Source organism: Staphylococcus simulans (genome assembly GCF_047037175.1).
Lineage (GTDB): Bacteria > Bacillota > Bacilli > Staphylococcales > Staphylococcaceae > Staphylococcus > Staphylococcus simulans_C.
Genome location: NZ_CP178241.1, coordinates 576,713 through 807,398, shown reverse-complemented (window position 1 = coordinate 807,398; position 230,686 = coordinate 576,713). Strand labels below are relative to the sequence as shown.

The following is a 230,686-nucleotide window of genomic DNA, read 5'->3' as shown; positions in this document are numbered from 1 at the left end:
CGAAAGTGGTTATCACTGCAGATACTATCAATAATGAATCTACACCAGAATTGTATGATGCAGAAGGTAATGAAGTTAATTTAGAAAAAACATCTGCATAATATAGATAAATCGAGCACTCTTTTACTGCGTTGAAAGTAGGAGAGTGCTATTTTTATGTGCTTTTTTGGTAATAGATTCACTTTTAAAAATAAAATTTGATATAATGAAACGCGAATCAATCTAAATGTAGTAGAAAAGAGGTCGAATATGAATATCAACCCAAATAATATAGAACTGTTAATCAGTGCGGTTAAACCTGAACAATATCCTGAGACTGGGTTAGACGAAGTTGCGTTAAGTGGTCGTTCCAATGTAGGTAAGTCTACATTTATCAATAGTATGATTGGGCGAAAAAATATGGCAAGAACGTCTCAACAACCTGGTAAAACACAAACGTTGAACTTTTATGACATTGATCAGCAGCTTGTATTTGTAGACGTTCCAGGTTATGGCTATGCAAAAGTAAGTAAAAAACAAAGAGAACAGTTTGGCAAGATGATTGAGAAATACATTACTGAACGTGAACAATTAAAATTGGTGATTCAATTAATTGATATCAGACATGCACCAACTCAAGATGATGTATTGATGTATGATTTCTTAAAATATTATGATCTGCCTGTATTAATTATCGCAACGAAGCAAGATAAAATCGCTAAAGGTAAAATTCAAAAACATCTTAAAGTGATTAGAGAGAAATTAGAGATGGAAAGTGAAGATACGATTATCAGTTACTCTTCAATAAATAATAAGAATCAGCAAGTCATCTGGAATGCGATTCAAACTTATTTATAATGAGTCTTATATAATAATCTAGATGATGATTTGTGGCACTTTATGTTTAAGAGTGTGAAGCCTTGCATCATCAACTTTTCAATAAATATGTCTAAACTATGAATGTAAACCGCAATCAAAGTAAATTTTGACGGAATTATGACGACATCGTTTCTAGATTAGAATATTTCTAATTAAAAAGGATTGATGACTTTAAGGTTTATATATGTGTGTTATAATTAGTGTATTGTCAATAGTATGGAGGGCGTTAAAAATGCATATAATTGCGATAAGCATCAACCATCGTACCGCTGATGTAGCACTGAGAGAAAAAGTTGCTTTCAAAGCTGATGCCATACAAGAATCGCATATTGATTTGTTTGAAACAAAATCAATATTAGAAAATGTAATTTTATCAACGTGCAATAGAACAGAAGTCTATGCAGTCGCTGACCAAATTCACACTGGGCGTTATTATATTCAACGCTTTTTAGCACGTAAATTCGGTTTAGAAGTTGATGAAATCAAATCAATGTCTGAAGCATTGGTGGGGGATGAAGCTGTAGAACACTTATTCAATGTAACTTCTGGCTTAGATTCAATTGTGTTAGGGGAAACACAAATTCTTGGCCAAATGAGAGATGCATTCTTTACAGCACAAGAAGTAGGAACAACAGGTACGATTTTTAATCATTTATTTAAACAGGCAATCACATTTGCGAAACGTGCGCATCATGAAACAGACATTGCTGATAATGCAGTCAGTGTTTCGTATGCGGCAGTCGAGCTAGCTAAAAAAGTATTCGGCAATCTTAAATCACAACACGCTGTGATTATTGGAGCTGGAGAAATGAGTGAATTGTCATTGCTCAACTTGATGGGTTCAGGTATTGAACAGGTTACGGTAGTAAACAGAACAACTGAACGTGCCCGTCAGTTAGCAGAGAAACATGAAGTGGCATATGCCGCGATGGACGAATTAGAAAACTTGTTAGTCAATGCAGATATTGTAATTAGTTCAACAAGCGCATCTGACTATATTATTACTCGAAATATGATGGAATCTGTGAGACAGCAACGTAAACAAGAACCAATGGTCTTAATTGATATTGCGGTACCAAGAGATATTGATCCAGCTATTGAATCTGACATGAACATTTTCAGCTACGATATCGATGACCTTAAAGGACTTGTTGATGCTAATTTACGTGAAAGAGAAGCGGCAGCCTCTCAAATCGCTGAACAAATTCCACAAGAAATCGCCTCACATAATGATTGGGTCAACATGTTAGGTGTCGTTCCTGTTATTAGAGCATTACGTGAAAAAGCGATGCAAATCCAACAAGACACAATGGATAGTATCGATCGTAAGTTGCCAGATTTAAGTGAACGAGAGCGCAAAGTGATTTCTAAACATACTAAAAGTATTATTAATCAAATGTTGAAAGACCCGATTAAACAAGCTAAAGAATTGAGTAATGATAAAAATAGCAGTGAAAAATTAGAGCTGTTCCAAAATATCTTTGATATTGAAGCTGAAAGTGAATATGAAAAGAGCGTTGCTAAAAAAGAACGTCGTCTTTCAGCCAGACAAATCTTAGGTTTTGATTAAACAGCCATAGTATGGTGATGATATGCAAGATATATTTTTCGTGCGTTTCCATGAAGTAACCTTGCTGATTTATTTACTCAGTATTTCTTGCTATTTTTATGATTTTTTTAAAAAGAATCATAAAATTAGAACCTTAGGGTTCTACACACTAGGGATTGTTTGGTTACTGCAAACAATCTCTTTGTCTTTATATATCAATATGTCTAGAGCAGTTCCGCTTGGATCGGTTTTTGATGTGTTTTATTTTTTGAACTGGATGATTTTATCAATTTCGATAGTCATCAGTGTCGTAAAGCATTTAGACTTTTCTATATTTTTGTTTAATGCCATTGGGTTTGTGGTGATGTCTATACATACCTTCAGACCGAATGAAACATATATCCGAGATGCAGAATTTAATGTAAATCATGAATTGTTGATTATTCATGTTTCACTTGCGATTATCAGTTATGCATTATTTACACTCGCATTTGTGAATGGTGTGTTATATGTATTGCAGTATCGCAACCTTAAACACAAGCATTTCGATCAAAAATATTTTAGAATAGGTAGTGTGTACAGCTTAGAAAAGATGACATTTTATTCAACGGTCATCGGATTAGTTATTTTAGTGATCGGTGTTATTTTAGGCGCGCAATGGGGTTTTCAAACTATAGGTTTCAATATATTGTTAGATCCTAAAGTAGTATCTTCAATAATTGTCATGATTTGTTATGGAATTTATATTTTCTTACGCGCAAGAAAGTTGGTAAGTCCTTTAAATCATGTATTATTTAACATGCTGATTTATCTATTAAGCATGTTTAACTTATTATTTGTTTCTCATTTTCCGAATTTCTTCGGATAATTTATAACCTTAGGCAGAGGAGGACGTTGGCATGCGTAAGCTTGTCGTTGGTTCAAGAAGAAGTAAATTGGCTTTGACTCAAAGTCGTCAGTTTATCGAAAAGTTAAAAGAAGTACAACCTGATTTAGATATTGAGATTAAAGAAATCGTCACAAAAGGTGATCAGATTGTAGATAGACAACTTTCTAAAGTTGGAGGCAAAGGTTTGTTTGTAAAAGAAATCCAACAAGCCTTATTTGACCGAGAAATCGATTTAGCGATTCATTCATTAAAAGATGTACCAAGTGAATTACCTGAAGGGTTAACACTTGGATGTGTGCCTGATAGAGAAATACCGTTCGATGCGTTTATTTCTAATAACCATATCAAACTTGAGGATTTACCAGATGGCAGTATTGTCGGTACAAGTTCTTTAAGACGTGGTGCACAAATCTTAGCTAAATACCCTAACCTTGAAATTAAATGGATTAGAGGAAACATCGATACACGTTTGAAGAAATTAGAAACTGAAGATTATGATGCGATTATCTTGGCAGCAGCAGGCTTGCGCAGAATGGGTTGGTCTGATGATATCGTAACTGAATATTTAGAACCAGATTTACTTGTTCCGGCAATCGGTCAAGGTGCACTGGGTATAGAATGCCGCAGTGATGATACTGAACTTCTGGACCTGTTAAAGAAAGTGCATAATCAAAGTGTCGCAGAATGTGTCACAGCTGAACGAACTTTCTTAAAAGAAATGAACGGCAGTTGCCAAGTGCCAATCGGCGGTTATGCGACTGTTGATAACGATGGTCAATTAACATTTACTGGTTTGATCATGTCACCAGATGGCAAGCAACGTTTTGAACATACAGTCAATGGTCAAAATCCAGTTGAACTTGGTAAAGCAGTAAGTGAAGTCTTGAAGGAACAAGGTGCAGATAAAATCATTGAAGCTTTAAATGATGAAGCCTAATCTATCAGTTGGAGATGAATTGCGATGTGCGCATCAATCATTATGACCCAATCAAGTTCAATGAAAACTGAAGATTCAATGTGGATACATTTGCCGTTTATCAAAATAGAACCACTGCCATTTGATGAAGCGGTGTTAACACGTGCATATAATTGGTTGGTCTTCTCATCTAAAAATGCAGTGCGGTATTTTCTGCCTTATCTATCGCAACTTCACTATCAAAAAGTTGCGGTGATAGGTAAAAAAACACAACGCTTTTGTGAACAGCAAGGTATTGAGGTAGATTTTTGTCCAGATGACTATTCTCAAGAGGGCTTCTTAGAACAGTTTAATGTTCAAAATGGTGTATCTATTTTTATACCAAGCAGTAAAGCAGCAAGACCGATTTTAGAAGATGAATTAAAAGCACGTGGGGCTGATGTGATTAAAATCGATTTGTATGAACCTGTTGCGCATCAGCAGAATATTTTGGACGCCATTAAACGGTTACAAGACCAGTCAGCTGATGGTATTGCGTTCGCAAGCTCATCTTCTGCTGAGAACTTCTTTAAGGCTTTAAGACGTTATCAAGTGCAGGCGGCATTTGATTGCTATGCCATCGGACAGCCAACTTATGATACCATTCGTAAGAACGGATATGATGCTGTCATAGCACAAAAGCAAACAATTGATGGTTTAATCAATACAATAAAAGAAAGTAGGAATCTTAAATGAATTTTGATAGACACAGAAGATTACGTATTAATGAATCAATGCGTAGCCTTGTAAGAGAAAATCACGTACGTAAAGAAGATTTGATTTATCCTATCTTTGTCGTTGAAAGAGACGATGTGAAAAAAGAAATCCCTTCTATGCCTGGGATATATCAAATCAGCTTAAATCACCTAGAAGAAGAATTACAAGAAGCTTATGATTTAGGTATCAGAGCAGTGATGTTCTTTGGTGTCCCAAATGAAAAAGATTCAGTGGGTACAGGTGCGTATGCACATGAAGGTATTATTCAACAAGCAACAAGAAAATCAAAAAAACTATATCCAGACATGTTAGTGTTAGCAGATACTTGTCTATGTGAATATACTGACCATGGTCACTGTGGTTTAATTGATGACCATACGCATGATGTGGATAATGATAAAACATTACCTTTACTTGTTAAAACAGCCATTTCTCAAGTCGAAGCGGGTGCTGATATTATTGCGCCTAGTAATATGATGGACGGCTTTGTAGCTGAAATTCGTAAGGGATTAGATGATGCAGGTTATTACAATATTCCAATCATGAGCTATGGTATCAAATATGCTTCAAGTTTCTATGGTCCATTCCGTGATGCTGCAGAATCTGCGCCATCATTTGGCGACCGCAGAACATATCAAATGGATCCTGCGAACCGTCGTGAAGCATTACTTGAACTTGAAAGTGACTTAAAAGAAGGCGCAGACATGATGATTGTTAAACCAGCATTAAGTTACCTAGATATCATTAGAGATGTCAAAGAAAGAACGAACGTTCCAGTTATCGCATATAATGTCAGCGGTGAATACAGCATGATTAAAGCAGCAGCTTTACAAGGTTGGATTGACGAAGAACGTAATGTTATGGAACAAATGGTTTCAATGAAACGTGCAGGCGCAGACATGATAATTACGTATTTCTCAAAAGATATTTGTCGTTATTTAGATAAGGAGGACTAATAAATGGGTTACGAAAAGTCTATTGAAGCATTTAAAAAAGCAGAACAATTAATGCCGGGCGGCGTGAACAGTCCAGTTCGTGCATTCAAATCTGTAGATATGCCAGCAATTTTCATGGATCATGGTAAAGGTTCAAAAATCTATGATATCGACGGCAATGAATATATTGATTATGTGTTAAGCTGGGGACCTTTAATTTTAGGTCACGAAAACAAACAAGTGATTGACAGCTTGCATAAAGCAGTTGATAAAGGCACAAGTTTTGGTGCTTCTACATTAGAAGAAATCAAATTAGCAGAACTTGTCGTTGAACGTGTACCATCTATCGAGAAAGTCAGAATGGTTTCTTCTGGTACAGAAGCAACACAAGATACGATCCGTTTAGCTAGAGGATACACTGGCCGTGATAAAATCGTGAAATTTGAAGGGTGCTACCATGGCCACAGTGACTCACTGTTAATTAAAGCAGGTTCTGGGGTTGCGACATTAGGTTTACCAGACTCTCCAGGTGTGCCTGAAGGTACCGCAAAAAGTACAATCACAGTACCATACAATGATTTAGATGCGATTAAACAAGCATTCGAAATGTATGGCGACGACATTGCGGGTGTTATTGTTGAACCGGTGGCCGGCAACATGGGGGTTGTACCACCAGTAGAAGGTTTCTTACAAGGTTTAAGAGATATCACAAATGAATATGGCTCTCTTTTAATCTTTGATGAAGTGATGACTGGCTTCAGAGTAGGTTATAACTGCGCACAAGGCTACTTTGATGTAATGCCTGACTTAACTTGCTTAGGTAAAGTCATTGGCGGCGGTTTACCTGTCGGTGCTTTTGGCGGTAAAGCTGAAATCATGGATAAAATTGCGCCAGTCGGCTCAATTTATCAAGCAGGTACATTATCAGGTAACCCATTAGCTATGACGAGTGGTTATGAAACATTGAGTCAACTTACACCTGAAAGCTATGAATACTTCAATGAACTGGGAGACATTTTAGAAGCGGGCTTGAAGAAAGTCGCGAAAAAACATAACGTTCCATTGACAGTAAACCGTGCCGGTTCAATGATTGGTTACTTCTTAAACGAAGGCCCGGTTACAAACTTTGCGCAAGCAAACCAAAGTGACTTGAAATTGTTCTCTGAAATGTATCGTGAAATGGCTAAAGAGGGTGTCTTCCTACCACCATCACAATTCGAAGGTACATTCTTATCAACAGCTCATACAAAAGAAGATATTGAGAAAACAATTGAAGCGTTTGATAAAGCATTTGAACGCGTAACAAAATAATACTCATATTTATATATTACAGAGTGAGACATCATCAGGTGTTTCACTCTGTTTTTTTATAAATTATTTGTGGAAACGATACTAATATCGGTTAGAAATCAATACTTATAATTTTTGTATAAAGCGTGTTATGATAGTGATGAGTGAAAAGTAGCAGGATAAGGGTAGTGGTAATCAATGAATAAAAAATTGCGTAATAATATCATCGTATTGTTACTGGCAATCGTTATCAGTTTAATCCTATCTGCAATGCATATCATGCTTCCATATATGTTTGGTCCGATTATCGCAAGTATTATTTGTATTCGCGTCTTCAAATTAGAAATAGAATGGCCATTTTGGCTTAGTCAGTTGGGTTTAATTTTACTCGGGGTACAAATTGGATCCACATTTACACGCACCGTAGTCAATGACATTTCGCAAAACTGGTTATCTATTGTAATTGTAACTGTATTGTTGCTCGGGATGGCAATACTCATTGCGTATTTCTTTAAAAAGATCGCCAAAGTGAATAATGAAACAGCTTTGTTGAGTGTTATTCCAGGTGCTTTAAGTCAGATGTTAATCATGGCTGAAGAAGATAAGCGGGCGAACATATTAGTGGTGAGTTTAACACAGACTTCACGTATTATTTTCGTTGTGATTTTAGTCCCTATGATGTCTTATTTTATGTCGAGCGGCAGTCAAGATGCAGCGAATAGTAAAATAGTTAAGCTAAAACCATTAACGGATGTTTTGAATATTGGTCAAATTGCTTTGTTGATTGTAGGTATTGCGATTGTTTACGTTGTGATGTCAAAAATAAATTTTCCTACTAAACAATTGCTTGCGCCGATTGTGGTATTAATTGCATGGAATATGTTTACCAACATAACGTTTACGTTGGATAACTATTTGATAGCGGCAGCACAGATTATTTATATGATTCGTATAGGTATTCAAATCTCTAAATTAATGAATGATTTGAAAGGACGCGTAGCAGTCGCAATCGCATTTCAAAACGTGACACTGATTTTACTTGCGGGTGTGATGGTGTATGCGATTTCCTTCTTCAATCATATGCCATTAAATGATTTATTCTTAGGTGCAGCACCAGGCGGCATGAGTCAGATTGTCTTAGTCGCAATGGAAACACACGCAGATGTAGCTATTATCTCTAGTTTCCACATCTTTAGAATTTTCTTTATCTTATTTGTGGTTGCTCCGATGATAAAATACTTCTTAAGCTATACGAAGCGCAAAGTGAATAAGTAGTACATGAAAAATAACCGCCCAATTGAGCGGTTATTTTGTCTTTTATTGAAGGTTGATATTAATGCGTTTCACCTAGAGCGATTTGGTCATCACGGTTATCTGCAGATAAAGCTGCGATTGCTGCTTCTAACCCCTTAACAATTGTATCGAGTGCCATAGAAGGTGTATTTGGTTTATTTGTGGCTTGTTTTGGTATAAACGGGACATGGATAAAGCCAAATTGAATGTAAGGGAATGTTGTCGCATGTAAATAGCCAAGTTGATATAACACATGGTTACATACAAATGTTCCTGCAGTATTTGAGAGTGAAGCGGGAACTCCAGCATCTTTAATGGCTTGAGTCATTCGTTTGACTGGCATGTTTGAAAAGTAAGCTGGTGCACCTTTTTCTTGAATGACTGTATCAATCGGTTGATTCCCTTCATTATCAGCAATTCTAGCATCGTCTACATTAATGCCGATACGTTCAGGCGTTAAATCAAATCTCCCGCCAGCTTGTCCTATTGCAAGTACAGCATCATAGGTTTCGATTTTTAACTGCTGTTTGATGACTTCTACCGATTCATTAAATACAGTAGGAATTTCTAATTTAGTAATAGTATGTTCACCAATTGTTTCTGGTAATAACTTCACGGCTTCTAAAGCTGGATTTGTCTCTTCTTTACCAAATGGATCAAATGCGGTTACAAGTATATTCATTCTATCTTCTCCTTTATCTTTTTTAAAATGCCCAGAAATACATTAATCCGATATGTACTAAGATTAATATTAATGCGACTGGAGTTTGTGCTTTGATAACACTGAATTCATTTTTCATTTCTAATAAAGCCACGGGTAATGTGTTGAAGTTAGCTGCCATCGGTGTCAATAGGGTGCCGCAGAAACCGCCTGTCATTGCCAGAGCACCGGCAATAGCTGGGTCTGCACCTTGTGCAATCACAAATGGAATACCGATACTGGCTGTGATAACAGTGAACGCAGCAAATGCATTTCCCATTAACATTGTGAAAATAACCATGCCTAAGATATAAGCGGTTGCGCCAATTAGGTGATTGCCTTCAGGTAGGAAACTAGAAATACCATTAGAAATAACTTTACCAACGCCGCTGACAGTAAATAATACACCTAACGCTGCTAAGAATTGCGGTAAAATGCCGACTGTTCCAACTTGTTGTGTTAAACGGTCGCTATCATACAAAATATATTTGGCTTTCGGTTTAATAATTAAGTAAGCTGCTATCAAACCGACTACTGAAGCAATGCCTAATCCAATGGCACCGCCTAAAGGTGTCCAGTTAGAAACAATTACCGCAACAACAGCTAACACTATAGCCGGCCAAAAAAGTTTATTACCATAACGTTCGGCACCTTGATTCCCTTGTTGTTCAGTGACATCTACAATATTCTTTATTGCGACTTGTTTCGTTAATGTTAAAAGCCCCATCAATAAAATCAGTGCGCCATTTACTACGTTTGGAATATAAGGACCAAAAATAAATGTTATCGCAAGTAATATCCAAAAGAGGGCAGTGCCGATACGCTTTGTTTTGTTTGGATCTCGTAAAACACGATATGCAGTGTAGAGCAACTGTACCCCGATTAAAATATAAAAGCACTCAAGGATTGTATCTAAAGTATGTTGACTCATGCGCGTTCCTCCTTGTTTCTATATTTGCGATCTAAATATCGATCTAACAAAATATTTTTAATGGTAACGATAACAAGTGTAATGATTGCGATTGGTACTGAAGCAATTGCTAAATTGACCGCATTGACTTTAATATCCAGTGAATTAAATGTACCTACCATTAACAAAACACCTGCAGCACCTACGAATAAGTTCTGACCAAAGAAATTTCCGTAGTTTTCCATTGCTGAAGCTTCTGCTTTGATTTTTTCAATATCTTTTTCATCTATTTGTTCTGATTTTAAATTGTATTTTGTCTTTAATGCCCCTTGAACCATTGGATTAATTAACGGACGTACAAATTGAGGATGTCCGCCAATACGTATTGAGGCAAGTCCAGCTATTTCTCTAATCAATAAATATAACGATAATAAACGTCCGCTGGTGATAGATTTAACTTTGCCGATTAGGACAGTAGCTTGTTTCTTTAAACCAAAACGTTCAATTAAACCGACCATCGGTAAAGTAAGTAAGAAAAGTGATACAAGTCGGTTGTCGACAAAGGCTTTGCCGAGGACATCTAAAATTTCAAAGAAATCCATACCAGACACGAGTCCGGTTACAATTGCTGCTGCTAAAATGACCGCAATTGTATCAAACTTAAATAGGAATCCTATGATAATGACAAGAATTCCAATGAGTTTTAACCATTCCATAAAATACCCCCTAAATATTTAATATAGTTGGTATTTTAGCATAAATTAGAAAGAATTTTGTGATAATTTTAAATTTTAAAATAAAATAGATGCACATATGTGCATCTACTAGTTTGAGGGTTTATAAGGGCACCCGATGAGGTGGGCATCATAAAGACCTGCAGCTTCTAAAAATGAAAACATAGTAACCGGACCCATAAATTTAAAGCCGTATTTCTTTAAGTCTTTGGACATTTGTTTAGCGCGGTCATCAACGGTCATACGATCTTTTGAAGATTGATACTGTAAATCAATAGGTTGATGATCTGCATATGACCAAAGGAAATCACTAAAGCTGCCATGTTCTTTTTCAATTTGAATATAGCCTTTGGCTTGGCTCACAATAGCCTCTAATTTTTTCTTATAATGTACGATGTTTGGAAATTCCATGAGTTCATCGATATCTTTTTCTGTCATTTGTGCAACTTGATAGGGATTGAATTGATGAAAGGCCTCACGATAAGCAGGGCGTTTCTTTAAAATGGTTAACCACGATAATCCGGCATGTTGAGATTCTAAGGCCATTAATTCAAATAATTGTTGACTATCGTATAGCGGTTGTCCCCATTCTTGATCATGATATTTAATATATATGGGATCGTTAGAGTTAAATGCACATTCCTTCATAAAATTTCTTTCCTCCGCATTGACTTATTTTAGAGTTCTATTATACTATAAATTAGTAGAGAATATGATTTCGGGAAGAGTAAGCAGATAATTAATTCCAAAGAGAATGTATGGTTGGTGAAAATACATAATTGATACTGTTGAAGGTAGCCCGCTTAGATCTTTAGCTGAACATTGCAGTAGGTTAGAGCGTGTATTGAGCGTTAATCATTATGAAGTGCAATATAGATTTACTATGTTGAATTTAGGTGGTACCACGGAACATCCGTCCTATGTATAGGAACGGGTGTTTTTTATTTTAAGGAGGAATTGTCCTATGGAAATGAAACCAAAATATAATCCGAATGAGGTTGAAGCCGGACGCTATCAAGAATGGGTAGAAAAAGGTTATTTCAAACCTAGCGGAGACACATCAAAAGAAACGTATACGATTGTTATCCCACCTCCGAATGTAACGGGTAAATTACATTTAGGTCATGCTTGGGATACGACGTTGCAAGATATTTTAACTCGTATGAAACGTATGCAAGGCTACGATACATTGTATCTGCCTGGTATGGACCATGCGGGTATCGCAACACAAGCAAAAGTAGAAGCGAAATTACAAGAACAAGGCATTTCAAGACATGATTTAGGTCGTGAGAAATTCCTAGAAGAAGTTTGGAGTTGGAAAGAAGAGTATGCTTCATTTATTCGCCAACAATGGGCGAAATTAGGTCTAGGTTTAGATTACGACAGAGAACGTTTTACATTAGATGAAGGTCTAAGCAAAGCGGTTAAAAAAGTCTTTGTAGATATGTACAACAAAGGTTTGATTTATCGCGGCGAACGTATTATTAACTGGGATCCAGTCGCAAGAACAGCGATTTCAGATATCGAAGTCATTCATGAAGATACACCTGGTAAATTCTATCACTTCAAATATCCTTATGCTGATGCCGAAGGTTATATCGAAATCGCAACAACACGTCCTGAAACTATGCTTGGTGATACAGCAATCGTAGTTAACCCAAATGACGAACGTTATAAAGATGTCATTGGCAGAAAAGTAATTTTACCGATTGTTGGTCGTGAATTACCAATTTTAGCGGATGAATATGTAGACGTTGAATTTGGTAGTGGTGCAATGAAAGTTACACCAGCCCATGACCCGAATGACTTTGAATTAGGTAAAAGACATAATCTTGAATCTATTATCGTTATGGACGAATCAGGTAAAATGAATGATAAAGCTGGTAAATACGAAGGTATGGACCGCTTCGAATGCCGTGATCAATTAGTAGAAGACTTGAAAGCACAAGACTTAGTTATCAAAATTGAAGACCACACACATGCGGTAGGTCATTCTGAAAGAAGCGGTGCCATTGTAGAACCTTATTTATCAACACAATGGTTTGTTAAAATGGGACCACTTGCACAACGTGCGCTAGACAATCAAAAAACAGATAACCGCATAAACTTTGTACCTGAACGCTTTGAACATACCTTCAATCAATGGATGGAAAATATCCGTGACTGGACAATTTCACGTCAATTATGGTGGGGCCATCAAATCCCAGCTTGGTACCATAATGAAACAGGCGAAATCTATGTAGGTGAAGAAGCACCAGCAGACATTGAAAATTGGACACAAGACGAAGATGTATTAGATACATGGTTCTCTAGTGCATTATGGCCATTCTCAACATTAGGCTGGCCTGATACAGAGTCAGATGACTTTGAACGTTATTATCCAACCAATGCGTTAGTCACAGGTTATGACATTATCTTCTTCTGGGTTGCACGTATGATTTTCCAAGGCCTAGAGTTTACAGATAAACGCCCATTTAATGATGTCTTATTACACGGTTTAGTACGTGCAGAAGATGGACGTAAAATGAGTAAATCATTAGGTAATGGTGTAGATCCAATGGATGTTATCGATCAATATGGTGCAGATAGCTTAAGATACTTCTTAGCAACAGGTTCATCACCAGGTCATGATTTACGTTACTCAACTGAAAAAGTAGAATCTGTTTGGAACTTTATCAACAAAATTTGGAACGCTGCGCGATTCAGTTTGATGAACATTGGCGAAGACTTCAAATTTGAAGATATCGACTTATCTCAAAACTTATCACTTGCGGATAAATGGATTTTGACACGTTTAAACGAAACAGTTAAAACTGTTACGGATTTAAGTGATAAATATGAATTTGGTGAAGTTGGCCGTGCGTTATATAACTTCATTTGGGATGAATTCTGTGACTGGTACATTGAAATGAGTAAAATCCCTATGAACGGTGAAGACGAAGCACAAAAACAAGTAACACGATCAGTGTTAAGCTATGTATTAGACCGTACAATGCGTATGTTACATCCATATATGCCATTCGTAACTGAAGAAATTTGGCAAAACTTACCACATGAAGGTGAAACAATTGTGACAAGTGCTTGGCCAAAAGTTCAGTCTGAATTTATGTATGAAGATAGTAAACAAGCAATGCAATATGTAGTGGAAATCATTAAAGCTGTCCGTCAAGCACGTTCAGAAGTGAATACACCACTTTCAAAAGCGATTCCGATTTATATCAAAACTAAAAATGCTGATATCGCGAACATGCTTGAAGAAAACAAACATTATATTGACCGCTTCGGCCACCCAAGTGAATTAATCATCTCAACAGAAATCGAAACACCTGATAAAGCAATGACATCTGTCGTAGGTGCAGGCGAAGTCATTCTGCCATTAGAAGGCTTAATCGATATGGACAAAGAAATTGAACGCCTTGAAAAAGAATTAGATAAATGGCAAAGCGAACTTGATCGTGTTGATAAAAAATTATCAAACGAAAACTTTGTTAATAAAGCGCCTGAAAAAATCATTAATGAAGAGCGCGCGAAAAAAGAAGACTATCAAGAAAAATATGATAGTGTCAAAGCTAGAATTGAACAATTAAGAGCATAGGAGTCCTGATAATGAATTACCTAGACAGCTTATATTGGATACACGAAAGAAATAAGTTTGGTATCAAACCAGGTACAAAACGCATGGAATGGATGTTGGACCGTTTAGGTCATCCTGAGCAAAACATTAAAGGCATCCATGTCGGCGGTACAAACGGCAAAGGTTCTACAGTCGCATATTTGCGTTCAGCACTTGTCGAAAACGGTTATGATGTCGGAACATTTACTTCACCTTATATCGAAACGTTCAATGAAAGAATTAGTTTGAACGGATCACCTGTCAGCGATGATGTTATCGTAGAACTCGTGGCGCGTGTTAAACCGGTAAGTGAAGAGATGGAAGAAGAAACTGAATATGGAACAGCAACAGAATTTGAAATTATAACAACGATGATGTTCTTATACTTCGGCGAGATACGACCTGTAGACTTTGTGATTGTTGAAGCAGGACTTGGTATTAAAAATGATTCCACAAATGTGTTTGCACCTATTTTGACGATTCTAACAAGCATCGGTTTAGATCATACGGATTTATTAGGGTCTACTTATCTAGATATTGCGAAAGATAAAGGCGATATTATTAAAGCGGGTACACCTTTTGTGTATGCTGTGAAACAAGATGAAGCTTTAAAATACTTAAGTGAATATGCAGAAAAACAACAAGCACCTGCTTATGAGTTAGATAAAGATATTTCTGTCGTATCTGAAGATGACGAATTCACATATCGCTTTAAAGATTATGAATTAGAAAACATTGCACTGCATATGTTGGGCGAACATCAGAAAGAAAATGCAGCATTAGCCATTACCGCATTAATTGTGTTGTTTGAAGCGGGACAAATTCAATTAGACTTTAATAAAATGATTAAAGCCATGGAAGAAGTCAGCTGGACAGGACGCATTGAAGAGGTTAAAGAAAATCCGCTTATGATTATAGATGGTGCCCATAACAACGAAAGTATCGATGCGCTAGTGAACACGATTCAAAATTATTATCACAAAGATAAAGTTGATATCTTGTTCTCAGCTGTGAGCGGTAAACCGATTCATCATATGCTGGAAGATTTAAGCCAAATCGCTGACCATGTGTATATTACAGACTTTGATTTCTATCGTGCGAAGCCAAAAGAGGAAATTGCAGAAGAAGCAGAACATTTCAAGCCAATCTTAATTGATGACTATGTAGACTTTATAGAACACTATGAAGGCGATACATTGGTGATTACTGGTAGCTTATACTTCATTAGTGAAGTAAAAGCAAAAGTGAACTTTGAAGCTTGATTGTTTAAATTGAATATTAAATTTCAAACTCCTTTTGAAGTGACATTTAAATGATGTTATTTCAGAAGGAGTTTTTTCATGGTTACAGCATATATAAATGATAATTATAAAGGGGAAGTATCCGAAAAAATATAAAAATTTAATAGGATATCCATATCGTTTGATAGCACGTGTTGCACCCCGTATAATAACAATGAAATTTGAGAAAGTAGGTGAAGCTCCTGCATATTTTCATAGCAATACTGATGACTTCAGTGCTTGAAAGTTTTTTGTTTCAACTGTGTTTTGTTGAACGTTTGAATTTCAATTATTTGAAACAACGTTCAAGATGTGAAAAATGCCAACATGATTTATCATGGTATGATTTAATTCCGATTATTAGTTTTATAGTCTTGAAAGGGGAATGTCGCTATTGTAAACACAAACTATCATATTTACATCTTATAGGTGAACTGTTGGCATTATTGCCGATGACTTTGCTTGTTTGGAATGTGATTTATCCATCTACCACTTTATTTCTCGCAGCCTATTTATTCCTTTTAGTTGCGGGTTTGTATGATTTTCATACACATACGATTCCTCTACATTTCGTACTCATTTTTATCCTCGTTATATTTGTATTAGCACCACATATTTTTCTCGGCCAAATCTCTATAGTTTTGCTGCTCCATCTTTTATTTATATTAGCTCCTCATAGTATTGGATATGGTGATATTTTAATCTTTTCTATCCTCAGTTTGGTCTTTCCTTATTTATTTTTTGTCATGCTGTTTTGTATGACGTTTATCATAGGTGGATTATTTATTATTGTTTTTCGTTTTATTTTACAGCGGAAGATTTTAGCAGTTCCACTGATTCCGTTCATATTTATCAGCTTTGTCATGCTTTCTATTTTTTATCCCAACTTACTACGTATACTTCATTTTTATTAAACGGAGGTTTTAATTTGAACATCAAACACTTACCTGAATGTGATAAACCAAGAGAGAAACTTGTGGCGAAAGGAGCGCAGCAATTGTCTGAGTCTGAGCTCCTGGCAATTTTAATCAATACTGGCAGGAAAGGACGTTCAAGTGTCGAGGTTGCGCAAGATTTATTGAACTTAACGACAAAATTAAAAGATTTGAAACTCTTATCTTTGAATGACTTAATGGAGGTGAAAGGCATTGGTTTATATAAAGCTGTCAGTTTAAAAGCAGCATTTGAACTCGGTGAACGCATGAATGCGCCAGATCAAAAAGAAAAGGTGAAAATTAATTCACCGCAAGATGCGGCAGATTATTTTCTAGCAAGAATGATGCATTTAACGCATGAGCAGTTTGAGGTCTTATTTTTAAACTCTAAGAATATTGTCATTCGCCATGAGGTCATTTTTGTGGGTACACTGAATTCCTCTGTGGTACATCCAAGAGAAGTATTTAAAGCAGCAATTAAATGGTCGAGTAATGCGATTATTGTGGTACATAACCATCCTTCAGGAGATGTGACGCCTTCTAAAGAAGATATTCAAACGACGAAAAGGCTTCAGGAATGTGGCAGGGTATTAGGAATTGAATTGCTTGATCACATTATTATCGATGATGCGAAGTATTTGAGTTTGGTTGAAGCGGGTTATTTTGATGCATAGAAAAACCGATAACACATTCAAAGTGGTTATCGGAATTCAAGAAATGATAATTTGATTTAAAGCGGGTGCATTTGGAAGTAATCAATCACCCACATGATGCCTTGATATGCCAAATAAATTAATAGGGCGAATATCGCAATTTTTATGATGAAACGTAATAATGAAACGCCTACTCTGAATAGTAGTCCAATCAATAAAACGAGTAAAATAATTGTTAAAATTGACATGGCTGCAACTCCTTTAGGTATAGTGTAACTGAAATATATTAATGATGCATCGGTCTTGAGATTTATTCAATCTGTCATTCTCTAGTCTGATGAAAATTGTCTTAAAAAAGCGTACAATATAATCATTAAGAATGGGACGGTGTGAAGATGCGTTTTTTATTTAACATCATTAAAAATATTATAGCAGTCGGATGCATCATTGTGATTGTCTTCTTTGCGTTAAAATATGCACCGTTTTTAAAGGAGCAAGAGTGGAATCCTATCAGTAATAAAACAACCTATTCATCTTATCAAGGCGGTAATGTACCAATTGAAGAGTTTAAACCAGGTCAGCGGTATGTTACAGAGAAAAATGATATTTTGAATAATATGCCTGCAAGTCAGACGAAGAATATCTTTAATATGATCAATAAACAAGAATTTATGGATGTTAGTGGTTTCAGCAGAATGGGCTATAATGATAACTATTTGATTGGTCAACGCGGCAATCAATTTATCATGTATCAGTTTGGTTCAGATGAATTGCGTATTTATGCGACTGAAATTGAACTGCAGCAGGATTTACAAGCTATGCAGCAACCTATTCAAATGCATCCAAGTGCATATTTTAAATAGACTAAACCATTTCGTATAAAGCATTATCTTGAAATTAAGATGTGCTTGCGTTACCCTTGTGTTGAATCATTGATAGAGAGGTTTGGTGTTTTTAATGAGTAAACAAACAAATGGAAAAAGTGCTGACGAACAATCAAAAGCGCAAAAGCTGTTTGAGAACTGGAGAAAAGAAGAAACTCTTTATAAAGAAGATGAAAAAGACAGCAACAAGAAATAGTGATTCAGACTTAAATGATGTGCAAGTACATTTACAGATGATTTTATAAATAAAATAAAGCGAAGAAAATTTTTGGGCATCAGTCGATTTCAAATAAATTGCTGATGCTCTTTTTTAAGTATTTTTTGCTTGTTAGAGTTGCCACTTTAACTAAGGTGTATAATGATATAAAATATAGTGAGATATGAAAAATTGAGTTAATAGAGGTGTTCAGGTTGTCCAAGTTTTTTAAAAATAACAAATTGATTGTTATTTTCTGTTCCCTGATTCTATTTATATCATTAATAGGGTTATCGATCAGATCACATCACCAATCGCCTGTGGAACAATATGTCGGTGATACCGTGTCAGTTCCTCAACGCGTACTATCTTACCCATTACATATAGTAACAGGTTCAATTGACGGTTTATTCAATGGGAAAACATCAAAAGAAGATAAAACGAAAATCAAACAATTAGAGGCTGAAAACGAAAGATTAAAGGCTGAAAATGATGGCTTTAGAAAAGAGTTAGATATCAAAGATATCTCAAAATACGAACCGCTCAGCGCGACAGTGATTGCTAGAAATCCTGATCAATGGATGAATAAAGCAATTATTGATAAAGGTAAAAAAGCAGGGGTCAAACAAAATCAGGCTGTAATTACCACAGAAGGTTTAGTTGGCAGAGTTGTAAAAGTCAATCAATTCTCTGCACAAGTAGATTTGCTTTCAACGTCTTCTCGTAATGGTAAGCTTTCAGTCAACATTCAACATGATTCTAAAAATATCTTTGGACTGATTAATCATTATGATAGAAAAACTAACGAATTAGTTATCAGTGATATTGATAATAAAGACAAAATTTCAAAAGGCGACAAAGTCGTGACAAGCGGACTCGCAAATCAAATTCCAAGCAACTTATACATTGGTGAAGTCACTAAAGTAGAAAACGACCAATACGGGCTTTCAAAAGAAGTGAGAGTAAAAACAGCGGCAGATTTAAGTGATTTAGATCACGTTTATATTGCACAACGCGATCCAAAAACACTTCCTGATGAAAGCGGTGATGAATAATGCGCGCATTTTACTATTTTTTAATTGGAGCTGTATTATTCTATTTGGATTCATTAATTGCGTTAGTCATACCGATGCAAATCGGTGGGCGAGGAATCATTTTTGTTCCGCATTTATTACTGATGTATTTGCTGATTATTACCATCTATAAAAAACCAAGTATGGGAGTAGTGCTTGCGATTATTTTCGGATTAACGACTGATTTATATTATGGAACAATATATGGTTTAAATACGTTCGGTTATTTACTTTTTGTCATCTTGATGGATTTCTTCTTTAAAGTTTACTATCGAGATCAAACGATGATTTTTGTAGGTGTTTGGGGATTCACAATCCTCTTTGAAATATATCAGGCGATGATTTACGGTTTATTAGGATTAATTAAATTTAACATTTGGGACTTTTTATTATTCCGTTTATTACCAACCGCATTTGTGAATCTATTATTATTGATCATTGTTTTTGGTTTGATCAAAAAAATAATCAAAAAATTAGATTTGCCAATTGACAGGAAAGCCTAGGGATGGTAAGCTTTAGCAGTTGAGTAGTTTATAGCTACATACAACCGCTCAAATATAGGTTTAAGTATACGAATGCGTATCACCTATATATGGCGTGACTTATTTTATAGGAGGTGCAAAGTATGTTTGCTATTATCGAAACAGGCGGTAAACAAATTAAAGTAGAAGAAGGTCAAGAAATCTACGTTGAAAAATTAGATGTAAACGAAGGTGACACTTTTACTTTCGACAAAGTTTTATTTGTAGGTGGAGACGCAGTCAAAGTTGGTGCGCCAACAGTTGAAGGTGCAACAGTTACAGCTACAGTTAACAAACAAGGTCGCGGTAAAAAAATCACTGTATTTACTTACAAACGTCGTAAAGACTATAAACGTAAAAAAGGCCATCGTCAACCATACACTAAATTAACAATCGACGCAATCAACGCTTAATCATGATTAAGATAGACGTTTCGTTTAATGAAGAGGGTCAAGTTACAGATGTCATCATGGATGGTCATGCTGAACATGGCGAGTATGGTCATGATATTGTCTGTGCCGGCGCTTCAGCGGTATTATTCGGAAGTGTCAACGCTATCCTCGGATTAACATCTGAAAGACCTGACATAGATTATGACGATGATGGAGGTTATTTCCATCTCAGAAGTGTAAACGTAAACGATGAACAAGCACAATTGATTTTGCAAGCAATGCTCGTATCACTTCAAACAATTGAAGACGAGTACCACGATAATATAAAATTAAATTATAAGTGAGGTGTATCCAGATGTTAAAATTAAACTTACAATTCTTCGCATCGAAAAAAGGGGTAAGTTCGACTAAAAACGGACGTGACTCTGAATCTAAACGTCTTGGCGTTAAACGTGCTGACGGACAATTCGTAACAGGTGGATCAATTTTATTCCGTCAACGCGGAACTAAAATCTACCCTGGTGAAAATGTAGGTCGCGGCGGCGATGACACATTATTCGCTAAAATTGACGGCGTTGTTAAATTCGAACGCAAAGGCCGTAACAAAAAACAAGTTTCAGTATACGCTGCAGCTGAGTAATTTTTTGTTGACGCAACACCAGAAGTTTAACTTCTGGTGTTTTATTTTTGTCTTTATTTCTAAGCGTACATAAAGAATGATATAATAATCTAGATATTGCAATTAGAAAATATATATATAAAAGAGGTGAGAAACATGTTTGTCGATCAAGTCAAAATATTATTAAAAGCAGGTGATGGCGGTAATGGCATCACTGCATATAGAAGAGAGAAATATGTTCCTTTCGGAGGCCCGGCAGGCGGAGACGGCGGTCGTGGCGCATCTATCGTATTTGAAGTAGACGAAGGGTTACGTACATTGCTCGATTTCAGATATCAACGTCAATTTAAAGCCAAACGTGGTGAAGGTGGACAAAGCAGTAATATGCATGGCAGAAATGCGGAAGATTTAGTATTACGCGTACCACCAGGTACAATTATCAAATCAGTAGAAACAGATGAAGTCATTGCTGATTTAGTTGAAAACGGCCAACGTGCTGTTGTCGCTAAAGGCGGACGCGGCGGTCGCGGTAACTCTCGATTTGCGACACCAAGAAACCCTGCACCAGATTTCAGTGAAAATGGTGAACCAGGCGAAGAAATTGAAGTTACATTAGAATTGAAATTAATGGCAGATGTTGGTTTGGTCGGTTTCCCTAGTGTGGGTAAATCTACATTGCTTTCAACGGTATCAAAAGCTAAACCGAAAATCGGCGCATACCATTTCACAACAATCAAACCAAACCTAGGTGTTGTGTCAACGCCTGATGGTCGTAGTTTTGTGATGGCCGATTTACCAGGATTGATTGAAGGTGCTTCTGAAGGTGTCGGTTTAGGTCATCAATTCTTAAGACATGTTGAAAGAACAAAAGTCATTGTGCATGTTATTGATATGAGTGGTTCAGAAGGCAGAGATCCATATGAAGATTATCAAACAATTAACAATGAGTTGAAATCTTATGGTCAACGTTTAGAAGAACGTCCGCAAATTGTGGTCGCGAATAAAATGGATTTACCAGATGCTCAAGATAATTTAGAGCTCTTCAAAACTGAAGCAGGTGATGAAGTAGAAATTATTCCAATTTCTGCATATACACGTGAAAACCTAGATCAATTACTTTATGCGGTTGCTGATAAGTTAGAAGAGTATAAAGATGTTGATTTCTCTAAAGAAGATGATGAAGCATTAGGTGTAAACCGTGTATTATACAAACATACACCATCACAAGATGCATTCACGATTACGCGTGATGATGATGCAGCATATGTCGTCAGTGGTAAAGCCATTGAAAGAATGTTCCATATGACTGACTTCAACAGCGATCCAGCAGTGAGACGTTTTGCACGTCAAATGCGCTCAATGGGTATTGATGATGCCTTAAGAGAACGTGGTGCGAAAAATGGAGATATCGTAAGAATTTTAGGCGGAGAATTTGAATTCGTCGAATAGAGGTGTCTAAGTGAACGATAAACAAGTGAAAAAGTTTTATCTAATACGAGAAGATGTATTACCTGAGTCTGTGATTAAAACATTGCAAATTAAAGATGCATTAAAAGAAAATCCGCAATTGTCGATTTATGAAGCAGTCAGACAATACGGTTTATCTCGTAGTGCTTTTTATAAGTATAAAGATACAATCTTTCCTATCGATGAAAAAGTAGAAGATACACGAGAATTTACAATTATTCTTTATGTACATGATAAAGTGGGTATGCTTGCACAAGTTCTCAATACGATTTCTCAAATTCATATGTCAATATTAACGATTCATCAAAGTATTCCGATGGAAGATAAAGCAACCATCACATTATCTTTAAATACCGCAGGCAGTCAGACTTCGATTGAAGATGTGATTTTTGCGTTGCGAAGCATTGAAAATGTTTATAAAGTAGAAATTATCAGTATGTCGATGTAAGGAAGTGACGGCGTGTACGCATATATTAAAGGTCAATTAACACAACTTTTCCCAACACACGTGGTGGTGGAAACGAATGGTGTCGGTTACGAAATTCAGACACCGAACTCGTATCGTTTTCAATCTTCTTTCCAACAAGAGGTTGTGATTTATACTTCATTAGTGGTAAGAGAAGATGCACAGTTGTTGTATGGATTTATTTCAGAAGAAGAAAAAGAGATGTTTTTAAGCTTGAATAAAGTGACGGGGATTGGTCCTAAATCTGCATTGGCAATTTTAGCAGCAAGTACTCCGAATGAAGTGAAAATAGGTATCGAGAACGAAAACGAAGCTTATTTAACGAAATTCCCGGGTATCGGCAAGAAAACGGCACGTCAAATCATTCTTGATTTGAAAGGTAAAGTCCAAATTACAGATGAAAGTGCAGAAACATTACTGCAACATCCTGATACGTCTGTATCGGGCAATTCACCGGTATTAGAAGAAGCGTTGCTTGCTTTAGAAGCATTAGGTTATTCTAAACGCGAATTGAATAAAGTAGAAAAGAAATTAAGTGCAGAACAATTTGAGTCTGTGGATGAAGCTGTCAAAGCAGGTTTGAAAATATTAGTTTCATAAATAAGTCATAAGGAGGGGACATTATGGATGACAGAATGGTAGATCAAACGGTCCACGATGATGAATATTCATTTGAATTGTCATTAAGACCGCATTTACTAAGACAATATATCGGTCAAGCATCAATTAAAGCGAATTTAGAAGTCTTTATTAAAGCAGCAAAGATGCGTGAGGAGCCATTAGATCATGTTTTATTATTCGGCCCCCCTGGACTTGGTAAAACGACTTTATCAAACATCATTGCGAACGAAATGGGTGTAAATATCAGAACTGTGACAGGACCTGCGATAGAACGTCCAGGTGACTTAGCTGCGATTCTTTCTGGTTTACAACCTGGTGATGTCTTATTTATCGATGAAATTCACCGTTTAAGCAGTGTGGTTGAAGAAGTGTTATATCCTGCAATGGAAGATTTCTATTTAGATATTGTTATTGGTAAAGGTGAAGAAGCACGTAGTATTCGAATTGACTTGCCTCCTTTTACGCTAGTAGGTGCAACAACAAGAGCCGGCAGTTTAACAGGACCTTTACGTGATCGCTTCGGTGTGCATTTACGTTTAGAGTATTATAAAGAAAGTGAACTTGAAGATATTATTAAACGTACTGCAGAAGTATTAGGTACAGAAATAGACGAAGAAAGTGCTGCAGAACTTGCGAAACGCAGCAGGGGAACACCACGTATTGCGAATCGTCTTCTAAAGCGTGTACGAGATTTCCAACAAGTAAATGAAGACGACAAAATTTATATTGAAACAACAAAGCGTGCATTACAGCTACTACAAGTAGATGATTATGGTTTAGATTACATTGATCATAAAATGATGCGCTGTATTATTAACCAATATAATGGCGGGCCTGTCGGTTTAGATACTATTGCTGTGTCAATCGGTGAAGAGCGCATAACTATTGAAGATGTTTATGAACCTTTCTTAATCCAAAAAGGATTTTTAGAACGTACACCGAGAGGCAGAAAAGCGACACCCCTAGCTTATGAACACTTTGGCACTGAACATGGAAAGAGGGACAATTTTGAATATTGAAGAGTTTGATTATCATTTACCGGAAGATTTAATTGCACAAACGCCGTTAAAAGATAGAGATACGAGTCGTTTATTAGTTTTAAATAGAAAGAGTGGCGAGATTGAACATCGCCACTTCAAAGATATTATCGAATATTTTAATCCAGGAGATACTTTAGTATTAAATGATACAAAAGTAATGCCTGCACGCTTATTCGGTTTAAAAGAAGATACCAATGCGAAAGTTGAAATGTTGATGCTGACGCAAATAGAAGGTAATGATTGGGAAGTCTTATTAAAACCTGCCAAACGTATCAAAGTGGGTCAAAAACTTTCATTTGGTGAAGGTAAAATCATCGCAGAATGTATCAAAGAATTAGAACAAGGCGGACGTATTATGCGTTTGCATTATGAAGGTATTTTACAAGAACGTTTAGATGAACTTGGTGAAATGCCATTACCGCCTTATATCAAAGAGCGTTTAGATGATCCAGATCGTTATCAAACGGTCTACGCGAAAGAAACAGGGTCAGCAGCCGCACCAACAGCGGGTCTGCATTTTACAGATGAGTTGTTAGAACAATTGAAAGCGAAACAAATCAACTTAGCCTTTGTAACACTACATGTTGGTTTAGGTACATTCAGACCTGTTAGTGTTGATAATATAGATGACCATAAAATGCATAGTGAATATTATCAAATGTCTCAAGCGACAGCTGATTTGTTAAATGAAACGAAGCGTCAAGGACATCGTATTATTTCTGTGGGTACAACTTCTACAAGAACACTTGAGACTATTCGCAGAGACCATGATCAATTTACTGCGCAAAGTGGTTGGACAGATATTTTTATCTATCCAGGATTTGAATTTAAAGCCATTGACGCTTTAATTACGAATTTCCATTTACCGAAATCTACACTTGTCATGTTAGTTTCAGCATTCAGTTCAAAACAATACATTTTAAACGCATACCAAACAGCAGTAGAAATGAAGTATCGTTTCTTCAGTTTTGGTGATGCGATGTTAATTATTTAAGGGAGTCGTGAAATAGTTATGCCTGCAGTAACTTATGAACATATTAAAACATGTAAACAATCAGGTGCTAGGTTAGGAATCGTGCATACACCGCATGGTTCATTCGAAACACCAATGTTTATGCCAGTAGGAACACAAGCCACAGTTAAAACAATGAGTCCTGAAGAATTAAGAGATATCAATGCGCAAATCATTCTAGGCAATACTTATCATCTTTGGCTGCAACCTGGTAATGATATTATTAAAAAAGCCGGCGGATTGCATCAATTTATGAATTGGAACGGACCGATTCTAACTGATTCTGGCGGTTTCCAAGTTTTTAGTTTAAGTAATTTACGTAAAATCACAGAAGAAGGTGTACATTTCAGACATCATAAAAATGGTTCTAAATTATTTTTAAGTCCAGAAAAAGCGACAGAAATTCAAAATGATTTAGGCTCAGATATTATGATGGCTTTTGATGAATGTCCGCCGATGCCTGCTGAATATAAATATGTCAAAGACTCTATTGAAAGAACGACACGCTGGGCAGAACGTTGTTTAAAAGCACATAAACGTCCAGAAGACCAAGCACTCTTCGGAATTATTCAAGGCGGCGAGTATAAAGACTTGCGTCAACAAAGTGCAGAAGAATTAGTGAAATTAGATTTTCCTGGTTATGCGATTGGCGGATTATCTGTCGGAGAACCTAAACCTGTCATGTATGATATGGTGGAATTTACTGAACAATTCATGCCTAAAGATAAACCACGTTATTTAATGGGTGTCGGCTCACCTGATGCTTTGATAGAATGCAGTATTCGCGGTATGGATATGTTTGACTGTGTCTTACCTACACGTATTGCGAGAAATGGTACGTGCATGACATCTAAAGGTCGCGTTGTAATTAAAAATGCGAAGTATGCTGATGATTTAAGTCCACTAGACGAAAATTGTGATTGTTATACATGCCGTAATTATACAAAAGCTTATCTGCGCCATTTAATAAAAGCAGAAGAAACATTCGGTATACGTCTAACTACTTATCATAACTTGTATTTTCTGTTAAAATTAATGGAGGATATCAGACAGGCCATTCGGGAAGATCGTCTTTTAGATTTTAAAGAGGAATTCTTTGAACAATATGGATTGAATGAAGAAAATCCTAAAAACTTTTAGTTAAAGGAGAAATATTTGTGAATTTAACCGGTCTTATTTTACCTATTGCATTATTAGCTTTAATGTGGTTCTTCATGATCAGACCACAACAAAAGCGTCAAAAGGAACACCGCGAAATGGTGAACCGTTTAGAATCAGGACAACATGTAACAACTATTGGCGGCATCAAAGGTGTTGTACGCGCAGTTGATGAAACTACAGTTGTTATTTCAGTGAACGACAAAGGCACTCAAATCACTTTTGAAAAAGGTGCTGTAAAACAAGTTAATCCAGACTAATTCAAAATTAGCAAAACATAGTATAGGAAAGCGTCAGCGAAATACCTGTACATAGATTAACCTAATCCACATCCTAAGCCGATCTGATATAGATTGACTTAGGATGTTTTATTTTTGTTTGAATTACTTTAAAAGGATGAAAAGTTGTTTTAAATTAGTGTAGGAGCGTGTATAATTCAATATTGGAATACGATTAAATAAGGTTTTGCATTGTCAAACATAATTTAATGTGAAATTAAATGGTTAGTACGCTTTATTTAACGTGTTGAACGTAAGAATTTTTGAAAGCGAAGTAAGGATGTAGTAAGCTATATAGGTTCATTCAAATGAAGTGCAATGAAGAAACGTTTGGTTTTAACTTGCAGTTCATTTGAAAAATCAAGTATGCTATTTACATAAGTAAATAATGAGGTGTTCATGTGAAGAAAAACAGTAGAATAATTGCCTTCTTGTTACTTGTTGTGTTGCTTTTTGCAGGCATGGCAGCAACTTACAAGAATGTAGTTAAAGACGTTCGTTTAGGCTTGGACCTTCAAGGTGGATTTGAGGTACTATACCAAGTCAATCCATTACAAAAGGGTGATAAGATAGACGATAAGGCTGTTCAAGCCACAGCCAAAACGTTAGAAAACAGGGTCAACGTCTTAGGGGTATCTGAACCTAAGATTACTGTTGAAGATAATAACCGTATCCGAGTGCAACTCGCTGGTGTCAAAAACCAAAATGAAGCCAGAGATATTTTATCTTCACAAGCGAATTTAACCATTCGCGACTCAGATGATAACGTTAAATTAACAGGTAAAGATTTAGTTCAAGGTTCTGCAAAACAAGAGTTTAAGCAGAACACCAACCAACCTGCTGTTACTTTTAAATTGAAAGACAGTAAGAAATTCAAAAAAGTAACCGAAGAAATTTCAAAACGTAAAGAAAATGTCATGGTTGTTTGGTTAGACTATGAAAAAGGCGACAGTTACCAAAAAGAAAAAGAGAAAAAAAATCCGAAATATGTTTCAGCAGCATCTGTGGATCAACCTATCAACTCTGATAGCGTAGAAATTTCTGGTGGATTCAATGGCGAAGAAGGTGTTCAAAAAGCAAAACAAATTGCTGACTTATTGAACTCTGGTTCATTACCTGTCCATCTTAAAGAAATCTATTCTAACTCTGTCGGTGCACAATTTGGTCAAGACGCATTAGATAAAACAATTTTCGGTTCATTACTAGGTGTCGGAGTTATCTACTTATTTATGGTAGGTTTCTATAGATTGCCAGGTATCATTGCCGTCATTACATTAACAACATATGTCTACTTAACATTAGTCGCATTCAACTTTATCCATGGTGTACTTACATTGCCAGGTTTAGCAGCCTTAGTACTTGGAGTTGGTATGGCAGTAGATGCGAACATCATCATGTATGAACGGATTAAGGATGAGTTGAGAATCGGCCGAACGTTAAAACAGGCCTTCCATAAGGCGAATAAAAGTTCCTTTATTACGATTTTAGATGCGAACTTAACAACTGTTTTAGCAGCAGCTGTATTATTCTTCTTTGGTGAAAGTGCTGTTAAAGGTTTCGCAACTATGTTATTACTCGCAATCTTAATGAGTTTCGTGACTGCAGTATTCTTAACACGTATCTTATTATCATTGTTGGTAGAATCAAATTACTTCAAGAAAAGCTTCTGGTTATTCGGTATTAACAAGAAAGATAGACACGATATCAATGAAGGTATTGATGTGCATCAATTGAAAACACCTTATGATCATTGGAACTTTATGAAGCTTGCGAAACCATTGTTCTGGTTAAGCGGTATCGTCATTGTTGCAGGTATTGTAATCTTGTTTATTTTCAAATTAAACTTAGGTATCGACTTTACAAGTGGTACACGTGTGGATATGAAAGCTGATCATAAGATTACGCAACAAGACGTTGAAAAACAATTAGATAAAGCACATATGAAACCTGATCGTATTTCATTATCAGGTAATAACGATAGTGCTTCAGTTCAGTTTAAAAATGATTTAAGCAAGAACGAAGTGGCTAAAGTTAAAACAATGATGAAAAAAGAATTTGGTAATGAGCCAACAGTCAACACCGTTTCTCCGGTGATTGGTCAAGAAATAGCGAAAAACGCATTGCTTTCATTGATCTACTCATCTATCGGTATGATTATCTACATCTCATTACGATTCGAATGGCGTATGGGCTTATCATCTATTATCTCATTACTCCATGATGCCTTTATGATTGTGGCAGTATTCAGCTTATTTAGAATTGAAGTAGATGTTACCTTTATCGCTGCGGTTCTGACGATTATCGGTTATTCAATTAACGATACTATCGTTACATTTGACCGTGTCCGTGAGAACTTGCATAAGGTTAAAGTGATTACCAGTCCAGAACAGATTGACAAAATTGTAAACCGTTCAATCAGACAAACATTAACACGTTCAATTAATACGGTATTAACTGTTGTGATTGTAGTTGTTGCATTATTAATTTTCGGTGCATCAAGTATCTTCAACTTCGCACTCGCATTATTAATTGGTTTAGTTTCTGGTGTATTCTCATCTATTTTCATCGCAGTTCCATTATGGGGTATGATGAAAAAACAACAACTTAAAAAAGCACCAAATCATAAACTTGTGGTTCATCGTGAAAAACGTAAAAACGAAGATAAAATCCTTGTTTAATATAATAGGGTTTCAAACTCCTAGACGTGATGTCTGGGAGTTTTTTTGCGCATTAAAATCCCGATTTGAGGAGATGTTGCTTTTTATTTTCTCGGTTCTTCTGTATAATGACATGTGGAAAAGAGGGAAGTCGTTATATGATTAAAGCTAAGTATAAATGGGATTTACAATCGAATATATCAGAAATCACACAAGAAGATGCTAAAGCCTTAAAGCTTACACCCATCGTTCAAAAAATATTACAAAGTAAAGGTATCGTTGCGTCTTCTGAGATAAAACAATTGCTTGAACCATCTCAAGTTGAACATGATCCTTATGCGCTCAGTGATATGACTAAAACGATTGAACGTATTAATCGGGCGTTGGATAAAAAAGAACGCATATTAGTTTATGGAGATTATGATGCTGATGGCGTGACATCTACTTCAATACTAGTCAGTGCCTTAAGAGAACTGGGTGCAGAAGTAGGCTGGTATATTCCTAATCGTTTCACAGAAGGATATGGACCTAATGAAGCGGCCTTTAGAAATGCAGCAGATGAAGGTATTGATTTGATCATTACTGTGGATAACGGCATTCAAGGTCATCATGAAATGTTAGTGGCAAAAGAACTGAATATAGATGTAATCATTACAGACCACCATGAAATTGGTGAAACTTTGCCTGAAGCCTATGCGATTGTTCATCCGATGCATCCAGATTTTGACTATCCATTTAAATACTTAAGCGGTGCGGGTGTCGCATTGAAAATTGCTCAAGCGTTACTCGATCATCCTGCACCAGAATTTACAGCTTTAGCAGCGATTGGTACAGTGGCTGACTTGGTATCCTTAACGGATGAAAACCGAGCCATCGTACAACAAGGATTAAAAGTGATGAATAGTCATCCTTCACCAGCAATCAAAGCGCTGTTAATGCAAGCTGGATATAACGATGTGATAAACGAAGAAACGATTGGTTTTATGATTGGACCTCGTTTAAATGCGGTAGGCCGTTTAGATGATGCCAGTCTAGCAGCTGAATTGTTGATGTGTGAAAGTGAAGAGGAAGCGGAATTTTTAGCTGAACAAGTGGAACATTTTAACCAAGAACGTAAAGATGTTGTTCAGCAGATTGTAGACGAAGCATTAGAAATGGCACAAGCAGAAGTTGATGCAGGGCACCGCTTCTTAATTTTAGCGCAAGAAGGCTGGCATGAAGGCGTCCTAGGTATTGTGGCATCAAGAATTGTAGAAACTTACGGTTTACCGACTATCATTTTAAACATTGATACTGCACAAGACTTTGCGAAAGGATCTGCACGCAGTATCGAACAAGTATCGATGTATGACATGTTAGATAAAGAAAGACCTTTGATTTCAAAATTCGGTGGACATCATATGGCGGCAGGTATGACGCTGCCGATTGAAAATATCGAGAAATTAAAAGTAGCACTCAATCAGCATATGGCAGAGCTTGCAGAACACGAAGATTTAACACCAAGGAAGAAAGTAGATTTGGTGCTAAACGAATCGGATATTACCGTTAAAAATATCTCGGATATCGAAAAATTAAGACCTTTTGGGACTGATTTTACGAGTCCAGTATTTGAATTAGATGGCATTGCGGTCACACAAGCCAAAGGCATTGGCCAAGAAGGCAAACACCTAAAAATGATATTAGGTGATTCTAAGTTACAAGCGCTTTATTGGCAAAATGGGGCGTATGCGCATCAATTAGAGCCGAATGAACCGTTAAACATAATCGGAACATTACAAATCAATGAGTGGAATGGAAATCAATCTCCACAATTCATAGTCCAAGATATGGCTTCTGAAGCGTTGCAGATTTTAGATTTTAGAGGCAAAGCACGTCAGCATGCTATGCAAGATGATGCCGTAACAGCAGAGATTCTCAATGAACATACTGAAAAAGCACATGCACATCAATATGTCTATGGTGATTTAATTGAACAAACATACGACCGCTATATTTTCAAAGAATTACCATTAGATTTAGATTCTATGGCACAAACATTAAAATCGATTCAAGCCAGTCAGATTATATTAGAATTGAATCATCAAAAATCTATTTACTTTGACGGTATGCCGAATATGAATCATTTTAAAGCATGCTACAAAGCGTTGTTCATGAAAGATGAAATCAACTTAGAACAAGATGGTATGCAGTTATGTCAGTATTTAAAAATCAAGCCGCCATTATTGATTTTTATGTTAAAAGTCTTCAATGAATTAGATTTTATTGAGAATAATCATGGTATAATTAAAGTGAATAAAAATGTAGATAAAAAGGACATTACTTCTAGTAAGTTTTATCAAGCAAGACAAAAACGGATAGATGTTGAGAAATTCTTGTTATATGATGACTTTTCTAAGGTTAAAGTTTGGATAAAAGAACAGCTAGCTAAGTAATTAGGAGGATATAAATAAATGGATTTAAAACAATATGTTTCAGAAGTACAAGATTGGCCTAAGAAAGGCGTCAATTTTAAAGATATCACAACGATTATGGATAATGGCGAAGCCTATGGCTATGCGACAGATCAAATCGTTGAATTTGCGAAAGAAAAAGAAGTGGATATCGTTGTAGGTCCTGAAGCACGCGGCTTTATCATCGGCTGCCCTGTAGCTTATTCGATGGGTATTGGTTTTGCACCAGTACGTAAAGAAGGCAAACTTCCAAGAGAAGTCATTAAGTATGAATACAGCTTGGAATACGGCTCTAACGTATTAACGATGCACAAAGATGCGATTAAGCCAGGTCAACGTGTCTTAATTACTGATGATTTATTAGCAACTGGGGGCACAATTGAAGCATCAATCAAACTTGTTGAAGAGTTAGGTGGTATTGTAGCAGGGATTGCATTTATCATCGAATTAAAATATTTACACGGTTATGAAAAGATTAAAGATTATGAAGTATTAAGTTTAATTTCATATGATGAGTAGAATAATGTATCGCTTACTAGTGAAAGGTAAGCGATACATTTATTTATTTGCAAAATTTGTTTTTTGTTTTTAAAATAAAAGATAATTCTACAATATGAGAACACCAACAAGACTGAAAAGATAATTGTGAAAGTTCACACAATACGTCAGAGTATAGTGGTTCAATTATCTGTCAATGTATAGTAGAATAGATATATTATTTAATATCAATGCAAGTTATGTTTAAAGGAATGAGGATAAAATAGGCTGGTAACCTATGATATTATTTTCAAAATACTTAAAATTCAAAAGAACTCATAATGAGTGACTGTACTTTAAAAAGAAGATGTGGGGGTGTCTAATGTGAATAATGAATATCCATACAGCGCAGATGAAGTCTTATATAAAGCGAAATCATATCTAACCGAAGAGGAATATGAACACGTCTTGAAAAGCTATCATATTGCATATGAAGCGCATCAAGGCCAATTTAGAAAAAATGGTTTACCTTATATTATGCATCCGATTCAAGTTGCTGGTATATTAACAGAAATGCATCTTGATGGACCAACGATTGTTGCAGGCTTCTTACATGATGTAATTGAGGATACTCCTTACACATTTGATGATGTGAAAGCGATGTTTAATGATGAAGTAGCCATGATAGTTGAAGGGGTTACAAAATTAAAGAAAGTTAAATATCGTTCTAAAGAGGAACAACAAGCTGAAAACCATAGAAAATTATTCATTGCTATTGCTAAAGATGTACGTGTAATCTTAGTGAAATTAGCGGATAGACTGCATAATATGCGTACTTTAAAGGCAATGCCTAGAGAAAAACAAATCAGAATTTCTAAAGAAACTTTAGAAATTTATGCTCCGCTGGCCCATCGTTTAGGGATTAATACGATTAAATGGGAACTTGAAGATATTGCATTACGTTACATTGATGGTGTGCAGTACTTCCGTATCGTTAATCTTATGAAGAAAAAACGAAGTGAACGTGAAGCATATATTGCGAATGCGATAGAGAATATTCGTGCAGAAATGGATAAGATGCAAATTAAGGGTGAAATTAACGGTCGCCCTAAACATATCTATAGTATCTATCGTAAAATGATGAAACAAAAGAAACAGTTCGATCAAATTTTTGACTTATTGGCTGTTCGTATTATTGTGGATTCAATTAAAGACTGTTATGCCGTGTTAGGTTTAGTACATACATTATGGAAACCGATGCCTGGCAGATTTAAAGATTATATTGCGATGCCTAAACAAAACATGTATCAATCGTTGCATACGACGGTAGTAGGTCCTAATGGTGATCCGTTAGAAATTCAAATCAGAACACATGAAATGCATGAAATTGCAGAACATGGGGTTGCGGCACATTGGGCTTATAAAGAAGGTAAGAAAGTAACGGAAGACAATTCTGGTTATGCGAAGAAATTATCGTGGTTAAAAGATTTGGCAGAAGCGGATAAAACAGCCAATGACGCACAAGAATTCATGGAATCATTGAAGTTTGATTTACAAAGTGATAAAGTATATGCCTTCACACCACAAAGTGATGTGATTGAATTACCATATGGCGCAGTACCGATTGATTTCGCCTATGCTGTGCATAGTGAAGTCGGTAATAAAATGATTGGTGCTAAGGTCAATGGCAAAATTGAACCAATTGATTATGTACTTCAAACGGGAGATATTGTTGAGATTCGAACAAGTAAACATTCTTATGGTCCAAGCAGAGATTGGTTGAAAATTGTACGTTCTTCAAGTGCGAAAAGCAAAATCAAAAGCTTCTTCAAGAAACAAGACCGTTCTTCAAATATTGAAAAAGGTAAGTTTATGGTAGAAGCAGAAATTAAAGAACAAGGTTTCAAAGTTGATGAAGTGTTAACCGAATCTAATATTGATATCGTTAATGAAAAGTATAATTTCTCAAACGAAGATGATTTATTTGCGGCAGTTGGTTTTGGCGGCGTCACTTCATCACAAATCGTCAATAAATTGACTGAAAAACAACGTATTCTAGATAAACAACGTGCATTAAATGAGGCACAAGAAGTGACAAAATCGGTACCGATTAAAGACAATATCACTACAGACAGCGGTGTCTATGTTGAAGGGATCGAAAACGTCTTAATCAAATTATCTAAATGCTGTAATCCAATTCCAGGCGATGAAATTGTCGGCTATATCACTAAAGGGCATGGTATCAAAGTACACCGTACGGATTGTCCGAATATCCGAAATGAGAAAGAACGTTTAATCAGTGTAGAATGGGTAAAATCCAAAGACTCTACACAACGCTATCAAGTTGATTTAGAAGTCACAGCATACGATCGCAATGGTTTATTGAATGAGGTACTGCAAGCGGTAAATGCTACTGACAGTAACTTAGTCAAAGTTTCAGGTAAATCAGATGTTGAGAAAAATGCGATTATCAATTTAAGTGTGATGGTTAAAAACGTCAATGAAGTATTCAAAGTAGTAGAACGTATTAAACAATTAGGCGATGTTTATACAGTAACAAGAGTTTGGAACTAACTGAGGTGTATATAAATGAAAGTAGTAGTACAACGTGTCAAACAAGCATCTGTAACAAATGAATCACTTAACAATCAAATTGGTAAAGGTCTATGTTTATTAGTTGGTGTTGGTAAAGATTCAACTGAAGCAGATGTAGAAGCAGTTGCGAAAAAGATCGCAAATGCAAGAATCTTCGAAGATGAAGAAGGAAAAATGAATTTGAACGTGCAACAAATTGGCGGAGAGATTTTATCTATCTCGCAATTCACGCTGTATGCTGATGTCAAAAAAGGAAACAGACCCGGCTTTTCCAATTCTAAATCTCCAGATGAAGCAAACCGCTTATATGAAGCGTTGAACGATGCATTACGTGCTTATGATTTAGAAGTTAAGACAGGTGAATTCGGCACAGATATGTTAGTTGATATTGCGAATGATGGTCCGGTAACGATTATCTATGAAAGTCAGGACGGCAAAGTAATATGAACCGAATAGAACGGTGGTTTAAAAAGCGAAGACTTAAACCGATTCCCGTCCTGATTGCTGCGGTTGTCCTTATCATAATCGTGTTTACGATTATAGTCGTTTCCAATTACCAATATAAACATGATGACAGTGTGACGATGAAAGAAGATGCAGAATTACGAACGGGTCCTAACGCCGTTTATCCTGTCATCTTCCCTGCACAAAAAGGCGAGACTTTCCATAAACTTGATAAAAAAGGTAAATGGATTTATGTCGAAACAAGCAACGGCAAGCAAAAAGGTTGGGTAGCAGGTTGGCACACGGATTTAGATATACCGCCGGATAATGATCCGAATGCTAAACCGTTAAAAGGAAAAGTCATTGTACTGGATCCTGGTCATGGCGGTGGTGACCAGGGTGCTGCCAGTGCAACAAAATATAAATCTTTAGAAAAAGTTTACACCCTAAAAACAGGGCTAGAGTTGAAAAAGAAACTTGAGCAAGAAGGCGCAACAGTAAAAATGACACGCGATAAAGATGAATACATTAAATTAAAAGACAGAAACCTTAAAGGTGATGCTTTTATCAGTTTACATAATGATGCGTTGCAAACACCTGAAGCGAATGGCGCAACTGTATATTGGTATAAGGACAAACAAGAAGGCTTAGCACAAGCCTTAAGTATGAGTATACAGAAGAAAGGGATGCTATCACCTAAAGGGGCGAGACAAGAAAACTATCAAGTATTGCGTCAATCTAAATTACCAGCTGTTTTAATTGAGCTTGGGTATATCAGTAATCCGACTGATGAGATGATGATACGAGATAAATTACATCGCCAAATTTTAGAGCAATCCATTGTTGATGGCTTACGCATGTATTTTTCAGCTTAAATAGTTGCATTCAATGCTTAAAATCGTTATGATAGTATCTGAATAAAATAATTAAAACCGTTACGATTCTTGAATAGACACTACGAAATGAGAGAAGAGAAATAATCCTAGGCTGAAAGATTATTCAGAGTAATTTTGTCATTATTGAACACAAGAAGAGGTGAAGGTAAATAATTGCTGTTTATCTTCCGTACAACATACGTTAAATGTTTAAAGTGGAACTATAATATTTAGTTCAATTAGGGTGGCAACACGGAAAATTCGTCCCTTGTGTGGTAGTGATATCATACAAGGGGCTTTTTTATTTCTAAAAGGAAGTGACGATATGATTAAAATCCCACGTGGTACGCAAGATATTCTGCCAGATCAAAGCAGAAAATGGAGATATATTGAAACAAAATTAGATGAATTAATGGAACTTTATAACTATAAAGAAATTCGCACACCTATATTTGAAAGCACTGATTTATTTGCGAGAGGTGTCGGTGATTCTACTGATGTTGTACAAAAAGAAATGTATACATTCAAAGATAAAGGTGATCGCAGTATCACATTAAGACCTGAAGGCACAGCTGCAGTTGTTCGTTCATATATTGAAAATAAAATGCAAGGTGACCCGAACCAACCAATCAAACTTTACTATAATGGTCCAATGTTCAGATATGAACGTAAACAAAAAGGCCGTTATCGTCAATTTAATCAATTCGGTGTTGAAGCTATCGGAGCTGAAGATCCAAGTATTGATGCTGAAATTTTAGCGATGGTAATGCACATTTATGAATCATTCGGTTTAAAACACTTAAAGTTAGTGATTAATAGTGTGGGTGATTTCGATTCACGTAAGGAATATAACGAAGCGTTAATCAAACACTTTGAACCCGTTATCGATACATTCTGTAGTGATTGTCAATCTCGTTTATATACAAATCCAATGCGTATTTTGGATTGTAAAGTAGATAGAGATAAAGAAGCGGTTAAGACAGCACCGCGTATTACTGAGTATTTAAATGAAGAGTCAAAAGCGTATTATGAACAAGTTAAAGCTTACCTAGATGAATTAGGTATTCCATATGTGGAAGATCCAAACCTTGTTCGTGGGCTTGACTATTATACACACACAGCATTTGAATTGATGATTGACAGCCCAGATTATGATGGTGCGATTACAACGTTATGCGGCGGTGGCCGTTATAATGGCTTGTTAGAATTGCTCGATGGTCCAAAACAAACAGGTATTGGCTTTGCTTTAAGTATCGAACGTCTATTACTTGCGTTAGAAGAAGAAGGCATCGAAATTGAAGATGAAGATCATTTAGATTTATTTATTGTAACGATGGGTGAAAAAGCTGATCGTTATGCAGTTAAATTGTTAAATGATTTACGTCACCACGGTATTAAAGCAGACAAAGATTACTTGCAACGTAAAATCAAAGGTCAAATGAAACAAGCGAACCGTGTGGGTGCTGAATATACGATTGTTATCGGTGACCAAGAACTTGAAGATGAAAAAATTAACATCAAACATATGGAGAGCGGAGAATCAGAAACGATTCAATTAGCAGATTTAGTTTCATATTTTGAAGATAAGAAAGTGAAATAAGAGGAGAGAGTAATAATGAGTAAAAGAACAACGTATTGTGGTCTTGTAACAGAAGACTTTTTAGGACAACACGTCACTTTAAAAGGATGGGTGCATAACCGTCGTGACTTAGGTGGTTTGATTTTCGTAGACTTACGTGACCGTGAAGGTTATGTACAAATTGTCTTCAACCCTGATTTTTCTAAAGAAGCTTTAGAAGTAGCGGAATCTATCCGTTCTGAATATGTTATTGAAGTGGAAGGTACAGTGACAAAACGTGATCCTGAAACTGTAAACCCTAAAATCAAAACAGGTAATGTTGAAGTTCAAGTTGATAAAATCAACATCATTAATAAAGCACAAACACCACCATTCTCAATTAACGATGATTCACAACAAGTAGACGAAAATATTCGTTTGAAATATCGTTATTTAGATTTAAGAAGACAAGAGCTTGCGCAAACAATTAAAATGCGTCATCACATTACTCGTGCGATTCACGAATATTTAGATAAAGAAGGATTCTTAGATATCGAAACACCTTTCTTAACTAAATCAACACCAGAAGGTGCACGTGACTATTTAGTGCCATCTCGTGTACATGAAGGTAAATTCTATGCTTTACCACAATCACCGCAATTATTTAAACAATTATTGATGATCAGTGGTTTCGATAAATATTACCAAATCGTAAAATGTTTCCGTGATGAAGATTTACGTGCAGATAGACAACCTGAATTTACACAAGTCGATATTGAATTAAGTTTCGTAGATCAAGAAGATGTGATGGAATTAGGCGAAGATATGCTTAAAAGCGTTGTAAAAGACGTAAAAGGTATTGAATTGACTGAACAATTCCCTCGCATGACATATGCTGAAGCAATGGCGCGTTATGGCTCAGATAAACCAGATACACGTTTTGACATGGAATTATTAGATGTTTCAAAATTAGGTGAAACAATGGACTTCAAAGTCTTTAAAGATACAGTTGAAAAAGGCGGAGAAGTTAAAGCGATTGTAGCCAAAGGTGCTTCAGACAAATATACACGTAAAGATATCGATAAATTAACAGAGTTTGTAAATATTTATGGAGCGAAAGGTCTGGCTTGGGTTAAAGTCGTTGAAGACGGCTTAAGCGGTCCAATTGCTAGATTCTTTGAAGATGAAAATGTTGAAACATTAAAATCATTAACAGGTGCAGAAGCAGGAGATTTAGTATTATTCGTTGCGGATAAACCAAGTGTTGTCGCACAAAGTTTAGGTGCATTACGTGTGAAACTAGGTCATGAATTAGGATTAATCGATGAAGAAAAATTAAACTTCCTATGGGTAACAGATTGGCCATTACTTGAATATGATGAAGATGAAAAACGCTATGTTGCAGCGCACCACCCATTCACTTCACCTAAAGATGAAGATTTAGATAAATTAGATTCAGCGCCAGAAAAAGCACAAGCAAAAGCTTATGATATCGTGTTAAACGGATATGAATTAGGCGGCGGTTCAATCAGAATTCATAATGGTGAAATTCAAGAAAAAATGTTTGAAGTTTTAGGTTTCACTAAAGAAGAAGCACAAGAACAATTTGGATTCTTACTTGATGCATTTAAATACGGTGCACCACCACATGGCGGTATCGCTTTAGGTTTAGACCGCTTCGTTATGTTATTAACGGGTCGCACAAACTTACGTGATACAATTGCATTCCCTAAAACTGCATCAGCAGTATCATTAATGACACAAGCGCCAAGTGAAGTATCTGATAAACAATTAGAAGAATTAGCTTTACGTATTCGTCATTAATATAAATATGACTATTTGAGAGTGTTTTCATTTGCTTTTAAAATTTTATATGGTAATATCTAAGTATAAGATAGTCGTCTGAAATATTCGTAGTTTGCTGTATGTATTTTGACCTAACACTCTTTGATCAGGGAGCCCAATAGGTTTTCTTGCAGCGCACACGCCTCTCTAGGAGGACTTGCAAAACAAGAAACAGGGCACCCACCTGTAATTAGCAGGCCAAAATGATCAAGCTCTAATAACTACGGTACAACGGATTCTATCGTACGTAGGACTTCGGTCCTACGTATTTTTTTATTTTCAAATGGAAATTTAGTCTTTTTGAGAAATAAGATGATTTAAGTTTGTTATAATGTACATAGCAGTTTAGTAAGATAAAAGGAGTATGGAATTTAATGAAACATCAATTTTCACGTAATGAATTGGCATATGGTAAAGAAGGACTTGATTTATTAAAACAACAAACCGTAGCAGTACTAGGCGTCGGGGGCGTCGGTTCTTTCGCGGCAGAAGCTTTAGCACGAACAAACATCGGCCATATCATTTTAATAGATAAAGATGATGTGGATATTACAAACGTGAATCGTCAACTCCACGCACTCACAACGACAATTGGTCAAAGTAAAGTGACATTGATGGAAGACCGCATTAAGTTGATCAATCCAGATTGTAAAGTCACATCTTTACATATGTTTTATACCGAAGAAACGTACGAACAACTCTTCAATGATTATGATATTGATTATATTATCGATGCGAGTGATACCATTATCTATAAAGTGCATTTAATGAAAGAATGCTTGAAACGAGGCATCAAAATTATTTCAAGTATGGGTGCCGCAAATAAAACAGATCCAACGCGTTTCCAAATTGCAGATATCTCAAAGACACACACAGATCCTATGGCTAAAATTATTAGACAAAAATTGAAAAAAGATGGCATTAAAAAAGGTGTTCCAGTTGTCTTCTCTGATGAAAGTCCAATTGTGATACGTGAAGATGTTAAAGAAACAGTTGGAGATAAAAACGCAGTAACACGCAAAGGACAAATGCCGCCTTCTTCAAACGCATTTGTGCCAAGTGTGGTAGGTTTAATTTGTGCAAGTTATGTTGTTAATGATGTATTAAAAGATATTCCAGTGACACGTATTAAAGATAAAAAACAAAAATAAAAAGGCTGAATCAGAATCGTAGTAATCTACGATTCTTGTTTCAACCTTAGCGTATATTGTTTTGTTGCTTCGTTATGTTGTCATAAATTTGTTTGAATTGCTGTTCTGCCTTGGAAGTCGTTTTAGGTTGGTAGTAATGTCTATGTTTTAACTTATCCGGCAAGTATTGCTGGGGTATAAAGCCATTCTCAGAATTATGCGGATATTGGTAACCAATCGCATGACCCAATTCTTTGGCACCTTTATAGTGACCATCTTTCAAATGATCAGGTATTTGGCCGACCATTCCTTTTCTAATATCAGATAGCGCAGCATCAATGGCTTTGATACCTGAATTTGATTTAGGAGATAAGCAGAGTTCTATGACTGCTTGGCTCAATGGAATACGTGCTTCAGGAAAACCTAAGCGCTCTGCAGATTCAATCGCAGCGAGTGTGCGTTGTCCGGCACTAGGAGAGGCTAAGCCAATATCTTCATAACTGATAACAAGTAAGCGTCTTGCAATGGTTGGGAGATCTCCCGCTTCAATAAGTCGTGCAAGATAATGTAATGCGGCATCAGTATCGCTGCCACGAATTGATTTTTGGAAGGCACTCATCACATCATAATGCATATCACCATCTTTATCGCTGACAAAGCTGCCTTTTTGCATACAGTCTTTAGCGTCTTCTAATGAAACATGAATTTTGCCTTCGTCATCAGATTTAGCACTTAATACAGCGAGCTCTAATGCATTAAGCGCACTGCGCACATCGCCATGACTTTGTGTAGAGAAGTATTGCATGGCATCGTCATCAACAGATGCATGAGACGCGCCAAGGCCGCGTTCTTCATCTGCGAGTGCGCGTTCGAGTGCTACAGCAACATCTTCTTCAGTCAATGGGTAGAGTTCGAAGATTTGTGCACGAGAGCGAATTGCTGGATTTATGGCATGATACGGATTAGAAGTCGTTGCACCAATCAGTACAATTTTGCCATTTTCTAAATGCGGTAATAAGAAATCTTGTTTGGCTTTATCCAAACGATGTATTTCATCCAGCAATAAAATGACCTGACCCGACATTTTGGCTTCTTCAACGACCATTTGCATGTCTTTTTTCGTGTTTGTCACAGCGTTTAATTGTCTGAACTTAAATTGTGTGGAACCTGCGATGGCTTTCGCAATACTGGTCTTTCCAATACCAGGCGGTCCATAAAATATCATAGAAGTCAGTCTTTTAGATTCAACCATTCTTCTAATAATTCCTTTTGGACCGACTAAATGTTGTTGTGATATGATTTCATCTAGGTTTTGCGGTCGCATTCTAGATGCTAAAGGTTCGTTAGTCAAGATAGAGTCACACCTTTCTATTACTATATTAACGTAAAAAATGCTAGAATTGAATAAAATAAAATCGGATTAAGCGAGGTAATAAAATGAAAATTTCAACGAAAGGGAGATACGGCTTAACCTTAATGATTTCTCTTGCTAAGAGGGAAGGTCAAGGTTGCGTATCGTTAAAAACTATTGCAGAAGAGAATAAATTAAGTGATCTATACCTAGAACAATTAGTAGGACCTTTAAGAAATGCCGGACTGATTCGTAGTGTACGTGGAGCGAAAGGCGGCTACCAACTTCGTGTTCCATCTGATGAAATTAAAGCCGGTGACATTATTCGCCTGCTTGAAGGTCCGATTTCATTTGTTGAAAGTATAGACTCTGAACCACCTGCGCAACAAGAATTATGGTTGCGTATGAGAGATGCAGTCAGAGAAGTTTTAGATGGTACAACTTTAAAATATTTAGCAGAATTTAATGATACAGATAAAAGAGATAATTATATGTTCTATATTTAATGATGCAGGCAGTTCAACTATAGAGTTGAGCTGCTTTTTAACGTTTAAGGTTGTCATGTTTATAATAATGCTCTAGTGGTATAAATATAATATAACTAGATTATTGAAATAATTGGAGGAATCAATTATGGCAAATCAAGAAGAAAATAAATTTGAACAAGCAAAAGGCAACGTTAAAGAAACAGTTGGTAATGCCACTGATAATAAAAAATTAGAAAATGAAGGTAAAGCCGATAAAACTTCAGGTAAAGTAAACGAGCACATTGATAAAGCTGCAGACAAAGCTAAAGATGCGGCGGGTAAATTAAAAGATAAATTCACTAAAGATAATAAATAAATTTCATTTTGAATAGACAAAACACGGACAGAACATCGTTTAAAAGTTCTGTCCGTGTTTTTACGTTTTATTCATTTAAAATCTTAGAAATTATTTACTGACTTGCTTCATGACACGATGTAAACGTTCGAATGACTCTTTTTGTTTATCTTGGTCATAGATATAGCTAACTGCCATTAATTCATCAAATTCTCCATAGATATCTTGGAATTTTTCAATTTGTTGTTTAACTGTTTCTTCAGAGCCGATTAATGATACGCCTAAGCGGCTTTGTGCCATTTGAAGTTCGGCAGGTGTCATGACATCTGCTAAATTATCAATGGGCGGTTGTAAAGGTTCCATTCTGCCACGTGTGATGCTTACTGTTACTTGTGCTAGTGTTGTTGCTAATTTTTTAGCTTCTTCATCTGTTTCAGCAACAATCGCATTTAAACACACAATCATATAGGGCTTATCGAGCACATCTGAAGGTTCAAATAATTCTTTGTAAATTGCCATTGCTTCTTTCATTTGTTGTGGTGCGAAGTGGCCAGCGAAAACATAAGGTAAGCCCATTCTTGCCGCAAGATGAGCAGAGTCTGTAGATGAGCCTAATACATATAATGGAACATTTTTACCAACGGCAGGGTAAGCACGTACATAGCTTTGTTGGTTTTCTGGTCCGAAATATTTTTGTAGTTGTGCTACTTCATCAGGGAATGCATACACACCATTATGCTGATCTCTGCGTAACGCACTGGCTGTCATCATATCAGTGCCAGGTGCGCGGCCTAACCCTAAATCTACACGGTTGTTAAACATGGTTTCTAATGTACCGAATTGTTCGGCGACAACTAATGGCGCATGGTTCGGCAACATAATACCGCCAGAGCCGACACGGATGTTTTTAGTATGCTCTAATGTGTGTTGAATCAATAACGCAGTGGCTGAACTAACTAAGTTTGGAGCGTTATGATGTTCTGCAATCCAATAACGTTCATATCCTAAGCCATCTAGACTTTGTGCCAAGTCCACCATATTATCGATGGCTTGCTTTTCATCTTCACCTGATTTAACAGGCACTAAATTGAGTGCAGAAACTTTAATTTCACTCACATAAAGACCTCCTCGTTTGTAATGATATATTAATTATAACAAGGACTAATATTAGAAAGAATTTTATTGCTTAAAGCATGTGCTTTGCATGTTATAATATTTGTGGAACAGAGTACTAGAAAAATTGTAGTGTTGGTGCTAGAATTGGAACATTGATAAAATTGTGAGGAAGTGTCTGACAAATGGAAGTATATGCAGATTATGCAGCAACAACTCCTGTAAAACAAGAAGTGATTGATAAGATGATGGACTTGTATGCGAAGCATTATGGCAATCCTTCATCCATTCATCGTGTAGGTAGAGATGCCAGACAATATTTAGATGCATCACGCAGAGAAATCGCTTCGTTGCTGAGCGCAAAGCCGAACGAAGTTATTTTCACTAGCGGTGCAACTGAATCTAATAATACAGCGATTAAAGGATTAGCATATGCTAATCAACATAAAGGAAAACATTTAATTACATCAAAAATAGAACATCATTCTGTCTTGTATGTATTTGAACAATTAGAGCGTGAAGGCTTTAATGTCACTTATTTAGATGTAGATCGTGAAGGAATTGTTGATTTAGAACAATTAAAGACTGCGATGACTGATGAAACGATACTCGTATCTATTATGTTTGTGAATAATGAAGTAGGAACCGTTCAGCCAATGTATGATATTGAAGACATTGTTAAAGCGCACGGTGCTTATTTACATGTGGATGCTGTACAAGCGGTCGAACATTTACCGATTGAGTTTGATGACTTTAAGTTTGATACGATGAGTTTAACTGCACATAAATTCGGCGGTCCAAAAGGTGTGGGCGCTTTATTAGTGAAGCCGAAAACACCTATCCAATTTTCACAGCTTGGCGGCGAACAAGAAACGAAGCGTCGTGCAGGTACAGAAAATGTACCCCAAATTGCTGGTATGGCAGAAGCGCTTAGATTAGCCACAGAACATCGTAATGAAAACAACATTCACTTGATGAATTTAAAAGAAACGTTTTTAGTCAATTTACAAGAACGCAGTATTCCATTTGAAGTCAATGGTTCAATGACAGAGACAACAGGACATATCTTGAACTTGTACTTCCCATTTATTGATGTGGAAACAATGTTGACATTACTTGATTTAGCGAATATTGCAGTATCATCAGGATCTGCTTGTACAGCAGGTTCAACAACACCATCACATGTCTTAGCAGCTATGTATGGCGATGATGCGAGAACGAAACAATCTATCCGCTTCAGTTTTAACGAATTAACAACTGAACGTGAAATTAAATATATCGTAGCAGAAATACAGAAAATTTATTTGAAATTTAAGGAGGAATAAGCGTGAGCAACCAAGATACACGTGTTGTCGTTGGTATGTCTGGCGGTGTGGACAGCTCAGTCACAGCATACTTGTTAAAAGAACAAGGCTATGACGTCATTGGCATTTTCATGAAAAACTGGGATGATACCGATGAAAATGGTGTGTGTACCGCAACAGAAGATTACAACGATGTGATTGCTGTATGTAACCAAATTGGTATACCGTATTACGCGGTAAACTTTGAGAAAGAATATTGGGATAAAGTCTTTACTTATTTCCTAGATGAATATAAAAAAGGACGTACGCCTAATCCAGATGTGATGTGTAATAAAGAAATTAAGTTCAAGGCCTTTTTAAATCACGCTATGAAACTTGGTGCTGATTATGTAGCAACAGGTCATTATGCTCAAGTAAGACGCAATGAAGATGGTACGGTTGAAATGTTGCGCGGTGTCGATAATAATAAAGACCAAACGTATTTCTTAAATCAATTAACACATGAACAACTTCAAAAGGTGATGTTCCCGCTTGGCGGAATGGAAAAATCAGAAGTTAGAGAAATCGCGTTGGCACAAGATTTAGCAACTGCGAAGAAAAAAGATTCTACAGGTATATGTTTTATTGGAGAACGTAACTTTAAAGATTTCTTATCAAATTACCTGCCTGCACAATCAGGAGATATGCGTACGTTAAATGGTAAGAAAATGGGAACACACAGCGGTTTAATGTATTACACAATTGGCCAACGCCATGGTTTAGGTATTGGCGGAGACGGAGATCCATGGTTTGTTGTGGGTAAAAATCTAGAAGACAATGTACTTTATGTTGAACAAGGTTTCCATCATGATGCCTTATACAGTGATTACTTAATCGCATCAGATGTCTCTCTTGTGAATGATATCGACTTATCACAAGGTTATCACTGCACAGCAAAATTTAGATACCGTCAGAAAGATACAGGCGTTACTGTGACGCGTATCGGTGAAGACCAAATTCGTGTTGATTTTGATGAGCCTGTTCGTGCTATTACGCCAGGACAAGCAGTTGTCTTATATGATGGCGAAGTTTGCTTAGGCGGCGCAACAATTGATGATGTCTATAAAAATGAAGGTCAACTCACATATGTGGTTTAAATTTTAAATGGGACTAGGATTTTCCTAGTCTCTTTTTTACATAGTTTTAAGTTTTTCTGATAAAATAAAGAGTTGAATAAGAAAGAAATGAGGACTAAGCATGAAACAAGAAGAAATTTATCAGTTAATTAAAGAAGGTCAATTTGAAGCAGCGTTACAAGCACTGTTTGAAAATATTGATGCACATCCTGAAGCTATTGAAAATTATATTAATTCAGGGATTTTGCTTGCAGAAGCGGGTGAAATTGAAAAAGCTGAGAAATTTTTCCAAAAAGCTTTAACAATCGATCCGAATAATGGTGCGATTTATTATAATTTGGCTAACGTTTATTATAATGCTGAAAGCTTTAATGATGCGATTAAACTTTATCAACAAGCTATACAAAAAGGCGTGGATGAAGCGGATACGAATTATATGATTGGCATGTCATTTAATAACCTTGGCGATTATAAAGCAGCATTACCATTCTTGATGCGTGCTGCTGAACTCGATGGAAATCATGATGAAGAAATTCAATTCCAATATGGGTTAGTCCTATGCCATTTGGAACTGTTTGATCAAGGTGTTAAGCAATTAGATGCTGTGTTGAACCTTAACCAAAAACATACAGATGCATTATATAATCGCGGACTTGCAGGTTACATGTTAACGGAAGATACGAATGAAGCAATTCCGTACTTTAAAAAAGCAGTTGAGATTGATCCTGAACATTTATTAAGTCAACATGCGCTTAAAACATTTAGCCAACTTGATGCAGAGGAGGAATAAATTTGGAGAACCCTACATTGTTTGACTATTCTATGGTCAAAGGGACAGTAGAAGCAATCTTATTTCAAAATAAAGACAATTTCTATACTGTATTGAAAGTAGATCCGATTGAAACCAATGAAGATTTTGATACAATGCCTACAATTGTGGGGTTCTTTCCTGAAATTGCGGAAGGCGATGTCTATACATTCAAAGGGCAAGCGGTGACACATCCGAGATATGGTAAACAACTAAAAGCGGAAACGTTTGAAAAAGAAGTTCCACAAACGAAAGATGCGATTATCAGCTATTTATCCAGTGATTTATTTAAAGGGATTGGTAAAAAAACAGCTGAAAACATTGTGAATACCTTAGGTGAGAACACCATTAATAAAATATTGGATGACCGCTCTGTATTAGAAGATGTGCCAAATCTTTCTAAAAAGAAACAAAATCAAATTGCGGATCAAATATACAGTAACCAAGAAGTAGAAAAAATTATGATTCGACTACATGATTTAGGCTTTGGTCCTAAACTTGCGATGAATATTTATCAAGTTTATCAAAGCGATACCATTAAAACGATAGAGAAAAATCCTTATGACCTTGTTTATGACGTACGTGGTGTCGGCTTTCATAAAGCAGATACCTTAGCCAAAAATTTAGGCATCGAATATAATGCGCCTGAACGTTTAAAAGCAGGATTGCTTTATACACTAGAGGAAGAATGTATTAAGCAAGGTCACACGTTCTTGCCAAAAGGTTATGTCGTAGAAACGTCATTAGAGATGTTAAGTAAGGGTTATGAACAATCAATTGATGACAGTATGCTAGATAAAATGATACTTGAGTTAACAGAAGAAAGTAAGCTGATTGAAGTGGATGAAACACTCTCAATCCCAAGTTTATATTATTCAGAAGTTAAAAGTGTCCAAAATTTATATCGTATTGTTTCACATCAATCAAAACTAGAGAATATTGAACAATCAGATTTACAAATCAATATCGGTGAAATTGAAGAAATGAATGCGGTCAGCTATGCGACGTCACAAAAAGAAGCACTGGAAACGGCAATTAACTCTAAAGTGATGTTGTTGACGGGTGGTCCAGGTACAGGTAAAACAACAGTCATCAAAGGTATAGTAGAACTCTACGCAGAAACGCATGGGTTATCGCTCTCTTATGATGACTATCAAAATGACGATTATCCGATTGCCCTTGCTGCACCTACGGGCAGAGCTGCCAAGCGCCTTCAAGAATCAACGGGTCTAGAAGCAATGACGATTCATCGATTGATTGGTTGGAGTCAGGATACGAAACCTGAAGATGTGCTAGAAAATGAAATTACCGCAAAATTGATTATTATTGATGAAATGTCGATGGTCGATACATGGTTGTTCCATCAATTCTTAAATGCGGTGCCGATTGATGCGCAAATTATTCTCGTCGGCGACGAAGACCAATTACCATCTGTTGGTCCTGGCCAAGTATTTAAAGATTTAATTGACTCAAAAGTCATTCCGCGTGTCAATCTGACTGAAGTTTATCGACAGCAAGAAGGTTCTAGTATTATCGAACTTGCCCACAAAATGAAACTGGGACAGCCGATTGATATTACTGAACGCTTTCATGACCGCAGCTTTATTCCTTGTTCAGCTGAACAAATACCAGATGTAGTGAATAAAGTTGTCAGCTCAGCAGTGAAAAAAGGCTATGATATGAGTGATATACAAGTATTAGCACCGATGTATAGAGGCAGTGCGGGCATTAAGCGTTTAAATAAAGTGTTGCAAGATATCTTGAATCCTAAAGCAGAAGATGCGAGGGAGATAGAATTTGGAGAAGCGGTCTTTAGAAAAGGTGATAAAGTCTTACAACTTGTTAACCGCCCAAATGATAATATCTTCAATGGAGACATCGGTGTTATTGCAGGTATCTTTTGGGCCAAGGAGAATGAGCTCAATAAAGATATTCTTGTCGTGGATTTTGAAGGCAATGAAATCACCTTTACCAAACAAGATATGATGGAATTGACCCATGCTTATTGTACTTCTATTCATAAAGCACAAGGCTCAGAGTTTCCAATTGTTATTATGCCGATTGTAAAACAATATTATCGTATGTTGCAGAGACCGATAATTTATACTGGTTTAACACGTGCGAAACAATCATTAGTGTTCTTAGGTGACAGTCAAGCTTTCGACATCGGTATGAAGACACATGGCCAAGTGCGTATGACGAGACTTGCTCAATTGTTGAGAGATTATTTCGGTACAGATGATGAAGCGAATGCTAATAAGAATGAAGGTCAAAATGATTCTGCACAAACAGCAGCTGCACAACATTTAGTAGAATTAACAGAAGATACGATTTATGAAATCGATCCGATGATTGGTATGGGCAATGTGACACCCTATACCTTTAACCAAGCATAAAGTATTGTGTAATGTAGGTTATATGTTGACTTTTAAAGTCTGTCAGACTAAAATAAAATTAATTCGCATAAAGCCGAGTAAGCAAAACGTCATGCCTAAGAGAGGTACCGGGTGGTGTAAGGTATCGCAACGTTTGCTGAACGCTACTTTATGTCAGTCCGTATAATAAACAAGAGTGATGCAGTTATTGATTCTGCATAACTAGGGTGGTACCGCGATGCATTCGTCCCTTTGAGGATGAATGCATTTTTATTTTGTGTAAAATGTATACGGCAATGTTTAATTATGTATATTAGGAGTGAGTTATTTATGAAGCGATTAAAAGCAAATGAAATCAGACAAAATTTCATTGATTACTTTAAAGAAAATGGCCATATGGTTGAACCTTCAGCACCTTTAGTACCGATTGATGACGATTCATTATTATGGATCAACTCAGGGGTTGCGACATTAAAAAAATATTTTGACGGACGTGAAATTCCGAAAAAGCCACGTATTGTCAATGCGCAAAAAGCAATTCGTACTAACGATATTGAAAATGTAGGTTTTACAGCACGTCATCATACTTTCTTTGAAATGTTAGGGAACTTCTCTATTGGTGATTACTTCAAACGTGAAGCCATTGAATTTGCATGGGAATTCTTAACAAGTGATCGTTGGATGGGTATGGAGCCTGAAAAATTATATGTGACGATTCACCCTGAAGATATGGAAGCCTATGATTTATGGCATGATGTGATTGGTTTAGACGAAAGTCGTATTATTCGTATCGAAGGCAACTTCTGGGATATTGGTGAAGGTCCATCAGGTCCCAATACTGAAATCTTCTATGATCGCGGTCCAGATTATGGACAAGATGATCCTGCTGAAGAAATGTATCCAGGTGGAGAAAATGAACGCTACTTAGAAGTGTGGAACTTAGTATTCAGTGAATTTAACCATAATCCTGATCATACGTATACGCCACTTCCAAATAAAAACATTGATACCGGCATGGGTCTAGAGCGTATGGCATCTATCGCCCAAAATGTGCGTACAAACTATGAAACAGACTTATTCATTCCAATTATTGAAGAAGTTGAACAAATTTCTGGTAAGAAATATCAACAAGATGCGACACAAGATGTAGCATTCAAAGTCATTGCTGACCATATCAGAACAATTGCATTTGCGATTGGTGATGGTGCACTACCAGCAAATGAAGGACGCGGCTATGTATTACGTCGTTTGTTACGACGTGCAGTCCGTTTCAGCCAATCCTTAGATATCAATAAACCATTTATGTATGAGCTTGTGGATACAGTGGCAGATATTATGGAACCTTACTATCCAGAAGTAAAACAAAAAGCAGATTTTATTAAACGTGTTATCAAATCTGAAGAAGAACGTTTCCACGAAACGTTAGAAGAAGGTTTAGCAATTTTAAATCAATTTATTAAAACGGCTAAAAATGGCGATCAAACGATTAAAGGTCAAGATGCTTTCAAATTGTATGATACGTACGGTTTCCCAATCGAGTTGACAGAAGAAATCGCAAACAACGAAGGTTTAACTGTGGATATGGAAACTTTCGAAACAGAAATGCAGCAACAAAGAGACCGTGCACGTCAAGCACGTCAAAACTCACAATCTATGCAAATCCAAAGCGAAGTGCTTAAAAATATCACGACAGACAGTGCGTTTGTAGGATACACACATACTGACCAACAAACTGAATTAACAGACTTAATTTATAATGGTGAAGCAGTCAAACAAGCAGATGCTGGTGAAACAGTTTACTTCATGTTAAAACAAACGCCATTCTATGCTGTCTCAGGTGGACAAGTTGCGGATAAAGGTACAGTCGGCAATGAAAACTTTGAAATTGAAGTGACAGAAGTAACGAAAGCACCAAATGGTCAGAACTTGCATAAAGGGATTGTACAATTCGGTCAAGTAACAACAGGCGCTGTAGTTGATGCATCTGTAAATCATGAAGAGCGCAAAGACATTACGAAAAACCATAGTGCGACACACTTATTACACGCGGCACTCAAAGAAGTATTAGGTGACCACGTTAACCAAGCCGGTTCACTAGTTGAAGGCGAACGTTTACGTTTTGACTTCTCTCACTTTGGTCCTGTTACTAAAGATGAGTTAGAACAAATTGAACGTCGTGTGAATGAACAAATTTGGAAAGGCATTAACGTTACGATTAAAGAAATGCCGATTGAAGAAGCCAAAGCGTCTGGTGCAATGGCATTATTCGGCGAAAAATATGGCGACGTTGTCCGTGTAGTTGATATGTCACCATTCTCAATTGAATTATGTGGTGGTATCCATGTTCAAAACACATCAGAAATCGGCTTGTTCAAAATTGTCAGCGAGTCAGGTACAGGTGCAGGTGTCAGACGTATTGAAGCGTTGACAGGTAAAGCAGCATTCTTATATCTAGAAGGTATTCAAGATAAATTTAACGATGTAAAACGTTTAGTTAAAGCGAAAGATGATACTCAAGTATCTGAAAAAGTTGAACATTTAATCGACAGTGAAAAACAATTGCATAAACAATTAGAACAACGCAATCAAGAAATTACTGCACTCAAAATGGGCAGCATTGATGATCAAGTTGAAACAATCAATGGTTTGAAAGTCTTAGCATTACAAGTAGATGCAGATAATGCGAAAGCTTTAAGACAAACGATGGATGATTTCAAATCTAAATTACAAGATGCGGTTATCATTTTAGCAAGTGATGTCGGCGGTAAAGTAGCATTAGTTGCGACGGTACCAAAATCAGAAACTGATAAGGTCAAAGCAGGCGACATTATTAAAGAAATGGCACCCGTTGTCGGCGGTAAAGGCGGCGGTCGTCCAGATATGGCACAAGGCGGCGGCAGTGAGCCAAGTAAGATAACAGACGCATTACAATTCATTAAAAACTACATTAAATCACTATAAACTCCTTGCACTCTCATGTAGAATAGAGGATGTATCAGCCTACTATAGTAGAAGGAGTGTGTAGTAAAATGAACAATTTTGATAAAACAATGCGTTTCAATATTGAAGAAGTACCTAAAGACGATGTTAAATCCGTGCTGACAAACGTGTATCGTACGCTTGAAGAACGTGGCTACAATCCAGTAAACCAAATTGTAGGATATTTACTTTCAGGAGATCCTGCATATATCCCACGTCACAATGAAGCAAGAAATCAAATCAGACGCATCGATCGTGACGATATTATGGAAGAACTTGTGTCTTACTATTTAAAGGACTCAGATCAAGCATAACTGATGTTATCACATAAAATTATCGGTTTAGATGTTGGCAGCAAAACAGTCGGCGTTGCTGTGAGCGATTTAATGGGTTGGACTGCTCAAGGCTTAGATACACTCCGAATCAATGAAGAAGAAAATGAATTAGGTATAGACCGCTTAACAGCTATCATTAAACAAGAAGATGCAGATACTGTTGTGATAGGATTACCGAAGAACATGAATAATTCTATTGGATTTAGAGGCGAAGCTTCGTTAAAATACAAAGAAGCACTCCTTGAAGCATTACCTCATTTAAAAGTGGTAATGTGGGATGAGCGCCTAAGTACAATGGCAGCTGAAAGGTCATTGTTAGAAGCAGATGTTTCTAGAAAGAAACGCAGTCAAGTCATTGATAAAATGGCAGCTGTGTTTATCTTGCAAGGCTATTTAGATTCACTTTAATTTACCGTAAAAGGAGCGTTATTTATGTCAGAGAAAAACAATAATCAAGAAGCGGAATTACAAATTAATAACGATGAGCAATTATTAACTTTATTTGATGAAGAAGGCAATGAAGTTCTTTATCGCAAAGTTTTAGAATTTTATCATCCTGAATTTGACAAAGAGTATGTCATTTTAGCTGAAGAAGGCGAAACTTCAGACGATGATGATATGATTGAATTAATTCCAATGATCAATGTCCCAGATGAGTCTGGTGACGGCGGTAAATTCTTACCAGTTGAAACTGAAGAAGAGTGGGACATGATTGAAGAAATCGTTAACACTGAAATGGAATAAATGAGCAGTTTGAAGCGGAGGGCGACCCTCCGCTTTTTTCTTGGCTTTAAATTAGAATTCGTGTTCGTACCAAGACAAAGTATTTTGCATATATTCACACTGAGTACTTAATATTCATTACATTTTATGGTAAAATATGTAAAGTTAAATAATGATATGTGCAACAACGATTAAAGAATCAGTCATACTGCGACTGATTTATTTTTATTCTTTTGCACATTGTATGGATAAAGGAAGAGACAAATGAGCAAAAATGAAAGTTATTTAGTTGGCTTAGCACAAAAGCATTCCCATCCATTAGAAAGTTTAAGACCTTATGCAAAAGAACATGAGGTACCGATTATTCATCCTTTATCATTAGATATGATCAAACAGTTGATACGCATCCATCAGCCAAAGCGTATCTTAGAAATCGGTACAGCTATCGGCTATAGCGCCATGCATTTTGCTTCTGTGGATGCGGGTATGCATATATGGACCATTGAACGCGATGAAACTATGTATCGACAAGCGAAAGAAAATATTGAACACTTTGGATATGATGAACAAATTCATATGATCTATGGTGATGCGAGAGAGACGTTTGACCTAGTTTCTGATCAACATTTTGATATGATTTTTATCGATGCTGCTAAAGCTCAAACTAAAAAATTCTTTGAACTTTACACACCATTATTAAGAGAAGGCGGCATCGTTGTCATTGACAACATTTTATATCATGACTTTGTGGCGGATATAGATGTAGTGCGCAGCAGAAACATTAAACAAATGGTTAAAAAGATCCAAAAATTTAATGCATGGTTAAATGACAATGAAGCTTATCAGACAAACTTTTTAGATATAGAAGACGGTTTAGCAATAGCCGTAAAAGGAGACTCGAAATGACAGAATTACTCGTGACACCTAAATCAGTCGCACATATTGAGACTTTAATTGAAAAAGGTGCAGACGCTTTTGTGATAGGCGAACAAAAGTTCGGTTTGCGCTTGGCAGGAGAGTTTGACCGAAATGCGATGAAAGAAGCGGTTGAAATGATTCATGCGCATGGCAAAAAAGCCTATGCGGCTGTTAACGGTATTTTCCATAACTATCACTTGCATGCAGTTGAAGATTATATCGATTTCTTGCATGAAATCAAAGTTGATAGAATTATCTTCGGTGACCCGGCAGTTGTGATGTATGTCAAAGCACAACAAAATCCAATTGCGTTAAACTGGGATGCTGAGGCGTTAGTAACCAATTACTTCCAATGTAATTATTGGGGCAAACGTGGTGCGAAACGTGCAGTTCTTGCGCGTGAATTAAACTTAGATGAAATCTTGAATATTAAAGCACATGCGGATGTTGAGATTGAAGTACAAGTCCACGGTATGACATGTATGTTCCAATCTAAACGTATGCTGCTTGGCAATTACTATACATTCCAAGATAGACAAATGAAAATACAGCGCAATGAAACTGAGAATGATTTATTGTTATATGATGAAGAACGTGAAAATCAATATCCGGTATTTGAAGATTACAATGGCACACATATTATGTCGCCAAATGATATTTGTTTAATTGAAGAGTTAGAACCGCTATTAGAAGCGGGTATCGACAGCTTAAAAATTGATGGTGTCTTGCATACAGAAGAATATATCAACGTATGTACAGAACAATACAGAGAAGCCATTGATTTATATCATGAAGACCCTGAAGTTTATGAAGATGAAAAATTCATGCTAGTTGATCCGATTGAAGCCATTCAACCTGACCATCGACCATTCGATGTAGGATTCTTATTCAAACATACCGTTTATTAAGGAGGAGAAATCTTGGTTACTCAAGTTAAAGAAGTAAAAACACAACCTAAACGCCAAGTGAAAAAACCTGAGTTGCTTGCACCGGCAGGAAACTTAGAAAAACTTAAAATTGCAGTCCATTATGGTGCAGATGCAGTCTTTTTAGGCGGACAAGAATATGGACTCCGTTCTAATGCTGATAACTTCACAATGGAAGAAATCAAAGAAGGTGCAGAATTTGCGGCACAATATGGGGCGAAAATATATGTAACAACGAACATCATTGCGCATGATGAAAACATCGATGGCTTAGAAGATTATTTAAAAAACTTAGAAGCGACAGGCGCAACGGGTATCATTGTTGCAGACCCATTAATTATTGAAACGTGTAAACGTGTGGCACCTAAACTTGAAATTCACTTATCTACACAACAATCTTTAAGTAATTACAAAGCGGTTGAATACTGGAAAGAAGAAGGTTTAGACCGTGTCGTCCTTGCACGTGAAACAGGTGCAATGGAAATGAAAGAAATGAAAGATAAAGTAGATATTGAAATTGAAGCATTCATCCATGGTGCGATGTGTATCGCATATTCTGGTCGTTGTACATTAAGTAATCACATGACAGCGCGAGACTCTAACCGTGGTGGTTGCTGCCAAAGTTGTCGTTGGGATTATGACTTATTAGAAGTCGATGAAGATGGCGATTTAGATTTATTGTATAAAGAAGAGGATGTCGTGCCATTTGCGATGAGTCCGAAAGATTTAAAACTCATTGAGTCTATTCCTAACATGATGGATATCGGCATTGATTCACTTAAAATTGAAGGACGCATGAAATCAATCCACTATATTGCGACAGTTGTGTCTGTATATCGTAAAGTAATTGATGCATATGCTGCAGATCCAGATAACTTTAAAATTAAACCAGAATGGCTTGTAGAGTTGGACAAATGTGCAAACAGAGATACAGCGTCTTCATTCTTTGAAGGTACACCGGGTTACCAACAACAAATGTTCGGTAATGAATCTAACAAGAAAACACCTTATGATTTCTGTGGTTTAGTGTTAGATTATGATAAAGAAACTAAGATGGCGACGATTCAACAACGTAACCACTTTAAACCAGGCCAAGAAATTGAATTCTTTGGTCCTGAAATTGAGAACTTTACACAAGTGGTTGAAGCGATTTATGACGAAGAAGGTAATGCATTAGATGCTGCGCGCCATCCGCTCCAAATTGTTCAATTTAAAGTTGATCATGATATTTATCCAAACAACATGATGAGAAAGGAAATCGGTTAATGAAAGCCACTACCATTATAGGCATTGCAGGCGGTTCTGGATCAGGCAAAACCTCAGTCACAAACGAAATTCTGCATAATTTAGAAGGTCATAGTGTTGCATTAATTGCGCAAGACTACTATTATAAAGACCAATCACATTTGACATTTGAAGAACGCTTACAAACGAATTATGATCATCCGTTTGCGTTCGACAATGATTTATTGATTCAAAACTTAATAGATTTGCGCAATGGTCATCCTGTAGAGGTTCCGACATATGATTATGTAAATCATACAAGAAGCCCTGAAACCATTGCATTTCAACCGAAAGATGTTATTATCGTAGAAGGAATATTTGCACTAGAAAACAAAACATTACGTGATTTAATGGATGTTAAGATTTATGTTGATACAGATGCAGATTTACGTATCCTTAGACGCTTAATGCGTGATACGAAAGAACGTGGACGTTCTATGGAATCTGTCATTGAACAATATATGTCTGTCGTTCGTCCGATGCATAATCAGTTCATCGAACCAACGAAACGTTATGCGGATATTATTATCCCTGAAGGCGGCAGTAATAAAGTAGCTATCGATATAATGACTACAAAAATCCAATCATTAATAAAAAATCAGTAGTAACACTCGAGTAAAGGAAGATGAAAATATGGAAAACCAAAAGCAATATCCAATGACCCAAGAAGGTTTTGAAAAACTAGAACAAGAACTTGAAGAATTAAAAACAGTCAAACGACCTGAAGTCGTTGAAAAAATCAAAGTTGCACGTTCTTTCGGTGACCTATCTGAGAACTCTGAGTACGATGCAGCGAAAGATGAACAAGGTTTCATCGAACAAGATATCCAACGTATTGAACACATGATTCGTAATGCATTGATTATCGAAGATACAGGAGATAACAATGTCGTACAAATCGGGAAAACTGTAACATTTGTTGAGCTTCCTGATGGCGAAGAAGAAGTGTATCAAATTGTTGGTTCTGCAGAAGCAGATGCATTTAATGGTAAAATTTCAAACGAATCACCGATTGCGAAAAGTTTAATCGGTAAACACCTAGAAGATGAAGTACGTGTACCACTTCCTAATGGTGCAGAAATGAAAGTAAAAATTACTAATATTCAATCACAATAATGATTTATGTCATAGGCACATAGTGCTTTAACATAAATAGCTGACAAAGGGTTGGTGATACTTTTGTTTGAAGCTTGCTTCAAATGGACAAGAGTAAAGCGCCAACCTTTTTTATGTCATGAGGCAGCGACACAATGACTTTGGTCGTTGCTTGGATTAAATTATGATAAAATATCACTGACAGTTAATTTGAAAGGGGAAATGACCATGATTGGCATCATTGGCGCAATGGAAGAAGAGATTATGATTTTAAAAGAACATATCGATGATTTAGAAGAAATCACCATTGCTCATGTAAAATTTTATAAAGGTAAGATCAATGATAAAGCAGTCGTTTTAACATTAAGCGGCATCGGTAAAGTAAATGCGAGTATCTCTACTGCATTACTGATTCAACAATTCTCCCCAGAAGCTATTTTAAATACGGGGTCTGCAGGGGCATTAGATCATTCGTTAAATGTTGGAGATGTTTTAATTGGAACTTCTGCAATGTATCATGATGCAGATGCGACAGCGTTCGGTTATGCGTTAGGACAAATACCAAATATGCCGATTGCGTATGAAGCGGATGATAACTTGGCAGAATTGGCGCAATCTGTGATTGAAAAACAAAACTTAACAGGGCGCTTAGGTATGATTGTCAGCGGTGACAGCTTTATTGGTGAAGTTAAACAACGAGAATATATTAAAACACATTTCCCTAAAGCAATGGCGGTAGAAATGGAGTCAGCAGCTATTGCGCAGACATGTTATCAATTTAACACACCATTTATTATTACAAGAGCGGTATCAGATTTAGCAAATGGCGAAGCGAATGTTACGTTTGATGAGTTTATTGGAGAAGCGGCAAAAACATCTAGTGAAACTGTTATACAAATGTTGAAATCATTATAAAGATAAGGTGGATTAATGTAATGGGAATTTTAAGTAAGAACTTTATGCCAAATGCTTATGTAAAATCAATCCATGAAATTGACTTTGACGAGTTAAAACAAATCGGTGTCAAAGGTGTGATTACGGATTTAGATAATACATTAGTCGGTTGGGACGAAGCTGATCCGACACCGGCAGTCATTCATTGGTTCAATATGTTAAACGAAAAAGGTATTAAAGTCACAGTCGTATCAAACAATCATCAAGGCAGAGTTTCAAGTTTCTGTAAGCCTTTGAGCGTGGATTATATTTTTGAAGCAAAAAAACCTATGGGTAAAGCGTTTAAACATGCATCTGAACGTATGGGGTTAAAACCTGATGAAACGGTAGTTATCGGCGACCAAATGATGACAGATGTCTTCGGCGGTAATCGACGCGGCATGTATACTGTAATGGTTGTGCCTGTGAAAAAAACAGATGGCTTTATTACAAAATTCAATCGTATTATTGAGAGACGATTATTACACAGATATAAAAGAAAAGGCTATATTAAATGGGAGGAAAATTGATTGACAGAAACAAAATGTATTGGGTGCGGCGCAACATTACAAGCCGATGATCCAAAGAAACCAGGTTATGTGCCAGCACATAATCTGAATAAAGAAGATGTGATTTGTCAACGCTGTTTCAGATTAAAAAACTATAATGAGATTCAAGATGTTGGTATGGACAGCCAAGATTTCTTAGACTTATTAAATCATTTGGCAGATAAAAAAGGACTTGTTGTGAATGTTGTTGATATCTTTGATTTTGAAGGCTCTTTTATTAATGCTTTAAAGCGAATTGTAGGAAATAAAAAAGTCATTTTAGCAGCAAATAAAATTGACTTGTTACCAAAACAAATCAACAAACGACGTGTGAAAGAATGGTTGAAGAAATCAGCACGCAAGTATGGATTAGAGGCAGAAGATGTTGTATTAATTTCTGCTGAAAAAGGGTTTGGTATCCAAGATTTATTAGAAGCAATTCAACAACATCGAAAACAAGAAGATGTCTATGTTGTAGGAACAACCAATGTAGGCAAATCAACTTTAATTAATAAACTGATAGAACAGAGCGTTGGAGAAAAGAATGTTGTAACAACATCTCGTTTTCCTGGTACAACTCTAGATTTAATTGATATTCCATTAGATGATCATTCATTTATGTATGATACACCTGGTGTCATTCAAGAACACCAAATGACGCATTATGTCTCTGAAAAAGAACTAAAACAAATCATGCCGAATAAAGAGGTCAAACAGCGTGTCTATCAATTAAATGAAGCACAAACACTTTTCTTTGGCGGATTAGCACGTATTGATTACGTGTCTGGCGGTAAACGCCCACTCGTTTGTTATTTCTCTAATAATTTGCCGATTCATCGTACGAAAACAGAAAAAGCGAATGACTTATGGCGTACACAACTCGGTCAATTATTAACACCACCAAGCCATAAAGATGATTTTAATTTAGATGAAATGAAAGCCGTACGCCTAGAAACGGGTAAAGAGAAAAGAGATGTGATGATTGCAGGACTAGGATTTATCACAATTGGTCCTGGTGCAAAAGTCATTGTCAGAGTTCCAAAATCAGTCGATGTAGTGCTTAGAAATTCAATCATGTAGCAGGTGATAGTTATGAAATTCGCAGTAATCGGTCATCCTATTGACCACTCGTTGTCTCCTATTATGCACGATGCAAATTTCAAATCTTTGAAACGAGACGACACATATGAAGCACTTAACATTCCACCTAAGCATTTTCATTTAATAAAAGAGATTATTAATGAAAAAGAATTAGATGGATTTAATATTACCATTCCGCATAAGGAAAGTATTATTCCTTATCTTGATGAAATAGATGATCATGCGCAAAAAATAGGCGCCATCAATACAGTTAAAATAGAAAATGGCCGATGGTTAGGATATAACACAGACGGCGTCGGTTATGTTAAAGGTCTACAAGCCGTCTATCCCAATTTAGAAGATGCGAAAATTTTATTAATCGGTGCAGGCGGTGCAAGCAAAGGATTAGCGGCAACTTTAAATGAAATTGTTAAAGCACCCTTAACTGTAGCAAACCGTACTATGCGCCGATTTGAGACTTGGGATTTAGCTGTAGAACAATTCACACTCAGTGAGGCAGAACAAGCGTTAAATCAATTTGATATTGTTATTAATACGACACCTGCTGGAATGAATCAAAATAAAGATGTAGTTATCGCATTAGACAACCTCGCACCACATACATTAGTCAGTGACATTGTCTATGTCCCAGCTAAAACACCGATATTGGCATTAGCCGAAGCAAAAGGCAATCCGATTTATAACGGATTAGATATGTTTGTAAATCAAGGTGCTGAAAGCTTTAAAATATGGACAGGACAAGACGCTGATACAGATACGATGAAAAATGCAGTCATTGAACAATTAAAAAGGAGAAATTAAATGCTGACAGGTAAACAAAAAAGATTTTTAAGAAGCAAAGCACATCATGTAAATCCAACTTTCCAAATTGGTAAAGCAGGATTAAATGAAAACATGATTGAGCAACTTGATGAAATATTAGAAAACAGAGAGCTAATTAAGATTCATATTTTACAAAATAATATGGATGATAAAAGTGAGCTTGCTAAAGCGGTAAGTGAAGCAACAAATAGTGAATTGGTACAAGTAATTGGATCTATGATTGTTTTATATAAAGAATCAAAAGAAAACAAGCAAATTGAATTACCGTAAACGATGACACAATCAATTGTATTATATGGGGGCCAATTCAATCCAATTCATACAGCACATATGGCTGTAGCAAGTGAAGTATACCATCAATTAAAGCCAGATCGTTTTTTATTTCTGCCGAGTTATATGTCACCGCTTAAAAGCCATAATGCTGAACTAAACACCTCTCATCGTTTAAAGATGTTAGAGTTGGCAACAGATGCATTGGGCTTTGGTGAGGTATGTTTAGATGAAATAGAACGACAAGGTCAAAGTTATACTTATGATACTTTAAAAGCAATTAAAGCTAAGCATCCTGATGCACAAATTTACTTTATCATCGGTACAGACCAATATGACCAATTAGATCGGTGGTATCGTATTGATGAACTCAAACAAATCGTTACGTTTGTAGTGGTTAATAGAGAAAAAGAAGTGCAGGAAGTATCAGAAGGCATGATAGCAATCAAGATACCTAGAATTGATATTAGTTCATCACTAATTCGCCAACGCGTGCAATCTGGTGAACCTATACAGGTTCTAGTTCCAAAACAAGTTGAATCATATATCAGAAGGGAGCGATTATATGAAGATTGAAGAAGCTATCAAATTAGTTGAAGAAAAATTGCCTAAGAAACGTTATAAACATTCACTAAGAGTGGCTGAAACAGCGAAACATTTAGCTGAGATCCACAAAGGGGACGTGGAAAAAGCTGAACTAGCTGGTGTCTTACATGACTTTTCAAAATATGATGACTTAGGCCATATGTACCAAATCGTAGGACAGCATAATTTAGATCCGGATTTATTAAGTTACGGTTCAGAAATTTTACATGGTCCTGTCTGTGCGGTTATTATGAAAGAGAAGTATGGTATTACAGATGAAGAAGTATTAGCTGCCATTCACTATCATACGACTGGTCGCGCACAAATGACAAAAACAGAGAAATTGGTTTTTATCGCAGATTATATTGAACCCAAAAGAGAAATACCAGGCGTTGAAGAAATTAGAGAAATGGCAGAGCAACCTGGCAACTTAGACCAAACGATATATGAAATTTCAAAAAGAACAGTACTCTTTTTAATTGGTAAAGATATCAGTGTGTACAAAGCGACGATTGATTGTTTAAACTACTACAATTTCAGTGATGAAAGAATAAAGGATGATTAAATGCAAGTAGAACAAATTTTAGACATTGCGATTAAAGCAGTTGAAAGTAAAAAAGCAGAAGAAGTCATTTCACTTAATTTAGAAGGTATTCATGACATGGCAGATTACTTTGTGGTTTGTCATGGTAATAATGAAAGACAAGTCCAAGCAATAGGCAGAGCAGTGAAAGAAGCTGCAGATAAAGAAGGTATCAATGTTTCGGTGTTTGAAGGCCTCAATGAAGCAAGATGGATTTTATTAGATTTATCTGGTGTGATCGTTCATATCTTCCATAAGGATGAACGTGGCTACTATAACATCGAAAAGCTTTATAGAGACGCACCAATGAAAACGTATGAGGAAGCTTATTAAATGAGTCAATATGAAGGCTTCAGTCAGTATTATGATGAGCTGACACAAGATCAGCCTTATGATCAGTGGTTGCATATTATTCAACAAGCCACTTCAAAACGTGACAGCATTTTAGACATTGGTTGTGGGACTGGCAGCTTAACAGCTATGCTTACTGATTTTAACAGTGTCACTGGCATGGACTTAAGTAATGATATGCTTGCGGTTGCTGCTAAAAAGTCTCATGCTGTGAGATGGATTGAAGGTGACATGACAGATTTTGAATTAGGTCAAAATTTTGATGTCATTACCATTTTATGTGACTCACTCAATTACATTACAAATCAAAGCGATGTTATTGAGACGTTTAAGCATGTATACCGACATTTAAATGATGAGGGCACTTTTATCTTCGATGTGCACTCAGTGTTTAAAATGAATACGTTATTTGCGAATCAAAACTATATTGATGAGACTGAACATATCTTCTTGGCATGGGAAGCGGTGCAAGGTGATTTACCTAACAGCGTGTGGCATGATATGACATTCTTTGAACTTCAAGACGATGGCACTTATCGTCGATTTAATGAAGAACACTTTCAAAAAACATATAGTGAGCAGGAATATATGGGTATGCTTGGAGAAGCGGGCTTTACTCAAATAGAGACATTTTATGACTTTGATTTTGAAAATCATGATGATCAAAGTGATCGTTTATTCTTCATTGTAAAAAAATAAAATAAAGTAAAATCACTCCTTTGGACGTTTTAACTATAAAGGAGTGATTTTTTATGATAGAAAACTTGAAACACTATTACCAACAATACAAACGCTATACATGGTTTGTAGTTGCAGTAGTCGTAGTTCTTGCTTTTGTCTTGTTTCATTCAATTTCAAAAAGTAATGGCCAAGAGATTGAAACAATACCTCAAAATAAGAACAACGTTCAAATGGATCATAATAACAAACAAAACTTTTCCCAAAAGAAAGAGAACAATCATGAAAACAACACAGAAGGTGAAGGAAATAAAAAATCTAAAGTTGTTGTAGTGGATGTAAAAGGCGCTGTTGAACATCCAGACATTTATGAGATGAAGGATACCCAACGTATCAAAGATGTGTTAAATAAAGCGAAACTTACAAGTAAGGCTGACTTGACGACTATCAATCTTTCAGAAAAACTTACAGATCAAAAAATGATTTTCATACCAGAAAAAGGTCAAAACCTAGCAGCTAATACTAATAACACTAATACGAGTCCACAGGGTACCAACAAAGCATCACAAGCAAAAGTTAATCTCAACAGTGCTAAAGAAAATGAATTAACGACAGTGAATGGCTTAGGCCCCTCTAAAGCAAAGGCAATCATTGAATATAGAGAAACAAAAGGACCATTTAACAGCGTAGACCAATTGAAAAATGTTAAAGGTATCGGGGAGAAATCATTCGAAAAGTTAAAAGATTCTTTCACAGTTTAGCAATAATAATTCAATACTGCGAAGAATTGTAATAAAATAGTATTGTTATATGAAAAAAGGAGGTTCAAAGTATGGACAGAATTAAATGGGAAGAATACTTTATGGCTCAAAGTCATCTGCTCTCACTTCGTTCAACATGTACAAGATTATCTGTAGGTGCAACCATCGTAAAAGATAATCGTATTATTGCTGGTGGATATAATGGATCAGTAGCAGGAGAAGTGCATTGTATCGACGAAGGTTGTTTAATGGAAGAGGGGCACTGTATTAGAACAATACATGCAGAGATGAACGCTATTCTTCAATGCGCAAAACAGGGTGTTTCAACAGAAGGGGCCACAATCTATGTGACACACTTCCCATGTTTGAACTGTACGAAATCTATTATCCAAGCCGGCATTAAAAAAATCTATTATGCAAAAGATTATCATAACCATGATTATGCATTAAAATTACTGAAACAATCAGGGATTGAATATAAAAAAATACCATTTGACGCTGATCAAGTTGCAGAATTCTTAACGAAGAAGTGATAGCTATTTGATATATATCGCACTCGCTTTTCTAGAAGGCATCTTATTCATATATAATAAGCCACTTGCATGCATACTTGCTGGCTTATTATTTTTGATGCTATACAAAAGAAAGCTATCGTTAAAAGTAACCATATTGATGTTATGTCAACTTATAATAAGTAATTGGCTTTTTTCGAGCCATATAATTACTAAAAATGAAGAAATAAATTGGTTTAGGATTCATAATCATTTGAAAGATCATATTGAAATCACACATTTAACGGTAAAAAACGATAAATACGTTGATGGATTGATAAATCTACATGGTCAATCTGTTAAATTTTTCTATTTTCCTAAGCAGCAAAAGCAATTGGAAGAATTTAAGAAGTTTCCTTTGCATATAAATTGCTTCGTAGAAGGGCAAATCAAAGTAGATCCAGATTTTAACGACACTATTTCTTTAATTGTTAAAAAATTTGATGTTAAATCATGCACTTCTGTTGGTTCAAAATCAGTGAGTGCTATTATAGAACGCCATAAAGTTTATTCACTTTCTCGTCTGAAAAACTATTCTCCTTATTGGCAAAATACTTATGCGATGATAACAGGAGATGTGAGCTATATTAATAAATCGGCTATCGAACTTGATAAAGAAATTGGCATTTATCATTTATTGGCGGTAAGCAGCTCGCATGTTGTAGTAATAGCGTCTATATTCTATTTTATTTTTAACCGGTTTTCTATTCCGCTATTTATTACTAAAACTTTCATTATCTTCGTTTTATTTTTATTCGCATACTATACTAACTTTGCGCCAAGCGCCCTCAGAGCAATTCTTTGTATGTCATTAGTTATGATTCTTCCAAAAAGATTTTATCAATCTTTATTAGATATTCTTGCTGTTGTTTTCCTCTTTTTATGTATTGTAAATCCAGATATTGTTTTTGATATTGGTTTTCAATTCTCATTTTTAATCACTTTCTTTATTATGTTAAGTGCTCCAATTTTAAAGTCATTAACTATGATTAAGTCCATGTATGTAATGACTCTCATTGCGCAAATTGGTTCATTTCTTATAAGTGCATTTCATTTTAATCAAATTCAATGGATTGGTTTTATTGCCAATTTCCTCTTTATCCCATTTTATTCGGTCATTTTATTTCCTATAGCCATCTTTACGTACTTCTATTATCAATTTTTCACCTCTAATCTAATATTAAATAAAGTGATAGATCTATCATATTGGCTTCATGATGCCGTATTACTTCCTGTTTTTAAAATCTTAACCAGTTATCGATGGTTTATAGGTGAAATGAATAGTGTTCTGTTGATAGGAACAGTCATTTGGCTTATAACTATGTTAGCAGTGCTCACACATGGAAAATTAAAAGCCTGTTCTTGCTTGTTTATTATCGGAAGTATTGTCATAACATACTATGCTTCTATGCCTCATTTAAGATTCACAGCGTTAAATGTAGGACAAGGAGATTCTTTTTTGTTTGAAACAAAATCTAGACAGCGCGTTTTAATTGATACAGGCGGAAAAGCACAAAATGAAAATGAGTTATTTAATTTTCAAAAGGCGGAAGCTGACCTTTCTCATTCCATTAGTAAGTTTCATATATTGCCTACACTTCGTAAAAGAGGTATCTCCACTTTAGACTATGTCATTATTACACATCCACATGCTGATCATATCGGAGAATTAGATTATATTATCAGTCATGTACACATCAAACATCTAATCATTAACTTTAAGAGCTATCCTACATCCGCATTAATACTGTTAAATGATATGTGTCATAAAAATAGAACCACACTATTAGATGCGAACAATATTTCTTCTTTAAATCTTGGCGATAATAAAATAGTGTTTTACAAAACAGCTATCACTCAAAGTAAAGATTTAAATGATCATTCCATCATCTCACTCATACAAACTAAATCATATAGTATATTGACAACAGGAGATGCGACGGTAAAAAATGAGCAGAAATTACTAGCAAATTATCATCTTCCTAAAATAGATATATTGAAAGTAGGTCATCATGGCAGCAAAACAAGTAATAGCGAAGCATTTTTAAAGACTATCCACCCAGAATACAGTGTGATTTCGAGCGGCCAAAATAATGTATATAAGTTGCCGAATAAAACTGTGATTGAACGATTAAGAAAAATTAACACTAAACTATACAATACACAAAACAATGGCGAAGTGACTTTTAAATTAGATAAGAAAATTGAGGTAATTACGGAACGATAATTATAAATGGTGCGGCAATCTGACAAATGATATAATACTTAAGTATGCTAATTTTGAGAGGTGCAAGTTGTGGAAAATAATATTATTACTATTTATGGCGAAGTTCCAGAGCTCATAGACAAGAAAACACAAGAACTGACACAACAGTATTTGCAAGGTGAAAAAGATGAATTCAATTATACAAGTTTCAATTTAAACGAAACAGAAATCGGTGTATGTATTGAAGAAGCTCTAACTTTACCTTTCTTCTCTGAACAGAAGGCAGTTATTATAAAAAATGCTTATATCTTTACTGGTGATAGGGGAAATAAAGAGTTAAATCATAATCTAGAACAGCTACAAGAATTTATTGAAAAATATGATGGACCTTCATTAGTAATATTTGAAGTTTATAACCCTAAGCTAGATGAGCGTAAAAAACTAGTCAAAAGTTTAAAGAAACATACAAAACTGATTAAAATTGAACAAATGTCTGAAGATGAACTTAAAAATTGGATAAAGCACACGTTAAATGAGCAATATAAAGATATTAAGCAAGATGCGTTAAACTTATTTATTGATTTAACAGGAATCAACTTCAATTTAGTAAAACAAGAATTGGAAAAAATCGTTTTATACTTAGGTGATCGTCCAACTATTACCAAACAAGATGTTGAAACCATTGTAAATAGAAGTTTGGAGCAGAATGTTTTTTTATTAACGGACTTTATACAACAAGGTAAAAAAACTGAGGCAGTAAATTTGGTAAACGATTTAATTACATTAAAGGAAGAACCTATTAAATTGCTAGCATTAATAGCTAGTAATTTCAGATTGTATTACCAATGCAAAATTCTCGCTAAAAAAGGCTATTCCCAAGCGCAAATAGCCAAAACGGTGAGTGTGCATCCATTTAGAGTCAAATTAGCTTTAAGAGCTTCTAGACAATATGATTTAAAGCATTTAATGAACATTATGAATGCGTGTGCTGAGACTGACTATAAATTAAAATCTTCGTATATGGATAAACAGCTTATTTTAGAACTCTTTATTTTATCTATCTAAAACAAAAAAAGTTCAAGCGGATGCTTGAACTTTTTCATTATTTAGCTGCAACCATTAATTTTGATTTAATGCGGTCAGCTTTATTTGAGTGAATTAAGTTAGCTTGAGCTGCTTTGTCGACTTTTTTCACAGCGATACGTACTAATTCGTTTTTGTTTTCAGCGTTTTCAGCGATAGCTGTTTTCGCACGTTTAACTGCAGTACGCATAGCATTTTTTTGAGAAATGTTTTGTGCTTCAGCTTTGTTAGTTGTTTTAATACGTTTAATAGCAGATTTAATATTTGGCATTGAATGTCACCTCCTAAAAGTGATCTATGATCATCAAATAAATATTTGATTACAACAAGAAACATTTTATCAAATGTACTATTAAACTGCAATCATTTATTTTCAATGAGGCTTTTAACCTGTGATGATTTACAGTAAAATAGACTCTATCAGTAAATGTATATGAAATTGCCATTAGTTGCAATTATGGGGCAAACACGTTATTATATCAAAGAATATCATACATAATGCTCTATTTGAATATTATGAAAGTGAGTAGATAGAATGAATAATGAAGAACGGTTAATCCGACAAGAAAATATTAGAAACTTCTCTATCATTGCCCATATTGACCATGGAAAGTCAACATTGGCTGATAGAATTTTAGAAAACACAAAAAGCGTTGAAACACGTGAGATGCAGTCACAATTATTAGATTCAATGGATTTAGAAAGAGAACGCGGTATTACAATCAAATTAAATGCCGTTAGACTTAAATATGAAGCCAAAGATGGAAAACATTATATTTTCCATTTAATCGATACACCGGGGCATGTCGATTTTACTTATGAAGTTTCTCGTTCTTTAGCAGCATGTGAAGGGGCTATTTTAGTTGTAGATGCTGCACAAGGTATTGAGGCTCAAACGTTAGCAAACGTTTATCTAGCGCTTGATAATGACTTGGAATTACTTCCAGTAGTTAATAAAATTGATTTGCCAGCTGCTGATCCTGAACGTGTGAAAAAAGAAATTGAAGACGTTATCGGTTTAGATCAAGATGATGTCGTTTTAGCAAGTGCTAAATCAAACATCGGTATTGAAGAAATTTTAGAAAAAATTGTTGAAGTTGTACCACCACCTGAAGGAGACCCATCAGCACCATTAAAAGCATTGATTTTCGATTCTGTATACGATGCATACAGAGGTGTTATTTCTTCAATTAGAATTATGGACGGCGTTGTCAAAGCCGGAGATAAAATTAAAATGATGGCAACTGGTAAAGAATTTGAAGTGACTGAAGTAGGTATTAACACACCTAAACAACTTCCAGTTGAAGAATTGACTGTTGGAGATGTAGGTTACATTATCGCCAGCATCAAAAATGTTGATGATTCTCGTGTTGGGGATACAATCACGCATACTGATAGACCAGCAGAACAACCGTTAAAAGGTTATAAGAAAATGAATCCAATGGTTTTCTGTGGATTATTCCCAATTGATAATAAGAATTATAATGATTTAAGAGAAGCTTTAGAAAAGTTACAGTTAAACGACTCATCATTAGAATTCGAACCAGAGACATCACAAGCACTTGGATTTGGATTCCGTACAGGTTTCCTTGGTATGTTGCATATGGAAATTATTCAAGAACGTATCGAAAGAGAATTCAATATAGAATTAATCGCTACGGCACCATCTGTTATTTATGAATGTATTCTAAAAAATGGCGAGAAAAAAATCGTTGATAATCCTGCACAAATGCCTGAAAGAGATCAAATTGATAAAATTTATGAACCTTATGTAAAAGCAACTATGATGGTACCAAACGATTACGTAGGTGCTGTAATGGAATTGTGCCAACGTAAACGTGGTCAATTTATCAATATGGATTATTTAGATGATATTCGAGTTAATATTATTTATGAAATTCCACTTTCAGAAGTTGTATTCGATTTCTTTGACCAATTAAAATCCAATACTAAAGGGTATGCTTCATTTGATTATGAACTTATCGGTTACAAAGAAAGTGACTTAGTAAAAATGGATATCTTACTTAACGGTGATAAAGTAGATGCTTTAAGCTTTATTGTGCATAAAGAATTCGCGTATGAACGTGGCAAAGCACTTGTTGAAAGATTGAAAACATTAATCCCAAGACAACAATTCGAAGTACCTGTTCAGGCAGCAGTCGGACATAAAATTATTGCACGTACGAACATTAAATCTATGGGTAAAAACGTTCTTGCGAAATGTTATGGCGGTGACATCAGCCGTAAACGTAAATTATTAGAAAAACAAAAAGCTGGTAAAGCTAAAATGAAAGCAGTAGGTAATGTTGAAATACCTCAAGATGCTTTCTTAGCAGTATTAAAAATGGATGAAGATTAAAAAGGTTGGGACTCTAATGTCCCAGCTTTTTATTTTGAGTTTTGTCCTAAAAGTGAGGCGAAAAGATGAAAGTAGAAAGTGCTTATATTCATATTCCATTTTGTGTCAGAATTTGTACCTACTGTGACTTCAACAAATACTTTATACAAAATCAACCAGTAGATGAGTATCTAGATTGTTTGATTGAAGAATTTAAAACCGCTGAAAATCGTGTATTAAAAACCATGTTTGTCGGTGGTGGCACACCAACAGCTTTAAATGAATCACAGCTTGAACATTTATTAAAAGCTATTAATGAACATTTCACTATAACTGATGAATACTCATTTGAAGCAAACCCAGATGAACTGACACCTACAAAGATTAAACTGTTAAAAGATTACGGTGTCAATCGCATTTCAATGGGTGTACAAACATTTGATCAAGATTTATTAAAAGTGTTGGGTCGCACGCATAATACAGCAGATATCTATCATGCGGTGGAACTTGCTAATCAATATCAAATTGACTCTATCAGTCTTGATTTAATGTACCATCTCCCTGGTCAAACACTTAAACAATTTGAAGATAGCTTAGATATAGCGTTATCAATGGATATTAACCATATATCTAGTTACGGTTTGATTCTTGAACCAAAAACGCAGTTTTATAATCTATATCGGAAAGGTAAATTAAAACTTCCAAATGAAGATGTAGGGGAAGAAATGTATGAATTATTGTTAAGTAAAATTGCACATTCTTCAATGCATCAATATGAAATATCGAATTTCAGCCAAGTAGGTCATGAATCAGAACACAATAAAGTTTATTGGAAAAATGAAGGCTATTATGGATTTGGTGCAGGCGCAAGTGGCTATGTGAACGGAGTAAGATATTCAAACGTCAATCCGGTTAATCATTATATAAAGAAAATTAAGAATGGCGAGCGTCCAATATTACATCAAACTAAGCCGACACTTCATGAACAAATGGAAGAACAGATGTTTTTAGGTTTACGCATGAATCAAGGGGTAAATAAATCAGTGTTCAATCAAAAGTTTAATGGAAATATTGATCAAATCTATAATGAAGCACTCAATGAATTAAGTAATAAAGGGTTAATTATCAATGATAATCATGCTGTTCGATTAACTGATCGTGGCAAGGTAATTGGAAATGAAGTTTTCGAAGCATTCTTGTTAGATTAAATTTTAAAAGGTCAGGGCTTTAACATTGACTTACTTTGACCAATTTGATAAATTATAATTAGCACTTGGAAGAAGAGAGTGCTAATGAGGTGGAAACATGATTACAGATAGACAATTGAGCATTTTAAATGCCATTGTTGAAGATTATGTGGATTATGGTCTACCTGTCGGATCTAAAACAATTATTGAGCGGCATAATGTAAATGTGAGTCCTGCTACTATAAGAAATGAAATGAAACAATTAGAATCATTAGGTTTAGTAGAAAAGTCTCATGCATCTTCAGGAAGGTCGCCATCATTAATGGGGTTTAGATACTATGTAGACCAACTGTTGGAAAATACTTCTCCTCTGAAAGAAACGAATAACCAACGTTTAAACAATCTGTTAATGGAATATAACTTCAATTTATCAGCTGCACTGAGTGTGTATGCAAATGAATTGTCATTATTCACACAGTATACTACGTTGGTCATGAAACCAAATCAATCAAAAGATTTAATCAGCGATGTTCATTTGTTTAACGCAACCGCTAATTTGGTTATTATGGTAATTGTGTTCGAAACAGGAAATGTTGAACATATCCAATTAGCAGTAGATGAAAAAATTTCTAAGGTGCGTTTAATTCAAATTGCGAACTACATCAAAGAACTTTATAACAATAAGGATGCTTTTGATGACGCAATGGAACATTCAAGTGACATCACAACAATACGTCAATTAACAGATTTACTCTATCAACGTGTAAATGATAGTAAGAAAGATATTTATCTTGGTGGTAAATCAAATTTAATTGATACATTGAATGAACAGAATGTGAATTCAATACAACAAATTCTTCAATATTTAGAGTCCAATAAGATATTGAAACTGTTCGAAAAAGATAATCATTCTGGAATTGATGTCAAAATAGGTACAGAAATTGATAATGGCCTAGAAGATATCTCTATCGTAATGAGTGATTATCACATTGATGAACATCTTAAAGGACACATAGCCGTTATTGGACCGACCGCTATGCGTTACCAAAATGTAATTCAATTACTATACAAAATATAGTTTTGAAATGTATTGGAGGACAGAAAATGACAGAAAAAGATCAATCAGTAAACAATGAAGAAGTTGCTGAAAATGAAGAGGCAACTGTAAATTCAAATACTGAAGAAGATACTCAATCAACTGAGAATACTGAAAACGTTCAAAATGGTTCTGAAGAGAATCAAGAAGAGAATGAAATCCAACAACTAAAAGATGAGTTAAAAGAGCAAGAAGAAAAATATTTACGTCTTTATGCAGAATTTGAAAACTACAAGAGACGTATTCAAAAAGAAAATCAAACATTAAAAACATATCAAGCTCAAAGTGTTTTAACTGATATCTTGCCGACAATAGATAATATTGAGCGCGCGTTACAAATAGAAGGTGACGATGAATCATTTAAATCTCTTCAAAAAGGGGTTCAAATGGTTTATGAAAGCTTATTACGCGCACTAAAAGAAAACGGTCTTGAAAAAATTGAAGCTTTAGGTCAACAATTTGATCCGAACTTCCATCAAGCCGTGATGCAAGATAGCGATGATTCATATGAATCAGGTGAAGTGACACAAGAGCTTCAAACAGGTTATAAATTGAAGGATCGTGTATTACGCCCTTCAATGGTTAAAGTAAATCAATAAATATAACTGATGAAATATACAACAAATGTTAATAGGAGGAATTATTAGTTATGGGTAAAATTATCGGAATTGACTTAGGTACAACAAATTCATGCGTGTCTGTTTTAGAAGGCGACGAACCAAAAGTTATTCAAAATCCAGAAGGTGCACGTACAACTCCATCAGTTGTTGCATTTAAAAATGGTGAAACTCAAGTAGGTGAAGTTGCAAAACGACAAGCAATCACAAACCCTAATACTATTCAATCAATTAAACGTGAAATGGGTACAGACCACAAAGTAGACGTTGATGGAAAATCATATACTCCACAAGAAATTTCTGCAATGATTCTTCAAAACCTAAAAAGCACTGCAGAAAGCTATTTAGGAGATAAAGTAGATAAAGCTGTAATCACTGTACCAGCATACTTCAATGATGCTGAACGTCAAGCTACTAAAGACGCTGGTAAAATTGCTGGTTTAGAAGTTGAACGTATTATCAACGAACCTACAGCAGCTGCATTAGCTTATGGTTTAGATAAAACTGACCAAGATGAAAAAGTATTAGTATTCGACCTTGGTGGCGGTACTTTCGACGTTTCTATTCTTGAATTAGGTGACGGTGTATTCGAAGTATTATCAACAGCAGGTGACAACAAACTTGGTGGTGACGACTTTGACCAAGTCATCATTGACTACCTAGTTTCAGAATTCAAAAAAGAAAACAGCATTGACTTATCACAAGACAAAATGGCATTACAACGTTTGAAAGATGCTGCTGAAAAAGCTAAAAAAGACTTATCTGGCGTATCTCAAACTCAAATTTCATTACCATTCATCTCTGCAGGTGAAAGTGGTCCATTACACTTAGAAATCACACTTACTCGTTCTAAATTCGAAGAACTTTCTGATGACTTAGTACGTCGTACAATGGAACCTACACGTCAAGCATTAAAAGATGCTGGCTTAACAAGCAAAGATATTGATGAAGTTATCCTTGTTGGTGGTTCTACACGTATCCCAGCTGTTCAAGAAGCAGTTAAAAAAGAAATCGGTAAAGAACCAAACAAAAGTGTAAACCCTGACGAAGTTGTAGCTATGGGTGCTGCAATCCAAGGTGGCGTTATCTCTGGTGATGTTAAAGACGTTGTATTATTAGATGTAACTCCATTATCATTAGGTATCGAAATCATGGGTGGTCGTATGAATACGTTAATCGATCGTAATACAACTATCCCAACTTCAAAATCACAAGTTTATTCAACAGCAGCAGATAACCAACCAGCTGTAGATATTCACGTATTACAAGGTGAACGTCCAATGGCTTCAGACAACAAAACATTAGGACGCTTCTCATTAACTGATATTCCACCAGCTCCACGTGGTGTACCTCAAATCGAAGTAACATTTGATATCGACAAAAACGGTATTGTAAACGTTACTGCTAAAGACTTAGGTACAAACAAAGAGCAAAATATCACAATCGAATCTAGCTCTGCACTTTCAGATGAAGAAATCGATCAAATGGTTAAAGATGCTGAACAAAACGCAGAAGCTGATAAAAAACGCCGTGAAGAAAGTGATTTACGCAACGAAGCTGACAGCTTAGTATTCCAAGTTGAAAAAACATTAAAAGACTTAGCTGACAATATTGGCGAAGACGATAAAAAACAAGCTGAAGATAAAAAAGAAGAATTGAAAAAAGCACTTGAAGGCGACGATCTAGATGATATCAAAGCTAAAAAAGAAGAACTTGAAAAAGTAGTTCAAGATTTATCAATGAAAGTTTACCAACAAGCTCAACAAGCACAAGAACAACAACAAGGTGGAGAAGCGTCTAACAACAGTGACGTAGAAGATGCAGATTTCACTGAAGTTAAAGATGATGACAACAAAGATAATAAATAAGTTCATGCTTTCTCATAAGAGCAGCTTTAACTTAATACAGATAAAAGCGGCTTCTTAAAAATTTAAGTCAAAGTCAATTGTACATTGGCTTTGACTTTTTATTATTTAACGAACTATACTTTAAAAGGTATAATTATTCTAAACTAGCAGAAAGATAAGGAGAGATTACAGTGGCAAAAAGAGACTATTATGAAGTCTTAGGTGTCAGTAAAGATGCGTCAAAGGACGAGATAAAAAAAGCCTACCGTAAATTATCCAAAAAATATCATCCAGATATTAATAAAGAAGAAGGCGCAGATGAAAAATTCAAAGAAATCACTGAAGCTTATGAAGTGCTAAGTGATCAAAATAAACGTGCTAACTATGATCAATTTGGTCATAATGGTCCGCAAGGCGGCTTCGGTGGCCAAGGTTTCGGCGGTCAAGACTTTAGTGGCGGCTTCGGCGGCGGCTTTGAAGATATATTTAGTTCATTCTTTGGCGGCGGCGGTGCACAACGTGATCCTAATGCACCACGTAAAGGTGACGATTTACAGTACACAATGACAATTTCATTTGAGGAAGCTGTATTTGGTGCTGAAAAAGAAATTTCAATTCGTAAAGAAGTGAAATGTGAAACTTGTGACGGTTCAGGTGCAAAACCTGGTTCTAAAAAGAAAACATGTCACTACTGTAATGGTTCAGGCCATGTAGCAGTTGAGCAAAATACAATTCTTGGACGTGTTAGAACTGAAAAAGTTTGTCCAGTATGTAATGGTACCGGTGAAGAAATTGAAGAACCATGCCCAACATGTCACGGCAAAGGTACACAAACTAAAAATGTTAAAATCAAAGTTAAGGTACCCGAAGGTGTCGACACTGACCAACAAATCCGTTTAGCTGGTGAAGGTGCACCAGGCCATAATGGCGGACCACAAGGTGACTTATATGTTGTGTTCAGAGTTAAACCTTCTGATACATTCATTCGTGAAGGCGATGACATCTTCTATAACTTAAATATCAGCTTCCCGCAAGCTGCGTTAGGTGATGAAGTTAAAGTACCAACATTAAATGGTGAAGTTATTTTAACGGTTCCAGAAGGTACACAAGATGGCAAACAATTCCGCATGAAAGATAAAGGTGTTAAAAATGTTCACGGCTATGGTCATGGCGACTTATTTGTTAATATCAATGTAGTAACACCAACTAAGTTAAGTGAGAAACAAAAATCATTAATGCGTGAATTTGCGGAGCTGAGCGGTGAAGAAATTGAAGAACAACCTTCTAACTTCAAAGAGCGCGCACGTAGATTCTTTAAAGGAGAATAACAATAATGAACTGGGTGGAACTTTCAATTGTAGTCAATCATGAAGCACAAGATGCAAGTACGAATCTTTTAGAAGACTATGGCTCAAATGGTGTGGTTATCGAGGATTCAGAGGACTTAAAAGGCAATTTAAAAGATAAATTCGGTGAAATTTATGAATTGAATCCTGAAGACTATCCTGAACATGGTGTCAGAATTAAAGCTTACTTTAATGAGTTGGAGTACTCAGATAATCTGAAAGAAAATATTATAAAATCTATCAAATCACTGGATACATTAAATGAAGACGTATTCAGTTATTCTGAACAATCACTTCAAGAACAAGATTGGGAAAATGAATGGAAAAATTATTTTCATCCATTTAGAGCATCTGAAAGATTTACAATTGTACCGAGTTGGGAAGCATACGATAAAGAAAATAATGACGAATTATGCATTGAACTAGACCCAGGCATGGCATTTGGTACAGGCGATCATCCAACAACCAGCATGTGCTTAAAAGCCATTGAAACATATGTCAAACCAGAACATTCTGTGATTGATGTGGGTACTGGATCAGGTATTTTAAGTATTGCATGTTCATTGTTAGGTGTTAAACGCATCAAAGCACTTGATTTAGATGAACTAGCAATTAAAGTCGCAAAAGAAAATTTTCAAAAGAACGCTTGTGCTGATTCAATTGAAACGACAACCGGTAATTTATTACAAGGCGAAACAGAAAAATATGATGTTGTAATCGCAAATATATTGGCGCATATTATTGAAGAAATGATAGATGACGCTTATAATACTCTAAATGAAGATGGTTTATTTATCACATCTGGTATTATTGAAGAAAAAAGCAATGAAATTATAGAACATATGAAGCGTACAGGTTTTAATATCATTTCTATTAATCACGACAACGGTTGGGTATGTATCGTTGGAGAGAAAGAGAGCAAATAATATGCAAAGATATTTTATAAATCAAAACGCTGATGAAAGTCAGCGTTTTTTTATTACAGATAAAGATGATATGCATCATATTTCTAATGTGATGCGTCGTCAAACCGGCGATCATATCATCGTAACTTTTGAAGACTTGAAAGTTTATTTATGTGAAATTACAGCAATTAACAATGAGGGTATTGAAGTGCAATTAATTGAAGAACGATCAAATGACACAGAACTGCCCGTTGAAGTAACCATTTGTAGTGGACTAATTAAAGCCGATAAATATGAATGGTTATTACAAAAGTCTACTGAATTAGGTGCATCTCATTTTATCGCCGTTCAAATGGATCGTTCAGTAGTGAAACTAAATCAAAGCAAAGCTGATAAAAAATTGATACGTTGGAATAAAATCGTAAAAGAGGCAGCAGAACAAAGTTATCGCCTTGTAATCCCAACTATCGAATTTATATCGAATTTAAAGTCAGTATATGTTAATATAGATAAATATGATTATGTACTAGTCGCTTATGAAGATGCAGCAAAAGAAGGCGAGATGAGTGAGTTTAAACGCGCACTCAAACAATTCAGCAAAGGAGATCGTGTATTAATTATTTTCGGACCTGAAGGCGGCTTAAGCCCCGCTGAAATACAAATGTTCGAAGATAAGAGCTACATAGTCGGTCTAGGTCATCGAATTTTAAGAGCAGAGACAGCTCCGCTCTATGCGCTTAGTGCAATGAGTTATGAAAAAGAATTAATGGGGTGAAATAAATGTCAACAGTCGCTTTTCATACTTTAGGTTGTAAAGTGAACCACTATGAAACTGAAGCAATTTGGCAATTATTTAAAGATGCCGGCTATGATCGTGTTGAATTTGATACTAATGCCGATGTCTTTGTTATAAATACATGTACAGTCACAAATACAGGTGATAAAAAAAGTAGACAAGTTATTCGACGTGCAATCAGAAAAAATCCTGATGCAGTTGTATGTGTTACAGGATGTTATGCACAAACATCATCAGCAGAAATCATGGATATTCCAGGCGTTGATGTTGTAGTCGGTACACAAGATAGAACAAAATTACTAGGTTATATCGAAGAATTTAAAGCAGAACGCCAACCTATTAATGGTGTAGGCAATATCATGAAAAATCGTACATATGAGGAATTAGATGTACCTTATTTCACTGATAGAACACGTGCTTCTTTAAAAATCCAAGAAGGTTGCAACAACTTCTGTACATTCTGTATTATTCCATGGGCTCGTGGATTAATGCGTTCAAGAAATCCTGAAAAAGTAGTTGAACAAGCAACAACACTAGTCAATTCAGGTTATAAAGAAATTGTGTTAACTGGTATTCATACTGGCGGTTACGGTCAAGATTTAAAAGACTATAACTTAGCACAACTCTTACGCGACCTAGAAACAGTAGATGGACTTGAAAGAATTCGTATTTCATCTATCGAAGCCAGCCAATTAACGGATGAAGTCATTGATGTAATTAAGCATTCAAATAAAGTCGTACGTCACTTACACGTACCTTTACAATCTGGTTCAGATACTGTATTAAAACGTATGAGACGTAAGTATTCAATGGCACACTTCTCTGAACGATTAATGAAATTACATGAAGCGTTACCAGGTTTAGCTGTTACAAGTGACGTAATTGTAGGCTTCCCAGGAGAAACTGAAGAAGAATTCCAAGAAACGTATGATTTCATTTTAGATCATCATTTCTCAGAATTACACGTATTCCCATACTCAGCACGTACAGGTACACCAGCAGCCAGAATGGATGATCAAATTGATGAAAGTGTTAAGAATGAACGTGTTCATAAGTTAATAGAGTTAAGTAACCAATTAGCGAAAGAATATGCGTCTCACTTTGATCAAAAAGTATTAGAAGTGATTCCTGAAGAGCATGGTGAAAAACCAGGCACATTAGTAGGTTATGCAGATAACTACATGAAAGTTGAATTTGAAGGCGATGATTCACTGATTGGTGAATTAGTACGTGTTAAAATTACAGAAGCAGGCTATCCTTTAAATAAAGGCTATGTTACTCGTGTGATTGATCATGCGACAAACAGCAGCGAATTCACTGCTATTGTATAAGCTACAAAAAATTAATTATTCTAATTGACCACAACAACCACATATATTATAATTAGCATTGCATGGTTTATAAAAAACTATGCAAACGAATTTTAAAGTTCCGTTGTTATTTGGAGGGAGGGAAATACAGATGTCTAAAACAGTAGTCCGTAAAAACGAATCACTTGAAGATGCATTACGCCGTTTCAAACGCTCAGTTTCTAAAAGCGGTACAATTCAAGAAGTACGTAAACGTGAATTTTACGAAAAACCAAGTGTTAAACGTAAAAAGAAATCAGAAGCTGCACGTAAACGTAAATTCAAATAATTATTAAGTCTGTTGACTCCCTCAACAAACAATTAATTATTATAAAATGCAGTTTAAAATGCCCTAAGTTTTACATTGTTGTAAAGCTTAGGGTTTTTTCTTATGCTTGGATGCTTAATAATATATTTTTTCTATTGATGTTAAAATAATTCGATAATCCTATAATTACACTAAGCAATCATGTATAATGAACCTTGAGAGCGAGGTGAATCTATGGCATATCAAGCTGAAATCCTACATAATATTTCGGTATTTCAGGCAAGTTCAAATCCTACATTACATCAAATCAGTGATTTCATCACTAGTCCTTTTATTTCATTAATTTTAACCTGTATCATCTTTTTAGGTTTTCTTTATCAACTCTATTCTAAACGTATTAACTTTCCAGGTATTCTTGCTGCATTAGCCTTATTAGTATTATTTCTTGGCTACTTGATTCAAGGGGAAGTTTCATTAATTTCTGTTGGATTATTCTCAATAGGGGTTATATTGCTCGTGATTGAGTTATTTGTTATTGGTGCAGTAATAGGTATCATTGGAATGGTTCTCATCACAATTAGTATGGTTATGCTTGGCGAAAATATCCTATGGATGCTAGTCAATGTTATAATCGCGTTAATACTGACAATTATAGAATGGGTGATATTAGTGAAAGGTTACAACAAAAAGGTTTCGCTGTTTGAAAAAGTAATACTGAGAGATTCAACAACGTCTGAAGCTGGCTATACTTCACACGATGACCGCTCTAATTTAGTAGGACAAACTGCTATCACTTTAACAGAATTACGTCCTGCAGGTATGATTTCATTAAACGATGAACGTATTGATGCAGTATCAGATGGAACATTTATTCAAAGAGATGTAGAAGTCAAAGTAACAGAAGTTGAAGGCTCGAGAGTAGTTGTCAGAGAAGTTCAAAAAAACACATAAAACTAGGAGGCACTTACCATGTTAATACCATTAATAATCATTGTTATTATTGCAGTCATTGCTTTATTAATCTTATTTTCATTTGTACCAATCGGTTTATGGATTTCTGCAATAGCAGCCGGTGTCAAAGTAAATATCGGTACACTTATCGGAATGCGTTTAAGACGTGTTTCACCTCGTAAAGTTATCGCACCTTTAATCAAGGCACATAAAGCAGGTTTAAATCTTACTACTAATCAACTTGAGTCACACTACTTAGCTGGCGGTAATGTTGATCGCGTTGTAGATGCAAATATTGCAGCACAACGTGCAGACATTAATTTACCTTTCGAACGTGGCGCAGCAATCGACTTAGCAGGGCGAGACGTATTAGAAGCTGTTCAAATGTCGGTTAATCCAAAAGTCATTGAAACACCATTTATTACAGGTGTCGCAATGAATGGTATAGAAGTAAAAGCTAAAGCGAGAATTACAGTTCGTGCTAACATTTCTCGTTTAGTCGGTGGTGCTGGTGAAGAAACAATCATCGCCCGTGTTGGTGAAGGGATTGTTTCAACAATCGGTTCAAGTGAACATCATACAGTTGTATTAGAAAATCCAGACAATATCTCAAAAACTGTACTTAGCAAAGGTCTAGATTCAGGGACTGCATTTGAGATTTTATCTATTGATATTGCTGACGTAGATATCGGTAAAAATATCGGTGCTGACTTACAAACTGAACAAGCATTGGCTGATAAAAATATTGCTCAAGCTAAAGCCGAAGAACGTCGTGCAATGGCCGTAGCATCTGAACAAGAAATGAAAGCACGTGTACAAGAAATGCGTGCCAAAGTTGTGGAAGCAGAATCTGAAGTGCCGCTTGCGATGTCTGAAGCATTACGCAATGGTAATATCGGTGTTAAAGATTATTATAATTTGAAAAACATAGAAGCTGATACAGGCATGCGTGAGTCTATCAACAAACGTACGCAACCAAGTGATAACGAGTCACCAGACAAGTAAACGAGGTGATTAAATGAATATCGGTCTGATAATATTTGTCGTCAGTGTTGTCATCTCACTAATATCAGCAGTGAACGATAAAAATTATAAAAAAAGGCAACAAAACCAACCGAAATCATCTCAACCTAGAAAACAGCCTACAACGGAACGCAAACCGCAAAAAGGCTTCTTAGAACAATTAGGTGAAAAGTTTGAAGAAATGCAAAAGGAGTTTGAGGATGCACCGTCATCTTCAAAACCTGAAGAATCACCTAAAACGAAAGAAACATCTCGTCCTAACCGTCGTACTTCACAACCAAGACAAGTACGTAAACAATCTTCTCCATCTAGAATGGATCAAACACAAAAAGGGCAAGTGCTGACGCAACAGCTTAATGACTCTTTAAATGACGAATTGCAAGATTTACGTTCTCAAATGGATCGTGAAAAACAAAAGCAAATTGAAATTTTAGAACGCCGTGCGCAAGCGATTATTACTGATAAATACCTTTCTGAACGTGCTAAAAAAGAAAGACTCAAACAATTATTCGCTAATAAGTTTAATCAATCAAACCCACGTACGAATGAAGATTTGCGTTTTGACGATGATGAAATCTTGAATGGTTTTGTTTGGTCAGAAGTACTTAAAAAACCGAAACAATTGCAATAAATAAAATGGATTGGATGACATTACTTTGATGTCTTCCAATCCATTTTTCTTTTGCTATCACTGAACTTTATTGGATTAATAAACGAGAAGAACATGATATAATGAATGTATGAATATGTGGAAATTATTAACTAAGTCCGTAGTTTCCGTTAACCATTATATTCTGCATCTTATTAAAATAAGCTGGTAAAACAGTGAGAATAATGAAAAGGAGTTCATGTATGCCAGGAATAATAGTTATTGACGATATCAATCAAGCCCAAGCATTAATAGGAAATAACGATGAACATTTACAAGCGATAGAAGAAGCATTTAATGTCATTGTTCATGCTAGGGGGCAAGAAATAGCTGTAAAAGGGCAACATCAAGAAGAAATTGTAAAAGCAGAAGCTGTAATCAAAAACCTTTTAAAAGTAATTGATCAAGGTGTATCAATTAATCTTAAAGATGTAGAAGCAGCTATTAAAATGGCAGAAAAAGGTTCAATTCAACATCTTGTTGATTTGTACGATGAAGCCATTACTAAGGACGCTTATGGTAAAACGATTCGCGCAAAAACCATGGGCCAACGTCTTTACTTAAATGCGATGAAACATAATGATTTAGTCTTTGGTATTGGACCAGCAGGTACTGGTAAAACTTTCTTAGCTGTTGTGTATGCAGCTAAAGAATTGCGTCAAGGCAATGTCAAAAGAATTGTGTTGACACGACCAGCTGTAGAAGCAGGTGAATCATTAGGTTTCTTGCCAGGTGACTTAAAAGAAAAGGTAGATCCATACTTAAGACCTTTATACGACGGGCTTCATACTGTACTTGGACCAGAACAAACTGCACGCTTTATTGAAAGAGGTATCATTGAAGTTGCACCGCTAGCTTATATGAGAGGTCGTACACTTGATGATGCATTTGTCATTTTAGATGAAGCACAAAATACAACGCATGCACAAATGAAAATGTTTTTAACAAGATTAGGCTTTGGTTCAAAAATGGTCGTGACAGGTGATATGACACAAGTGGACTTACCAAGAGGCGTTAAAAGCGGTTTAAAACAAGCAGTAAAACGTTTATCAGGTGTTAAAGGTATTAGTGTACAAACATTAGATCAAAGTGACGTTGTACGTCATCCATTAGTTAGTAAAATTATCAGCCGTTATGAAGGAGATGAATAAGCACCATGTTTACAATAGATTTTTCAAATCATACGGATGAAGTCAAAGAAGAATGGTACGCGCAAATTGAAAACTTATTAAATTTTGCGAAAGATCAAGAGGGTATTGAAGAAGATGCAGAACTTTCAGTAACGTTTGTAGATAAAGATGAAATTCAAGAGATTAATAGGGATTACCGAGACAAAGATAAAGTCACTGATGTCATTTCGTTTGCGTTAGAAGAAGATGAACCTGAAATTGAAGGATTAGATATTCCTCGTGTTCTTGGTGACATTATCATTTGTGCAGATGTTGCGAAAGAACAAGCGGAAGAATATGGTCACTCTTTTGAAAGAGAACTCGGCTTTTTAAGTTTGCATGGTTTCTTACATCTACTAGGTTATGACCATATGAATGAAGCCGATGAAAAAGAAATGTTTGGTAGACAAAAAGCTATATTAGATGCATATGGGCTTACAAGAGAATAATCTATGAACCGTTTCAAATATCCCGTTCAAGGTTTATTGACCATATTACAAAAGGACCGCAATTTTTTATGGCATATTGCCATCGGTTTTCTAGTTATTGGTGCATCTTTTTTCTTCAATATTACGCGTATGGAATGGATAGCGGTCATCATGACCATATTTCTGGTATTAGCATTTGAAGCAATTAACACTGCAATTGAATATGTTGTTGACCTTGTAACGGATGATTATAAACTCTTTGCGAAATATGCGAAAGATATCGCTGCACTCAGCGTGCTGTTAATATCTATCGCAGCAATGATTATAGGTCTTATTATCTTTGTCCCTTACATTGTTAACTTATTTTAAAGGAGAGAGAGATAATGACATATAGTCAAGAACATTACAATAAAGTAAGAGAAGCACAAAAGCGTTCCTATTCACCTTACAGCAAATTTAAAGTAGGCGCTTATTTAAGAACAAAAGATGGAAAAGAGTTTTTCGGTGCTAATGTTGAAAATGCGGCATATGGAGAAGCAATTTGCGGTGAACGCTCAAGTTTAGTTGCTGCAATCAGTCAAGGGTACAGACCAGGAGACTTTGAATCTTTAACAGTTACTGTTGATGCTGATAAGCCTTCTTCACCATGCGGATCTTGTCGTCAAGTAATTAAAGAATTATGCGATGATGATATGCCGATTTATTTAACCAACCATAAAGGCGATATGATTGAAACTACAATCGCCGAATTACTCCCACTTGGTTTTTCAGGAAAGGATTTGAATTTATGACAGAACATAAATCAGGCTTTGTTTCAATTATAGGCCGACCAAACGTAGGAAAATCTACGTTTATGAATAGAGTGCTTGGACATAAAATTGCTATTATGTCTGACAAAGCACAAACAACTAGAAATAAGATACAAGGTGTTATGACTGAAGATGATGCACAAATCATTTTTGTTGATACGCCAGGAATCCACAAGCCTAAACATAAACTAGGCGATTATATGATGAAGGTTGCTAAAAATACTTTATCTGAAGTAGATGCGGTCATTTTCATGGTTAACGCTGATGAAAAGATCGGTCGCGGCGATGAATATATTATGGAAATGCTGAAGAATGTTAAAACACCTGTATTCCTCGTCATTAATAAAATCGATTTAGTTCATCCAGATGAAATTATGCCGATTATTGAATCATACCAAAAATATATGGACTTCTCTGAAACAGTTCCAATGTCTGCATTAGAAGGCCTAAACGTTGAACACTTTATTGATGTACTAAAATCATATCTGCCAGAAGGGCCTCAATATTATCCAGACGGTCAAATTTCTGATCATCCCGAACAGTTTGTAGTAGGTGAATTAATTAGAGAAAAAATCCTACATCTTACAAGTGAAGAAATTCCACATTCTATCGGTGTGAATGTTGATAGAATGGTAAAACAATCAGAGGATAAAGTTCGTATTGAAGCTACTATTTTTGTTGAAAGAGATTCACAAAAAGGGATTGTTATTGGTAAAGGCGGCAAAAAATTAAAAGAGATCGGTAAACGCGCTAGAATGGATATCGAAAATCTATTAGGCTCTAAAGTTTACCTTGATTTATGGGTGAAAGTACAAAAAGACTGGCGTAATAAAGTGAACTTTATTCGTCAAATGGGATATATAGAGGATCAAGATTAAACTAGAAGGTCGGTGGTACCTTTTATGTTAGTAAAACAAAAAGGAATTATTATTAAAACAGTCGATTATGGCGAGTCGGATAAAATAATCACCATTCTAAGCGAGAGCGGCGCTAAAATTCCTTTGATGGTTAAACGCGCTAAGAAGAGTAGAACAGGTATGCAGGCTAATACACAATTATTTGTATATGGCCTGTTTATCTATGCTAAATTGCGTGGTCTTGGCATACTCAATTCTGTCGATGTTATCAGTCAAAACTATCAACTTCGGTTAGATATTTATGAAAGCAGTTATGCTGCACTATGCGCAGAAGTTATAGATAAATCCATGGATGATGAGCAAATTTCAAAATTTAATTATCAACTTTTGCATTTTTGTCTCGATCGTGTTGAAACCGGTTATAGTGCACAATTGATGTCAGTCATTGTTTTATTGAAAAAAATGCCAGAGTTCGGTTTTACAATCGCCTTCAATAAAGATGTAATATCAGGTGATACGAATCAAGCCAATTTATCTGCATACAGTTTTAAATATCATGGTGTTATTGCACAAGAAAACTTATATAAAGATGAACGGGCAATTCCTATCTCCAATAAAACACTTTATTTATTGGATGTTCTACAGAAATTACCTATTGATAAAATGAACACGGTAACTATCCATCAAGACATCGTTGATGAAATGTCTGATTTACTTATAATGCTGTATAGAGAATATGCAGGTGTATTTTTCAGAAGCCAAAAATTGATTAATCAATTACACCGTCTAGAAACTGACAGTCAAAAAAAATAGCATAAAAATAAGGGGATATCGCGAAATTGCGATATCCCCTTACTTATCGTTTAATATTAGAATTTAACTTTTTCAGCTAAGAAATCATTAAGTTCAGAGATTGGCATACGTACTTGTTCCATTGTGTCACGTTCACGAACTGTCACTTGCTGATCTTCTAATGAGTCGAAGTCAAAAGTAATACAGTATGGTGTACCGATTTCGTCTTGTCGACGGTAACGTTTACCAATTGATTGTGATTCATCAAAGTCTACTGTGAAGTTTTCACTTAATTGCTCATAAACCTTGATTGCTTCTTCTGATAATTTTTTACTTAATGGTAAGATTGCTGCTTTATATGGTGCTAAAGCAGGGTGGAAGTGTAATACTGTACGTTCATCTTTGCTGCCTTCAACACCTTCACGGTCATACGCATCACATAAGAACGCTAATGTTACACGGTCAGCACCTAATGATGGTTCAATACAGTATGGAATGAATTTTTCATTTGTTTCAGGGTCATGATATTTGAAATCTTCACCAGAGTATTCACTATGTTTTTTCAAATCATAGTCTGTACGGCTTGCGATACCCCATAATTCACCCCAACCGAATGGGAATTTATATTCAATATCTGTAGTCGCATTTGAGTAGTGAGATAATTCGTCTTGATCATGATCTCTTAAACGGATATTGTCATTTTGTAAACCTAAATCTAACAACCATTTTTCAGCAAATGTTTTCCAGTAGTTTTGCCATTCAATTTCTTCACCAGGACGGCAGAAGAATTCTAATTCCATTTGTTCGAATTCACGAGTTCTGAAAATGAAGTTACCTGGTGTAATTTCATTACGGAATGATTTACCGATTTGACCAATACCAAATGGTAATTTTTTACGCATTGAACGTTGTACGTTTTTGTAGTTGACAAAGATACCTTGTGCAGTTTCAGGACGTAAGAAAATTTCGTTAGTAGAATCTTCTGTTACCCCTTGGAATGTTTTGAACATTAAGTTGAACTGACGGATATCTGTCCAGTTTGCTGTACCACTTACAGGATCGACAATGCCTTCTTCATCGATGATACGTTTCATTTCATCAAAGCTTAAACCATCAGCAATAAAGTTTTCATCGCCTTTTTCATTTTGCATATAATCTTCAATTAATTTGTCAGCACGATAGCGAATTTTACTATCTTTGTTATCAATCATAGGGTCATTAAAGTTGCCTAAGTGACCTGATGCTTCCCAAGTTTTTGGATTCATTAAAATCGCTGCATCTAAACCAACGTTATAAGGTGATTGTGCGATGAATTTTTTCCACCATGCACGTTTAATATTGTTTTTTAATTCAACACCTAATGGACCATAGTCCCAAGTGTTTGATAAACCACCATAAATATCACTGCCCGGAAATACAAAACCTCTGTGTTTTGCTAGCTGAACGACTGATTCCATATCTTTTGCCATAAATAACACTCCTCTTTAATAATAAAAAAACGCCCCAAGATAACGAAATAAACATTTCGAAATCTTGGGACGAGTTATCTCATTTCTCATTGAAATTCGTAATAACCCGCGGTTCCACCCAAATTAGTGTAGACACTCGCTTAGATTATAAAAATTGTTAGGCCAATTTAATTGTTAAGCTCACACCATCCTTAACTCGCTTCAAATCTAATTCTAATGCATCCGAAAATTAAAGGCAAGTGTTTATATAGATTTGTAGACCAAAACAATTACAGTTATAATATAACTTGTAAGTGTGAAGGGGTGAAGACATATAGAACTGAGTAGTAGGCAAAGCGAAATTATCGAAATAGTAAAGCAAAATGGGCCGATTACCGGTGAAAAGATTGCCGAACAACTAAGTTTAACGAGAGCAACACTTAGACCTGATTTAGCTATTTTAACAATGTCTGGGTTTCTCGAGGCAAGACCAAGAGTAGGTTACTTTTATTCTGGTAAATCAACAAATCAATTATTAACAGAAAAATTACGTCAATATGTTGTTAAAGACTATCAATCTTTGCCGATTGTCTTAAAGGGCGATACTTCTGTTTATGAAGCAATATGTACAATTTTTCTTGAAGATGTCAGCACATTATTCATCGTCAATAAGAATAATGATTTTGTTGGTGTTTGTTCAAGAAAAGACTTACTCAGAGCATCCATGATTGGTGAGGATATACATACGATGCCAGTCAGTGTTATTATGACACGTATGCCGAATTTAACACACGTTTTAGAAAATGATTTGGTTGTACTTGCAGCACAACTTATGATTGAAAAAGAAATTGATTCTCTGCCGATAGTTCGTGGTAAAGACAATGGTAAGTTAGAAGTTATCGGGCGCATTTCAAAAACCACGATTACAAAGTTATTTGTATCAATTTTCGATGAGTAGGAGTAGGATTTAATGCAAAAGATAAAAATAATAATTGCATCTGATTCGGTGGGAGAAACAGCCGAACAAGTTGCAAAAGCTTGTGTTTCTCAATTTAATTCAAAAAAGTTCCAAAGTCAGATTATACGTTATCCTTACATTGAGACATTTGAAAATGTCGACGAAGTTATGGAAGTCGCAAAAGAAAATGAAATGAATATCGTAGTTTTCACACTTGTAAAACCTGATATCAAAGCATATATGGAACAGCAATTAGCCGAATATAAAATCAAACATGTCGATATCATGGGACCATTAATGAATATATTAATTGATGAAATCGACGAAAAACCATACTATGAACCAGGTATCGTGCATAAACTTGATGAAGCGTACTTTAAAAAGATTGAAGCTATTGAATTTGCGGTTAAATATGATGATGGTAAAGATCCTAAAGGTTTACCAAAAGCAGATATCATATTAATCGGCATTTCACGTACATCGAAAACACCTTTATCACAATTCTTAGCGCACAAACGTTACAAAGTTATGAATATACCGATTGTTCCTGAAATTAATCCACCAGAAGGATTGTTTGAAGTTGATCCTAAAAAATGTATTGCATTAAAAATCAGCGAAGAAAAATTGAATAAAATTCGTAAAGAACGCCTAAAACAACTCGGATTAGGAGATTCAGCACGCTATGCGACGGGTCAACGTATTCAAGAGGAATTAGACTATTTTGATAAAATCGTTGATAGAATAGGATGTCCTGTGATTGACGTTTCAGATAAAGCTATTGAAGAAACAGCAAACGATATCATGTATATCATCGAACAAAATAAAATGAATAAGTAAGCTATCTACAATACGCTGGTGTGTTAAACTCAGCGTATTTCTTATTGAGCTAATAACTTTTATTTTTTATAGAAAATGATATAATAATAAGACTAATGTATATAGGTGGTTATGGTGAGAATAGAGCAATCAGTAATTAATGAAATAAAAGATAAAACAGATATTCTTGACCTTGTAAGTGAATACGTAAAATTAGAGAAAAGAGGGCGCAATTATATAGGTTTGTGTCCTTTTCATGATGAAAAAACACCTTCGTTTACTGTGTCTGAAGATAAACAGATATGCCATTGTTTCGGTTGCAAAAAAGGTGGCAATGTTTTTCAGTTTACACAAGAGATAGAAGGAATTTCGTTTGTTGATGCTGTTAAAGCCCTTGGAGAAAGGGTAAATATAAAAGTAGATGTTGGACAAAATAATGAGCAAAACCAAATCGCTTCTGATGACTTGATGATGATTAAAATGCATGAACTCATGCAAGAATACTATCATTATGTTTTGATGAAAACAGTTGAAGGGGAAGAACCTTTAAAATATTTAAAGTCTAGAGGTTTTACTGAAGATCTGTTAAAAGAGCGTAAAATCGGATTTGCTCCGGACAACTCTCACTTTTGTCATGATTTCTTGCAAAAGAAAGGTTATGATATTGAGCTAGCCTATGAAGCAGGCTTATTATCACGAAACGAAGAGAACTTCAATTATTATGATCGATTTAGAGATAGAATTATGTTTCCTTTGCATAATGCACAAGGACGGACTGTTGGATATTCAGGTAGAACCTACAAAAACCAAGAACCTAAGTATTTAAACAGTCCAGAAACACCAATTTTCCAAAAAAGACGTCTTCTATATAATGTTGATAAAGCAAGACGTATTATACGTCAAAAAAATGAAATTATATTATTAGAAGGATTTATGGATGTTATAAAAGCCGACAGCGCGGGTGTTAAACAAGTTGTCGCAAGTATGGGGACTCAAATTTCTCAAGAACACATAGCATTTATCAAAAAACTGACAACCAATGTGACATTGCTGTTTGATGGAGACTTTGCTGGTCAAGAGGCAACAATTAAAACTGGTCAGCATTTACTAGAACAAGGTCTCAATGTTTTTGTTATCCAGATGCCATCTAAAATGGATCCAGATGAGTATATTACTAAGTATGGGGAAGATGCTTTCAACAAATATGTTGAACATGAAAAACGTGCATTCGTATTGTATAAAGTCAATTTATATAAAGATGAAATTGCACATAATGACATGGCATATGAACAATATTTGAAAGAAATAACAAATGATATTTCCATGATGCCATCGGGAATTTTACAGAAAAAAGTATTGCAAGACGTTTCTGAATTGTTTAAAGTAAGTTTTGATAGTCTAAATAATGAAGTGTCAAGACAAAATCATCATTCATATCAACAAATACCAGATGCAGTTCCAGAAGTAAAACAGAAAAAATATTCAAAGCAAGAAGATGCCGAGCGTAAATTATTAAAACATTTTATGTATAATAAAGATGTTTTTCTAGAATATAGTCAACGCGTTGAGGCAGATGACTTTACAAATCAGCATTTTAAGCGTATATTTAATATTTTGCACGACTACTATGCTGAGAATGAATATTACAGTCTGAGTACTGCATTATTATATAGTGATAATGAAACAGATAGAGAAACATTGATGGCATTAGACAATCTATTACTCAATAGCAATCCTTATGATCATGAGATTGATGAGTATATCCAAATTATTATAAGCAGTAGAGATGAAGAGACTCCTGAGTCATTAAATGAGAAGCTACGAGAGGCAACACGTATTGGTGATTCAGAACTGCAGAAATATTATTTGCAAAAGATTGTCGCATTAAACCAAAAACGAATGTATTAATTTATTTAAATATATATTTAAAGTGTTTTATTTAAGTAACGCATTGTGTGCTTATATTAATTTCGGGAGGCCTTTTTATGTCTGAAAACCAAGTGAAAGTAGTAAAAAAACAAACCATCGATCCGACATTAACTTTGGAAGATGTAAAAAAACAATTATTAGATAAAGGGAAAAAAGAAGGTCATTTAAGCCATGAAGAAGTTGCAGAAAAACTGCAAAACTTCGACATGGATTCTGATCAAATGGATGAGTTCTTTGAACAGTTAAATGACAATGATATCAATCTAATTAACGAGAAAGATAGTTCTGATACAGACGAAAAACTTAATCCTAATGATTTAAGTGCACCTCCAGGTGTTAAAATCAACGACCCAGTGCGTATGTATTTAAAAGAAATCGGCCGCGTCGATTTATTAAACGCCCAAGAAGAAATTGAACTTGCGAAACGTATTGAACAAGGTGATGAAGTTGCGAAAGCAAGACTAGCAGAAGCCAACTTGCGTTTAGTTGTCAGCATTGCCAAAAGATACGTAGGTCGCGGTATGTTGTTCTTAGACCTTATTCAAGAGGGTAATATGGGCTTAATCAAAGCCGTAGAAAAGTTCGACTTCAGTAAAGGATTCAAGTTTTCTACTTATGCGACATGGTGGATTCGTCAGGCAATTACACGTGCAATTGCTGACCAAGCACGTACAATCAGAATCCCAGTACACATGGTCGAAACAATTAATAAATTGATTCGTGTTCAACGTCAATTATTACAAGACTTAGGTCGTGATCCAGCACCCGAAGAAATTGGTGAAGAAATGGATTTACCTCCAGAAAAAGTTCGTGAAATCCTTAAAATTGCACAAGAGCCAGTATCATTAGAAACACCTATTGGTGAAGAAGATGACAGTCATTTAGGAGATTTCATCGAAGACCAAGAAGTTCAAAGTCCTTCTGACCATGCAGCATATGAACTATTGAAAGAACAATTAGAAGATGTTTTAGACACATTAACTGATAGAGAAGAAAATGTATTACGTTTACGTTTTGGTCTTGATGATGGCCGTACAAGAACACTTGAAGAAGTAGGTAAAGTATTCGGTGTTACAAGAGAACGTATTCGTCAAATCGAAGCTAAAGCACTTAGAAAGCTAAGACATCCAAGCCGTAGCAAACGCCTTAAAGACTTTATGGATTAATTAAGTAAAAATAGCGAGACAATAAGCTGATTATGTTTGGCTGACGAAGGCAAGTAATTATGTAATGACCTACAGTCAATCGAAACTACTGCTTGTTGTCTCGCTCTTTTATTAGAGGAGCACAAAGTGATGATATTAAACCAAAGACTTACTGCAGTAAGTAAATATATAACTGGTGATATATTGGCAGATATCGGCTCTGATCATGCATATTTGCCAATTTATGCGATTGAAAATAATCTATGTACTTCTGCGATTGCTGGAGAAGTAGTGAAAGGCCCATATCAAGCCGCTGTTGATAACGTTAAAAAATATAGCATGCAAAATACGATTGATGTTAAACTGGGAGATGGATTGAATGTCCTAGAGAAAACGAATCGTGTCAATACGATTACTATATGCGGCATGGGTGGTCCATTGATTGCAGAGATACTGCAAAATGGTAAAGAAAAACTAATGAATCAGCCACGTTTAGCTTTGCAAAGTAATATTCAAACATCCGTATTAAGACGTACATTAATGCGTTTAAATTATCATATTGTGGATGAAGAAATTATCGAAGAAAAAGGCCATATTTATGAAATTGTTATTGCGGAATATGGTAATCAAGAACTAGATGAAAAAGAATTGAAATTTGGACCTCTCTTAATGAATTCAAAATCGGATTTATTCATAAAAAAATGGAATCGAGAATTAGAAGCATTAAGAAAAATCCAATCACATTTGGATATCCATAAACATCAAAGCCGCTTAGAAGAAATTGATCGTGAGATAAAATTAATTCAAGAGGTGTTATAATGAAAACTTCAGAATTACTAAAAATATTAAACCAGCATGTTCCTTTTTCTTCAGCTGAAAGTTGGGACAATGTGGGATTGCTCATTGGAGACAATCAACAAGAAATCTCAGGAATACTCACTGCTTTAGATTGTACGATGGCTGTGGTGGACGAAGCCATAGAAAACAATATCAATACAATCGTTGCACATCATCCACTTATCTTTAAAGGTGTAAAGCAAATTACTGAACAAGGTTATGGCGCAATTATACGCCGATTAATACAACACAATATCCAATTAATTGCTCTGCATACAAATTTAGATGTCTATCGTTACGGTGTAAATGCGATGCTTTCGCAAAAAATCGGAATTACAAATACTGAAATATTAGAACCACAACAAACAAGTTATTTCAAAGTTCAAGTATTTATTCCTGAAGCAGATGTGGAAGTATTTAAAGATAAAATGAATCAAGAAGGTTTTGCATCTGAAGGTGACTATGAATACTGTTTCTTCTCTACTAAGGGAGATGGACAATTTAAACCTGTGGAAAATGCGCAACCGCATATTGGTACATTGAATCAAATCGAAACTGTAGAAGAAGTAAAAGTGGAATTCATGATTCAAAATCATGAACGTGCAAAAGCAGAGTATTACATTCATACATTACATCCATATGAAACACCTGTGTATGACTTTATACCTCTAACAAAGACATTAGACCGTGGTTTAGGTATGATTGGTCAATTACCAGAACAAACAACCTTAAAATCATTAGCAATTGCGGTTAAAGAACAATTAAATATACCAAGCGTACGCTTTACAGGTAATCCAAATGCGTTAGTATCTAAAGCGGCAATCATCGGTGGTTCTGGTATTGGTTATGAGCAGCTTGCCCATCAAAAAGGGGCAGATGTCTTTATTACAGGCGATATCAAACACCATGATGCATTAGATGCTGAAACAGAGGGATATAATTTGATTGATATCAATCACTATAGTGAATATGTGATGAAAGATGGTTTGAAATCATTACTTAAAGAATGGATAAATAATGATAAACTTACAATTAAAGCTTCGACTTTAAATACTGATCCATTCAACTATATTTAAAAAATGAAAAAGGAGGGATTTTAATGGCCACACAACACCCATTTGAACAGTTTGATTTAAGTCATCAGCTCATCGATGCAGTCGCAGACTTAAATTTCAATCAGCCAACTGAAATCCAGCAAAGAGTCATTCCTAAAATTTTAAAAGGCCAAAATATTATTGGACAATCACAAACAGGAACTGGAAAGTCTCATTCTTTCTTATTACCATTAATGGAAATAATTGATACTTCAATCCAAGAACCACAAGCAATTGTTGTCGCACCTACAAGAGAATTAGCACAACAACTCTTCGATGCTGCAAGTCATTTAGCGCAATTTAAAAATGATGTCAAAGTAACCTTATTTATTGGAGGTACAGACTTCGAACGAGATAAGCAACGTTGTAATGTTCAACCTCAATTAGTGATTGGGACACCTACACGAATCAATGATTTATCTAAAGATGGCACATTGCATGCACATCTTGCACAATATCTAGTGGTAGATGAAGCAGACTTGATGATTGATTTAGGTTTGATAGAAGATGTGGATCACATTGCTGCACGATTAGATGAAGAAGCACATATTGCTGTATTCAGTGCGACGATACCGAAATCATTACATCCTTTCTTAAATAAATATTTAAACCAACCAGAGTTTATTGAAGTGGATAGTAAGACGCAAAATAAGAAAAACATTGATTTCTATTTGATTCCAACAAAAGGTTCATCAAAATTAGACAAAACTAAAGCTTTGATTGACATTATCAATCCATACTTATGTCTTATTTTCTGTAATAGTCGAGAAAATGCAGATGAACTTGCAGAAGCATTAACTGCTGATGGCTTAAAGATTGGTATGATTCATGGCGGACTAAGTCCAAGAGAAAGAAAGCAGCAAATGAAACGTATCCGTAACTTAGACTTCCAATTTGTGATCGCAAGTGATTTAGCTTCTAGAGGAATTGATATCGAAGGGGTCAGCCATGTGATTAACTATGATGTACCTAAAGATATTGACTTCTTTACACACCGTGTTGGCAGAACAGGTAGAGGCCAATATAAAGGGGAAGCATTTACTTTATATTCTCCTGATGAAGAGTACTTAATTGCGGAGATAGAGAAAAAAGGCTATAAATTCCAAGATGTCGATATTAAAAATGGTGAACTTCAAGAAATCAAAGCACATAACACAAGACAGACACGTAAAAATAAAGACGGTCACTTAACAACACAAGTTAAACAACAAGTGAAACGTGGTAATAAGAAAAAGGTTAAACCAGGTTATAAGAAAAAGTTCAAACGAGAACTTGAAAATTTAAAACGTCAAGAGCGTAAAAAATATAGCAAACGTCAAAATAGACAACAAAGAAAAAATAAGTAAAGGCTAGGTGGAAAGATTGTTAATTGGTTCTCATGTTCCGATGAATGGTAAAAAAATGCTGCTGGGTTCAGCAGAAGAAGCACACAGACTAGGCGAGAAAACATTTATGATTTATACAGGTGCACCTCAAAACACGAGAAGAAAAGACATTTCTGAGTTAAATATTGAAGCTGGCCAAGAGGCTATGAAAGAATATGGTCTTTCTAATATCGTGGTACATGCACCTTATATTATTAATATTGCAAACACACAAAAACCTCATGTGTTTGACCTTGGCGTTGAATTTCTGCAAAAAGAAATTGAACGTACGGAAGCAATTGGAGCTAAAGACATTGTCTTGCATCCAGGATCACATGTAGGAGCTGGTTCTGAAGCTGGTATCAAAAAAATTATCGAAGCTCTAAATGAAGTTTTAACCAACGAAAATGATGTCAGAATCGCATTAGAAACAATGGCAGGCAAAGGTTCTGAAGTAGGACGTACTTTTGAAGAATTAGCACAAATCATCGATGGTGTGAATCACAATGAAAGATTATCAATTTGTTTTGATACATGTCACACACATGATGCTGGTTATGATGTTAAGCATAACTTTGATGGGGTACTTGAAGAATTCGATAAAATTATCGGCTTAGATCGCATTAAAGTCCTTCATGTTAATGACAGTAAAAATGAAGTTGGTGCACATAAAGACCGTCACGAAAATATTGGTTTTGGACATATCGGGTTTGATGCATTGAACTATATCGTACATCACGAAGTATTTGAAAACATCCCGAAAATTCTAGAAACACCTTTTGTCGGCGAGGATAAGAAAAATAAGAAACCGCCATATAAACATGAAATTGAAATGTTAGAACAACAAACGTTCAATCCAGATATGAAAAATATTATTATGAGTGAATAAGCTTATGAGCGTAATCATAAAATTAAAAGACAAAGAAACTTTGTCTTTTAATTTTATATGCTCAATCGTAAGCATTACAATTTACATACTATTTATTCAGGGTTATATTTATAGCGAGGTGAAGATATGTCTACCCCAGTTTTTGAATTGAAAAATATAAATTACTATTTTGGTAATAAACAAGTACTGGAAAATATTAATATTGAAATATATAAAGGCGATTTTTTAGCGATTGTAGGTCCGAATGGGGCAGGTAAATCTACATTATTAAAAATTATGTTAGGTTTATTACCGCTACAAAGTGGTGAAATGTATATAGACGGTCAAAAATATCAACGCAAATTATCAGAGTTGAAAATTAGTTACGTATCACAAAAAGCAAGAGCTTTTAACTCTGGTTTTCCTGCAAGTGTAAAAGAAGTTGTTTTAAGTGGTTTAACGAAACAAAAACATCTTTTTCAATGGTTTAATCGAAAAGATGTTCAAAAAGTTAAGGATATCCTGAAGCGATTAAACATCGAATATTTACTAAATAAAAACATCGCTGAATTATCCGGTGGTCAACAGCAACGTGTTCTAATTGCAAGAGCACTCATTTCAAATCCATCCGTACTCATACTAGATGAGCCTACAAATGGTATTGATGCTAAACATGTCAGTGAATTTTACCAAACACTTGAACAACTTAAAAATGAAGGCGTCACGATTATTTTAGTGACACATGATATCGGAGTCGTAGTAGATACAGCAACTAAAGTAGCTTGCTTAAATAGACATCTCCATTTCCATGGGCCAGCACAAGAATTCAAATCACTAGATCAAGTTGAAATATCCAAAATTTACGGCTACCCAGTCAAATTTGTTGATCATCAACACGAAAGGGAGTGCTGTAACTAATGATTGAAGCATTAATAAATTTTGATTTTATGCGCTACTCTCTTATAAGTGGTATTTTGATTGGTTTTATCGCGCCATTTATCGGTGCGTTTATAGTCGTTCGCAGGCTCTCTTTAATTGCAGATGCATTAAGCCATGTCACATTAGGCGGTATTTCGTTCGGGATGTATTTAACAACATTGTCTTCGGCGTTTATGTTCATTAATCCTATGTGGGGCGGCATATTGTTTGCGATTGTCGGTGCACTTTTAATTGAGAAATTAAGAACGTCTTACCAAAATTATCAAGAAATTGCGATTCCTATCATTATGAGTGCTGGTATTGGCTTAAGTGCAATTTTCATTTCACTTGCAGATGGATTTAATCAAGAACTGGTAGGTTTATTATTCGGGTCAATCAGTGCAGTCTCTTTAAGTGATATGATTACTGTTTTGACAATTGCAGTTCTTGTGACACTATTTATCATGTTGTTTTATAAAGAACTCTTCATCCTTTCGTTTGATGAAGAATATAGTAAAGTTATTGGAATACCCAGATGGATTCAATTTTTATTCATTATCATTGTAGCTATGGTTATTTCCGCATCAATGCGTGTTGTAGGTATCTTGCTTGTCAGTGCATTGATGACATTACCTGTAGCCATTGCGATGAGAATGACTAAAGGCTTTAAACAATTAATCCTCTACAGTATTATTATCGGAGAAATCGCTGTTATTGGCGGTTTAGTAATTGCTTTTTATTTAAATCTATCTCCAGGTGGGGTTATTGTAGTATTGTTAGTACTTATACTCGTAGCTACAATGTTCACACAGACTTTACGTACTAGGGTTAAAAAAGGAGAAAGTTAAATGAATACGACTGATGCTATCAAATTATTAAAAGATAACGGTCACAAATATACAGACAAACGAAAAATGATTATCGATATTTTTGTTAAAGAAAATAAATATGTGAGCGCGAAAAAAATCCAACAAATAATGGATGATGCGTATCCTGGAATTTCTTTCGATACGATTTATAGAAACTTATATTTATTTAAAGATTTAGGCATTATTGAAAATACAGAGCTTGATGGTGAAATGAAATTTAGAATTGCATGTACGCACCATCACCATCACCATTTTATTTGTGAAATATGTGGGGATACAAAAGTGATTGACTATTGTCCAATGGATGCGATCAAAGCGCAACTTCCAAATGTCACAATCCACACACACAAACTTGAAGTCTATGGCATTTGTGAAAAATGTCAGTAGTCAAAAATTATAATGACAATGTTACCGTATTATGTTTATTTCACTACATTCAGGATAAACATATATAGGAAAGCATTCATATTATTAGATACTTCATTTTTTATAAGCATTAAAATTGTAAGGTATCTAACGACTTGATATAGTAAATATGAAAACAATTTAGGAGGATGATTATTTATGGCTTTTGAATTACCAAATTTACCATATGAGTTTGATGCATTGGAACCACACATCGATAAAGAAACGATGGAAATCCACCATGACAAACACCACAACACTTATGTAACAAAATTAAACGCAGCAATCGAAGGTACTGATTTAGAAAACAAATCAATCGAAGAAATTGTTGCTAATTTAGATAGCGTACCATCTGACATCCAAACTGCAGTACGTAATAATGGCGGCGGTCACTTAAACCACTCATTATTCTGGCAAATCCTTTCACCTAACTCTGAAGAGAAAGGTACAGTTGTTGATAAAATTAAAGAACAATGGGGTTCTTTAGATGAATTCAAAGACGAATTTGCTAAAAAAGCTGCTGGACAATTTGGTTCAGGTTGGGCTTGGCTAGTAGCAGGAAATGACGGTAAATTAGAAATCGTTACTACTGCAAACCAAGACAACCCAATTACTGAAGGCAAAACTCCTATCCTAGGCTTAGACGTTTGGGAACATGCTTATTACCTTAAATATCAAAACAAACGTCCAGATTATATCAATGCATTCTGGAACGTTGTAAACTGGGAAAAAGTTGACGAGTTATATAACGCTGCAACTAAATAAGCTCAGTATTAATCAAAAAGTTGAATAGCAACTTTCACAGCAATTGGATTTCCAATTGCTGTTTTTTGTTATTTCGTTTGTTTTTCACTCGTTCTACAAAGAAATCTTAAATTTATGTTTGGTTTTCTATGCAAATTATAGAAAAATGTTCCGATTTCATATATCATTTGTTTAGAGAACTGTTGAATTGAGGTAGGTTGTATTGCTAAAAAGATTAAAGGAAAAAACGAATGATGAAAAAATCAGGAATCTGATGGATAAACGAATTGGATTCTTCTTCGGTCTCGTAGTCGTAGTATTCGTAATCATTGTTTTAAGATTGGGTTACTTACAAATTGCACAAGGTTCTCACTACAAGCAACTCATCAAAAATGATGAAAATATTACGGTAAATGAATCTGTTCCAAGAGGAAGAATTCTTGATCGTAATGGTAAAATTCTTGTTGATAATGCTTCTAAAAAGTCAATTACATATACGAGAGGTAGAAAGACTTCACAAAAAGATATACTCAACGTAGCAGAACGCTTATCGAAATTAATAAAGATGGATACTGATCGTATCACTAAAAGAGATAAACAAGACTTCTGGATTCAACTGCATCCTGATAAAGCTTCTGATATGATGAAAAAAGAAGATAAGATGCTAAGTGAAGGAGAAATTTCACAAGAACAGTATGATGAAGAGTTACATCATAAAATTAAACAAAAACATCTCGATGATTTATCTTCAAAAGATTTACAAGTATTAGCAATTTATCGTGAAATGATGTCAGGTTCAACATTAAATCCTCAAACAATTAAGAAAGATGATGTCAGCAACAAAGAATACGCTGCTGTGTCACAACAACTTTCAAAATTGCCAGGTGTGAATACCTCTATGGATTGGGATCGTAAATATCCATATGGTGATGTGCTTAGAGGTCTATTCGGTAGTGTCTCTACTACAGAAGAAGGTATTCCAAAAGAATTGACTGATGACTACTTATCAAGAGGTTATTCAAGAAATGATCGTGTCGGTAAATCATACTTAGAATATCAATACGAAAATGTATTGCGTGGTAAAAAGAAAGAGATGAAATACACAACAGATAAATCAGGAGAAATCACAAACTCAGAAGTTGTTAATCCAGGTTCACGTGGTGATGATTTAGTACTTTCAATTGATATTGACTTACAAAAGAAAGTGGAAGAATCATTAGAGCAGCAAATTAATAAACTTCGTGGCGAAGGTGCTAAAAACATGGATAATGCGTTTATCGTCGTACAAGATCCAAACAATGGAGATATCTTAGCTATGGCTGGTAAACAAATTAAACCTGATGGTTCCATGACAGATTATGATATTGGGAACTTTACATCTCAATATACTGTTGGTTCATCTGTCAAAGGTGGAACATTATTAGCTGGCTATCAAAATAAAGCAATTCATGTAGGAGAACATATGATTGATGAACCGCTTCACTTCCAAGGCGGACTTACTAAGCGTTCTTACTTTAACCAAAATGGTAAAGTAGATATTAGTGATAAAGAAGCGCTAATGCATTCATCAAACGTATACATGTTTAAAACTGCATTAAAACTCGCGAAAGACCCATATCACTATAATATGGCATTACCAAATGATATTACAGATGCAGGTCAAAAATTACGTAAAGGCCTAAATCAAGTGGGACTTGGCGTTAAAACTGGTATTGACTTGCCTAACGAAGTGGCTGGACAAATAGAAAAATTAGATAATAACAGTGGTAACTACTTAGACCTCGCGATTGGTCAATATGATACGTATTCTCCAATGCAACTTTCACAATATGTTTCTACGATTGCGAATAACGGTTATAGAATCTCACCACATGTTGGTCTTGAAATCAGAAAAGCAACTGACAAAGACAGCTTAGGTCCTGTGAAACATAAAATCCGTGGTAATGTTTTAAATCGCCTCAATAACTCACCTGATGAAATCAAACAAGTTCAAGAAGGATTTGATATGGCGTTTAACAAAGAACCAGGTACAGGATATAAGAGTTTCCATAATACAGTCGTACCATCAGCTGGTAAAACAGGTACTGCAGAAGTATTCCAAGACGGCAAACCAAGAGTTAACTCAACGTATATTGGCTATGCGCCAAAAGATAATCCAAAATTAGCATTCTCGATTGTTTATACCAACCAACCAGTTCCAGAACCATGGTTACAAGGCGGGGACTTAGGTCGAGATATTATCAACTATTATTTTGGTAAAGAAAAGAAATCATCAAAATCATAATTTTTCAGCTGGTACTCATTGATCGAGTATCAGCTTTTTTATTCATAAACGTATCAAATGCTAAGTCTAATGACACTTATGCTGATAAACGTTATAATGAAAATATTAATTCACATAAAAAATATTGGGGTGTTATCATGAAAAAGTCAGAACTTCGCAAACAAGTTTTGCAGAAGATGAAAAATATGAATAATCTCAACAAAGAAAAAGCTGATCAATGGTTAAAGGAAGAACTGTTAAATACAGAGGCGTTTAAAAACGCTAAAACAGTAGGTCTTGTATTGTCAATGGACCATGAGGTTAATACATTTCCAATTATTAAAGCAATCATCGATCAAGGAAAGTTACCTTTTGTACCAGCGACGGATTATCAAACGAAGCGTATGACATTCCAAAGATTAGATGATTTAACTCAACTGAGTACCGATGAAAAAGGTATCCAATATGTTGATGCTGATACAGAACGTACTAATTCATTAGATTTATTGATCGTACCAGGTGTTGTCTTTAATAACGACGGTTATAGAATAGGTTACGGCGGCGGTTATTTCGATAAATTTTTAAATCGTCATCGTACTGAAACGATTAGCCTCGTGTACGATGTACAAATCGATAATTCATTTAAACCAGAAGCACATGATGAAGTCGTAGAACGTCTTATCATTGCTCAAACATGTTAAATGGGAGGCACCATGAATATAGAAAAACAATTTTGGAAATTAATTTATTATTATGTAAAATACTGCAACTATGAAATTGCACATGTCAGTAAAAATGATACAGAAGTTTGGCTATCCAACAAAAATCAGCAAAAGTTGATGATAGTGAAAACAGACGTTGGGAGTTCTCAAGAGATTCGCTTTGATAAAAGCAGAGTACTTGAACATCAGAATGAAATTCATGAGTATACTGGGTTTACACCTAAAGAGGTAACATTCAATTACTTAACTGAAAAAATCTTCACATATGAAAATTTGAATGAAGTTCATCCAATACGTATGAAATTTAACGTCATTAGAAACCAGCAAGACTTATTGAAAACCTTACCGAATCCTTTGATTGCTAAACTCTATTCACGTCAAAACGATAAAACATCACTTTTTTATAAGAAGCGATTATACAGTAATAATCCTTTAGAAAAGTACATGTTGAAATTTGCTCCAGTGACCTATTCACTGATTGCTATCAATATTGTCATCTGGTTATTCATGTTTTTAATCGTCAATGCATTTACCAATCGAAGTTTATTGGATTGGGGCGGATTAGTTCATTTCAATGTTGTACATGGAGAACTCTATCGTTTAATTTCTTCCATGTTCATCCATTTCAATTTTGAACATATATTGATGAACATGCTTTCGTTATTTATTTTTGGTAAGCTTGTCGAAGCCATTGTTGGTCATTGGAAAATGCTCGGTATTTATTTCATTTCTGGTATCTTCGGTAATATTGTATCCTTAGCATTAGATACAAACTCGATATCAGTGGGAGCCAGCGGTGCAATATTTGGTTTGATTGGCAGCTTATTTGCCATTATGTATCTAAGTAAGCAATATACACCAAAAATGTTATTGCAATTAGTAGGGGTATTAGCCATTTTAACGATATTCTCTCTATTTATGGCCAACGTAAATATCTATGCACATTTAGGTGGCTTTATCGGGGGATTACTCGTCACTTTCATCGGTTATTATTTTAATAAAGATCGAAAGTTGTTTTGGATATTACTCGGTATTGGTATATTATTGTTGATTGTCTTGCTAATAAGAACATTCACTATTAAAGAGGATAATATTTATGATAAATTAATAAGTGAAGAGATGAGCAATGGTAATTACAACAAAGCTGAAGAGCTTATAAAACATACTATGAATAAAGGCTATGAAGATGATTATACATATTATTTGAGTGGTCTTTTAAAAGCAACAAAAGATTCAAAAGCTGAAGGAATTTCTACATGGGAACGCGGATTGAAACATTACCCCGATTCTGGCGTTCTAAATTATGAACTAGCAATTGCTAATCGTTCATTAGGAGATAAAAAATCGGCACTTAAACATATAAAGGTTGCAGTAAAATCAAATCCTCAGAATGAGAAATATAAGTATCTGAAAGAAGAGTTGGAAAAGCAAAATGAATCGTCAAATTAACACGTTTTACGACGTACAACAGTTACTTAAACAATTTGGGTTTATAATTTACTTTAAAGATAAACACGACATGTATGAAATGATGGAGCAAGAAATTAGAGAGCTATATGAATATCAGCTTATCTCTAAGGACGCATTTATCAAGTGTATCTTAATAATCAATCAAAGAAGGATGAATAAGTAATGAGAAATTTAATATTGGCAGCCGATGTCGGTGGAACTACATGTAAACTAGGAATTTTTGATAACAAACTTGAAAGAATCACTAAATGGTCAATACAAACTGATATCAGTGATCCATCAGGTGTCGTTTTACTCAAATCTATCTATAGTGCTTTTGTACAAAAAATGAATGAATTAGGCCTTAAAATGGAAGATGTTATTGGATTAGGCATTGGTGTGCCGGGACCTGTTGATTTCGAATCGGGTATTGTGCATGGTGCCGTTAACTTAAACTGGCCGGGTGACGTGAATGTACGTGCTGTTCTTTCACAATTTGTAAGTTTCCCAATTTTTGTTGACAATGATGCCAATGCTGCAGCACTTGGCGAAAAACACAAAGGTGCAGGACATGATGCAGATGATGTTGTAGCGATTACTTTAGGTACTGGTGTTGGCGGCGGCATTATCTCTAATGGCAAACTCGTACACGGCCACAATGGTTCAGGTGCGGAGATTGGTCATTTCAGAGTCGATTTCGATCAACGTTTTGCATGCAATTGCGGCAAATATGGTTGTTTAGAAACAGTGGCTTCAGCAACAGGTGTCGTCAATTTAGTAAAATTCTATCATCCAAAACTCACAATTAAATCCTCTATTTTAGAATTAATCAAAGAAGATAGAGTGACTGCAAAAGATGTTTTTGACGCTTCTAAAAAAGGTGATTTATTCTGTTTATTTATCACTGAACGTGTTGCAAATTATATTGCATACGCATGCAGTATTATTAGCGTAATGAGTAATCCAAAATATCTTATCTTAGGTGGTGGAATGTCTGAAGCAGGAGATATTCTCATTGAAAACATTAAAACTGAATATAGAAATCTTACTTTTACACCTGCACAAAACGGCACTGAAATTGTCAAAGCACAATTAGGCAATGATGCCGGTATTACAGGTGCTGCAGGTTTAATCAAAACATATGTAATTGAAGAGGAACGTGTTGAATAGTGGCTATTGTAGATGTAGTCGTAATTCCGGTAGGTACAGAAGGTCCTAGCGTAAGTAAATATATTGCTGAAATCCAAACAAAACTTCAAGAATTCAAAGAACAAGGTATCATTGATTATCAACTTACACCTATGAACACTTTAATCGAAGGAGATTTAAAAGACTTGTTACATGTCGTTCAAGTAATTCATGAACTTCCTTTTGATAAAGGTTTAGATAGGGTATGTACAAATATACGAATAGATGACCGTCGAGATAAATCTAGAAAAATGAATGACAAATTGGTCTCTGTTCAAAAACAATTAGAGAAAAATAGTGGTGAAAAGTAATGGATATTTCTTATTTGACTTTAGGAATAGCGGATACAAACACTTACTTTATCGAAAATGATGATAGTATTTTACTTGTAGATCCTTCAGATGACGGCCAAAAGATTATTTCAAAACTTAAATCTATTGGCAAACCCTTGAAAGCTATTATTTTAACACATGCACACTTTGACCATATTGGTGCTTTAGACGAAGTATTAGCGGAATATGATGTCCCAGTGTACTTGCATGAAGAAGAATTCGACTTCCTTACAGAACCCGCAAAAAATGGTTCTGAAAAATTCGCACAATATGGTTTAAAACCCATAACAAGTCACGCAAAACCAATTGCGATAAGCGAAGGTAAGCATAATATCGAAGGATTCAATGTCGAAGTTATGCATACTCCTGGTCATTCACCAGGAGGGCTAACTTTTATTTTCGATGACTTTGCGTTGGTCGGAGATGCTTTGTTTAACAATGGCATCGGCAGAACTGATTTATATCGCGGCGACTATGAAACTTTAGTAGATTCTATCCAAGATAAAATATTTACTATCAAAGATGACTTGCCGTTATATCCAGGTCACGGACCTTCTACCACAGTAGAAGGCGAACAATTAAATCCTTATTTACATGGTTAATAATTAAAGTAAATGAATTACCTCCTACGTTTGTATATGTAGGAGGTGATTTTTTATGAAAAGGTTATTTGAAAAGATATTAAGAGATGCCATTGCACAACGTGTATCAGACATTCATTTTATCCCAATAGAGCATGCTGTACTGATTAAATTTAGAGTAAACGATGTGTTATCTCATTACGAAACCATTGAGATAGCAACCTATCAAAAGCTGCTCACTTTTATGAAGTATTTATCCGGGTTAGATGTGTCAACATATCATCAAGCACAAAGCGGACAAACCACTTTCAAACAACAAATGCTCTATAATTTGAGGGTCTCTACTTTGCCGTTATCACTAGGAATGGAAAGTTGTGTGATTAGAGTTTCTCCGCAATATTTTACACAGGAATTTGAAAGTGAGGGACCGAAACATTTTCATCATTTGATGAATAAGAAACAAGGTTTAATTTTATTCACTGGTCCTACAGGTTCAGGTAAAAGTACGATGATGTATGAGATGGTAACTTTTGCCAAGGAAAAATTAAACTTAAATATTATTACTGTTGAGGATCCTGTAGAAAAACGAATATCTGGTATCACACAAATTTCTGTAAATGAAAAAGCAGGGATTAATTACGAAAGTTCTTTCAAAGCCATTTTAAGATGTGATCCAGATATTATCTTGATTGGTGAAATACGAGATGCTTCTATAGCCAAATGTGTCATCCAAGCTTCATTAAGTGGACATCTAGTATTATCAACATTGCATTCTAACGATTGCGAGGGCGCATTATTACGTCTTCTTGAAATGGGGATTACGCCACAAGAAGCACAACAAGCAATCGCATTAATATCAAATCAAAGATTAGTTACAAATCAAACAGGGCAACGTGAACTTGCATACGAAACCTTATACCAATCAGACATCCAATACTTTTTTAAAAACAATCATATGCTGCCAAAACATTTTATAAAATTAAGTAAAGTGCTTAGCCAGATGAATAAAGAGGGCGTTATTTGTGAAGAAGTTTTTAAAAGATATACTTAAACTCAACATTCATAGAAAGAAACTGATTTCCGAAAAAGATCAACTGATTATGTTGTTCAGATTAAAAACTTTACTTGATCATGGCTTTACATTAGTAGAGTCGTTCGAATTCTTAAATATGCACATTGACTATAAATGTAAAGAAACGTGCAAAATGATCATTCATGCTTTAAAGGAAGGCAAAAACTGCCATTTTATTCTGTCATATTTACAATATCCTCAAACCATTGTGACTCAAATTTACTTTGCTGAAAAATTCGGTAAGCTATCGGATAATTTAACTGAGTCCTTCACATTTTTAAAACAGAAAATAGAAGTAAAACAGCGTTTAGTTAAGACCATTCAATATCCATTGATTTTAGTTGGTGTATTTATGTGTATGCTGTTTGGCATTAATTATTTTATACTACCTGAATTCCAACAGATTTATTCAACAATGGATATTCAATTATCACCACTTTTAAAGATACTCAACTATACAATCCAACATTTTCCTCATATTATTCTCTCGATTATATTTATCTGTTCAATTATATCTTTAACATTATTTCAATATGTAAAGAAACTCCCGATTAATAAACGTATTAAGTTTATATCGCAAATCCCTCTAATCAACACTTATTACAAACTATTTAAAACTTATCAAATTACTAATGAGCTAGCGCTGTTTTTCAAAAATGGGATTGTCTTACAACAAATTTCAAATATTTATACAGAACAAAAACTTGATTTGTTTTTAAATTATCTCGGTAATTTCATGATAAAGCATATCGAAAACGGTATGCGATTACCTGAAATTTTAAAAGCTGTCGGATGTTTTCAAGAAGAACTTATCCACTTTATAGAACAGGGTGAAAAAAGCGGGAAAATCGATATCGAATTAAGCATCTATGCCGAAATATTATTAAGTCAAATCGAGCGTCAAATGAATAAACAAATCAAGTTTATCCAGCCAGTCATCTTTTTATTACTAGGCTTTTTAATCATTTCTCTTTATCTCGTAATTATGCTGCCTATGTTCGACATGCTTCAATCTATCAAATAAAAAGAAGGGGAAAAACCTATGACAAAAAAATTCAAAAATTTAAAACAAAAATATCTAAAAGCATTTACTTTACTCGAAATGCTTTTAGTTCTCTTAGTGATTAGCGTGTTATTAATACTTATTATTCCGAATATCGCTAAACAATCTAAACATGTTCAAGATACCGGGTGTGAAGCCCAACAAAAAATGGTAAATAGTCAAATCGAGGCATTTACATTAAATAAGAACAGAGCACCGTCTTCTATTGATGAATTAGTGAGTGAAGGATTTCTTAAAGAAGGTCAAAAAACATGTAAATCAGGCAAAACAATTTCAATCAGCAATGGCGAAGCAACCGTTAGTCAATAGTCATGAAAGCTTTTACAATGATTGAAACACTATTAGTAATTGCGATTATGAGTCTGTTGACGTTTCTCAGTTTAAATGTCAAAAACCCATCACACTTAAAAGAAGTTGAAAATGAATTGCTTGCTAAAAATCTTGCTGCACAAATCATATACATGAAGTCAGTAGCAATAAGAGATCATAATGATGTGATACTATTTTTTAATCGTGGCAGTAATAAAATCAAAGTAAAAAGCCAAAACAATCAAATTAGTTATATTACAATTTCAAAGGGAGAAATCGTAAAAAGTACCAATATGGATATCGCATTTATCAATCCTGAAGGTGAATTTAATCGCTTTGGGTCAATATACATTAAATTTAATCAGACGACATATCGTTTCATATTCCATATTGAGAAAGGAAGTTTAAGAATTGAAAAGGCGTCATAAGTCGTTTCTTATTAAAGGATCGTTTATGCTTGATGCATTGACTTCATTTTCACTCATTATTACTTTACTTCTAATTTTCTTGCCTGTATTAATAAACCAACACTTACAATTTCGTTTGGAAATTGAAAAAGCAGATATGTATCGCACACTCATAACGGTGATTAACCGTTTTAACATAAACGATATTCAACAAGGAATCCAATTGGAGCATTATACCATTGAAAAAATTGATCAGTCTATTTGTATTAAAAGTAAAGAAACGAATAATCAATATTGCTTTAAAATCCAACAGAAATAAGTTCAGAGCATTTACATTTATCGAAATGATTTTTGCGTTATGTATCTTTTCAATTACTATGAGTCTGATTCCATCTTTATTCAAATCCGTTAATACATTAAATAAACATATGGATGACGCATCGTTAGTTCATTATGAATTTTTTGCTCAAGATATATCGAGAGAAACGAATACCATTCCTATTCGAAAAATTAATGTTAGCAATAAGCGTATAATGATTGGTGAAGCTAATAAACAAACAACGTATATTTATTCTAATCATAAAATTTATAAAACGATAAATTCACGCGGAAACATTACATTGATCCAAAACATTAGTGATTTTAGAGCTGCAAAAATCGAGAATAAATACTTAAAGGTGGAATTGACCCTCATTGAAAAAGGAGAAAGATATTACAAAGTATTATACTTATAATTTAAAAGGTTACCTGTTACCATTTACTACAATGATTTTTATGATATTTATTCTTATTTTGACTTCCTATAGCTATCAATATAGCTTAAAATTAAAGACAATACACAACCTTAACATCTACTATGAACAACAACTTGAACACATTGTTGAGAAGGATGAGAAATATGGCAAACAAGAAAATTAAAAAAGAACCCATCATTTTTATAGGATTTATGGGAACAGGCAAAACTACATTAGGGAAATATGTTGCTGAACAAGAAGGGAAACGTTTTGTTGATTTAGACCAATTAATTGAATTGCGTACTAATCAAACTATCCCTGAAATCTTTGAAACTCAAGGAGAAAGTGGTTTTAGACAACTAGAGACAAAATATTTACAGGAAGCCATAAATGAGTACGATGTCATTTCTACTGGTGGCGGTGTGATTGAAAGTCCAAGTTCAATGGAAATTTTATCACACTATAAAAATATAATTTGGTTAGATACAAGCATTCAACTTATATTCGATAGAATTAAAAATGATAGTAATCGACCCAACGCTGCAAATAAAGCATTCGATGAATTAAAAAGGTTGTATTTATCAAGGGTTTCACGATATAATGAAATCGCATTCAGCAGAATGGATACAGACAATGACTTAGATTTATTACATCAAAATTTGATGAATATCATTTATAGCGAATGATCAGTATTGGAGAGAATGAATGGCTGAAATAATAAGCTTGTTTCAGTTTCAATTCATCGCCGAAGGTGCAAGATGTTATATCGAATCTCTCAGGCAAAAGGATAATACTGTGACGCATTCCTGAAGGTAACTACAGGATAGCAATTGGTTTTGCTATCCTGTTTTTAATATTTAATCACATATAGGGGGTTGCAAGATGTCAAACGACTTAAAAAAGACACCATTATACGACCGCTTTATTGAAAGCGGAGCAAAAATTGTTGAATTCGGTGGATGGGCAATGCCTGTTCAATTTTCTAGTATCAAAGAAGAACATAACGCAGTAAGGGAAGTTATGGGAATCTTTGATGTCAGCCACATGGGCGAAGTGTTGATTGAAGGAAATGATGCATCAGAATTCATTCAATATGTGCTTTCAAATGATACAGATCAATTAACAGATACTAAAGCACAATACACTGCACTTTGTAATGAAAAAGGCGGTGTTATTGATGATTTAATCACTTATAAATTAGAAGATAATAAATTCTTATTAGTGGTTAATGCTGCAAATACAGATAAAGACTATGAATGGATTAAATCTCATTCAGACAAATTTGATGTAAACGTTGAAAATGTATCTGACCAATACGGTCAACTAGCTGTGCAAGGTCCAAAAGCAAGAGACTATGTAGGAAGCTTAGTTGATGTAGATGTTGCTGAAATGAAACCTTTCGAGTTCAAAAAAGATGTTAAAATTTTTGGTAAAAATGTCATCTTATCTCAATCAGGTTATACTGGTGAAGATGGTTTCGAAATTTATTGCGACTCAAACGACGTCGTAGCTATTTGGGATGGTCTTTTAGAAAACGCAGAGTTAAAACCAGCTGGTTTAGGTGCGCGTGATACTTTACGTCTAGAAGCAGGTTTACCTCTACACGGACAAGACTTGTCTGAGGATATCACACCTTATGAAGGTGGTATTGCGTTTGCAGCGAAACCATTAATCGAAGCAGACTTCATTGGTAAAGAAGTATTGAAAGACCAAAAAGAAAATGGAGCAAAACTTCGTTCAGTTGGTTTAGAAATGATTGAAAAAGGTATCCCAAGAACTGGCTATGATGTGCTAGACTTAGAGGGTAACAAAATTGGTCAAGTTACATCTGGAACGCAATCGCCAGCTACTGGTAAAGGTATTGCATTAGCTATGATTGACCGTGATGAATTCGAAATGGGCAAAGAAGTCATCGTTCAAGTAAGAAAACGTCAAGTCAAAGCTAAAATTGTCAAGAAAAATCAAATCAGTAAATAATTTAATGAAGGGGTGGCAGTGGTGAGTCATCGTTATATACCATTAACTGAAAAAGACAAAAAAGAAATGTTAGAAACAATCGGCGCAAGCTCTATTGAAGAATTATTCGGAGATGTGCCAAAAGAGATCTTATTGGATAGAGAGTTAAATATTCCAAATGGAGAAGATGAAACTTCTTTATTCAAACGTCTTAGCAGAATTGCTAATAAAAACATTACAAAAGAAGATCATACTTCATTCTTAGGTGCAGGTGTTTATGACCATTATACACCAGCTGTTGTAGATGCTATGATTTCACGTTCAGAGTTCTATACAGCATATACGCCTTACCAACCTGAAATTTCACAAGGGGAACTTCAAGCTATCTTTGAATTCCAAACTTTAATTTGTGAATTAACAGGTATGGATGTTGCAAACTCATCAATGTATGATGGAATGACTGCGTTCGCTGAAGCTTGTATTTTAGCGTTAAGTCAATCTAAAAAGAATAAGATTGTTGTATCTAAAGGTATGCATTATCAAGCTTTACAAGTACTTCACACTTATTCAAAAGTAAGAAATGAATATGAAATTGTAGAAGTTGATTTAGACGGTACTGTAACTGATTTAAAAAAATTAGATGCAGCTATCGATGACGATACAGCAGCAGTCGCTGTTCAATATCCAAACTTCTATGGTTCTATTGAAGATTTAGAAAAAGTTAAATCATTCATTAAAAGCAAAAAGACATTATTCATTGTCTACACAAATCCACTTTCACTTGGCTTGTTAACACCTCCAGGTGAGTTCGGTGCAGATATCGTTGTGGGAGATACACAACCATTTGGTATTCCTAGCCAATTTGGTGGACCACACTGTGGTTTCTTCGCAACAACTAAAAAATTAATGCGTAAAATCCCGGGTCGTTTAGTAGGTCAAACAAATGATGATCATGGCAACCGCGGTTTCGTATTAACTTTACAAGCACGTGAACAACACATCCGTCGTGACAAAGCGACTTCAAATATTTGTTCAAACCAAGCTCTAAACGCTTTAGCATCTTCAATTGCTATGTCAGCATTAGGTAAACAAGGTATTCAAGATATTGCTGAACAAAACTTTGAAAATGCTAACTATGCTAAAAAAGAATTTGAAAAAGCAGGCGTAAAAGTATTGCCAGGTACATCTTATAATGAGTTCGTTATTCAACTTAACAAACCAGTTAAAGAAGTAAATAGTCAATTATTAGAAGAGGGCATTATTGGCGGCTTCGATTTAACTGAAGTCAATAACGATATGGGACATGCAATGTTAGTTGCTGTCACTGAATTAAGAACAAAAGATGAAATTGATACTTTTGTTAAGAAAGTGGGTGAGATTAATGGTTAGTAAATCAAGTCCATTAATTTTCGAACGTTCAAGAGCAGGAAGATATGCATATTCTCTACCAAAAAAAGAGATTGAAACAAATGCAGTTGAAGAATTATTAGATGATAAATTCATCCGTAAAAACAAAGCAGAATTTCCAGAAGTAGCAGAGTTAGATTTAGTTAGACATTATACTGAATTATCTAACAAAAACTTCGGTGTAGATTCAGGTTTCTATCCTTTAGGTTCATGTACGATGAAGTACAACCCTAAAATCAATGAAAAAGTAGCACGTATCCCTGGATTTGCAGAAGCACATCCATTACAAGAAGAATCACAAATTCAAGGTTCTTTAGAAATCATCCATAGCTTACAAGAAGAATTAAAAGAAATCACAGGTATGGATGAAGTTACTTTACAACCTGCAGCTGGTGCGCATGGTGAGTGGACTGCGTTAATGATTTTCAAAGCTTATCACGAAAAAAATGGTGAAGGTCACCGTGATGAAGTTATCGTACCTGACTCAGCGCATGGTACTAACCCAGCTTCTGCAGCTTTCGCTGGTTTCAAATCAGTGACAGTTAAATCAAATGAAGATGGTGAAGTAGACGTTGAAGATTTAAAACGTCTTGTTAACGAAAATACAGCAGCAATCATGTTAACAAACCCAAATACTCTAGGTATCTTTGAACATAATATTATGGAAATCGGTAAGATTGTTCATGATGCCGGCGGTCTATTATACTATGATGGCGCAAACTTAAACGCAATCATGGATAAAGTAAGACCTGGAGACATGGGCTTTGATGCTGTACACTTAAACTTACACAAAACATTCACTGGTCCTCACGGTGGTGGCGGCCCAGGTTCAGGTCCTGTCGGAGTTAAAAAAGAACTTGCTAGCTTCTTACCAAAACCAATGGTAATCAAAGATGGCGACACTTATAAATACGATAATGATATTAAAGACTCTATCGGTCGCGTTAAACCATTCTATGGTAACTTCGGTATCTATCTACGTGCTTATACGTACATTAGAACAATGGGTAATATTGGTCTTAAAGAAGTTTCAGAAGCAGCTGTGCTTAATGCCAACTATATTAAAGCACGTTTGAAAGATGCATTTGAAATTCCATATAACCAATATTGTAAACACGAATTCGTATTAAGTGGATCTAAACAGAAAAAAGAAGGCGTTCGTACATTAGATATGGCGAAACGTTTATTAGACTTCGGTGTACATCCACCAACAATTTACTTCCCACTTAACGTGGAAGAAGGTATGATGATTGAACCAACAGAAACAGAATCTAAAGAAACATTAGATTACTTCTGTGATGCAATGATTCAAATTGCTGAAGAAGCTAAAGAAGATCCAGACAAAGTGCTTGAAGCACCACATAATACAGTAATCGATAGACTAGATGAAACTAAAGCAGCGAGACATCCAGTCTTGAAATTCGAAAACTTACACGAAGAAAAACTTTAATATTCATTATAATAGCTAAACCCTCGTTAATTGGTAACGAGGGTTTTTCTACGTTAAAAAAAGCAGCAATGAAAATTCATTGCTGCTACATTTTAATTATAATGCTATTTTTTTGATTTAACTTTCCCGGTCCATTTTTTGTAACCGCCTTTAAGCATATAGATATCTTTATATCCATGTTTTCTTAAAATACGCGCTGCTCTGTAACTCGCTACACCGTTTGCATCGCATAAATAGATAGGCTGATCCTTTCTTAGACCTTTAAATCGTTGACTAAAAAGCGTCATAGGAATGTTTCTGGCACCAATAATATGGCCATAATCATAGTCAACTTTTTCTCTTACATCAATCACTTGAGCTTTGCGTAAACCATCATGGAATTCGTTCTGATCTAATTCCGTTACAGCTCTTTTATTGATGAAAAATTGGATTAACATATATACAGCAATAATAACTAAAACAGCTAAAATGATTATCCAAAAGCTATTCATCCTGCTTCCTCCTATTTTTACCGATACTACAATTATAAGACTGTTTCACTCAATTATCAAAAAGTTTTTCTCATATGTCAATGTAGATTTCACTTCGCTTGAAAATTAATATTCAAAATTAATCTCCTCCTAAAACTAAGTCTTGAATATTAATCACTTCCACTGTATCTATGGTAATATACAAATAGATAAATATTAGGTGATTGGAGATTTTTAAATTGACAGAAACATGGAACTTTATTAATTCGGGCAGTCATGACCCATTTTACAATATGGCTATGGATGAAGCATTATTGAACTTTGTATCAAGAGGGGAAATTGATCCTGTCATCCGATTTTATACATGGGATCCAGCAACACTTTCAATTGGATATTTCCAACGATTAAAAAAGGAAATTGACATAGAGAAAGTAAAAGAAAAGGGCTATGGATTAGTAAGACGACAAACAGGGGGCAGAGGCGTTTTACATGACAAAGAACTTACATATAGTGTAATCGTCCCAGAATCTCATCCTAATATGCCTAAGACGGTTACAGAGGCATATAGAGTTATCTCTCAAGGTTTACTTGAAGGATTTAAGTTATTAGGCTTCGATGCGTATTTCGCTGTTCCTAGAAGTAAAGAAGAAAGAGAAAAATTAAAACAACCTAGAAGTGCTGTTTGTTTTGACGCACCAAGTTGGTATGAACTCGTAGTAGAAGGCAGAAAAATTGCTGGAAGTGCACAAACAAGACAAAAAGGGGTTATTTTGCAGCACGGTTCAATCCTAAAAGATATTGATATAGATGATTTATTTGATATGTTTATCTTTAAAAATGACCGTTTAAAAGATAAAATGAAACAAGCTTTCATAGATAAAGCTGTCGCAATCAATGATATCTCTGATAGAACAGTTACGCTTGAAGAGATGGAAGTTGCATTTGAAAAAGGCTTCCAAAAAGGATTGAACATTAATTTTAAGCCTTTACAACTGACAAAGGAACAAGAAGCCGAAGTAGAAGAATTAGCAGAAAAATATAAATCAGAAGAGTGGACTTATAGAAAATAATAAAAATCCCCTGTATACCAAATATGGTAAGCAGGGGATTTAGTTTTTATTTATGACGTCTTCTGTATTTCCATTTTGCGATTTTATATTTCCTTTGATCTTTTGTTAAAAAGAAGAAGAAATATAATAAATAAGCAATTGCGGCGATAATCGCTAAACTAATTATCGTTCTTACAAGTGAGAATAATATTGAATCTAAGTTCAATATCAAACCAATCAGCGCAATTAATAAAATGATATAGAATAATCCTTTACGCATAGTTTCACCTTTCAATACTTCTTGCTTTATGAATTAGATTTGCTGACCTTAATTTGAGATAATTCTTGTTGACCCTGTTTTATTTTTTGTTCACTCTTAGTTGAATAGCCTTCTTTAATAGTTTTAAAAGCCTTTCCTAACTTACTATTAAGTTCATCGATGCTTTTATCGTCAGCCTTGTCTTTGTCTGTCATCGAATGTTTATTCAAATCAAGCTTGTATTTATCATGTGCACTTTGTAAATCAGTGACAATTTTATCAAGTTGACTCACTACAGCTTCTTTTCTCTTATTCTTTTTAACATCACTTTCAATTTTATGATACGACTTTAAACTATCATTTACTTTTTGATAGTAATCAGAAGTTGCATTAGCATTTTTAGTTTTCATACTATTTTGTGCTGCTTCTTTCGTATTCTTTTTGTCAGCACCTAATTGTTTTTCTTTATCTTTCAAATTACTAATATTTTGCTCTAATTCTTGATTATCTAACTTCAATTGATGATTTTCATCTCTGAGTTTTGTTGTTTTCTTTTCAAGAGGGCCCAAGTTTTGACTCCCACAGCCCGTAAGCAAAACAGTTGCTCCAATAATTGTAATAAGTTTCCTTTTCATAACCTTCTCCTAATTCAAAAGCAAATATTATAGCAATATTTTATCATATTTAGTTCTTAGTTTCTTATATTTCAGTTTCTACTTTTATCGGAATCTTCTGTTTTATGAGGTATAAACGCTTATAGTTCTATACGCTTTGTGATAAACTTTGATTATAATAAAGTGATAAAGTCAATATCACAGCTCCATAAAATTACATGATTAAGCATTACATAGGAGGAGTATGTATGTCTAGAATTGAAAAAGCAAACCAAATTATTTCTGATAACAACTTAGATGCATTAGTTGTCTTATCAGATTACAACAGACGTTATTTATCAGGTTTTACTGGCACAAGTGGTGCATTAGTGATTACACCTGAACGTCGTTTTTTAATCACAGATTTCCGTTATATTGATCAAGCAACGAATCAAGCTTCTGAATACGAAATTGTGAATCGTTCTGCCGGTTTAATTGATGAAGTTAAATCTGTACTTGAACAAAACGGTGTCAAAAAAGCTGGATTTGAGGGTCATATGGTCAGCTATGATACTTTCCAACAACTAAATGATTCAGACGTTGAATATCAAAGTGTCGGCAGTGTGATTGAAGACATCAGAGCTATTAAAGATCAATCTGAGATCGATACGATTCAGAAAGCTGCAGAAATTGTTGATGAAGCGTATGAATATATTTTAAGTATTGCGAAAGCAGGTATGACTGAACAAGAATTAAAAGCAGAATTAGAAAGCAAAATGTTAAAATTAGGTGCGAGCGGTCCTTCATTTGATACTATCGTTGCTTCTGGATATCGCGGTGCTTTACCACATGGTGTCGCTAGTGACAAAGTCATTGAAGAAGGTGATTTGATTACTTTAGACTTCGGTGCTTACTATAACGGTTATGTTTCTGATATCACACGTACATTTGCAATTGGTCAACCTGATCCTAAGCTGGTTGAAGCTTATAATATTGTATTAGAAGCACAAAAAGCAGCTGTAGCACAAATTAAAGCAGGCATGACTGGTAAGGAAGCAGATGCTATCGCACGTGATATTATTGCAAGTTATGGCTATGGTGAAAACTTTGGCCACTCAACAGGTCATGGTATTGGATTAGAGATTCATGAACAACCAATGCTTACAAAACAGTCTGATTATGTATTAGTACCTAATAATTGCGTAACTGTAGAACCGGGTATCTATATAGAAGGACTAGGCGGCATTAGAATTGAAGATGATATCTTAATTACAGAAAATGGTAATGAAGTCTTTACTAAATGCACAAAAGACCTTATTATTTTATAATGAAAGCGTATATGAGGAGGAAACTGAATGATTTCGGTTAATGATTTTAAAACAGGTTTAACAATATCTGTTGATAATGGTATTTGGAAAGTTATTGAATTCCAACATGTAAAACCAGGTAAAGGTTCTGCATTTGTTCGTTCTAAATTGAGAAACTTAAGAACTGGTGCAATTCAAGAAAAAACATTCCGCGCAGGTGAAAAAGTAGAACCAGCAATGATTGAAAACCACCGCATGCAATACTTATATGCAGATGGTGACACTCATGTATTCATGGACAATCAATCATTTGAACAAACTGAATTACCTGGAGATTATTTAGAAGACGCATTAAAATACTTGAAAGCTAACATGGAAGTTCAAATTCAAACTTATGAAGGCGAAACAATTGGTTTAGAATTACCAAAAACTGTTGAGCTTACAGTAACAGAAACTGAGCCTGGTATTAAAGGTGATACTGCAACTGGTGCAACTAAATCAGCGACAGTAGAAACTGGATATACGCTAAACGTACCTCTTTTCGTTAACGAAGGAGACGTTCTCGTAATCAACACTGGCGACGGCAGTTACGTTTCAAGAGCCTAAATTTTAAATGACCCCTTTTCTAACATCTAATTCCTTAATGTAAACCAACAAATTTTGGTTGATGGAGTGGATGAATGAAAGGGGTTCTTTTCTTTTGTTATAGTTATTTCACATCACGACAATGTTTAAAGTTACAGTGATATGCTTGAATTGATAATTTCAGTCAAGTAAAATATACAAGAAGAGTAAAATCAATCTGAAGGAGCAGTACTATGAATTTTAAAGAAATCAAGGAATTAATTGAAATACTAGATAATTCAAATCTAACTGAGATTAATATAGAAGATAATAAGGGAAGTATCATTAACTTAAAGAAAGAAAAAGAAAGAGAAATTATTACACCACAGATTTCTCAACAAGCTTACCCTGCACAAGCAGCTGCGCCAGCACCTGTACAAAATGATTCAGCTGTCAGCGAAGGTTCTTCTGCTGCAAATTCAGAAGCTGATCAAGGGAAAACAATTAATGCACCTATGGTAGGAACATTCTATAAATCACCGTCACCAGAAGAAGAAGCTTATGTAAAAGTTGGGGATACTGTTTCAAATGATTCAACAGTATGTATTTTAGAAGCAATGAAATTATTTAATGAAATTCAAGCAGAAGTTTCTGGGGAAATCACTGAAATTTTAGTTGAAGACGGACAAATGGTAGAGTATGGCCAACCGTTATTTAAGGTGAAATAATTATGAAAAAAGTTTTAATTGCTAACCGCGGCGAAATAGCCGTTAGAATCATCAGAGCGTGTAAGGACTTAGGGTTACACACGGTTGCGATTTATTCTGAAGGGGATAAAGAAGCACTACATACTCAAATTGCTGATGAAGCGTACTGTGTGGGTCCAACACAATCTAAAGATTCATATTTAAACATTCCAAATATCTTATCTATCGCTACTTCTACTGGATGTGACGCTGTACATCCGGGTTATGGATTCTTGGCAGAAAATGGGGATTTCGCAGAATTATGCGAAGCATGCCAGCTTAAATTTGTAGGTCCAAGTTATGAATCCATCCAAAAAATGGGGATTAAAGACGTAGCAAAAGATGAAATGATTGCTGCTAATGTTCCAGTGGTACCAGGTAGTGATGGTCTAGTAGATTCAATCGAAGACGCTAAAAAAACTGCAGAAGAAATCGGTTATCCAGTTATCATTAAAGCCACAGCAGGGGGCGGCGGTAAAGGAATCCGTGTAGCAAGAGACGAAAAAGAATTAGAAAACGGATATAAAATGACGCAACAAGAGGCAGAAACTGCTTTTGGTAATGGTGGTCTTTATCTTGAGAAATTCATCGAGAATTTCCGTCATATTGAATTCCAAATTATCGGAGATCAATTTGGCAATGTCATCCAATTAGGTGAACGTGATTGTACAATTCAACGACGCATGCAAAAGTTGGTTGAAGAAGCACCATCACCAATACTAACTCCAGAGAAAAGACATGAAATGGGTCAAGCATCCATTAGAGCAGCCAAAGCCGTTAATTATGAAAATGCAGGAACGATTGAATATATCTACGACCTAGATACTGATGAGTATTACTTTATGGAAATGAATACCAGAATACAGGTTGAACATCCTGTTACAGAAATGGTTACGGGTATTGATTTAGTAAAACTGCAATTACTAGTCGCAATGGGTGAACCATTACCATTTACACAAGATGACATTAAAATTAATGGACATGCGATGGAGTTTCGTATTAATGCCGAAAATCCATATAAAAACTTTATGCCATCACCAGGTAAAATCACACAGTATTTAGCACCAGGAGGCTATGGTGTAAGAATAGAATCAGCATGCTATACAAATTACACAATTCCGCCTTACTATGATTCAATGGTTGCTAAATTAATTGTTCATGAACCAAATCGTGAAGAAACCATTATGGCAGGTTTACGTGCCTTAAGTGAATTCTTAGTTTTAGGCATTGATACAACCATCCCATTCCATATTCGCTTATTACAAAATGATATTTTCAATAGCGGACAGTATAGCACTAAATTCTTAGAACAAAACGACATTATGAAAGAAGATTAGAAGGAGGCATTCTCATGGTAAAAGTATCCGAAGATACACATGCACAATTAGGCAGAGTAGAAATTTCACCAGAAGTTTTAATTTCAATTGCAAGTATTGCGACATCTGAAATCGATGGACTGACTGGACACTTTGCTGAAATTAAAAATGCTTCACCTGAAAAGTTAAATCGTAAAAATTTAACAAAAGGGATTAAACTTGAAACGAAAGATGATGGAATTTATATAGATGTATTCTGTGAGTTTAAGTATGGTATCAACATCTCTCAAACAGCATTGGAAATTCAACAAACAATTTTCAATTCCCTCAGCAATATGACAACTATAGTTCCTAAACAAGTCAACGTTCATATCACACATATTGAAGTTGAAAATAACAAGAAATAAGTAACAAAGGAGCACGCTCAATGAGTCGTAAAGAATCAAGAAGCCAAGCATTTCAAGCATTGTTTCAACTTGAAATGAAGAATACAGATTTATCTATAGATGAAGCCATTAATTTTATTAAAGATGATTATCCGGATTTAGAATTCGATTTCATTCACTGGTTAGTATCAGGCGTAAAGGATCACGAACCTGTGCTTGATCAAAAAATCCAAGAGAATTTAAAAGACTGGAAAATCTCTCGTTTATTAAAGTCAGATAGAATTATTTTAAGAATCGCTGCTTTTGAACTTGATCACAGTGATACACCGCCTAAAGTGGTAATTAATGAAGCTGTAGAACTTGCTAAACAATTCAGTGATGAAGATCATTATCGTTTTATCAACGGTGTATTAAGTAATTTAAATCAATAGGATAGAGTGATACGTATGTCCGATTATTTAAGTGTTACAGCCTTAACTAAATATATAAAATATAAATTCGACCAAGATCCGCACCTGCAATCTGTTTTACTAAAAGGTGAATTGTCTAACTTTAAACGTCACAGCAGTGGCCATCTATACTTTAATTTGAAAGATAACAATAGTGTAGTGAATGCGATGATGTTTAAAGCTCAAGCTGGGAAGCTAGATTTCACACCTAAAGAAGGCGATGAGGTTTTAATAGAGGCACGTGTCAGTGTGTATGAACGACGTGGCAATTATCAAATCTATGTTAATAAAATGCATTTAGACGGTATAGGAAACCTTTATCAGCGTCTAGAAGAATTGAAAAACGCCTTAACGAAACAAGGTTTATTTGACATGAGTCATAAAAAGCCGATTCCAAAGTTCCCTAAAAAAATTGCAGTGCTTACAGCAAGCACAGGTGCAGCAATACGAGACATTCACTCTACAATCAACAGCCGATTCCCGCTCGTTGAACAGATACAAATTAGTACACTCGTTCAAGGTGCTCAAGCCAAAGATGACATTGTAGAAAAATTGAAGTATGCTGATACACTTGGCGCAGATGTCATTATTTTAGGACGTGGCGGCGGTTCTATTGAGGATTTGTGGAATTTTAACGAAGAAGACGTCGTTCGTGCTATTTTCAATACACAGACACCTGTCATTTCGGCTGTTGGCCATGAAACAGACTTTACACTCAGTGACTTTGTAGCTGACGTCAGAGCTGCGACACCGACACAAGCTGCTGTTATTGCGACACCTGATCAAGTAGAATTGACACAGTATATTAAACAAATTGAACTGAGTTTATCAAGACATATCGTCCAATTGATTAATAATAAGAAAAAGCATTTAGAACATGTCGCTTCTTATTATAAATTTAAACAACCCTTTTTGTTATATGATCAACAGATACAGCGACGTGATGAACTTGAAAGACAATTAAGTCTAGTGATGACAAATCAACTTTCACAATTACGTCAACGTATTGATTTATTAAGCAACCGTATCAACACAAGAGATTTACAACAGCGTACAAAACAGGCAATCATAGATAAATCACAATTGGACAAAGTACTCAATAAGTCGATAACGAATATCTTGAATCAGGCTAAGACGAAATTGACACAACGATTAGAAAGCTTAAATAACTTAAGTCCGACAAACACGATGTTGCGCGGCTATACAATTGTTAATAAAGACGATCAAGTGATTACCAGTACGCAATCATTAAAAGCTAATGACCACATCAATCTGACCATGAAAGATGGAGAAGTTGATGCAATAGTTAAGAAAGTTAGGTGCAATATAGATGAGTAATGAGCAAAGTTTCGAAAACATGATGGAAGAATTAGAAAACATTGTCAAAAAATTAGATAACGAAACTGTTTCTTTAGAAGAAGCCTTAGATTTATATCAAAGAGGAATGAAACTTTCTGCATCTTGCGATGAAACACTTAAAAACGCAGAAAAGAAAGTGAACGACCTTATGAAATCTAATGATGGAGAACAAGCTGACGTATCAGGTGAGAATGAAAATGAATAAATTGATTGAAATGATTAACCAACAGCTATTAGAAACGATTCCTAATTCACCGCTTGGCACTAATTTAGAAGAAAGCATGCGTTATTCTCTTGAAGCTGGGGGAAAACGTATTCGTCCAGTATTATTATTAGAAACTTTAAAAATGCTTTCAAAAGATCATGCTTACACGAAGGGTATTCGTACAGCTTTAGCTTTGGAAATGGTGCACACATACTCTCTTATTCATGATGATTTACCTGCTATGGATGATGATGATTATCGTAGGGGGAAATTAACCAACCATAAAGTATATGGTGAATGGAAAGCACTGCTTGCTGGTGATGCGTTATTAACAAAAGCGTTCAATTTAATCAACACAGATACTGCGATTGACGCCGAAACAAAAGTTGCGCTAACGACTCAACTTTCTGATGCAAGTGGACATTTAGGTATGATTGGCGGTCAAACGTTGGATATGGAAAGTGAAAATAAAAAAATTGCTTTAGAAACTTTACAACAAATCCATCGTGAAAAAACGGGTGCATTATTATCTTTTGCGATAAATGCTGGTGCTACTATCGCAAAAGTTGATGCTGAAATATCAGAGATACTTGATACGTATAGTGAACATTTAGGCTTAATTTTCCAAATTAAAGATGATTTATTAGATGTTTATGGTGATGCTGAAAAGTTAGGCAAACCTGTAGGTAGTGATGAGAAGAATCATAAAAGTACATACGTAACTTTACTTGGTTTGGAAGAAACAGAACAACGACTTCAATACCATGTTGCTCAAGCAAATGCATGCTTGAAACAATTATCTGATAAACAATACGATACATCTGAGCTTGAATCATTAACAGAGTTATTCTACAAACGCGATCACTAAAATAATAAGCTGAGTCCTAATTTTACAATTGTGACTTAGCTTATTTCTATTTATAAAGTTTTATAAATATGCACTTGTAATTTGTATAGAAGTTGTGAATTAGATGAAAATCAAAGCATTTTGTGTGAACATGTGATACTATGATTGTATAAATATTCGTAATTTGAGGTGTAAAAAAGTGGCTAAAAAATCAGTAAGACACATAAAAATAAGAGAAATCATATCCACTGAGCAGGTTGAAACTCAAGATGAATTGGTTAAACGTTTAAATCAATTTGATTTGAATGTAACTCAAGCAACCGTTTCAAGAGATATTAAAGAATTACAATTAATCAAAGTACCTGCACCAACAGGACAATACATTTATAGTTTACCTAATGATAGAAAATATCATCCTTTAGAAAAACTTGGACGTTATTTAATGGATTCTTTCGTCAATATAGAAGGAACAGGCAATTTATTAGTACTTAAAACACTTCCAGGTAACGCACAATCTATCGGTGCGATTCTAGACCAAATTGATTGGGATGAAGTACTCGGTACAATTTGCGGCGATGATACATGTTTACTCATTTGTCACGATGAAGAAGCTGCAAATGCAATCAAAACACGTATTTTTAATTTGTTATAAGGAAGCGATGAGCCATGTTACAAACACTAACAATTAAACAGTTTGCTATCATTGATGAATTAGAAATTAACTTTGGAGATGGACTAACCGTATTGAGCGGTGAAACTGGTTCAGGTAAATCTATCATCATCGATGCTATTGGACAGCTTATAGGTATGCGCGCATCTTCAGATTATGTTCGTCATGGCGAAAAGAAAGCAACTATAGAAGGTATCTTTGATATAGATAATAATCCAGAAGTTATCCATACACTCAATGCGTTAGAAGTGGATGCAGACGAAGATTTCTTAATCGTTAAAAGAGAAATCTTCAGTTCAGGTAAAAGCTTATGCAAAGTCAACAATCAAACTGTGACTTTGCATGACTTGCGTTTAATCATGCAAGATTTGCTTGATATCCATGGTCAACATGAAACACAATCATTGTTGAAACAAAAATATCATCTTCAACTGATTGATTCGTATTCTGATGGCAAATATGATGACATATTGAAACAATACCAAAATACCTATCAATCATTTAAAGCGAAAACACATGAACTAAACGAATTAGAATCTGCTGACCAAGCGTTATTACAAAGATTAGACTTAATGAAGTTTCAAGCCGATGAACTGTCAGAAGCGAATCTGCAAGAAGGCGAAATCGAGCAGCTCGAAGCAGATATTAAGCGTATTCAGAATTCTGAAAATTTAAGTTTAGCGTTAAATGCAGCACATGCAACATTAACGGATGAACAAGCAATTCCAGATCGATTATACGAATTAAGTATCCAACTTGCGAACATTGATGAAATTATTCCGAAAAAGTTCACTGAATTAAAAGAACAAGTCGATCAATTTTACTATACGCTTGAAGATGCTAAACATGAGTTATACGATGAACTGTCAAATACTGAATTTGATGAACAATACTTAAACGAATTAGAATCTCGTATGAATTTACTTAATAATCTTAAACGCAAATACGGGAAAGATATCTCAAGTTTAATTCAATATCAGGCAAAATTAGATGACGAAATAAACAAAATAGAAAATTATGAACAAAGTACCGCTAACTTAAAAGAAGAGATTTCACAACTTAAAACACAACTCAGTCAAGAAGGACAAATGCTGTCAAAAGAAAGACGCAAGGTCGCACGCGAATTAAGAGATCATATTGTAGATGAAATCCAAAACTTACAAATGAAAGATGCAAATCTCGAAATCTCATTTAAACCGTTAGACGAACCGAATGCAGAGGGTATTGAAAGAATAGAAATATTAATTAGTCCTAATAAAGGCGAACCTCTAAAAAGTTTAGCAAAAATTGCTTCTGGCGGGGAACTTTCTCGTATCATGTTAGCTTTAAAAAGCATTTTTGTTAAATCAAGAGGCCAAACAGCCATTTTATTTGATGAAGTTGATTCAGGCGTTTCAGGGATTGCTGCACAAAAAATGGCAGAAAAAATGCGTGCCATTTCAGAGTATATTCAAGTGATTTGTATTTCACATTTACCACAAGTTGCATCGATGAGTGATCATCATTTATTAATCAGCAAAGCATCACAAGACGATAGAACAACGACACATGTTGAAGAACTTACTGGCGATAATCGTATAGATGAAGTTGCAAGAATGATTTCTGGAGCGAACGTTACGAAATTGACTAGAGAAAATGCTAAAGAAATGATTGAACAAAACCACGCGTTGTAATTGATTTAAAATGAGAGGGGATTAGCTATGGAATTTGAAACACTGATTTCTAATACCAAGACCTTACAAGGTAACATTGGTGTTTTATTTGCGAATGACGAGAAGACAATAGCCGCAATTGTACAATTGCTAAAACAGACAGAATGTCATGTAACGCTCTATGGTACTAAAGATCCAACTGAATTAATACGTTCATTCAATATTGAAGGTGAATTGCTTAATCGAATTCACTTACGAACATTCGAAGAACGTGAGGACGTATTTACAAAATGTGCAGATGACTTAGATTCAAAGATTATTCAGGTTTTGATGAAAGGTAATTTGCCTTCATCTGAAATTTTATCTTTTGTTTTGAGACATAAAACATTTATGGATGACCGACGATTTTTAAATCATGTTGCATGTTTTGATATTCCTTCTTATCACAAAATGTTGATGATTAGTGATGTCGCTTTAAACGTAAAGCCGAGTATTGACGACCGCATCCATATGATAGAGAATATTGAAACCTTTGCGAAACAAATTGGTTATGAAACTTTAAATGTTGGTTTACTTTCATCTTTAGAGCATCCTACGACTAAAATCCCTTCATCTGTTGATGCTGCAGAAATTGCTGCACATTTTAAACAACACACATTTTTAAATGTAGAAGGGCCTTTTGCGTTCGATAATGCGATTGATAAAGAAAGTGCTATTGAGAAAGGCATTGAATCCGATATTGCAGGGGATGTTGATGTTTTAATAGTTCCACACTTAGATGTTGGTAATACTTTATACAAATCATTGACTTATTTTGCACATGCACAAACAGCAAATTTAATTTTAGGTTCCAAATTCCCGATTGTTTTAACCTCTCGTGCAGATTCAATACAAAATAAAGTGAATTCTGCTATTTTAGCATTGCATACATTATAATATGTTGATGAAAAAAGTTCTTCTTATTTAAAATAGAAGAGCTTTTTTCATGAAATTTAACTCTATGATAGTAACATTTGCTTACTTTTATAGGAGATTACTTTTAATTGAATACTAGATTAAGGTAAAATATAAAGGGTAGTTTTGAGAATGCATGAATACTGCATCATGAAAGAAATATTAAGCAGGTGAAAGATATGACCAATATTTTAATCATAAATTTAGGGAGTACCTCATCAAAAGTCGGCTTTTTTCAAAATGAAACATGTATATCAATAGAAACGATTCAACATGATTTGAACATTTCACAAAAGCCGCTTCTTGAACAGCAATCCTATCGAATCGATACCATTAAATCATTTATAGAAGCAAACACACCCGGTATGGAAAGCATAGATGCCATCGCATGTCGCGGTGGCTTACTAAAACCTATCGCAGGTGGCACATATCAAGTGAACACCAAAATGTATGAAGATTTAACATCGTTCAAATATGGTGAACACGCTTCAAATTTAAGCGGTATTATCGGGTATAAATTAGGAGCGTTATTAAAAGTCCCTGTATTTATTGTTGATCCTGTCGTGGTTGATGAATTAATGGATATCGCCAGACTAACAGGGATTAAAGGGATACAGCGCAGAAGTGTGTTCCATGCGTTAAATCAAAAAGCCGTTGCACGTCAATATGCGAAATCTATTCATTCAACTTATGATAAGGTTAATGTCATAGTTGTACATATGGGCGGCGGCATTACAGTGGGTGCACATAAGCATGGTAAAGTAGTAGATGTGAATGAAGGTTTATATGGTGAAGGTCCAATGAGTCCAGAGCGGGCTGGAAGTATTCCCAATGAGTTGCTTTATGAATTTGGGATGCAACATCAATTTTCACTTGAACAACTCAAGCACTTTATCAGCAAACAAGCAGGCATCATCAATCTATGTTCAACTAACAGCATCAAACAACTAGTTGAACAATATGAAAGCAACACAGAAATTAAATTAATTTTAGACTCCATGATTTATCAAATCGCTAAAACAATAGGTGAAAGAGCAGTCGTCTTTAAAGGTGATATCGATCAAATCATTATCACAGGCGGGATTGCGTACAGTCCATTGATTACAAGTAAGATACAAGCATACGTTGAGTGGATTGCACCTGTCAGTGTTTATCCAGGCGAGTTAGAAATGGAAGCACTCGCAACTCAAGTTTACGAAGCTGTTCATTTAAGAGAAGAAGTAAAAATATATAGTTAGGAGATCAACTATGGCAGAAGAACAATATGATTTAGTTATTCTAGGTGGCGGAACTGCAGGGTATGTTGCAGGTATTCGCGCATCTCAATTAGGTAAAAAAGTCGCGATTGTAGAAAATCAATTACTCGGTGGCACATGTCTGCATAAAGGATGTATTCCTACTAAAGCTCTATTAAAGTCAGCTGAAGTATTACATACAGTAAAACATGCTGGGGCATATGGCATTGAAACAGATGCGTTTAATTTAAATTATGACAAAGTTTTCGAACGAAAAAATGATATCGTTGCCCAAATGCATACAGGTGTAAAGCACTTAATGCAACATAACCACATCGATATTTATAATGGGACTGGACGTATCTTAGGTTCGTCTATCTTCTCACCGCAACCAGGCACAATTTCCGTCGAATATGAAGATGGAACTTCTGAACTGATTCCAAATGATTACGTGTTAATTGCTACAGGGTCAAGACCTGCAAAGTTACCATTCTTGTCATTTGATCATCAGGTTGTACTTTCAAGTACAGATATTCTAAAAATGACGAAGTTGCCTAAATCTATTGCGATTATTGGTGGCGGCGTTATCGGCATGGAATTTGCCTCATTATTAAATGATTTTGGTGTAGAAGTAACAGTTATTGAAGCAGGGGAACGCATCTTGCCTGCTGAAAATAAATCAGTCACACAAACTTTAAAGAAACATTTAACTGATAGAGGCGTACAAATTCATGAACAAGTCCAACTATCAAAAGAGCATATTCAACTTAATGAAGATTCAGCTGAAGTCAAAATAGGTGATGATTCTGTTCAAGTCGACAACATTTTATTAGCAGTAGGTCGTAAACCAAATACAGATGATATCGGCTTGAATAATACTAAAATCAAATTAGATGACAAAGGTTTTATTGAAGTCAATGACAAACAGCAAACTAACGAACAACATATTTATGCTGCAGGAGATTGTATCGGAAAACTGCAACTCGCACATGCAGGCTCTAAAGAAGGTACAACAGCTGTAGAAGCAATGTTTGAAGAATCAGTAATCCCAGTTGATTATAATGCAATTCCAAAATGTGTCTATACTTACCCAGAAATCGCTTCAATCGGTATGAATGTAGAACAAGCAAAAGCAGCAAACTATAAAAAAGCACGTAGCTTTAAAGTTCCATTTAAAGCGATTGGCAAAGCTGTCATTGAAGATGCTAATCAACAAGATGGCTTTTGTGAAGTGGTTGTAGACCAAGAAACAGATTCTGTATTAGGATTAAGTATGATTGGTCCACATGTAACTGAGTTAATCAATGAAGTGGCATTACTTCAATTTATGAATGGATCTACGCTTGAATTAGGACTTACAACACATGCGCATCCTTCATTATCAGAAGTTTTAATGGAAGCTGGACTTAAAGCAGCAAAACGCTCTGTTCATGCGTAATATGAGGAGGAAATAAAAATGATGGATTATAAATCTGCCGGTCTGACCGAAAATGATTTAAAAGAAATGTATAAATGGATGGATCTTGGCCGCAAATTAGATGAGAGAATGTGGCTCTTAAACCGTGCAGGCAAAATTCCTTTCGTTATTAGTTGCCAAGGTCAAGAAGCAGCACAAATCGGTATGGCATTTGCGATGGAAAAAGGCGATGTTTCTGCACCATATTATCGTGATTTAGCATTAATCACATATCTAGGTATTACTCCGACTGAAACAATGATGTCAGCTTTCGGCAAAAAAGGTGATATCAACTCAGGAGGTAAACAAATGCCTTCACACTATAGTAAAAAATCTGTTGGTATCCTATCACAAAGTTCACCAGTAGGAACACAAGTCTTACAAGGTGTCGGTGCAGCGTTAGCACTGAAAATGGATCGTAAACCAAACATTGCGATGGCAACATTAGGTGAAGGTACATCAAACCAAGGTGACTTCCATGAAGGACTTAACTTTGCGGGTGTCCAAAAACTGCCATTCATCTGTGTTATCGAAAATAATGAGTATGCGATTTCAGTACCAACACACTTACAATATGCTGCAGAAAAACTTTCTGATCGTGCATTAGGTTATGGTATCCATGGTGAAAGAGTAGATGGCAACGACCCGATTGCCATGTATAAAGCGATGCATGAAGCACGTGAAAGAGCTTTAAATGGTGAAGGTTCTACTTTAATAGAGGCAATGTGTACTAGAATGACGGCACACTCTTCTGATGACGATGATCAATATCGTAGTCCTGAGATCAGAGAAGGATTGAAATCTCAAGATTGCAACATCAAATTTAAAGCACATTTAATGGATTTAGGCATTGTTGACCAAGCTTGGTTCGATGAAATTGAAAAAGAGAATAAAGCGACAGTCAATAAAGCAACAAAAGAAGCAGAAGCTTCTCCTTATCCAGATCCAAGTGAAACGTATACATTTGTTTATGAAGAGGGAGGGCTTGAATAATGGCGAAATTAACTTACTTAGCCGCAATTAAACAAGCAATAGATCAAGCGATGGAGAAAGACGAGAATGTCTTTGTTTTAGGTGAAGATGTCGGTAAAAAAGGCGGCGTATTCGGTGTAACTTTAGGATTACAAGAAAAATACGGGATTGAACGTGTGATTGATACACCGTTAGCTGAATCAAATATTGTCGGTACAGCAATTGGTGCCTCAATGTTAGGTAAACGCCCTATTGCTGAAATTCAATTTGCGGAATATATTTTACCAGCAACGAACCAAATTATGAGTGAAGCTGCTAAAATGCGCTATCGTTCAAATAATGATTGGAATTCACCAATCACAATTCGCGCACCATTCGGCGGTGGTATACATGGTGCTTTATATCATTCTCAAAGTATTGAGAGTGTCTTTGCCTCTACACCAGGTTTAACAATAGTTATTCCATCTACACCGTATGATGCGAAAGGATTACTTTTAGCTGCTGTAGAATCAAACGACCCTGTGCTTTATTTCGAACATAAGAAAGCCTATCGTTTACTTAAAGAAGAGGTGCCAGAGGAATATTATACGGTACCGTTAGGTAAGGCAGATGTAAAACGTGAAGGCAATGATATTACAGTCTTTACTTATGGTCTATGCGTTAATTACAGTTTACAAGCCGCAGATGTTCTAGCAGAAGAGGGTATAGATGTAGAAGTTGTAGACTTACGAACGGTCTATCCATTAGACAAAGAAACAATTATTGAACGTGCTAAACGTACAGGTAAGATTTTACTCGTAACTGAAGATAATCTTGAAGGTAGCATTATGTCAGAAGTCGCAGCAATTATTGCTGAAAATTGTTTATTCGATTTAGATGCACCAATTATGCGTTTAGCAGGTCCAGATGTTCCATCTATGCCATTCTCACCACCATTAGAAGATGAATTCATGATGAATCCGGACAAAATCAAAGCGAAAATGTTAGAACTTGCACGTTTTTAAAATATAGGAGGCTTATCAAATGGAAATCAAAATGCCGAAACTCGGAGAAAGTGTCCATGAAGGTACAATAGAACAGTGGTTAGTAGCAGTCGGCGACACTATTGAAGAATACGAGCCTATTTGTGAGGTTATTACAGATAAAGTCACAGCTGAAGTACCCTCAACTGAAGCAGGGACAATTACAAAAATTTTGGTTGAAGCTGGAGAAACGATCAGTGTTGGCACACCAATTTGTGAAATTGAAGTAGAAGGTGCGTCAGAAGAAGGTTCAGTGGCCAAATCAGAACAACAACCAACTTCAGATGTAGAGACAACTGAAAATCAAACAACAGAACCACAAGCTGAAGCTAAACAAAGTTCAAATCAGCCATTAAACAATGGCAGATATTCACCTGTTGTCTTCAAATTAGCATCTGAACATCAAATTGATCTAACACAAGTAAAAGGAACAGGCTTCGATGGACGCGTCACTAAAAAAGATGTAGAATATGCGATTGCACATCCAGAATCTGTATCAACACAAGCTGCGTCAACATCAACGCAAAGTGAACCTACAAACGAAATCGAACATCAACCATCTGCTTCACCAAAACAATCTGATGTTCCAGCAGATTCTGTACCAGTGAATGGTGTCCGTAAAGCGATTGCTAAACATATGGTTCAAAGTGTATCAGAAATTCCACACGCATGGATGATGATTGAAACTGATGCGACAAACTTAGTTAAAACAAGAAATCACTATAAAAAACAATTTAAAGAAAAAGAAGGTTATAACTTAACTTTCTTCGCATTCTTTGTCAAAGCAGTTGCGGAAGCATTAAAAGAATTCCCAATGTTGAACAGTAGTTGGCAAGGTTCTGAAATCAAAGTGCATAAAGATATCAATATCTCAATTGCAGTTGCGGTTGAAGACAAATTATTTACTCCTGTTATCCATCATGCTGATGAAAAATCAATTAAAGGTATTGCGCGTGAAATTAATGAATTAGCACAAAAAGCACGTCAAAACAAGTTAACGCAAGCTGACTTACAAGGCGGTACATTTACTGTCAATAATACAGGTACTTTTGGTTCGGTCTCATCAATGGGTATTATCAACCATCCGCAAGCTGCTATTTTACAAGTAGAATCTATTGTGAAAAAACCAGTCGTTATTGACGATATGATTGCGATTCGCAATATGGTCAACCTATGTATTTCAATTGACCATCGAATTTTAGATGGCTTGCAAGCAGGACGTTTCATGAACACAATTAAAAATAGAATCGAACAATATACAATCGAACACACACATATTTATTAATCTGTTCTATCCATTAAAGTTTATCCTGTTGAAGATTACTAAATTAATTAGTAGAATAAAATAGAACGTTATTAAGAACTGAAAGGTGATTTCGATATGGATTTAAATTTCGATTTATATATGAACGATGTTGTTGAACAAGCACGTAAAGAGATTGAAAATGCAGGTTATGAACAACTTACAACACCAGAAGAAGTAGATGCTGTTTTAAAACAAGACGGTACAACACTTGTAATGATTAACTCAGTTTGTGGTTGTGCAGGCGGCATTGCACGTCCAGCTGCTGAACATTCTTTACATTACGACAAGCTTCCTGACCGTTTGGTTTCAGTATTTGCTGGTCAAGATAAAGAAGCAACACAACAAGCAAGAGATTATTTTGAAGGTTATGCACCATCAAGTCCATCATTCGCGCTCGTAAAAGATGGTAAAATTGCTGAAATGATTGAACGTCATCAAATCGAAGGCCATGATATTATGGATGTTATTACACAACTTCAAAATTTATTCGAAAAATATTGTGAAGAACGATAAGAGGTAAGCAGATGAAGCGTTTTAATCCCTATAAAATAGGATTTAGAACGATAAAGACTGCTGTAGGAATGGCACTTGGAATAATTATTGCCAAATTAATTGGTTTAGATAATTTTTCTTCAAGTGCCATTTTAGTTGTTTTGTGTATTAAACATACTAAAGTACATTCCCTACAAGCAATTGTTTCTCGTTTTGTATCCTGTATTCTTATCTTAATATTAGGATCCGTTGTTTTTAGTATGCTTGGTCAAAATGCAATTGTATTAGGTTTAATCGTGTTATTCTTCATACCTTTAACAGTCGTTTTAGGCGTACAAGAGGGTATTATCACAAGCTGCGTTATCTTATTACATGTGTTTAACGCTAAAGTGATTGATTTACATCTATTTATTAATGAAGTGTTACTGTTAATTGTCGGCTTAGGTATCGCTTTTATTATGAATCTAATTATGCCAAGCCTTGATAAACAATTGAAGGAATACAAACATAAAATAGAGAAACAATTTACCAATACTTTCGATATATTTAGTAAATCATGTTTTGATGTAGATTATCCAATTGATGTGCCGCTTAAAAAAATAGAATTGGAAATTCAGAAGGCCAAGTCTTACGCATTCAGAGATGTAAAAAATCATTTTGTTCGTAATGAAAACTCTTACTATCATTATTTTGATATGAGAGAGGAACAATTAGAAATCATTGAACGTATTGAACACTTATTAAAAAATATCAAATCAGAAGATAAAATCATGCATCGATTAGGCAACCTCTTTGCTGAGATAGCTACAAATGTTAATAGTAATGATTATACTGCGATACGACTGTACTCACTTTATGATTTACATATTGATCTTTATGATCAATCTTTGCCTCAGTCCAAAGAGGCTTTAATCAATCGTGCTAATGAAATACAAATTGTAAGTGAACTTGAGCGTTATTTACAAATCAAATCTCATTTTGGATCGTTAAAACTTTATGATGAAATATAAAAAAGCGAGGGTGATCATTTTCATAGATCATCCTCGTTTTCTCTTACTGCATTAATGGCGCTAAACTTGATAATATAAGTGCAACGATTACCGCTACTAACATAACGATAATAACGATTTTTGAAACTTTTCCTTTGAACACGTTATTCTCCTCCAGATAAACTTTCTTCTTAATTGTAAATATAGTACATTATTTTAAATCAATATGGTACTGTTTTCAACGTAACGCTTACAAATTATTATATCATGATTTTAACCTATTTTTTGAACATATATGTTTTACAAAGTACATAAATCGTATACACTAAATATAGTAGTAGGAAGGGGTTAAAATATGATTAACGAACAACGTTTACTAGAAACATTTTTAGAATTGGTACAAATTGACTCTGAAACCGGTCATGAAGAAATTATACAGCCAATTCTTAAAGAGAAGTTTGAAAATTTAGGTTTAACAGTAAAAGAAGATCATGCAAGTGAGCAACCTGGTTTAGGTGCTAATAACTTAATCTGTACACTTGCAGCAACAGAAAATCAAAATAAAACCCAAAAAATTTATTTTACAAGCCATATGGACACTGTTGCCCCAGGGATTGGTGTTAAACCTATCGTCAAAGATGACGGGTATATTTATTCAGATGGTACAACTGTATTAGGTGCAGATGATAAAGCTGGTTTAGCAGCATTATTTGAATTAATCCATGTTTTAAATGAGAATGAAATCCCACACGGCCAAATTCAATTTGTTATTACAGTCGGTGAAGAATCTGGCTTATTAGGTGCGAAAGCACTTGATCCTAAATTGTTAGATGCGAAATTCGGATATGCGGTAGATGCTAGTGCTCCGATTGGTACGACTGTATTAGGCGCACCAACACAAATGAAGTTAAGTGCTGTGATTCATGGTAAAAAAGCACATGCAAGTACGCCAGATAAAGGCGTAAGCGCCATTAATATTGCTGCGAAAGCAGTCAGCAAAATGAAGTTGGGTAAAATTGACCATGAAACTACCGCAAATATTGGTAGCTTTACTGGAGGCTCCGCAACCAATATCGTCGCTGATGAAGTGACACTTCACGCTGAAGCACGCTCACATGATAGCGATAAAATTAATGCCCAAATCAACCATATGAAACAAGTATTTGAAGAAACAGCAGAAGCATATGGCTGTTCTGCTGATGTCATTACTAGTACAAGTTATCAAGGATTTAAAGTTGCAGAAGATGCAGAAGTTACACATTATGCCGTAAAAAGTGCACAAAGCTTAGGATTAAGCGGTAACACTGTTGTTGCTGGCGGTGGATCTGACGGAAACATTATCAATACACTTGGCATACCAACTGTGATTATAGGTATTGGTTATCAAAATATCCATACTACTGAAGAAAGAATGGAAATTAAATCATTGAATCTATTAGCGGAACAATTACTTAAAATCGTAGAATTAACTAGCGCTTGATTTTAAGCGTGAAAGAGTGAGCAGGAACGCTAATTGTGATACAATAAAATAGAAAATTTTTATCAAAGAGAGGTAAGTAATATGACGCAACAAATTGGTGTAGTCGGCTTAGCCGTAATGGGTAAAAACCTAGCTTGGAATATTGAATCTCGTGGCTATACAGTTTCAGTTTATAACCGCTCAAAAGAAAAAACTGACACTATGGTAGAGGAATCAAAAGGCAAAAATATTCACCCCACTTATTCTTTAGAAGAATTTGTAAATTCACTAGAACGTCCACGTAAAATTCTTTTAATGGTTAAAGCAGGTCCAGCAACGGATGCAACAATCGAAGGCTTATTACCATTACTAGATGATGGTGATATCTTAATCGATGGTGGTAATACAAACTATCAAGATACAATTCGTCGTAACAAAGCTTTAGCAGAAAGCGGCATCAACTTTATCGGTACTGGTGTATCAGGTGGAGAAGTAGGCGCACTCACTGGTCCTTCAATCATGCCTGGCGGTCAAAAAGAAGCTTATGATAAAGTCGCTGATATCTTAGAAGCTATCTCAGCAAAAGCTGATGATGGTGCACCATGTGTAACATACATTGGTCCAGATGGTGCTGGCCATTACGTTAAAATGGTACACAATGGTATTGAATATGCAGATATGCAGTTAATCGCTGAAAGTTATGCATTAATGAAAGATGCATTGCATATGTCACATACTGAAATCGCAAAAACATTCAAAGAATGGAATGCAGGCGAACTTGAAAGTTATCTAATTGAAATTACTGGTGAAATCTTCAACAAACTTGATGAAGACGGCTCACCATTAGTTGAAAAAGTAATGGATAAAGCAGGACAAAAAGGTACTGGTAAATGGACTTCAATTAACGCATTAGAACTTGGCGTACCATTAACAATCATTACAGAATCTGTATTCGCACGTTTCATCTCTTCAATGAAAGACGAACGTGTCGCTGCTTCTAAAGAATTAACAGGACCTTCACCAAAATTTGAAGGTAATAAAGAAGAGTTCTTAGAAAAAATCCGTAAAGCGCTTTATATGAGTAAAATTTGTTCATATGCACAAGGTTTTGCACAAATGCGTAAAGCAAGTGAAGAAAACGAATGGAACTTACAACTTGGTGATTTAGCAATGATCTGGAGAGCAGGTTGTATCATTCGTGCACAATTCTTACAAAAAATTAAAGAGGCTTATGATAATAACTCAGAATTACAAAACTTATTATTAGATCCTTACTTTAAAGATATCGTAACAAATTACCAATCAGCATTACGTGATGTTGTAGCTGAAAGTGTTGCAAACGGTGTACCTACACCAGGATTTGCTGCAAGCATTAATTACTTTGATAGTTATCGTTCAGAAAACTTACCAGCAAACTTAATCCAAGCACAACGTGACTACTTCGGTGCTCACACTTATCAACGTAAAGACCAAGAAGGTACATTCCATACACATTGGGCTGAAGAAAAATAATAGTTACATCTAAAAAGCACGCAATCAGTTTTTTCTGATTGCGTGCTTTAACTTTAGTTACTCATCTAAGTCGACAGGTAACCATAATTGCATTTTAGTGAAAGAATTATCAAATGAAATATCAAATGGATAAACCTCTACATACAATGCCTCAGTTTCATAGGGCATGGTCAACTGTAATCTTGTCTCAATATAGTGCCATGCTTCATTGACCGCAAAATCAATTTCACCTTGCAAATTAAACTTTGCATATTGTCGTGAAGGTAAAAAGCGACTTTCTAAATGCGCTGGATAACGCTCACTCGGAACTCCGATAAATACTTCTACGCCATTTTCCAACGGGCACTTTACAACAAATAACTCATGCGGGCTCACGTCATTATAGCGTTCAAGCTCCTTGATTTTACCGTCTACTAATAAATCTTCTAAAAAATCAGCAACAAGGAATGGGTTGCTTAAGTTTTCCGTGTTCACAAACTTAGCATAACCGACTAAAGCATGCTCTTCAGATTTTTCTAATCTATATGAATAAGGCGGTCGATCCGTCGTTGCAATTCTTAAGTATAATCTTTCTTGCATTTTCAATTCATCTTGCTTCAATTTGGCTTGAATGGGGGAAATGCCGTGATAATCACTAAATGCATTCGCAAAGTCATTTGTATCTTCATAATGATACTTTTTTGCAATATCTACTAAACGAAAAGCCCCTACAATTACATCTTCAGCTGCTTTCGTTAATTTTCTAGCTTCTGCATACTCGCTAGGAGATAAGCCGACAATCATCTTAAAAGACTGATCTAGATGCATGGGAGAAAGGCCAACGTAATCGCTTAAATCTTGCAAATGAAAAGGCTCATATACACGGTCCTCGATATAAACAATGGCCTGTTGTATTTGCTTGATAACGTCCAAACTGCTCACTCCTAAAATTACTATTGTTCTATATTATACCGTACTTTTCCATGACTTTCCTACAAAAAGAGGTTAAAAAAGACAAGACAGTATCATGTTGTGACACCGTCTTGTCATTATAAATTTAAATTGAAATTAATGTATATCGTCCCACCAATGGAATCCATCACGACTTAACAACAATTCACTTGTTAATGGACCGTTTGTACCTGATTTATAGTTAGGGAAGTCAGGCGCCACTTGATCCCATTCTTCTTGAACTGCATCAACATATTTCCATGTTGATTTTAATTCTTCCCAATGCGTGAAGTTAGTTGCATCGCCTTTGAGACAGTCGAATAATAAGTTTTCATAGGCATCAACAGTATTCATTTTATCTTGTGCACTCATTGAATATGAAAGTTGAACGGGTTCAGTTTCAATGCCTTGTACATTTTTCTTCGCATTTAAATGAATCGATACCCCTTCGTTAGGTTGGATGTTGATTACCAATAAGTTAGAATCTAAATGTTTATCTTTTTCATAATACAAGTTCATTGGTACTTCTTTGAATTCTACAACAACTTGAATTGATTTACGTTTCATACGTTTACCCGTACGAATGTAGAACGGCACACCTGCCCAACGGAAGTTATCAATCATTACTTTACCAGAAACAAAAGTAGGGGTGATTGAATCTTCACTCACTCGATCTTCTTCACGATAGCTTTTAACATGCTTGCCATCAATTTCACCAACATCATATTGACCACGTACAAAGTTTGTACGTACCGCTTCAGAATCCAACGGTTGCAACGACTTCAATACTTTTACCTTTTCAGCACGGATATCCGCACTATTTAAACTGATAGGCGGTTCCATCGCTAACAACGCTACCATTTGAAGCATATGGTTTTGGAACATATCTTTCAACGCACCGCTTGATTCATAATAACCGCCGCGGTCTTCAACACCTAAAATTTCAGATGAAGTCACTTGAATATTTGAAATGTATTTATTGTTCCATAAAGGTTCAAACATCGCATTGGCAAATCGTAATACTTCGATGTTTTGTACCATATCCTTACCAAGATAATGGTCAATACGATAAATTTCATTTTCTTTAAATGATTTTCTTATTTGTTTGTTTAATTTTTCAGCTGAAGCCAAATCACTGCCGAATGGTTTTTCAATTACAAGGCGTTTGAATCCACTTGTCTTAGTTAAACCAGATGATTTTAAGTAATCCGTAACTAAACCAAAGAAATTAGGTGCCATTGCTAAGTAGAATAGGCGATTTCCTTGTAAACCGAATTCTGAATCGAGTTGGTTACTGAATTTCAATAAATCATCATAGCTTTGTTCTTCGCTGACATCATGTTTGAAATAAAATACATGGTTCATAAATTGATCAAGGTGTTTTGTATCTTTTACATGAGCTTGAATAGATGCCTTCACTTGGTTGCGGAAATGCTCATTTGAATAGTCACGACGGCCAATACCAATGATTGCAACATGTTCGTCTAAATTATCTTGTTGGTATAAATGGAATAGTGAAGGAAATAGCTTACGATGACTTAAATCACCAGTTGCGCCAAAAATTGTTATCAAACATGGTATATGCTTTCTTTTGTTACTCAAGATTCAAAACCTCAATTCTTTATTAGATATGCTATTATTATAAACTATGAAGAATTAATGTAACACATTTATGCTTAAATTTCTTCGTGATTGTTTATTTAGATATGGTACACTAACGAGTAGAGAGGAGCGTTATCATGGAAATTACATTTTTAGGTACTGGAGCGGCGTTGCCAACCAAAGAACGCAATACACAAGCAATAGCGCTCAACTTAGAACCTTATTCAAATTCTATATGGCTATTCGATGTAGGAGAAGGGACACAGCATCAAATCTTACATCATTCAATAAAACTTGGAAAAATAGACCATATATTTATTACCCATATGCATGGGGATCATATATTCGGTTTACCCGGTTTATTAACGAGTCGTTCATTTCAAGGCGGTGAAGATAAACCACTGACAATCATTGGACCAAGAGGTATCAAAAATTATGTTGAGATGACATTACAAGCCTCATTATCAAGGTTAAATTATCCAGTAACATTTATAGAAATTGATGAACAATTACATTATCATCATAAAGGATTTACCATCAGTGCATATGCTTTGAATCACGGGATACCATCATTCGGTTATCGTATTGAAGCACCGACAACACCAGGAAAAGTAGATGTTGCAGCATTAACAGCAATTGGTATGGAACCAGGTCCAAAATATCAAGAAGTTAAAGCACATGATACATTCACATTTAACAATCAGACATATGATTCATCACAATTTAAAGGTTCTGACAAGATAGGACCTAAAATCGCAATATTCGGCGATACAATGCCTTGTGAAAATGAACATAAATTAGCTGAAGATGTAGATGTAATTGTCCATGAAGCTACATATATTGATGGTGATCGTACATTAGCAGATAGTCATCATCATAGTCATATTTCAGATGTCTTACAACTATTGGAAGCTTCTCATGCTAAACAAGCATTACTGAATCATATCAGTAACCGTTATAACCTGAGTGATATCGATGTTTTATATGCTGAGTTGCAAGAACATTATCCACACCTGAAATTCAAGTTTGTAAGAGATTTTGATGCATTTGAAATATAAAAATGCTGAGGCAGATCATTAAACTGTCTCAGCATTTCATTTTATTCCACTATTTATTCATCATTTGATAATTCTTTACTTCTTTTTACAGCAGCATTGAAGCAATCTTCGAAAATACCTTCGATGTCATGTTTAGCTAATGCATCTAAACCTGCTTGTGTTGTTCCGCCTTTAGAAGTTACATTTTGTCTTAATTGTTCCATACTTAAATCAGAACGTTCAATCATTTTTCCTGTTCCAATGATTAAGTTTCGAATAGATTCTTCAACTTCTTCTTTATCTAAACCTAGTTTGACACCTGCTTCTACATATTGTTCAAACACATGATATAAAAAGGCAGGGCCGCTGCCAGTAATTGCAGTCACTTGATGCAATGCATCTTCTTGTACTTCAATTTCAGATCCGAATGCTTGTACAATATCAATGACTTGTTTCTTATCCTCTTGTTTATAATTATCAGAGAAACTAAGACCAGTCACTGAATGTCCAACTTGTGCATTGGTATTTGGCATAATACGCGCAATTGGGTTATCATGTTCAAGTTGTTTTCTGATATACTGTATCGAGATACCTGCCATGATAGAGATAAATCTATTTTTATCTGTAATATACGGACGAATTCTATCAGCTAATGTTTCAAAATCATAAGGTTTCGTTCCTAAAAAGACAAAGTCAGCATCTGCTAATAAAGCAGCATCATCATAACTATAATTGACGCCTAATTCATCAGCATATCCTTTTAAAACCGCTTCATTTGAACGGTTTGTGATATAGATGTCATTAGGATCGATGACTTCGGATGCAATAATTCCTGCAAAAATAGCATGGGCCATATTGCCTGAACCATAGAATACAATTTTCATATTTTGAATAGCACTCCCCATATGTTGATAATTGATACACTTATCATAGCAATATCAATCATTTTGCACAACAATGTTAATTTAAAACACTGATATCTTGCCTATACATACTTAATCAGAAAGCGGAGGATCAACATGCAACAGATTATTGGAAAACATTTTGTCGTCACAGGAGGAACCAGCGGACTGGGTTATGCCATCACACAACAACTTTTAGCAAAAGGGGCACATGTGACGTTACTCGTAAGAAACATGCAAAAATTTAATGAAACACATTTTCCTGTGAATGCACACTTACTGGATTCTAAGTATTGTGATTTAAGTGATGCGACAACAATTCATCAACTCATATTTTCTAAACCCATTGATGGTTTTGTTCATAGTGCCGGATTAGGGCATTTTAAATCTGTTCTTCAACATACTGAACAAGAAATGATAGAGACGTATACCATTAATGTGATGCATTTTAATCTATTATTACAACAACTCGTACCTTACTTTTCTGAACAGCCTTATATCGTCGGCATTAGCAGTTTAGCTGCTTTTTCTACACAAACTGCAAGTGGCCATTACGCAGCAAGCAAAGCTGCCTTTAATCAAGTCCTAAATACATTGAGATTAGAACAACCAAATTATCACGTAACTGTGGTCAATGCAGGGCCAATCCGCACACCATTTCATGCTAAAGCAGATCCGACTTTAAATTATGCTGCACAAGTCGACAAATTTATGTTAGACCCTAATATTCTCGCAAAAGATATCATCTCAGCTATGTTAAAAGGGAAGGCAGAAGTTAATCGACCAAAATGGTTATATCACTTGTTGAAAGTGTATCAAATGTCACCGAGAACTATTGAGAAAATAGCACCACAATTATTCAATAATAAAAGTTAAAAAAAGACTTATCATATGCACACAATAACTTAAGCGGTAACATCGTTTCATTGTGTATATGATAAGTCTTATTTAGTCTGTTTGATTTATTTTGAAAAGGATTAGTTCAAATGATTTGTATAATGTAAGTTTTTAACGCGTTCTTTTGCGGCGTGCAGACGTGTTAAATCTACATGTGTTCGATAATTTTTAACATTTTCTTCAAGTTGTTCAACACTGCTTGCACCTGCCACGATTGAACCTAATACATCTTGCGTTAATAAATAATTGAATGTTAATACTGACAAATTGTTTTCAATTTCTTTAAGTGATGCGACAGTACTGCCTAGTTCATGATAGCTATAATCGAAAATACCTTCAGAGAATTTTTGATCTAAAGCATCGTTACTTTTTGCTGTTAATAATCCTTTAAATAACGGACCACGCGCAAGCATTTTGACACCTTTTTGATGCGCTTGTTGAATCAAATCTTCAGGGCGATTATCAATTAAGTTGTATTGTGCCATCCAAGTATCAATTTGGCTATGTTCTAAATAATATTTGATGACATTCGGTCTAATAGATGAAATACCATAGGCACGAATTAAACCTTCTTGTTTCAGCTCATCAAATGCGCTGATTGTTTCATCTAATGGATCTTCAATCGTTCCGCCATGTAATTGGTATAAATCAATTTGATCAACACCTAAATTTTTGAGTGATTGTTTGACACTTTCTTTGATGTGTTTCTTAGAAGGATCCCAAAATGTCGTACCATCTGGTTGAAGGTGGTTACCGACTTTTGTTCCGATAACAATATCTTCTGAGTTTTGATACGGTTTTAAAATTTCTCCTACTAACTTCTCATTGATGCCTTTATCATACATATCTGCTGTATCAAAATAAGTAATTCCTAATTCAATGGCACGTTCGATAATAGCTTGTGCATGTTTCTTTTCTGTGCCAAGACTCATGCACCCTAAACCTAATTCAGAAATCTCTAAACCGCTATTCAAAACATTCTTTTGCATGTTGTGACTCCTTTCGATACACTTTAATTGTCTAACACTGCTAGTTTATCAGTATTTCATAATAGTTAAAAGGAACGTGATTTAAATGGATTTAACAGAGAAAACAATAAATAAACAATCAATCTACAAAGGTAAAATTATTGAAGTAGATGTAGATGAAGTACAATTACCTAATGGCAAGACTTCAAAACGTGAAATTGTCAATCATACAGGTGCTGTTGCGGTATGTGCGTTAACAAAAGAAAATAAAGTAGTATTCGTCAAACAATATCGTAAGCCGATTGAACAGGTATTATTAGAAATCCCTGCTGGCAAATTAGAAAAAGGGGAAGAACCCAAGTCTGCAGCACTGCGTGAATTAGAAGAAGAAACAGGCTATAAAGCAAAGCATTTAGAGTTAATTGCTGACATCTATACTTCACCTGGCTTTGCAAATGAGAAAATCGCTATCTATTTTACGGACGATTTAGAACAAGGTGAGGTACATTTAGACCCAGATGAATTTGTAGAACAAGTGGAGTTAAGCCTTGATGAAATCAGTGATTTAGTACAAAATCATAAAATCGAAGATGCTAAAACTTTAATTGCCTTACAACACGTATTATCACATTATAATCATTCTAAATAACAAATGAGAATGTGTTGCAATTTGCCTCAAATACTGGTAATTTATAGATGAGTCATTAAGTTACATTAAAATGATAATAATTATTAGTAGAGGAGTGAGGCTTCCGTGGAAGAACGTTTAAAACGCGTGAAGCAACAATTACAAAAATCATCCTACAAATTAACTCCACAACGTGAAGCAACATTAAGAGTGCTGATTGAAAATGAAGAAGATCATCTTAGTGCAGAAGATGTCTATTTAAAAGTAAAAGACAAAGCACCGGAAATCGGTTTAGCAACAGTTTATCGTACATTAGAATTGCTTGCTGAACTTAAAATCGTCGATAAAATCAACTTTGGCGATGGCGTTTCACGTTTCGACTTGAAAAAAGAGGGAGAAAAACATTTCCATCACCATCTTGTTTGTATGGAATGCGGTAAAGTTGAAGAAATTGTTGAGGACTTACTACCGAAAGTCGAAGAAAGAGTTGAATCTGAATTTCATTTCAAAATTTTAGACCACCGATTGACATTTCATGGTATCTGTCGTGAATGCCAACAAAAGAAAAAAGAGAGTTAGTTTAGGTTAGAAGGTGAACGGATTGGAAACGAATTTTCAAAATATCATTGAAGAATATTTAAAGTTCATCCAAATTGAAAAAGGATTAAGCGTTAATACAATAGGTGCATATCGTCGTGACTTAAATAAGTATAAAGCATATTTAGAATTGAAAAAGGTGAAACATATTGATTTTATCGATAGAGAAACCATTCAACAATGCTTAGGTTATTTACACGATGATGGCCATTCCGCAAAATCGATTGCACGTTTTATTTCTACAGTGCGAAGCTTCCATCAATTTGCGTTACGAGAACGTTATGCCGCAAAAGATCCGACAGTATTAATTGAAACACCTAAATACGAACGCAGATTGCCAGATGTGTTAGATGTCGATGATGTTTTAGCCTTATTGGAAACACCGAATTTAAGCAAAAACAACGGCTATCGCGACAGAACCATCTTAGAGTTGCTTTATGCAACAGGAATGCGTGTGACAGAGTTAATTCATGTCAGAGTAGAAGATGTCAATCTGATTATGGGCTTTGTGCGCGTATTTGGTAAAGGAAGCAAAGAACGTATTATTCCTTTAGGTGAAACGGTCATTGATTATTTGAAGAAGTATATCGAAACCGTTCGACCTCAATTATTAAAAAATACAGTGACTGACGTACTCTTTTTAAATATGCATGGCAAACCTTTATCACGACAAGGCATTTGGAAGTTAATTAAGCAATATGGGGTGCAAGCCAATATTTCTAAAAAGTTAACTCCCCATTCATTGCGTCATTCATTTGCGACACATCTCCTTGAAAATGGGGCAGATTTAAGAGCCGTACAAGAGATGTTGGGACATTCTGATATTTCAACCACACAACTTTATACACATGTTTCAAAATCTCAAATCAGAAAAATGTACAACGAATTCCATCCACGTGCATGAGCCATGATCATTTGGTTCATGCACTATTTTTCATGTTTTAAACGATTTTGTTTTAATGCTTCTTGTCGTGCTTGTTCTACTGCATGACGATCTCTTAATAAATGGTGGTCACAGATATAGGGCAGTCGATTTACGTGATGCATCATCTCATAATCTAGGTATGTCTGTTCAATCTCTTCTTCCATTGATGACATGAGTTGTAACGCGAATGGTTTAAAAGGTAATTGCACCTGTGTTTCTTGAATTAAATCTTTTAATTGTTGAAGGTATGCGTTACTTTTTAAACCTAACTGTGATAAAAATGCTTCATTTATATGTGCAACACGATATGCACGCTTAAATAACGTATGTGCACCTTTATAATTCGCGCGTCTATAGTGATAGCATCCTGTCGCACACAAAATCAAACTCACAACAGCATCTTGTTTGGTGAAGTGTGCTTGTGCTTTCCAAGCATCTTCTAAAATATCGTGACACAAAAAATAATGCTGTTTAGTGTGGAATTGATAGTAAAATTCGATTAGTGCTTGTTTCATCTGATAAGCGCTCCTTGTTTCTCTTTTATTTCTTTTTATGATTCGTGTTATAATATTGTACTGAATGAGTAATACGACTTGCAATTAAAGGAGATACAAATGGATGTACGAAGTTAAATTAGATGCTTTTAATGGGCCGCTTGATTTATTGTTACACTTAATACATAAGTACGAAATTGATATTTATGATATTCCCATGAAAGCTTTAACCGAACAATATATGAATTATATTCATGCGATGAAACAATTAGAAATTAATATTGCAAGTGAGTATCTTGTTGTAGCATCTGAGTTGCTGATGATTAAAAGCAAAATGTTATTGCCGCAACAACCAGATCTCGACAATGAGGAATTGAATGACCCGCGTGAAGATTTAGTGGGAAGATTAATAGAATATCAAAACTACAAAGAATATACGGAATTTCTAAATGAAATGAAGGTTCAGAGGGAACAATATTATAGTAAACACCCAACTGACTTAAGTCATTTAGAATCAGCAGAATTATGGGATGAAAATCACACAATTGATTTAACTGAATTAATCATGGCATATCAACGCATTAAGACACGCGCTTCTTTTGATACACCAAGACAAGTGACGATTCAAAAAGAAACTTTCACGATTGAACAAGCATCAACACAAGTGTCTGAACGTTTAGCAAAAGCTGCATCGTTTAATTTCTTCAGTTTATTCACTTTCAAAGAAACGACTGAACACGTCGTCACACATTTTCTAGCAATTTTAGAATTGTCTAAATCAGGCATTATTCAAATCACGCAAGATAAAGAATTCGCTGACATTAATATAACGCGAGGTGTAAATTATGGCGCTTAAGCAAATCGGCATATTAGAAGGCTTATTATATACAGCAGGAGATGAAGGGTTAGAAATAACACAACTGCAAGACATACTAGATATTTCAGAAGAAGCATTGCTTGATTTGGTGGAAGCATATGAATCTCCTGGTTTAATGATTCACCAATATGGTACGACATTAGTATTAACAACCAAACAAGCGTTAGCGGATTATATTGAACAACTGGTTAATCAGCAATCTAAGATGAAATTATCTCAAGCAGCCATGGAAGTCTTATCTATTATCGCATATAACCAACCTGTCACAAGAAGTGATATTGAAATCATTCGCGGGATTAATTCTGATGGCGCTGCCAAAACACTGATTGCACGTGGTTTGATTGAAGCCAAAGATGAAGACAATTCAAGAAGTCAACAATTATATACAACACCACTATTCTTAAATGTATTCGGAATGAAAAATATAGATGAATTACCAACGACTGAAGAAGAGGAAGAAGAAATCGAATCATTCTTCAATAATTTAATTAATCAAAAAGGAGATCAAAATGAGTAAAGAATTAGAGAGATTGCAAAAGCGCATCGCAAATAGCGGTTATACGTCAAGAAGAAAAGCAGAAACACTCATTACTGAAGGAAAAGTTAAAGTTAACGGGGAGACCGTTACTGAATTAGGGACAAAAGTAAAACCTTCGGATAATGTAGAAGTTGAAGGTGTTAAGTTAGAACAAGAAGATAAACTATATATTCTTTTCTATAAACCTGCACAAGTAATCACAAGTGTATCTGATGACCGCGGCAGAACAGTTGTCACAGACTATTTTGAGGATTTAGAAACACGCATCTATCCCGTAGGTCGTTTAGACTACGATACTTCTGGTTTACTAATTTTAACGAATGATGGTGAGTTTACAAATTTAATGACGCATCCTCGTTATAAAATTAAAAAGAAATATGTGGCTAAACTAAAAGGTTACTTAATGCGTGATGAAGTGAAACAACTCGAAAAAGGAATTCAATTAGAAGATGGTAAAACACATCCTGCAGAAGTAAAAATTAAAAACCAAGACAAAGAAAAAAATACAACATTAGTAGAAATTACGATTTCAGAAGGCAGAAACCGTCAAGTCCGTCGTATGTTTGAACATTTCGGCCATGAAGTAACAAAACTGACTCGTATTGAAATGGGTGGTTTAACATTGAAAGGGCTGAATGCTGGAGAAGGTCGTGTATTAACACCGCATGAAGTGAAAAAGCTTCGTAATTTAGCCGCAAATGGATAAAAAGCATAAGAAACGCATAAAACTTTGTGAAATTATGTACAAATTATGTTAATCTATTTTTATTCATAAGGTTACAATTAACTTGTTGATATATGCTTATGTTATAATATGCTTTGTAGTGAAAAATCGTCCATTTTTACCAAGTTTATATAAATTATAATTATGAAGACGATACTCAATTTATTAAATCCGAGAAAGTTAAGACAGATATTTTATCAATAACAGATGATGTATAAAAGTTATGATGTAGCAGAATTTGTCTGTCTTCTTATTGGACAACTATTGTTGAATGCTCATATGGGAGGTACATAAAATTATGACAAAAATTCTTGTCGTTGATGATGAAGAAAGAATTCGCAGACTTTTAAAATTATATTTAGAAAGAGAATCTTTTGATATCGAAGAAGCTCGAGACGGCAAAGAAGCATTGGACTTAGCTTTAAATCATGACTATGCTTGTATCTTGTTAGACCTGATGCTTCCCGAAATCGATGGAATTGAAGTTGCAAACCGTTTAAGAGAGTACAAAGAGACTCCAATTATTATGCTCACTGCAAAAGGGGAAGAAACAAATCGTGTAGAAGGATTTGAATCAGGTGCAGATGATTATATCGTCAAACCTTTCTCTCCTAGAGAAGTTGTACTAAGAGTTAAAGCATTATTACGTCGTACACTCACAGCAACTTCTGATCAAAATGAACCACATGCAAGAGATTTAATAGAATTTAAGCATTTGGTCATTGATAATGATGCGCACCGTGTCCTTGCGGATGGTACGCAAGTCAACTTAACACCGAAAGAATACGAATTATTAATTTTCTTAGCGAAAACGCCTAATAAAGTATTCGACCGTGAACAATTATTAAAAGATGTTTGGCATTATGAGTTCTATGGAGACTTGCGTACTGTAGATACTCATGTAAAACGACTCAGAGAAAAATTAAACCGTGTCTCAAAAAATGCAGCACAAATGATTCAAACTGTATGGGGCGTGGGTTATAAATTTGAGGTCGACAACAATGATGAAACGACTCAATAATGTCGTCATAAAACTGTGGTTAACTATTATTTTAATAGTAACGACAGTTTTAATTTTACTTAGTGCCGCATTAATTACATTCATCCAACAATATTATACGCAAGATACTGAACAATCTTTAGTCAATGATGCGCATCGTATCAGCAACTTACTAGAGGAATCAGATAATAAATCATTAGCTATCAAACACAGTAAGATGCTTATCGAAGGCCCGAGCGGTTTGATAATTATGAAGAATAAAAAGGATGAATATTATAACTCGCATTCTAAATTTAAAGAACAAATGATGGATGTCATTCAAAAAGATAAATCCTTCGCTCAAGTATTTGAAAATAAACAAAAGACATCTGAACATATCAAAATGACAGTTGATGGTCAAAAGCACACTTATGTTTTAGTGGGTTATCCAACGAAAGTGGATCATAATCACCAAAATGGCGCTGTCTTTATTTATCAGGATTTAAAAAGCATAGATGATACGAATAATGTAATTACTATTATTATCCTTGTTACAGCAATCATTTTCCTAATTATGACAACGGTTTTTGCGTTCTTCTTATCATCAAGAATCACAAAACCGCTTCGCCAACTCCGAACACAAGCGACAAGTGTTTCAGAAGGAAATTACACTTTAGTCAATGATATTCACACCAAAGATGAAATCGGTGAACTCGCTCATTCTTTCAACCTAATGAGCAATGAAATCCAACGCCATGTTGATGAAATCTCAGCCTCTAAAAACATTAGAGAGAGTTTAATCAATTCAATGGTGGAAGGCGTTTTAGGTATCAACGAAGACAGAGAAATCATTTTATCTAACCAACTTGCACAAAAAATGGAAAATGAGTTAGATGGTGAAAACAAAGCATTATTCGTTGAACAAATGAATCACACTTTCACTGATAAAGAAACGCAATTTGAAGAATACGAAGTCAATCACCGTTATTACGTTGTGATTATGAGTTATATCGAACGATTCCAACCAAACGGCAGCAGCGGTATTGTCGCTATCATTCGTGACATGACAAACGAACATAAACTTGATCAAATGAAAAAAGACTTTATTGCGACAGTTTCACATGAATTAAGAACACCGATTGCTTTACTTCAAGGTTATACAGAATCCATTATTGATGGCGTCGTGACTGAGCCGGAGGAAATCAGGGATTCTTTATCTATTGTGTTAGATGAAACACAACGTTTAAACCGTTTAGTCAACGAGCTCTTAAATGTGGCCAGAATGGATGCTGAAGGTTTATCGATTCATAAAGAAGTTCAACCCATCAGTCAATTGCTTGAACGTATGCAGCTGAAATATCGTCAGCAAGCAAGTGAATTAGAAATTGATATCGAACTCGCACCAGAGACGCACAATCAATTATGGTTCTATGACTCAGATAGAATGGAACAAGTCCTTACAAATCTAGTGGATAACGCGACTAGATATACGAGTCCGGGTGATTCTATAACAATTACTACTGATGAAGATGAAAACTATGATATTTTATATATCACAGATACAGGCAGCGGTATCGCTCCTGAACATGTAGAATTGGTGTTTGACCGCTTCTATAAAGTAGATGCTTCTAGAAAACGTGGTAAAGAGGGCACAGGACTCGGGCTATTCATCAGCCGAATGATTATTGAAGCACAAGACGGTACCATTAATTTAACGAGCGAACTTGGTAAAGGTACAACGTTCATTATTAAATTACCAAAACCACATCAACATGAAGCATAATTATTAACCTTGGGCATATGTCCAAGGTTTTTTATTTTCGATAACTTTCTCCGAGTTAAGCAATCAGATTGAATTTTTATCATAAATCGGCTACAATAGATTGGAAAATAAAATAATAATGTAATTCATCTTCGGGGTCGGGTGCAATTCCCAACCGGCAGTAATTTAAGCCTGCGACCTGTATTTATCTGTTGATAAATATGGCTGATCTAGTGAGAATCTAGAGCCGACAGTATAGTCTGGATGGGAGAAGATGGAGGGTTTATTTGTTGTGCAATGAAATCCTCCTATTCACGTAAGATGAATGGAAGGAGTCTTTATGAATCAACAAACCAACAAACGACTTATCGTCATAAGTATGTTGAGTGCAATTGCGTTTATTTTGATGTTTATCAAATTTCCTTTACCATTTTTGCCTCCATACTTAACATTAGATTTCAGTGATGTACCAGCTTTATTAGCAACATTTATTTTTGGTCCTATCGCGGGTATCATTGTCGAATTGATTAAAAACATATTGAATTTCTTATTCAATATGGGTGATCCCATTGGACCTGTAGCAAACTTTGTCGCAGCAGTCAGTTTATTATTAACTGCTTATTATGTAAGCAAAGTTGTTAAAAATCGTTTCAACATCATCGTTGGTCTTATCGTAGGTACGCTTGTCATGACATTAGTATTAAGTATTTTAAACTATTTTGTCTTATTACCACTTTACGGTATGATTATGAATTTAAGTGATGTAATGACGAACTTAAAAGTAATTATTGTTTCAGGTATTATACCGTTTAATATTATTAAAGGGATTATCGTTTCAATTGTCTTCTTATTACTTTATAAACGCTTAAAGAAAGCATTACGCTATTAAAATAGAACGAAGAAACCCCCGGATTTTTCCGGGGGCTTTTTTTAAGACATTTTCTGTCTCGTTTTATCAATCTATGTTAAGCGAAGACAGCCAACTGGTCTCACGATTGATACTATTCGAATTTTAATGCATCACCATCGAACGGTTCATCTGCAATTTTAATAGAATCTGTTGGGCAACCTTCGTCTGCATCTTCTAAGTCTTCATAAAGTTCTTCTGGAACAGGTGTTGTTCCTTCATTGTCATCTAAGATAACATATGCAATCCCTTCATCATCATAATCATAAATGTCAGGTGCTGCAGCACCGCATGCGCCGCAAGCAATGCATGTATCCATATCTACAATCGTATATTTAGCCAATTTACTTCGCCTCCTTCTTTAAAAATGCTACACTGATAACGTAATTTATATTTTAACACCAGTTTATCTTTTTTCAATACTATAAGTCATAGGTGATGATGAATTTGAACGAAATCATTCAATACATAAAAACGCATGCATTTCATTATAAAACTGACAAAAGTATCTACAATATACTGATTGGTGCTAAAACGCATCAAACATACTTTGATGCATGTAGCCAACAACTTTTATCATTATATCACAGTCAACCTCATTTAAAATATACGTCATTCGAACGAATCTCACACGATAATCATGAGAATCAATCATCTATTCCTTTAAAGATTTCAACGAGATACACCTTTGAAAGCATGCAGCAAACTTTTCAAGTGCTTCAGTTATTAATTCAAACGATTTCATTTAAACAACATCACACGCTTTCTTTTATACCCGTTTCAGAAATCAGTAAAGTACAAAAGCGAGTAAAACATATTTATTATAAACTTGAACAACAACAATGCTTGGATGCATTCAAATCTGAAGTCTATCAACTGTTTGAGTTGTTGAATCAAGTTCAACCATACGCTTTATTACATTATTTTTTACAGGGATACGATGAAGTGATGTACACGAATCAACAAGTCAGTTTGATAGAAAATTTAACATTGTCTGAATTAGCAACGATTAAAATGAACGATTTAGTTGAAATGATGCATTTTCTAGAGGATAAAGTGCAATTCCCGATTCTGCATCAGATGATTATCTTGCCTTCACTTTCTTTAAATTCAAAAGATACACTCAAGTTGGCGAAAAATGGTTTATCATTAGAAACCATTGCGCAAAAAGAAGGGGTAAAAGTAAATACGATTGAGGATCATATTATTGAATTGTATATCAAAGGTTATTTCACGAATTATAGTCTTTATTTAGATACTGACAACCTCGATGCTTTCAAAAACTTCTATATAAATCATCGAGAGGAACGATTAAGAAACTTTAAATCCGCTTTTCCAGATATGAGTTATTTTGAAATTAAACTGGCGATTGTACTATTAGCAAGGGAGGGTGCTTGATGCTTAAAGATGCATTGAAAAAATGGTTTGGCTTTGATGCCTTTAAAGAAGGGCAAGAAGCAATTATTAATAATGTTTTGAATCAGCAACATACCTTGGGTATTCTACCGACGGGCAGTGGTAAAAGTTTATGTTATCAACTTCCCACATACATTAAACAAAAACCAACCCTCATTATTTCACCATTAATTTCACTCATGGATGATCAAGTGATGCAGATGCGAAAAAATGGAGAGCGTTCTGTCAGTTACATTCACTCTGGCATGAGTTATGAGGAAAAGATGAAAAACTTAAAACAACTCAAAACATCTAAGTTCATCTTTTTAAGTCCTGAATTTATCTTGCATCAAGATAATATCAAATGGATTCAATCTATAGATTTAGGAATGATTGTCCTGGATGAAGCACACTGTATTACAGAGTGGGGATATGACTTCAGACCACATTATGCCTTAATCGGCAAAATCACAAAACAATTTCCAAATGCAACAATACTCGCCCTGACTGCGACTGCGCCATTACATTTAAAAGAAGATATCGAAAATATTGTACAAACAGAATTACAAGTCGTAAAAACTAAAATGAGCCGAGATAATATTATGTTATCTCATATGAACTTTGATAATAATGCGGATAAAAATGAATGGCTAAAATCTTTTATCGAGCATTCAGGGCCCACGATCATTTATGTATCATCTAAGAAAAAATGTAGAGAACTTGCGCAAATGATTTATGATGAAGGCTATCTGACTGGAATATACCATGGGGATTTGTCTTATCAAGAACGACAAACAGTGCAGCAACAATTTATTCAGAATAAAATACCTATGATTGTCGCAACCAGTGCGTTTGGGATGGGAATCAATAAACCTGATATACGTACTGTTATTCATTATCACTTGCCAGTCAGTCCTTCAAGCTATCTTCAAGAAATCGGACGTGCAGGTAGGGATGGACAACTGAGCCAAGCCATTAGTCTTTATCAGCCAGATGATTACTACTTATTAGAAACTATTCTTTTTGCGGACATTATCACAGAAGGTGATATCGATGCATTTGATCAAGGTGCAATTTTACCAGAACAAAAGACAGAAATTCTTGAAGTTTTAGCAACACGATATACGATTCAACAAATTAAAAAGATTTTCTCAATCTCAGAACAACGTAAAAAAGAGGGCTTATTAACTATGATGGGTTATAAAAATTTAACCACATGCCGTCGCCATTATTTAATGTCATATTTTGGTGAAACCATTACACAAACGCAATTTTGTTGTGATAATGATGATTCAATTCAACCTATCAATGTATTAAATAAAAAGAAAGTTGCTAGGAAAATGGATTATTTAGAAAAATTAAACCAAATATTTACTTAATATTAATCATTCACTTAGATTTAATGTTATGGTTAGTGAATAAGTACTCTGGATGATAGAGTTGCTTTGTGATATGCATATAAAATAATAACAACGTAGATAAATGAATACTTTATTTTGAAAAACAAGTTGCAGATAGGGTATAATTCTCTTTGCTTAGTATGTATTGCAAGTTATAATTAACTTACAAGCTGTGTTTTTAAACCGCTTCATTTAGGGTATGAACACTAAATATGTAAATAAAATATTTTTAATAAAGAAAGGATGATGACGTTGTCAAACAACAATTTCAAAGATGATTTCGAACGCAACCGTCAATCAATCGATCCTAAACCATCTCATAAAAAGTCTGAGCATTTAGACGAATCCGTTGACACTGAACAAAATCATCAAGAAGAACCAAAAAAAGAAACGCAGGAACAACATTTCCCACCAAGAAATGCACACAAAAGACGTCAAAGAAGACGTTCTACTGCAACGCATCAACGTGAAGAAAATTCAGAAAAGCCAAATGACTTACATAAACAAGAAGAAAAACCGGCTGAAAAAGAGTCAAAAGGTCATATTTCTGAAACTGTTAAAGGCCAACAAAACGGCAAGAAAAAAGCCGCAGGAGCTGCAGCTGGCAGTGTCGGCGGGGGCATTATCGGCAAAGATTTAGAAAAGAATCACGAAAAAGCCGATGAAGCTAAAGCAGTTAATAAAGACACAGAAACTAAAAAAGAAACACCAACAACTTCTGATAAACAGACACAAAAATCTGAAGAACAACCTAAAGAAAAAGAAACAGTTAAAAAAGATAACACTGGCAAAAAAGCCGCTGCTGCTGGTGCAGCCGGTGTTGCTGGGGGAGCAGCTGCTGGAAAAGCAGCGCAAAAGCATTCGGACAAGAAAAAAGCTGAAGAGCCAAAAGCTCAAGAAGAAACTAAAGCTAGCGAACAACCTAAAGAAAAAGAAACAGCTAAAAAAGATAACACTGGCAAAAAAGCCGCTGCTGCTGGAGCTGCTGGTGTTGCTGGCGGTGCTGCTGCTGGAAAAGCAGCGCAAAAGCATTCGGATAAGAAAAAAGCTGAAGAATCAAAACCTGAAGAAAAATCTAAAGCGCAAGAAAAACCTAAAAAAGATAATTCTGGCAAAAAAGCTGCAGCTGCTGGCGCAGCCGGTGTTGCTGGAGGAGCAGCTGCAAGCAAATCAGCTCACGCAGGTTCTGGAAACGGTGGTGCCGGAAACGGCGGATCAGGTAATGGCGGTAACGGCAATGGCGAAGAACCTCCTAAAAAGAAAAAAGGCGGTTTGAAAAAACTATTACCTTTATTGTTAGGTCTATTACTGATTGCAGCGATTGCTATTTTTGCAGGTTTAGCATTAACTGAACAAGGCAGTCATAAAGCGCAAGATGACAATAAAGTTGCACAAAAATCTGATAAAGATAAAGACGCAGCGAAAGATAAAAAAGATGACAAAAAAGCAGCTGAAAAAGAAAAAGATAAAAAATCTGATAAAGCTAAACAAGATAAATCTAAACAACATGCCGCATCAGATTCAGAAGCTACTGATGAATCACAAGCACAAGATCAACAACAAAATGCTTATGATCAACAGCAAAACGCTGCACAAAACCAAAATGGTCAATATAATCAAAACCAACAAGCACAACAAAATAATCAATACAATCAAAATCAACAAGCACAGCAACAACCTAACCAAGGCACTCAATCGCATACAGTATATGGTAAAGAAAACTTATACAGAATCGCAATCCAGTACTATGGTGAAGGTACACCTGAAAATGTTGAGAAAATCAAACGTGCGAATGGTTTAAGCAATAATAATATCTCAAATGGCCAACAATTAGTCATTCCAAGATAATAATTCTAGCCTCACTACAACAATGTAGTGAGGTTTTTTTATATCAAAATTGGTACATTCATTTAGTCTTAATAAAAGAAACAAGATGAATATCTTTTAAAAATTTGTATGACTGATATAATATTAGGGGTGTGAAGAAGGAGGTCAACTGTATGCAAACAGTAGAAAGTATCATTATCGGCGGCGGACCTTGTGGGTTAAGTGCTGCGATTGAACAAAAGAAAAAGGGAATTGAAACATTAGTTATAGAAAAAGGAAATGTTGTAGAATCGATTTACAATTACCCTACACATCAAACATTCTTTTCTTCTAGCGATAAATTAAGTATCGGTGATGTCCCTTTCATCGTTGAAGAATATAAACCTAGAAGAAACCAAGCGTTGGTTTACTATAGAGAAGTTGTGAAATATCACCAATTAAATATTCATGCATTCGAAGAAGTGCTTACAGTTAAAAAAATGGGTAAACGCTTTACCATTACAACGACAAAAGATACGTATCAATGTCGCTTCTTAACTGTTGCGACAGGTTATTATGGTCAACATAATGAATTGGAAGTAGAAGGTGCTAAATTGCCTAAAGTCTTCCATTACTTCAAAGAGGCACATCCTTATTTTGACCAAAATGTTGTGGTTATCGGCGGTAAAAACTCAGCTGTCGATGCGGCACTTGAATTAGAAAAAGCCGGTGCTAACGTTACTGTGCTGTATCGTGGCGAAAACTATTCATCAGCAATCAAGCCATGGATTTTACCTAACTTCGAATCTTTAGTGCGACATGAAAAAATTGACATGCACTTCAATGCAGATGTCACTAAGATAGAAGAAGACAGCTTAACATTTGAGGAAAATGGAGAAACTTACACAATCCCGAATGATTATGTCTTTGCGATGATTGGATATCATCCAGATTATGATTTCTTACAAACAATCGGCATTGATATTAATACTAACGAGTTTGGTACTGCACCTGTTTATGACAGAGAAACGTACGAAACAAATGTTGAAAATTGCTATATTGCAGGTGTGATTGCGGCAGGTAACGATGCAAATACGATTTTCATTGAAAATGGTAAATTCCACGGTGGCATTATCGCTCAAAACATTATGACTAAAAAACAAACGCCACTTGAATCTTAATTTAATGAATAGAGTAAAAACCGAGAAACAGCTATTACTGCTTCTCGGTTTTTTTAATTATACTTGCGCATCAAAATATGCTTTAAGTTGCGTTTTATCATAATGATTGCTCATCGCAACCAATAATTTCAGTCGTGCTTTTTGGCCATTTAAACCATTTGAGAAGATGACACCTCTTTGCGCTAAATCATAGCCGCCACCTTCATATGCATAAATAGGCCCGACAATCCCATTAAATGAGCGTGACACAAGTATCACAGGTATATCTTTATCTAAACAAGCCATTAACCCCTTTAAAGCAGTAGGAGGCAAATTACCTTGTCCAAGCGCTTCTACTACAATACCATCAACTTCTCTTTCACTGTAAAACAAGAAAATATCGCTTGGCATATCCATATAGGCTTTTACAATAGGTACGTCTAATAGCGGATTGACCTGATTTAAGATTTGATGGCCATAAGGTTTATGATGAAACTGTACACTTGATTTAGTCAAAACACCTAAGGGTCCATGGTTTGGACTTTGAAAAGTATTCGTATTAGAGGTATGTGTTTTAGTCACGTTACGTGCAGTGTGTATTTCATCATTAAACACAACCATGACACCTTTATCTGAAGAATCATCTGATGCGGCCACACGAAGTGCAGAAATAAAATTATATAAACCATCAGATCCAATTTCATTAGAGGAGCGCATAGCACCTGTGATAACAATTGGTTTATCAGTTAATGTTGTTAAATCTAATAAGTATGCTGTTTCTTCTAAAGTATCTGTACCATGTGTAATCACAAAACCGTCATACACATCTTTTTTGCTGTTTTCTTCAATGATATCTCTGAGTTTTACAACATCAGCAATTGTTACATGCGGAGACGGCAAGTTTATCGGGTTAATCTCAGTAACGTCTGCATATTGTTTGATAATATCATGGTGCTTTGAAATGGGGTTTTCTTCATTTTCTACTACTTTATTACTCTCGTCTTCAGACATACTGATTGTACCACCGGTATGCATGACTAAAATCTTTTTCAATGTCATCGCTCCTATCTCTATAATACGTTTTTATGATAAAATAAAACTGAATAAACGACAAGGGAAGGTTTTCTAGATATGAGTTTAATAAATATAGCTATTGATGGCCCAGCAGCTGCGGGCAAGAGTACCATTGCACGAAAGGTTGCTGAAAGCCATTCTATGATCTATGTAGATACAGGCGCAATGTATCGTGCAATTACCTATAAATATTTAAAAGAGGGTAAACCAGAAGACTTTCAATCTCTAATTGAAAATGTAACATTGAAATTGGTTTATGACGATGTCAAAGGACAACGTGTATTGTTGAATGATGAAGATATTACAGATTACTTACGTTCGAACGAAGTCACGCAAAATGTATCCTATGTTGCATCTAAAGAACCCGTCAGAACATTTGCAGTTGAAGTACAGCAACAATTAGCTGCCGAGAAAGGAATTGTAATGGATGGACGTGATATCGGTACCGTCGTGTTACCTGATGCTGAATTGAAAGTATACATGATTGCTTCTGTTGATGAACGTGCAGAACGTAGACAAAAAGAAAATGAAGCAAACGGAATTCCTTCCTCTTTAGCACAACTTAAAAAAGAAATTAAAGCGCGTGATGAATACGATATGTCACGTGAAATTTCACCTCTACGCCAGGCAGATGATGCAGTTACAGTAAATACGACTGGAAAATCCATCGAAGAAGTGGCTGACATAATTAATCAACTTATTAGTGAAACGCAAAATAAACACTAATGCAATGTTAATAAATCATTAATTATATTAATTTGATTATAAAAATTCATTATCATTCTATGGCCAACCTAACAGATTCGATTTATTATGCCATACTGTGAATAATAAATGAGTTTTTGTGGTATATATTAAAGTGAGAATAAATACGTACATTGGAGCGTAAAAATAATACTTAAACACTGCAGAATGAAAGAGAAATCTTCACTTTTTGTGAATAGAGGTGAATTTCTTGACAATTCTGTCAGTTTGTAAGATGTTATAATTATGTAGTGTACAAGGAGGCATACAAGATGACTGAAGAATTCAATGAATCAATGATTAATGAAATTAAAGAAGGAGATAAAATCTCTGGACAAGTCCAAAAAGTCGAAGAAAAACAAGTGATTGTTGATGTCGACGGTGGCAAATTTAGCGGTATTGTACCGATTAGTCAATTATCTACTCATCATATTGATAGCCCAAATGAGGTTGTCAAAGAAGGCGATGCAGTAGAAGCTTATGTGACTAAGGTAGAAAATGACGAAGAAAATGAAACAGGTGCTTATATCCTTTCAATTCGTCAATTAGAACAAGAGAAGTCTTATCAATATTTACAAGAGAAACAAGAAAATAATGAAATTATCGAAGCTAAAGTAACTGAAGTCGTTAAAGGCGGTTTAGTTGTAGATGTAGGACAAAGAGGGTTTGTCCCAGCTTCATTAATTTCAACTGATTTCATTGAAGACTTTTCAAGCTTTGATGGACAAGTATTAGAACTTCGTGTTGAAGAACTTGATCCAGAAAATAATCGCGTCATCCTTAGCCGTAAAGCAGTTGAACAAGAGCGTAATGAAGCTAAAAAAGCTGAATTACTAGAATCTCTTAATGAAGGCGATGTAATTGAAGGCACAATTGCACGTTTAACTAACTTCGGTGCTTTCGTTGATATCGGCGGTGTTGATGGCTTAGTTCACGTATCTGAGCTTTCTCATGAACACGTTGATAAACCAGAAGACGTTGTTTCAGTGGGCCAAAAAGTTAAAGTCAAAGTTAAATCTGTTGAAAGAGACTCAGAAAGAATCTCACTTTCAATTAAAGATACTTTACCAAGCCCATTCGAAAGCATTAAAGGTGAAATCCATGCGGATTCTGTAATTGAAGGTCGTGTGGTTAGATTAACTGACTTCGGCGCATTTGTAGAAATTGCTGCTGGCGTTCAAGGACTTGTTCATATTTCAGAAATCAGTCGCAAACATATCGCTAAACCAAGCGATGTACTTGCACCTAATCAAACAGTGACTGTAAAAGTCTTAAGCATTGATGAAGAAAATGAAAGAATTTCACTTTCTATCAAAGCAGCTGTTCCAGCTGAAGAAGAAGTGCTTCAAATCGACGATGATGAAACTCAAGACTTCGTTGAAAGTAAACAAGACGAAGAAGAAAATGACAATCCAACATTAGGTGAAATGTTTGGCGACAAATTGAAAAACCTTAAATTTTAATTAGTATTTCGCTAACATCAGTCAAGACTGTAGTAAGTGTCCTAACTTCACACTTTACAGTCTTGACTTTTTTATTGTCTAATTTTTCTTTTGCTTTAAATTGGCCATGTGATAAAATTAACTAGATATATGAAAGAGAGGAAGTTAGCTTATGACTAAACCTGTTATTGCTATTGTAGGTCGACCGAATGTCGGTAAATCCACAATATTCAATAGAATTGTCGGTGAGCGTGTATCAATTGTAGAAGATACACCCGGCGTCACAAGAGACCGCATTTATTCAAGCGGTGAATGGTTGACACACGACTTCAATATCATTGATACAGGCGGTATTGAATTATCTGATGCACCATTCCAAACACAAATCAGAGCACAAGCTGAAGTCGCAATCGACGAAGCAGATGTCATTATCTTCATGGTTAACCAACGTGAAGGTTTGACGCAAACAGATGAAATGATTGCACAAATGCTCTATAAAACAAATAAACCTGTAGTATTAGCTGTAAACAAAGTAGATAATCCAGAAATGAGATCAGACATTTATGATTTCTATGCGCTTGGTTTCGGAGAGCCATTCCCAATTTCAGGTTCACATGGCCTTGGTATAGGGGATTTATTAGACGAAGTAGCCAAACATTTCAAAGATGAAGGCGATGACCTTTATGATGAAGATACAATTAGATTATCTTTAATTGGGCGTCCTAATGTAGGTAAATCCAGCTTAGTCAACGCTATTCTTGGGGAAGATCGTGTCATTGTTTCTAATATTGCTGGAACAACACGCGATGCGATTGACACAGAATATTCTTATGAAGATCAAGATTATGTCTTAATTGATACTGCAGGTATGCGTAAAAAGGGTAAAGTATATGAATCAACTGAGAAATACTCTGTATTACGTGCTTTAAAAGCCATTGAACGCTCAAATGTTGTACTTGTTGTGTTAGATGCGGAAGAAGGCATTATCGAGCAAGACAAGCGTGTGGCTGGCTATGCACATGAAGAAGGTAAAGCAATTGTAATTGTAGTCAATAAATGGGATACACTGGAAAAAGACAGTAAAACCATGAAAAAATTTGAAGATGAAGTACGTAAGAACTTCCAATTCTTGGACTATGCGCCAATTGCCTATGTTTCTGCGAAGGAAAAACAACGTCTGCGTACTTTATTCCCATTAATCAATGAAGCAAGCGAAAACCACAAAAAACGTGTTCAAAGCTCAACATTGAACGAAGTCATTACAGATGCTATCGCAATGAATCCAACACCGACTGATAAAGGTCGCAGATTAAAAGTGTTCTATGCAACACAAGTTGCGATTGAACCACCGACATTTGTTGTTTTTGTTAATGATGAAGAACTAATGCACTTCTCATATAAACGCTACTTAGAAAATCAGATTCGAGATGCATTTGGTTTTGAAGGAACACCAATCAAAATAATTCCAAGAAAACGAAATTAGAATTGAAAGGATGAAGTATATGAGTAAGGTTGCCGTTTTTGGTATGGGCAGTTTTGGTACAGCATTAGCGAATGTACTCGCACAAAACGGTCACGAGGTCTTAATGTGGGGTAAAAATAAACAAAGCATTGAGGAAATCAATACTTATCATACAAATTCACGCTATTTAAACGAAGCTAAATTAGAAGAGGCGATTCACGCTACTTCTGACTTAGAAGAAGCTGTCAATTTTTCAGATACGTATCTGATTGCACTGCCAACCAAAGCTATTAGAGAAGTCGTTAAACAAATCGATGAAAAATTAACTTCCAAAAAAGTATTTATCCATGTCGCAAAAGGTATTGAGAATTCAACATTTGAACGTGTTTCAGAAATGATTGAAGACTCTATCGCGCCAGAACATAATGGCGGTATCGCTGTATTATCTGGACCAAGTCACGCTGAGGAAGTTGTCATTCAACAACCTACAACAGTTGCAGCTTCTTCAAAAGACCCAGAAATCAGTAAACTGACACAAGATTTATTTATGAATGAATACTTACGTGTCTACACAAACAATGATTTAGTGGGTGTAGAATTAGGAGGCGCTTTAAAAAATATTATCGCTGTTGCAAGCGGTATTGTCGCAGGTATGGGATTCGGTGACAATGCGAAAGCGGCGTTAATGACACGTGGCTTAGCTGAAATCAGCAGATTAGGTGAAGCATTAGGCGCAGATCCAATGACGTTTTTAGGTCTCGGCGGTATTGGTGACTTAATCGTAACTTGTACTTCAACACATTCAAGAAACTATACACTTGGTTATAAAATCGGCCAAGGTAAAACAGTAGAAGAAGCGCTATCAGAAATGAACATGGTTGCTGAAGGATTTTATACGACAGAATCTGTTTATCATTTAGCGAAAGAAAAACACATTGATATGCCAATCACATCTGCATTATATGGCGTATTATTTGAAAACGTTCCGTTAGAGAAGAGTTTAAAATTATTAATGGATAGAGACAAAAAGTCAGAATAGAAATTAAATTAATTTACTATTATTGTATTTTTACACATAGGTAGCTAAAAATCCTTATAAATCGCGGTTTTATGCTCATAAATAATTGCGATAATAATAGGCGTTGTGTTAAAGTCATAGCATAATGATATTAAGTTATCATTAGCAAACCCTTGGGAGGTGACTCATAATGAACAAAACAGACTTAATTAACGCTGTTGCAGAACAAGCTGAATTAACTAAAAAAGAAGCTGGTTTAGCAGTTGATGCTGTATTCGAATCAATCCAAAACTCACTATCAAAAGGTGAAAAAGTACAATTGATTGGTTTCGGTAACTTTGAAGTTCGCGAACGTGCAGCCCGTAAAGGTCGCAACCCGCAAACTGGTAAAGAAATCGACATCCCAGCAAGCAAAGTTCCAGCATTCAAAGCTGGTAAAGCTTTAAAAGATGCAGTTAAATAATGAATTCAATACTTAACAGAAAAGCCCTTTTCGGGGCTTTTCTTTTTATTACATATTTTTATATTGAATTACTTTTAGGAGTGAAATTGCTAGATATTGCAAGCAGTTGAACAAAAGTGATTTTATTTTTCTATATATAATGTTAAGATGATTATTGATTAATAACGTGAGGTGCAGACATGGAGTCAACATTAAGTACATTAAAAAACCAAATAGATCGTAAGCTTAATGGTATACATAGTCATGAACCAATTCAGTACAATCATCAATTGGCTCATGTACTTGATGCACAGCAGATTTTGCCTGAAGCAAAAATAGCGTGTCTCGCAATTGATACATCCATGAGTCATCTTGATTCCATTACGAGCAGTCATCTTTCTAAAAATGAGATACTGATAGGGGATTTAATCAGTGCCCATTTTTATACATTGACTGCAACTATCAATGATTCAGAATATCTAGAAGCTATGAGCAATGCAATCATTAAAGTTAACGAATTAAAAACCGCTTTGCATTACAAAGCGCTTACTCATGATGCGATAAAAGACGCAATTCAATACATTGAAACAATCTTCCCTGAAATCACCATTGATCATTTCAATCCAAGTTCTGAATTAGATGCAGCGAAGCATAGTTTGATTAGATATGCTTCAGAACATCATCCAGCGTATCTTAAAGACTATAGTACAACAGAACTCGAAGCTATTTTTGAAGAATTGTGCAGCAATAATAAATAAAGTAGAGGTAATATATATGGCTAAAAATAAAGCAGACAAAGAAAAAGTTCATAAAGTCTTTCAAAACATTTCCACTAAATATGATCGATTAAATAATATTATCAGCTTTGAACAACACAAAGTATGGCGCAAACGTGTCATGAAATCGATGCAGGTTAAACCTGGCAGTAAAGCATTAGATGTTTGTTGCGGTACTGCTGATTGGACAATTTCGTTAAGCAAGGCTGTCGGTCCTACAGGTGAAGTCATTGGCCTAGATTTCAGTGAAAACATGCTGAAAGTCGGAGAAGAAAAAACAAAAAATATGGCGAACATTCAACTTGTTCAAGGCGATGCGATGGAATTACCTTTTGATGATAATGAATTTGATTATGTAACAATTGGTTTTGGTTTAAGAAATATACCCGGTTATATTATTGCGCTTAAAGAAATGAATCGTGTATTGAAACCAGGCGGTATGGTCGTCTGCTTAGAAACTAGCCAACCTACAATTCCAGTTTTCAAACAACTTTACCAATTATATTTTAAATTTGTAATGCCGATTTTTGGTAAGTTCTTTGCTAAATCTAAAGAAGAATATGAATGGCTGCAACAGTCAGCTTTTAATTTCCCAGATCGCGATGAATTAAAGGCACTGTTCCAATTAGCAGGATTCAGAGATATCGAAGTTAAAAGTTTCACTGGCGGAGTTGCCGCAATGCATTTAGGGTATAAGGAAAAAGAAACAGCAAAAGGTGATTAATGTGGATAAGCTGAACATTAATAGAGAAATTAAAAAAATTGAAAGACAACTTAAAGACACAATCAAAAGCAATAATGTTGTATTAGAGGAGGCAGCACATCACTTACTTTCATCTGGAGGTAAGCGTGTACGTCCATCTTTTGTTATTCTAAGCAGTGAATACGGGGATTCACCAAGAAACAAAGACACATATAAAATTGCTGTTTCATTAGAATTGATTCACATGGCTACATTAGTTCATGATGATGTCATTGATAAAAGCGATAAACGCAGAGGGCGTTTAACAATCAGTAAAAAATGGAATCAAGATACTGCAATCTTAACAGGCAATTACTTATTAGCTTTAGCGCTTAAACACATTGCATCCATTGAAGACAAAAGAATACATACGATTTTATCGCATGCTATTGTAGATGTATGCCGTGGGGAACTCTTCCAGTTCCAAGATCAATTCAACACCAATCAACCTATTACAAATTATTTACGTCGAATTAATCGTAAAACGGCTTTATTGATTCAGTTAGCAACTGAACTAGGGGCACTTTCTGCACACGCAGATGATAGAACTGCGAATAGTATGAAAAGAATCGGGCATTATATTGGCATGAGTTTCCAAATTGTCGATGATATTTTAGATTTCACAAGTACTGAAAAACAATTAGGCAAGCCGGTAGGCAGTGACTTAATGAATGGCCACATTACATTACCTGTACTTTTAGAGATTAGAAACAATCCAGAATTCAAAGGGAAAATTGATGCCTTGCAACCTAATAGCCCTAAAGAAGATTTCGCTTATTGCGTTAACTATATTAGACAATCAGAAAGTATTGAACAATCAAAACAAATAAGCAGACGTTATTTGCAAAAAGCAATTCATTTATTAGATGAATTAGAAGAAAATGCAGCTACAACTTGGTTTAAAAAACTCATTAAGCGCATGGAATCAAGAAATGTATAAAAAAACATATCTCAAAATATTGAAAGCGCTTAAATAAACTGTTAAACTAAAAATGTATTTATTTAGATTCATAAAATACACATCTATTTTCAGGAGGATTTGCGAAATGGAAAGAACTTTTCTAATGATTAAACCAGATGGTGTTCAACGTAATATTGTTGGAGAAATCATCACTCGTTTAGAGAAAAAAGGATTAAAACTCGTTGGCGGTAAATTTATGACTGTTTCCAAAGAATTAGCAGAAACACATTATGGTGAGCATGCTGATAAACCATTCTACGAAGGTCTTGTTTCATTCATCACTTCAGCACCAGTTTTTGCGATGGTAGTAGAAGGTGAAAACGTAGTAGAAGTAACAAGAAATATGATTGGTAAAACAAATCCAACTGAAGCAGCGCCAGGTACGATCAGAGGCGACCTAGGCTTAACTGTAGGCAGAAACGTTATTCATGGTTCAGATTCAGTAGAATCTGCGAAAAGAGAAATCAGCCTATGGTTCGAACCTAATGAACTAAGTGTTTACACAGCCAACAATGAAGCATGGTTATACGAATAATAATATAAAGTATACAAATTAAATTCATTTTATCCAATGTAAACCAGATTGAATCATTGATTCAGTCTGGTTTATTTTTATCCGCTTGAATAGTCAGAAAAATTTTACAATTAAATCATTTTAATTGTTTCTGTCCATATTTCACGTGTGCTATGATAATAGGTATACTTAATATTACCAATTTGAAATGGAGTGATTGCATAATGAGATTTTTAACTTCTGGAGAATCCCACGGACCACAACTGACTGTAATTGTTGAAGGTGTACCCGCTAACTTAGCAGTAACTGCTGAAGATATCAACGTAGAAATGTTTAAACGTCAAGGCGGTTATGGTCGTGGCCGTCGCATGAAAATTGAGAAAGATGCTGTAGAGATTGTATCAGGTGTACGTAATGGTTATACATTAGGAAGTCCGATTACCATTGTCGTAACTAACGATGACTTTACGCATTGGAGAAATATTATGGGTGTTGCTCCTATTTCTGAAGAAGAACAAGAACAGATGAAACGTACAATTTCTAAACCAAGACCTGGTCACGCAGATTTGGTCGGCGGTATTAAATATAATCACCGTGATTTAAGAAACGTCTTAGAACGCTCATCAGCACGAGAAACAGCTGCTAGGGTAGCTGTCGGTGCTTTATGTAAAATTTTATTAAAACAATTAGGCATTGATGTTTACAGCCGTGTTGTTGAAATAGGCGGTATTAAAGATGATGCAGAATATGATTTAGAAACAATTAAATCACATGAGGACAGCAATGATGTACGTGTCATTAACGAAGAGAAAGCACAAGCAATCAGAGACAAAATTGATCAAGCAAAAAAAGATGGCGATTCATTAGGCGGAGTAGTCCAAGTTATTGTTGATCATATGCCTGTCGGAGTTGGCAGTTATGTACATTATGATCGCAAATTAGACGGCAGAATCGCTCAAGGTGTAGTCGGTATTAATGCCTTTAAAGGTGTCAGCTTTGGAGAAGGATTTAAAGCTGCAGAAAAACCAGGCAGTCAAATTCAAGATCCAATACTATACAATGAGGAAACTGGCTATACGCGTGCTTCTAATCATTTAGGCGGTTTAGAAGGCGGCATGAGTAATGGAATGCCAATTGTTGTGAATGGTGTCATGAAACCTATCCCAACATTGTATAAACCTTTAGCATCCGTTGATATCGACACAAAAGAACCATTTAAGGCTACGATTGAACGTTCAGACAGCTGTGCTGTACCTGCAGCTAGTATTGTATGTGAACATGCGGTAGCATTTGAAATTACAAAGACATTATTAGAAGAATTCCAATCAAATTATATGGAACAATTACAAACACAAGTAGAAGAACGCAGACAACGCAACATTGAATTTTAAAATCAAAGGTGATTAAGATGCAACTGATGACAACATATCAAGATAATAACTATCCGATTATCATTCAACATGATGCAATAACTCATTTGAACACTTATCTTTCAAAATATAGAGACGTCGCTTTTATTGTTGATAATAATGTAGCAAATTTCCATCCCGCTAAAATTGAACAAGCAACATCCGCAGTTGATGCTGATCAAATTACACACGTGATTACAGTAGAAGGCAGTGAACAAACCAAATCATTTTCTGTTTATGAATCTGTACTTGAACAACTGTTGGAAACAGGGATCACACGTAATACATGCATTGTCGCAATCGGAGGGGGCGTAGTTGGAGACTTTGCTGGATTTATCGCCGCAACCTTATTACGAGGCGTCGATTTCATTCAAGTACCGACAACGATATTAGCGCATGATTCAAGCGTTGGTGGCAAAGTAGGTATAAATACGCCGCAAGGTAAAAATCTAGTTGGCGCATTCCATCGTCCAAAAGCAGTGATTTATGATTTAGATTTTTTAACTTCATTACCTTATACTGAAATTAGTAGCGGCTACGCTGAGGCCTATAAACATGCCTTATTAAACGGAGAAGATGCACGTGCAGAAATTGAAGCTGCATATCCAAACAAAACGGCACTCTCAGAACTGCATCGTTTAGATGAATTCTTATTGAAAGGCATAGAAACGAAACTTAATATCGTGGTTGCTGATGAACATGAACAAGGCAAACGTAAATTCCTTAATCTTGGTCATACTTTTGGACATGCGATTGAATATCATGAGAAAATACCACATGGTCACGCCGTTATGATTGGTATTATTTATCAATTTATCGTTGCAAACCACATTTTAGGTACAAATTATGATGTACAGCATTTCATCGATTATATGCAGCAATTGGAATATCCGCTTGATGTCGTCTTAAATCCGGAGTTCAACCCTTTATTAAATTTAATGTTAAAAGATAAGAAAAATGATCAAAACGGCGTTCAGATGGTACTCTTATCTGAAATTGGCAAACCCGTGGTAGCACACGTTGACAACAGTGTGCTTCAAACCGCATTTGAAGAACTACAAAACTTATTAAAGTGAGTGAAACGAATGAGTAAAACTGAAGAAATTAATGTTCAAGGACCTTTACGTGGTGAAATAGAAGTGCCTGGCGATAAATCAATGACACACCGTGCAATCATGCTCAGCTCATTAGCTGAAGGACAATCTACCATTTATAAGCCTTTGTTAGCTGAAGATTGTTTACGCACCATTCAGATTTTCCGTCAATTAGGTGTAGAATTTAAAGTTGAAGAAGATAAAGTCATCGTAAATTCTCCAGGTTATCAGAAATTCGTGACACCTCACCAAACACTCTACACAGGGAATTCAGGCACTACAACACGTATTATGGCAGGCTTACTAAGCGGATTAGGGATTGAATCTGTTTTATCTGGCGATGAATCAATCGGCAAACGACCTATGAACAGAGTCATTAATCCTTTAACTGAGATGGGTGCTGTGATTCGCGGTGTTGAAGGCAATTATACGCCATTAATCATCAGCAAAGGCCAAATTAGAGGCATTGACTACAAAATGCCTGTAGCAAGTGCTCAAGTTAAAAGTGCAATCCTGTTTGCAAGCCTATTTTCTGATGAACCTTCTATCATTAAAGAAATCGGTATAACACGCAACCATACTGAAACAATGTTTGCACATTACCAAATTCCAATTAAAACAGAAGGTATGACAATTGAAACAACGCCACGAGCGATTGATTCTATTCAAGCCAGAGATTTCAAAGTACCTGGTGATATTTCATCAGCAGCTTTCTTTATTGTAGCTGCTTTGATTACACCTGATAGTGATATTACAATTCATAATGTCGGAATGAACAAAACACGTTCTGGTATCATAGATATTGTACAAAAAATGAATGCGAATATTGAGGTATTTAATGTACAAGAAGGTGCTGAGCCTACCGCTTCACTCCGCATCCAATACACATCTGATTTGAAACCATTAAACCTATCAGGTGAATTAATTACACGTGCCATTGATGAAATCCCTGTGATTGCATTATTATGTACACAAGCCCAAGGCTCAAGTGTGATTAAAGATGCCGAAGAATTAAAATACAAAGAAACCAACCGTATTGAAACCACTTCCGATGAACTGGGCTTACTTGGTTTTGAAGTACAACCAACCAATGACGGATTTGTCATTCATCCATCTACATTCGAACACGCTGCAGAGGTAAGCTCTTACACTGATCATCGTATCGGCATGACATTAGCAATTGCTTCTTTATTAAGCAAAGAACCGCTCCATATCAAACGATTCGATTCAGTCAACACATCGTTCCCAGAGTTCTTACCTTTACTTAAATCGATAGCACAGAAAGGATAATTTGAAAGTATGGAAGATACACAGAAATTAATTGATGATATTCATCTGCAAAAAATAGATAATTTAGATAGCAGAGTGGAACAAGCCATTTCAACAGCTGATGATGATACTTTATTCATGTTAGGAGAAACACTCTATAACTATGGTTTAACTCCTCAGGGTTTAGAAGTATTCAGAGCTTTATACAATAAATTTCCAAATGAACCTGAATTATTAATCTACTTTATTGACGGATTAATTTCCGAGGATAAAACAGATGAAGCTTTAGAATATTTAAGCCAGGCAGATTTAACAACAGAACGACTCATGTTAGAGGCAGATTTATATCAACAAATTAACATGCTAGAAGTTGCCATTGATAAAGTGCAAGAGGCAATAGAATTAGAACCTAACGATCCTGTTCTACACTTCGCACTTGCGGAACTGATGTACTATGATGGCCAATATTTACGTGCATCTGCAGAATACGAAACCGTTTTAGAAACTGGAGAATATATGGTAAATGGTGTTAATTTATATGCACGACTTGCTGATAGTGCGTTACAAAGCGGAAACTATGATGATGCGATTAAATTATATGATGACATACATGAGCAAGATATGACGCCTGAAGACTACATGAAAAAGGCCTTAGCCTATGAGAAAAATGAACTCGTTCAAGAAGCAATCAAAATCAAGCGTACTTTATTAGAAAAAGACCCTGATTATATCCAAGGCTATTTTTATCTTCAACAGCTTTATTTACAACAAAGAGAGTATAAGTCTGCCATTGAAGTGGGTCATGAAGGACTTAGACTTAATGCGTTCTATAAAGAATTAATGTTATCGACAGGTAAACTAGAGTTAGATCAAGGTGATGCTGAAAAAGGCGTAAAACTCTTACTTAATGCATTAGAAGTAGATAATGCATATCAAGCACCATTGATTGAACTCAGCAGCTATTACCGTACTAAAGAAGATAATGAATCCATTATCGCACTCTTGCAATATGCAAGTGAGGACGATTTAGATCCTCGCTTTATGTGGAACTTAGCTTATGCGTTAGGCGCAGAAGAACGTGATAAAGAAGCGCAACACTTCTTCGACCTTGCTTATCCGACATTTGAAAATAATCCAGATTTCTTAGGAGATTATTACTTCTTCCTTATCGAAACAGGGCAAATTGAACAAGCTAAGTTACTATTACCTAAACTATTAGAACTTGATCCGAATAATGACGAATGGCAGCAAGAAGCCGAACGACTGCAATACGATTAAGGTGTTGGTGAATTGTAATGAAAGATTATGACAGTTTAAATCTGCAGAAGAAAAACTTGATTGATTATTTACTCTTTCAATATACGTTCAAATCAAGAATCAGCGTATGGGTATTGAACTTAATCAAGTCTGACATTCAACGTTTAGAAAATGTGTATTTTGTAGATGCACCGTTACCGCAACGAAATACACTGGAACTGGCAGTAAATGATACATCAATTATAGGTATTAAACTGACAATTGATCATAAGCAATATCATAATAGTAATGAGATTTTCCATCTCATCGCATATGAAAAACCAGTGTTGGATCTTAAAATCCATCTTCCTAAAAGAGATGTACGTATTGACGAAATATTATTAACGCAATTATTAACTTCACCAGAATATACGTCACATTTAAATGATTTGCATGCGGTCACTACGACACCACAAGCAGAATCATCATTGATTCACCGTCTGCAAAATACAATAGATTTAAGCTTACAAATCAATGACTCTGAATATTTCTATCGGTTATCGCACTTATTAAATACGATTAAAGCGAAATCCTACAACTTCCCAACAAAGGAATGAAAACTATGAGCATCTCGCAGTGGTGGAAATGGGCGTTATATACACGCCCATTTCTTATATTAGTGTTAGTTTGTAATATTTTAGGTACAATTTATGGTTACATATGGTATGGAAGCCAATTAAAAGAAGCTGCCTGGCACTATTGGATATTTATTCCAGATAGTCCTACAGCTTCGCTCTTTTTGTGTATTGTTTTATTACTTTATTTATTGAATAAGCAGAGCGCCATTATTGAAGCTTTAGCATTTATGACACTTATTAAATATGGTGTCTGGGCAGTTATCATGAATTTAATATTATTTTATCAATATGATGAAATCACAATCAGCGGTATGATGTTATTGGTATCACATGGTATTATGGCACTGGAAGCGATCCTATTTTATCCACGTTTTAAAATAGGTTTAGGTGCAGGACTGATCGCAATCATTTGGATTTTCCATAATGACTTAGTTGATTATGTTTTTATGCAGTTTCCGTACTATCCGTTTATCGACACACATCTAGAATTTGTAGCTTATATTGCGTTTATATTAAGTGTTATAAGCATAATTTTATACTTTTATTTAAAGAACCCGTTACAACGCAAATTGATTGACCAAAGTTAACGTTCTCAGTAAAATAATGTTATAAAGGAGTGAGCATTTTGTCTTTAGTAAGTATGATAATTTATTTTGCAATTTTAATGATTTTGCCACTTTGGGCACAACATAAAGTTAAATCTAATTATGAAAAATATTCACAAGTCAGATCAACAAGTGGTAAAACTGGACGAGAAGTGGCTGAAGAAATTTTACATGCCAATGGTATCAATGATGTTGAAGTACTAGAAGGTCAAGGTTTCTTATCAGACCACTATGACCCGACTAAAAAAGTAATTCGTCTATCTCCTGCGAACTACAATCGTCCAAGTGTTGCGGCAACAGCCATTGCAGCACACGAAGTAGGGCATGCGATTCAAGACGCTCAAGGTTATTTCTACTTGAGATTCAGACACGCATTGTTCCCGCTTGCGAATATCGGCAGCAGCTTGTCATACATCTTAATTATGGCAGGTATCGTCTTAACGTCGATGCAAATGGCAATCGGATCTACAGCATTATGGATTGGGATTTTCTTAATGGCATTTGCAGTCTTGTTCTCAATCGTTACATTGCCTGTAGAATTTGATGCAAGTAAACGTGCGATGAATAATATCAAATCATTACAAATCGTCAATGACAAAGAATATAAACACGCACGTAAAGTATTAAGTGCCGCAGCAATGACATACGTAGCTTCTACAGCTGTTGCAGTTGCTGAATTATTAAGATTTATCTTAATTGCACGTTCAAGCGATTAATTCAATAAAGTATTGAAACCTTGCTATTTCAGCAAGGTTTTTTTATTTACTTGAGATTGCACTTAAAATGCATAATAAAAAAATATAAGATATACTAGGAGATAAGATGTAAGGAGTTGAAAATGCATGAAAACAATGTCAGAGATGCAACAAGAAGTCGATGAATATATTGGCCAATTTAAAGTAGGTTATTTCTCACCCCTTGCTAATTTAGCACGTTTAACAGAAGAAGTCGGGGAACTTGCGCGAGAAATCAACCACGTATACGGTGAAAAGAAAAAGAAAGACACTGAAGAAGAAAATTCAATTAAAGCTGAACTCGGCGATAACTTATTCGTCTTACTATGTATAGCGAATTCATTAGATATCGACATGACTGAAAGCTTTGATGAAACAATGCACAAATTCAATACACGAGATAAAAATCGTTTTGAACGAAAATAAAACTATATAGAGAGATAAAGGAGAGTCGGTTTGAAATGAAGATAGGAATAACTTGTTATCCTTCTATGGGAGGTTCAGGCATTATCGCAACTGAACTTGGGATAACATTAGCTGAAAGAGGGCATGATGTCCACTTTATCACTTCAAACTTACCGTTTCGTATTCGAAAACCACTTCCAAACATTACTTTCCATCAAGTTGAAGTTAACCAATATGCGGTCTTTCAATATCCACCATACGATATCAGTTTAAGCACTAAAATTGCCTCTGTAATCCGGGAATATGATTTAGATATCTTACATATGCATTATGCAGTACCTCATGCGATTTGTGGAATATTAGGTCGTCAAATGTCAGGTAGAGATGTCAAAATCATGACAACCTTGCATGGTACAGATATTACTGTACTCGGTTTTGACCATTCACTTAAAGATGCGATTAAATTCGGTATTGAAAATAGTGATGTAGTCACAAGTGTAAGTCAATCATTAGCACGTCAAACTCAAGAAATTATCGGTACGAACAAAGAAATTATACCGATTTATAACTTTGTCAGAGAAGTTGATTTTCCGACAAAACGAAACGATGCGCTAAAACAAGTCTATGGGATTAATCCTGATGAAAAAGTATTGATACACGTTTCAAACTTCAGACAAGTCAAACGCATCGATACCATCATTGAAACATTTAAAAAAGTACGTGACCAAATTCCTTCTAAATTATTATTACTGGGTGATGGTCCTGAACTCATGGAAATGAAGCGCTTAGTACGAGACTTGGATATTGAAGATGATGTGATGTTCTTAGGTAAACAAGAATTTGTTAATCAATTTTACCAAATGTCGGATTTAGTACTCTTATTAAGTGAAAAGGAAAGCTTTGGTTTAACCTTACTTGAAGCGATGAAAACAGGGGTTGTACCTATAGGTTCAACAGCTGGCGGTATTAAAGAAGTGATTAAGCATGAAGAAACTGGCTTTATTGTTGATATTGGCGATAGCGAAAAGGCGAGTGAATATGCGATTGAACTCTTAACCAATGATACGTTATATCAGCGCATTCGCGAACAAATGTTGAAAGACGTCACAGAACGTTTCAACTCTCAATTAATCGCAGATCAATATGAATATTATTACAACCAAATGTTAGAAGGAAAATCATGAATAAAGACTTATTTTTAAAAGCTGCACCAATTTTAAACCAAATACAAGAAAACGGATTTGAAGCCTATTATATTGGGGGTTCTGTCCGTGATTATTTAATGAACCGTCCTATCCATGATATCGATATTACAACGAGTGCTTCACCAGATGAAATTGAAGCGATATTTGATCATACAATTCCAATTGGCAAAGAACACGGAACCATTAATGTTGTATATCAGAATGAAAATTATGAAGTAACAACCTATCGTGCAGAGGGTGAATATAAAGATCACAGACGTCCAGACGAAGTCTTCTTTGTCCGCGATTTATATCAAGATGTAGAGCGTAGAGACTTTACGATGAATGCGATTGCGATGGATACAGATTTTACAATTAGAGATTACTTTGGCGGTTATGAAGACATCAAACAAAAGCGTATTGTCACAGTAGGGCCTGCAGAAGAGCGTTTCACAGAGGATGCGTTGCGCATTTTGCGAGGCTTACGCTTTAAATCGCAATTGGGCTTTGAAATAGAAACAAACACATACAAAGCAATGAAACAACGCATGGCTGATACTGCGTATTTATCTATTGAGAGAATTATTGTAGAACTAACAAAGTTATTAGCAGGTAAACACGTTGCGCAAGTTTATCCATTACTTTTAGAGTTGCACTTTTTTGACTATGTACCATTTTTCAAAGATTATCAGATGGATCACATTCACATTGATGAACCCATCTCTTTAGAGTTACTGCTTGCGATAATGATGTATAAGCAGCCCAACACAAATGGTGCATTAGCTGACTTAAAAATTAGTAATGAGATGAAAAAGACAGTTAAAATGTACGATATGCTGTTTGATAAACTTGAAACGCTATCAGAGAAGAAAGCACTGCGTCTTTTAGTTTACGACTATGGCTTACCTGTACTATCTTATATATTGACGATGCATGAAACGTTAAATAAAAATCACATTTCCACAGGGCATCCTTTAATCGTCAATCAAACATCAATTAAAGCAATTTACAATGACTTAGTGATTTCCAAGAGAAGTGACATCGCTATCAATGGTAAAATCATATTAGAAACATTAAATCGAAAAGGCGGCCCATGGTTAAAAGACGTACTTAGAAACATAGAATGTGCCATTATCAATCATGAGTTGCAAAATGAACAAAGTGAAATCATAAAATGGGTGAAAGCAAATGTCTAAATACAGTCAAGATGTCGTTAAAATGTTATACGACAATCAACCAGAGTATATCTCTGGTCAAATGATTGCAGAACAGTTACAAATTTCTAGAACTGCAGTCAAAAAAATTATAGATCAATTAAAAGCAGAAGGGTGTGTCATTCACTCTGTCAATCATAGAGGCCATCAATTAGAACGCCTTGCAGACACATGGTATCCTGGAATTGTAGAACAAATTGTACATGTACAAGGATTTTTCGATGATGTCTATGTTTATGATACGATTGATTCGACACAATTAGCAGCAAAACAAAAAATGGTTGGCCATCAAAAGGCGATGTTGGTGTTAAGTAATGAACAAACCAAAGGCCGTGGCCGTTTTAATCGATTTTGGGATTCAGCAAAAGGGAAAGGCCTTTGGATGAGTGCCGTATTCCGTCCAAAAGTACCTTTTTCTCTCATTACAACATTCAATTTATTTATGGCACTAGCTATCAGAGAATCCATTCAACCTTTTTCGAAAGATAAAGTCGAAATCAAATGGCCAAATGATATTTACATTGGTTCAAAAAAAGTATGTGGATTCTTAACTGAAATGTCCGCAAACAGTGATGGTATAGAAGCTGTTATCTGCGGTATCGGTATTAATATGAATCAACATGCAGATGAATTTCCAGAAGACATTGCAAATCGTGCAACCAGTATTTTTGAACATGCAGATCAAAATATAGATCGTTATGCATTTTTAGATACATTATTGAAAAACATGAAAAAGCGTTATATTCAGTTTTTAACTGTGCCGTTTGAATCCATTAGAGATGAATATAGAACACATTCCAATATTTGGCATAGAACTTTAAAATTCACAGAGAATGATGAACAATTCAATGGTCAAGCTATCGATATTGATAAAGATGGTTTCTTATTAGTCGTTGATGAAGAAGGCAAAAATCATCGTTTAATGAGTGCAGATATAGATTTATAGAAAGGAGGCGATCGTGTGAGTCAAACCACATATGCAGTGGTAGATTTAGAAACAACAGGCAACCAAAAAGATCATGATGAAATTATTCAAATTGGTATTACATTTGTACGTAATTACGAAGTTGTTGGTTCATACCACTCTTTAATAAAGACAGACCTAGAAATTCCGCCTTTCATCCAGGCACTCACATCCATCGAAGACGCTATGTTAACACAAGCGCCTTACTTTCATGAAGTAGCAGATGAAATATATGAAGTTTTAAAAGACTGTGTGTTTGTCGCACATAATGTCTCTTTTGATTTGAACTTCTTAAAAAATGCATTTCGAAAATGTAATATTACGTATCATCCTAGAAAAACAATTGATACGGTTGAATTATTTAAGATTGCATTTCCAACAGATAAAAGCTATCAGTTAAGTGAGTTAGCAGAAAAGCATCATATTCCATTGAATAATGCACATCGTGCTGATGAAGATGCGGCTACCACTGCAAAACTAATGATTAAAGCTTTCAATGTATTAAATGATTTACCGACAGATACATTGAAGCAGCTTTATTATTTAAGTAAAAATTTAAAATATCAATTACATGACGTTTTGTTTGAAATGGTGCGCCATCATGGTGATCAACCATTAGATCCCCAATACGCACAATTTGAACAGATTACTTATAGAAAACAAGTGGATTTCAAAGCACCATCCATTGATTTCGAAGGTTCAACCGAAGATTTTTATAAAAAAGTCATCGATGCTTTAGGCTTCACATATCGACCTAAACAACTATATTTAACAGAAATTATTTTAGACCAACTGATGCATAATGATAAAGCATTGATAGAAGCCCCTTTAGGCTCAGGAAAATCTATTGCTTATTTAATCGCAGCCTTAATGTATAACATTGAAACAAAACAGCATGTCATGATTTCAACAAATACCAAATTACTACAAAATCAGTTGTTAGAACATGAAATTCCAACTTTAGAAAAAGTACTAGGCTACCGTATTAATGCGGCCATTATCAAAAGTAAACGTGAATATATCTCTTTAGGTCTCATCAGCCAGATTCTAAAAGATGAAACACAAAATTATGATGTCACATTGCTTAAAATGCAGTTGTTAATTTGGATTACCCATACAGAGACAGGGGATATTCAAGAGTTGAATCTAAAAGGCGGACAAAAAATGTATCTAGAACAAAAGGCTGAAACTTATGTACCAGTCCGTCATGATATTCATTACTATAATTTCTTAAAACGTAACGCACAAAATATTCAAATTGGTATTACGAACCATGCACATTTAATTCATGCTTCTCAAGAGAACAGTATTTATCAATTATTCGAAGACTGTATTATTGATGAGGCGCATCGTTTGCCTGATTATGCTTTAGACCAAGTCACAAACGAACTCAGCTATTCAGATATCAAATATCAACTTGGCTTAATTGGTAAAACTGAAAATGAGAAGTTATTAAAAGCAGTCGACCGACTTGAACAAAAACGTATACTTGAAAAATTAGATATTCCGCCAATTGATGTATTCGGTTTAAAAACGGCAGTCAATGATATCCATGAATTGAACGAACAATTATTCACAACCATTTTTGATATTATCCATGAATCTACCATTCATGATGATGATAACCATAAGATACACTTTGTAAATCAATTTGATAAAGCGCCGATTCTAAAAGATATTCACGAAATCATTCATAAGTTGAATTTAACCTTAGAATACTTTAATGGGATGAGTCATAAAACCATTAAATCAATTCGTAAGCATTTACTGTACATCAATGACCATTTCCGTGCGATTGAACAAAGTTTAAAATCAGATCATACATGCTTTTTATCTATTAAAAATCTAGAACAGAAATCTACGATTACGATTTACGTCAAAGATTATAAAGTTAAAGATATACTTTCTCATCAAATCTTAGATAAATTTAACGCATTAACCTTTATTTCAGGAACGTTAACATTTAACGGTTCATTTGAAGCCTATAAAAAATGGTTCAACCAAGATGCTGAATTCAAAACGTATATCATAGATGATGTCGTAGATAATCAAAATAAAGCAACGATATTTATTCCGGATGATGTGGAACCTTATCATTTTCGTGATGTTGAAAAGTATGAACATGCGATTGTCAGCTATATCACTGAATATGTAAATATGACAGAATCCAAATGTTTAGTCCTGTTTACAAGCTACAAAATGATGTACCACGTCCAAGAACTATTAAATGACTTGCCTGATTTTGATGATTATATTATCTTATCTCAGCAAAACAATAGTCAAAACTACAAAATTGCCCAACAATTCAATAGCTTTGATAAAGCCATCTTATTAGGAACAGGAACTTTCTTCGAAGGCTTCGACTTCCAAGGCGATGGCATCAAATGTGTTATGATTGCGAAATTGCCGTTCATGAATCAAAACAATACAAAATATTGGTTGATGGATTCAGAATTTGTATCAACCTTTAAAGACTATGTCTTACCAGATGCGGTTGTCCGCTTCAGACAAGGCTTAGGTCGTTTGATTCGTAACGAAAATGATAAAGGGATTATTGTGTCATTTGATGATCGCTTAATTAAAAGCAACTATCAGCATTTCTTTATGCATACATTACAAGCATTCAATCAACAAATTGGTGACTTGCAGAAATTTAGTAAGATATTAAAGCGATTAACGACGCAATAGAGTTTATCAACTAGAAGAAAATGCATTTATTTGATAAAATGTATACGGGTTAACAGTTAAGAAAATGCTCAAAGCAACTTGATTTATTGAGAGGTTTCGAGCACTCATTAATTCTCTAATAAATGTCAAAAAGAAGTATAGGAGTTTGAATAATGAAGACTACAATCAAAGAAGCAAAGAACTACATTGGTCAAGAAGTCACAATTGGCGCTTGGCTTCAAAACAAACGTTCTAGCGGTAAAATTGCATTCTTGCAATTACGTGACGGAACTGGATTCATGCAAGGTGTCGTAGTGAAATCAGAAGTTGATGAAGATACTTTTGCGACAGCTAAAAATTTGACGCAAGAATCATCAATGTACATTACGGGTACAATCACTGAAGATAATCGTTCTGATTTAGGTTATGAAATGCAAGTGAAATCAATTGATGTGATTCAAGAAGCGCATGATTATCCGATTACACCAAAAAATCACGGTACAGAATTCTTAATGGATCACCGTCATTTATGGTTACGTTCTAAAAAACAACATGCGGTAATGAAAATCCGTAATGAAATTATTCGTGCCACTTACGAATTCTTCCATGATAATGGATACGTTAAAATTGATCCGCCAATTTTAACAGCAAGTGCACCTGAAGGTACAAGCGAATTATTCCATACTAAATATTTCGATGAAGATGCCTTCTTATCTCAAAGTGGTCAACTTTATTTAGAAGCTGCTGCGATGGCATATGGTAAAGTATTCTCATTCGGTCCGACATTCCGTGCTGAGAAATCTAAAACACGCCGTCATTTAATCGAATTCTGGATGATTGAAGGCGAAATGGCGTTCTATAACCACGAAGACAGTTTAGAAGCACAAGAACAATATGTTGCTCATGTTGTACAATCAGTACTTAAAAATTGTGAAATTGAACTTAAAATCTTAGAAAGAGACACTTCTAAACTTGAAAAAGTGAAAACACCATTCCCACGTATCTCATATGACGATGCGATTGACTTCTTAAAACAAGAAGGTTTCGATGATATTGAATGGGGCGAAGACTTTGGTGCACCGCACGAAACAGCAATCGCAAACCATTATGATTTACCAGTATTTATCACTAATTATCCTACAAAAATCAAACCATTCTATATGCAGCCGAACCCAGATAATGAAGAAACTGTCTTATGTGCAGATTTAATTGCACCTGAAGGTTATGGAGAAATTATCGGCGGTTCTGAACGTATTAATGACTTAGAACTATTAGAGTCTCGTATCGAAGAGCATGGTTTAGACAAAGAAAGTTACGAATACTATTTAGACTTACGTCGTTATGGTTCAGTACCACACAGCGGCTTCGGTCTTGGTTTAGAACGAACAGTAGCATGGATTTCTGGTGTAGAACACGTCAGAGAAACAGCACCGTTCCCACGTTTATTAAACCGTTTATATCCATAAACAATGCTATGATTTGAATGTAAAATAAATGGGTCCAGTCATGTGTGCAAACGATGACTGGACCATTTCAATAGGTAAAGTATCAAAAAAGGAGGGTCACTTTGGATATAGAATTTCTTAGAAAACGTCCAGTTGTTATTAGAAGAGAATTGCTCGATCATTATGCTGACATGGAATTATCGGAAAGTGATTTAATCATTTTACTGAAATTGATTTATGAATATGAACATTCTAATAAACAACCTTCTATCTCTTATCTTAGTAAAGGGACGACCATGAAAGAACGTGAAGTGACAGGTGTCATTCAGCGTTTGATTCAACTGGATTTATTGGATCTTACCGTCCAAAAAGATGAAGAAGGTCGTTTTGCGGAGTTTATGAATTTAGATGGATTCTATCAATCTTTCAGTAAAATCATACAAGCTCAAGAAACAGAACAACGCGAACTTAATAACCAAGCATCCTTCAAATCATTATTCAGAATGATTGAAAGTGCATTTGGCCGTCCTCTATCACCGATAGAAATTGATACTTTAAATCAATGGATTGACGTAGACCATCATGATATTTCAGTAATTCAAGCAGCCGTAAATGAGGCATTGAGCCAAGAAAAAATGAGCTTTAAATATATTGACAGAATTCTATTAAATTGGAAGAAAAACAATGTCAAAACAGTAGAAGACTCTAAAAAAATCAGTGACCAATACCATGCACCGCAAATGAAGCATACTGTCAAAAGTATTCCTAAATTTGACTGGTTGAATCAGGAGGAAACATAATGTTAAGTAAGAAAAAAGCATTAAGTATGATAGATGTGATTGACGAAATGTTTCCAGATGCAGAATGTGAGCTTAAACATGATAATCCTTTCGAATTAACGATTGCGGTATTATTGTCAGCTCAATGTACAGACGTTTTAGTCAATAAAGTAACACGAGAACTCTTTAAAAAGTATAAAACGCCGCAAGATTACTTGGATGTCAGTTTAGAAGAATTACAGCAAGATATCCGTTCCATTGGTTTATATCGTAATAAAGCTAAGAATATTCAAAAGCTCTGCCGTTCATTACTTGATAAATTTGATGGCAAGATTCCTAATAACCGAACTGATTTAGAGAGCCTTGCCGGAGTCGGTAGAAAAACTGCGAATGTGGTATTAAGTGTCGCATTCGGCGTACCAGCACTTGCGGTAGATACACACGTAGAACGTGTTTCCAAAAGATTAGGCATTAATCGTTGGAAAGATAGTGTTAAAGAGGTAGAAGACCGTCTATGTTCGATTATTCCAAAGGAAAGATGGAATCAAAGTCATCATCAATTAATTTTCTTTGGACGTTATCATTGTTTAGCACGTGCACCTAAGTGTGATGTTTGTCCTTTATTCGACGACTGTAGAGAAGGGCAAAAACGCTATCGTGAAAAATTGAGAAAAGAAGCTCAAGCATAAGAGGTGATTCTTTGATTACAAAATCTGATTTCGAAGCTTTAGAAAATCAAATCGATGTCTACGCTAAACAGAAGCAATTGACATCAGAACAAGGTAAGACATTACTTGATGAATATTTAGCTTTAATTGAAAGCTATTTTTGTCAAATTAATCAGATTGAAACGATTAATTATGATCAGTTAGATACGTATCATGTCGTGCCGATTAATTTCCAAGAACGCTTTGATTATATCCATCAACGTAAACATCATTTTATGGGTTATCGCCAAATGAAAACACTCATCAGCGAATTAATTAAAATGAATGCTGCTTATAAAGCTAGACAATCACATCAAAATCGTTCATAAGTAACGCGTGAATAAAAAATAGAGGACATGTTTGATTTCGGTTCAAACATGTCCTCTTAATATTGTGTATGTATAGAAAAAGTGCAGTGCTCAGAAAACTGAGCTACTGCACTTTTATAATTTATGAAGCTTTGTTGTTGAAAATGGCATGAAGATTAAAGAATCTTGATAGAGCATTGCCATTTTGATTATCGCCTTGTTGATTATTGCCTTGTCCTTGTTGGTTGTTGCCTTGACCTTGTTGGTTATTGTTACCAAAGTTTTGGCTTCTGTTGTTTGAACCTTGTTGTCTGTTATTACTGCTGCCACCTTCAGTTGAACCATTAGCATTTACTTTACGGTTAGTTGTATTGTGGTCAGGGTTGCTAGCAACGTATAAGTCAGATTTGCTTGATCCGTTAACTGAACCAGGACGTTGGAAATCTTCTCCATCTCTTGGACTGATGTCTGACATAACATCTTCAAGCAAGTATTGTGGATATTCTTGTTCGTTATGTCCAACGAATGAGTTTTGACCATATTGTTTAACTTTATTGAAGCCCATCCAAACTGACATTGAGTATTTAGGTGTGAAACCATTAATCCATACATCTTTCGCTGCATTATCAGGTAAGTTGTATTGTTGGTAAGTTTCTGAACCATAAGTACCTGTACCAGTTTTGGCTGCTAAGTTAACACCAGATACGCCATGACCATATGCAGAACCCCAAGCTTCAAATGTACCTTTCAGTACTTCTGAAAGCATGTATGCTGTGTAGTCATGCATTGCTCTGTGATGTTTGTGATCAAATTCAGTCGTATTGCCATCTTGGTCAACCACTTTAGAGATACCATGTGCTTGATTATATTCACCGCCGTTAGCTAATGTTGCAAATGCAGAAGCTAAATCAGTAGGTGAGAATTCAGATGATGAACCACCAAGTACTTCAGATGGACCAATTTCGCCTTCGTATTTCAAGCCGACTTTATCTGCAAATTTCTTAGGTGCATCTTGACCAGCATCTTGTTTGGTTTGTTGCCAAGCTTTTAATGCTGGAATGTTGAAACTTTGACGTAATGCATCATAAAGTGTGACATTACCATGACTCTTCGTATCATAGTTTCTAAATGTTGTACCATCAACCATGTATTCTGATTCATCTTGAAGTTCATGGTTTGTCGCCCATTGCATGTTTTCAATGGCAGGTCCATATGCTAAGAACGGTTTTAATGAAGAACCAGTAGGGTGGGCATCTGTTGCTTGGTTTCGGTCGACGACATCTTTAAAGTGTCTGCCGCCTGAAATTGCGACTAATCCACCGCTCTTACTGTCAACAATTGTTGAACCGACTTGTTGATCTTCGTTCTTATAATAATTGCCGTTATCGATACGGTTTTGTAATGCTTTTTGAACACCAGCATCCATATTAGTATAAATCTTAATACCACTATTCATGAGTTCACCAAGGTTTTTGTCTTGGAACTCAGGATGTGCCATCAACTCAGATTTAACAAAGTTCACATAAGAGTTATACTCAGGATCAGCATTATCCGGCTTGATTGCACGGTCATCAGCGCTACGTTTCACTAAGTTCTTCTGAATTGGTGTATCTTGCGCTTTTTTCATATCTTGTTCAGAAATACGTTTATGATAATGCATTAAGTATAATACAGTATCTTTACGAGATTCCGCTTCTTTAGGATTATCATACACATTGTATAAGTTTGGTACTTGCGGTAAACCAGCTAAGTACGCTTCCTCAGCTAAATTTAAATCTTTCAAATCTTTATTGAAGTAATATTTAGCAGCTGCTTTAATCCCATAAACGCCGTCAGAGTAGTAAATTTTGTTTAAGTAGATTTGGAAAATCTCATCTTTACTGTACTCTTGTTCTAAACGATAAGATAAGTATGCTTCTTGTGCTTTACGGCCAATTGACTTTTGATCAGTCAAGAATGAACGTTTAACAACTTGTTGCGTTAAAGTTGAGGCACCTTGTGAACCGAAACCGCCTGTAATGTTTTTGCCGACTGCACCGAATAAACGTTTATAGTCTAAAGCACCATGCTTATAGAAACGGTTATCTTCAGTAGCTAGGACAGCATCTTTCATGTTTTGCGGAACATCTTTTAAGTCCACGTGTGCACGTCTTTGACCGTTATCAAGCGTTTTGACTAACTTGCCATCTTTATCATAAATCTTGGCTGGTATAGGGTCTTTTAATTTCGCATCAGAAAACGCTGGCGCTTTCCAAGCATAATAAGCGAATAAAAGAACACCAACTAAGGCTAAGACAATAAATGCAATTAAAATGAAGCCAATAATCTTAATAATTGTCCTCTTAATATTCCTATTCTGTTTTTTACCAGACTTGCCATTCTTAGAATTGGAAGTCTTCTTTCTTTCCGTCATACGCGGTCCTCACTTTCATCTAATATCAACTTATCAACGGCTTTGAGGTAATTCAATCGTGGTTGATACTGATAAGGAATATGGTAACCATTTTTTCTTATTTCTTCAACTGTAATTGATTTTCTGATGTTATTTTGATGTCTTTGCCAAAAATCTTCAAAGGAACGATAAGGCAGCATATAAACTTCATCTAATGCTTTAAAACGAATTAAAAGAAATACGATTCCGTTTTGTTCATAGCATGATTTCATATGCGCAACTTGGTGTTCGTGAATATTTTGTAATGGAAAAGACGTCGTGCTTTGTGTTTCTTTCGCTTCAAAATCAATATAACGACCATTATAAATGCCGTTATAATCAGTTGTAGATGGGGTGCGGAAATATGCTTCTTTAATCACAGCTTTACTACGCTTTGGATAAGAAACATTTACGATTTGAACGGGTGTCGGTTTTTTGTGTATTACTGCTTTACCTGTAGAAAGGTAGTAATCGTTTGATAATTCGATTTCCTTTTCTAAAGTCATCCCACGTCCGCCATACTTGATTTTACTTGAATCCAGCGGGTTTGTGCGTCCAACTTTAGTCTTATTTCTATTAAATGGTTTACCATTTGGATAATTCATTTGTTTCACCACACCAACAGGTTTTTAAACCGTAATAATTATACACAACTTACAGTGAGATGCAAACACTCTATGCTTATTTCAATAGAAAGTCTGCCGCATCATCTTTGTATAAGTATTTACGAAAAAATTAGTTTGTGTATATGTCATTTATTTTAACGTTAATCAGGCGATTTAACAATATTGAACCCTTATATCATAGGGATTGACAGGTTTTCTGAAATGACGTACTTAAGATTATATGATAATTTAAATGTGAAGGAGGCGGAATGAAATTGTATACCATAATTTCAACATTAATAGAGCAAACACATACTATAAAACAAAGATATGAAGATGCAAGAGAAGGTAAAATGTATGATTTTAAAAATGATGTGATGCCTTTTGCGTATGAAATGGATCACTTATTAAATCAGTTGGATGGGTATACTGAAAATATTGTTGCGCTTCCATATATGAACCAGTTGAAGTATCAAATGATGAAAGAAAACTTGGAACGGCTTTCAGTTGAATGCCATTATGCTTCAGCAAGCCGTAAACTCTTTATGGATAAACTAAAAAGTGTGAACTATGACTTAAACTATATAAAGGAAAGTGAAACACAGTATGGTTAAAACAGCATATGTCACCGGCTATAAATCCTATGAATTAAATATATTTAAGGATGATGCACCGGAAGTAAAATACCTTAAATTATTCATAAAAAATAAATTGCAAAACTTGATTGAGGAAGGTTTAGAATGGGTATTGATACAAGGACAATTAGGAATTGAAATGTGGACAGCTGATGTTGTATTTGAACTACAATCAGAGTATCCTGAATTAAAACTCGGAGTGATTACACCGTTTCAAAATCATACCGAGCGTTGGAACGAACAAAATCAGCTGAAGTATCAACAATTGATTGATCATGCTGATTTTCATGATTCAGTACATCATGCACCCTATGAAGGACCTTTTCAATTCAAACAAACAGATCAATTTATTTTAGACCATACTGATATGACTGTTTTAATATATGATGAAGAACAAGAAGCAAGTCCAAAATTCTTTAAAAAGATGTTAGTTGATTTTGCAGAACAAACAAACTATACTTATGATGTTGTAACGTTTGATGAAATCAATACATTCATCAGTGATATACAGTGGTCTGAAGAAAGTTTCGAATGAGGTGGAGAAAAAATGGCAGATGTATCTTTAAAATTATCAGCAAAAGATATTTATGAGAAAGACTTCGAAAAAACCCTTGCACGCGGCTATAGAAGGGAAGAAGTAGATGCATTTTTAGATGACATCATCGCAGACTATCAGAAAATGGCAGACATGAATAATGAAGTCGTTAAACTAAATGAAGAAAATCATAAGTTAAAAAAAGAACTTGAAGAGTTACGTTTACGTGTAGCAACTTCTAGACCACAAGAAAACAAAAGCTTTTCTTCAAACACAAGTACTAATAACGTAGATATTCTTAAACGTATCTCTAACTTAGAAAAAGCAGTATTTGGAAAATAGTAAATTCTAGTATATGGTTCGAAATCTGAAAAGTTGAGCTTTTTTTATTAGCTTTACCATAGATGAAGAACCATGCTATAATTTTAAGAAGTGATATTTCGGGTAATCGCTATAGCAATATAGAGGAAAGTCCATGCTCACACAATCTGAGATGATTGTAGTGTTCGTGCTTGATGAAACAATAAGTCAAGGCTATAAGACGGCAGTGAAATAATCTAAGTCTTTCAGATATGATTAAAGTAGCTTGAAAGTGCCACAGTGACGGAGCCTTTACAGAAATGTAAAGGGTGGAACGCGGTAAACCCCTCGAGTGAGCAATCCAAATTTGGTAGGAGCACTTATTTAGCGGAATTCAACGTATAAATGAGGGAATAGGTATGCGTAAATACTTATTCCAGACAGATGGTTACCACCGGCGTACGAGTGACTACTAGTGCACGTCAGCAGTACTAAGGTACAGAACATGGCTTATAGAAATATCCTCACTAGTTCAGCTCTCCAGATTGGAGAGCTTTTTTATTTTGTAAACTCTTTGACTACTCATATATTACCGCATCAAAATTTGCTACAATAATAAAGTAAATCAACAAAAATAGAAGGAAGGTCAACGCATATGTATCAATTATTAGCCGTATGTCCGATGGGACTTGAAGCTGTCGTCGCAAAAGAAGTCAATGCACTAGGCTACGAAACAACAGTGGAAAACGGAAGAATTTTCTTCGAGGGCGATGAAACTGCGATTGCCAAATGTAATTTATGGCTGCGTACTGCTGACAGAGTACGTTTAGTGATGGGCCGTTTTAAAGCAACAACATTCGAAGATTTATTCGAACAAACCAAAGCATTGCCTTGGGAAACAATCATTACAGAAGATGGGAACTTCCCGGTACAAGGCCGAAGTGTCAAATCTACGCTTCACAGTGTCCCTGATGTTCAAGCCATTGTTAAAAAAGCAATCGTCGAACGTTTAAAAGATGCTTATTCACATAAAGGATGGTTAGAAGAAACAGGAAGCAAATATCCTTTAGAAGTAGCGATTCATAAAGATGAAGCACTCTTAACGATTGATACTTCTGGTTCAGGTTTAAACAAACGTGGCTACAGACTGGCGCAAGGAGAAGCACCGATTAAAGAAACATTGGCTGCTGCGCTGATTCGCTTAGCGAACTGGGATGGCAATACACCATTAATCGATCCGTTTTGCGGTTCAGGTACGATTGCGATTGAAGCATGTTTAATTGCTCAAAATATTGCACCTGGCTTCAACCGTTCATTTGTTTCAGAACAATGGGATATCATGCCTGATAATCTGTATGAACAATTACGTGATGAAGCTGATCAACAAGCAGATTACGATAAAGAAGTTGAAGTATATGCTTATGATATCGATCCAGATATGGTAGAGATTGCGATACGTAACGCTGAAGAAGTTGGCTTGAGTGAAGTCATTCAATTCGGCGTTAAAGATGTTAACACATTAGATATCCATACTAATCAACCGATTGCACTAATCGGCAACCCGCCATATGGTGAACGTATCGGGGATAGAGAAGAAGTTGAAGAAATGTATCGCTATCTTGGCAAGTTGATGCGTCAACATCAAAACTTATCTGAATACATTCTAACAAGCAATAAAGAATTTGAATTTTTAACACAACAAAAAGCTACAAAACGCAGAAAGCTCTTCAATGGTTATATTGAATGTACGTATTATCAATATTGGGCTAAGAAAAAATAAATAGATTGAAAAATTGGGGTGACTTAGATGAATCAAGAATTTAAACGCGGCATAGTATACTCCATTATTGCCTATGTCCTTTGGGGGACATTACCAATTTATTGGTCGTTGCTCAATGATATCAGTCCGTTTGAAATTCTATCCTATCGTATTATACTATCCATGATTTTTATGGTTGTATTAATCTTGGCTATGGGGAAACGTTCGCAATTCGTGAATGGTATAAAAGGTTTAACAACCAAACAACTGTGGGCTATTATCATAGCCGGCTATATTATTACGATTAACTGGGGCACATTTATTTGGGCCGTTAATAATAACCATGTACTCCAAGCGAGCTTAGGTTATTATATTAATCCACTGGTCAGTATTCTGCTGGCGATGATCTTTATGAAAGAAAAATTCAATAAGTTAGAATGGTTAGCTATTCTCCTTGCTTTCATCGGGGTTCTTTATATGACCTTGAAAATCGGAGAATTTCCGATTGTTTCTATCATCTTGGCAGTTTCATTCGGATTTTATGGTTTACTTAAGAAAATCGTACCGATTGATGCTTTAAGTAGTATCACATTTGAATGTATTGTCACAACACCGGCTGCTGTGATTTATATCATTTATTTATGGTTCACACATCAAACAACCATCGGTCTTAATATGCCGACATTCTGGTTATTATTCTCAGGGGCAATTACAGCAATTCCATTAATTTCATTCTCTGCAGGCGCAAGAAGAATACCTTTATCATTAATGGGATTCATTCAATATATCGGTCCGACATTAATCTTCATTTTAGGTATCTTTATTTATAAAGAACCTTTCGATACAAATCAGTTCGTTACCTTTATCTTTATTTGGGCTGGAATTATCGTTTACAGCTTATCTCGCTACATTCAAATTAAGCGTGCAAATAATCCAGGTCTTTAATATTAAGATGCATTTGACTAGAAATCAGTCAGATGCATCTTTTTTATTATGTATATCATCGATTTTAATCCTTTAGAGTAAAGCGCTTTTAGTATACAATTAAGTCAATGTTATTTATAAAGGGGTACATATTCTATGACGAGTAACAACCAATTAGATATTTTATATAAATTAAAGAAAGAAGTCGAAAAATCTAATCACCAAGACTTAGTCCATATTATTAATCAAGTGATTAAGAAAGTCTATCTAGATCAATATACATTAACTTTTGTCGGCCATTTTTCAGCGGGTAAATCAACGTTAATCAACTTACTGCTTGAGCAGGAAATCTTACCAAGTTCTCCAGTACCGACAACCAGCAATACTGCAATCGTCAGTGTCGCGGATAAAAATGAAATTATCGCAAATTTAGAAGGTCAACAATATACGCGATTAAACAATTATGATGAAGTGAAACAATTAAACAGACAAAATGGGGATGTAGAGTCTGTTGAAATCCGCTTCGAATCCGATAAATTCAAAAAAGGATTTACATTGCAAGATACACCAGGTGTTGACTCAAATGTCTCATTACACCAAGCATCAACAGAACAATTCATGTTTACCAGCAATATTATTTTCTATACGGTAGATTATAACCATGTACAATCCGCAATGAATTTCCAATTTATGAAACGTTTGAATCACGCAGGCATTCCTGTCGTCTTTGTGATTAATCAAATTGATAAACATAATGATGAGGAGCTTTCATTCGAAGCTTTCAAACAAAATATTCAACATGCGGTAGATGAGTGGGACTTAGAACTATTAAAAACATATTATGTGTCAAAATATGACCATCCAGAAAACCAAATCGATGCACTCTCTGATTTCTTAATTGAACAAGATACACATCGTGAATCAATGGAAGATTATATTGAAAGAATCACACAATTTATTACAGATGACCAAAAATCATATATTCAAGCAGAAATGCAAGATATCTTAGCCAATTTAGATATTGAAGCTTCTCAATTTGATCAAGCTTATTTAAACTTCCAGCAAAATCAATCAGTAAGTGAAGAAGCGCAACTATTGAATGACCCTGAAAAGTTATATAAGTATTTGGATTATCAACGAAAAAACATTTTAGAAAATGCATACTTAATGCCGCATGACATGCGCGAAAAAATTCGTCTTTACTTAGAAAGCCAAGTCAAAACATTCAAGGTTGGCGGATTCTTTAACAAGAAAAAGAAAACTGAAGAAGCAAGAGAAGAAAGACTTCAAAACGTGATGGCTACATTACAAGATATTGTAAATCAGCAAATCAGACAACCAATGCGTGAAGACATGTCATTCTTAACACGCTTCATCAATCAAACAGACGTCAACCAATCAATTTTAAACCAACATTATGAAATTCCATCATCATTAGTAACGGATTTATATCAAGAACAGATGAGCATCAGTAACGCTTATGTACTTAACTTCTGTGACGACGTTGTTAAAGCCATACATCGCTTTATAAAAAAAGAATCTGAACCCTTGTTAAAACGTGCAATTGAAAATGCTGAAACACAACATGTAGATGATGAAGAAGGTACAGACCAAAACGATTACGAAAAATATATCGAACTGCGTAAACTACGCGAGTCATTAATTACAAGAAACTATCAACATTATTATATCCATCTAGATGATTCCTTAGATAAATTAATTGACCGTACTGAAATCACGTATACCAAAGAAGAATTAGAAACACCGAAAAAGCAAATCAACCAGACTAAACAAAAATCTGAATTAAAATCTGATATCGATGTTGAAACTATTAAGCGAGGCATTGACATTATTGATCCTGTGCCTTTATTTGAACAAACAAAATCAGATTTAAAAGCCGCGATTGATCGCATGGATCAACAAATCGTTAAAATTGGTGTCTTTGGTACGTTCAGTGCAGGTAAGAGTAGTTTAATCAATGCGTTGTTAGGTGATCATTACTTAGTAAGTTCTCCAAATCCAACAACTGCAGCAACTACAGAATTGTCTTATGGTAATTCAAGTGCGATTACGTTAAAACAAGCACCTCAATTACTCGCGGAATTAAATCAATTAGTGGAATCACAAAAGTTCCACTTTGATAGTTTAGAAGACTTTAAAGCGACAGACACAACAGAACTAAAACATTCATTGAAAAAAGAGCAGCTAGCATTTGTGAATGCGGTAAAAGAACAATTAGATGTATACCAAAATATGATTAAAGACGGTTATCAACATGACATCAGTCAAGATGAAGTGAAAAAGTGGAGTGCACAAGATGAATATGCTGCATTTGTGGAAACTGTCCATTTAAATTTACCAATAGACTGGTTAAAAAATAAAATTATTGTAGACTCTTTAGGTCTTTATTCAAACAACCAACGTCACTCAAATGAAACCGAAAAAATCTTAACATCTTCTGATTTGATTTTATATGTGAGTTACTTCAATCATTCATTCACAGATAACGACAAAGCCTTTATCGAATATATGAAAGAGATGAATCAACTGAATGAAAATCAAACATTCAAGATGATTATCAACGCAGTAGATTTAGCGGAATCTACAGAAGATTTAGAGGCTGTAGAAGATTACGTCAATGATGCATTACAACAAGTTAACATGCCTGCAGATATTTACAGTGTTTCAAGTCGTCGAGCTTTAAAAGAAGGCGATGAAGGATTAACGAAACTGAAAGAGAGTCTGGATTATTTCGCAGAAGTAGAGTCCAAAGTTGTTTTACAGCAACAAATGAAAGGTCAACTCGAACAAATCAGTGCGTCTTACACACAAATGTCTGAAGACTATCAAAATAACCGTGAAGAAATGGAAAAACGTCAACAAGAGGTAAGAAAGGTCGAACAAAATGGCGCAATTCCAAATACAACTTTAAAAACAACGAAACAACATACTTATAATGAAGTAGAAGATCAAGTCTATCATTTGAATGAGCGTTTAAAAATTCAATTATTTGATGAAGTACGCACTGTATTCAATGGTCAAATGACGAAAAATAAAGACTTTGAAACAGAAAAACGAGATGCGGTTAAAACTTATCTTGAGCAAATACACGGTCGCTTATACATGGAACAGACATTAATCGCAGAACGTATCAAAAAGTTCTTCAATAAACAACTAGAAGATCAACTGGCACCTGTTGTAAAACAATTGAATCAACTACACATTTTAATACAACCACAATTTAGTATTGAAATGGATAAAGATAAAATTACAACAATGCACATTGACTTCAATGAAATGTTCGAACATCTACCTAAAAAATTGACGAAAAAACGTTTATTACAATTGAAGTCACAAAAAGAATTACAGGAACAAATCACTATGGATACTGTAGATTTACTTCAAAGCAACCTCAGTCAATTGAGACAAGAATTAGAACAACAAGTCTCTTACATGGGCAAAACTGCTGACCAACAATTGAATGCACTGTCTGATGAAGTGTATGCTCAAGCAAATTCATTATTGAATGTTAAAATTGATAATAGCTTGATTCAACAAATTGACGCAGCGAACCGTCAGTTAAAAGACATTATATAATTTAGAAAGAGGAAGTAGTATGACAAACAAAGTATTGCTTGTAGATGGAATGGCGTTATTATTCCGCCATTTCTATGCGACAAGCATTCACCACCAATTCATGAGAAATACAAAAGGCGTACCAACAAATGGTGTGCAAGGATTTGTCCGACACATCTTTTCAGCGATAGATGATATCCAGCCTACGCATATTGCGGTATGTTGGGATATGGGACAACAAACTTTCAGAAATGATATGTTTGCGGATTATAAACAGCATAGACCTGCACCACCAGATGAATTGATACCGCAATTTGATTTAGTTCAAGATATCTCAAATGCCTTAGGTTTTGTGAATATCGGTGTTAAAAATTATGAAGCCGATGATGTTATCGGAACACTTAGCAGAAAACTTTCAGAAGATAACGAAGTGTACATTGTAACTGGAGATAAAGATATCTTACAATGTATTAACCAAAATGTTGAAGTGTGGTTGACTAAAAAAGGATTCAATATCTATAACCGCTATGATTTAACGCGTTATCAAGAAGAATATCAGTTGCATCCGCTTCAACTCATCGACATCAAAGCATTTATGGGCGATACAGCTGATGGTTACCCTGGTGTAAAAGGTATCGGTGAAAAAACAGCACACAAATTAATTTTGAAATATCAATCTGTTGAAAATGTCATTAATCACATAGATGAACTGACACCAGCACAACAAAAGAAGATCATTAGTCAATTAGATGATTTGAAACTATCAAAACAACTAGCTGAAATACACACCAATGTCCCATTAGATGTTGCTGCGTTGTTTAATCAAATGCAGTATCATCTTGATTTCATTGATATTTTCAATGTTTTAGATACACATGACTTGAAAGTTTCAAAGAAATTTATTGAACGAGAATTTCTACCTTTTTAAACCAATCAAAAAACGGGAGGGCATATGCACAATTTCAAACTGTGCATACGTCCTCCCGTTTTACTTTATTTCAACTGTTGATATAACGCTTGTTGCGCATGATGATTGGCCTCTTTATTTTGTGCTCTAGGAATCCAATCAATTAGGCATAAATCAAATGCTTTCATTTTCTTAGCAGCTTCCACTAAATAACCTTTAAACTTCTCATTTTTAGCAAAGCCTTTATCTAAACTGTCAGTAATCAACTTTGAATCCGTATAAATCAATGCAGTGGATACTTTTAATTCTATTGCGCAATCTAACGCAAAATTAAAAGCTTGCCACTCAGCTGAATGATTATCTGTAGGATCAATGTCTTGCGTGAAAGTTTGATGATTACTATCTTCAATTATTGTTGCTGCAATTGATGCTGGTCCTGGATTACCTTTTACTGCTGCATCAAAAAATATTTTAGCCATACACCATACCATCCTTAATTCAATACTTTATTATACATACCCTGAATTAGTAACCTTCATCTTTAGATTGAATTTTACCTTTACGGTACATTGATTTAGCCCAATAACCAAATGGAACATTTAAAAGTGTCGCAAGCAGTTTCAAGAAATATGTTGTAATAAAAATTTCAAAAACTGCACCAGCTGGTAATAAACCGATGAATGCGATTGCTACGAACAACGCAGTATCAATGATAGAACTTAACGTCGTACTGCCATATGCACGAATCGCAAACGTACGATCTGACTTAAAAACTTTTTTAATCGCATTGAAGATAAAGACATCAATGTGCTGTCCGATGATGTAAGCAATAATCGAACCTAACGCAATTCTAGGAACAATATTAAAAATTGTACTTAATGCTTTTTGTGCCATATCTTCTGGAGCAGGAATGAAATGCAGAGATAACTGCATTAATATAATCATAACTAACGATGAACTAAAGCCCATCCAGACTGCTCTTTTTGCGACTTTGCGTCCATAAATATCGTTTAAAATATCTGTTGCTAAATAGATAGACGCAAACATAACGTTTCCTAACGTCGCAGAAATCGTAAAGATGTCTACAGTTTTGATCACTTGAATGTTGGCGATAATCGTACCAATCGCTACCCAAGAAATCAAACCTTGTTTACCAAACAAGCGATACATAGCGACCATTAAGGTAAAGGTCACAAGAAAGGCGATAACACCTAATATTTCATTATAAAACATAATTAACCTCCTAAATTTTGTTAATGCGGGTGTTTAGAAACCGCAACTCAACTCATATATTCTATAGAAATTATACTTTAAATGCAATGTCCATTTAGTTAAATCTAAAAATTCGATAGATGAAGTAAAGTCTTACGCATGATATAATGAGGCTAAATTAATCGTCCTTAAACCATTTAAAATGGGATTAATGAAGGATAAAGGGAGTGACGATTATTTTTTCAAAATCCGAAAAAAGAGCGCTTGATTCCATAGATGATTTATTGAACACCTACTGTAAAAATTGTGAGTTAAAAACATATCATCGCAAAACCAAAGGTAAAACCTATGCACATCATTTTTGTATTTATGAATGTTCAGTAGGCAAACAAATCAAGCAGTTTGGTAATGAACTACAATAATTGGAGGTATTTTTGATGGAAATCGTTCGTATAGAACCAACGCCAAGTCCGAATACCATGAAAGTGGTATTAGATAAAAAGCGAGAGGACAATCAATCCTCCACCTATACAAAGGTAAAAGAAGGGCAGCCCGATTTTATCAACAGATTGCTAGAAGTTGAAGGCGTCAAATCCATATTCCATGTCATTGATTTTCTAGCAGTTGATAAAACACCAAAAGCTGACTGGGAAGCTTTACTTCCAAATATCACAGCTGCACTCAGTAATGAGCATGACACAAAAACAGCAGAAGCACCTGCACCAGATGAGCATTATGGTGAAGTCAAAGCGGAAGTGCTTAAATTTAAAGGCATTCCCTATCAAATTAAATTAACGACAACGAAAGATGAACAACGCAGACAATTGCCTGACTATTTCGTTGATACGATGCTTTCTACACAAAAAGATGAAGATAATGTTGTATTTATGCGCAAGTGGGAAGATTTAGGTACACGTTATGGTGAACTTGAAGAAGTGATGGATAATGTTGAAGAAGAACTCATCGCATTATATCCTGAAGATAAACTCAATGAACTTAAACAAGAAGCACTCAATACAGATATCGTAGTGCCTACAACACATTATCAACATGTGACCGTTGATGAATTCAACAGCGCAGAAGATTGGAAAGCGCAACTTAGAATGCTGAAGTCTTTCCCAACACCTACTCAAGATGATTATCCACTCATCGAAGCTGCGTTAAATCATTCTAAAATTCCGATTCGACGTGAAGCCATAGTACTTGCGAGCATGGTAGAAGATGAATCTGTATTGCCGTATATGTATCAAGGTTTACATGATAAAAACCCTGGTGTACGCCGAACTGCTGGTGACGGTTTAAGTGATTTAGGCTTTAAAGCTGCCTTGCCAGAAATGGAAAAGGCATTAGATGACCCGCAAAAGATTGTACGTTGGCGTGCTGCGATGTTTATCTTTGACGAAGGCGGAGAGGCACAATTGCCAGCATTAAAAGCACATGAAGATGATGAGGCCTATGAAGTTAAGCTACAAATCCAAATGGCTATTTCCCGTATTGAAAAAGGGGATGAAGCATTAGGTTCTGTATGGAAACAAATTGCCAACCGTAATAAATAACTGAAATGAAAGCCATTCAACAATTGAATTAGATTACATTTCTGATTATTTCATGTAAAATAAACTATAAATAAACGAGGAGTGTATAAGATGAATCCATATGAAGCATATATGCAAGAACTTGCGCAAGGTATGCGCAGCGAATTAACACAAAATGGTTTTGAAAGTTTAGAAACTGCAGAAGCAGTTGATCAATATATGGACAATGTAGGTGCAGATGAAACTACATTTGTTGTCATTAATTCAGTATGTGGCTGTGCAGCTGGTTTAGCACGTCCAGCAGCAGTTGCAGTTGCTGAACAAAATGATAAAAAACCTGACCATAAAGTAACCGTCTTTGCTGGTCAAGATAAAGAAGCAACACAAGAAATGAGAGAATTTATTCAACAAGTACCTTCAAGTCCTTCTTTCGCTTTATTTAAAGGTACAGAATTGAAACATTTTATGCCTCGTGAATATATTGAGGGACGCGATATTCAAGATATCTGTATGGATATCAAAGATATGTTCGATGAAAATTGTTAATCAATCACTTAATTTGATTTCATAATCGAAGGTACGGGACAAATTGGATGGCTGACTCAGTTCCATCAATTGTCCCATTTTTTATAAATGGATATACATATGAATTGAGGAGGAGATAGGTATGAATTCATTTGATGCGGCATATCATGACCTATGTAATGAGATACTAGCAATTGGCAATGAACGTGGTGATCGTACAAATACAGGTACAATTTCTAAATTCGGCCACCAAGCACGCTATGACTTAAGTAAAGGATTCCCATTATTAACAACTAAAAAAGTTTCCTTTAAACTAGTTGCGACAGAGTTGATTTGGTTTATAAAAGGCGACACAAATATCAAATATTTACTTCAATACAATAATAATATTTGGAATGAATGGGCATTTGAAAAGTATGTAGCATCAGCAGATTATCATGGCCCAGATATGACAAATTTCGCGCATCGCGCCTTAGCAGATGAATCATTTAATGAGGTATATCAAGAAGAAATGGAGAAATTTAAATCTCGTATTTTAAATGATGATGCCTTTGCGCAAAAATATGGTGATTTAGGGAATGTATATGGTAAGCAGTGGCGTGACTGGGTTGGCGCAGATGGCGAACATTATGATCAACTTGCGACAGTGATCGAACAAATTAAAACAAACCCTACATCTAGACGCCATATCGTATCAGCATGGAATCCAGCAGAAATTGATACGATGGCTTTACCGCCATGTCATACAATGTTCCAATTTTACGTGCAAGATGGCAAACTCAGCTGTCAATTGTACCAACGCAGTGCTGATATATTCTTAGGTGTACCGTTTAATATCGCCAGTTACAGCTTATTAACGCATTTAATTGCTAAAGAATGCGGCCTAGAAGTCGGTGAATTTGTGCATACAATCGGTGATGCACACATCTATTCAAATCACATCGATGCTGTTAAAAAACAATTAAGCCGTTCAAGTTTCGAACCACCTCAATTAAAAATTAATGCAGATTGTTCTATTTTTGATATTCAATATGAAGACTTAGAGATCGTGAATTATCAATCACATCCAGGAATTAAAGCGCCTATCGCAGTATAAATACATTTAGAATCTATGAAAGGGGATAAGAATATGACACTTTCTATTCTTGTTGCGCATGACCAAAACAGAGTAATCGGTAAAGATAACCAACTACCATGGCATTTGCCAAACGATTTAAAACATGTAAAAAAATTAAGTACTGGTAATACACTGGTAATGGGACGCAGAACTTATGAGTCTATCGGCAAACCACTTCCGAACAGACGTAATGTTGTTTTAACACGTGACACTTCATTCCAACCTGAGGGTGTCGATGTGATTCACAGTCTGGATAACATTTATGATTTACCTGGCCACGTTTTCATTTTCGGAGGCCAAGCGTTGTTCGAAGAGTTTATTGATAAAGTGGATGATATGTACATCACAGTCATCGAAGATAAATACCAAGGAGACACATTCTTCCCACCGTACACATTTGAAGATTGGGAAGTTGAGTCCTCAGTTAAAGGAGAACAAGATGAAAAAAATAAAATTCCGCACACATTCTTACATCTTGTTCGTAAAAAGTAATAGGAGGTATGGAAATGCGTAAGAAAATTGTTACAGATTCAACTACAGATTTACCGCAATCGTATTTAAAAGAACATGATATCCATGTTATTCCACTTAATTTAACCATTGAAGGTAAATCATATATTGATCAGCAAGACATCTCTTCAGAACGTGTCATCGAGTTAATTGAAGAAGATGTAGATATTAAAACGAGTCAACCTCCTATTGGCAAATTCATTGAAATGTATGACGAATTAGGGAAAGACGGTTCAGAAATTATCAGTATCCATATGACATCTGGATTAAGCGGCACATTTCAAACCGCTTATCAAGCCAGTCAAATGACAGATTCTAAAGTTACAGTCATTGATTCTAAATCTATATCTTTCGGTCTTGGTTTCCAACTTGAGCACATTGTTGAATGGAATAATGAAGGATTATCAACTGAGGAAATCCTTGAAAAGCTAAAACATTTACAAAGCAACATCAAGCTTTATGTCGTTATTGGACAATTAAATCAACTCATCAAAGGCGGGCGTATTGGTAAAGCCAAAGGTATGATTGGAAATATGATGCGTTTAAAACCTGTGGGTGTATTAGATGATGGACGTATTAAAATTCTGCATAATGCACGTACGCAAAAATCGAGCATTCAAACCATTAAAAAAGAGTTAGCGCAATTTATTGAAAACCATACCATTAAAAAGGTTGGATTAGCACATGCGAATGCGTTAGACTTCGTTGATAAGTTCAAACAACAATTTGCGTTGGAAGAAAACAATATCGAAATTGAAGTGAATACAACAACACCTGTGATTTCAACACACACTGGGCAAGGCGCAGTCGGCTTTGTCGTCTTGCGTCAATAGGATTACCTAACACTCAACGCTCATAATAAACATCAAATTTCAAAGCAAACTAATAGAAAATATAATGCAGTCATGATAAGTTTAAAAATGACGAAACGCCGAATGGAGGTAATATTTTGGCATATGCAACATTAGCTGGCGGCTGTTTCTGGTGTATGGTAAAACCATTCACATCTTATCCTGGTATTAAAGCTATCGTGTCAGGATACAGTGGCGGCCACGTAGAAAATCCAACTTATGAAGAAGTATGTACGAACACAACAGGTCATGTTGAAGCAGTACAAATTGAATATGACCCTGAAATCACTTCATTTGAAAATATATTAGATGTTTATTTCAAAACATTCGACCCGACTGACAATGGCGGGCAGTTTTTCGATCGCGGTGAAAGTTATCAGCCGGTCATTTTCTATCATGATGAAGCGCAAGAACAAGCTGCACTCTCAAAAATTCAGCAGCTAAATGAACAAATGATTTTTAATAAACCAGTTATCACACCGGTAAAACCTTATAAAAACTTTTACCCCGCAGAATCTTATCATCAAGATTATTATAAAAAGAATCCAATGCATTATGAACAGTACCAAAAAGGTTCTGGCAGAAAAGACTTTATAGAAAGACATTGGGGGGAGTAAAATGCTTAAAAAAAGTAAAAATGAATTAACAGATATGGAATATCTCGTTACTCAAGAAAATGGTACAGAACCTCCTTTCCAAAATGAATACTGGAATCATTTCGAAAAAGGAATCTATATCGATAAGCTTTCAGGCAAACCGCTATTCACTTCAGAAGAAAAATTCCATTCTGATTGTGGTTGGCCAAGTTTCTCTAAAGCATTAAGTGATGATGATATCATTGAACTTGTAGATAAATCATTTGGTATGGTCAGAACGGAAGTTCGCTCTGAAGACAGTCATCTCGGCCACGTCTTCAATGATGGGCCAAAAGAAACTGGCGGTTTAAGATATTGTATTAATTCTGCTGCTGTACAATTTATTCCTTATGATAAATTAGAAGAACTTGGATATGGTGATTTAATTCCACATTTCAAGAACCAAGGAGAGAAATAAATATGTTTAAAAAATTATTTGGTAAAGATAACGAAGTAGATAAAGCAATTGAAGTATACGCACCCATTTCAGGTGAATACGTTAAAATCGAAGATATCCCAGACCCAGTTTTCGCACAAAAAATGATGGGAGACGGATTCGGCATCAACCCAAGCGAAGGCGTTGTCGTATCTCCAATCCAAGGTAAAGTCGACAATATTTTCCCAACTAAACATGCATTAGGTCTAAAAGCTGAAAACGGGTTAGAATTATTGCTTCATATCGGTTTAGATACAGTACAATTAGATGGTGAAGGTTTCGAAGTATTAGTAGAAAGCGGCGATACTGTAAACGTTGGAGATCCACTTGTTGAATTTGACTTAGATTATATCGCAAATAATGCTAAATCAGTCATTTCACCAATCATTATTACAAATACAGATCAAGCAGATAAAATTGAAGTGCATCCTCAAGACTTATTAGTCAAAGGAGAAACTAAAGTAATTGATGTGAACATGGCTTAATGAAAGATTATTCATTTTATCAATTTGCGCTTACTGTGCGAGGCAGACCTGACGAAAAAGGTCAATTAGCAGAACAGATTTTTGATGATTTAGCTTTTCCGAAACAAGCATCAGATTTTCATACGTTGTCAGATTATATAGAAACTGAAGCTTCAATCAGTTCACCAATGTATGTATTTGATGACTTATTTGACGAATATCAGGAATGGTTAAAATTTTAAATTTTTGACGTAGGGTTGGTGTAGGCACCAGCCCTTTTATTTTTTCATGATAGCCGTTTATGAGTTGATGCGCGTGCTGTATTTGGTAAAATAAATTATCCATTCAAAACAGTACATAAGATGTACATCAATGTAAAACAAGAAAGGGGCATATCCGAGTGACACAACATAATGATGAAACCAATCAACATTCAGAAGAACAAGACTCAAAAAAAGCACCTAAAATATTCAAAATTAAAAGATGGAAATTCATTACTTTCAGTCTCATCGCATTCTTATTGACCGTTGCGTTAACAGTTTTTGCGACGATTACGATTGCACATAAATTTTCCGGACTTAGCGACTCACAAAGTAAATCATTCAGTAAAGTGGAAAGTACATACCAAACATTGGCTAATGACTATTATAAGAAACAAGATTCTGAGAAATTATCAGAAGCCGCAATCAATGGTATGGTCAAATCATTAAAAGATCCTTATTCACAATATATGACTAAAGATGAAACGAAATCATTTAATGAAGATGTTTCAGGAGATTTTGTCGGTATCGGTGCAGAAATGCAGCAACGCAACAAAGAAATCAGCGTTACGAGTCCAATGAAAGGTTCTCCTGCTGAAAAAGCGGGTATACAACCGAAAGATGTTTTAACTAAAGTAGATGGTAAATCTATTAAAGGTAAATCATTAACTGAAGTAGTTAAAATGGTGCGTGGTAAAGAAGGAACTGAAGTAACTTTAACTGTCAAACGTGCAAACCAAGAACAAAATATCAAAATCAAACGCGAAAAGATCCACGTCAAAAGTGTTGAATACAAAAAAGAAGGCGACGTTGGGGTCTTTACAATTAATAAATTCCAAGAAGATACATCTGCAGAATTGAAAACAAAAATTATGAAAGCACACAAACAAGGTGTAAGAAAGATTGTCTTAGACTTACGTAATAATCCAGGCGGTTTATTAAATGAAGCTGTTAAAATGTCTAATATTTTCATTGATAAAAATAAACCGGTTGTGAAATTGCAGAAAGGGAAAGAAATAGAAACAGTCGACACACCAACTGATGCCTTAAAAGAAGCAAAAGATATGGAAGTATCTATTCTTGTCAATGAAGGTTCAGCAAGTGCTTCTGAAGTGTTTACTGGCGCAATGAAAGACTATGATAAAGCAAAAGTGTACGGTGAAAAAACATTTGGTAAAGGTATTGTGCAAGCAACGAAAGAATACGCTGATGGCTCATTACTGAAATATACTGAAATGAAATGGTTAACACCGCATGGTACGTATATTCATGGCAAAGGCATTAAACCAGATGTTGAAATTGCATCACCTAAGTACCAATCTATCTCAATGATTCCTGATGATAAAGCATTCAAAGAGGGCGACCATGATAAAAATGTCAAATCTATTAAGATAGGTTTAAAAGCTTTAGACTATTCAGTGGGTGAAGAAAATAACGACTATGATGCACAGCTTAAATCTGCAGTTGAAGCTTTCCAAAAAGACAATGATTTATCTGTCACAGGTACTTTTGATAAAGAAACGAACCAAAGATTTGCAGAGAAATTAGTAGATAAAGCAAATAAAGAAGATGAAATGCTAGATAATTTACTCAAAAAATTAAAATAAAAGGGGCAAAATTATGATAAGAAACGCCAAGTTAGAGGACTTAAATGCAGTATCTGAATTAACTGAAGAAGCGAAACAGATAATGGCAGAAGACAACAATCCACAATGGGATGAAGCCTATCCTTTGCTAGAACATTTTGAAGAAGATATCGCAAATCAATCTTTATTTGTACTAGAAGAAGCACAAACAATTTATGGTTATATTGTTATCGACCAGAATCAATCGAAATGGTATGATGAACTAGAATGGCCGATAGATAGAAAGAACGCTTACGTCATTCATAGACTTGCAGGTTCTGCAAATTATAAAGGCGCAGCAACTGCATTGTTCGACTTTGCGGTTGAACGTGCGTTAGATCATGGTGTAGACGTATTACTTACGGATACGTATGCCGCGAATCAACGCGCCCAAAACTTATTTGAAAAATTTGGTTTTCATAAAGTAGGCGAAGCCAATTTAAATTATCATCCTTTTGACAAGGAAGAATCATTCTATGCCTATTATAGAATTTTAAAATAAGAATAGAGGTATTTATCATGACGAAAATTGCATTTACTGGCGGCGGAACAGTCGGACATGTTTCAGTCAATTTAAGTTTGATTCCCATTGCGAATGATAGAGGCTACCAAACATTTTATGTAGGTTCTAAAAATGGAATTGAAAAAGATATGATTTCATCACAATTACCAAATACACCTTACTTCCCAATTTCAAGCGGGAAGTTACGCAGATATTTATCATTTGAAAATATCAAAGATGTATTTAAAGTACTTAAAGGTATCTTAGATGCACGCAAAATATTAAAGCAACAACAACCTGATTTATTATTCTCTAAAGGCGGCTTTGTATCTGTACCTGTTGTAATCGCTGCACGTTCATTAAACATTCCAGTGATTATTCATGAATCAGATATCACACCTGGTCTTGCGAATAAAATTTCTTTAAAATTTGCGCAAAAAATCTACACTACATTTGAAGATACATTAAAATATTTGCCTAAAGCCAAAGCAGATTTTGTCGGTGCAACTGTTAGAGATGATTTAAAACAGGGTAACAAAGAAAAAGGTTATCAACTGACAGGATTTAATGATCAGAAAAAAGTCTTATTAGTAATGGGCGGCAGCTTAGGAAGTAAGACCATTAATGATTTAATTCGACGCAACCTAGATGAATTATTAAAAGAATATCAAATTATTCATCTTACAGGTAAAGGCTTGTTGGATACATCAATTCAAAGAGAAGGCTATCGCCAATTTGAATTTGTGACAAGTGAATTAACAGACTTACTGGCGATTACAGATATAGTAGTCAGCCGTGCAGGTGCAAATGCAATCTATGAATTTTTAACACTAAATATTCCAATGTTGCTCATTCCATTAGGATTAGATCAATCTCGTGGAGATCAAATTGATAATGCGAAATATTTCCAATCAAAAGGGTATGCCCAAACCTTACCTGAAGACGAAGCATCCAAAGAAAAATTCATGGCAGCTTTACAAGAGATTGAGCATAATCGTTCAACAATTGAGCAGCAAATGTCGAACTACCACCAGCTCTTTACTAAAGAAGATTTATTAGACAAGATTCTTAAAGATACAAACCAAAAGGAAACGAGGGAAAGCTGAGTTGAGTCGAGCTAAAAGAATTTCACTGATTCTAGTATTTACATTGATATTCAGCGCGATTGCTGTGTTCCACCAAAATAGAATCGGTAACTGGATTGATACAGAAGTCTATGATTTTATTTATGCCTCACACAGCATCATTACAACAAGTATATTTATGGGTGCAACATGGATAGGCGAAGTATGGTCAATGATTTGCCTTTCACTTTGTGTCGTCGCATTCTTGTTAATGCGCAAGATGCAAATAGAAGCGTTATTCTTTGCGATTGTCATGGCAATCTCAAGTATCTCTAATCCAATTATGAAAAACACAATTGATAGAGAACGTCCTACAAAATTAAGACTTGTAGAAATTGGCGGTTTCAGTTTCCCAAGCGGGCACGCACAAGGTTCTACAGCCTTCTTCGGCAGCCTAATCGCAATTTCAAGCCATTATTTACATGGCACACAACGTGTAATGATGACATCATTCTGCATCTTTATGATCGCAATGATTTGTATGTCTAGAATTTACTTAGGCGTGCATTATCCAACTGATGTCATTGCCGGCATACTTGCAGGTTCTGTATGCATTTTAACGGCATCATTATTTTTCAAAGGCAAGTTCAAAATGTTAGCTAAATAAACATAACAGTAAGTGAGATAAAGTCGATTAAGTTCGTCTTTATCTCACTTTTTTAATTCAAACAGAAAAAAACCGATTCTCATTTACAGAATCGGTTAAGTATGTCACGTTACACAATATCGCGTAACGTCAGTATTTACGGGCATATATAAAAGGGGATAATTCGAAAATGACCAATCCAATTAAGAACGAAATGTGGGGGGGATGTCTCATTTGTGATTGATAATCATTTTCAATTACTATTATACATGAGTGAGAATGGTTGTCAATTAGAAATCAGAAATAATTCAACTTTTTTCTTCAACTCCACATTTTTGACACAATTCGTTATTGGTTTCTGTTCATTCGTTCTTAAACGTTTCAACTGTGATAAAATCATGATTGAGGTGCTTTCAATGACAAAAATATTAATCGTAGAAGATGAGCAAAATTTAGCTCGATTCATTGAATTAGAATTAGTACATGAGAATTACGAAGTTGATATAGAAAATGATGGTGCAGAAGGTTTAGAAACAGCGCTGAAAAAAGATTATGATCTTTACTTGTTAGACTTGATGCTGCCACATATGGATGGTCTTGAAATATGTAAAAGAATTCGTGAAGTCAAATCAACTCCTATTATTATCATTACAGCAAAAGGTGATACATATGATAAAGTAGCAGGATTGGATTACGGCGCAGATGATTACATTGTAAAGCCATTCGATATTGAAGAATTATTGGCACGAATTCGTGCAACATTAAGACGCCAACCCGCTAAAAATATCATCGACATCAAAGGAATTCAAATTAATAAAGAAGCTTTTCGTGTCACGATCGATGGCGAAGAAGTAGAACTGACTAAAACTGAATATGACTTACTGCAATTACTCTCCGAAAATTTAAATCATGTCATGCAGCGTGAACAAATCTTAAATCATGTTTGGGGCTATGACAGTGAAGTTGAAACGAATGTGGTAGATGTATATATCCGTTATCTCAGAAATAAATTGAAACCATTTGGGAAAGAAAAGGTAATCGAAACAGTCCGTGGTGTCGGTTATGTGATACGACAATGAAGCAGCGCAAGTTAAAAACTCAATGGATGTTAATCACGACTAGTATTACGTTTTTAATTGTCTTTATCTTTAGTTTAGTTATCATATATTTTCTAAGCATCACACTGAGAGACAGTGAAATCAATGATGCTGAAAAAAGTGCAGACAACGTCTCTGCTTTACTTGCGACTAAGACATTGGTAGATATTAAACCCTTGGACTTAAATGCGTCGCTCGGTAACTTCCAAAAGGTAATCCTCTTTGATGATGACAAACAAAAAATTACAGAAACATCTACCATGAATGAATTTATTTCAAACACAAAAGATATAGAACCTTCACAGTATCACAGTGTCTATGTGAAACGGTTCAAAGATGCAAATTTCTTAATCATTTCGCATCCTGTGGAAACTGAAAAGTTCCATGGATATTCAGTAATCATTCATTCACTCGCAAGTTATGATAGTGTCATGCATTCTTTAATTATCTTATCTGTTTTATTCGGGATAATCGCTATCATCATTACTGCAACAATCAGTTATATCTTCTCTGCGCAAATCGCAAAACCCATCACCGTTATGGCGAATAAAATGCGTAAAATACGAAGAGATGGTTTCCAAGAAAAATTGGAATTACCGACTGAATATGATGAAACAACTGACTTGATCGATACTTTTAATGATATGATGATACAAATTGAAGAACTATTTGATCAACAACGACAATTTGTTGAAGATGCTTCACATGAGCTAAGAACACCACTTCAAATCATTCAAGGTCATTTAAACCTGATCCAACGATGGGGCAAAAAAGATCCTGCGATTTTAGAAGAGTCTTTAGATATCACAATTGAGGAAATGAATCGTATTACAAGATTAGTTGAAGAACTATTATTATTAACGAAAGAATCTACTTACAAAGATGCATTAGATGTAGAACCTGTTAATGTCAATGACGAAATCAATTCCAGACTAAAATCTTTAAAGCAATTACACCCGGATTATAGTTTCACATTTACACCATCAGCGAAACCGATATGTTTAAATATTAATCGCTATCAACTTGAACAGGTCTTGCTTATCTTTTTAGATAATGCCATCAAATATGATACCAGAGAGAAGAAAATAGAAATTTGTACCGCACTTAAAAATAGACAAGCAACAATTGAAATTACTGACCATGGTTCAGGTATTCCTAAGAAAGACTTGGACTTTATCTTTGACCGTTTTTATCGCGTCGATAAGTCACGATCAAGACAGCGTGGCGGTAATGGTTTAGGGTTATCAATTGCGAAAAACATAGTGAACTTGCATGGCGGAACAATTCACGTTGACAGTGAAGTCAACGCATTTACAACGTTCAAAATCACGTTCAACGTATAATTACATTTTAAAGATAATTCGTCTATTATTGTACAATATTCTATTTAAGGTTATATATGTGTATAAAGAGCCGTCATATCGGCTCTTTTTCATGCCATCAAATCGTCATTCTCCCTTTAATTTGTGAACATTTAATGATATTATTTATTTGTAAGCGTTTCAATATATTGTGGAGGGAGTAATATGACGAAATATACACAGGTTAGTGAAGCACCTGTAAATTTCGGAGCTAACTTAGGGGTAATTATTGATTTATACGATCAATATCTACAAGATCCAACTTCTGTCTCTGAAGATTTACAAATTTTATTTAGTACAATTAACAATGACAACAGAGAGGTGGCTGCAGCACCTTCATCAAGCTCTGACGATATGACAATTAAACAAGTTATGCGTTTAATTGACAACATCAGACAATATGGGCATCTGCAAGCAGATATTTATCCAGTTAATCGTCCAGAACGTAAACATGTTCCTAGATTAACACTTGAAGATTTCAATTTAACAAAAGAAGACTTAGAACAAATTTCTCCTGGTATTGTGTCAGATCATTTCGCTGATATTTATGACAATGCCTATGAAGCAATCCGACGCATGGAGAAGCGTTATAAAGGTCCGATTGCTTTTGAATACACACACATTAACAACAATAAAGAGCGCGCTTGGCTCAAGCGACGTATTGAAACGCCATATAAAGCAAACTTAAATAAAAGTCAAAAGTTAGAATTATTCAAAACATTAGCACATGTAGAAGGTTTCGAGAAATATCTTCATAAAAACTTTGTAGGGGCAAAGCGATTCTCTATTGAAGGTGTAGATACCCTTGTGCCAATGCTGCAACAAATCTTAAGACGTGCGGCAAAAGAAGAAATTCAAAATATTCAAATAGGTATGGCACACCGTGGACGCCTCAACGTGTTAACACATGTGTTAGAAAAACCTTATGAAATGATGATTTCTGAATTCATGCATACTGATCCAATGAAATTCCTACCACAAGACGGAAGTCTAGAATTAACATCAGGTTCAGCATGGACAAGTGACGTTAAATATCACTTAGGCGGTACGAAAACAACGGACACTTATGGTATAGAACAACGCATTTCATTAGCAAATAACCCAAGTCACTTAGAAATCGTTTCACCTGTTGTATTAGGTAAAACACGTTCTGTACAAGATGATCGTCATCAAAGCGGCAAAGTACAAACTGATTTCGGTAAATCAATGCCGATTTTAATTCATGGTGATGCTGCTTATCCAGGTCAAGGTATCAACTTTGAAACAATGAACTTAGGCAACTTAGAGGGCTATTCAACAGGCGGTTCATTGCATCTTATTACCAACAACCGAATTGGATTCACAACAGAACCAGAAGATGGTCGTTCTACAACATATTCTACAGACGTCGCAAAAGGTTACGATGTACCAATTATGCACGTTAATGCAGATAATGTTGAAGCAACGATTGAAGCGATTGATATCGCAATGGACTTCAGAAAAGAATTTAACAAAGATGTTGTTATCGACTTAGTAGGTTACCGTCGTTATGGGCATAACGAAATGGATGAACCATCTATTACGAACCCTATTCCTTACCATGCAATCCGTAAGCATCCAACTGTGGATCATATTTACGGTGATTACCTTGTTGAAGAAGGCATTATCTCTAATGATGAAAAGAACAATATCTTAGATGATGTTCAAAAAGAACTTCGTGCAGCACACGATAAAATCGATAAAAACGACAAAACAACAACACAAGATATGTCTAAACCTGATAGTGTAGACTTGCCACTTCAACCAGATGATCGTCAATTTGATTTTGAAGAATTGAAATCAATCAACGATGCATTATTATCATATCCAACAGGCTTTGAAGTCTTGAAAAAGTTAAACAAAGTCTTAGAAAAACGCAGAGAACCATTTGAAAAAGAAGATGGTTTAGTGGATTGGGCACAAGCTGAGCAACTTGCATTTGCGACAATTATGCAAGATGGCACACCAATTCGTTTAACAGGTCAAGATAGTGAACGTGGTACTTTCAGTCACAGACATGCTGTATTGCATAATCCAGATACAGGTGATGAATATGTTCCTTTACAACATGTACCAAACCAACGTGCATCATTCGATGTTCACAACTCACCGCTTTCTGAAGCAGCAGTTGTTGGTTTCGAATACGGTTACAATGTTGAAAACAAGGGTACTATGAATATCTGGGAAGCACAATATGGTGACTTTGCGAATATGGCCCAAATGATATTCGATAACTTCTTATTCAGCAGTTATGCGAAATGGGGCGAACGTTCAGGTCTAACATTGTTCTTACCACATTCATATGAAGGACAAGGTCCAGAACACTCATCTGCAAGATTAGAGCGTTTCTTACAGCTTTCAGCTGAGAATAACGCGACTGTAGTGAATTTATCTAGCTCAAGCAACTATTTCCACTTATTACGTGCGCAAGCTGCTAGCTTAGATACTGATGCGATGCGTCCATTAGTAGTGATGTCACCGAAAAGTTTATTGAGAAATAAAACAGTATCTGACACAATTGATAAATTTACTCAAGGTCATTTCGAACCAATCTTGCCAGAAGAACATGAAGCAAGCAAAGTTAAAAAAGTGATTTTAGCTTCAGGTAAAATGTTTATTGATTTGAAAGAACGTCTGCAAAAAGAACCGGATGAATCGATTTTATTGATTGCAGTAGAACGCTTATATCCATTCCCAGCTGACGAAATCAAAGCAGTAATTGAACAATTACCAAACCTTGAAACAATTGCATGGGTTCAAGAAGAACCGCAAAACCAAGGTGCTTGGTTATTCGTTTATCCTTACTTAAGCGATATCGCCAGCGATCAATACGAATTACAATATAGTGGTCGTATTAAACGTTCTGCGCCAGCTGAAGGTGACGGAGAAAATCATAAACTCGTTCAAAAATCTATTATCGAAGAGAGTCTTAACAAAAATTAGGGGGAAATTAGTATGTCTGAGATCGTAGTTCCAGAGTTAGCAGAATCTATTACAGAAGGTACAATAGCTGAATGGTTGAAAAATCCAGGTGATTCAGTAGACAAAGGTGAAGCTGTTGTCGAATTAGAAACAGATAAAGTCAACGTTGAAGTTGTATCTGAAGAAGCAGGTGTTTTACAAGAACACTTAGCTGAACCTGGTGATACTGTTGAAGTAGGACAAGCAATCGCAACTGTAGGGGAAGGCAGCGGCAGCTCATCATCAGCTTCATCTGACGACAAAAAAGAAGAAGCACCAAAATCTGAAGAAAAAACAGAAGAAAAATCTGAACCAGCAGCAGCTGATAAAGCTTCAGAAAAAGAAAGTGCTTCAAATGACCAACGTGTCAATGCAACACCATCTGCACGTAAATATGCACGTGAAAAAGGTATCGATTTAGCAGAAGTTGCTTCTAAAGGTAACGATGTTGTGCGTAAAGATGACATTGATCGTCAACAACAAAGCAGCCAAAAACAAGCGGCACCTGCTAAATCTGAAACACCAGCTAAATCACAAAGCAGCACCCCAAATAAACCAGTGATTCGCGAAAAAATGTCTCGTCGTAAACAAACAGCAGCTAAAAAATTATTAGAAGTATCTAATAATACAGCGATGCTGACTACGTTCAACGAAGTAGACATGACTAATGTGATGAACTTACGCAAACGTAAAAAAGAACAATTCATTAAAGATCATGATGGTACAAAATTAGGCTTCATGTCATTCTTCACAAAAGCAGCTGTAGCAGCATTGAAAAAATATCCTGCAGTGAATGCTGAAATCGATGGTCAAGACATGATTACTAAACAATTCTATGATATCGGTATCGCGGTATCTACAGATAATGGTTTAATCGTGCCATTCGTACGTGACTGTGATAAGAAAAACTTTGCGGAAATCGAAAGTTCAATCGCAGACTTAGCAGTTAAAGCACGCGACAACAAATTATCACTTGGCGACTTAATGAATGGTTCATTCACTATCACAAACGGCGGTATCTTCGGTTCTATGATGTCTACACCAATCATCAACGGAAGCCAAGCAGCTATCTTAGGTATGCACTCAATTATCACGCGTCCAATCGCGATTGATAAAGATACAATTGAGAACCGCCCTATGATGTATATTGCTTTAAGCTACGACCACAGAATTATCGATGGTAAAGAAGCAGTAGGATTCTTAAAAACAATTAAAGAGTTAATTGAAAGCCCAGAAGACCTACTTTTAGAATCTTAATCTATAATTCAAATCATATTACAACCTTAATGCGACGGCAGTTTTGCCGTCGTATTTTTTATTTTTCTTTTTTCTCTATTGTGCCTTATCCAGAATTATATTTTATAGTGCAATACTATTTAGGGCTAGTGATTAATCACTAGTCCTATTTTAGATATAAAAAAGCAGCGTAAGTGGTTAATTAAAGACCACTCTTACACTGCTTGTACGATTAAAGCATATTGAAAACGACGAGTTCTATAATCGCCAGAATAACAAATACGATACATAAGATACCGAAATGCTGTTTACTAAACTTCGCATTTTCTTTGAACTTACCGGTGAAGTAATTAATACCGGCATAAGCTGCAATGAGTACTGTTAATGCAAATAATATCCAGAAATTAAGCATTTAACATCATCTCCTTTGACCCCAATTGTCAGATCAAACATGCTATTTCTGATTCCTATATATTAGTACTATACCTTATTTTGAATGAATTCACTCATTAGACACTTCATCATACAAAAACAACTTCATTTAAGTTATAATGAATGAGAAATCACAAAAGAAGGTGTGGGTAAAATGGCAGGTCTACGAAGTGTCACAATTGGTACTCGAAATCTAGAACAAACTATTTATTTATTTCATGATATTTTAGGATTGAATTATGAAAGACAAGGCTCAAAAAACGCAGTGCGTTTTGGCGATGCAGATTTAAGCCCTGGTACTAGAATTCATTTCATTGAAGTACCTAACTATTCAACTGAAAATAATCATGTCTTAAGTGTTGGTTTAAGAACACCATCCGATTTAGGATTAGATGAGTATCAAACAATCTTAGATCAAAATGAAATCAAATATGGCGATGTTACAGAAATGAATAACAATAAGCATTTTGAATTCAAAGATGGTAATGGACAATTCTTTGATATCTATTCTAATGAAAATAACAGTGGTGTCCCATTAGGTATGCCTACAGATGATGGAACAGTGAATCCGCTTCACCAAATTCAAGGACTTGGTCCTGTCATTGTTCAAGTTAACGAAATGTTGCTGACTTCATCTATTTTATCTAAAGTATTTGGCCTTGATCACTTTGCTGAATATACACCGACTACAGATGATGACTTTAAAGTACAAGTATTTCGAATTGGAGAAGGCGGCTTAGGCGGAGAATTGCATATCTTCCAAGCTGGCGAATCGATTCAATTACCAGAATACGGTTCAGTTGAACAAATCGAATTCAGTACACAATCTAAACAAGATTACCGCAATGCGGTGCAACAATTAGAAACGATTGGCATTCCTTATCAAACACTTGAACAACAAGATTCTGAATCTGTGCGTATTACAGAAAATAGCGGATTGTCATTCATCTTAACTTTAGAAAAAGCATAAGTTGTATAGAAAGGATTGAAACATATGTTACACGAAGAATGGAAAGACAAAGAACCAATTAAAAAAGTAGAGGTACTGCATACGGACGCAAAGAAATTTACAGTATCTGATATGCTGACAATTGGAAAACAATACGATGTCGTAAATGAAACTGAGGAGTATTATCAAATCATTGATAACTCTGGTAAAGTTGGCGGCTATTACAAAGAATACTTTAAAGAAGTATAATTTAATGAACTAACACAATATTCGATAAAGGACTTGGGCACCAAGGTGTGCCTCGGTCTATTTTTTGATGTATGAAAAGGAGAATTTCAAATGGCACAACATCAATATATAAATGCCGATAAAACAGTTTTTGGTGACGCATACGCAATGATGCGTTTAAATAAAAATATCCTATTAAAAGGGCCAACAGGTTCAGGTAAAACAAAGCTTGCCGAATCTTTGGCTGAAGATATCAACATTCCTATGCATCAAGTCAATTGTTCTGTGGATTTGGATGCTGAGAGCTTACTTGGCTTCAAAACAATCCAAACAAGTTCAGATGGCAATCAAGAAATTGTCTTTATTGACGGACCTGTCATTAAAGCTATGAAAGAAGGACATATTCTATACATTGATGAAATTAACATGGCGAAACCTGAAACACTGCCAATTTTAAATGGGGTACTAGATTATCGCCGCAGTCTTACGAATCCTTTCACTGGTGAAATTATCAATGCAAAACCTGGCTTTAATGTCATCGCAGCAATCAACGAAGGATATGTCGGAACATTGCCTATGAACGAAGCATTAAAAAACCGCTTCGTTGTCATTCACGTTGACTACATTGATGGCGAAACATTAAAAACCGTAATTAAAGAACAAAGTCGTTTAGATGATGATGCGCTTATTACAAAAATTGTCGCATTTAATGAAGATTTGCGTACAATGACGAAACAAGGTCAAATTTCAGAAGAAGCTGCAAGTATCCGTGCATTGATTGATATGAGTGATTTGGCAACTGTTATGCCAATTGAACGTGCAATTCAACGTGCAATTATAGATAAATTAGAAGATGAACGCGAACAACAAGCGATTATTAATGCGATAGAATTGAATTTTTAGTGAGGGATAGGTATGACCAATCGATTTATCAAGTTTAATGATGAAATCTTAGATGCTAAAAAAGTAATGATGCTGCAAGACCTTGCGCGTTTACTTTTAAAAAATAATCAAACGCATGTCAAAATTCAAAAATTCCCTTATTACGACCCTATTGAAAATGAACTCATCGCCAGTGTCTTTTGGACACACCGTCCCAGCCATATTGAAATTACAGGTTTAAAAACGGATGTGTTACTCGCAACATATGGTTACCGATTAATGGATGAGTTTATTGTAAACGAAGTCTTGGACAATCAAGAATTCAAACACCCTAGCTTCTTTAAACAACTCTTTAAATTATTAGAAGATATGCGTGTATTAAATGCGATTGTGAAAATTCGACCTAGTATGAAAGACGCAATCGCATTAAGAAAACAAATCCGTCTAAATTATACTGAATCTCAAATTAGCGTTTATCGTACGAAAACAACCTATACTGATTTGCTTTTCTTATATTTAGAGAAGTCTCTATTAACAGAAGACTTTTACGATGTACCAAGTATTAGGGCCGACCTTGATCCTATTATACAAAGCATGTATATGTATTTGCCTAATTTCTTTATGAACTATACATCTGAGGATAATAAATTCTTAGCCGAACGTATTTTATATCAGCTAGATGATTTATTAGATGAAGATATGTTGAATGAATACTATTATATTCCGCGTAAAGTCTATAAAGAAATTCAAGCTGAAACATTCGATGACTTAAAGCGTGTCGATGCAGCAAATGTCGATGGCAAAGATGACACAGAAGAGGATGAAGATATCGAGACAGCAAAAGCTGATACGAAAGCACAAGATTCAAAATCTGAAGGCGGCGCTTATTTAGAAATGGAACTGCATGAAGGTGAGAATAGTGAAGCTGCCAGTGATAATGATACTGCGCGTGAAGGTGATGCTTCAGACGATATGACGGACATGATGACTAAAAAAGGTAAAGGTTCTAATGATACGATTGATAACGAATCCGGCGGTCAAACCGGCGCAACAGCCCAACCATTTGCTTTAAAGGGCATTAATGAAAATGTGGAAGTAAAATGGAATGTGCCGGAGATTACAGCCGAAGATCGTACGGCATATCATGACGTAGAACGAGATGTTCAATATGAAATCAAAGACTTAACACAAATCATTGAAAAAACTATTGAGCGTGAACAAGTAGATGAACGTCATAATCTGACAAAAGGGCGTTTACAAAGAGACTTAATCAATTGGTTTATTGATGATCAATATAAGATGTTCTATAAAAAACAAGATTTAAGTCGTTCCTTTGATGCGACCTTCACTTTATTAGTAGATGCTTCAGCTAGTATGATAGATAAAATGGAAGAAACGATAAAAGGGGTCGTATTATTCCATGAAACTTTGAAGAAACTGAATGTAAAACATGAAGTATTAGCCTTTAATGAAGATGCTTTTGACGCCGATGATAAATCTCAGCCTAATATTATTGATGAAATTATCAATTATAACTATTCACTTGGCTCAAAAGATAGTGCAAGAATCATGGAATTAACACCTCAAGACGATAATAGGGATGGAGTCGCAATCAGAATCGCGAGTGAACGTTTACTAAGCCGACCGCATCACCAGCAATTTTTAATTATCTTCTCTGATGGTGAACCTTCTGCATATAATTATGATCAAGATGGTATCATTGATACGTATGAAGCTGTTGAAGAAGCAAGAAAATACGGCGTTGAAGTATTCAACGTATTCTTAAGCCAAGAAGCAATCACTGAAGACATTGAACGTACGATTCATAATATATATGGGCAATTTGCATTATTTGTAGAAGGTGTTGAAAACTTACCAAGTCAACTTTCACCTTTATTGAAAAAACTATTATTGAAGTCTGTCTAAATAACATATACAATACGCATGCAAAACACAATAAAACATTTTTTGTTGATTGTATGCGTATTATTTTGTTTTAAAATCGGTAAAATGACATATTTCACTGATTATGTAACATTATGGGCGTAATGCTTTTTAAATTTTCTGAAAGTTTATATAGCATTTCTAATTGCATTATGCTAAAATAAAGCAATATTTAAGATTTATAGTAACAGAAGGAGCACATCAAAATGAATAAAAACACATGGATTATCGGGTTTACCTTGTTTGCCATCTTCTTTGGCGCTGGAAACCTTATCTTCCCACCAAATTTAGGACTAGATAGCGGTCATTATTTCTGGCCAGCTATTCTCGCATTTGTATTAACGGGAATCGGGCTTCCGTTATTAGGTGTGGTAGTAGGCGCTTTAGATAAACAAGGCTATATCGGATCTTTTAATAAAATATCACCAATATTCTCAGTAATATTCTTAGTGGCTATTTATTTAACAATCGGACCGTTGTTCGCAATTCCACGTACAGCATCTACATCATTTGAAATGACGGTAACACCGATTATTCATTCAAACAGTCCAATTGCGTTATTTATCTTCTCAGTGATTTATTTCGCAGTGGTATTATATCTTTGCTTAAGCCCTGGTAAAATGGTCGACCGTATCGGTTCATTATTAACACCAGCATTATTAATTACAATCGTTGCAATGATTATCAAAGGATTCATGGACTTTGGTGGTAACCCATCAAGTCATGGTACTGAAGCATACACATCAACATTAACAGGTTTCTCTCAAGGGTTTACACAAGGTTACCTTACAATGGATGCAATCGCAGCAATTGCTTTCTCTATGATTGTGGTAAATGCAGTTAAAGCAACAGGTATTAAACATGCAGATACAATCTTTAAACAAACAGCTATGGCGGGTGTTATTGCCGCGGCTGGTTTAATGTTCATCTACATTTCTCTTGGTTATATTGGTAACCATATGCATGTAACACCTGAGAAATTAAAAGATTTAGCAGATCACAACCAAAATATTGGTACATACTTGCTGACTACAATTGCAGGTACGGGTTATGGTGAATTTGGTAAATACTTATTAGGTATTATCGTTGCACTTGCTTGTTTAACAACAGCTTGTGGACTTGTCGTAGCAGTGGCTCAATACTTCAGCAGTATTTTCCCTAAAATCTCATACAAAGCTTATGTATTAATTTTCACAGGTATCAGTTTAGTACTTGCTAACTTAGGTTTAAACCAAGTAATCTTACTTTCAATTCCGGTATTAATGATTTTATATCCAATCGGAATCACAACAGTATTATTAATCTTAATGGCACGATTTGTTCCAATGAAACCAATCGTCCAACAATTTACAATTATTGTAATTACAATTACATCATTAATTAGCGTTGCAGTTGCTAAAGAATGGATTCATTTCGGAGCTTGGAGCAAACTACCACTTGCAAGCAATAGCTTAGAATGGTTCCCAATTGCGATTGTAGCTGTAATCATCGGGTACATTATCAGCTTAGGCGCTAAAAATCAAAAACCAATCGTTTACGAAAAAGAATAATTCTATAAATCTAGAAACGGGAGTGTACAAATTCATGTACACTCCCGTTTTCTATCTCATTATTGATTGTCAATATCGACATACAATAATTGTACTTTGTCTTTTAATAACTTAATTTCAGCAGGTGTATCAAATAAGATTTCTCCATCGATATCTAATTTAGTCTTTGGAGTCGTTTCTAAAGTTGCATTGTCTGTTGATACTAAAGTAATGTTTTCAGTGATATCATTCCAATTCATACTATCTTTCACATGGAAGAAATCTTTAATTAAACTCATATTATGATTCTTAAATAAGAAGATATTCATTTTCCCATCACAAGGGGACAGATCTTCTAGCGGAATTCTGCTTCCACCGACGAAATTGCCATTTGCGATTAGAATCATTGAGGTTTCTCCTGAATAGGTTTCACCATTTGCTTTAACTTCATATTTATATGTCTCAGGATCAGCAATAACCTTTAAGGTTGTAAAAATATAACTTAATTTGCCAAAAATTTTCTTATTATTTGAATCGACATTTTCAGCATTTTCTACCATCATACCAATACCCGCAAAGTTCAATGCGATATAGCCATTAATGTCTAATACATCAAAAGGCTTCACTTTTGATTCTAGTAACTCTTGTGCCGCTTGTGCAGGTTTAGCGGAAAGATTTAATGTTTTCGCAAAATCATTAAACGTTCCGCCAGGAATAATGCCGATAGGGATGTTTAAATCATTTTTTACAACGCCATTCACTAATTCATTGACTGTTCCGTCGCCACCTAAGATAAAGAAAATATCATAAGATTGATCATTATTTTGTGCTACAGTTTCACAAAACTTTTCAATATCTCCTTCTTCTTTACTCAATTTAATTGTCAAATCATCACACATTTGAACTAAGCTCTCAGTCACTTGTCCAATTGATTTATACAGGTTGCCTTGACCTGCGGCTTGATGATAAAACAACACACCTTTATGGAAGTGTTGTGTCATGATACCTAACTCCTTTAAACTCATCTCGTTATACTTACCCCTAAATAAACTTCACTCAATCATTTAAGGTATAAAAAAACGATTATCTTGCTACGAAAGTAGGGGAGATAATCGTTTTTATTTGTTATTGTACTTTGTTGTCTTTCATAGTTAATAAGCGTTCTTTCATATCTGCTTCTAAATGTTGCAGTTCTTGTTCAGCTTGTTGACGTTTTTCACGTCCTTCGGCTTGAATTTGTAATGTTTGTTCAACTGTCTCAATTATATTTTCATGTGTAGATTTTAATGTTTCAATATCGACAATACCACGTTCATTTTCAACAGCCATATCAATCGCATTTTGTTTCAACAACTCTGAATTGGCTGTAAGTAAATCATTCGTTGTATCTGTCACGGCACGTTGTGCTGACATAGCTTGTCTTTGACGCATTAACGTTAATGCGATAGCCATTTGGTTTTTCCATAATGGAATACTTGTTAAAATCGAACTTTGAATTTTTTCAGCAAGTGTTTGATTCACATTTTGAATCATACGAATTTGCGGGGCAGTTTGTAATGAAATTTGTCTAGATAACTGCAAGTCATAAATGCGTTTATCTAAACGATCCGCAAATTGCTCCAAGTCTGCAACTTCTTGTATGTCCATTTGATTGCCTGATTCATAGGCTTTTTGTCTTTTCTCAGGTAGTTCATGTTCTAAGATGGCTTGTTTCTTTTCTTGTGCTGCTGCGATATAGAGATTCAACTCTTCAAAGTAATCTTTATTTTGATCATATAGTCCATTCAGTAATTGAATATCTCTATTCAATCCATCTTTATGATTTTTTAATTCAACAGAAATACGATCAACTTGTGATCCTACTGATTGCATTCTTGAGAAAATTTCATTAGCAGATGCTTTGGCACGCTTAAATATTTTCTTCAAGAAAGAATCTTTTTCTTGTTTAAAATCATCCGGTTGAACTTCTTTTAGTTTTGCCATTAACTGATTTAAAGTATCCCCGATAGGGCCTGTATCCTTTGACTTAACCTCAGTTAACATTTTATGTGAGAAAGATGACATACTAGATTGTGCATTAGAACCGAATTTCATTAATGAATCATAATTCATCGGTTCAATCTGGTTTGCCAACTCATGAATTTTCTTTTGTTGTTCTGGTGTGAAGTCTTTATTGGCTTCCATCAATGTTTGGTCATTTGAAACTTGGCTTTGTAACTCAGGGTGTGTCGGCATTTCATTTTCATTTGCCATTAATCATGCTCCTTTCCATGGAATTGGCGCTTTTGTTCTATTTTATTCATTTCCATTTCAACGTCTAGACGCGTATAGTCTTCTTCGTTCAATCTCTTTAAATCAGCAACCAATGTTCTTTTCACTTCATCTAAAGTAATACGTGTTTGTTCTAACTTTTGTTTTTCCTCTTTAGATTTTGCCGGCATTTTTGCCAATCTCGTATAGCTTTCAATCAAATTCAATGCATTCTCTAAATGTGAATAAAAAAAGCTGTCGACAATAAAGAACTTTTGCGGTTGTTGTCTCACCGTAAAATATATAGTGCGTGCTAATCTATGAATTTCATTCACTTGTTTGAAATCTTTAATTGATCGCACGTTGATAAAGGATTTTAATAACTTGCGCAGTTTTGTTTGCGCATTATTTAAATGATGACTCACAAATCTGTAATCTCTTCTTGTTAATCCTATTTCGTTTAAATATTTTTTGGATGTGAAAAATTGAGTAGGTAGGTAAAAGGCAAAGAATGTTGCGATACCAATTCCTAAATCATATACAAATAATATATCGAATGCATAAATACTTGTGAGCCAAGCGACAATAGCAGCTGGAACACCAACGAGTGTCCCATAAATTCGAGAAATATAATATCTCAATTTACATCTTCCTTTTTAAATAGTTCTAAATCTTTCTAAAGATGAATCTGTATCTAATTGTTCAATGTTGTAATCTGTAACTTTGGAAGCAGGGGAAGCACCCTCGATAACTGCTTGAGTAAAATGTTCGAGTTCTTGTTCTTCACCTTGTGCGTAAACTTCTACATATTGCTCGACATTTTGTACTGTCCCTGTAATATGATATTTTTGAGCAAGGCGTTCAGTAAAATAACGGAATCCGACACCTTGTACTTGTCCAAATACTTGAATTTTTCTACGTTGCATAAGATCACCTCTTTGTTTTATTATACGAATTTTCAGGGCAAAAAACTAATATTTACTACACAACCCAATTTCGATTAATTCAAACACATTTCTTGAATTTATCTATTGAATAGTTGAAAATGTAGAGAGAAATGATTTTTCTATAAAGGGGATTTTAAAGTGTGGACTGTCAATATAATCAGAGCTGACTATGAGGGATGGTGGTTGTTCGATGATTGGCGTGACAATATTTACGAACAATATCAATTTGAACAATATGAGGAAATGCTTAAAAAATACAGAGAACTGATTTGTTTGTCTAAAATGAAATTTGATAATTTCGTAAAAGGTAAGTACAATATTTATGCATTCTACAATAATTGTGATATGGGGTTTTGTGAAGATTGCGATGAAGATATGCAAATATTTTATAGCTTTATCGTTTTATATAATAACGAAGTATATTACGACCTCCCAATTATTGACTAATTATTTTTTACTATTTGTATTGCAATGATATGAGGAATGCACTATAATGGGTTTTAAGCAATAGTTTTATTCCATATTGCAAAGAATATTTAGCTCAAACACATATAGAACATACTGATAACATTGCTTTTGCATCATCTGCAAGTAAGGGTGGTATCGTAAGATTTATATTGAGTCATTAACAGTTATTAATCCACCTGCAGCACATACATAAGACTGTTGAAAAGTGATTAGAATGATATTAATATCGAGATTTGCTTTTGTGGTTTTACAATACTCTAATTATCGTAAGTATTTTTTGTAATATGCGAATAAGCATATTGAATTTTAGTCTTGGAGGTTTCACAAATTATGAAACAAGGTACAGTTAAATGGTTCAACGCTGAAAAAGGATTCGGTTTTATCGAAGTTGAAGGAGAAAACGACGTATTCGTACACTTCTCAGCAATTAACCAAGAAGGTTACAAATCATTAGAAGAAGGTCAATCAGTTGAATTTGAAGTAGTTGAAGGCGACCGCGGTCCTCAAGCTGCAAACGTTGTTAAACTATAATTAATAGATGGCTTTTATTGATTACTAAACACTTTACTTTATGTAAAGTGTTTTTTTCTTTGCCTTTTTCCGCTTTAATCTCATCCTTCACGTTATAAAAAGGTTTTGTAAAATTAAGTTAAACTATTTGTAAATTAAAAATCATCCAATTGATTCTATGCTATATTATATTCATTCAACCGGCATGATAGACAGAGAGCCTTGACAACTTAGAGAGGAGCAACATCTATGCACAAAAACTATCATTCATCACAAAACTTCGGTATTCGTAAATTTACAATTGGTACTGCCTCAATCTTACTAGGAACAGGTATTTTCCTAAGTATTTCTCACGATGCTGATGCTGCTGAAACTACAACAGCCAATCAAGTAGTTACTGAAAAAGCACAAACGCCTACACCTAATCCATCAGCAGAAAATCAAACACAAGCTGCTTCAAATACAACAACACCAACAGTTACGTCATCAACACCGTCTGAACCTGTAAATGCACCCGCATTAAATGCGACAAGTAACGGTTATAAAATTGGTGATTATGCGTGGATCGACGCAGATGCGGACGGCATTCAAGGTGCGCAAGAACAACCTCTAGCTAATGTGAAAATCGAATTATCACAAAATGGCAAAACCATCTCTACAACTACAACAGATGCCAATGGCAAATACTTATTCACTAATGTTGCGAATGGCACATACGAACTCAATTATGAAAGTCCTGAAGGCTATACACCTACACAATCTCAAGCAGGTGAAGACAGCGCTGTGGACTCAAATAACATTCCAGGTGAAGTCACAATTAATAATGCTGACGATTTAACTGTTGATGTCGGTTATTTAGTAGATCTGCCAACTCCTGTTGCGAAATATAACTTAGGCAACTTTGTTTGGAATGATTTGAACCACAATGGTATTCAAGATAAAGATGAACCTGGCTTGAAAGATGTCCAAGTAACATTGACTAAACCTGATGCATCAACACAAACAACAACAACTAACGACAAAGGCAACTATGAATTTAAAGATTTACCAAACGGTAAATACAAAGTTGCTTTCGCAACACCTGTTGGTTTCGAACCTACACTAACTGGTCAAGGCGACTTAGATGTCGATTCTAATGGCGTTACTACTGATGTGGAAATTGCTGATGCCTATAATGAATTTGTAGATAGCGGCTTCTATAAAAAACCTACTTCATTTAAATTAGGTGATTTGGCTTGGATTGATGCCGATGGCGATGGTGTACAAGGGGAATTAGAAAAAGGTCTTGCCGGTGTTACAGTAGAATTAATACAAAATGAGCAAGTCATTGCTTCTACTACAACAGATAAAAACGGTCATTATCAATTTGATAACGTCGCAAACGGAACATATCAAGTGGCTTTCAGCGTACCTGACGGTTATTCACCAACACAAGTTCAAGCTGAAGACGATATCTCAAAAGACTCTAATGGTACACCTGTCGATGTCACAATTAATAATGCTGACGATTTAACTGTTGATGTCGGTTATTTAGTAGATCTGCCAACTCCTGTTGCGAAATATAACTTAGGCAACTTTGTTTGGAATGATTTGAACCACAATGGTATTCAAGATAAAGATGAACCTGGTTTGAAAGATGTCCAAGTAACATTGACTAAACCTGATGCATCAACACAAACAACAACAACTAACGACAAAGGCAACTATGAATTTAAAGATTTACCGAATGGTAAATACAAAGTTGCTTTCGCAACACCTGTTGGTTTCGAACCTACACTAACTGGTCAAGGAGACTTAGATGTCGATTCTAATGGCGTTATCACTGATGTGGAAATCGCTGATGCCTATAATGAGTTTGTAGATAGCGGCTTCTATAAAAAAGAAGTGGAACAACCTAAAAAAGATGAACCTAAAGTAGATGAAACAAAAAATAATCAACCTAAAGAAACTCAAGTTACGGAAGATGAGATTGATTATTCTACACAACTACTTGAACAACCAAATCAATATGTAGAAGAAAGTGTGACTGAAGCTACTCAAGAAGAAAAAGAAGTTTCAGAGGATGAAGACTTCACAGATTACTCAACATTGTTATTAGAAGCAGGTAACACAGTAAATCATGAAGCTGAGGAAAGTTCAGAAGCTTTCACCCCTGAACAACCTAATACAATTAACGACGAAGAAGATTATACAGATTATTCTACATTACTCTTAGAACAAAGTAATACGCCTTGTGATCTTTAACATATCGTTTCAAGCACCAAAAAAACGAACTGATGAGATGTCAGTTCGTTTTTTTATTCTTCATATTTAAGCTTATATGTTATTTGATTTTTGTATCATTGATAATCAATTGACGCAGTGATTGACGTTTAATAACTTCTCTTGCTTTACCGTCTTTCACAAATAATACAGCTGGTTTCTGCATTTGATTATAATTAGATGACATAGAATAATGATATGCTCCTGTTGAAAGGATGGCTAAGTAATCGCCACGATGAACAGAAGATGGTAATTTAACATTACGCGCGATGATATCACCAGATTCACATAACTTACCTGAAATCGTAACAGTGTCATCTGCTTCTTCATCACGGCTCACTAGTAATGCTTCATATTTTGCATCGTATAAAGCTGTTCGGATATGATCACTCATACCGCCATCAATGGATACATATTTATTAATGCCTGGAATTTCTTTAATGGTACCGACTTCATAAAGTGTTACACCCGCTTCTCCAACAATAGAACGGCCTGGTTCAATACCAATAGTAGGCAGTGGATAATCCGCTTCTTCTGCAATCGCTTTTAAAGCGTCTGTAATTTCTTTAATTCCTGTTTCAATAGGGAAGCTGACATCACCTTCAACGTAGCGGATACCAAATCCGCCGCCAATATTTAATAAATCAACTTCTAAATTCAAACCTTTTAACCAGTTAATCACAATTTTAGCCGTTTCAACCATTGCTTCGGTACCTTCAATTTGTGAACCGATATGGAAGTGAATACCTTTTAAGTTTAATTTATCACTATTTTGAATCTTTTCGATCGCTTGATCTGCTAAACCATGTTTAATAGATAAACCGAATTTACTATCTTCCTGACCTGTTTGAATAAATTCATGTGTATGTGCTTCTACACCAGGGTTCACACGTAATACGACATCAGCAGTTTCTGATGCGTAGCGATTAATTAATTCGATTTCATCTAAAGAATCTATTACGAAATAGCCAATTTTGCTTTCTAACGCATAACGGATTTCGTGTTTCGTTTTATTATTACCGTGGAAGTGGATGTTTGCTGGGTCGTAACCTGCTTCTAATGCAGTATACAATTCTCCCTCTGACACAACATCTAAACTTAGGCCTTCTTCTTGAACAAGATTTACCATTTGTAAGCACGTAAATGCTTTTGAAGCATATGAAATATTATAATCAAGTCCGCTTGCTTCAAATGCTTCTTTATATCTGCGCATTTGACTACGAATTTGGTCTTCATCATAAACAATCAGTGGGGTACCAAAGCTTTGCGCAATCATTTCCAAGCTAGTGCCACCCATTGTTAATTTACCATTTTTATATTCTACAACCATTTTATCGAATCTCCTTTATCAAAGAATCATGGTTTAGCGCACTTAATTGTTCAGAGTTCGCGCCGACACCTTTAAACGTATATTCATCAATACGCATATCTTCATTATATAGTATCACTTCATCTTGTGCAGTAACGGTTTCATCTACCGCTACGAACATATGACTCATCATCAGCGCTTTGATAGGGTATCGCTTGCCATTGATAATTGCTTCGTGTTTCGCTCTGGTTCTTAAGATACCGTCACCATAACCCATATCAACCACTGCGAGTTTTGTATGATCTTGTTCGACTTCATATGCAAAGCTGTAGCCGCAATAATCACCTTGATTGACGTCTCTGACTTGAATGACATTACCTTTAACTGTCAGCGATTGGCTGATGACATCTTCTGATAAGCTGCTGTACGGTCTTGAACCATATAACGCTATACCGACACGCGCATGTGTATGTTGGGGTAATAGTTGTTGGTCTTCACGATAAAATGAAGCACTGTTTTGAGCATGGATTAAATCAAAATGATAACCCTCTGCAAGCAAACGATCCACAACATCAACCCAAGCTTGTTTTTCAATGCCATACTCTGGCACATCAAATTCATCGGCATAACCAAAGTGTGTCCATAAGCCACTAATAATCATTTTTGATTCATTTGGATTCACCGCATGATCTTTAAGCACTTCTTTAATTTCATCTAGTGTTTTTAGACCTGAACGATGTAATAAATTTTCAAACTCCAAATGCACATGGATACCTTGTAAGTCTTCTTTATATTGGTAGTAATATGTTAAAGAGGGAAGTGTCATATGGATTTGATTCTCTCTTACCGCATCAAAATCATAAACCGCGTTCATTAAAAAGATTGTCGCATTCGGCGCTATTTTTCTGACGCGGATAGCTTCTGCGAGTGATGTGGTACTAAATGTATCAATACCCGCTTCTAAGAATGCTTGAACAGAGAATTCTAAGCCATAGTTGTACGCATTGTTCTTCACTACAGCCATTAAATTTTGGTTATTACGCACGCGTTTCGCATTATCTATAAATTGTTGTCGGTTAACAGACCAAATCGCTGTCATGAAGAAACCTCCTTGCCATATTGGAATAATAGATTTTCATAATAATCCGCAATACGGATTAATTGTGCTTCATCAAAGTTGAGTTTTGGTGTATGCAAGCCATGTACCCAATTATTAGCTTCATTACGAATACCTACAAATACGAAATAGCTTGGCGCGATTTGGCTATAGAAGCTAAAATCTTCACCGAATAAATAAGGTTTTTCTAGCTCTACCACATTTAAATCAGCATCTTTTAACGCTTTTACGACGCCATCATGTAAAGTAGGGTCGTTATAAGTAGGGGGATAACCTTCTTCAAATTTCACTTCACAATTAACGCCGAATAACAATTGAACACTTTGCGCAATTTTAGACATTTGATCTTTAACTGCTTGCAAGTCATTCGTGTCATACGTACGAATTGTACCTTCTAAGTAACCTTGGCTAGGTACAGTATTAATGGCTTCACCAGCATTAAAGCGACCAATATGAACAATATTTCGTTGTAATCCATTTAGATGATATTGTTGGATTTGGCTGACTTGATTTAATACGTGAATTAAACCTTCACCACACGATTTGCCTTGTTCTTTATTTGCGACATGACTGGATTGACCTTTTAAGAAGAAACGATATTCTGTCGCACTCGCAGTAATCTCTTCATTCATAATTGTTACAGTACCTTCATCGTTAAAAGGCATGACATGAATACCGAAGACTGCTTCAATCGGATGATGATCAAACGCGCCGGCTTTAATTAAACGGTTGGCACCTGCACCTGTTTCTTCAGCTGGTTGGAAAATGAAGACGACATTTTGCGGTAATTCACCTTTATCAAATAAGTCTTTACAACGTCTTACAAATAAAAGTAGGGCAGTGGTATGACCATCATGGCCGCATGCATGCATGACATTGGCTTTCGTACTTTTGAAGTCGATTTCGTTTTCTTCATTAATTGGTAATGCATCAATATCTGCTCTATAAGCAATCGTATGATTACCATTACCTTTTAAATGCGCAATCACACCTGTTTCTAACGGACGTTCAAAAGGAACGCCGATTGATTCTAAAAATGCGATGATATGATTCGTTGT

236 protein-coding genes, 2 other RNA genes, 2 pseudogenes, 2 riboswitches and 2 other annotated features (2 of these 244 cut by a window edge) are annotated in these 230,686 nt (G+C 35.2%); of the genes and pseudogenes, 209 read left to right on the top strand and 31 right to left on the bottom strand.

Annotated elements, in window-relative coordinates; all coding sequences use genetic code 11:
• The 9 genes from clpX to ACFCT9_RS03820 form a co-directional block, all read left to right on the top strand.
• Positions 1–101, top strand: the final stretch of a protein-coding gene (gene clpX, locus ACFCT9_RS03860; protein ID WP_412521034.1) for an ATP-dependent Clp protease ATP-binding subunit ClpX. 1,162 nt of this gene lie to the left of the window's left edge; the window shows 101 of its 1,263 coding nt (coding positions 1,163–1,263); its start codon lies off the left edge, out of view; its stop codon occupies positions 99–101.
• A 148-nt stretch (positions 102–249) separates the two neighbouring features.
• Positions 250–837: a ribosome biogenesis GTP-binding protein YihA/YsxC gene (gene yihA, locus ACFCT9_RS03855; protein ID WP_412521032.1), complete on the top strand. Its 588-nt coding sequence runs from the start codon at positions 250–252 to the stop codon at positions 835–837.
• Between the two features lie 253 nt (positions 838–1,090).
• Positions 1,091–2,428: a glutamyl-tRNA reductase gene (gene hemA / locus ACFCT9_RS03850; RefSeq protein WP_412521030.1), complete on the top strand. Its 1,338-nt coding sequence runs from the start codon at positions 1,091–1,093 to the stop codon at positions 2,426–2,428.
• Positions 2,429–2,450: 22 nt separating this feature from the next.
• Positions 2,451–3,275 (top strand): inner membrane protein YpjD, encoded by an 825-nt coding sequence (locus ACFCT9_RS03845; RefSeq protein WP_412521029.1) that lies wholly within the window; start codon positions 2,451–2,453, stop codon positions 3,273–3,275.
• A gap of 31 nt (positions 3,276–3,306) precedes the next feature.
• Positions 3,307–4,233: a hydroxymethylbilane synthase gene (hemC, locus tag ACFCT9_RS03840; RefSeq protein ID WP_412521027.1), complete on the top strand. Its 927-nt coding sequence runs from the start codon at positions 3,307–3,309 to the stop codon at positions 4,231–4,233.
• Positions 4,234–4,257: 24 nt separating this feature from the next.
• Entirely contained in the window at positions 4,258–4,947 is a 690-nt protein-coding gene (locus ACFCT9_RS03835) for a uroporphyrinogen-III synthase (RefSeq protein WP_412521026.1), read from the top strand.
• Positions 4,944–5,924 carry a porphobilinogen synthase gene (gene hemB / locus ACFCT9_RS03830; protein ID WP_412521024.1) on the top strand — a complete coding sequence of 327 codons (981 nt, stop codon included), beginning with the start codon at positions 4,944–4,946 and terminating at the stop codon, positions 5,922–5,924. Before ACFCT9_RS03835 ends, hemB begins: the two co-directional genes overlap by 4 nt.
• A gap of 3 nt (positions 5,925–5,927) precedes the next feature.
• Positions 5,928–7,214 (top strand): glutamate-1-semialdehyde 2,1-aminomutase, encoded by a 1,287-nt coding sequence (hemL, locus tag ACFCT9_RS03825; protein ID WP_412521022.1) that lies wholly within the window; start codon positions 5,928–5,930, stop codon positions 7,212–7,214.
• Between the two features lie 177 nt (positions 7,215–7,391).
• Positions 7,392–8,468, top strand: a complete 1,077-nt coding sequence (locus tag ACFCT9_RS03820) for an AbrB family transcriptional regulator (protein WP_412521021.1) — start codon at positions 7,392–7,394, stop codon at positions 8,466–8,468.
• 58 nt (positions 8,469–8,526) lie between these two features.
• Here ACFCT9_RS03820 and pcp read toward each other — a convergent pair whose 3' ends face one another.
• From pcp to ACFCT9_RS03800, 4 genes are all read right to left on the bottom strand, one after another.
• Positions 8,527–9,168 (bottom strand): pyroglutamyl-peptidase I, encoded by a 642-nt coding sequence (pcp, locus tag ACFCT9_RS03815; protein ID WP_412521019.1) that lies wholly within the window; start codon positions 9,166–9,168, stop codon positions 8,527–8,529.
• A gap of 22 nt (positions 9,169–9,190) precedes the next feature.
• Entirely contained in the window at positions 9,191–10,117 is a 927-nt protein-coding gene (locus ACFCT9_RS03810) for a DUF979 domain-containing protein (protein ID WP_412521017.1), read from the bottom strand.
• A complete protein-coding gene (locus tag ACFCT9_RS03805; protein ID WP_412521016.1) occupies positions 10,114–10,812 on the bottom strand; it encodes a DUF969 domain-containing protein in 699 nt (232 codons plus the stop codon). Before ACFCT9_RS03805 ends, ACFCT9_RS03810 begins: the two co-directional genes overlap by 4 nt.
• A gap of 108 nt (positions 10,813–10,920) precedes the next feature.
• Positions 10,921–11,478 carry a DNA-3-methyladenine glycosylase I gene (locus tag ACFCT9_RS03800; RefSeq protein ID WP_412521014.1) on the bottom strand — a complete coding sequence of 186 codons (558 nt, stop codon included), beginning with the start codon at positions 11,476–11,478 and terminating at the stop codon, positions 10,921–10,923.
• A gap of 62 nt (positions 11,479–11,540) precedes the next feature.
• Positions 11,541–11,754: a binding site (T-box leader), on the top strand.
• 40 nt (positions 11,755–11,794) lie between these two features.
• On the opposite strand from ACFCT9_RS03800, the gene ACFCT9_RS03795 reads away from it, so the two are divergent.
• The 4 genes from ACFCT9_RS03795 (at position 11,795) to radC (ending at position 17,332) form a co-directional block, all read left to right on the top strand.
• Positions 11,795–14,425 carry a valine--tRNA ligase gene (locus ACFCT9_RS03795; protein WP_412521012.1) on the top strand — a complete coding sequence of 877 codons (2,631 nt, stop codon included), beginning with the start codon at positions 11,795–11,797 and terminating at the stop codon, positions 14,423–14,425.
• 11 nt (positions 14,426–14,436) lie between these two features.
• Complete coding sequence (locus tag ACFCT9_RS03790) at positions 14,437–15,705, top strand: bifunctional folylpolyglutamate synthase/dihydrofolate synthase (RefSeq protein WP_412521010.1); 1,269 nt, start codon at positions 14,437–14,439, stop codon at positions 15,703–15,705.
• A 245-nt stretch (positions 15,706–15,950) separates the two neighbouring features.
• A complete protein-coding gene (locus ACFCT9_RS03785; RefSeq protein ID WP_412521614.1) occupies positions 15,951–16,637 on the top strand; it encodes a prepilin peptidase in 687 nt (228 codons plus the stop codon).
• A 14-nt stretch (positions 16,638–16,651) separates the two neighbouring features.
• The gene (gene radC / locus ACFCT9_RS03780) at positions 16,652–17,332 is read left to right on the top strand and encodes a RadC family protein (protein WP_412521008.1); all 681 of its coding nucleotides are present in this window, start codon (positions 16,652–16,654) and stop codon (positions 17,330–17,332) included.
• Between the two features lie 56 nt (positions 17,333–17,388).
• Here radC and ACFCT9_RS03775 read toward each other — a convergent pair whose 3' ends face one another.
• Positions 17,389–17,559, bottom strand: coding sequence for a hypothetical protein (locus ACFCT9_RS03775; protein WP_412521006.1), 171 nt, complete (start codon positions 17,557–17,559; stop codon positions 17,389–17,391).
• Between the two features lie 147 nt (positions 17,560–17,706).
• On the opposite strand from ACFCT9_RS03775, the gene ACFCT9_RS03770 reads away from it, so the two are divergent.
• The 24 genes from ACFCT9_RS03770 (at position 17,707) to ACFCT9_RS03655 (ending at position 41,090) form a co-directional block, all read left to right on the top strand.
• On the top strand, positions 17,707–18,174 hold the full coding sequence (locus ACFCT9_RS03770; protein ID WP_412521005.1) for a DUF4930 family protein: 468 nt from the start codon (positions 17,707–17,709) through the stop codon (positions 18,172–18,174).
• 94 nt (positions 18,175–18,268) lie between these two features.
• Positions 18,269–18,391, top strand: a complete 123-nt coding sequence (locus ACFCT9_RS03765) for a hypothetical protein (protein WP_412521003.1) — start codon at positions 18,269–18,271, stop codon at positions 18,389–18,391.
• Positions 18,392–18,606: 215 nt separating this feature from the next.
• Positions 18,607–19,446: a rod shape-determining protein MreC gene (gene mreC / locus ACFCT9_RS03760; protein ID WP_412521001.1), complete on the top strand. Its 840-nt coding sequence runs from the start codon at positions 18,607–18,609 to the stop codon at positions 19,444–19,446.
• Positions 19,446–19,967, top strand: a complete 522-nt coding sequence (gene mreD, locus ACFCT9_RS03755) for a rod shape-determining protein MreD (protein ID WP_412520999.1) — start codon at positions 19,446–19,448, stop codon at positions 19,965–19,967. The genes mreC and mreD overlap by 1 nt, the downstream gene beginning before the upstream one ends.
• 32 nt (positions 19,968–19,999) lie before the next feature.
• Positions 20,000–20,077: a sequence feature (ribosomal protein L21 leader region), on the top strand.
• Between the two features lie 12 nt (positions 20,078–20,089).
• Positions 20,090–20,398 carry a 50S ribosomal protein L21 gene (gene rplU / locus ACFCT9_RS03750; protein ID WP_412520997.1) on the top strand — a complete coding sequence of 103 codons (309 nt, stop codon included), beginning with the start codon at positions 20,090–20,092 and terminating at the stop codon, positions 20,396–20,398.
• 2 nt (positions 20,399–20,400) lie between these two features.
• Complete coding sequence (locus tag ACFCT9_RS03745; RefSeq protein WP_002481129.1) at positions 20,401–20,721, top strand: ribosomal-processing cysteine protease Prp; 321 nt, start codon at positions 20,401–20,403, stop codon at positions 20,719–20,721.
• Positions 20,722–20,732: 11 nt separating this feature from the next.
• Positions 20,733–21,017, top strand: coding sequence for a 50S ribosomal protein L27 (gene rpmA / locus ACFCT9_RS03740; RefSeq protein ID WP_412520995.1), 285 nt, complete (start codon positions 20,733–20,735; stop codon positions 21,015–21,017).
• A 135-nt stretch (positions 21,018–21,152) separates the two neighbouring features.
• The gene (gene obgE / locus ACFCT9_RS03735) at positions 21,153–22,445 is read left to right on the top strand and encodes a GTPase ObgE (RefSeq protein WP_412520993.1); all 1,293 of its coding nucleotides are present in this window, start codon (positions 21,153–21,155) and stop codon (positions 22,443–22,445) included.
• 10 nt (positions 22,446–22,455) lie between these two features.
• Positions 22,456–22,911 (top strand): ACT domain-containing protein, encoded by a 456-nt coding sequence (locus ACFCT9_RS03730; protein ID WP_412520991.1) that lies wholly within the window; start codon positions 22,456–22,458, stop codon positions 22,909–22,911.
• 12 nt (positions 22,912–22,923) lie between these two features.
• Complete coding sequence (ruvA, locus tag ACFCT9_RS03725) at positions 22,924–23,529, top strand: Holliday junction branch migration protein RuvA (RefSeq protein WP_412520989.1); 606 nt, start codon at positions 22,924–22,926, stop codon at positions 23,527–23,529.
• 23 nt (positions 23,530–23,552) lie between these two features.
• A complete protein-coding gene (gene ruvB / locus ACFCT9_RS03720; RefSeq protein ID WP_412520987.1) occupies positions 23,553–24,569 on the top strand; it encodes a Holliday junction branch migration DNA helicase RuvB in 1,017 nt (338 codons plus the stop codon).
• Positions 24,559–25,584 (top strand): tRNA preQ1(34) S-adenosylmethionine ribosyltransferase-isomerase QueA, encoded by a 1,026-nt coding sequence (gene queA / locus ACFCT9_RS03715; protein WP_412520985.1) that lies wholly within the window; start codon positions 24,559–24,561, stop codon positions 25,582–25,584. Before ruvB ends, queA begins: the two co-directional genes overlap by 11 nt.
• Before the next feature lie 18 nt (positions 25,585–25,602).
• The gene (gene tgt / locus ACFCT9_RS03710; RefSeq protein ID WP_412520984.1) at positions 25,603–26,742 is read left to right on the top strand and encodes a tRNA guanosine(34) transglycosylase Tgt; all 1,140 of its coding nucleotides are present in this window, start codon (positions 25,603–25,605) and stop codon (positions 26,740–26,742) included.
• Between the two features lie 17 nt (positions 26,743–26,759).
• Complete coding sequence (yajC, locus tag ACFCT9_RS03705) at positions 26,760–27,020, top strand: preprotein translocase subunit YajC (RefSeq protein ID WP_002481121.1); 261 nt, start codon at positions 26,760–26,762, stop codon at positions 27,018–27,020.
• Between the two features lie 419 nt (positions 27,021–27,439).
• Positions 27,440–29,716, top strand: coding sequence for a protein translocase subunit SecDF (gene secDF / locus ACFCT9_RS03700; protein WP_412520983.1), 2,277 nt, complete (start codon positions 27,440–27,442; stop codon positions 29,714–29,716).
• 137 nt (positions 29,717–29,853) lie between these two features.
• Positions 29,854–32,127, top strand: a complete 2,274-nt coding sequence (recJ, locus tag ACFCT9_RS03695; protein ID WP_412520981.1) for a single-stranded-DNA-specific exonuclease RecJ — start codon at positions 29,854–29,856, stop codon at positions 32,125–32,127.
• An 18-nt stretch (positions 32,128–32,145) separates the two neighbouring features.
• Entirely contained in the window at positions 32,146–32,664 is a 519-nt protein-coding gene (locus tag ACFCT9_RS03690; protein ID WP_412520980.1) for an adenine phosphoribosyltransferase, read from the top strand.
• 342 nt (positions 32,665–33,006) lie between these two features.
• On the top strand, positions 33,007–35,196 hold the full coding sequence (locus tag ACFCT9_RS03685) for a RelA/SpoT family protein (RefSeq protein WP_412520978.1): 2,190 nt from the start codon (positions 33,007–33,009) through the stop codon (positions 35,194–35,196).
• Positions 35,197–35,211: 15 nt separating this feature from the next.
• Positions 35,212–35,664, top strand: coding sequence for a D-aminoacyl-tRNA deacylase (dtd, locus tag ACFCT9_RS03680; RefSeq protein WP_412520976.1), 453 nt, complete (start codon positions 35,212–35,214; stop codon positions 35,662–35,664).
• Positions 35,661–36,536 carry an N-acetylmuramoyl-L-alanine amidase gene (locus ACFCT9_RS03675; RefSeq protein WP_412520974.1) on the top strand — a complete coding sequence of 292 codons (876 nt, stop codon included), beginning with the start codon at positions 35,661–35,663 and terminating at the stop codon, positions 36,534–36,536. Before dtd ends, ACFCT9_RS03675 begins: the two co-directional genes overlap by 4 nt.
• Positions 36,537–36,861: 325 nt before the next feature.
• The gene (gene hisS, locus ACFCT9_RS03670) at positions 36,862–38,136 is read left to right on the top strand and encodes a histidine--tRNA ligase (protein ID WP_412520972.1); all 1,275 of its coding nucleotides are present in this window, start codon (positions 36,862–36,864) and stop codon (positions 38,134–38,136) included.
• Between the two features lie 15 nt (positions 38,137–38,151).
• Positions 38,152–39,918, top strand: coding sequence for an aspartate--tRNA ligase (gene aspS / locus ACFCT9_RS03665; protein ID WP_412520971.1), 1,767 nt, complete (start codon positions 38,152–38,154; stop codon positions 39,916–39,918).
• Positions 39,919–39,990: 72 nt separating this feature from the next.
• A non-coding RNA gene (gene ssrS / locus ACFCT9_RS03660) (6S RNA) lies at positions 39,991–40,181 on the top strand.
• A 132-nt stretch (positions 40,182–40,313) separates the two neighbouring features.
• Positions 40,314–41,090 carry a ThiF family adenylyltransferase gene (locus ACFCT9_RS03655; protein ID WP_412520969.1) on the top strand — a complete coding sequence of 259 codons (777 nt, stop codon included), beginning with the start codon at positions 40,314–40,316 and terminating at the stop codon, positions 41,088–41,090.
• A 46-nt stretch (positions 41,091–41,136) separates the two neighbouring features.
• Here ACFCT9_RS03655 and ACFCT9_RS03650 read toward each other — a convergent pair whose 3' ends face one another.
• Positions 41,137–42,420 carry a replication-associated recombination protein A gene (locus ACFCT9_RS03650; protein WP_412520967.1) on the bottom strand — a complete coding sequence of 428 codons (1,284 nt, stop codon included), beginning with the start codon at positions 42,418–42,420 and terminating at the stop codon, positions 41,137–41,139.
• Between the two features lie 86 nt (positions 42,421–42,506).
• Here ACFCT9_RS03650 and cymR point away from each other — a divergent pair, with 86 nt between their 5' ends.
• Together cymR and ACFCT9_RS03640 are read left to right on the top strand one after the other, a co-directional pair.
• Complete coding sequence (gene cymR / locus ACFCT9_RS03645) at positions 42,507–42,926, top strand: cysteine metabolism transcriptional regulator CymR (RefSeq protein WP_412520965.1); 420 nt, start codon at positions 42,507–42,509, stop codon at positions 42,924–42,926.
• Between the two features lie 127 nt (positions 42,927–43,053).
• A complete protein-coding gene (locus ACFCT9_RS03640) occupies positions 43,054–43,263 on the top strand; it encodes a CsbD family protein (protein WP_412520963.1) in 210 nt (69 codons plus the stop codon).
• A 90-nt stretch (positions 43,264–43,353) separates the two neighbouring features.
• Here the strand turns inward: ACFCT9_RS03640 and ACFCT9_RS03635 are convergent, their stop codons facing one another.
• The gene (locus tag ACFCT9_RS03635) at positions 43,354–44,358 is read right to left on the bottom strand and encodes an LLM class flavin-dependent oxidoreductase (RefSeq protein ID WP_412520962.1); all 1,005 of its coding nucleotides are present in this window, start codon (positions 44,356–44,358) and stop codon (positions 43,354–43,356) included.
• A 182-nt stretch (positions 44,359–44,540) separates the two neighbouring features.
• On the opposite strand from ACFCT9_RS03635, the gene ACFCT9_RS03630 reads away from it, so the two are divergent.
• From ACFCT9_RS03630 to holA, 26 genes are all read left to right on the top strand, one after another.
• Positions 44,541–45,680 (top strand): cysteine desulfurase family protein, encoded by a 1,140-nt coding sequence (locus ACFCT9_RS03630; RefSeq protein ID WP_412520961.1) that lies wholly within the window; start codon positions 44,541–44,543, stop codon positions 45,678–45,680.
• A gap of 2 nt (positions 45,681–45,682) precedes the next feature.
• Positions 45,683–46,795, top strand: a complete 1,113-nt coding sequence (mnmA, locus tag ACFCT9_RS03625) for a tRNA 2-thiouridine(34) synthase MnmA (RefSeq protein ID WP_412520959.1) — start codon at positions 45,683–45,685, stop codon at positions 46,793–46,795.
• Between the two features lie 100 nt (positions 46,796–46,895).
• Positions 46,896–47,564, top strand: coding sequence for a tetratricopeptide repeat protein (locus ACFCT9_RS03620; protein ID WP_412520957.1), 669 nt, complete (start codon positions 46,896–46,898; stop codon positions 47,562–47,564).
• 2 nt (positions 47,565–47,566) lie between these two features.
• Positions 47,567–49,978, top strand: coding sequence for an ATP-dependent RecD-like DNA helicase (locus ACFCT9_RS03615; protein ID WP_412520955.1), 2,412 nt, complete (start codon positions 47,567–47,569; stop codon positions 49,976–49,978).
• 309 nt (positions 49,979–50,287) lie between these two features.
• Positions 50,288–52,918, top strand: coding sequence for an alanine--tRNA ligase (gene alaS, locus ACFCT9_RS03610; protein WP_412520953.1), 2,631 nt, complete (start codon positions 50,288–50,290; stop codon positions 52,916–52,918).
• Between the two features lie 68 nt (positions 52,919–52,986).
• Positions 52,987–53,250, top strand: coding sequence for an IreB family regulatory phosphoprotein (locus ACFCT9_RS03605; protein WP_412520951.1), 264 nt, complete (start codon positions 52,987–52,989; stop codon positions 53,248–53,250).
• Positions 53,251–53,253: 3 nt separating this feature from the next.
• On the top strand, positions 53,254–53,679 hold the full coding sequence (gene ruvX / locus ACFCT9_RS03600) for a Holliday junction resolvase RuvX (protein ID WP_412520949.1): 426 nt from the start codon (positions 53,254–53,256) through the stop codon (positions 53,677–53,679).
• A 24-nt stretch (positions 53,680–53,703) separates the two neighbouring features.
• Positions 53,704–54,015, top strand: a complete 312-nt coding sequence (locus ACFCT9_RS03595) for a DUF1292 domain-containing protein (RefSeq protein ID WP_412520948.1) — start codon at positions 53,704–53,706, stop codon at positions 54,013–54,015.
• A 243-nt stretch (positions 54,016–54,258) separates the two neighbouring features.
• Entirely contained in the window at positions 54,259–54,900 is a 642-nt protein-coding gene (locus ACFCT9_RS03590) for an O-methyltransferase (protein ID WP_412520946.1), read from the top strand.
• Positions 54,897–55,820 (top strand): peptidase U32 family protein, encoded by a 924-nt coding sequence (locus ACFCT9_RS03585; protein ID WP_412520944.1) that lies wholly within the window; start codon positions 54,897–54,899, stop codon positions 55,818–55,820. The genes ACFCT9_RS03590 and ACFCT9_RS03585 overlap by 4 nt, the downstream gene beginning before the upstream one ends.
• Before the next feature lie 12 nt (positions 55,821–55,832).
• Complete coding sequence (locus ACFCT9_RS03580) at positions 55,833–57,104, top strand: peptidase U32 family protein (RefSeq protein WP_412520942.1); 1,272 nt, start codon at positions 55,833–55,835, stop codon at positions 57,102–57,104.
• On the top strand, positions 57,104–57,727 hold the full coding sequence (gene udk / locus ACFCT9_RS03575) for a uridine kinase (protein WP_412520940.1): 624 nt from the start codon (positions 57,104–57,106) through the stop codon (positions 57,725–57,727). Before ACFCT9_RS03580 ends, udk begins: the two co-directional genes overlap by 1 nt.
• Before the next feature lie 28 nt (positions 57,728–57,755).
• On the top strand, positions 57,756–58,238 hold the full coding sequence (gene greA / locus ACFCT9_RS03570) for a transcription elongation factor GreA (protein ID WP_412520938.1): 483 nt from the start codon (positions 57,756–57,758) through the stop codon (positions 58,236–58,238).
• A 207-nt stretch (positions 58,239–58,445) separates the two neighbouring features.
• Positions 58,446–59,132: a 5'-methylthioadenosine/adenosylhomocysteine nucleosidase gene (locus tag ACFCT9_RS03565; RefSeq protein ID WP_412520936.1), complete on the top strand. Its 687-nt coding sequence runs from the start codon at positions 58,446–58,448 to the stop codon at positions 59,130–59,132.
• Positions 59,133–59,152: 20 nt separating this feature from the next.
• Positions 59,153–59,680, top strand: a complete 528-nt coding sequence (locus ACFCT9_RS03560) for a YqeG family HAD IIIA-type phosphatase (RefSeq protein ID WP_412520934.1) — start codon at positions 59,153–59,155, stop codon at positions 59,678–59,680.
• On the top strand, positions 59,681–60,778 hold the full coding sequence (yqeH, locus tag ACFCT9_RS03555; RefSeq protein ID WP_412520932.1) for a ribosome biogenesis GTPase YqeH: 1,098 nt from the start codon (positions 59,681–59,683) through the stop codon (positions 60,776–60,778).
• Positions 60,779–60,790: 12 nt separating this feature from the next.
• Positions 60,791–61,600, top strand: a complete 810-nt coding sequence (gene aroE, locus ACFCT9_RS03550; protein ID WP_412520930.1) for a shikimate dehydrogenase — start codon at positions 60,791–60,793, stop codon at positions 61,598–61,600.
• Positions 61,601–61,891: a ribosome assembly RNA-binding protein YhbY gene (gene yhbY / locus ACFCT9_RS03545; RefSeq protein ID WP_412520928.1), complete on the top strand. Its 291-nt coding sequence runs from the start codon at positions 61,601–61,603 to the stop codon at positions 61,889–61,891.
• A 3-nt stretch (positions 61,892–61,894) separates the two neighbouring features.
• Positions 61,895–62,467 (top strand): nicotinate-nucleotide adenylyltransferase, encoded by a 573-nt coding sequence (locus tag ACFCT9_RS03540; RefSeq protein ID WP_412520926.1) that lies wholly within the window; start codon positions 61,895–61,897, stop codon positions 62,465–62,467.
• Positions 62,457–63,041: a bis(5'-nucleosyl)-tetraphosphatase (symmetrical) YqeK gene (gene yqeK, locus ACFCT9_RS03535; RefSeq protein ID WP_412520924.1), complete on the top strand. Its 585-nt coding sequence runs from the start codon at positions 62,457–62,459 to the stop codon at positions 63,039–63,041. Before ACFCT9_RS03540 ends, yqeK begins: the two co-directional genes overlap by 11 nt.
• Positions 63,042–63,392, top strand: a complete 351-nt coding sequence (rsfS, locus tag ACFCT9_RS03530) for a ribosome silencing factor (protein WP_412520922.1) — start codon at positions 63,042–63,044, stop codon at positions 63,390–63,392.
• Positions 63,393–64,109 (top strand): class I SAM-dependent DNA methyltransferase, encoded by a 717-nt coding sequence (locus tag ACFCT9_RS03525; protein ID WP_412520920.1) that lies wholly within the window; start codon positions 63,393–63,395, stop codon positions 64,107–64,109. It begins immediately after the preceding gene.
• A 53-nt stretch (positions 64,110–64,162) separates the two neighbouring features.
• Positions 64,163–64,849, top strand: a complete 687-nt coding sequence (locus ACFCT9_RS03520; protein ID WP_412520918.1) for a helix-hairpin-helix domain-containing protein — start codon at positions 64,163–64,165, stop codon at positions 64,847–64,849.
• Positions 64,850–64,920: 71 nt separating this feature from the next.
• On the top strand, positions 64,921–65,382 hold the full coding sequence (locus ACFCT9_RS03515; protein ID WP_412520916.1) for a ComE operon protein 2: 462 nt from the start codon (positions 64,921–64,923) through the stop codon (positions 65,380–65,382).
• A gap of 232 nt (positions 65,383–65,614) precedes the next feature.
• The gene (locus tag ACFCT9_RS03510) at positions 65,615–67,627 is read left to right on the top strand and encodes a DNA internalization-related competence protein ComEC/Rec2 (RefSeq protein ID WP_412520914.1); all 2,013 of its coding nucleotides are present in this window, start codon (positions 65,615–65,617) and stop codon (positions 67,625–67,627) included.
• 69 nt (positions 67,628–67,696) lie between these two features.
• Positions 67,697–68,671, top strand: coding sequence for a DNA polymerase III subunit delta (gene holA / locus ACFCT9_RS03505; protein ID WP_412520912.1), 975 nt, complete (start codon positions 67,697–67,699; stop codon positions 68,669–68,671).
• Between the two features lie 37 nt (positions 68,672–68,708).
• Here holA and rpsT read toward each other — a convergent pair whose 3' ends face one another.
• On the bottom strand, positions 68,709–68,960 hold the full coding sequence (rpsT, locus tag ACFCT9_RS03500; protein WP_412520907.1) for a 30S ribosomal protein S20: 252 nt from the start codon (positions 68,958–68,960) through the stop codon (positions 68,709–68,711).
• A gap of 264 nt (positions 68,961–69,224) precedes the next feature.
• On the opposite strand from rpsT, the gene lepA reads away from it, so the two are divergent.
• From lepA to recO, 19 genes are all read left to right on the top strand, one after another.
• Complete coding sequence (gene lepA, locus ACFCT9_RS03495) at positions 69,225–71,048, top strand: translation elongation factor 4 (RefSeq protein WP_412520905.1); 1,824 nt, start codon at positions 69,225–69,227, stop codon at positions 71,046–71,048.
• 65 nt (positions 71,049–71,113) lie between these two features.
• Positions 71,114–72,235: a radical SAM family heme chaperone HemW gene (gene hemW, locus ACFCT9_RS03490; RefSeq protein ID WP_412520903.1), complete on the top strand. Its 1,122-nt coding sequence runs from the start codon at positions 71,114–71,116 to the stop codon at positions 72,233–72,235.
• Positions 72,236–72,332: 97 nt separating this feature from the next.
• The gene (gene hrcA, locus ACFCT9_RS03485; protein WP_412520901.1) at positions 72,333–73,292 is read left to right on the top strand and encodes a heat-inducible transcriptional repressor HrcA; all 960 of its coding nucleotides are present in this window, start codon (positions 72,333–72,335) and stop codon (positions 73,290–73,292) included.
• A 26-nt stretch (positions 73,293–73,318) separates the two neighbouring features.
• Positions 73,319–73,909, top strand: a complete 591-nt coding sequence (grpE, locus tag ACFCT9_RS03480) for a nucleotide exchange factor GrpE (protein ID WP_412520899.1) — start codon at positions 73,319–73,321, stop codon at positions 73,907–73,909.
• 50 nt (positions 73,910–73,959) lie between these two features.
• Positions 73,960–75,795: a molecular chaperone DnaK gene (gene dnaK / locus ACFCT9_RS03475; protein WP_412520897.1), complete on the top strand. Its 1,836-nt coding sequence runs from the start codon at positions 73,960–73,962 to the stop codon at positions 75,793–75,795.
• A gap of 170 nt (positions 75,796–75,965) precedes the next feature.
• Positions 75,966–77,102, top strand: a complete 1,137-nt coding sequence (gene dnaJ, locus ACFCT9_RS03470; protein ID WP_412520895.1) for a molecular chaperone DnaJ — start codon at positions 75,966–75,968, stop codon at positions 77,100–77,102.
• A gap of 5 nt (positions 77,103–77,107) precedes the next feature.
• A complete protein-coding gene (gene prmA / locus ACFCT9_RS03465) occupies positions 77,108–78,046 on the top strand; it encodes a 50S ribosomal protein L11 methyltransferase (RefSeq protein WP_412520893.1) in 939 nt (312 codons plus the stop codon).
• A gap of 1 nt (position 78,047) precedes the next feature.
• Positions 78,048–78,800, top strand: a complete 753-nt coding sequence (locus ACFCT9_RS03460) for a 16S rRNA (uracil(1498)-N(3))-methyltransferase (RefSeq protein ID WP_412520891.1) — start codon at positions 78,048–78,050, stop codon at positions 78,798–78,800.
• A gap of 5 nt (positions 78,801–78,805) precedes the next feature.
• Complete coding sequence (mtaB, locus tag ACFCT9_RS03455; protein ID WP_412520889.1) at positions 78,806–80,152, top strand: tRNA (N(6)-L-threonylcarbamoyladenosine(37)-C(2))-methylthiotransferase MtaB; 1,347 nt, start codon at positions 78,806–78,808, stop codon at positions 80,150–80,152.
• A 130-nt stretch (positions 80,153–80,282) separates the two neighbouring features.
• Positions 80,283–80,459, top strand: a complete 177-nt coding sequence (rpsU, locus tag ACFCT9_RS03450; RefSeq protein ID WP_000048060.1) for a 30S ribosomal protein S21 — start codon at positions 80,283–80,285, stop codon at positions 80,457–80,459.
• A gap of 213 nt (positions 80,460–80,672) precedes the next feature.
• The gene (locus tag ACFCT9_RS03445; protein ID WP_412520883.1) at positions 80,673–81,389 is read left to right on the top strand and encodes an NfeD family protein; all 717 of its coding nucleotides are present in this window, start codon (positions 80,673–80,675) and stop codon (positions 81,387–81,389) included.
• Between the two features lie 18 nt (positions 81,390–81,407).
• A complete protein-coding gene (gene floA / locus ACFCT9_RS03440; protein WP_412520881.1) occupies positions 81,408–82,394 on the top strand; it encodes a flotillin-like protein FloA in 987 nt (328 codons plus the stop codon).
• Between the two features lie 13 nt (positions 82,395–82,407).
• Positions 82,408–83,043, top strand: a complete 636-nt coding sequence (locus ACFCT9_RS03435) for a hypothetical protein (RefSeq protein WP_412520879.1) — start codon at positions 82,408–82,410, stop codon at positions 83,041–83,043.
• Between the two features lie 221 nt (positions 83,044–83,264).
• On the top strand, positions 83,265–84,212 hold the full coding sequence (locus ACFCT9_RS03430; RefSeq protein WP_412520877.1) for a PhoH family protein: 948 nt from the start codon (positions 83,265–83,267) through the stop codon (positions 84,210–84,212).
• 5 nt (positions 84,213–84,217) lie between these two features.
• Entirely contained in the window at positions 84,218–84,679 is a 462-nt protein-coding gene (ybeY, locus tag ACFCT9_RS03425) for an rRNA maturation RNase YbeY (RefSeq protein ID WP_412520875.1), read from the top strand.
• Between the two features lie 3 nt (positions 84,680–84,682).
• Positions 84,683–85,027, top strand: a complete 345-nt coding sequence (locus ACFCT9_RS03420; protein WP_412520873.1) for a diacylglycerol kinase family protein — start codon at positions 84,683–84,685, stop codon at positions 85,025–85,027.
• A 14-nt stretch (positions 85,028–85,041) separates the two neighbouring features.
• Positions 85,042–85,449 (top strand): cytidine deaminase, encoded by a 408-nt coding sequence (gene cdd, locus ACFCT9_RS03415; protein WP_412520871.1) that lies wholly within the window; start codon positions 85,042–85,044, stop codon positions 85,447–85,449.
• Positions 85,446–86,345, top strand: a complete 900-nt coding sequence (era, locus tag ACFCT9_RS03410) for a GTPase Era (RefSeq protein ID WP_412520869.1) — start codon at positions 85,446–85,448, stop codon at positions 86,343–86,345. Before cdd ends, era begins: the two co-directional genes overlap by 4 nt.
• A gap of 24 nt (positions 86,346–86,369) precedes the next feature.
• Positions 86,370–87,137: a DNA repair protein RecO gene (recO, locus tag ACFCT9_RS03405; protein ID WP_412520867.1), complete on the top strand. Its 768-nt coding sequence runs from the start codon at positions 86,370–86,372 to the stop codon at positions 87,135–87,137.
• Between the two features lie 56 nt (positions 87,138–87,193).
• On the opposite strand, the gene ACFCT9_RS03400 is transcribed toward recO, so the two are convergent.
• On the bottom strand, positions 87,194–88,585 hold the full coding sequence (locus tag ACFCT9_RS03400; protein ID WP_412520865.1) for a glycine--tRNA ligase: 1,392 nt from the start codon (positions 88,583–88,585) through the stop codon (positions 87,194–87,196).
• Positions 88,586–88,898: 313 nt separating this feature from the next.
• On the opposite strand from ACFCT9_RS03400, the gene ACFCT9_RS03395 reads away from it, so the two are divergent.
• The 28 genes and pseudogenes from ACFCT9_RS03395 to gcvPB all read left to right on the top strand — a co-directional run bounded on the left by ACFCT9_RS03395 (position 88,899) and on the right by gcvPB (position 115,444).
• Entirely contained in the window at positions 88,899–89,522 is a 624-nt protein-coding gene (locus ACFCT9_RS03395) for a helix-turn-helix transcriptional regulator (protein ID WP_412521613.1), read from the top strand.
• Positions 89,523–89,534: 12 nt separating this feature from the next.
• Complete coding sequence (locus ACFCT9_RS03390) at positions 89,535–90,359, top strand: pyruvate, water dikinase regulatory protein (protein ID WP_412520863.1); 825 nt, start codon at positions 89,535–89,537, stop codon at positions 90,357–90,359.
• A gap of 114 nt (positions 90,360–90,473) precedes the next feature.
• Positions 90,474–92,246 (top strand): DNA primase, encoded by a 1,773-nt coding sequence (gene dnaG / locus ACFCT9_RS03385; RefSeq protein ID WP_412520862.1) that lies wholly within the window; start codon positions 90,474–90,476, stop codon positions 92,244–92,246.
• Positions 92,247–92,323: 77 nt separating this feature from the next.
• Positions 92,324–93,433, top strand: coding sequence for an RNA polymerase sigma factor RpoD (gene rpoD / locus ACFCT9_RS03380; protein WP_002481056.1), 1,110 nt, complete (start codon positions 92,324–92,326; stop codon positions 93,431–93,433).
• A 126-nt stretch (positions 93,434–93,559) separates the two neighbouring features.
• Entirely contained in the window at positions 93,560–94,231 is a 672-nt protein-coding gene (locus ACFCT9_RS03375) for a tRNA (adenine(22)-N(1))-methyltransferase (protein ID WP_412520860.1), read from the top strand.
• Positions 94,231–95,325 (top strand): Nif3-like dinuclear metal center hexameric protein, encoded by a 1,095-nt coding sequence (locus tag ACFCT9_RS03370; protein WP_412520858.1) that lies wholly within the window; start codon positions 94,231–94,233, stop codon positions 95,323–95,325. Before ACFCT9_RS03375 ends, ACFCT9_RS03370 begins: the two co-directional genes overlap by 1 nt.
• 23 nt (positions 95,326–95,348) lie before the next feature.
• Positions 95,349–96,689, top strand: a complete 1,341-nt coding sequence (locus ACFCT9_RS03365; protein WP_412520856.1) for a DEAD/DEAH box helicase — start codon at positions 95,349–95,351, stop codon at positions 96,687–96,689.
• Positions 96,690–96,705: 16 nt separating this feature from the next.
• Positions 96,706–97,596: a deoxyribonuclease IV gene (locus tag ACFCT9_RS03360; protein ID WP_412520854.1), complete on the top strand. Its 891-nt coding sequence runs from the start codon at positions 96,706–96,708 to the stop codon at positions 97,594–97,596.
• Positions 97,597–97,722: 126 nt separating this feature from the next.
• Positions 97,723–98,493 (top strand): metal ABC transporter ATP-binding protein, encoded by a 771-nt coding sequence (locus ACFCT9_RS03355; protein WP_412520853.1) that lies wholly within the window; start codon positions 97,723–97,725, stop codon positions 98,491–98,493.
• A pseudogene (locus ACFCT9_RS03350) lies at positions 98,493–99,355 on the top strand (metal ABC transporter permease). The gene ACFCT9_RS03355 and the pseudogene ACFCT9_RS03350 overlap by 1 nt, the downstream one beginning before the upstream one ends.
• Positions 99,342–99,749 (top strand): Fur family transcriptional regulator, encoded by a 408-nt coding sequence (locus ACFCT9_RS03345; protein WP_412520851.1) that lies wholly within the window; start codon positions 99,342–99,344, stop codon positions 99,747–99,749. Before ACFCT9_RS03350 ends, ACFCT9_RS03345 begins: the two are co-directional and overlap by 14 nt.
• A gap of 177 nt (positions 99,750–99,926) precedes the next feature.
• Complete coding sequence (locus ACFCT9_RS03340; RefSeq protein WP_412520849.1) at positions 99,927–100,532, top strand: superoxide dismutase; 606 nt, start codon at positions 99,927–99,929, stop codon at positions 100,530–100,532.
• Between the two features lie 202 nt (positions 100,533–100,734).
• The gene (locus ACFCT9_RS03335; RefSeq protein WP_412520847.1) at positions 100,735–102,795 is read left to right on the top strand and encodes a peptidoglycan D,D-transpeptidase FtsI family protein; all 2,061 of its coding nucleotides are present in this window, start codon (positions 100,735–100,737) and stop codon (positions 102,793–102,795) included.
• A gap of 137 nt (positions 102,796–102,932) precedes the next feature.
• Positions 102,933–103,475 (top strand): 5-formyltetrahydrofolate cyclo-ligase, encoded by a 543-nt coding sequence (locus ACFCT9_RS03330; protein WP_412520845.1) that lies wholly within the window; start codon positions 102,933–102,935, stop codon positions 103,473–103,475.
• Positions 103,476–103,487: 12 nt separating this feature from the next.
• Positions 103,488–104,945, top strand: coding sequence for a rhomboid family intramembrane serine protease (locus ACFCT9_RS03325; RefSeq protein WP_412520843.1), 1,458 nt, complete (start codon positions 103,488–103,490; stop codon positions 104,943–104,945).
• A complete protein-coding gene (locus ACFCT9_RS03320) occupies positions 104,929–105,129 on the top strand; it encodes a YqgQ family protein (protein ID WP_107606094.1) in 201 nt (66 codons plus the stop codon). Before ACFCT9_RS03325 ends, ACFCT9_RS03320 begins: the two co-directional genes overlap by 17 nt.
• Positions 105,129–106,115, top strand: a complete 987-nt coding sequence (locus ACFCT9_RS03315; protein ID WP_412520840.1) for an ROK family glucokinase — start codon at positions 105,129–105,131, stop codon at positions 106,113–106,115. The genes ACFCT9_RS03320 and ACFCT9_RS03315 overlap by 1 nt, the downstream gene beginning before the upstream one ends.
• Positions 106,115–106,444, top strand: a complete 330-nt coding sequence (locus ACFCT9_RS03310; protein WP_412520838.1) for an MTH1187 family thiamine-binding protein — start codon at positions 106,115–106,117, stop codon at positions 106,442–106,444. The genes ACFCT9_RS03315 and ACFCT9_RS03310 overlap by 1 nt, the downstream gene beginning before the upstream one ends.
• Positions 106,444–107,067, top strand: coding sequence for an MBL fold metallo-hydrolase (locus ACFCT9_RS03305; protein ID WP_412520836.1), 624 nt, complete (start codon positions 106,444–106,446; stop codon positions 107,065–107,067). Before ACFCT9_RS03310 ends, ACFCT9_RS03305 begins: the two co-directional genes overlap by 1 nt.
• Before the next feature lie 55 nt (positions 107,068–107,122).
• Positions 107,123–108,097, top strand: a complete 975-nt coding sequence (gene comGA, locus ACFCT9_RS03300; protein ID WP_412520834.1) for a competence type IV pilus ATPase ComGA — start codon at positions 107,123–107,125, stop codon at positions 108,095–108,097.
• Positions 108,069–109,142, top strand: coding sequence for a competence type IV pilus assembly protein ComGB (gene comGB, locus ACFCT9_RS03295; RefSeq protein ID WP_412520832.1), 1,074 nt, complete (start codon positions 108,069–108,071; stop codon positions 109,140–109,142). The genes comGA and comGB overlap by 29 nt, the downstream gene beginning before the upstream one ends.
• 18 nt (positions 109,143–109,160) lie before the next feature.
• Positions 109,161–109,490 carry a competence type IV pilus major pilin ComGC gene (gene comGC / locus ACFCT9_RS03290; RefSeq protein ID WP_412520830.1) on the top strand — a complete coding sequence of 110 codons (330 nt, stop codon included), beginning with the start codon at positions 109,161–109,163 and terminating at the stop codon, positions 109,488–109,490.
• A gap of 17 nt (positions 109,491–109,507) precedes the next feature.
• Positions 109,508–109,918: a competence type IV pilus minor pilin ComGD gene (gene comGD, locus ACFCT9_RS03285; protein WP_412520828.1), complete on the top strand. Its 411-nt coding sequence runs from the start codon at positions 109,508–109,510 to the stop codon at positions 109,916–109,918.
• A gap of 218 nt (positions 109,919–110,136) precedes the next feature.
• On the top strand, positions 110,137–110,631 hold the full coding sequence (comGF, locus tag ACFCT9_RS03280) for a competence type IV pilus minor pilin ComGF (protein ID WP_412520826.1): 495 nt from the start codon (positions 110,137–110,139) through the stop codon (positions 110,629–110,631).
• 164 nt (positions 110,632–110,795) lie between these two features.
• Positions 110,796–111,317 (top strand): shikimate kinase, encoded by a 522-nt coding sequence (locus tag ACFCT9_RS03275; RefSeq protein WP_412520824.1) that lies wholly within the window; start codon positions 110,796–110,798, stop codon positions 111,315–111,317.
• Positions 111,314–111,432, top strand: a riboswitch (glycine riboswitch). (Overlaps the previous gene by 4 nt.)
• An 81-nt stretch (positions 111,433–111,513) precedes the next feature.
• Positions 111,514–112,608, top strand: coding sequence for a glycine cleavage system aminomethyltransferase GcvT (gcvT, locus tag ACFCT9_RS03270; protein WP_412520822.1), 1,095 nt, complete (start codon positions 111,514–111,516; stop codon positions 112,606–112,608).
• Positions 112,609–112,629: 21 nt separating this feature from the next.
• Entirely contained in the window at positions 112,630–113,976 is a 1,347-nt protein-coding gene (gene gcvPA, locus ACFCT9_RS03265; RefSeq protein WP_412520820.1) for an aminomethyl-transferring glycine dehydrogenase subunit GcvPA, read from the top strand.
• On the top strand, positions 113,969–115,444 hold the full coding sequence (gene gcvPB / locus ACFCT9_RS03260) for an aminomethyl-transferring glycine dehydrogenase subunit GcvPB (protein ID WP_412520818.1): 1,476 nt from the start codon (positions 113,969–113,971) through the stop codon (positions 115,442–115,444). The genes gcvPA and gcvPB overlap by 8 nt, the downstream gene beginning before the upstream one ends.
• A gap of 104 nt (positions 115,445–115,548) precedes the next feature.
• On the opposite strand, the gene ACFCT9_RS03255 is transcribed toward gcvPB, so the two are convergent.
• Complete coding sequence (locus ACFCT9_RS03255; protein WP_412520816.1) at positions 115,549–115,935, bottom strand: rhodanese-like domain-containing protein; 387 nt, start codon at positions 115,933–115,935, stop codon at positions 115,549–115,551.
• 218 nt (positions 115,936–116,153) lie between these two features.
• On the opposite strand from ACFCT9_RS03255, the gene ACFCT9_RS03250 reads away from it, so the two are divergent.
• A complete protein-coding gene (locus tag ACFCT9_RS03250; RefSeq protein ID WP_412520814.1) occupies positions 116,154–116,984 on the top strand; it encodes a biotin/lipoate A/B protein ligase family protein in 831 nt (276 codons plus the stop codon).
• Between the two features lie 46 nt (positions 116,985–117,030).
• On the opposite strand, the gene ACFCT9_RS03245 is transcribed toward ACFCT9_RS03250, so the two are convergent.
• The gene (locus tag ACFCT9_RS03245) at positions 117,031–117,243 is read right to left on the bottom strand and encodes an SA1362 family protein (RefSeq protein ID WP_412520812.1); all 213 of its coding nucleotides are present in this window, start codon (positions 117,241–117,243) and stop codon (positions 117,031–117,033) included.
• A 26-nt stretch (positions 117,244–117,269) separates the two neighbouring features.
• A complete protein-coding gene (locus ACFCT9_RS03240; protein WP_412520810.1) occupies positions 117,270–117,857 on the bottom strand; it encodes a hypothetical protein in 588 nt (195 codons plus the stop codon).
• Positions 117,858–118,084: 227 nt separating this feature from the next.
• Here ACFCT9_RS03240 and ACFCT9_RS03235 point away from each other — a divergent pair, with 227 nt between their 5' ends.
• The 21 genes from ACFCT9_RS03235 (at position 118,085) to gndA (ending at position 138,713) form a co-directional block, all read left to right on the top strand.
• Positions 118,085–119,143, top strand: coding sequence for a M24 family metallopeptidase (locus tag ACFCT9_RS03235; protein ID WP_412520808.1), 1,059 nt, complete (start codon positions 118,085–118,087; stop codon positions 119,141–119,143).
• A 27-nt stretch (positions 119,144–119,170) separates the two neighbouring features.
• Complete coding sequence (efp, locus tag ACFCT9_RS03230; protein ID WP_412520806.1) at positions 119,171–119,728, top strand: elongation factor P; 558 nt, start codon at positions 119,171–119,173, stop codon at positions 119,726–119,728.
• A 212-nt stretch (positions 119,729–119,940) separates the two neighbouring features.
• The gene (accB, locus tag ACFCT9_RS03225) at positions 119,941–120,414 is read left to right on the top strand and encodes an acetyl-CoA carboxylase biotin carboxyl carrier protein (protein WP_412520804.1); all 474 of its coding nucleotides are present in this window, start codon (positions 119,941–119,943) and stop codon (positions 120,412–120,414) included.
• A 2-nt stretch (positions 120,415–120,416) separates the two neighbouring features.
• A complete protein-coding gene (gene accC / locus ACFCT9_RS03220) occupies positions 120,417–121,769 on the top strand; it encodes an acetyl-CoA carboxylase biotin carboxylase subunit (RefSeq protein WP_412520802.1) in 1,353 nt (450 codons plus the stop codon).
• Positions 121,770–121,783: 14 nt separating this feature from the next.
• Positions 121,784–122,155, top strand: a complete 372-nt coding sequence (locus tag ACFCT9_RS03215; RefSeq protein WP_412520800.1) for an Asp23/Gls24 family envelope stress response protein — start codon at positions 121,784–121,786, stop codon at positions 122,153–122,155.
• 20 nt (positions 122,156–122,175) lie between these two features.
• Positions 122,176–122,565, top strand: a complete 390-nt coding sequence (nusB, locus tag ACFCT9_RS03210) for a transcription antitermination factor NusB (protein WP_412520798.1) — start codon at positions 122,176–122,178, stop codon at positions 122,563–122,565.
• A 15-nt stretch (positions 122,566–122,580) separates the two neighbouring features.
• Complete coding sequence (gene xseA / locus ACFCT9_RS03205) at positions 122,581–123,921, top strand: exodeoxyribonuclease VII large subunit (protein ID WP_412520796.1); 1,341 nt, start codon at positions 122,581–122,583, stop codon at positions 123,919–123,921.
• Positions 123,914–124,147, top strand: coding sequence for an exodeoxyribonuclease VII small subunit (locus tag ACFCT9_RS03200; protein ID WP_412520794.1), 234 nt, complete (start codon positions 123,914–123,916; stop codon positions 124,145–124,147). The genes xseA and ACFCT9_RS03200 overlap by 8 nt, the downstream gene beginning before the upstream one ends.
• The gene (locus ACFCT9_RS03195; RefSeq protein ID WP_412520792.1) at positions 124,140–125,015 is read left to right on the top strand and encodes a polyprenyl synthetase family protein; all 876 of its coding nucleotides are present in this window, start codon (positions 124,140–124,142) and stop codon (positions 125,013–125,015) included. Before ACFCT9_RS03200 ends, ACFCT9_RS03195 begins: the two co-directional genes overlap by 8 nt.
• Before the next feature lie 178 nt (positions 125,016–125,193).
• Entirely contained in the window at positions 125,194–125,646 is a 453-nt protein-coding gene (gene ahrC / locus ACFCT9_RS03190; protein WP_412520790.1) for a transcriptional regulator AhrC/ArgR, read from the top strand.
• 14 nt (positions 125,647–125,660) lie between these two features.
• On the top strand, positions 125,661–127,337 hold the full coding sequence (recN, locus tag ACFCT9_RS03185; RefSeq protein WP_412520788.1) for a DNA repair protein RecN: 1,677 nt from the start codon (positions 125,661–125,663) through the stop codon (positions 127,335–127,337).
• A gap of 27 nt (positions 127,338–127,364) precedes the next feature.
• Entirely contained in the window at positions 127,365–128,252 is an 888-nt protein-coding gene (locus ACFCT9_RS03180; protein ID WP_412520786.1) for a phosphate acyltransferase, read from the top strand.
• Positions 128,253–128,449: 197 nt separating this feature from the next.
• Positions 128,450–129,508, top strand: coding sequence for a butyrate kinase (buk, locus tag ACFCT9_RS03175; RefSeq protein ID WP_412520784.1), 1,059 nt, complete (start codon positions 128,450–128,452; stop codon positions 129,506–129,508).
• Between the two features lie 10 nt (positions 129,509–129,518).
• A complete protein-coding gene (gene lpdA, locus ACFCT9_RS03170) occupies positions 129,519–130,943 on the top strand; it encodes a dihydrolipoyl dehydrogenase (RefSeq protein WP_412520782.1) in 1,425 nt (474 codons plus the stop codon).
• Between the two features lie 18 nt (positions 130,944–130,961).
• The gene (locus ACFCT9_RS03165; RefSeq protein ID WP_412520780.1) at positions 130,962–131,954 is read left to right on the top strand and encodes a thiamine pyrophosphate-dependent dehydrogenase E1 component subunit alpha; all 993 of its coding nucleotides are present in this window, start codon (positions 130,962–130,964) and stop codon (positions 131,952–131,954) included.
• Positions 131,954–132,937 carry an alpha-ketoacid dehydrogenase subunit beta gene (locus ACFCT9_RS03160; protein ID WP_412520778.1) on the top strand — a complete coding sequence of 328 codons (984 nt, stop codon included), beginning with the start codon at positions 131,954–131,956 and terminating at the stop codon, positions 132,935–132,937. The genes ACFCT9_RS03165 and ACFCT9_RS03160 overlap by 1 nt, the downstream gene beginning before the upstream one ends.
• Positions 132,938–132,956: 19 nt before the next feature.
• On the top strand, positions 132,957–134,240 hold the full coding sequence (locus tag ACFCT9_RS03155) for a dihydrolipoamide acetyltransferase family protein (protein ID WP_412520776.1): 1,284 nt from the start codon (positions 132,957–132,959) through the stop codon (positions 134,238–134,240).
• A gap of 96 nt (positions 134,241–134,336) precedes the next feature.
• Complete coding sequence (brxB, locus tag ACFCT9_RS03150) at positions 134,337–134,774, top strand: bacilliredoxin BrxB (RefSeq protein WP_412520774.1); 438 nt, start codon at positions 134,337–134,339, stop codon at positions 134,772–134,774.
• A gap of 11 nt (positions 134,775–134,785) precedes the next feature.
• Positions 134,786–135,763, top strand: a complete 978-nt coding sequence (locus ACFCT9_RS03145; RefSeq protein WP_412520772.1) for an aromatic acid exporter family protein — start codon at positions 134,786–134,788, stop codon at positions 135,761–135,763.
• Between the two features lie 334 nt (positions 135,764–136,097).
• Positions 136,098–137,222: a M20/M25/M40 family metallo-hydrolase gene (locus ACFCT9_RS03140; protein WP_412520770.1), complete on the top strand. Its 1,125-nt coding sequence runs from the start codon at positions 136,098–136,100 to the stop codon at positions 137,220–137,222.
• Positions 137,223–137,303: 81 nt separating this feature from the next.
• Positions 137,304–138,713 (top strand): NADP-dependent phosphogluconate dehydrogenase, encoded by a 1,410-nt coding sequence (gene gndA / locus ACFCT9_RS03135; RefSeq protein WP_412520768.1) that lies wholly within the window; start codon positions 137,304–137,306, stop codon positions 138,711–138,713.
• A 57-nt stretch (positions 138,714–138,770) separates the two neighbouring features.
• Here gndA and ACFCT9_RS03130 read toward each other — a convergent pair whose 3' ends face one another.
• The gene (locus ACFCT9_RS03130) at positions 138,771–139,625 is read right to left on the bottom strand and encodes an effector binding domain-containing protein (RefSeq protein WP_412520766.1); all 855 of its coding nucleotides are present in this window, start codon (positions 139,623–139,625) and stop codon (positions 138,771–138,773) included.
• Positions 139,626–139,760: 135 nt separating this feature from the next.
• Positions 139,761–141,245: a glucose-6-phosphate dehydrogenase gene (gene zwf / locus ACFCT9_RS03125; protein WP_412520764.1), complete on the bottom strand. Its 1,485-nt coding sequence runs from the start codon at positions 141,243–141,245 to the stop codon at positions 139,761–139,763.
• Between the two features lie 137 nt (positions 141,246–141,382).
• Between zwf and rnz the strand changes: the two genes are divergently transcribed.
• Positions 141,383–142,303: a ribonuclease Z gene (gene rnz / locus ACFCT9_RS03120; RefSeq protein ID WP_412520762.1), complete on the top strand. Its 921-nt coding sequence runs from the start codon at positions 141,383–141,385 to the stop codon at positions 142,301–142,303.
• Between the two features lie 53 nt (positions 142,304–142,356).
• On the opposite strand, the gene proC is transcribed toward rnz, so the two are convergent.
• Positions 142,357–143,166 (bottom strand): pyrroline-5-carboxylate reductase, encoded by an 810-nt coding sequence (proC, locus tag ACFCT9_RS03115; protein WP_412520760.1) that lies wholly within the window; start codon positions 143,164–143,166, stop codon positions 142,357–142,359.
• A 144-nt stretch (positions 143,167–143,310) separates the two neighbouring features.
• Here proC and ACFCT9_RS03110 point away from each other — a divergent pair, with 144 nt between their 5' ends.
• Positions 143,311–144,060 (top strand): SDR family NAD(P)-dependent oxidoreductase, encoded by a 750-nt coding sequence (locus ACFCT9_RS03110; protein ID WP_412521612.1) that lies wholly within the window; start codon positions 143,311–143,313, stop codon positions 144,058–144,060.
• A gap of 101 nt (positions 144,061–144,161) precedes the next feature.
• On the opposite strand, the gene ACFCT9_RS03105 is transcribed toward ACFCT9_RS03110, so the two are convergent.
• On the bottom strand, positions 144,162–145,070 hold the full coding sequence (locus ACFCT9_RS03105; protein WP_412520758.1) for an aldo/keto reductase: 909 nt from the start codon (positions 145,068–145,070) through the stop codon (positions 144,162–144,164).
• 85 nt (positions 145,071–145,155) lie between these two features.
• Between ACFCT9_RS03105 and ACFCT9_RS03100 the strand changes: the two genes are divergently transcribed.
• The 3 genes from ACFCT9_RS03100 to xerD all read left to right on the top strand — a co-directional run bounded on the left by ACFCT9_RS03100 (position 145,156) and on the right by xerD (position 147,178).
• On the top strand, positions 145,156–145,698 hold the full coding sequence (locus tag ACFCT9_RS03100; RefSeq protein ID WP_412520756.1) for an NUDIX hydrolase: 543 nt from the start codon (positions 145,156–145,158) through the stop codon (positions 145,696–145,698).
• A gap of 105 nt (positions 145,699–145,803) precedes the next feature.
• On the top strand, positions 145,804–146,256 hold the full coding sequence (locus ACFCT9_RS03095) for a Fur family transcriptional regulator (protein WP_002480997.1): 453 nt from the start codon (positions 145,804–145,806) through the stop codon (positions 146,254–146,256).
• Between the two features lie 22 nt (positions 146,257–146,278).
• The gene (xerD, locus tag ACFCT9_RS03090) at positions 146,279–147,178 is read left to right on the top strand and encodes a site-specific tyrosine recombinase XerD (protein ID WP_412520753.1); all 900 of its coding nucleotides are present in this window, start codon (positions 146,279–146,281) and stop codon (positions 147,176–147,178) included.
• A 23-nt stretch (positions 147,179–147,201) separates the two neighbouring features.
• Here xerD and ACFCT9_RS03085 read toward each other — a convergent pair whose 3' ends face one another.
• Entirely contained in the window at positions 147,202–147,714 is a 513-nt protein-coding gene (locus ACFCT9_RS03085) for a DUF309 domain-containing protein (RefSeq protein ID WP_412520751.1), read from the bottom strand.
• Between the two features lie 103 nt (positions 147,715–147,817).
• On the opposite strand from ACFCT9_RS03085, the gene ACFCT9_RS03080 reads away from it, so the two are divergent.
• The 6 genes from ACFCT9_RS03080 (at position 147,818) to ACFCT9_RS03055 (ending at position 153,462) form a co-directional block, all read left to right on the top strand.
• Complete coding sequence (locus ACFCT9_RS03080) at positions 147,818–148,549, top strand: segregation and condensation protein A (RefSeq protein ID WP_412520749.1); 732 nt, start codon at positions 147,818–147,820, stop codon at positions 148,547–148,549.
• On the top strand, positions 148,539–149,087 hold the full coding sequence (scpB, locus tag ACFCT9_RS03075) for an SMC-Scp complex subunit ScpB (RefSeq protein WP_412520747.1): 549 nt from the start codon (positions 148,539–148,541) through the stop codon (positions 149,085–149,087). Before ACFCT9_RS03080 ends, scpB begins: the two co-directional genes overlap by 11 nt.
• Positions 149,080–149,814: a pseudouridine synthase gene (locus tag ACFCT9_RS03070; protein WP_023015179.1), complete on the top strand. Its 735-nt coding sequence runs from the start codon at positions 149,080–149,082 to the stop codon at positions 149,812–149,814. Before scpB ends, ACFCT9_RS03070 begins: the two co-directional genes overlap by 8 nt.
• A 316-nt stretch (positions 149,815–150,130) precedes the next feature.
• The gene (locus ACFCT9_RS03065; protein WP_412520745.1) at positions 150,131–150,853 is read left to right on the top strand and encodes a response regulator; all 723 of its coding nucleotides are present in this window, start codon (positions 150,131–150,133) and stop codon (positions 150,851–150,853) included.
• The gene (locus tag ACFCT9_RS03060; protein ID WP_412521611.1) at positions 150,837–152,594 is read left to right on the top strand and encodes an ATP-binding protein; all 1,758 of its coding nucleotides are present in this window, start codon (positions 150,837–150,839) and stop codon (positions 152,592–152,594) included. The genes ACFCT9_RS03065 and ACFCT9_RS03060 overlap by 17 nt, the downstream gene beginning before the upstream one ends.
• A 123-nt stretch (positions 152,595–152,717) precedes the next feature.
• Positions 152,718–152,853: riboswitch (FMN riboswitch) on the top strand.
• A gap of 60 nt (positions 152,854–152,913) precedes the next feature.
• Entirely contained in the window at positions 152,914–153,462 is a 549-nt protein-coding gene (locus ACFCT9_RS03055; protein WP_412520743.1) for an ECF transporter S component, read from the top strand.
• A gap of 112 nt (positions 153,463–153,574) precedes the next feature.
• On the opposite strand, the gene ACFCT9_RS03050 is transcribed toward ACFCT9_RS03055, so the two are convergent.
• Complete coding sequence (locus ACFCT9_RS03050; RefSeq protein ID WP_105992744.1) at positions 153,575–153,823, bottom strand: ferredoxin; 249 nt, start codon at positions 153,821–153,823, stop codon at positions 153,575–153,577.
• A gap of 98 nt (positions 153,824–153,921) precedes the next feature.
• Between ACFCT9_RS03050 and ACFCT9_RS03045 the strand changes: the two genes are divergently transcribed.
• The 4 genes from ACFCT9_RS03045 to ypdA all read left to right on the top strand — a co-directional run bounded on the left by ACFCT9_RS03045 (position 153,922) and on the right by ypdA (position 159,262).
• Positions 153,922–154,878 (top strand): helix-turn-helix domain-containing protein, encoded by a 957-nt coding sequence (locus ACFCT9_RS03045; RefSeq protein WP_412521610.1) that lies wholly within the window; start codon positions 153,922–153,924, stop codon positions 154,876–154,878.
• Positions 154,878–156,254 (top strand): RecQ family ATP-dependent DNA helicase, encoded by a 1,377-nt coding sequence (locus tag ACFCT9_RS03040; protein WP_412520740.1) that lies wholly within the window; start codon positions 154,878–154,880, stop codon positions 156,252–156,254. Before ACFCT9_RS03045 ends, ACFCT9_RS03040 begins: the two co-directional genes overlap by 1 nt.
• Positions 156,255–156,521: 267 nt before the next feature.
• Positions 156,522–158,123 carry an elastin-binding protein EbpS gene (gene ebpS, locus ACFCT9_RS03035; RefSeq protein ID WP_412520738.1) on the top strand — a complete coding sequence of 534 codons (1,602 nt, stop codon included), beginning with the start codon at positions 156,522–156,524 and terminating at the stop codon, positions 158,121–158,123.
• Positions 158,124–158,275: 152 nt separating this feature from the next.
• Positions 158,276–159,262 (top strand): bacillithiol disulfide reductase YpdA, encoded by a 987-nt coding sequence (gene ypdA / locus ACFCT9_RS03030; protein ID WP_412520736.1) that lies wholly within the window; start codon positions 158,276–158,278, stop codon positions 159,260–159,262.
• A gap of 57 nt (positions 159,263–159,319) precedes the next feature.
• Here the strand turns inward: ypdA and ACFCT9_RS03025 are convergent, their stop codons facing one another.
• Positions 159,320–160,294 carry an asparaginase gene (locus ACFCT9_RS03025; RefSeq protein ID WP_412520734.1) on the bottom strand — a complete coding sequence of 325 codons (975 nt, stop codon included), beginning with the start codon at positions 160,292–160,294 and terminating at the stop codon, positions 159,320–159,322.
• A gap of 78 nt (positions 160,295–160,372) precedes the next feature.
• Between ACFCT9_RS03025 and cmk the strand changes: the two genes are divergently transcribed.
• From cmk to ACFCT9_RS02900, 25 genes are all read left to right on the top strand, one after another.
• Positions 160,373–161,041 carry a (d)CMP kinase gene (gene cmk / locus ACFCT9_RS03020; protein WP_412520732.1) on the top strand — a complete coding sequence of 223 codons (669 nt, stop codon included), beginning with the start codon at positions 160,373–160,375 and terminating at the stop codon, positions 161,039–161,041.
• A gap of 290 nt (positions 161,042–161,331) precedes the next feature.
• Positions 161,332–162,522: a 30S ribosomal protein S1 gene (gene rpsA, locus ACFCT9_RS03015; protein ID WP_412520730.1), complete on the top strand. Its 1,191-nt coding sequence runs from the start codon at positions 161,332–161,334 to the stop codon at positions 162,520–162,522.
• A gap of 151 nt (positions 162,523–162,673) precedes the next feature.
• A complete protein-coding gene (gene der, locus ACFCT9_RS03010; protein WP_412520728.1) occupies positions 162,674–163,984 on the top strand; it encodes a ribosome biogenesis GTPase Der in 1,311 nt (436 codons plus the stop codon).
• A gap of 19 nt (positions 163,985–164,003) precedes the next feature.
• Positions 164,004–165,002, top strand: a complete 999-nt coding sequence (locus tag ACFCT9_RS03005; RefSeq protein ID WP_412520726.1) for an NAD(P)H-dependent glycerol-3-phosphate dehydrogenase — start codon at positions 164,004–164,006, stop codon at positions 165,000–165,002.
• Positions 165,003–165,171: 169 nt separating this feature from the next.
• The gene (locus ACFCT9_RS03000) at positions 165,172–165,444 is read left to right on the top strand and encodes an HU family DNA-binding protein (protein ID WP_047131051.1); all 273 of its coding nucleotides are present in this window, start codon (positions 165,172–165,174) and stop codon (positions 165,442–165,444) included.
• A 179-nt stretch (positions 165,445–165,623) separates the two neighbouring features.
• Complete coding sequence (locus ACFCT9_RS02995) at positions 165,624–166,181, top strand: heptaprenyl diphosphate synthase component 1 (protein ID WP_412520723.1); 558 nt, start codon at positions 165,624–165,626, stop codon at positions 166,179–166,181.
• Between the two features lie 16 nt (positions 166,182–166,197).
• Entirely contained in the window at positions 166,198–166,923 is a 726-nt protein-coding gene (locus tag ACFCT9_RS02990) for a demethylmenaquinone methyltransferase (protein ID WP_412520721.1), read from the top strand.
• Position 166,924: 1 nt separating this feature from the next.
• Positions 166,925–167,881, top strand: a complete 957-nt coding sequence (locus ACFCT9_RS02985) for a polyprenyl synthetase family protein (RefSeq protein WP_412520719.1) — start codon at positions 166,925–166,927, stop codon at positions 167,879–167,881.
• 106 nt (positions 167,882–167,987) lie between these two features.
• The gene (gene ndk / locus ACFCT9_RS02980; RefSeq protein WP_412520717.1) at positions 167,988–168,437 is read left to right on the top strand and encodes a nucleoside-diphosphate kinase; all 450 of its coding nucleotides are present in this window, start codon (positions 167,988–167,990) and stop codon (positions 168,435–168,437) included.
• 203 nt (positions 168,438–168,640) lie between these two features.
• Entirely contained in the window at positions 168,641–169,807 is a 1,167-nt protein-coding gene (gene aroC, locus ACFCT9_RS02975) for a chorismate synthase (RefSeq protein WP_412520715.1), read from the top strand.
• 17 nt (positions 169,808–169,824) lie between these two features.
• On the top strand, positions 169,825–170,901 hold the full coding sequence (gene aroB, locus ACFCT9_RS02970; protein ID WP_412520713.1) for a 3-dehydroquinate synthase: 1,077 nt from the start codon (positions 169,825–169,827) through the stop codon (positions 170,899–170,901).
• A 9-nt stretch (positions 170,902–170,910) separates the two neighbouring features.
• Positions 170,911–172,209, top strand: coding sequence for a 3-phosphoshikimate 1-carboxyvinyltransferase (gene aroA, locus ACFCT9_RS02965; protein WP_412520711.1), 1,299 nt, complete (start codon positions 170,911–170,913; stop codon positions 172,207–172,209).
• Between the two features lie 9 nt (positions 172,210–172,218).
• Positions 172,219–173,466: a tetratricopeptide repeat protein gene (locus ACFCT9_RS02960; protein ID WP_412520709.1), complete on the top strand. Its 1,248-nt coding sequence runs from the start codon at positions 172,219–172,221 to the stop codon at positions 173,464–173,466.
• 17 nt (positions 173,467–173,483) lie between these two features.
• Entirely contained in the window at positions 173,484–174,041 is a 558-nt protein-coding gene (locus tag ACFCT9_RS02955) for a YpiB family protein (protein ID WP_412520707.1), read from the top strand.
• Positions 174,042–174,046: 5 nt separating this feature from the next.
• The gene (locus tag ACFCT9_RS02950) at positions 174,047–174,649 is read left to right on the top strand and encodes a DUF1405 domain-containing protein (protein WP_412520705.1); all 603 of its coding nucleotides are present in this window, start codon (positions 174,047–174,049) and stop codon (positions 174,647–174,649) included.
• Between the two features lie 53 nt (positions 174,650–174,702).
• Positions 174,703–175,383, top strand: coding sequence for a zinc metallopeptidase (locus tag ACFCT9_RS02945; RefSeq protein ID WP_412521609.1), 681 nt, complete (start codon positions 174,703–174,705; stop codon positions 175,381–175,383).
• Positions 175,384–175,509: 126 nt separating this feature from the next.
• The gene (locus tag ACFCT9_RS02940; protein ID WP_412520703.1) at positions 175,510–175,827 is read left to right on the top strand and encodes a nucleotide pyrophosphohydrolase; all 318 of its coding nucleotides are present in this window, start codon (positions 175,510–175,512) and stop codon (positions 175,825–175,827) included.
• A 35-nt stretch (positions 175,828–175,862) separates the two neighbouring features.
• Entirely contained in the window at positions 175,863–176,990 is a 1,128-nt protein-coding gene (bshA, locus tag ACFCT9_RS02935; protein WP_412520701.1) for an N-acetyl-alpha-D-glucosaminyl L-malate synthase BshA, read from the top strand.
• The gene (locus tag ACFCT9_RS02930) at positions 176,987–178,186 is read left to right on the top strand and encodes a CCA tRNA nucleotidyltransferase (RefSeq protein WP_412520699.1); all 1,200 of its coding nucleotides are present in this window, start codon (positions 176,987–176,989) and stop codon (positions 178,184–178,186) included. The genes bshA and ACFCT9_RS02930 overlap by 4 nt, the downstream gene beginning before the upstream one ends.
• On the top strand, positions 178,179–179,150 hold the full coding sequence (locus ACFCT9_RS02925; RefSeq protein ID WP_412520697.1) for a biotin--[acetyl-CoA-carboxylase] ligase: 972 nt from the start codon (positions 178,179–178,181) through the stop codon (positions 179,148–179,150). The genes ACFCT9_RS02930 and ACFCT9_RS02925 overlap by 8 nt, the downstream gene beginning before the upstream one ends.
• A 15-nt stretch (positions 179,151–179,165) precedes the next feature.
• Positions 179,166–181,856 (top strand): helicase C-terminal domain-containing protein, encoded by a 2,691-nt coding sequence (locus tag ACFCT9_RS02920; protein ID WP_412520695.1) that lies wholly within the window; start codon positions 179,166–179,168, stop codon positions 181,854–181,856.
• Positions 181,857–182,008: 152 nt separating this feature from the next.
• A complete protein-coding gene (asnS, locus tag ACFCT9_RS02915; protein WP_412520693.1) occupies positions 182,009–183,301 on the top strand; it encodes an asparagine--tRNA ligase in 1,293 nt (430 codons plus the stop codon).
• Positions 183,302–183,402: 101 nt separating this feature from the next.
• Positions 183,403–184,080: a DnaD domain protein gene (locus tag ACFCT9_RS02910; protein WP_412520691.1), complete on the top strand. Its 678-nt coding sequence runs from the start codon at positions 183,403–183,405 to the stop codon at positions 184,078–184,080.
• Positions 184,080–184,748, top strand: a complete 669-nt coding sequence (gene nth, locus ACFCT9_RS02905; RefSeq protein WP_412520689.1) for an endonuclease III — start codon at positions 184,080–184,082, stop codon at positions 184,746–184,748. The genes ACFCT9_RS02910 and nth overlap by 1 nt, the downstream gene beginning before the upstream one ends.
• 11 nt (positions 184,749–184,759) lie before the next feature.
• Positions 184,760–185,095 (top strand): YpoC family protein, encoded by a 336-nt coding sequence (locus tag ACFCT9_RS02900; protein WP_412520687.1) that lies wholly within the window; start codon positions 184,760–184,762, stop codon positions 185,093–185,095.
• 121 nt (positions 185,096–185,216) lie between these two features.
• Here the strand turns inward: ACFCT9_RS02900 and ACFCT9_RS02895 are convergent, their stop codons facing one another.
• Together ACFCT9_RS02895 and recU are read right to left on the bottom strand one after the other, a co-directional pair.
• Positions 185,217–187,487, bottom strand: coding sequence for a transglycosylase domain-containing protein (locus tag ACFCT9_RS02895; protein ID WP_412520686.1), 2,271 nt, complete (start codon positions 187,485–187,487; stop codon positions 185,217–185,219).
• On the bottom strand, positions 187,484–188,110 hold the full coding sequence (gene recU / locus ACFCT9_RS02890; protein ID WP_412520684.1) for a Holliday junction resolvase RecU: 627 nt from the start codon (positions 188,108–188,110) through the stop codon (positions 187,484–187,486). Before recU ends, ACFCT9_RS02895 begins: the two co-directional genes overlap by 4 nt.
• 275 nt (positions 188,111–188,385) lie before the next feature.
• Between recU and ACFCT9_RS02885 the strand changes: the two genes are divergently transcribed.
• The 8 genes from ACFCT9_RS02885 (at position 188,386) to ACFCT9_RS02850 (ending at position 196,767) form a co-directional block, all read left to right on the top strand.
• Complete coding sequence (locus ACFCT9_RS02885) at positions 188,386–188,724, top strand: DUF1798 family protein (protein WP_412520683.1); 339 nt, start codon at positions 188,386–188,388, stop codon at positions 188,722–188,724.
• Positions 188,717–189,280, top strand: a complete 564-nt coding sequence (locus tag ACFCT9_RS02880) for a DUF1273 domain-containing protein (protein ID WP_412520681.1) — start codon at positions 188,717–188,719, stop codon at positions 189,278–189,280. The genes ACFCT9_RS02885 and ACFCT9_RS02880 overlap by 8 nt, the downstream gene beginning before the upstream one ends.
• Before the next feature lie 12 nt (positions 189,281–189,292).
• Positions 189,293–189,622, top strand: a complete 330-nt coding sequence (gpsB, locus tag ACFCT9_RS02875) for a cell division regulator GpsB (RefSeq protein ID WP_412520679.1) — start codon at positions 189,293–189,295, stop codon at positions 189,620–189,622.
• Positions 189,623–189,716: 94 nt separating this feature from the next.
• Positions 189,717–190,098: RNase P RNA component class B (rnpB, locus tag ACFCT9_RS02870), an RNA gene on the top strand.
• A gap of 137 nt (positions 190,099–190,235) precedes the next feature.
• Positions 190,236–191,360 (top strand): THUMP domain-containing class I SAM-dependent RNA methyltransferase, encoded by a 1,125-nt coding sequence (locus tag ACFCT9_RS02865; RefSeq protein WP_412520677.1) that lies wholly within the window; start codon positions 190,236–190,238, stop codon positions 191,358–191,360.
• A gap of 27 nt (positions 191,361–191,387) precedes the next feature.
• The gene (rarD, locus tag ACFCT9_RS02860; protein WP_412520675.1) at positions 191,388–192,284 is read left to right on the top strand and encodes an EamA family transporter RarD; all 897 of its coding nucleotides are present in this window, start codon (positions 191,388–191,390) and stop codon (positions 192,282–192,284) included.
• A 135-nt stretch (positions 192,285–192,419) separates the two neighbouring features.
• A complete protein-coding gene (locus ACFCT9_RS02855; RefSeq protein ID WP_412520674.1) occupies positions 192,420–195,860 on the top strand; it encodes a dynamin family protein in 3,441 nt (1,146 codons plus the stop codon).
• Between the two features lie 19 nt (positions 195,861–195,879).
• Positions 195,880–196,767 (top strand): 5'-3' exonuclease, encoded by an 888-nt coding sequence (locus tag ACFCT9_RS02850; RefSeq protein WP_412520672.1) that lies wholly within the window; start codon positions 195,880–195,882, stop codon positions 196,765–196,767.
• A 65-nt stretch (positions 196,768–196,832) separates the two neighbouring features.
• Here ACFCT9_RS02850 and ACFCT9_RS02845 read toward each other — a convergent pair whose 3' ends face one another.
• Complete coding sequence (locus ACFCT9_RS02845; RefSeq protein ID WP_412520670.1) at positions 196,833–197,225, bottom strand: ribonuclease HI family protein; 393 nt, start codon at positions 197,223–197,225, stop codon at positions 196,833–196,835.
• Between the two features lie 46 nt (positions 197,226–197,271).
• Complete coding sequence (locus ACFCT9_RS02840) at positions 197,272–197,979, bottom strand: queuosine precursor transporter (RefSeq protein WP_412520668.1); 708 nt, start codon at positions 197,977–197,979, stop codon at positions 197,272–197,274.
• 206 nt (positions 197,980–198,185) lie between these two features.
• Here ACFCT9_RS02840 and ACFCT9_RS02835 point away from each other — a divergent pair, with 206 nt between their 5' ends.
• The 19 genes and pseudogenes from ACFCT9_RS02835 to sucB all read left to right on the top strand — a co-directional run bounded on the left by ACFCT9_RS02835 (position 198,186) and on the right by sucB (position 214,822).
• Positions 198,186–198,380 carry a zinc-finger domain-containing protein gene (locus ACFCT9_RS02835; RefSeq protein ID WP_412520667.1) on the top strand — a complete coding sequence of 65 codons (195 nt, stop codon included), beginning with the start codon at positions 198,186–198,188 and terminating at the stop codon, positions 198,378–198,380.
• 15 nt (positions 198,381–198,395) lie between these two features.
• Complete coding sequence (locus tag ACFCT9_RS02830; RefSeq protein WP_412520666.1) at positions 198,396–199,514, top strand: conserved virulence factor C family protein; 1,119 nt, start codon at positions 198,396–198,398, stop codon at positions 199,512–199,514.
• A 90-nt stretch (positions 199,515–199,604) separates the two neighbouring features.
• The gene (gene brxA / locus ACFCT9_RS02825) at positions 199,605–200,039 is read left to right on the top strand and encodes a bacilliredoxin BrxA (RefSeq protein WP_412520665.1); all 435 of its coding nucleotides are present in this window, start codon (positions 199,605–199,607) and stop codon (positions 200,037–200,039) included.
• A 121-nt stretch (positions 200,040–200,160) separates the two neighbouring features.
• Positions 200,161–201,114, top strand: coding sequence for a thymidylate synthase (locus ACFCT9_RS02820; protein WP_412520664.1), 954 nt, complete (start codon positions 200,161–200,163; stop codon positions 201,112–201,114).
• A gap of 33 nt (positions 201,115–201,147) precedes the next feature.
• Entirely contained in the window at positions 201,148–201,627 is a 480-nt protein-coding gene (locus ACFCT9_RS02815; protein ID WP_412520662.1) for a dihydrofolate reductase, read from the top strand.
• Positions 201,628–201,641: 14 nt separating this feature from the next.
• Positions 201,642–202,478, top strand: a complete 837-nt coding sequence (locus ACFCT9_RS02810) for a DegV family protein (protein WP_412520661.1) — start codon at positions 201,642–201,644, stop codon at positions 202,476–202,478.
• Between the two features lie 155 nt (positions 202,479–202,633).
• The gene (gene msrA, locus ACFCT9_RS02805) at positions 202,634–203,113 is read left to right on the top strand and encodes a peptide-methionine (S)-S-oxide reductase MsrA (protein ID WP_412521608.1); all 480 of its coding nucleotides are present in this window, start codon (positions 202,634–202,636) and stop codon (positions 203,111–203,113) included.
• A 1-nt stretch (position 203,114) separates the two neighbouring features.
• Entirely contained in the window at positions 203,115–203,549 is a 435-nt protein-coding gene (msrB, locus tag ACFCT9_RS02800; protein ID WP_107604619.1) for a peptide-methionine (R)-S-oxide reductase MsrB, read from the top strand.
• A 2-nt stretch (positions 203,550–203,551) separates the two neighbouring features.
• Positions 203,552–204,052: a PTS glucose transporter subunit IIA gene (locus tag ACFCT9_RS02795; protein WP_412520658.1), complete on the top strand. Its 501-nt coding sequence runs from the start codon at positions 203,552–203,554 to the stop codon at positions 204,050–204,052.
• Positions 204,052–204,273: a YozE family protein gene (locus tag ACFCT9_RS02790; protein ID WP_412520657.1), complete on the top strand. Its 222-nt coding sequence runs from the start codon at positions 204,052–204,054 to the stop codon at positions 204,271–204,273. The genes ACFCT9_RS02795 and ACFCT9_RS02790 overlap by 1 nt, the downstream gene beginning before the upstream one ends.
• Positions 204,274–204,431: 158 nt before the next feature.
• A complete protein-coding gene (locus ACFCT9_RS02785) occupies positions 204,432–205,898 on the top strand; it encodes a S41 family peptidase (RefSeq protein ID WP_412520656.1) in 1,467 nt (488 codons plus the stop codon).
• Positions 205,899–205,911: 13 nt separating this feature from the next.
• Positions 205,912–206,418 (top strand): N-acetyltransferase family protein, encoded by a 507-nt coding sequence (locus ACFCT9_RS02780; protein ID WP_412520655.1) that lies wholly within the window; start codon positions 205,912–205,914, stop codon positions 206,416–206,418.
• 17 nt (positions 206,419–206,435) lie between these two features.
• On the top strand, positions 206,436–207,524 hold the full coding sequence (locus ACFCT9_RS02775; protein WP_412520653.1) for an undecaprenyldiphospho-muramoylpentapeptide beta-N-acetylglucosaminyltransferase: 1,089 nt from the start codon (positions 206,436–206,438) through the stop codon (positions 207,522–207,524).
• 1 nt (position 207,525) lies between these two features.
• On the top strand, positions 207,526–208,149 hold the full coding sequence (locus tag ACFCT9_RS02770) for a phosphatase PAP2 family protein (protein WP_412520651.1): 624 nt from the start codon (positions 207,526–207,528) through the stop codon (positions 208,147–208,149).
• 176 nt (positions 208,150–208,325) lie between these two features.
• Positions 208,326–208,448 (top strand): annotated as a pseudogene (locus ACFCT9_RS02765) (hypothetical protein); the annotation flags it as partial.
• Positions 208,449–208,544: 96 nt separating this feature from the next.
• Positions 208,545–209,207: a response regulator transcription factor gene (locus ACFCT9_RS02760; RefSeq protein WP_412520649.1), complete on the top strand. Its 663-nt coding sequence runs from the start codon at positions 208,545–208,547 to the stop codon at positions 209,205–209,207.
• Positions 209,204–210,568 (top strand): ATP-binding protein, encoded by a 1,365-nt coding sequence (locus ACFCT9_RS02755; protein WP_412520647.1) that lies wholly within the window; start codon positions 209,204–209,206, stop codon positions 210,566–210,568. Before ACFCT9_RS02760 ends, ACFCT9_RS02755 begins: the two co-directional genes overlap by 4 nt.
• Before the next feature lie 183 nt (positions 210,569–210,751).
• Positions 210,752–213,547 carry a 2-oxoglutarate dehydrogenase E1 component gene (locus tag ACFCT9_RS02750; protein WP_412520646.1) on the top strand — a complete coding sequence of 932 codons (2,796 nt, stop codon included), beginning with the start codon at positions 210,752–210,754 and terminating at the stop codon, positions 213,545–213,547.
• 12 nt (positions 213,548–213,559) lie between these two features.
• Positions 213,560–214,822: a dihydrolipoyllysine-residue succinyltransferase gene (gene sucB, locus ACFCT9_RS02745; protein WP_412520644.1), complete on the top strand. Its 1,263-nt coding sequence runs from the start codon at positions 213,560–213,562 to the stop codon at positions 214,820–214,822.
• 211 nt (positions 214,823–215,033) lie between these two features.
• On the opposite strand, the gene ACFCT9_RS02740 is transcribed toward sucB, so the two are convergent.
• Positions 215,034–215,213, bottom strand: a complete 180-nt coding sequence (locus ACFCT9_RS02740; RefSeq protein WP_412520643.1) for a Mid2-like cell wall stress sensor domain protein — start codon at positions 215,211–215,213, stop codon at positions 215,034–215,036.
• Between the two features lie 174 nt (positions 215,214–215,387).
• Between ACFCT9_RS02740 and ACFCT9_RS02735 the strand changes: the two genes are divergently transcribed.
• The 5 genes from ACFCT9_RS02735 to brnQ3 all read left to right on the top strand — a co-directional run bounded on the left by ACFCT9_RS02735 (position 215,388) and on the right by brnQ3 (position 220,786).
• A complete protein-coding gene (locus ACFCT9_RS02735; protein ID WP_412520641.1) occupies positions 215,388–216,203 on the top strand; it encodes a VOC family protein in 816 nt (271 codons plus the stop codon).
• Positions 216,204–216,227: 24 nt separating this feature from the next.
• The gene (locus tag ACFCT9_RS02730; protein ID WP_412520639.1) at positions 216,228–216,431 is read left to right on the top strand and encodes a DUF6501 family protein; all 204 of its coding nucleotides are present in this window, start codon (positions 216,228–216,230) and stop codon (positions 216,429–216,431) included.
• A 90-nt stretch (positions 216,432–216,521) separates the two neighbouring features.
• Positions 216,522–217,313: an ATP-binding protein gene (locus tag ACFCT9_RS02725; RefSeq protein WP_412520638.1), complete on the top strand. Its 792-nt coding sequence runs from the start codon at positions 216,522–216,524 to the stop codon at positions 217,311–217,313.
• Positions 217,314–217,325: 12 nt separating this feature from the next.
• On the top strand, positions 217,326–219,218 hold the full coding sequence (locus ACFCT9_RS02720) for a vWA domain-containing protein (RefSeq protein WP_412520636.1): 1,893 nt from the start codon (positions 217,326–217,328) through the stop codon (positions 219,216–219,218).
• 224 nt (positions 219,219–219,442) lie between these two features.
• Positions 219,443–220,786 (top strand): branched-chain amino acid-like transporter carrier protein BrnQ3, encoded by a 1,344-nt coding sequence (gene brnQ3, locus ACFCT9_RS02715; protein WP_412520635.1) that lies wholly within the window; start codon positions 219,443–219,445, stop codon positions 220,784–220,786.
• Positions 220,787–220,845: 59 nt separating this feature from the next.
• Here brnQ3 and ACFCT9_RS02710 read toward each other — a convergent pair whose 3' ends face one another.
• From ACFCT9_RS02710 to ACFCT9_RS02695, 4 genes are all read right to left on the bottom strand, one after another.
• On the bottom strand, positions 220,846–221,766 hold the full coding sequence (locus tag ACFCT9_RS02710) for a diacylglycerol/lipid kinase family protein (protein WP_412520633.1): 921 nt from the start codon (positions 221,764–221,766) through the stop codon (positions 220,846–220,848).
• Between the two features lie 124 nt (positions 221,767–221,890).
• The gene (locus ACFCT9_RS02705; RefSeq protein WP_412520631.1) at positions 221,891–223,018 is read right to left on the bottom strand and encodes a toxic anion resistance protein; all 1,128 of its coding nucleotides are present in this window, start codon (positions 223,016–223,018) and stop codon (positions 221,891–221,893) included.
• On the bottom strand, positions 223,018–223,656 hold the full coding sequence (locus ACFCT9_RS02700) for a 5-bromo-4-chloroindolyl phosphate hydrolysis family protein (protein WP_412520630.1): 639 nt from the start codon (positions 223,654–223,656) through the stop codon (positions 223,018–223,020). Before ACFCT9_RS02700 ends, ACFCT9_RS02705 begins: the two co-directional genes overlap by 1 nt.
• 15 nt (positions 223,657–223,671) lie before the next feature.
• Positions 223,672–223,941 carry an acylphosphatase gene (locus tag ACFCT9_RS02695; RefSeq protein WP_412520628.1) on the bottom strand — a complete coding sequence of 90 codons (270 nt, stop codon included), beginning with the start codon at positions 223,939–223,941 and terminating at the stop codon, positions 223,672–223,674.
• Between the two features lie 159 nt (positions 223,942–224,100).
• Between ACFCT9_RS02695 and msaA the strand changes: the two genes are divergently transcribed.
• From msaA to ACFCT9_RS02680, 3 genes are all read left to right on the top strand, one after another.
• Complete coding sequence (gene msaA, locus ACFCT9_RS02690; RefSeq protein ID WP_412520626.1) at positions 224,101–224,409, top strand: regulatory protein MsaA; 309 nt, start codon at positions 224,101–224,103, stop codon at positions 224,407–224,409.
• 351 nt (positions 224,410–224,760) lie between these two features.
• Positions 224,761–224,961 (top strand): cold shock protein CspA, encoded by a 201-nt coding sequence (gene cspA / locus ACFCT9_RS02685; protein WP_001831260.1) that lies wholly within the window; start codon positions 224,761–224,763, stop codon positions 224,959–224,961.
• Positions 224,962–225,189: 228 nt separating this feature from the next.
• Positions 225,190–227,184 carry an SdrD B-like domain-containing protein gene (locus ACFCT9_RS02680; RefSeq protein ID WP_412520624.1) on the top strand — a complete coding sequence of 665 codons (1,995 nt, stop codon included), beginning with the start codon at positions 225,190–225,192 and terminating at the stop codon, positions 227,182–227,184.
• A 79-nt stretch (positions 227,185–227,263) separates the two neighbouring features.
• On the opposite strand, the gene lysA is transcribed toward ACFCT9_RS02680, so the two are convergent.
• The 3 genes in view from lysA to ACFCT9_RS02665 are tightly spaced (at most 1 nt apart) and all read right to left on the bottom strand, a layout consistent with a single transcriptional unit that may run on beyond the window.
• On the bottom strand, positions 227,264–228,532 hold the full coding sequence (lysA, locus tag ACFCT9_RS02675; protein ID WP_412520622.1) for a diaminopimelate decarboxylase: 1,269 nt from the start codon (positions 228,530–228,532) through the stop codon (positions 227,264–227,266).
• A 1-nt stretch (position 228,533) separates the two neighbouring features.
• A complete protein-coding gene (locus ACFCT9_RS02670) occupies positions 228,534–229,610 on the bottom strand; it encodes an alanine racemase (protein ID WP_412520620.1) in 1,077 nt (358 codons plus the stop codon).
• Positions 229,607–230,686 carry the 3' portion of a M20 metallopeptidase family protein gene (locus tag ACFCT9_RS02665; RefSeq protein ID WP_412520618.1) on the bottom strand. Its footprint extends 84 nt past the window's final position, so 1,080 of the gene's 1,164 nt are visible here — the last part of the coding sequence; its start codon lies beyond the right edge, outside the window; its stop codon occupies positions 229,607–229,609. Before ACFCT9_RS02665 ends, ACFCT9_RS02670 begins: the two co-directional genes overlap by 4 nt.

Bases quoted from the DNA above. Each gene is read 5' to 3' on its own strand.
- ACFCT9_RS03320 (WP_107606094.1), top strand. From the start codon at position 104,929: ATGAATCGTCAAATTAACACGTTTTACGACGTACAACAGTTACTTAAA.
- brxA (WP_412520665.1), top strand. From the start codon at position 199,605: ATGAATCCATATGAAGCATATATGCAAGAACTTGCGCAAGGTATGCGC.
- ACFCT9_RS02895 (WP_412520686.1), bottom strand. From the start codon at position 187,487: ATGACGGAAAGAAAGAAGACTTCCAATTCTAAGAATGGCAAGTCTGGT.
- rnz (WP_412520762.1), top strand. From the start codon at position 141,383: ATGGAAATTACATTTTTAGGTACTGGAGCGGCGTTGCCAACCAAAGAA.
- ACFCT9_RS03845 (WP_412521029.1), top strand. From the start codon at position 2,451: ATGCAAGATATATTTTTCGTGCGTTTCCATGAAGTAACCTTGCTGATT.
- ACFCT9_RS03515 (WP_412520916.1), top strand. From the start codon at position 64,921: ATGGACAGAATTAAATGGGAAGAATACTTTATGGCTCAAAGTCATCTG.
- aroB (WP_412520713.1), top strand. From the start codon at position 169,825: ATGCAACTGATGACAACATATCAAGATAATAACTATCCGATTATCATT.
- ACFCT9_RS02955 (WP_412520707.1), top strand. From the start codon at position 173,484: ATGAAAGATTATGACAGTTTAAATCTGCAGAAGAAAAACTTGATTGAT.
- ACFCT9_RS02740 (WP_412520643.1), bottom strand. From the start codon at position 215,213: ATGCTTAATTTCTGGATATTATTTGCATTAACAGTACTCATTGCAGCT.
- msrB (WP_107604619.1), top strand. From the start codon at position 203,115: ATGCTTAAAAAAAGTAAAAATGAATTAACAGATATGGAATATCTCGTT.
- comGC (WP_412520830.1), top strand. From the start codon at position 109,161: ATGACAAAAAAATTCAAAAATTTAAAACAAAAATATCTAAAAGCATTT.
- ACFCT9_RS02775 (WP_412520653.1), top strand. From the start codon at position 206,436: ATGACGAAAATTGCATTTACTGGCGGCGGAACAGTCGGACATGTTTCA.
- asnS (WP_412520693.1), top strand. From the start codon at position 182,009: ATGAAGACTACAATCAAAGAAGCAAAGAACTACATTGGTCAAGAAGTC.
- ACFCT9_RS03100 (WP_412520756.1), top strand. From the start codon at position 145,156: ATGGATTTAACAGAGAAAACAATAAATAAACAATCAATCTACAAAGGT.
- ACFCT9_RS03105 (WP_412520758.1), bottom strand. From the start codon at position 145,070: ATGCAAAAGAATGTTTTGAATAGCGGTTTAGAGATTTCTGAATTAGGT.
- cspA (WP_001831260.1), top strand. From the start codon at position 224,761: ATGAAACAAGGTACAGTTAAATGGTTCAACGCTGAAAAAGGATTCGGT.
- ACFCT9_RS03765 (WP_412521003.1), top strand. From the start codon at position 18,269: ATGAGTAAACAAACAAATGGAAAAAGTGCTGACGAACAATCAAAAGCG.
- ACFCT9_RS03590 (WP_412520946.1), top strand. From the start codon at position 54,259: ATGAGCAAAAATGAAAGTTATTTAGTTGGCTTAGCACAAAAGCATTCC.
- ACFCT9_RS03390 (WP_412520863.1), top strand. From the start codon at position 89,535: ATGCAAAAGATAAAAATAATAATTGCATCTGATTCGGTGGGAGAAACA.
- ACFCT9_RS02760 (WP_412520649.1), top strand. From the start codon at position 208,545: ATGACAAAAATATTAATCGTAGAAGATGAGCAAAATTTAGCTCGATTC.
- ACFCT9_RS03080 (WP_412520749.1), top strand. From the start codon at position 147,818: ATGTACGAAGTTAAATTAGATGCTTTTAATGGGCCGCTTGATTTATTG.
- xseA (WP_412520796.1), top strand. From the start codon at position 122,581: ATGTCCGATTATTTAAGTGTTACAGCCTTAACTAAATATATAAAATAT.
- ACFCT9_RS03400 (WP_412520865.1), bottom strand. From the start codon at position 88,585: ATGGCAAAAGATATGGAATCAGTCGTTCAGCTAGCAAAACACAGAGGT.
- ACFCT9_RS03005 (WP_412520726.1), top strand. From the start codon at position 164,004: ATGAGTAAGGTTGCCGTTTTTGGTATGGGCAGTTTTGGTACAGCATTA.
- ACFCT9_RS03065 (WP_412520745.1), top strand. From the start codon at position 150,131: ATGACAAAAATTCTTGTCGTTGATGATGAAGAAAGAATTCGCAGACTT.
- aroC (WP_412520715.1), top strand. From the start codon at position 168,641: ATGAGATTTTTAACTTCTGGAGAATCCCACGGACCACAACTGACTGTA.
- ACFCT9_RS03525 (WP_412520920.1), top strand. From the start codon at position 63,393: ATGAGTCAATATGAAGGCTTCAGTCAGTATTATGATGAGCTGACACAA.
- alaS (WP_412520953.1), top strand. From the start codon at position 50,288: ATGAAGCGATTAAAAGCAAATGAAATCAGACAAAATTTCATTGATTAC.
- ACFCT9_RS03340 (WP_412520849.1), top strand. From the start codon at position 99,927: ATGGCTTTTGAATTACCAAATTTACCATATGAGTTTGATGCATTGGAA.
- ACFCT9_RS03275 (WP_412520824.1), top strand. From the start codon at position 110,796: ATGGCAAACAAGAAAATTAAAAAAGAACCCATCATTTTTATAGGATTT.
- ACFCT9_RS03085 (WP_412520751.1), bottom strand. From the start codon at position 147,714: ATGAAACAAGCACTAATCGAATTTTACTATCAATTCCACACTAAACAG.
- aspS (WP_412520971.1), top strand. From the start codon at position 38,152: ATGAGTAAAAGAACAACGTATTGTGGTCTTGTAACAGAAGACTTTTTA.
- hemC (WP_412521027.1), top strand. From the start codon at position 3,307: ATGCGTAAGCTTGTCGTTGGTTCAAGAAGAAGTAAATTGGCTTTGACT.
- ACFCT9_RS03180 (WP_412520786.1), top strand. From the start codon at position 127,365: ATGGAATTTGAAACACTGATTTCTAATACCAAGACCTTACAAGGTAAC.
- brnQ3 (WP_412520635.1), top strand. From the start codon at position 219,443: ATGAATAAAAACACATGGATTATCGGGTTTACCTTGTTTGCCATCTTC.
- ruvX (WP_412520949.1), top strand. From the start codon at position 53,254: ATGTTATCACATAAAATTATCGGTTTAGATGTTGGCAGCAAAACAGTC.
- ACFCT9_RS02865 (WP_412520677.1), top strand. From the start codon at position 190,236: ATGTATCAATTATTAGCCGTATGTCCGATGGGACTTGAAGCTGTCGTC.
- hemL (WP_412521022.1), top strand. From the start codon at position 5,928: ATGGGTTACGAAAAGTCTATTGAAGCATTTAAAAAAGCAGAACAATTA.
- aroE (WP_412520930.1), top strand. From the start codon at position 60,791: ATGAAATTCGCAGTAATCGGTCATCCTATTGACCACTCGTTGTCTCCT.
- aroA (WP_412520711.1), top strand. From the start codon at position 170,911: ATGAGTAAAACTGAAGAAATTAATGTTCAAGGACCTTTACGTGGTGAA.
- cymR (WP_412520965.1), top strand. From the start codon at position 42,507: ATGAAAATTTCAACGAAAGGGAGATACGGCTTAACCTTAATGATTTCT.
- ACFCT9_RS02730 (WP_412520639.1), top strand. From the start codon at position 216,228: ATGTTACACGAAGAATGGAAAGACAAAGAACCAATTAAAAAAGTAGAG.
- ACFCT9_RS03745 (WP_002481129.1), top strand. From the start codon at position 20,401: ATGATTAAGATAGACGTTTCGTTTAATGAAGAGGGTCAAGTTACAGAT.
- recN (WP_412520788.1), top strand. From the start codon at position 125,661: ATGTTACAAACACTAACAATTAAACAGTTTGCTATCATTGATGAATTA.
- ACFCT9_RS03200 (WP_412520794.1), top strand. From the start codon at position 123,914: ATGAGTAATGAGCAAAGTTTCGAAAACATGATGGAAGAATTAGAAAAC.
- ACFCT9_RS03540 (WP_412520926.1), top strand. From the start codon at position 61,895: ATGACACAATCAATTGTATTATATGGGGGCCAATTCAATCCAATTCAT.
- ACFCT9_RS03140 (WP_412520770.1), top strand. From the start codon at position 136,098: ATGATTAACGAACAACGTTTACTAGAAACATTTTTAGAATTGGTACAA.
- gcvT (WP_412520822.1), top strand. From the start codon at position 111,514: ATGTCAAACGACTTAAAAAAGACACCATTATACGACCGCTTTATTGAA.
- cdd (WP_412520871.1), top strand. From the start codon at position 85,042: ATGACATATAGTCAAGAACATTACAATAAAGTAAGAGAAGCACAAAAG.
- ACFCT9_RS02950 (WP_412520705.1), top strand. From the start codon at position 174,047: ATGAGCATCTCGCAGTGGTGGAAATGGGCGTTATATACACGCCCATTT.
- brxB (WP_412520774.1), top strand. From the start codon at position 134,337: ATGGATTTAAATTTCGATTTATATATGAACGATGTTGTTGAACAAGCA.
- ebpS (WP_412520738.1), top strand. From the start codon at position 156,522: ATGACGTTGTCAAACAACAATTTCAAAGATGATTTCGAACGCAACCGT.
- ACFCT9_RS03195 (WP_412520792.1), top strand. From the start codon at position 124,140: ATGAATAAATTGATTGAAATGATTAACCAACAGCTATTAGAAACGATT.
- ACFCT9_RS02790 (WP_412520657.1), top strand. From the start codon at position 204,052: ATGAAAGATTATTCATTTTATCAATTTGCGCTTACTGTGCGAGGCAGA.
- obgE (WP_412520993.1), top strand. From the start codon at position 21,153: ATGTTTGTCGATCAAGTCAAAATATTATTAAAAGCAGGTGATGGCGGT.
- ACFCT9_RS02695 (WP_412520628.1), bottom strand. From the start codon at position 223,941: ATGCAACGTAGAAAAATTCAAGTATTTGGACAAGTACAAGGTGTCGGA.
- ACFCT9_RS03215 (WP_412520800.1), top strand. From the start codon at position 121,784: ATGGTAAAAGTATCCGAAGATACACATGCACAATTAGGCAGAGTAGAA.
- ACFCT9_RS03430 (WP_412520877.1), top strand. From the start codon at position 83,265: ATGCCAGGAATAATAGTTATTGACGATATCAATCAAGCCCAAGCATTA.
- ACFCT9_RS03820 (WP_412521021.1), top strand. From the start codon at position 7,392: ATGAATAAAAAATTGCGTAATAATATCATCGTATTGTTACTGGCAATC.
- nusB (WP_412520798.1), top strand. From the start codon at position 122,176: ATGAGTCGTAAAGAATCAAGAAGCCAAGCATTTCAAGCATTGTTTCAA.
- hemB (WP_412521024.1), top strand. From the start codon at position 4,944: ATGAATTTTGATAGACACAGAAGATTACGTATTAATGAATCAATGCGT.
- gpsB (WP_412520679.1), top strand. From the start codon at position 189,293: ATGGCAGATGTATCTTTAAAATTATCAGCAAAAGATATTTATGAGAAA.
- udk (WP_412520940.1), top strand. From the start codon at position 57,104: ATGAAAGCCACTACCATTATAGGCATTGCAGGCGGTTCTGGATCAGGC.
- ACFCT9_RS02880 (WP_412520681.1), top strand. From the start codon at position 188,717: ATGGTTAAAACAGCATATGTCACCGGCTATAAATCCTATGAATTAAAT.
- ACFCT9_RS03055 (WP_412520743.1), top strand. From the start codon at position 152,914: ATGAATCAACAAACCAACAAACGACTTATCGTCATAAGTATGTTGAGT.
- mtaB (WP_412520889.1), top strand. From the start codon at position 78,806: ATGTCAACAGTCGCTTTTCATACTTTAGGTTGTAAAGTGAACCACTAT.
- ACFCT9_RS02960 (WP_412520709.1), top strand. From the start codon at position 172,219: ATGGAAGATACACAGAAATTAATTGATGATATTCATCTGCAAAAAATA.
- ACFCT9_RS03245 (WP_412520812.1), bottom strand. From the start codon at position 117,243: ATGCGTAAAGGATTATTCTATATCATTTTATTAATTGCGCTGATTGGT.
- cmk (WP_412520732.1), top strand. From the start codon at position 160,373: ATGAGTTTAATAAATATAGCTATTGATGGCCCAGCAGCTGCGGGCAAG.
- ACFCT9_RS02830 (WP_412520666.1), top strand. From the start codon at position 198,396: ATGGAAATCGTTCGTATAGAACCAACGCCAAGTCCGAATACCATGAAA.
- grpE (WP_412520899.1), top strand. From the start codon at position 73,319: ATGACAGAAAAAGATCAATCAGTAAACAATGAAGAAGTTGCTGAAAAT.
- rpoD (WP_002481056.1), top strand. From the start codon at position 92,324: ATGTCTGAAAACCAAGTGAAAGTAGTAAAAAAACAAACCATCGATCCG.
- ybeY (WP_412520875.1), top strand. From the start codon at position 84,218: ATGTTTACAATAGATTTTTCAAATCATACGGATGAAGTCAAAGAAGAA.
- ACFCT9_RS02930 (WP_412520699.1), top strand. From the start codon at position 176,987: ATGAATAAAGACTTATTTTTAAAAGCTGCACCAATTTTAAACCAAATA.
- ACFCT9_RS02710 (WP_412520633.1), bottom strand. From the start codon at position 221,766: ATGACACAACACTTCCATAAAGGTGTGTTGTTTTATCATCAAGCCGCA.
- rarD (WP_412520675.1), top strand. From the start codon at position 191,388: ATGAATCAAGAATTTAAACGCGGCATAGTATACTCCATTATTGCCTAT.
- ACFCT9_RS03675 (WP_412520974.1), top strand. From the start codon at position 35,661: ATGAACCGAATAGAACGGTGGTTTAAAAAGCGAAGACTTAAACCGATT.
- hemW (WP_412520903.1), top strand. From the start codon at position 71,114: ATGAAAGTAGAAAGTGCTTATATTCATATTCCATTTTGTGTCAGAATT.
- msrA (WP_412521608.1), top strand. From the start codon at position 202,634: ATGGTAAAACCATTCACATCTTATCCTGGTATTAAAGCTATCGTGTCA.
- ACFCT9_RS02810 (WP_412520661.1), top strand. From the start codon at position 201,642: ATGCGTAAGAAAATTGTTACAGATTCAACTACAGATTTACCGCAATCG.
- ACFCT9_RS03770 (WP_412521005.1), top strand. From the start codon at position 17,707: ATGCGTTTTTTATTTAACATCATTAAAAATATTATAGCAGTCGGATGC.
- ACFCT9_RS02720 (WP_412520636.1), top strand. From the start codon at position 217,326: ATGACCAATCGATTTATCAAGTTTAATGATGAAATCTTAGATGCTAAA.
- ACFCT9_RS02780 (WP_412520655.1), top strand. From the start codon at position 205,912: ATGATAAGAAACGCCAAGTTAGAGGACTTAAATGCAGTATCTGAATTA.
- ACFCT9_RS03045 (WP_412521610.1), top strand. From the start codon at position 153,922: ATGAATTTGAACGAAATCATTCAATACATAAAAACGCATGCATTTCAT.
- ACFCT9_RS03560 (WP_412520934.1), top strand. From the start codon at position 59,153: ATGGGAATTTTAAGTAAGAACTTTATGCCAAATGCTTATGTAAAATCA.
- accB (WP_412520804.1), top strand. From the start codon at position 119,941: ATGAATTTTAAAGAAATCAAGGAATTAATTGAAATACTAGATAATTCA.
- hemA (WP_412521030.1), top strand. From the start codon at position 1,091: ATGCATATAATTGCGATAAGCATCAACCATCGTACCGCTGATGTAGCA.
- ACFCT9_RS02670 (WP_412520620.1), bottom strand. From the start codon at position 229,610: ATGACAGCGATTTGGTCTGTTAACCGACAACAATTTATAGATAATGCG.
- ACFCT9_RS03690 (WP_412520980.1), top strand. From the start codon at position 32,146: ATGGATTTAAAACAATATGTTTCAGAAGTACAAGATTGGCCTAAGAAA.
- ACFCT9_RS03595 (WP_412520948.1), top strand. From the start codon at position 53,704: ATGTCAGAGAAAAACAATAATCAAGAAGCGGAATTACAAATTAATAAC.
- dtd (WP_412520976.1), top strand. From the start codon at position 35,212: ATGAAAGTAGTAGTACAACGTGTCAAACAAGCATCTGTAACAAATGAA.
- prmA (WP_412520893.1), top strand. From the start codon at position 77,108: ATGAACTGGGTGGAACTTTCAATTGTAGTCAATCATGAAGCACAAGAT.
- tgt (WP_412520984.1), top strand. From the start codon at position 25,603: ATGCCTGCAGTAACTTATGAACATATTAAAACATGTAAACAATCAGGT.
- ACFCT9_RS02850 (WP_412520672.1), top strand. From the start codon at position 195,880: ATGACAAACAAAGTATTGCTTGTAGATGGAATGGCGTTATTATTCCGC.
- greA (WP_412520938.1), top strand. From the start codon at position 57,756: ATGGAAAACCAAAAGCAATATCCAATGACCCAAGAAGGTTTTGAAAAA.
- ACFCT9_RS03365 (WP_412520856.1), top strand. From the start codon at position 95,349: ATGGCCACACAACACCCATTTGAACAGTTTGATTTAAGTCATCAGCTC.
- rpsU (WP_000048060.1), top strand. From the start codon at position 80,283: ATGTCTAAAACAGTAGTCCGTAAAAACGAATCACTTGAAGATGCATTA.
- recU (WP_412520684.1), bottom strand. From the start codon at position 188,110: ATGAATTATCCAAATGGTAAACCATTTAATAGAAATAAGACTAAAGTT.
- rpsT (WP_412520907.1), bottom strand. From the start codon at position 68,960: ATGCCAAATATTAAATCTGCTATTAAACGTATTAAAACAACTAACAAA.
- dnaK (WP_412520897.1), top strand. From the start codon at position 73,960: ATGGGTAAAATTATCGGAATTGACTTAGGTACAACAAATTCATGCGTG.
- lepA (WP_412520905.1), top strand. From the start codon at position 69,225: ATGAATAATGAAGAACGGTTAATCCGACAAGAAAATATTAGAAACTTC.
- ACFCT9_RS03315 (WP_412520840.1), top strand. From the start codon at position 105,129: ATGAGAAATTTAATATTGGCAGCCGATGTCGGTGGAACTACATGTAAA.
- ACFCT9_RS03370 (WP_412520858.1), top strand. From the start codon at position 94,231: ATGAAAACTTCAGAATTACTAAAAATATTAAACCAGCATGTTCCTTTT.
- ACFCT9_RS03565 (WP_412520936.1), top strand. From the start codon at position 58,446: ATGATTGGCATCATTGGCGCAATGGAAGAAGAGATTATGATTTTAAAA.
- ACFCT9_RS03460 (WP_412520891.1), top strand. From the start codon at position 78,048: ATGCAAAGATATTTTATAAATCAAAACGCTGATGAAAGTCAGCGTTTT.
- ACFCT9_RS02755 (WP_412520647.1), top strand. From the start codon at position 209,204: ATGAAGCAGCGCAAGTTAAAAACTCAATGGATGTTAATCACGACTAGT.
- ndk (WP_412520717.1), top strand. From the start codon at position 167,988: ATGGAAAGAACTTTTCTAATGATTAAACCAGATGGTGTTCAACGTAAT.
- rplU (WP_412520997.1), top strand. From the start codon at position 20,090: ATGTTTGCTATTATCGAAACAGGCGGTAAACAAATTAAAGTAGAAGAA.
- ACFCT9_RS03805 (WP_412521016.1), bottom strand. From the start codon at position 10,812: ATGGAATGGTTAAAACTCATTGGAATTCTTGTCATTATCATAGGATTC.
- ACFCT9_RS03785 (WP_412521614.1), top strand. From the start codon at position 15,951: ATGACTTCAGTGCTTGAAAGTTTTTTGTTTCAACTGTGTTTTGTTGAA.
- gndA (WP_412520768.1), top strand. From the start codon at position 137,304: ATGACGCAACAAATTGGTGTAGTCGGCTTAGCCGTAATGGGTAAAAAC.
- ACFCT9_RS03060 (WP_412521611.1), top strand. From the start codon at position 150,837: ATGAAACGACTCAATAATGTCGTCATAAAACTGTGGTTAACTATTATT.
- rpsA (WP_412520730.1), top strand. From the start codon at position 161,332: ATGACTGAAGAATTCAATGAATCAATGATTAATGAAATTAAAGAAGGA.
- ACFCT9_RS02725 (WP_412520638.1), top strand. From the start codon at position 216,522: ATGGCACAACATCAATATATAAATGCCGATAAAACAGTTTTTGGTGAC.
- ACFCT9_RS03325 (WP_412520843.1), top strand. From the start codon at position 103,488: ATGAATATAGAAAAACAATTTTGGAAATTAATTTATTATTATGTAAAA.
- ACFCT9_RS03435 (WP_412520879.1), top strand. From the start codon at position 82,408: ATGAATATCGGTCTGATAATATTTGTCGTCAGTGTTGTCATCTCACTA.
- ACFCT9_RS02940 (WP_412520703.1), top strand. From the start codon at position 175,510: ATGAAAACAATGTCAGAGATGCAACAAGAAGTCGATGAATATATTGGC.
- ACFCT9_RS03640 (WP_412520963.1), top strand. From the start codon at position 43,054: ATGGCAAATCAAGAAGAAAATAAATTTGAACAAGCAAAAGGCAACGTT.
- ypdA (WP_412520736.1), top strand. From the start codon at position 158,276: ATGCAAACAGTAGAAAGTATCATTATCGGCGGCGGACCTTGTGGGTTA.
- ACFCT9_RS02995 (WP_412520723.1), top strand. From the start codon at position 165,624: ATGGAGTCAACATTAAGTACATTAAAAAACCAAATAGATCGTAAGCTT.
- ACFCT9_RS02990 (WP_412520721.1), top strand. From the start codon at position 166,198: ATGGCTAAAAATAAAGCAGACAAAGAAAAAGTTCATAAAGTCTTTCAA.
- ACFCT9_RS03160 (WP_412520778.1), top strand. From the start codon at position 131,954: ATGGCGAAATTAACTTACTTAGCCGCAATTAAACAAGCAATAGATCAA.
- ACFCT9_RS03445 (WP_412520883.1), top strand. From the start codon at position 80,673: ATGGCATATCAAGCTGAAATCCTACATAATATTTCGGTATTTCAGGCA.
- ACFCT9_RS02680 (WP_412520624.1), top strand. From the start codon at position 225,190: ATGCACAAAAACTATCATTCATCACAAAACTTCGGTATTCGTAAATTT.
- ACFCT9_RS03655 (WP_412520969.1), top strand. From the start codon at position 40,314: ATGAAACATCAATTTTCACGTAATGAATTGGCATATGGTAAAGAAGGA.
- efp (WP_412520806.1), top strand. From the start codon at position 119,171: ATGATTTCGGTTAATGATTTTAAAACAGGTTTAACAATATCTGTTGAT.
- floA (WP_412520881.1), top strand. From the start codon at position 81,408: ATGTTAATACCATTAATAATCATTGTTATTATTGCAGTCATTGCTTTA.
- hisS (WP_412520972.1), top strand. From the start codon at position 36,862: ATGATTAAAATCCCACGTGGTACGCAAGATATTCTGCCAGATCAAAGC.
- rpmA (WP_412520995.1), top strand. From the start codon at position 20,733: ATGTTAAAATTAAACTTACAATTCTTCGCATCGAAAAAAGGGGTAAGT.
- ACFCT9_RS03520 (WP_412520918.1), top strand. From the start codon at position 64,163: ATGATAGAAAACTTGAAACACTATTACCAACAATACAAACGCTATACA.
- ACFCT9_RS02840 (WP_412520668.1), bottom strand. From the start codon at position 197,979: ATGTTTTATAATGAAATATTAGGTGTTATCGCCTTTCTTGTGACCTTT.
- der (WP_412520728.1), top strand. From the start codon at position 162,674: ATGACTAAACCTGTTATTGCTATTGTAGGTCGACCGAATGTCGGTAAA.
- lysA (WP_412520622.1), bottom strand. From the start codon at position 228,532: ATGGTTGTAGAATATAAAAATGGTAAATTAACAATGGGTGGCACTAGC.
- ACFCT9_RS02820 (WP_412520664.1), top strand. From the start codon at position 200,161: ATGAATTCATTTGATGCGGCATATCATGACCTATGTAATGAGATACTA.
- ACFCT9_RS02705 (WP_412520631.1), bottom strand. From the start codon at position 223,018: ATGGCAAATGAAAATGAAATGCCGACACACCCTGAGTTACAAAGCCAA.
- scpB (WP_412520747.1), top strand. From the start codon at position 148,539: ATGGCGCTTAAGCAAATCGGCATATTAGAAGGCTTATTATATACAGCA.
- ACFCT9_RS03000 (WP_047131051.1), top strand. From the start codon at position 165,172: ATGAACAAAACAGACTTAATTAACGCTGTTGCAGAACAAGCTGAATTA.
- comGD (WP_412520828.1), top strand. From the start codon at position 109,508: ATGATTGAAACACTATTAGTAATTGCGATTATGAGTCTGTTGACGTTT.
- ACFCT9_RS02795 (WP_412520658.1), top strand. From the start codon at position 203,552: ATGTTTAAAAAATTATTTGGTAAAGATAACGAAGTAGATAAAGCAATT.
- ACFCT9_RS03585 (WP_412520944.1), top strand. From the start codon at position 54,897: ATGACAGAATTACTCGTGACACCTAAATCAGTCGCACATATTGAGACT.
- rsfS (WP_412520922.1), top strand. From the start codon at position 63,042: ATGCAAGTAGAACAAATTTTAGACATTGCGATTAAAGCAGTTGAAAGT.
- ACFCT9_RS03775 (WP_412521006.1), bottom strand. From the start codon at position 17,559: ATGTCAATTTTAACAATTATTTTACTCGTTTTATTGATTGGACTACTA.
- ACFCT9_RS03420 (WP_412520873.1), top strand. From the start codon at position 84,683: ATGAACCGTTTCAAATATCCCGTTCAAGGTTTATTGACCATATTACAA.
- bshA (WP_412520701.1), top strand. From the start codon at position 175,863: ATGAAGATAGGAATAACTTGTTATCCTTCTATGGGAGGTTCAGGCATT.
- ACFCT9_RS03630 (WP_412520961.1), top strand. From the start codon at position 44,541: ATGGAAGTATATGCAGATTATGCAGCAACAACTCCTGTAAAACAAGAA.
- nth (WP_412520689.1), top strand. From the start codon at position 184,080: ATGTTAAGTAAGAAAAAAGCATTAAGTATGATAGATGTGATTGACGAA.
- ACFCT9_RS03235 (WP_412520808.1), top strand. From the start codon at position 118,085: ATGTCTAGAATTGAAAAAGCAAACCAAATTATTTCTGATAACAACTTA.
- ruvB (WP_412520987.1), top strand. From the start codon at position 23,553: ATGGATGACAGAATGGTAGATCAAACGGTCCACGATGATGAATATTCA.
- comGA (WP_412520834.1), top strand. From the start codon at position 107,123: ATGAAAAGGTTATTTGAAAAGATATTAAGAGATGCCATTGCACAACGT.
- recJ (WP_412520981.1), top strand. From the start codon at position 29,854: ATGATTAAAGCTAAGTATAAATGGGATTTACAATCGAATATATCAGAA.
- ACFCT9_RS03620 (WP_412520957.1), top strand. From the start codon at position 46,896: ATGAAACAAGAAGAAATTTATCAGTTAATTAAAGAAGGTCAATTTGAA.
- pcp (WP_412521019.1), bottom strand. From the start codon at position 9,168: ATGAATATACTTGTAACCGCATTTGATCCATTTGGTAAAGAAGAGACA.
- ACFCT9_RS03810 (WP_412521017.1), bottom strand. From the start codon at position 10,117: ATGAGTCAACATACTTTAGATACAATCCTTGAGTGCTTTTATATTTTA.
- recO (WP_412520867.1), top strand. From the start codon at position 86,370: ATGTTAGTAAAACAAAAAGGAATTATTATTAAAACAGTCGATTATGGC.
- ACFCT9_RS02735 (WP_412520641.1), top strand. From the start codon at position 215,388: ATGGCAGGTCTACGAAGTGTCACAATTGGTACTCGAAATCTAGAACAA.
- ACFCT9_RS03145 (WP_412520772.1), top strand. From the start codon at position 134,786: ATGAAGCGTTTTAATCCCTATAAAATAGGATTTAGAACGATAAAGACT.
- ACFCT9_RS03790 (WP_412521010.1), top strand. From the start codon at position 14,437: ATGAATTACCTAGACAGCTTATATTGGATACACGAAAGAAATAAGTTT.
- era (WP_412520869.1), top strand. From the start codon at position 85,446: ATGACAGAACATAAATCAGGCTTTGTTTCAATTATAGGCCGACCAAAC.
- ACFCT9_RS02855 (WP_412520674.1), top strand. From the start codon at position 192,420: ATGACGAGTAACAACCAATTAGATATTTTATATAAATTAAAGAAAGAA.
- ACFCT9_RS03355 (WP_412520853.1), top strand. From the start codon at position 97,723: ATGTCTACCCCAGTTTTTGAATTGAAAAATATAAATTACTATTTTGGT.
- ACFCT9_RS03155 (WP_412520776.1), top strand. From the start codon at position 132,957: ATGGAAATCAAAATGCCGAAACTCGGAGAAAGTGTCCATGAAGGTACA.
- sucB (WP_412520644.1), top strand. From the start codon at position 213,560: ATGTCTGAGATCGTAGTTCCAGAGTTAGCAGAATCTATTACAGAAGGT.
- yhbY (WP_412520928.1), top strand. From the start codon at position 61,601: ATGCTGACAGGTAAACAAAAAAGATTTTTAAGAAGCAAAGCACATCAT.
- ACFCT9_RS03305 (WP_412520836.1), top strand. From the start codon at position 106,444: ATGGATATTTCTTATTTGACTTTAGGAATAGCGGATACAAACACTTAC.
- ACFCT9_RS03800 (WP_412521014.1), bottom strand. From the start codon at position 11,478: ATGAAGGAATGTGCATTTAACTCTAACGATCCCATATATATTAAATAT.
- mreD (WP_412520999.1), top strand. From the start codon at position 19,446: ATGCGCGCATTTTACTATTTTTTAATTGGAGCTGTATTATTCTATTTG.
- ACFCT9_RS03835 (WP_412521026.1), top strand. From the start codon at position 4,258: ATGTGCGCATCAATCATTATGACCCAATCAAGTTCAATGAAAACTGAA.
- accC (WP_412520802.1), top strand. From the start codon at position 120,417: ATGAAAAAAGTTTTAATTGCTAACCGCGGCGAAATAGCCGTTAGAATC.
- ACFCT9_RS03040 (WP_412520740.1), top strand. From the start codon at position 154,878: ATGCTTAAAGATGCATTGAAAAAATGGTTTGGCTTTGATGCCTTTAAA.
- hrcA (WP_412520901.1), top strand. From the start codon at position 72,333: ATGATTACAGATAGACAATTGAGCATTTTAAATGCCATTGTTGAAGAT.
- ACFCT9_RS03605 (WP_412520951.1), top strand. From the start codon at position 52,987: ATGAACAATTTTGATAAAACAATGCGTTTCAATATTGAAGAAGTACCT.
- ACFCT9_RS03330 (WP_412520845.1), top strand. From the start codon at position 102,933: ATGAAAAAGTCAGAACTTCGCAAACAAGTTTTGCAGAAGATGAAAAAT.
- ACFCT9_RS02815 (WP_412520662.1), top strand. From the start codon at position 201,148: ATGACACTTTCTATTCTTGTTGCGCATGACCAAAACAGAGTAATCGGT.
- lpdA (WP_412520782.1), top strand. From the start codon at position 129,519: ATGGCAGAAGAACAATATGATTTAGTTATTCTAGGTGGCGGAACTGCA.
- ACFCT9_RS03345 (WP_412520851.1), top strand. From the start codon at position 99,342: ATGAATACGACTGATGCTATCAAATTATTAAAAGATAACGGTCACAAA.
- ACFCT9_RS02845 (WP_412520670.1), bottom strand. From the start codon at position 197,225: ATGGCTAAAATATTTTTTGATGCAGCAGTAAAAGGTAATCCAGGACCA.
- ACFCT9_RS03255 (WP_412520816.1), bottom strand. From the start codon at position 115,935: ATGAATAGCTTTTGGATAATCATTTTAGCTGTTTTAGTTATTATTGCT.
- proC (WP_412520760.1), bottom strand. From the start codon at position 143,166: ATGAAAATTGTATTCTATGGTTCAGGCAATATGGCCCATGCTATTTTT.
- ACFCT9_RS02925 (WP_412520697.1), top strand. From the start codon at position 178,179: ATGTCTAAATACAGTCAAGATGTCGTTAAAATGTTATACGACAATCAA.
- ACFCT9_RS03240 (WP_412520810.1), bottom strand. From the start codon at position 117,857: ATGAAAAGGAAACTTATTACAATTATTGGAGCAACTGTTTTGCTTACG.
- buk (WP_412520784.1), top strand. From the start codon at position 128,450: ATGACCAATATTTTAATCATAAATTTAGGGAGTACCTCATCAAAAGTC.
- ACFCT9_RS03165 (WP_412520780.1), top strand. From the start codon at position 130,962: ATGATGGATTATAAATCTGCCGGTCTGACCGAAAATGATTTAAAAGAA.
- gcvPB (WP_412520818.1), top strand. From the start codon at position 113,969: ATGGTTAGTAAATCAAGTCCATTAATTTTCGAACGTTCAAGAGCAGGA.
- ACFCT9_RS02945 (WP_412521609.1), top strand. From the start codon at position 174,703: ATGATAATTTATTTTGCAATTTTAATGATTTTGCCACTTTGGGCACAA.
- yqeK (WP_412520924.1), top strand. From the start codon at position 62,457: ATGAAGATTGAAGAAGCTATCAAATTAGTTGAAGAAAAATTGCCTAAG.
- ACFCT9_RS03070 (WP_023015179.1), top strand. From the start codon at position 149,080: ATGAGTAAAGAATTAGAGAGATTGCAAAAGCGCATCGCAAATAGCGGT.
- yihA (WP_412521032.1), top strand. From the start codon at position 250: ATGAATATCAACCCAAATAATATAGAACTGTTAATCAGTGCGGTTAAA.
- ACFCT9_RS02750 (WP_412520646.1), top strand. From the start codon at position 210,752: ATGACGAAATATACACAGGTTAGTGAAGCACCTGTAAATTTCGGAGCT.
- ACFCT9_RS03795 (WP_412521012.1), top strand. From the start codon at position 11,795: ATGGAAATGAAACCAAAATATAATCCGAATGAGGTTGAAGCCGGACGC.